Here is a 230,686-nt window from a genome sequence, read left to right as displayed (position 1 = left end):
GTACCGGCAATACGGTCATCACCATCCATTCCGGTTTGTTGCCGGACTGTAAGAAGGCTTCTAATAATTTTAAGCGTTTAGTGATTTTCTTACGTTTGGTTTCGGAATTGGTTTCTTGTAATTCTTCACGTAAATTTTCGCATTCCGCTTCCAAATCGATACCGCGCAATAAGGCTTGAATGGCTTCTGCCCCCATTTTGGCATCGAACTCATCTTGCCAACGGTCTTCCGCGTCAAGATATTGTTCTTCGGTTAACAACTGACCGCGCTCAAGATCGGTCATACCCGGTTCGATCACAATGTAAGATTCAAAATACAGCACGCGTTCAATATCACGCAAAGGCATATCTAACAATAAACCGATACGGGACGGCAGGGATTTTAAGAACCAAATGTGCGCCACCGGTGAAGCTAATTCAATATGCCCCATACGTTCACGACGAACTTTAGTTTGAGTGACTTCAACGCCACATTTTTCACAAATCACACCACGGTGTTTTAAGCGTTTGTACTTACCGCACAAACATTCGTAATCTTTTACCGGTCCGAAGATACGGGCACAGAAAAGACCGTCACGTTCTGGTTTAAAGGTACGATAGTTGATTGTTTCAGGCTTTTTAACTTCACCGTATGACCAAGAACGGATCATGTCAGGTGAGGCTAAACCGATTTTAATCACATCAAAATCTTCAGCGGTTTTTGATTGTGCTTTTAAAAACTTAACTAAGTCTTTCACAGATTTGCTCCTGTCGGAGTTAAACTTATTCAAGTGCGGTCGTTTTTCAAAACGTTTTTAAAATCGACCGCACTTGGGCTCAATAGGGGGTCAATACCCTGACTTATTCTTCGTCTAAGTCGATGTTGATACCAAGTGAACGGATTTCTTTCATAATTACGTTGAAAGATTCCGGTGTGCCCGGATCCATTTGTTGGTTGCCGCTGACGATGTTTTTATACATCTTCGTACGACCGTTCACGTCATCGGATTTCACGGTTAACATTTCTTGTAAGGTATAAGCCGCACCATAAGCTTCAAGTGCCCACACCTCCATCTCACCGAAACGTTGACCACCGAATTGTGCCTTACCACCCAATGGTTGTTGAGTAACAAGACTATAAGAACCGGTTGAACGCGCGTGCATTTTGTCATCAACCAAGTGGTTCAATTTGAGCATATACATGTAACCTACAGTTACCGGACGCTCGAATTTCTCACCTGTACGACCATCATAAAGGGTAATTTGACCGGAAGTAGGTAAACCACCAAGCTCTAATAAGCCTTTGATTTCTTTTTCATGTGCACCGTCAAATACCGGTGTCGCAATCGGCAAGCCTTTACGTAAGTTTTGTGCTAAACGCATCACTTCTTCATCAGTAAAGGTGCTGAGATCCACTTTTTGTGAACCGCCGCCAAGGTCATAGGCTTTTTGCATGTATTCACGCAATTTCGCGATAGATTGTTGTTGCTTAATCATCGCATTAATTTGATCGCCGATACCTTTCGCCGCCAAACCTAAGTGAGTTTCCAAGATTTGACCGATATTCATACGGGACGGAACGCCCAACGGGTTCAATACGATTTCAACAGGTTGACCGTTTTCATCGTATGGCATGTCTTCCACAGGGTTAATTTTTGAGATAACCCCTTTGTTACCGTGACGACCCGCCATTTTATCACCCGGTTGAATTTGACGTTTCACCGCAAGATATACTTTAACCACTTTCAACACGCCCGGTGCCAAATCGTCGCCTTGGATAATCTTGTTGCGTTGCACTTCCAATTTACGTTCAAATTCTTTGCGTAATTCTTCATGTTGTTCCGCTAATTGCTCTAACTGGTGTTGTTTTTCCTCGTTATCTAAGGTTTGTTCCAACCATTTAGTGCGGTCTAATTTATCTAAGGATTTCGCATCGAAACCACCGGACAACAATAGGTTGCGGATACGCATAAACAAGCCTGCTTCCAAGATCTCAAACTCTTCGCTCAAGTCTTTTTTCGCTTGTTTTAACTGCATTTCTTCAATTTCTAACGCACGTTTGTCTTTTTCTACGCCATCACGGGTAAACACTTGTACGTCGATAACGGTACCGGAAACGCTGTTTGGTACACGTAAAGAAGAATCTTTCACGTCAGAGGCTTTTTCACCGAAGATCGCGCGTAATAATTTTTCTTCCGGGGTTAATTGGGTTTCACCTTTTGGTGTCACTTTACCCACCAGAATATCGCCACCCTTCACTTCCGCACCGATATACACGATACCGGATTCGTCCAATTTGCTTAATGCGGCTTCACCGACGTTAGGAATATCTGCGGTAATTTCTTCCGCACCTAATTTGGTATCACGTGCCACACAAGAAAGCTCTTGAATGTGAATAGTTGTGAAACGATCTTGTTGTACCACACGTTCGGAAACTAACATGGAGTCTTCGAAGTTATAACCGTTCCATGGCATGAACGCTACGCGAATATTTTGACCAAGCGCCAACTCACCTAAATCGGTAGATGGTCCGTCTGCCAAGATTTCACCACGTTCAATCGGGTCACCTAAATTCACACAAGGAATTTGGTTGATACAGGTATTTTGGTTAGAACGTGTGTATTTGATTAAGTTATAAATATCAATACCGGCTTCGCCCGCAACGGTTTCGTCTTCATTGACTTTCACCACAATACGGGAAGCGTCCACGTATTGAATCGTACCACCGCGTCTTGCGACAACCGCAACACCGGAGTCAAGCGCTACTGCTTTTTCAATACCGGTACCGACTAACGGTTTATCTGCACGCAAGGTTGGAACCGCTTGGCGTTGCATGTTTGCCCCCATCAAAGCACGGTTCGCATCGTCGTGCTCTAAGAATGGAATCAAGGCTGCCGCCACAGAAACCACTTGTTGGGTAGAAACGTCCATATAGTGAATTTCTTCAGGTTTATAAAGACCTGATTCACCATGTTCACCACGACAGGTAACAAACGCATCGGTAAAGCGGAAATCTTCATCAAGACTTGAGTTCGCCTGTGCAATAACGTATTTACCTTCTTCAATCGCAGAAAGATATTCAATTTCTTCGGTCACCTGGCCATTTACCACTTTACGATACGGTGTTTCTAAGAAGCCGTAGTCGTTAGTACGCGCATAAACAGAAAGGGAGTTAATCAAACCGATGTTTGGACCTTCAGGCGTTTCAATCGGACACACGCGACCATAGTGGGTGGCATGTACGTCACGCACCTCAAAACCTGCACGCTCACGAGTTAAACCGCCCGGACCTAATGCAGAAATACGACGTTTGTGTGTGACTTCTGATAACGGGTTGTTTTGGTCCATAAATTGAGATAACTGAGATGAACCAAAGAATTCTTTCACCGCAGCAGAAATTGGTTTTGCGTTAATTAAATCTTGTGGTGTGATGGCATCTAAATCACCTAAAGATAAACGCTCTTTCACCGCACGTTCAACGCGCACCAAGCCAATACGGAATTGGTTCTCTGCCATTTCACCCACAGAACGGATACGACGGTTACCTAAGTGGTCAATATCATCCACTTCTCCGCGACCATTACGAATATCAATCAGTTTTTTCATCACACTGACGATATCTTCATTACTTAACGTGCCGTTACCGGTAGCTTCTTCAATACCTAAAGAGCGGTTAAATTTCATTCTACCTACAGCAGACAAATCATAACGATCGGAAGAGAAGAACAGGTTGTCAAATAATGCTTCTGCGGCTTCTTTTGTCGGTGGCTCACCCGGACGCATCATGCGATAGATTTCCACTAACGCACTTAGACGATCATTAGAAGGATCTACACGTAAGGTTTCGGAAATATACGGACCATAATCAAGATCATTGGTAAATAAAGTCTCAATTTGTGTATAACCGGCTTGTGCTAATTTTGCCAATAACTCAAGTGAAAGCTCCATATTTGCCGGGCAAACCAGTTCACCGGTTTCTAAATCCACGTAATCTTTCGCGGCAACTTTGCCCACGATATATTCGGTCGGTACTTCAACTTGTGTGATGTTGTCTTTTTCTAAGGCTTTAATATGACGTGCAGTAATACGACGGCCACGTTCAATATAAACCTTACCTTTAGCCTCAATATCAAACGCGGCGGTTTCACCACGTAAACGCTCCGGCACTAAGGTCATTAATAATTTATTATCTTTGATTTCAAAGGCAATTTTATCAAAGAAAAGATCTAAGATTTGTTCGGTGGTATAGCCTAACGCACGTAAAATAATAGTTGCCGGTAATTTACGACGACGGTCGATACGTGCATATAAATTATCTTTCGGATCAAACTCAAAATCCAACCATGAACCGCGGTAAGGAATAATACGTGCGTTATACAGCACTTTACCTGAAGAATGAGTTTTACCTTTGTCGCTATCAAAGAACACACCCGGACTGCGGTGTAATTGAGACACGATAACACGCTCGGTACCGTTAATAACAAAAGTACCGTTATCGGTCATCAATGGGATTTCACCCATATAAACTTCTTGTTCTTTAATATCTTTGATGGTGCCCGGTGCGGCATCTTTGTCATAACTGACTAAGCGTAGTTTTACGCGTAACGGCGCTGCATAAGTGGTACCGCGAATTTGGCATTCACGCACGTCAAACACGGACTCGCCTAATTGATAGCTGACATATTGTAATTCGGTATTTCCGTTTGTACTGACAATCGGGAATACAGAGCGGAAAGCGGCTTCTAAGCCTTGTTGACCATCAGGATCTCTTTGAATAAATTTTTCAAAAGAATCGATCTGAATTGTTAATAAATAAGGAATATTTAAAACTTGCGGACGTTTGCCGAAGTCTTTACGAATTCGTTTTTTCTCGGTATAGGAGTAAACCATAGGGTTCCTCTGCTTCTGTTCAGTGACCCACAATCAACACACAATAATTTGGGCAAATATTGGTGACAATGTATTAGATACCGTTTTAGATGACCGCACTATGAACCTTACTTCTTGAGTGGGTGACTCAAATTAAAATGCTTGGTTTAATTCGAGGAAACAAAAGTAATTAAACGGCAAATTTACTTCTGTTTTTGATAGCACAAAATGGCTGATGGTTACCCACCAGCCATTTAACCTGAGAAACAGGACAAAATAGTATCAAAATTATTTGATTTCTACTTTAGCGCCGGCTTCTTCTAATTCTTTCTTAAGTGCTTCTGCTTCTGCTTTAGCGATGCCTTCTTTCAATACAGCCGGTGCAGATTCAACTAAGTCTTTAGCTTCTTTCAAGCCTAAACCGGTTGCACCACGTACTGCTTTGATTACTGCTACTTTGTTAGCACCAGCTTCAGCAAGAACTACGTCGAATTCAGTTTTTTCTTCAACTGCTGCTGCGCCTGCTGCCGGAGCTGCTGCTACTGCTGCCGCTGCTGAAACACCAAATTTTTCTTCCATCGCTGTGATTAATTCAACGATTTCAGTTACAGATTTAGAAGCAATCGCTTCAATGATTTGTTCGTTAGTTAATGACATAACAATCAATTCCTAAAGTAAATAAAGTTAATTGGATGAAGAAACGCTTGATTAAGCCGCTTCTTGTAATTTGTCGCGTAATGCCGCAAGAGTGCGAACAAGTTTGCCTGCCGCAGCTTCTTTCATTGTGCCCATTAAACGTGCAATTGCTTCGTCGTAAGTCGGTAATGTTGCTAAGAATTCAACATCTTGGATCTTACCTTCAAAGGCTGCACCTTTAAGTTCAAACTTATCGTTTGCTTTTGCAAATTCTTTGAACAAACGTGCTGCAGCACCTGGATGTTCGGTAGAGAATGCGATAAGTGTTGGACCGGTAAATGTGTCTTTCAAACATTCGAATTCAGTGCCTTCTACTGCACGACGTAATAAAGTATTACGAACAACGCGCATAGAAACACCGGCTTCGCGTGCAGATTTACGCAATTCGGTCATTTTGTCTACTGTCACACCACGGGAATCCGCGATCACAGCAGAAAGGGCACCTTTGGCTGCTTCATTTACTTCGGCAACAATTGCTTGTTTGTCTTGAAGATTTAATGCCATTGGCTGTTAGCTCCTGAATACACTCCGATTGCTCGGAATTTAAATACCTAATATAAACAACATATTAGTACGAATTCGGTGCACAGAAGCAAGAAAATTCTTATTCTGTTCACCATCTACGTAGGATAATTAAGATTGCTCCCCTACGGTCTTGGACGGGGCTTGAATGAGGTCAAGCACCAACCAGAAATACTAAACCGCATGTAAATTACGGTCTAAAAAGGACGAAAATTATAACGATCAAAATGGTGTTTGTAAAGGCTGATGATAAAAAACCATCAATTCAAATACAATAAACACCACAAAAAATAACCGCACTTTTAAAAGTGCGGTCATATTTCATCGTATTTCTACGGATTATAGTGAAGCTTGATCAACTGCTACACCGGCACCCATTGTAGTAGAAATACTTACTTTCTTAATAAAGACACCTTTTGAAGTGGTTGGTTTCGCTTTAGTTAAAGCGGCCAATAACGCTTGAAGGTTTTCTTTTAATTGAACTTCAGAGAAGTTCGCTTTACCGATTGTGGTGTGGATGATACCGTTCTTATCGTTACGGTAACGAACCTGACCGGACTTCGCATTTTTCACGGCTTCAGCAACGTTTGGTGTTACAGTACCAACTTTAGGGTTTGGCATTAAACCGCGTGGGCCTAATACTTGACCTAATTGACCAACAACACGCATTGCATCAGGAGATGCAATAACAACGTCGAAGTTCATTTCGCCTTTTTTGATTTGCTCTGCCAAATCTTCCATACCCACTAAGTCAGCGCCGGCTGCTTTAGCTGCTTCTGCGTTTGCGCCTTGAGTGAACACAGCTACACGTACTTCACGACCAGTACCGTGTGGTAATACAGTTGCACCACGAACGTTTTGGTCAGATTTACGAGGATCGATACCCAAGTTTACTGCAACGTCAACGCTTTCCACGAATTTAGCAGTCGCGAACTGTTTCAATACTGCGATTGCTTCATTGATTTCGTACGCCTTGGTAGAATCTACGCCGGCTTTGATTGCTTTCATTTTTTTAGTCAATTTAGCCATTGTATTATTCCTCCACCGTTAAGCCCATAGAACGAGCAGTACCGACAATTGATTTCATCTTGGTTTCGATAGTCGCACCGGTCATATCGGCCGCTTTAGTTTCAGCGATTTGACGAACCTGTTCTAAAGTCACTTTACCTACTTTATCTTTGTTCGGTTTATTAGAACCGGATTTAACGCCGGCCGCTTTTTTCAATAACACGGCAGCCGGTGGAGTTTTAGTAATAAAAGTGAATGAACGGTCTGCATAAACAGTGATAACCACAGGAATTGGTAAACCTTTTTCTAAGCTCTCGGTACGAGCGTTGAATGCTTTACAGAATTCCATGATGTTAACACCTTGTTGACCTAATGCAGGACCAACCGGTGGTGAAGGGTTTGCCATACCAGCTGCAACTTGCAACTTAACGTAGGCTTGGACTTTTTTTGCCATTTTTAAGTTTCCTCTAAGTGGGTAATAACGCTATTGCTAGCTCCCCTGTTGATAAAAAGGGTTGCATTCTAATCAAACGCAACCGGTTTTTCAAGTAAAAATACTTGAGAAAGTCACCACACTTTCATAGTTAATTTAAAGTGCGGTCAAAAATTTAAACGTTTTTAACTAACTGTTTTTTTCCACTTGGCTGAACTCAAGTTCAACCGGTGTAGCACGACCAAAAATAGAAACGGACACTTTCAAACGCCCTTTTTCGTAGTCGATTTCTTCCACCGTACCGTTGAAATCCATAAATGGTCCTTCGGTCACACGTACTTCCTCGCCCGGTTGGAAAGTGGTTCTTGGTTTTGGCTTGTCGCTGTTTTGTTCCAAACGATTCAAAATAATATCTGCTTCACGGTTACTAATTGGCGCCGGTTTATCCGGTGTCCCCCCAATAAAGCCCATCACACGTGGTACGCTACGAACCAAATGCCAAGTGTCATCATTCATTTCCATTTGAACTAGCACATAGCCCGGGAAATATTTACGCTCACTTTTACGACGCTTACCTGCCACATTTTCAACCACCTCTTCGGTTGGTACAAGCACTTCACCAAATTGTTCTTCCATTTGATGAAGTTTAATGTATTCGCGTAAAGTCGTTGCTACACGGGCTTCAAAACCGGAGAAAGCCTGCAACACGTACCAACGTTTTTTATTTGCGGTGTCTGTCATTTTAGAATCTCCAGTCGGTTAAAAAAGTAATAATTCTTACAATGATTGAGTCTAATCCCCAAAGAATCAATGAAACAAACACCGTGACACCAACAACAATAAACGTTGTTTGCGTTGCTTCCGGACGGGTTGGCCATACGATTTTTCTCAGTTCTGTGCGTGAATCTTTAAAGAAACCAAGGGCTTTTCGACCTTGATTAGTCGTTGCTGCCACGCCTAAGGAAATCAGTAGCAACACAACAACGGCAACAACACGAATCGGGGTAGAATATTGGTCTTGGAAATAAATATTACCGAAGGCAGTTACCGCAATAATCACAACTGTCAACAGCCATAAAAAAATGTTTACCCCTTTAGACTTTTCTTCCAAAGCCTCGGGCGCATTTTTCTTTTTCTCAACTTCTAATGCCATAAAAATTTATCCATTATGTAACTTTAAAAAACGGGGATCTTTTTCGAACGCAGAATTATAACAGCTAATTTTCCAGTTTCATATTAAAATTACACAAAGATTTTCGATCATTTTTTCAGCACTAAACAATCATAGAAATTTAAATTTGGGATTCGCACATCAGGTGTGATCATTTCCCTCAACTTCTCTTTTTTAAACCCGACTCTTAAAACCCTAACGTAGCATTAATAGATATAAATCAAAAAATTTTATATTTCATCAAGTCTCCCTTATTGAACCACTACTATCGAGTTAATAAAATACTGATGAAAATTAAGCACATTGGTTTTCGGCGGTGGCTCGATTCTTGCTTTATCAAGCAGTTAAATAACCAATTCTCACAAGGAAACATAAGATGAAACATATTCTCCCTATTCGAAAAACAGCATTAGCTCTCTTCATTGGTATTTATACCGGTAGCGTATTGGCTTATACGGAAGTCGGTCAATTAGGAAATACCGCAAGTTGGGAAACTCAGGAATACTTAAAAGACTGGGGGTTAACCTCAATGAACGCTTCCACCGCGTACGCCATGGGATTTAACGGCCGTGGTGTCAATATCGGCGTAATGGATTCCGGTGTGCTGTTGAACCACCCTGAATTTCAAGACGGGCGTATTCATACGGTAAAAACCGTAGGTACTTATCATACAAATGGTATGCGATATCCCGATGCAGCTTATGGTAATGGGCCAATTAACAAAGATGAACCGGTGAAAAACGGCAAACGTAATTTTGATAAAACCGATAGCGGTAAATTTACCAAAGGAGAAGCCTTTGACGTTGACGGTTCATGGCATAAATACACTAATGATGCCCATGGCACACACGTTGGCGGCACAATGGCAGCGAGCAGAGATGGCAATGAAATGCATGGCGTGGCTTTTGGTGCAAATCTGTATTCTGCCAACACTGGTGGTAACGATAATATGACCTATGGCCCGAACCAAGATTATAGTTTCTTCTTAAAGGGCTACACCGCCCTTGCCGATGCAGGCGTCAAAGCGATCAATAACAGTTGGGGTTCAAATCGCCGAGTGAATTCGTCTTTTGCGGGAGCATTGGGATACAAGCCTTCCTACAATTGGCGTCCCGTGCCTGAATATGGCGTAGAATATTACGACGTAGTCACTGCGCCCAAGCCGATTAGCGATCCGTCCGCACATATTTATTTAAAAGACTTGGACGAAGCGAAAAAAGCCTACTATCAATTTGTCATCGGCGGCGAAAAGAATTTTATAGATGCAGCCTATGAAGTGGCTAAAAACAAAGAGGTAATCCAAGTCTTTACCGCCGGTAACCGAAGCATGATGGCAGAATCTTTCACCCGTGCAATGCTGCCATACTTCAGACCTGATGCAGAAAAATATTGGGTAAACGTTACCGGACAAGTGGGCGGTGAGGGTTATCCAAACGACTCAAGCGAAGATGTGAGCGATGAGAAAGCTGGTGCGGATATTCAAGAGTTTAACCTAGCCGGCCATTCAAAATGGTGGACGATTGCTGCGCCATCAGCCAATATCTATTCTGCCTATGTAGAATTAGCAAATGCTCAAACTTACGGCAATGCTATCTATAAATCGGCTGGCGGTACCTCTATGGCCGCACCACATGTCAGCGGTGCACTTGGCGTGATTTTCGCCCGTTACCCATATATGACAACGGATCAAGCACGTGATGTGATGCTCACTACGGCAAGACAAACCACGCTTCGTCAAGGACTTGAAGGCAAGCCATTAGAACGTTGGGAAACCGAACAAGGCGTACCGAGTAACGTTTGGGGTTGGGGTATTTTAGATCTTGGCAAAGCAATGTTTGGTCCGGGCCAATTCTTAGGAGAATTTAACGTCACCTTAAATCAAGACGACCTTTGGTCAAATGACATAAGCGATAAAGCCATCAAAGCACGTCAGTTAGAAGATCAAGCTGAAGCCGCAACTTGGGCAACACGCAAGGCAGAATTACAAGCCTTAATGCAAAATCGGAATAGTGCAACAGCGGAGGAAAAAGCGGAATATCAAGTCGGCTTAGATCGCGAAATTGCGCGTAACCAACGGCTAGCTCAAGGTTATGAAGGCGCCTTGGTAAAAAATGGCAACGGCATATTAACACTAACCGGCACAAACAGTTTCAGCGGCCAAGTGGACGTCCAAGAAGGACGCTTATCTGCACTTAACCAGTCTGTTGGCTCATCAAAAGGTGTATTCGTCAAAGATGGCGCTGCTCTAGAAATTCTCACCAAAGCCAACGTTACCAAACCCGGACCAAACGGTTACACAACCACCACAATAGCTAGTACTGCACAAGCTGTCACAGCAACCATCGCCAAAGGCGGGACTTTCGTACTAAATGACGGAATCGCCAATATTCATGCAACTTTCGAGGACGGTGCCAAACTGCAATCAGCGCAATTTGACGAAGCAACCCAACAACAACTACGCCAAAACCCACACCAAACAGTGAACATACAAGGTTCCGGCACTTTTGTTAATGCCGAGAAAGCGCAGGCAACCAGCCCTTACGCCTTCTTTGTCGCGACTAATCAAAGCGATGCCGGCGCCCTTAGACTCACAATGCAAAAACAAGCGATGTCCAACGTGGCTAGAAGTGCCAATGAGGCCGCTATAGCTAATGCGATTGATAATAGCACCGGTAGCCTGTATCAAGGCCTACTCTTCGCGACTCAAGCGCAAGCTTATAAGGCATTTGACGGCCTCAACTATGACGCCGATTTAGCGGCGCAACAACATAATTTGATCAATAACTTGACGTTACGCCAACAGCTTACCCGGCCGGCGGCCATAAACGCTAAGTTAAATCAAAATACCCGTCTTTGGAGTAACAGTAGCTACAACCACCTAAGCACTCACGGCTTAAGCAGCCATAGCTACAATCAATTGCTCGGTGCCGATTTCAATGTGAACGATACATCCAACGTAGGGGCATTTTTCGGTGCAACAAAAAACACGCATAAAAATGACCGCACTTCCAAAGATCGTGCATTGCATTTAGGCGTATATGGCAACTACGCATTAACCGCCGATCTCAATCTGAAAGCCGGTTTTATTCATACCCGAAGCAAAGACGAAAAACACCTAGCTATCGCCAAAAAAGGCAAAACGCACAGTCAAACCGAAGACCTATTCGCCGAATTAGCCTATCGCGGCATACAAAGCGACAACTTCGCGCTTGAGCCTTATGCGGGCGTAAGTTATCTGCATATCAACACCAAGAGTTTCACCCAAGGTGAAATCCGCGTAGCCGACAACAAACGTGACCTATTTGCCACCTCCGTCGGCCTACGCCCAAGCATTCCGTTTAGCTTAGGTGCGGTGTCATTCAGCCTTCAAGGGGATCTGGCCTATCATCGTTTCTATCATGACAAAACGCCACAAGGAGTGATGATCATCAACGATCAGGCGCAAGCTACGCTTTATGGCAACAAGCTCACCAGCCTCATCACCGCAGGACTTGCCATTCAAGCGAATTTCACTCCGGCATTTAGCGTGAAATTAGGCTATCAAGGCACTTACAACAATGACACAAAATCTAACGGTGTTAATTCGCAGTTAAAATACGCCTTTTAATTCGCTCAAAACAAAAGTGCCATGAAAATGGCACTTTTTTAATGAATATCGAAGAAAAGTGCGGTGGGTTTTCCACATGAATTTCCTCACTCCGCACAAAGCAACTTAACAATTAAATTTTTTCCGATACTCAATCAAATCTTCAATGGTCACAATGGGATAACCATGTTCTTTAACGAATTCAATAAGTTCCGGTATTCTTGCCATGGTGCCGTTATCATTGGTGATTTCGCAAATCACACCCGCTTCTTTATAGCCGGCCAAGCGCGCTAAATCCACTGCGGCTTCAGTGTGGCCGTTGCGTTGCAATACGCCGTTGGCAGCAGCACGTAATGGGAAAACGTGGCCGGGGCGATGCAAATCAGAAGGTTTGGCACCATCAGCAATCGCAGTTTTTATGGTAGTCACGCGATCGGCAGCGGATACACCGGTCGATACGCCTGTTGCCGCTTCAATGGTAACAGTAAATGCAGTTTTGTTTACGCTGGTGTTGTTGGAAACCATCGGTGGCAAATCTAACTGTTTGCATAATTCATCTTTAATACACAAACACACAATGCCGCTGCCATGGCGGATCAACGTTGCCATTTGTTCGGTGGTGATGGTTTCTGCGGGGAAAATTAAGTCGCCTTCGTTTTCACGATTTTCATCGTCTAACACGAGGACGCCGTTGCCTTGTTTGAACGCCTCAAGTGCGTTTTTAACGCGCTCTTCAGCAGTACCGAAAGGGGCCAATAATGACTGATTCATAGTAAATACCTTTTTTATAAAATGAATGAATACCAGAATCAGGGCGAATGGATAAAAAGGATGACACAGGTCTTTCACAAAACCTGTGCTGCTTTTTTATTCTCTTTCATCCAGACTATCACTGTCGGCTTTGGATTCACACCAAATCTGCTGACTTTGAGAAAAAACACGGGAAAAATCACCCGCACTTTTGCCTCAAACGCTCGTGGGCTTACGTTAACACGCTCACCACCGGTAGGGACTTTCACCCTGCCCTGAGAATGCGGGCCTAGTATAGCGCAAAGAAAAGGGCTATCAAATCGGTTTTTTGGGGAAATCATGAATCAGATAGAAAAAGAATGGAAGCAAGCGGAATATCTTCCAAAGAATTTGTTACATTCGAATCACAGGCACCGAGTTTTTCTTTATCCTGTTTCCATATTTGGGATGTTCGCTTAAAGTAGATGAAATCTGAAAGCTCGCTGACTTTTGTGCTGAAAAAGTACGTTCGGAGTTATCCGATAACTTCACTGCATTAACCTAATATAGCTAACAATACGCCTTTCAAGTCCTTATTCATAATATTCATAAGTATAGGTTTCTTTGCCTAACCATTGGCCTTTTTCATCATACATAATGCTTTCAACAACATTGCCATGTTTATCGAATTTATGGCGGATCGTCAGGGTTTCTTTTAATCTCTCATATTCATCAAAAATTTGGCGTTTTAATTCATTATGGTTTTTGTCGTAAGTAAAATTCGCCCGTCCGACATTAAAGTTGGTGTTATGCTCAAAGGTACCATCTTCTAAATAACGATAAGTGTCACAATTCCTTTCCTTGCCTACATCGTCAAAATCACAGGCATTGATCAGCTTGCCATTGTCGTAGTGAAATTTTCTCACATGCTCATCAATCATATCTTTTGCAGAATAGAACGCTTCAGAGGTGAGTTTGCCTTCCTTGTCATAGGTTCTTTTGACATATTCTTCTTGAAAATTCGGCTTTTTCGGTTTTTTACCGATGTAAGAGATCTCCAAAATGGCTCCCGAACCGTCTGCATTTTCTTCATAGTGATAAAGTTGTCGGTAAGTATCTTTATCCATACCATAATCAACTTCTTGCAAGCGATGCTGCTTATCATATCGATATGGCAGTAATTTTATCGGCAGATTTGGATTCTCCGACGTTGACTTCCGTTTTAATTAAAAAGCCTTGTTCGTTATAAAAATGAGCGGTGTCGGTCGTCATCATTTTCCCATCTACGGTTTCCGGGTTATCTTCCGCATGATAAACCACGGATTTCACTTTTCCCTGTAAATGATTTACCTGCCAATCGGTTTGGACGGGGAAAAGGGCAAATGCGGAAGAAGAAACGACACAAAGGAGAGATAAGAATAAAAACCGACCCATAAAATTGTCCTGCAATAGAAGTTTAACCCGATAGTATTTTAATATTAATTTAATAAAAGACAACTTCGTCAATAATGGTAAGCCATTGCAATATTTAATAAACTTGATAAAGTGCGGTCAAAATCCACCGCACTTTTCTTTTGCTAAATACAATAATCTTCTTTTAATAAATGGCGATAGGCGTAAAGATAAGATGCGCCGACAAATGCCGCACCACCCGTGACATTGCCTAAAAAGACCGGAATCATATTGAAGAAAAATTGGCTCCAAGTGACGTTAGCACCGGCAAAAATCCCGGCCGGAATAATAAACATATTGGCGACAAAGTGCTGTAACCCGATAAGTACAAAAATCATCACCGGGAACCACATGGCAAGAATACGACCGGAGGTTTGTTTGGCACCGAAATAGAACCAAATACCCATGCAGACCATCCAGTTACAAGCAATGGCAGAAATAAAGGCCCGCCCGAAATCCATTTGCACTTTAGCCTCGGCGATAGCAATGGTTTTAGCGGCAGCAGCACCTTCTGATAAGCCTACATAATGCCCTAAGAAATACGCCATAAATAGCGCGCCGAGCAGGTTGCCCGAACTCACCACAATCCAGTTACGAAACAGTTTTTTAAAGCTCACTCTTCGGGTTAAACGGCCCAATGCCATCATCATCATGTTTCCCGTGGCTAATTCACCACCGCCGATTAAAATACAAATCAAACAAATAGGAAACACCGCCGCACCAAGTAATGTCGCCAGCCCGCCCCACTCGGGAGGAATGCCGCTCACCACTTTTAAATATGCCATATAACCAAAACTCACATAGCCGCCACCTAAAAAGCTTAAAATTGCCAATGTTTTTAAGTGCCCTTCCGACTTGGCATAACTTTTGTCGATAACATCCTGTAAGATTTCGTGGGGATAAAGATCGCGATGCTGCATAGTTGTACCTCTAATGAAAATAAAACGGTGAAAATGTAGCAAACCGAACAGCAAAAACGAAAGAATTGTTAACTATATATACTAATTTTTAGTTATAACAAAATTGAATAATAACCCGACATCTAAAAGTGCGGTCAAAACCTACCGCACTTTTACCACAACTGATACAACGCAATGATCAATGGCATGGTGAACATACAAAGCATGGTGGTGACACCGTAGATGGCACTGGCTTTTTGAGCATTGTTGCCAAAAATCAGTGCCATTTGTGTCACGGTAGAGGCCGCAGGGCTGGTGGTGGCGAGGAAACTGATGAGCGCAATGGTTTCACCGTTTTCAACCCAATCGGCAAAACCACAGACTTTCACGATGACCAATAATATTAATGGAATCATAATCAAGCGCAAAAAAGTCACTAAATAAATGCGTTTAGAAGAAAGAATCGCCCGCAACGGAATGGCGGCAATCAACATACCGGCGATTAACATGGCGTTTGGACCGATAAACATACCAACAGATGTCAGCGTACCATTAATCATGTTAGGCAATTTAATCTGTAAGGAAAACATGGTCACCCCAATCATGATTGACCAAATATTAATGTTTTTCAGCACGGTTTTTAGCGTTAAATTGCCTTTCCCAACAATAATCAGGCGGCAATGCGTCCAAAATAAAAAGGTCTGTACGATAATAAAACAGCTGGCATAAATCACCCATTCCTTGCCAAACAAGGACATCACCAAAGGAATAATCAAATTACCCGAGTTCGAATAAATGGACGCGGCGTGTTCAATCGGATCAAGATGAAGCCACCGTTTCAGCAATGCCCCGATGGCAATCAGCATGATATGTAAAAAGACGGCCATGCCCAAAGAAAGTAGCAATCCGTCTAAAATTTCCGGCGTGTAAGGAATCTGAAAGGCTTCGATCATCACGGCGGGGCTGATGATATATAACCCGATAATAGACAGTGGCTTGCTGTCTTCCGATTTAAGCAATTTGCTTTTCACCAACCCATAGCCCATCAACACAATAAGGGTCAGTTCAACGATTTTCGTGCCGAGAATGAATGCGATATCCATAGTTGTTCTTCGTCAAAATAATTAAAAATCACACCGCACTTTGTTTATAAACGTATCCATCGCCTTGCGGGATAAATTCAAACACATGCGTAATGCAATTCGGCGCGTCCTGATCTTGGTGGGACACGAAGAGCAGTTGGGTTTGACTATTGTTCACCAGTTGTTCGATAAAGTGCTTTACCAGTTTGCGATTCATGCCGTCGAGGCCTTGCAACGGTTCATCTAAAATCAATATGGGCGGGTGTTTCACCATCGCGCGGGTAATCAACAACAGGCGCTGTTGTCCCCAAGAAAGGGAACGAAACGGACGATTTGCCAACGCCTCCATATTCAAGCGCGTAAGCCATTGCATCGCCTTGATCCTCAATGCGCCGGGAACGCTTTGATATACGCCGATGCTGTCAAAAAAGCCCGAAATAATCACCTCTAATGCAGAACAGTTGACCCGATAATCCATGTGTAACTGACTGCTGACATAACCGATGTTGCGTTTAATCTCCCAAATGGTTTCGCCACTTCCCCGCTGTTTACCGAATAAAACCACATGATTAGCATAAGATTGCGGATGATCGCCGCAAATAAGCGACAATAGCGTAGATTTTCCCGCACCGTTCGGCCCTTTAATCCACCAATTTTGCTCAGGCGCCACTGTCCAATCAAGCCGATTTAAAATGACATTCTCACCATATTGAACGGTAACGTTTTTCAGTTCAAAAGGGGATTGATTCGGCGGTAATTTAATCGGCGACACAGCACTTTCCGGCAACGGCACATCAACGTTTTGCTCCGCATATTGTACCTGTTGAAATAGGCTTTGTTGCTCAACCTCCGTCCGTTCTCCCTGCAAAATTAACTGGTTGTGATCTAACAACGCCACATGATCAGCGGCAGAAGGAATGTCGGAAAAGCGATTGACGATCAACACCAACGCCATTTTTTCATTGAGCTGTTGCAGCAATTGTTGCCAATTCGACACAGACTGTTGATCCAGCCCTTCAAAAGGCTCATCTAAAATTAATAATTGCGGTTCGGCAACCAATGCTTGCGCCAACAACACTTTGCGGCTCTCGCCGGTAGAAAGCAACATAAACGGACGATCCAACAGCGACGTAATATGCAACAGCGCCGCATAAGAGTCACACAAGGTTTCTTTATCGCTGCCGTTCAAAATGGTCTGACGTGCAGTTTTGCCGAAATCGTCAGGACTCACCGTGTCGTTGTTACGATCTTTAAAAGTTTGTTCCAGAATTTGCTGTTGCCGTTCAAAAGAAAACAACCCAATGCGTTCAAAATCACAGTGATATTCACCAGCCTCAAGCGGCAATGCCCCTTGTAACGTTAATGAAAACGCCGTTTTTCCGCTGCCGTTACTGCCCACCACGACCCAATAATCCCGAGTCTTGACACAAAAGTGCGGTAGCTTTAGCAAACGTTTTTCATGCAGTCGAAATTGCGCGTTTTCTATATTGAGTTGAGGCATGATTGCTCCTTTTATTTACCAAAAGCAGACAGTACAACGGAACAATTTTCCCCATGAACATGAATTTGCCCAGTTTTTTACTCCGCATTCACTGTGTTACGGTGCATACAACACATCTAAATCCTGTTGTGGCAAGAAATCTTTTTCCTGTACTTGGAATTGTACCACCTTGTCGTTTTGCAAGACTTTCTTCACTTCCCCTTTGCCTTTCCAACAAAATGACACTAGCTGATCTTTTGGTCGCTCGATGGTTAAGGTGAAATCGGCGATTGGTTTTGCCCAGTTGGCCCCGGTTTTTAAAATATAGCCCAACTGACGATAGGAACCACCTCCCTCAGGAATTAATTTTTTAATGGCATGCTTAAATTCAGGTCCAATACAATATTGCTCGGTAAACGGTGTCTCCTCATCGAGTTCTAATATAGACGAGATAGACACGCCACCACCGACCAACGGGGCATATTCATGGCTGATGTAAGTCGTGTCGGAAGCTTTAAAGGTTTGCTGCCAACTATAAATCATTTGCCCGCCCCAAAACAGTTCACCTTCATATTTTTCCAATTCAAATTTGGCTAAACGAGGATCTTTACACTTCAAAATTTTATTATCTGCCGATGCAGATTTGCGCAACCAAGGTTCCATCAATTCTTCCTCAGTTAAACCACAATCTCTGAAAATCGCCGTCACATCATGAGGCACCAATTTTTGTTCCTCTGTCCCTTCTTTTTCTGTTTTATAAAAAAACGCCCGCACATGCACTTGCGGTTTAATTTCCTTACCATTAGCGTAGATTTTAAAGGTATTAATTAACCCTGCTGTATCCGCAAAGTCTCCGTAATCATAAAGAGAAACCTCAGGTAATGGGAATAGCACAGTTTCCGTAATGTCTTTGTCGGTAAGATTTTGATATTCGTAGTCCACCTTAATTTTATCGAGACTGATAAACAGATTTTCTTTTTGCATGGCAATATTGTCATTTTTGATGTATTCCACGCCACCAGTGGAGACAAACCCCGTGCTGTCGTTGGCTTGTGCGGTAAAAGCGAAACAGAGCGCGGTTAAAGCAACGTATTTTTTCATATTAGTCCTCAGGAAATAATGTATTGATGAACGGCGAAAATCATAGCAGGAATTGGCAGGATTAGGGATAAAAAGTGCGGTGGATTTTGAAAATGTTTTTGAGACTCTGCTATGAGTAATAAATTACCTAGTTGGCACGCGTCAGGAAACGCGCGCCATCAGAGTAAGCTATTACCTTAGGGCTAAACCTTGCTTTTTGCCCAATTCACTGCCGTTTCAATAGCGTTTCGGGCTTGTGGACTGTTACGCCAACAGGTTGAACCGGTGATTTCCGCACCGCGTTGAAGAATAAAATCCGGGCTGGTAGCTGCCAGTATTTTGACGTCATCCAATCCCATTTCCGTCAAACGTTTTAAGATCGTTGCACCAATGCCTTTTTGCGACAGAAGGTCGTGTTTTTCAGCTTCACTAAATGGCATATTATCTTCCTTGTGAGGTAAAAGTGCGGTGGATTTTGAAAATGTTTTTTTTAGGTTCTGCCGTGGGTAATAAATTACCCACGGTTACACATCCTTCAGCCCCTTGGGGGCCTGTTTAAATTCCCCGACGGGGAATGATTAGGCTTCCACCTTTGGTTTAATCACCGCATAAACTACGCCGGTCAACACAGAACCAATGGCGATGGCGCCAAGGTACATAAGCGGTTCGGAGACGAACGGAATCACGAATAAGCCGCCGTGTGGCGCTTGCAAGGTAATGCCTAAACTCATGGAAATCGCCCCCGCAGTGGCGCCACCAAGGATGCTACTGATAATCACACGTAGTGGATCTGCCGCCACAAATGGCAATGCCCCTTCGGAGATAAAACAGAAGCCAAGCACGAAAGAGGCTTTACCCGCATCACGTTGATTGGAGGTGAATTTACTGCGCGCTAACCAAGTGGCGATAGCCATGCCGATTGGCGGCACCATGCCTGCTGCCATTGCCGCTGCCATTGGGGTGTAAACCTGAGAGGCGATCATGCCCACGGAGAAGGTATAAGCCGCTTTGTTTACCGGCCCCCCCATGTCGATACACATCATGGTGCCGATAATCACGCCAAGCACCATGGCATTCACATCGCCCATGGATTTTAGCCATTCACTCAACGCCGTCATGATTTTCGCAACAGGCGGGTTAATGAGATAAATCATGGCTAAGCCGACAATGAAAGACCCCAATAACGGCAAAATTAAGATCGGTTTAAGGGACATCAGGCTTGGTGGTAATTTAATCACATCATTAAGCCCTTTCACCACATAACCTGCAAGGAAGCCGGCGATAATTCCGCCTAAAATCCCCGCGCCTGCGGTCGTCGCCAACATCCCGCCGATTAACCCCACGGCAAGTCCCGGACGGTCGGCGATGGAGAACGCTACATAACCTGCAAACACCGCGATCATTAAGTGGAACGCCGCGCCACCACCGATATCCATTAAAGCTTTCGGCAAGCCACCCGCGATGTTTTCGTCTTTGAACGCTTCAATACCGAACATGAAGGAAATGGCGATAAGCAAACCGCCAGCCACCACCAACGGCAACATGTGCGATACGCCGGTCATTAGGTGCTTATAGACGCCTTTCTTCTCGCCGCGCTCTTCGGCTTTCGCCGCGGACGTTGCGCTGCCTTCGTAAATTTTGGCTTCTTTAAAGGCTTTATCGAATTCTTGCGCAGTTTTCTTCAGCGCAAGTCCGGTGGAGGTGCGATACATTAATTTGCCTTTGAATTTGTCCAACGGCACGTCAATATCCGCTGCCACAAACACCAAATCGGCTGCCGCCACTTCTTCTGCCGTGATTTCATTGCCCGCACCCACTTGTCCGCGGGTTTCCACTTTCACCTGCCAGCCTTGTTGTTTGGCGCAGGTTTCGATGGCTTCGGCAGACATGAACGTATGCGCTACGCCTGTCGGACAAGCAGTCACCGCCACAATATTTTTCATTTTACTGTTAGAAACGACCGCACTTTCAGCAGGCGGAACATAATCCTGCGCCTGTTGAATGGCCGTGTCTAACAAGTTTTCGGGTGCATTGAAATGTTCATCAATTTTTGCCAAAAACACTTTTTTGCCATTAAATCCGGCATTATTCGGCAAAGCATTCCCAAAAACGACGATCAGATCCGCCGCCTCGGCACTGTCCACGATTTGATGTTGCGCTTGCGCGGCTTTGCTTAGCATTTCACGCAATAAAAAGGCCTTTGCATGACCAAAATTGGCGGTTGGGGTTAAATAAATATGCATAAGATTATCCCTCAATAACTGTCGTTTTGACGTGATTTAAAATAGGATCGAGCAACGAGCGGTCAGCAATCCCAACATTACTTTGCGACACGGCAAAAGCGGAAACCGCACTGGCAAAAGCCAAGGTTTCTTGCTGTGAAAAGCCGTTGATTAAGCCGTAAATCAAGCCCGCCACCATAGAATCGCCGGCACCGACGGTGCTCACCACGTTTTCGCATTTTGGCGGTTGAGCTTGGATCACAGCCTCGTCACTTAACCAAACGGAACCTTGAGCGCCCATGGAAATAATCACATTGGCAATGCCTTGCGCTTTTAATTTCTTAGCGGCAGACACAATTTCTTCCAGTGAATTTAAGGTATAACCCACCCAGGCTTCTAATTCGCGGTGGTTGGGTTTCACCAACCAAGGCCGTGCGCTTAAACCTGCGGTTAACGCGGCGTGGCTGCTATCCAGCACCACTTTTACGCCTGCCTGATGCAATTGTTTTAACCAATCGGCGAACAAGTCCGGCGTCACGCCACGCGGTAAACTACCGCACACGGCAACGATGTCGAAGGATTTGCAATACGCAAGAGAATCCGCCACAAATTGTTGCCACGCACTTTCACTGATTTCATAGCCTAAAAAGTTTAAATCGGTAACATCCGCGTCGGTTTCGGTAATTTTCACGTTGATACGGGTTTTGCCCGGCACGCGTTGGAATTTATCTTGTAATCCCAGTTTGTCGAATAAGGCAACAAAATCCCCTTGGTTGTCTTCGCCGAGAAAACCGCCCACAGTGACGTCAATGCCCAAATCTTTTAACACTTTCGCCACGTTAATGCCTTTGCCCGCAGGGAAAAGCCCGAGGGTTTCCACGGTGTTGACTTCGCCCAATTCGATCCGTTTTAAACGCCCAACCAAGTCATAAGCGGCGTTTAAAGTGATAGTTGCGACTTTTGCCATAATTATTCCCCCAATCCTGCGTTAATGACTGCACCGATACCATCAATGGCTTGTTGCGCTTGCTCGCCGCTGGCGACGAAACGCAAACGATGACCTTTCACTACACCTAACGCCACTACTTTCATCAGACTTTTCGCACTGACCAACGGCGTATCGCGATCAAGATTTTGTACGGCGATATTGGCGTTATATTTTTTTACTTCGTTCACTAACACTGCCGCCGGACGAGCGTGTAATCCGTGTTCATTTTTTACTTCAAAAACGCCTTCCACAGATTCACTTGAATTTTCCTCCGCACTTTCATTGCTTGGCGCGGAAGTTGTCGGAGTAGCGTCTCCCGCCACTTCGATGGTATCCGGTTCACTTGGCGGCACGGCAGAAACACCTTCGCCGAGACCTGCGGCAATCACTTTGCCGATCGCTTCCATCGCGGCTTGTGCATCATCGCCCTCTGCTACAAAACGCAAACGATGTCCTTGAGTTACACCCAAGGCCACGATTTTCATTAGGCTCTTGGCGTTCACCGATGCTCCACCGCGAGTGAGATTTTCCACAGTAATCTTAGAGGTGAATTTTTTCACTTCGTTAACCAAAATGGCGCTTGGACGGGCGTGTAAGCCGTGTTCGTTACGAATGGTAAAGGTGCCGACAACGCTACCGGCAGCCACAGACGGCGCGGCGGAAGCGGTTGAAGTCGTCTGTGTCGTAGCTTGCGGAATCGGCTTGCCGTTTAATGCCGCAGCAATCTGTGCGCTGTCGCCGTTGAGTAACACTTGTTGCACCTGCGGATCCAATAAACGGGCGAGAGTGTCATTTATTTGATCGTTCACATAGGCGACGGTCACTACGCCATGTACGACCTTATTATTTAATTGGAAGGGTTGAACTGCACGGCTGAAAGCCAGCGCATTCTTTTGATTGCCAACGGCGGCATCAGTCACCCATAAGCCTTGCGCCAATGGCAATGCCGGATTGGCAATGACTTCCGAAACGTACTGATTATTGACCGCACTTTGTTGTTCCAATTTGCCGGCGTTAATGGCGATTAAGGTCAACAGGCTTTGCGTATCCACGTTTAAACTTAGGTTATCGGCATTCACGCTAAAATCGTCCGCTTCGCCCATTAAAATGGCGCGGAATTTTTTTACGTCAGTTAGTGTGGCCAATTTTGCGGCCGTGTCTTCATCGCCGAGAACGTGAGTAAGTTGACGCAATAATGCCAAATGTTCGTCAGAACGGGCCGCAATGCCGATCACCACATAAGCGATATTGCCTTCGCCCCACTCAATCCCTTGTGGAAACTGGAAAATCTGCACGCCGGTATCTTTCACCATGCCACGGGTTTCCAAGGTGCCGTGCGGAATGGCGATGCCATTGCCTAAAAAAGTCGACGTTTGTTGTTCACGTCCTAACATACCTTGCAAATAGCCATGTTCAACATAACCGGCCTGTTCAAGCGCATTGGCGGCCAGCTCAATCGCTTGTTGCTTATTGTCTGCTTGAGCCGCTAAATGAATGTTACTTTCAGGTAAATTAAACATTCTTTCTCCTTATCAACGAAGTTGAGATGGGGTGCTGAAGAAAGCAAAAACCTTTCAGCTAAAGTTAAAAATACAAAAAAACTGCCGGCAAAAACCGACAGTTTTTTATTATTTCCCCGCGCAAAGTTTAAGTAGTTGTTCGGAACCTTGCACGATATATTCATCATTTTCTGACCGCACTTTGCCGCTTTGTAAATCCAACATGGCGTCATAAATGCCTTGGGTCAGGCTTGGTGTGTTAATGTGGTTCCAACATTGTGGATTTAGTTTGCTGAAGTTCGTTTGTAACGCCTCGGCATGAATGACGCCGCTGTAATAGGCATAAACATCGGAATCTTGACCTTGCGGGCTATAAAGTTTTTCTTTGATTTGTTCAATCGGAATAAGAATTCGACCCAAATACCAATCATTGGCGCCGCTAGCGAAGGAATTTACGTTGTAATTATCATGTACACGATCGCGGTAGGTTTCCACCGTGGCTTCATAAGCGGTGGCGTAGGATTTTTGATCGATGCTGTCTGCGTCTAAGTTAATCACTGTTTTTTTACTGCCCATAAACGGCACATAAGACGAAAGAGAACACGCACTGAGCGTGGCGGCAATAAAAAGAATAGAAAGTTTTTTTAACATAAAAATCCTTGAATTTAACGTAAAGTTACGAAATGAATAAGCCAACGCAAGAAGTGGCAGTCATTATACTGCTTATCCCTTGTTTATCAATAAATAGCTAAGAATAGTTATTATTGCTTCTCAAAACGGGTTAAATCATCCAATGTATTGATATTGGTAAAAGCCTGCTTATTTTCGGAAAAATCCACACTCACCGCACCGTTTTGGCGCATAAACTGCAACATTCGTCGTTCGCCTGAAGCCAAATAATCCGCCAACTTGTCTTTTAGGTTACGCGCCATCAAACAGAACGTCGGGTGCTCACGCTCGCCATCATGGGCATAAGCAATAGAAACGCCGTGAAAAACGACCGCACTTTTGAGCTGTTCTAGCAAATTTTTCGGGAAAAAAGGACAATCACAGGGTACGAATAAGACAAAATCCGTCTCGGATCGTTCCAACGCCGTTAAAATCCCGCTTAACGGCCCTTGAAATCCGGCTATGCGGTCGGCAAACACCATTAATCCATCGGCAGAATATTCCGCGTGATTACGATTAGCGTTAATGGAAATCTGTTCTACTTGAGTACGTAAACGCTCGTAAATATGTTGAAACAGCGGTTTGCCGTGCAACAATTGTAGCCCTTTGTCCGCACCGCCCATACGCTTGGCTTGTCCACCGGCTAAAATGACGGCACTAATTGAAATTGTCATATTTTCTTCCGAGGTTAATTAAAGTATGATCTCGCCCGTTTATTTCTCAATAATAAGGAAAAGCGTATGAAATGTCATCGCCTGAATGAGGTACTGGAACTTTTGCAGCCTTACTGGTCTAAAGACTCCGATTTATCATTAATGCAAATTTTACAAAAAATCGCCGATGAAGCCGGGTTTGATAAGCCCCTCGCGGAATTGTCCGATGAAGTCATTATTTACCACCTGAAAATGGCGGGTAAAGATAAATTCGAGCCGATTCCCGGTATTAAAAAAGATTACGAAGAAGATTTCAAAACCGCGCTATTAAAAGCACGCGGCATTATTAAATAAGACAGGATTACAAAATGAAAAAATGGTTATTTTTAGCGCTGGCGGCGGCTTTCTCCTTCTCTGCCCAAGCCCAAGAATTAACGGAAAACAAAGAATATGTGGTGGTGGAAGGGCAAAAACGCAGTGCACAACCTGAAGTGATTGAATTTTTCTCTTTTTACTGCCCGCATTGTTATTCCTTTGAAGCGCAATACCACATTCCACAAAAAATTGCCGAATCCTTACCGGAAGGTACATCATTCAAGCAATATCATGTGGATTTCTTAGGCCGCCAATCTGAAAATCTCACTCGCGCTTGGGCATTGGCCATTGCCATTAATGCCGAAGAAAAAGTCAAAATGCCATTATTTAAAGCCGCACAAGCCAACACCTTAAAATCCATGGATGACATCCGCCAAATCGTCATTGATAACGGCGTATCTGCCGAACAATTTGACGGTGGCATCAACAGTTTCGCCGTGAACGGTTTGGTCACCAAACAACAAAACCTGGTCGAAAAATACCAAGTACGCGGCGTGCCGGATTTTTATGTTAACGGTAAATATCGTGTGAACATGGAAGGCTTGGCGCACGATGAAAATCGTTTTGTGGACGAATATGTACAAACCGTAAAAGGTTTATTGCAAAAATAACAAAAAATTGGTTTAATGCCTGCCGATTTTATTTTCTACACGTATTTTAGAGGATTATATGGCTGAGAGTTTTAGCGTAACCCGTCGTTTTTTCGACGATAAAAATTATCCGCGTGGCTTTGCCCGTCACGGTGATTACACCATCAAAGAAGCACAAGTATTAGAACAACACGGACAAGCCTTCCGTGCATTGGATGCGGGCGAACGTAAACCGGCAACCAAAGAAGAGAAAGACTTCGTGGCTTTCTGTCGCGGTGAACGTGCAGCGGAAACTTTCTTCGAGAAAACCTGGAATAAATATCGCAGCCGTATTTCCACCAACAAACGCCTTTACACCTTATCCGGCGTGGTTGGCGTGGATAATCTGGACGACTACTCGGCAGACTAAATCACTTAAATAACAATCAGAAGGCTTGGAATTCCGAGCCTTTTGTTTTACTTATCACCATGCAGAATTTACCCGTAACCCACTATTCCGCCCTGCTTGCAGAAAAACAAGAAAAACTGACCGCACTTTTGGCGCCATTTAACGCGCCTGATTTGCAGGTGTTCGCCTCGCCTACACAACATTTCCGTATGCGCGCGGAATTTCGCATTTGGCACGAAGGCGATGATTTCTACCACATTATGTTTGACCAACAGAGCAAACAACGTTATCGGGTAGATAATTTTCCTATCGCAAGCGAACTCATCAATCGCATGATGACGGCGTTGTTGCCGTTGTTAAAACAGCAAACGGTATTACACCACAGACTGTTCCAAATCGATTATTTAAGCACCCAAAGCCAACACATTATCGTCAGTTTGTTGTATCACAAAGCCTTGGATGAAGAGTGGCAAACTGCTGCGCAAACCTTGCGTTCGCAGTTACAGCAGCAAGGTTTTAACGTGCAAATTGTCGGGCGTGCCAGCAAACAAAAAATTTGTCTGGAACAAGATTATGTGGATGAAATCCTACGCGTTCACGGTAAAGACTACATTTATCGCCAAGTGGAAAACAGCTTCACGCAACCGAATGCGACAGTGAATAGCAAAATGTTGGAATGGGCGGTAGATTGCACCCGCAATAGCCACGGGGATTTATTGGAGCTTTATTGCGGCAACGGCAACTTTTCTATCGCATTAGCGCAAAATTTCCGCAAGGTGCTGGCCACAGAAATTGCCAAACCTTCGGTAGCCGCCGCGCAATTTAACATCGCGGCGAATCAGATAAACAACTTACAAATCATCCGAATGTCAGCGGAAGAATTCACGCAAGCGATGCAGGGCGTGCGCGAATTTAATCGCTTAAAAGGCATTGATTTGAAAGCCTATGAATGCAACACCATTTTCGTTGATCCGCCACGGGCCGGCTTAGATGCGGATACCGTTACACTGGTGCAACAATATGAGCGCATTTTGTATATTTCCTGCAATCCGCATACGCTATGCGACAATCTGCAAACGCTCAGCCAAACCCATCGTATTGAAAAAGCCGCATTGTTCGACCAGTTTCCTTACACGGAACACATGGAAGCTGGCGTTTGGTTGGTGAGAAAAGAATAAACATGAACATCCAACTCCTCTGCGAAACAAAAACACCGCAAAAACCAACCGCACTTTTTGCCGAAGCCGGCTTAACGCACGATCCGAACAGCCCGTTGGCGTTAGTATGGACGGAAGCGGAAGGCACAGAACGCTTGGAATTACGCAAATTAGACGAACCGAAACTGGGTGCGGTGTTTGTGGATTTTGTCGGCGGCACTATGGCACATCGCCGCAAATTTGGCGGCGGGCGTGGAGAAGCGGTGGCAAAAGCGGTTGGCATTAAACAAGATAATTTACCGACAGTCATTGACGCCACGGCAGGCTTAGGGCGTGATGCCTTTGTATTGGCGGCGCTCGGTTGCCAAGTGAAACTCGTTGAACGCCACCCGGTCGTTCGTTTGTTATTACAAGACGGTTTGCAACGTGCTTATGCCGATGAAGAAATCGGCCCTTGGATGCAACAAAATATGCAACTGTTGCCTTATCAACACATCAATCAACTGAATCCTGACACGGATTTCGCTGATGTGGTGTATCTCGACCCTATGTACCCACACAAAGCCAAAAGCGCCTTGGTGAAGAAAGAAATGCGCGTGTTTCAACATTTGGTCGGTGCCGATTTAGATGCGGACGAACTGCTTGCGCCCGCACTCCAACTCGCCCGTCAGCGCGTCGTAGTTAAGCGCCCCGACTACGCCGACTTTCTCGCGCAAAAAGCACCGCACTTTTCCCGCGACACCAAAAACCATCGCTTTGATGTGTATGTGAAGCATGGGTAGTTTAATTTTCATACAAACTTTGTGATCTACCCTTCATTTTTTACATAAAACTTTACAACGTTTTCTTTTAATACAATAAAATGAAACTTGTTATCATTTTTATTTTTTGGAGGAAAGCATGATATGTTTTATTGATACTAAAACGGGTTCCGTTGCCACAATCTTAATGTTCGCTTTGTTAGGATTGCCTTTCTCAACCCTCGCCGATCAAAATTCCGATTCAACCACATTAGATACCATCAACGTTAACGCATCGGCGGAGGCTAAAGCAGATGCTGGAAAAGACGAGGTTTACAGCAAAAACAATGTCACTGAATACAAAAGTAAAAAGGAAATTGAAACTTATCACGGTCAGTCAGTCGCCGATTTGTTGAGCGGTGTGACCGGTGTGTACAGTGGCGATGCACGTAATGGCGGTGCGATTGATCCTATTATTCGTAGTTCTTGGGGACAAGGTCGGATTCCTGTATTAGTTGATGATACTGAACAGGCGATTACCATTTGGCGCGGTTATTCCGGTGTAAGCAATCGTAACTATCTTGATCCATTTTTAGTGAGTGAAGTGAATGTGGAAAAAGGCCCCAATTTAGACCGCACTTTGCGCTCCGGGGCGGCAGGCACGATTCGTATGTCGACGCTAAATCCTGATGAGATCATTAAGCCTGGTAAAAAATGGGGTATTGAACTTAAAACGGAGACCGCCAACAATTCCATTAAAGCTCGTCCTTATGAAGGTGTACCTATTGGTCAGGATTATCGACTTGTTTCACCAGACGGGCGTGCAGAATTAGCTGAATGGGCGTTGTATTTTAAAGATGATGATCGGATTAGCCCAAGAAAAAAAGGCAGAAACAAACCTTTACACGATAATGCCATACGTTTGGCGTTAGCCGCAAAAGATGATGGTTATGAAGTCTTAGGGGCGTATGCTTATCGTAACAAAGGAAATTATTTTGCCGGTAAACGGGGAGGGAAAAAATACGGTGAAGGAACAACCGGCCCGCTTGATTTAGATAAAAACTCCGATGACCCTTATATTCCACTCATTGCTCGAATTTATAAACCGGGTGAAGAAGTACCAAATACATCTTATGAAAGCCGATCTTGGTTATTAAAGGGGAAACTCCACTTTAATAAATATGCTTCACTTTCTGCGAACTTCCGAGACACGCAAATAAATTATGGTGACATAATGCCTTCCCGACTTGGCTATAACTATGCTGCGCGTAATACCGTCACACAATGGCCACTAGCAGATGTAAAACAAAAAACAGGTAATGTTGAGTTTTCCTATAATCCTCCCGATAACAAATGGCTTGATTTAAAAATAGGTGTCTGGGCAGTAAAAAATGATACGGCAACTAATACATCGGGCGGCTCACCGGGCGATGTACTTTTTAGTGATTATAATACTCAAATGATTGGTACTTTATCTCAAATTGATCTCGCAAATGAGTTTGGTGATAAAGCCTATGAATTAGATCAAGTGAAAGATCCCGTTGAATATAAACGTATAAAAGATCGTTTTTACGAAATTTTTAATAGCAAAATAAAGGAATATATGAAAAACCCTAAATTTAAAAATATTGATGGAATTTTTAATACTCAACCCGCGCAAGTGCAATTTGCCCGTGATAATCATATGGGAATAACTTTTAGCAATGTCACGGAACTAAGTCCAAAACTTCGCTTCAGCATCATGACAAATTATCGTCGTGAAACTTTAGACAGTACCAATGTTTATGAGCTTTGGGATAAATATCAACTTACTGCATTTAATCAATACGAGACTGATGCTAAAACAGAAGGGGAACAACTTACCTGTGTGGAAGGCGATTTACATGGTATTTGCCGAGTATCAAACTCTGCTCGTTCAGGAAATCGAAAAGGCAACCGAAATGAATTTAATGCAGGCTTCAAATTTGAATATTCACCAACCGATTGGTTATTACTGACTGCCGGGATGAAATATACCCATTACAAATCTAAAGATCGCGGTTTGCAGGAAAAAATTGCAAATTTAAAACAAGAAGAAGTATTAACCGAATCACGTATTCCATTTACAGTAAGAAAATTGAAACAAGTCGCCCCTGAAATAACACAAGACTATATAAATTTTGGAAGAAAAAATCATTTAAGAGCTTCACTTGAGGAAGAATTTGAAAAATTATATCCAATACCTGCTGATGATTCACCAGAATTACAAAAATGGCTTGATGATCGTGATGAGTATGTTGTTTCACATGGCTGGACTCCAACCACAGATGAGGAATATGATAGTTGGTCACAGCTCAGTGGTAATAATAGTCAATGGGATGAATCAGCAACGCAGACTATTTATTGGGAACGGGATGAATATGGTAATTTTTCTGTTGAGCATTTTCCGCTTACGGATGGACGTATTACAAAAGAAATGTTAGAAAAAAAAGTAATCCATCCACAAACCGGGAAAGAAGATTATTTATATGACATTAGTGCTGATTTTTCCGGTTCGCCAGAAAAAACACCAATAACCAAAGAACAGTGGGAAAAAATGAAAAAGGCCGAGCGTAAAGATCACGCTTGGGCACCTTCCTTTAGTGCTACCGCATTTTTAAGTGATAACGCCAGAATTTATGTGCGCTATGATGAAACCAAACGTATGCCGAGTATTTTTGAAGATACCATTGGCTATTCCATTGATATTCTCACGCCACTTTATAAACGCAAACCGGAACACAGCAAAAATATTGAAGTGGGCTATGTACATGATTTACGTGGTTTCTTCCCAAGTTTACGCCGTGCGGATATTCGCCTAAATTGGTACAAAAACACTACGAAAAATATTTTTGACCGTGATATTAATTATGAGATGAAGCAGTTTGATAAACGGATTTTAGAAGGTATAGAATTATCCGCTCGTTATGATCAAGGTCGCATCTTCGGTGATATCGGTATTAGCTACAACATCAAAAATAAATTCTGCGATAAAAGTTCAGCAATTCGAGATGTTGGTGGTATAGGTGATATACATACATTTGAAGCCTATCCCGAATGTGTTAATGGTGGTAATGAAAACGGCTACTTAAAAAATGCCATTTTGCCGAAATACAGCATTACCTCAAATCTTGGTGTACGTTTCTTAGATGAGCGATTAGAAGTTGGCACCCGTATGGTATATCACACTAATGTGAAAGAAACTCGTAACAAATCTTTACGTGATGCAGGCTGGTTTGCCAATAGCAATAACAACCCACGTTGGCAGCCAGTGTTCTTGGTTGATGCGTATATGAACTATAAATTCAATGACACTTTCGCCGCCACCCTTTCCGTCACCAACTTAACGGATCGTTATTACCTCGACCCAATGACCCGCTCCTCCATGCCGGGCCCAGGCAGAACCGTGAAGTTGGGTTTGACGGCAACCTTCTAAGCAAAAGTGCGGTGAAAATTCATCGTAAATTTTGACCGCACTTTCGTTATTAATGCTCGTTTCTTAGCTAGCTAGTGCCGATTGCAATCTCCCCTGATTCTGCGCTAAAACGGTTTCCGCCTGCGCTTTATCTAATCCGCTCAACAACATCATGATGGCTAATTTGGCGTTGCCGTTGGTGGTGTGTAAGGTTTGTTCGGCGGTGATTTGGTCGCAGTTGGTGGCTTGCATGACGATACGAATGGCGCGGGCTTTAAGTTTTTGGTTGGTAGCTTGCACGTCCACCATGAGGTTTTGGTAGCATTTACCGAGACGGATCATGGCGGCAGTAGTAAGCATATTCAGCACCATTTTTTGTGCCGTGCCTGATTTTAAGCGACTGGAGCCCGTCAACGCCTCGGGGCCAACAACGGTGGTGATGGCGATGTCGGCAATGTCGCTCATAACGGCATTCGGGTTACTGACTAAGGAAACCGTGGTGGCGCCAAGTTGTTTGGCATAGTTTAAGCCACCGATGACATAAGGCGTACGACCACTGGCAGCGATACCCACCAGCACATCCTTGCGACTAAAATTAATATGGCATAAATCCTGTTCGCCCGCCGCCAAATTGTCTTCCGCACCTTCCACGGCGTTGCGCAATGCAGTTTCGCCACCGGCAATTAATCCCACTACCATACTTGACGGTATACCAAACGTCGGCGGGCATTCAGAAGCATCCAGCACGCCAAGGCGACCGCTGGTACCGGCGCCCATATACACCAAACGGCCGCCTGCCTGAAATGCCGCCACAATGCGTTCTACCGCCTGCGCGATTTGCGGCAGATTTTTTTCCACCGCCAACGCCACCAATTTGTCTTCGTTATTTAATAAGGTCACGATATCCAGCGACGACAAGGAATCAATGTGCAGGGTATTTGGGTTGCGTTGTTCGCTTAGCATCTTTTCAAGGCTATTTAATAAATTGTGTTCGCTCATACGTGTTTCTCCGCCGGAAAAATAGCGCCCAAACTGACCGCATTTTTGGCGCCGGTCACGCTTGGTAGGTTGGAAGGTAGGTTATGAATGCGTTGATAAGCAAGCCAGGCAAACGCGGCGGCTTCTACATAATCAATATCCAATCCGACATCATCGGTTTTGTGCAACTGCCAGTTTGGCAACAAGGCTTGCAGGCGGGTCATCAATGCCCCATTTTTCGCGCCACCGCCACAAACCAACAAACGAGGTGGCAACGGTATTGCTATTTGGCGCAAGGCAAGAGCAATGCTTTGTGCGGTGAATTCAAGTAAGGTGGCTTGCACATCTTGTGGCGGGATGTCGCCTTCAAGTGCGGTGGTTTTAGCGAGCGTTTTTTCAAGCCACGCTAAATTGAATAACTCGCGCCCGGTGCTTTTCGGCGGCGGCAGTTGGAAATAAGGTTCATCCAACATTTTTGTTAATAAATCCGACCGCACTTTGCCCCCGCGCGCCCATTGCCCGTCAGCATCAAAAGTATGACCAAGATGGCGGGCTATCCAACCATCCATTAGCGCATTGCCCGGGCCGGTGTCGTAGCCGATGATTGGTTGATTCGGCAACAGCACGGAAATATTACTAATGCCACCGATATTCAACACCACCGTCGCCCACTGTTCGTCATAAAATAACGCTTGGTGGAAGGCGGGCACCAACGGCGCCCCTTGTCCGCCAAACGCCATATCTTTACGCCGAAAATCCCCGACGACATCAATGCCCGTGCGTGCGGCAAGCAGGTTCATATCACCTAACTGCATGGTGAACGGAAAATCGCCCGACGGCGCGTGCCACACGGTTTGTCCGTGGCAGCCGATAGCGCGGATGCGATGCGGTTGAAGGTGGTGTTCGGCGAGGAAGCGATTCACGCTGTCGGCATACAATAATGCCAAACGTTGATCCAACTCACCTAATTGTTGCAATGTGGTGCTGCCCTCAGAAACTAATTGCAATAAATCTTGTCGTAAATCCGTTGGCATCGGCGTAAATTGACCGACGATAAATTGCGGTTGTTCAGCAAATGCCATCAGAGCTATGTCCACACCGTCCAAACTGGTGCCGGACATGATGCCAAGATAATATTCCTGTTGCATTTTGCACTTGTCCTTAACTTAACTCAAAATTGCAAGAATGATATACTAGCGCGCAATTTTTAGCGAACAAAAGAGAAAATTTATGACAACTCAAGCTCTCAGCGTAGTTATCCTCGCCGCCGGAAAAGGCACCCGTATGTATTCCGATTTACCGAAAGTGTTACACCCGATTGCGGGCAAACCGATGGTAAAACATGTTATCGACACCGCCAAACAATTGGGTGCTCACAACATTCATTTGGTCTATGGCCATGGCGGCGATTTAATGCAACAACGATTAGCAAACGAGCCTGTCAACTGGGTTCTGCAAACGGAACAACTTGGCACCGGCCATGCTATGCAACAAGCAGCGCCATTTTTTGCCGATGATGAAAATATTTTAATGCTTTATGGTGATGCCCCTCTCATTACCAAGGCAACCTTGGAAAAACTCATTGCCGCTAAACCTGACAAAGGCATTGCGCTACTCACCGTGGTGTTGGACAACCCGACAGGTTATGGTCGCATTCTGCGCGAAAACGGCAATGTCGTCGGCATCGTAGAACAAAAAGATGCAAATGCCGAACAACTCAAAATTCAAGAAGTGAACACCGGCGTGATGGTGTCTGATGGTGCTTCTTTCAAAAAATGGCTGACACAGTTGGATAACAACAACACCCAAGGCGAATATTACATGACCGATGTTATCGCTTTGGCAAATCGTGACGGTTGCCAAGTGGCTGCCGTACAAGCCGCCGACTTAATGGAAGTGGAAGGCGCCAACAATCGCCTACAACTGGTTGCACTTGAGCAATATTTCCAACAAAAACAAGCGTGTGAATTATTACTTGCCGGCGTAATGTTGCTTGATCCGAACAGCTTTAAATTGCGTGGTGAACTCACCCACGGCAAAGACGTAGAAATCGACATGAACGTGATCTTAAAAGGCAAAGTGCGGTTAGGAAATCGGGTGAAAATCGGCGCAGGTTGTGTACTCACTAACTGCGACATCGGTGATGACGTAGAAATCAAACCATATTCCGTGCTTGAAGATACTTCCGTGGGTGCAAATGCCGCTATCGGCCCATTCTCCCGCTTACGCCCGGGCACAGAACTGGCTGAAAACACCCATGTGGGCAACTTTGTGGAAATAAAAAAAGCACAAATCGGTAAAGGCTCCAAAGTGAACCACTTAACCTATGTAGGCGACGCGGAAATCGGTAAAGATTGTAACATCGGCGCGGGCGTGATTACCTGCAACTACGACGGTGCCAATAAATTCAAAACCATCATCGGCGACAACGTATTTATCGGCTCCGACAGCCAACTCGTTGCGCCGGTCACCATTGAAAGCGGCGCCACCATCGGTGCAGGATCCACCATTCGTACGGATGTCAAACACGATGAACTGGTTACCACCCGTGTTCCGCAAAGACACATACAAGGTTGGGAAAGACCGAAGAAGAAATAATCCGTAACTAAAAAACGGCTTTCTGATCTGTCCCCCTAATTATTTGGTTGCCTCCAATTTTTTGGGGGCAGATCATATTTTTTATGACATGTTGGCCACGTTAAACCTCTGAGAGTGGAAAGCACCTCTGCTTATACCATTCGTACTCCGCATTATTTCCACGTTTGATTAGAGGAATAAATCACTGTCAGTGATTTATGAATCATTTTCCAAGAGAATCTTCCTGTCTGTAAATCTGGCCTTTGCTGGCATTCTTTCTTCAATCCGTTGACGATTGGTAGCTAGGGCTTGTTCGGTAGGGATGTAATCCAGCCATAATGCGGGATCGGTGCTGAGTTCTTGCGGCCAAATATATGTCACGTTGAAACCACGCGCTCTGCATTCGGCATGAAGCGCATCATAACGTTTCTTCAAGAAGGCCATTTTATTAAAGAAGAACCGTACATGGCCCTCACCCAATTTATATTCCGTCGGTTGGCCTTTTAGGTGAAATTTCCCTTTGGCAACAGCGTTAGGAATACGGGTAAGTTCGCGGTGTTCGGCAAGTAAATGTTGATCGCACAATTCACTCGGCGGGACAAGATTAATTCGGGTCATAAATCATCACAAAATCAATAAAGAGGCGTAATACTAGAAGAAATACAGGATGCCGTCCAGCTTATTTGTGTGGCACTAACATTACTTACACGCCAACAAGCTCAGAGGTTGTCATTTCAGCGTTGTGCTACGGCTACATAAATTTTGTTTTTTTTTGACCGCACTTTGAGGCCTATTTCATTACGGTAATCGTCCATTTAGCATCATCAATTTGTTCATAATTTGTCACTTCATAGCCTTCCTCGGCAGCCCATGCAGGGATAGCTTCTGTAGCTTGAGTACAATCAAACTCAATTTCTAAGCAATCTCCCTTATTTAGTTTTGCCATAGCTTCTTTCGCTTCAACTAAAGGAAAGGGACAAACAAGCCCCAATGTAGGTAATTTAACAATCATTTTATACTCCTAGACGTTATGCTTTAACTGTTTTAAACGCTGTGGGCGAATAATCGTAAAATAGGCGGCAACCCAAGTCCCCAGTATCATTAATGGCAATGAAATCCAACCTTGCCAAGAAAAAAAGGCAGTTTCCACCAAGCCATTACCTATAGAACATCCTCCGGCAAGAGTCGCACCAATCCCCATTAAAATACCACCCAACGCACTACGTAAAATCGTGGTCACATCCGGTACACGAATTCGAAACTCATTACTGCCTTTGGCACCAATGAAAGAACCGACAAAAATACCAAGCACTAAAAAGACGCCCCAGTTAATAAATTTATCGTCACCGGTCACTAAATATTGCATGATGTTAGCAGAGGGGCCGGTAATGCCTAAGCCAAATTCCCGCCCTGTTGCAACACTGAGAGGCCATGCTAATAAAGCGATTAAGCCAATTAATACCGCAGAAAAAAACGGATGCCAGCGCTTTTCAAATAATAAATGCGCAAGACCATGTTTCTTCGGTTTTAAGGTCGCCATTCTCGGTGCGGGCTTGCTTAAATGCTTGTACACATAATAGAGAGTAACAAACGTCAACAACGCAACCAGCCACCAAGGTGAAATGCCCAAAGTGCTATAAATATTTCGTTGTTCAATATTAATACGACGCAACGCATTATTAAATTCACCCAATGGCCCCGTTCTCATTATCGCGCTCAGTAACATATACGTGAATAAAGCCACCCAACTGCCAATTAATCCTTCTGCTGCGCGATACCAGGTTCCGGTGGCACAACCTCCGGCCAATACAATACCGATACCAAATACAAATGCCCCCAGAATCACGGCCAAAAAGGCAAAATTTTCAGCCGGTTCAACGTTCAATACGCCAATCTCTTTTAACCCAAAGAAACCTATTGATTGCACCGTAATGGCTAATAAAAGCGCTATAAACATTTTGTTATTTTTAGTGACATACAGATCGCGAAACGCACCGGTAATACAAAAACGTCCACGTTGCATAACAAACCCAAGTAATATACCGCAAAGTAACCCAGTCAAAAGCATAACCTTTCCTTTATCACAATAATGTTGGCAAACATTTTCTAAAAAAGGCAAAGCAACATGCCAATAACTTTTTGCTAGGAGATATATTTTTTGGTTCTAAAAAAACACATGAAAAAATCACCGCACTTACCAAGAGAACATAGTGTTCGCGTTACCGGCATATCCTGTGATAGGAACAAAGAACACCAAAAGATTATCATCAGGCATCATTCCCATTATTTACGACAATGTGTAAAATCCTGATCAATGTCTATAAACCTCAAAGGGATTTCCATATGAACCACCTCCGCATTCATCTTCAACTTATCGGTATGGCTGTTTTGTGGGGAGCATCTTGGCCTTGGGGGCGGGTAGTGGCACAGACCATGCCAACTTTCACAGCGTCGGCAAGCCGCTTTTTTATCGCTGTGATTCCCCTGCTGATTTGGCTTTATGTAGCGACACGTTTTCGCTATGTGAAACAGCTTCGTCGAAGTCAGTGGATTGGCTTATTTTTTACCGCTGTCTTAGGAATTTTTGCCTACTCCACCTTTTTCATCTGGGGGCTAAAATATGTGCCGGCGGGGCAGGCAGCGATAATTGTCACGAGCAATCCGGTATTCACGATGATTTTTGCTATTTTCTTATTTAAGGAAAAATGGAATATTTGGGTGTTGTTAGGAATGGTCATTGCGATAAGCGGTCCATTAATTGCTATCAGTAAAGGCCATCCGTTCGAGATGTTGGACGCTTTAGGATTTGGACAGTTTTTGCTTATCTGTGCCCTATTCTGTTGGGTAAGTTATACCCTATTGGCACGTAAAGTATTATTTGGCATCGACTCACTCACCGCCACTACCATTTCGTCTGTATTTGGTTTTATTTTGCTGCTAATTGCTGCATTGTGCGTAGAAAATGTAGAAGATTGGAATACGCTCCTGAGCCTTTCACAAAGCACTTGGATGAGTTTAATCGGTTTGTCTTTAGGATCGACCGTGTTGGCTTATGCTTGGTATTTTGACGGCGTCAAACATCTAGGTGCGGGAAATGCCTCTGCTTATATTATTCTTATCCCGATTTTTGGCATTATTTTTTCTGCCATCTGGTTAAATGAACAGGTGGATTCATCATTATTCATTGGCGGCACGCTCGCCGTGGCCGGGCTTGCCATCATGAATAGGGGCAGAAGTTTAATAAAATAATCACGTCCTAAAATGCAATTACGCTATTTTTCCTGCAACACCTTCAGCGCCGTCTGATATTCTTTTGATTGATCCAACAAAATCTTGGCGGCGGCACGCAATTTTTCAACATCGGAGGTCGGCAAATAGAAGGATGTGCCGATATTTAGCACCTCATTTTTCAGCTTGCCGTCAGGCAACTGCTTCAAACTCAAATTCACAAAATAAATCTGAATTTTCCTGCCCTTATGTCGCTTAGCGTATGCATTCCATTGTTCGGTAAATTTCTGCGAGTATTGCAAGGTCGATTCACTGGTTTTATTAATCGGCACACGAATGACCGTATTCACCACATCGGTAATGCCGGGAATGTCCGCCGATTTATCCATTTCCGTGGTGATTTCATTTTGTGCATTCACATTAACCACCACAATGTTGCGTAATTGGCTTTGCTCTAACATGGCATAAAGTTCTTCTAACTGCATTACATTGGATATATCCAACAAGCCGGCCAGACCTAAATTGTCCGTCAAACCACCGTCCACCAAATGTAAATAAGGGTGTGATTGCGTGTCTTGATAGCGGGTCACGTATGCCTTCATCGCCATCAAATTTTGTTGCGCTAACGAGCTGAGCTGATATTGCGATGTCATGCGCAAGGGGTGATAAAAATGACAATTTCCGCCATGATTATTTAGCGTGATTGGCGAGAAAATCAAAGGCACCGCACTTGATGCGGCCACGGCGCGGGCAATTTGCAAATCATTCAAATTCAGGCACAGCACATCGAAAAAATCTTGCGTAAAATTCACTTTCTGAGCTGCCGTCATATCTGTTGCGCTGATTACCGCAAAAGGGCCTTTACGTTGAGTAGCTAAATCGGCAAATTTTTTGTTCTTATATAACGTCAAATTCAGCCGTTCCTGCAACAAATCGCTACGGCCAAATTGCGAGGAGGTTAAACGGGGCATATTGGAAAGCGAAAAGACTTGCGAAATCAATTCCTTCTGAAGGTTTTTGTTTAAAAAATGCTCATTAAATTTGGGGATTACATCCCGCCCTTCCAAAGAAAAATAACCGGCCAACACAGCCCCGCCGGACACGCCATACACCACATCAATATTATCCAACAACGTATCGCCCTTTTCCGTCGGCCGAACCGGCGTGTTTTTAAACTGCTCCAACACACCATACCCTAATGAGGCCGCGCGTGATCCACCGCCGGAAAAAGTTACGATCAGCAAATTTTCTTTTTGTAGCGCCTGCTCCATGGCGGTACTTAAACGGTAACCTGTTTGCGGTTCGATTTGGGTAATGGTTTCAGTAGGTTGATAGGTCACCAGATTACAGGCCGATAGCCCGATAATGCAACTAACAAGCCATGTGAGATTAAAAGGAAAACGATGTTTCATAAGCGTGTGAATGGTAAAAATGGGCCTGAATGCATTCTACTGCTTTTGACCCGAAGGGGCAAAGTGCGGTGAGTTTTGCTTGTGTTTTTAGGCAAGAACGCTTTCTACCAATGTTAAGAATCTCACAAAACCGATGCTGCCCGAGAAAAATCCTTAAAAATGTTATCCCGATCACGTTCTACAAAAATTTTTTCGTTATAATTCCCAAATGATTTTCTTGAAGGAGAACAGCTGATGAACACAAAACAAATCGCCCATTATATTGATCACACCGCACTTACCGCCGAAAAAACCGATGCGGATATTCTAAAACTCTGTGATGAAGCCATTGAACATCAATTCTTTTCCGTTTGTATTAATTCTTGTCATATTCCTTTGGCAAAACAAAAACTTGCCGGCTCCAATGTAAAAATCTGCACCGTCGTCGGCTTTCCGTTAGGGGCTAATTTAAGTTCGGTCAAAGCCTTTGAAACCCAAGAAGCCATTACCGCCGGCGCCAATGAAATCGACATGGTCATCAATGTTGGTTGGATAAAATCGAACAAATGGTCGGCGGTAAAAGAAGATATTCAAACAGTTTTAAATGCCTGCAACGGCACGCCATTAAAAGTCATTTTAGAAACCTGTTTGCTCACCAAAGAGGAAATCGTACAAGCCTGCGAAATCTGCAAAGCCTTGAAGGTGGCTTTTGTGAAAACGTCGACTGGGTTTAATAAAGGCGGTGCAACAGTGGAAGATGTAGCATTAATGAAACACACTGTGGGCGACATTGGCGTGAAGGCTTCCGGCGGTATCCGAGATACGCAAACTGCCCTTGCTATGATTAAAGCCGGTGCCACTCGCATTGGTGCCAGTGCAGGTATTGCGATTATTCACGGCGTGCAGGACAGCAATAGCACTTATTAATTTACCTAAATTGGGAACACTACCATGGTTAAAAAACAACATTCACGGGTACAAAAGCTAGAATTCTTATTAAAGCAGATGGATAAAATTCATTTGCGTGACGCAGCGGAAATGTTAGATGTGTCGGAAATGACATTACGCCGTGATTTAAGCAATGATGGTAGCAACGTGGTGTTGTTAGGCGGTTACATTGTTATGAACCCGCAAAAAGTCGGCAATAATTATCAAATTTTCGATCAGCAAACACGCCATGTCACCGAAAAAATGCGGGTGGGCAAGCTGGCAGCCTCCTTGGTAAAAGACGGTGATGTGGTATTTTTCGACTGCGGCTCCACTATCCCTTTTATTATTTCGCAGATTGATCCGTCCATAAAATTCACCGCACTTTGCTGTAGCATCAACAGCTTCATGGCATTGCAGGACAAACCCTACTGCGATGTCATTTTGTGCGGCGGACATTATTCACGACACAACTCCTTATTTGCCTCCATACGGCTTGACAACGAGCTGGACGCCATTTGTACCACCAAAGCCTTTATTTCCGCCGCCGGCGTGGACATCAAACAAGGCGTCACTTGTTTTAGTTTGGAAGAAGTGAAAGTGAAACAAAAAGCCATGGCAAAAACTCAACAGACGATTTTGGTTTTTGATCACCACAAAGTGCATAAAACCCAACAAGGTTACATTGGCGAACTAACGCAGTTTGATTTACTGATCTCCAACCAACCGCTCCCCTCCGCCTTCGGCGATGTCCCACAACTACAAATAAAATAACAACAAAAAAGCCTTGAGAGTTTTGATTCTCAAGGCTTTGTTATTTTCCGGGGTCAGTTGAATTTGCATTTAATATCTATTGATATGCAATAGGAAAGTTAAAGTTAAATTCAAATTCTTTTGATGTTACTTTCAGTGTTACTAAAAAGAAAAATCCCAAATTATGTAGCAGTTGCACTGTAGGAAATCGTTGCGTTGTTTACACCACAGGTTGAGAAAAATAAGCTTGCAAGACCTCAAACGGCGTATCGCCGTTCAAAATGCGGTGCGGCTTCAGATTTCGCGAACGATGAGGAATTGGGGATCGTCTGCCAAATCAATCAAAAAGGCTTTAACACGCGCCTGCCAGAGTTCGCCGAAGCGTTTGAGTTCTTCTGCGGTGGCGGTGCCGCTGACGGCTTTGGGCATGATGTCGCGCATTTCGGAGGCGAAGGGCTGCATGGCGGTGTTGAGGCTAACGGTGACGATTTTGCCGTTGTCTTTGCGGCGTAGGGTTAGCGTGCCTTCGATGTCGGCATCGAAACTCAACAGGTTGCGGCGGGCGAAGCGTCCTTGCGGGCCGATACCGCCGAAGCCGGTTTCGGGAGCGGCGCCGGTTAAGAGTTGGACAACGGATGCGGTAACGCCGACCGTGCCTTCGTCGCGCGCGCCCTGCATGGTGGCTTCGATTCCACCGCGCTGCGGCAGGTCGCTGCCGTAAAGTGCTTTCAAGCCTTTGAGCGTCATGAGGTACGCGCCTGCGACGGTAGGACAGGAATGTCCGCACAGGCGGACGGCATCGGCGTAGCGATACTGCATGATGCCCTCCTCTGCCGCGCCGAGAAATTCGGCGAGCGCGTCTTGGACGGTCAGCGTCGGGGCTTGCTCGAAAAATTCGGGGAAATGTTCTTGAGTCATACGGTATCCTTTTACTTTAAAGAGGTCGTCTGAATATGTTTTCAGACGACCTTTGTGCTTATTTCAACAGGGTGCGTTTATCGTTGATAAACATTTCGGCAATTTTACTTGAACCGAACGAGTTGAGGTGGTTGGTATCGAAGTATACAGGCAGCCCATCTATGAATTTATCCGCGGGGATGTACTGCATAAAGTCCACCCATTGTACGCTGCGGTGCTGCTTGACGATTTTTTCGATTTCATCTTCCGACTTGGCGGAATCGCGGATTTCTCCCTTTTTATCCTCTGAAACATAATTGATGTCGATGCCAAGCTTTTGTTTCAGATAATAACGCCGCAACGGTAGCTGTCCGTCCATAGGCGTATCGGCCAAAACGTACACTTGCTTGCCCGCCTTCACGAAATCCTCCAGCATTGTGTTGAACCGTTCTAAAAATTCCGGTTTGGCGGTATGGAGGAACCAACGTTGAGAAATGATGATGACAGGATAGTCTTTGGTTTTTTGTTCGATAAAACTGTTATACGGATTGCAGCGGTCGGCACGGCGGTCGCTGTCGGGCAGGGTAAATCCGAACGCGGTGGCGCAGCTGTTGGACGTAATGACGTCTGCCGACCAGCCTTCTTTTTTGCCGACAATGTCGAGGAACGGGCTTAAATGGGCGGCATGTGAGTCGCCGATGACCAAAACTTCAGGCTTTTTGTTTGCCGTACCGACGGCGCAGTCGGTTTTGGTCAGCGTGTCTGCGCAAATTTTGCTTTCATCAGCCTTGTACAAAGTGGTTTCAAACGCGGCGGGTTTGCCGGTCATCAGGTAGGCTGTCGCGGGAATCAGTAGTGCGAAATAAGCCGCCATGCTCCATTTGAATTCCGCCGTCGTAAAATTCTTTACCTTCCGCGCCGGTGTTTCCACAAAATAATAAGACAACACCGACAACAGCAGCATGATGATGACAGCCAGTGCCGATGTAGCAAGCGGAAGCTGCGCGTCCATATAGATGTAACGCATCATCGCCAACACCACCCAGTGCCACAAATACAGCGAATACGAAATCAACCCGATAAACACCACAGGCTTGAGACTCAACAATTTGGATGTATTGAAACCTTCCTGCATCTGCAATGATTTGCCCGAATAAATCAAACCGCCGACCGCCGTACAGCAAAGCAGCCGTTCGATGTTTCCTGCGCCTGGCAGGACGCCGTAAGGCAGCACCAACGTGACGGCGATGACCGCCATCATCAGCCATCCGAATAGCGGTGTACTGGCTTTATCGTTTTGTTCGGCGAGCGGAATAAAGGCAAAAAGCGAACCGACCAACAGCTCATAAGCGCGTACATGCGGCAGGAAATACGCCTCCATGCCCAATGTCGGCAACAGCGAGGAAAACAGGCTGATGACAATTAGCAAAAGGATGAACGTCCGCGCATTGCGCCGTTTGCTGATACGGAAAAACAAAATCAGCAACGCGGGGAAAATAAAGTAAAACTGCTCCTCCAACGACAGCGACCAGATGTGCTGCAACGGCTTTTCCGTCGCGTCCGCATCAAAATAACCGCCACGACGGGCAAAGAACAGGTTGGCGGCAAACAGCAAGGCGAAGACGGCGGATTTGACGTATTGGCGCAAATCAAAAGATAAAAAGCAGACAGCGGCAACGACCGTTGTACAAAGCAGCACACAAACAAAGGCGGGCAAGATGCGTTTGGCGCGGCGTTTGTAAAACTCGAGAAACGAAAAGCTGCCGTCATGAATCTCGCGGCTGATAATGGTCGTTATCAAATATCCCGACAACACGAAAAACATATCCACACCCAAAAAACCACCCGGTAGCCATTGGGGATCGATATGAAATACAATGACCGATAAAACGGCCAATGCCCGTATCCCGTCCAAATCAGGACGATATTTCAACACTTTACTCATAACTCATACCTAATACTAATCTAAGTGATGTTTACTATGAGTATAAACTCGATATTTAGTTTCACGCCCCTATTAAATTTAAAGAGCATACAAAATCAAAATACAGTCTAGAGATGATAACTTACCGCCTGAATTCAGGCTCAAAAAGTTTTCAGACGACCTCATCATGAACGACCACCAACTGCTCCGTTACAGCCGCCACATCCTTTCCGACGAAATCGGTATCGAAGGACAGGAAAAAATCCTTGCCGCCCGCGTCCTTGTCGTCGGCTGCGGCGGGCTGGGTGCAGCAGCCCTCCCGTATCTCGCCGCTTCGGGCGTCAGCAAACTCATCATCGCCGATCACGACCCCTACGATGGTACGCGTTTCCTAACGCGTGCCTAAAACATCAATTTCATTTGATTCAGATTTTTACTATTTTCATGAATAACTTCAGTTTGCTTATTTTTTAGATAGATAAAAGTACGCGTCAGGAGGGGCGCGGTATCTGGGGAGCCGTTGGCAAAACTAACGTTCAAAATCCTTTCGATTTTGTCACTGCACTTTTTTGTCATTAGAAGAAAATGAAGAACTTGAACAGGTAATTACTTTATCGCCAAATATCACTATATTTTCCGGTGAAATTTATTCGTGAGCTTGCCTCGGGATTTTGCTAACTCCCAAACCACAATAGATTGTAATGGCACAAGCGTGGACGCTTGCTCCATCAGGAGACGCTTACGCTATCAGGATCTCATAGCACAACTAGGAAAACCTACTTCATTAGATGATTTGGCAGAACGCTATCCTTTTGCCGGACAAATCAACCTCAGCACAGGGAGAGCATGGCATTTCCCGCTGAATACTGACCAAGTGCTGAACCCTTGCCGTATCAACTTTTTAAGTACAGATTTATTCAGCTATTTACAGGCAGTATTGCAAGGAAAATCAGCAGGGATGTTGAGTGATTTCTTGTGTGAGCCTCATCTAAAACCCGGGCAGCTTGTTCGTTTATTTTCTGAAGTGGAGATTCAAAAATGGCAACTGTTTTTATACCGTCCATACGAAACCGTTACGCCACTAAGGGTATTGAAAGTATTTGAAATGCTTGAAGGGATTTTGAAAAAAGAATTTGAGAGATAGGCAAGTGGGCAGATTTTGAAAGGAATTTGCAAAAATGCTTTGAAATCTGACTGCACTTTTGTATTTGTTATTTAAAAACCGTTCTACCACGATCTATCTAGGGATGAAATTCATGATAAATTCCGAATATTTTTTTATTTTAATCAACGGCAGGAAATGCCCCATGTGGTCATGATTCCTCTTTGGAGGCGCGAGAATAGGCCTGTGCCGACACGGGGTTGGCGGTGTTACGTTCCGGTGATGCTGTGCCATTGATAGAAAGTGGCCAATTGAGCGTTGCTTTGCCTGAATACAAACTTCCTACTACCCTAAAGCCACTTTTTCAGCTACCCTTATCCTATATCTACACAGTTCCCCAAGGAGTTCCTCATGAACATCGCCATCACCGGTTCCAGCGGCAACATCGGCGGCATGGTCGCCCGACACCTCAACTCACGTGGCCTGCCGCTAATTCTGCCGCTGCGCAACCCCGCCAAAGCGCCCGTTCTGCCGAACTGTGAGGCGCGGCGGTTTGCCTATGGCGATTTGGAGCTTGCCAAGCAGGCGTTAAACGGGGTGGACGTGCTGTTTATGGTGTCCGCCGCCGAAAGCCCGACGCGCGAACAGGAGCATTTGACTTTGGTGCAGGCTGCTTCGGAAGCGGGCGTGAAGCATATTGTCTATCTCTCTTTTGCACAGGCGGCGTTGGATAGCACCTTCATGCTGGCGCGTACCCATGCGGTTACCGAAAATGCGATTCTGCAAACAAATATGCGCTACACCTTTCTGCGCGACAATTTTTACAGCGAGATGATGGCAACGATTGCCAATACAGACGGCATCATCGCAGGCCCAGCCGATAACGGGCGCGTTGCCTGCGTTTCTCAGCACGATGTTGCCCAAGCGGCGGCAAACGTTATCGCCGACATCGCATGCGGCAATCTCCGCCACGACAATCAGACCTACACGCTGACAGGCTCCCAATCATTAAGTTTTGCTGAAATAGCCGCCGTCTTAACCGAAATCACCGGCAAACCGCACCGCTACTACAACGAAACCCTAGAAGAAGCCTTCGCCAGCCGCAAAGCCGCGTACCCTGATACGCCCGATTGGCAGATTGAGGCATGGGTTTCCACCTACACCGCCATTGCCAAAGGCGAACTTGCTGCCGTTTCAGACGACCTGCCACAGTTGTTGGGACGCGCGCCGCTTAATTTTGAAGACGTAGTAAAGGCACAATATGCAAAATAATCTTATCCCATTTATCGAATTTCGTGGCGTAGGCAAGCAATATGACGGCAAATATGCCGTGCGCGATTTGGATTTGACCATTTATCAGGGTGAATTTTTCGTGTTGGTAGGCGGCTCGGGTAGCGGAAAATCCACCACTTTACGCATGATTAACGCGCTAATTGAACCGACCGATGGCAACGTTTATCTGCACGGCAAACGAATTAAAGACTACGACATCCGCCAGCTCCGCCACCAAATTGGTTACGTATTGCAGCAAATCGCCCTGTTCCCCACCATGACCGTCGCGGAAAACATCGAACTCATGCCAGACGTACTGGGCTGGCCGAAAGCCGAACGCAAAACGCGTGTGAATGAATTATTGGAGTTGGTGGAACTTGACCCTGCACACTACCGCGACCGCTATCCGCATGAACTTTCCGGCGGCGAACAGCAGCGCATCGGCATTTTGCGCGCCATTGCCGCCAAGCCCCAAGTACTGCTGATGGACGAACCGTTTTCCGCGCTCGACCCGCTGGTGCGCACCGTGCTGCAAGACCAAATTGCTATGATTCACCAAAAATTCGGCACCACTATCGTTTTCGTTACCCACGATATGCAGGAAGCCGCCAAACTCGCTTGCCGTATCGGTGTAATGCATAACGGCAAACTGGTACAAATCGGCACACCTGAAGAAATCAAAAAGCAGCCGGCAAACGATTATGTGCAATCGCTGTTTTCCACCGCCGACACACCCGATGCCGAACGCATCATCCACCAATTCTTACGGTTGGATAAACAGGAACAGGAAGCTGTGAGAAGGGCAGTGTTATGATGGTGAAGGCCGTCTGAAACCTCTTTCAAGGCGCTAACACCTTGCTGTAAAGCAAACATAAACATCTATTATTCAACATACTAACCATAAAATTTAAAACTATGTTCTCATCCCTAAACGTTACCCCGGAAGAACTCTGGCAAATGCTGCTTACGCATTTATGGCTTTCCGGACTGGCTTTGCTCGCGGCAGTGGCCATTGCCGTGCCTGCCGCCGTGTTGTTTGCGCGCAGACAGCGTGCGGCCGAAGCGGTATTGCAGTTCACCAATATATTGCAAACTATCCCATCTTTGGCGCTGCTGGGTTTGCTGATTCCGTTTGTCGGTATCGGTTCGCCGCCCGTATTGATTGCGCTCACGCTATACGCGCTGTTGCCGATTTTTCAAAATACCTATTTGGGGCTGACCCAAATCGACCAATCGATTCAAGATGCGTACACCGCATTCGGCCTGTCGCGTTGGCAGTCGCTGTGGCGGATTGAGCTGCCGATGGCTTTGCCTGCCATGATTTCGGGCATTCGCACGGCGGCAGTGCTGATTGTCGGCACGGCAACACTGGCGGCGTTAATCGGTGCAGGCGGTTTGGGCAACCTGATTCTGCTCGGCATCGACCGCAACAACATGACGATGACGTTTACCGGCGCATTGCTCTCCGCGTTACTGGCGGTCGGCGTAAGCGGCATTATCGGACTGTTGCAGAAATCGCGACGCAAATTGCCGATTATTCTTGCATTGGCGGTGGGCTTCGGTGCACTCGGTCTGTCGCAGATTTCATTTACGCCTGCCACAAAAAACGTGGTGATTGCCGGCAAAATGGGTAGCGAGCCTGATATTCTGATTAACATGTATAAATTCTTGATTGAGCGTGAAAATCCGAATATCAGAGTTACAGTCAAACCTAATTTTGGTAAAACCACCTTCCTGTTTAACGCACTGAATAGTGGTGAAATCGACATTTACCCTGAATTTACCGGTACGGTGCTAGAAGCCTTAGTACAAGCGCCAACTGAACAGAAGAACCGCCATCTGTCACCAGATGAAACCTATCAACGGGGCAAACAATTATTGGCGGAACAATATCGGCTGGAGTTTCTGCCGCCGATGTCTTATCAGAACACTTACGCGTTGGCGGTCAAAGAAAGCTACGGCGCGGCGCACCAACTGAAGACAATTAGCGACTTAAAGCAGGCTGCGCCCGATATCCGAGCAGGTTTCTCACTGGAGTTTACCGACCGAGCGGACGGCTACAAAGGCATGCAGGCAGCCGGTATCACGCTAAAACATATTGTTAGCCTAGAACCTGCCCTGCGCTATACGGCTCTGCTGAATGACAAAATCGACCTAGTAGAAGCCTTTTCTACCGATGCTGAGTTGAAACAATATCAATTGCGCCTACTGAAAGATGATATTTCTCTGTTTCCAGCCTATCAGGGCGCGCCACTGATGAAAGCGGAATTTGCCGAAAAAAATCCGCAAATTGTGACCGCACTTAACCGACTGGCGGGAAAAATCAGCGAAGAGGAAATGAGCGAGATGAACTACCGCGTAAAAGTGCAAGGTGAAAGCGCAGAAAACGTGGCGCGGGATTATTTGGAGAAAAATGGGTTGTTAGGAAAGTAAAATTGGCAGCAGGCTACCTGAAAGCATCAGATTCTTAGGGAGGTATTATGAAAGCCGTAAAAATCTACCAACCCGGTGGCCCGGAACAATTGATTTATCAAGACGTGCCAACACCTGATATCAAAGAGGGTTGGTCACTGGTGAAAATCAAAGGCTTCGGCATCAACCATTCCGAGATTTTCACACGCGAAGGCAAATCGCCGTCTGTCCAATTTCCGCGCATCTTGGGAATTGAATGTGTAGGCGAAGTGGCGCAAAGTTCCACGCCCGCGCTAGCGGTCGGACAAAAGGTCGTCTCTATTATGGGCGAAATGGGGCGTGCCTTTGACGGCAGTTACGCCGAATATGTGTTGCTGCCCAACGAACAAATTTACCCCGTTCATACCGATTTGGATTGGACAACCCTTGCCGCAATTCCCGAAACCTACTACACCGCATTCGGCTCATTACAGCAGCTTCGTATCGCGCCGCAAGATCGTGTGCTGGTGCGTGGTGCAGGCAGCGGCGTAGGCGTAGCCTTTGCACAGCTGCTCAAAGCGCAGTTTCCGCATATCATGCTGCACGGTTCAACGCGCAATCCTGCCAAAGCTGCCCGTTTGCAAGCGGTTGGATTTGACGAAGTGATTACTGAAGCCGATGGCAAACTGCAAACCGACCAACGCTATGACAAAATTCTGGAATTGGTCGGGCCGGCAACTTTGCGTGATTCTTTCTCCCACATCAACGAACACGGCATCGTCTGCAATACAGGGCAGCTTGGTAACATATGGTACGTAAACGATTTTGATCCGATTGTCGAACTCAAAAACAACAGCTATCTCACCGCCTTTTATTCGGGCAATGTGTCGCAAGCTAAGCTGGAGGCAATGTTTGACTATATCCGGCAGTTTAATGTGAAAATCTTAATTGAACGCGTGTTTACATTGGAACAAGTTCCCAAAGCCCACTGCTTTTTGCAAAGCGCGGACGGATTTGGGAAAGTGGTGGTGGTAAACGGATAAAGCTGTCTGTCTGCTGTCTAAAAACATCATCTGAAAACAGTTATAGCGGATTTGTCCAAACAGGAAGAATAGGGGAAAGTCAGGTACTACCGACACACTTAGATACCACCGAGGGCATTCCAATGTGTTTAAACTGTTTATCGATGTGTTTCGGGTTAAGCCCCCCTAAAAATTAGATTTCAGACGCTCTTTTATTCCTCTTCAACCAAACAAGCCTTTTCAATCAACTCCCTTACCCAGCGATACGCAGGATCTTTATGTGCCCGTTCGTGCCAAATCAGGGTTTTGGTAAAGCCTTGAATTTCAAGGGGCGGCTCAAAGCGCTTGAGATTGGGCAAGTTGGCAATCAAACGCTCAGGCACAATAGCCAGTAAATCACTTTGCGCCAGCAATTCGGGCAAAACGATAAAATTTTGCACCGACAGGCTGACATTTCTTTGTAATCCCATCGTTTGCAAGGCCTGGTCTGTAATACCGCTGAAGCTGCCGCCATGATAGGAGAAATCAAGGCTTGTAATAATTAAACCGCTATAACTTAGCCCCATTAGGCTTAATCAGTAGGATAAAGCGCCTTGCCATCGGATAGGGTGAATTCTTTTTCCTGTGGCTTTACTTTGTCTATTTTCGTGCTGTTTAACGGTGTGATTGTGCGTGCCATATCGCTTAGTTCTGAGAGTTGAAAACTATCCTGAAGAACTCCGACTCCGACGACAATCAGACTTTTAAAAATTGGGTATAGCTAAAATATCGTTAACGCTTTTTGCTAACCGATTTTGTATGGTTTTAGTTATATCGGTTTTGCTATACAACTATCAGCATAACTAAGCGTATAACTAAAATTCAAGGATTTGATAGGATTTAATAGGATTTAATAGGAACGCTTAGGATATAAAAAAGCCCTTGAGGTTAATATTTTCAAGGGCTTTTAGGATTTAATAAGTTTGCTTTGGATTGTTATTTGGTGGGCTGGGGTCATCTGAATCAATGTTTATAAACCCTTATAGAATAGTGTTTTGATTAATTCAGAAAATCATCGTGTTACTATTTGTGTTACTAAAATCAAAAGTCATTATATAAAGTAGCAGCAATAGGGAGGTTTCTGAACGCTATAAAAAAGAGGTTTTCAGGCATTATAAAAAAGCGATTTAACCGGAAGATGATGATGGTTAGAAATGTGAAAAATTGGCAGTCTCCGCGCGCCCATTACCCCATGGAAGCCCTAGCCCGTCCGGGAGTACCTTTTGTTCAAAGGGTAATAAGTTCGTTTTTAGTCGCCGTCATCTGCCATCATCATAAAATCTTAATTTCGCGGTGGTGGAAATGGCATTAATTAGGCGGTTTTGAGTTTAGAACGCTGTAGAGATTCTACCCCGCCCCTTTATCCGATTGGCGAAATTTTAAAATCAACCCCATGCAAGCGCCTTTTGCTACGGTTTAGCCGGTCAATAATTTGATTCCGTTCTGCCTTACTCAAAGAGAGAAAAGCCGTACTATATCCGCCATGCTTCACGGCATTAAATCGGCTGTTACGGTAGCTATCCGTTTCGCAATTTGCTTTAACCTTTCGCATTTCCGCCACTGCATGAGAGTTTTTTGACATTATAAAAAGAGAATTCCAACAAATAAAAATGACTGTTTATAACTCATTAAGTATTTTTTGGCAAAAGGTACTCCCGATGGGGTTGCCTAAGCCACGAGGTTTCGGCGTCGCGGTTTTCGGCAGTTTTTTGATTTTTTCGGCGATCCACAACAAACAAATAATCGATTGTTTTATTTAGAATTTTATTTTTCTTGAGTAACAGAAGAATATAGGAAATTTGCGCAATGAATAAATTTCCAGTGTTGCAGCTGTGCCATTGGGTTAGTTGGTTTCATTTCCGCCCTCCCAAAGCACATTTACCGCGTCTTTAGTCCGCGCAATCAGATCACGCACCGTCCAAAGTGAATCACTTACTGCCGTTTCCTTTATGTTGTTATCCACCATAAGTAAAATAGCTTCCGCTTGGGCAAGATTTTTTGTGATTTCGTCCATCGCATCTAATTGTTTCATTTCTACGTTACTCATGATTCATTTCCTCCAATGCTTGTTCTTTTGTGATTTGAATAATTTCTTTGTAAAGGTTTTCTAAAACGCCTTCCAGTGCGCTTAATCCCCATTTAATCGCTGTTTCTTCATCATCTTTGATATAAGATTGAAGTAGATACACAAGGGCTTGTGCTTCACTAAAGCGATCTAAAATAGTGTGGTCTTTTGTTTTTTGAGAAATCAAAGAATCAAGATTAGTCATGGATCACCTCCAAAGTACGATTGGATTTCAGGGAGTTTTGAAGATTGATACGACCAGCAAGCAGCAGGATATAAACGCGCGCTAATTGGCGGCGGGCTTCCTGCTCCGTTGCGGCGATAATACGGATTTTTTGAATCTGATTAGATAAATCGGTACGGCGAATAGCCACAAAAATGAATTGTTTCATTGCGTAGATTCCAATAACTGATTTTAGAAACTACCGCTATACTTTCCACGGTCGGGCGGTAGAACGTAACAGGGTGGAAAACTGTCGTTATTGGAAAACAGCCAACCGCAAAGGGTTGCCTATTACGCGCTACCATTGAAGAATAAATTGTTGATAAATGTTGAAACAAAATCCGCAATTTATTTTGAAGCGTGCGAATGTTACGAACAAAAAAAGCATGGTTCAAAGGCATGCTATCGTTCGCCAATAACTTATTCAGCTTTCCACGGCTGGCAATCGTTTTTTGCGACTGCATGAATATATTGGCAAAAATACGGGGAGTTTGTAAAGCAGTTTTTGAGGGTTATTTCGATTTTCTCAAGTGTGATTTTGGAACTAAGTTGGTATGATTTTGTAACGTCATTGTTTGAATTTTGAACTAAAAATACTGTTTTTTGCTTTTGGTGTTACAAAATCATACTTATTTTAGGGGTGGACTTGGTATGATTTTGTAACGTGTTTATATATCTAGCCATATAGTATAAAAAAATCATTGTTGCTAATTGAAGAAAAAAATTATTTCACCGGATAATTACGCCATTTATGAGAAGCTGTCTTTGTTGGTGCTAAATTATGAACACTTAAGCCATTCTTCAATACTGCATCAATAGGTTCAATCGTTACCGCATAATACGATAAACGCCCTTTCCCGCCCTGCCTGCTTTTTTCTATCCAGCCTTTCACTTCAAGACCTTTCAAGGCTCTACTTAGTCGTTGGCGACTAATATTCAGTTCTTCATCGGCTTTATTGTATGGTAATGCTAAATAACCGTTATTTGAGCCGTTATATTCGCCGTAAAGGTGTAGAAATACTTTCGTTTCTGTACCGGTTAAACTGCGAAAATGAGGGCTTTTAAGAATATCCTTTCTAATCCCCATAAAAGGGCTTGTACCTCTTCGCGCTTTCTTTTCTGCGTAACCCGTCATATAATAAACCTGTTCAATTTAATACTTAATCTTGCCTATGCCCATTCTTGAAGAAAGCATAGGCATTTTTGTTTATGAATGGTGGCGTTCCCGTTCTGCCAGTGTTATCAATCGCCCTTTGCGCTCGTAGTAGTTCATACCTAAATTAATTAGCGCGGTGTTGGTGGATTGCAAGGTTTTCAGTGTGTTCAGTTGTTCTGTGGTGAATTGGTCGCGCACATTGCCAATAATGCCTTGTTGTTTCTTCCACCGGCGCACGTTTTCACCTAGAACAAGACTATCCAGCATTTCCTGTTCCCTTGAGTAATAAAACGCTTTAGGGGCTTTATTGGTGCGCTGTAATGTTGCCTTGATTGCGTCCGTCATTTCGCGGTTATGGTCGATTGCCGCCAGCCGCGCCTGTGTTTTGGCAAGCGTGTTTTTATAAACTGTCGGTGCGACCTGTTTTAACTGTCTTTCCGCGTCGATAAAGTGCTGTCTAACGGCTCTGCCGATTTCATTTTTCTCCATTAAACAAAGGTGCTTTGCCATATCAAGGGAAACGATATAATCAACCCTATTGTGTCCTCCTCGAGTTTCTTTTTGCTCCCCCATTTTGTTGCGCAAAAAACAATCGCTTTTTTTGCTTGCCAATTTTGGCAAATCAACGACTAAACTTTGAACAATAGCGAAATCTTGATTTTCAATAAAGCCCGATTGTTCGATTCGTGCTTTAATCCACATTGAATAGTGCCGTTTTGATTTCAAAAGTCGGTGAACATCGCGCGCATTAATACCTTGATTTCCACCATCAAGGGCTTGTGTAGTTTGTAATAGATTAATAATTTCAGTTTTCATCTTGTCGCATTTCCTTCCTGTAACTCATTGCCTAAATTCTCTTTAGTTGCTCTTGTGCGATTTCAATCAGACGATCTGCTTTGCCTAAGTGCACGTGAACAAGTTTCCATACGTCGGCGGGCGTCAGGTGGTCTTTAAGTTTTCTTCCCTCTACCATTGAGCCGGTAACTTCCCGTAGTTTGGCGATATATTCCCGCGCCATTTCTAACGTGGGCTTTTCCTGTTCTTCGTTGGTGGTTTGGTCTGTCGCTTGCTCTGTCATTGCGCACCTCCTAAATCTACCACCGGCAAATCAACCGATTCGCTTTTGTCTTCTTGATTGCTAATTAGCATTTCAAGCTGTCCTTTCAGTAGGTCTATTTCCATCAGAGCATAAGTGGCTTGATCGCAAATAAACTCTAAAGCGTCTTTATGCGTGAACGGAATTTGTACCTTTTGCCCGGTCTCATCAATTCGGGTTTGTGTTATTTTTCCATCAAATGATAAATCGGCTATTTCATACATGCGCTCAATAATTGCGTAAATGCTCCATAGCGTCACTGTGTTGCATTTTTGATTCTTGGTTAATGATTCCGTATTATTCATAGTTAAAGTCCCTCTATGCTCGTCTCGTTGCGTTTTTGACTTACTATGTTTTCATGTAGAACATAAACGCCTACACGGTGGGTTAAGCCGGTGTTATCGGTTTCATCACGGAAGAACGTATCGATTAGATAACCTTGATTACGCAATTCCTTAATGCGTGCCGGCGGAGAATAAACGCCCATTTGTCGTAGTTCGTTGGTGCTGTGCGGGCGTTCTCTTAACCGTTCAATGGTGAATCGGCGCTGTTCGTGTGTGCTGGTGGTGGAAATAATCATTAACGCCCTCCTACGCTCTTGCTTCTGCCAATTTGGCAATGTAAGAGTTGATTTCGCTTTCCAAGTAACCAACTGAATTAACACCTAATTGAATTTTCTTTGGAAAGTCCGGGCGGTAACGCTTCGATTTAGGGTTTTGCCAATCGGCAAAGGTGGATTTGCTTACGCCTAACATTTTCATGGTCTCAAGGCGGCGGATAATGCGATCTGATTGATTCATTGTGTTTACTCCGTACTGGTTGGAATGGTTGAAACCGCTTAGGGCTTCGTTGTGTCGGAGTAGATTGTAGAAAAGTGAAAATATTGAATCATCGCAACGAAAAAGATATTTTCGCCACGAAAAAATAGGATTAATTTTTAAGGAGTTTTAGCGGGTATGAAAAATGCCCTAAAATGGGCGTTGGTGAATTATGGTTTTAGTCTTTTGTTGGCGTTAGCGAAATATTCTTCAATCATTCGTTGTTTTAAGCCTTTTGTGGAAAAGTTTTCATTTTGGCGACGCTCTAAAATCTTGTCTATGATTTCACTTTGTGTCCATTTCTTTGCTCTAGTACCGACTATCTGTAAAACTTCGCCTAATAGATACATAGCATTATCTAAATCTAATTTGCTATTGGAACCTACGTCACTATCTAAACTAGCTAAAAATTGGTTTAAATGCTCTGTTTGAATAACGAAAAATGCGCCATCAATTTCTTTTATTCCGGAACAGGGATAATGAAATTTTTCGTATTTATTGGCACGTTCAAGCCCTTCCAGCTCTATATAAGGTATATCATCAACAACAGTTTGACGCTCTATTACAATTCCGTTATTTGTAAACACATAAAAGCCTGCCAAATTATAAACCGGGGTAAGTTTTAAGTTTCTTTCGAATTTAAATGCATTTTCAATATCAATTTTAGAATTTCCAATTAATTTAACTTCATAAACTCCAGCTTTGAGAAGGTATAATTCAGGATGCACTTTTATAAACTCGTCTGAATTACATTTCTCATACTCATATATTTTGACAACTTCTCCCTCAAGTCCGGTTATTTCCTTAAATTTTGAAGCTAATTCAAGATCCGTTGTAACATGACAAATCTTTCCATCCCAATCATGAGGGAAATTAACTGAAATTCTAAGTTGTTCATCCGATGCTAACTGGAAAATATCAGCTTTAGTTACATCTTCGCCTAACTCAATACTTAATCGGTGGGCGGCTTCATCAATAGTGAGCCATTTTTTTAGTTTATAAAGTTTTTCCATCTGTTCAACCTTAATATTTAATCTAAGGTATTCTTAAGCAGTAAAATATCGTCAAAATCGACCGCACTTTACCTCAGGTTTTATCAGTCTAAGCCACAATCTTCAAATGAAATTGCGGCAAAGTGCCTTGTGAAGATTGTTCTACAAAATCCGCCCATGCTTGCAATAGCTTGAATCGCTGTTCTAATTTTTCCCCTCTGTCATAGGCGGTTTTTACCCGGTCTGAATTGAGGTGTGATAGTGCCACTTCAATCAAATCACTATTAAAGCCCTGATCGTTTAAATAGGTGCTGGCGATACTGCGTAAACCGTGTGCCACCAATTTACCGGCATAGCCCATTCGCTTAATCGCGGCATTTGCCGTTTGCGTATTCACGTGGGATTGTGGGTTCTTTACACTCGGGAATAGGTAAGTTTTTCCGCCACTCAATTTTTTAATTTGTCCTAACAGGGCTAAGGCTTGCCGTGATAACGTGATTCTATGCTCAATGCCACGTTTCATTTGCTCCGCCGGAATCGTCCATATTCTGTTTTTCTCGTCAATATCCGCCCATTTCGCCGTAGCCGCTTCGTTCGGTCTTGTCATGGTGAGCAGTTGCCATAAAATCAAATAGCGCGTCTGTAAGTGAATCTGGGCGTTTTGTAGCATGAACATAAATTCGCTTAAATCCTCAGGCTTAAGGGTTTTAAAATGTTCAACCGTTGGGCTGTCAAATTCCTTTGCGATATTTGCCGTTGGATTAAAAGAGATTAAGTCTCGGTGTAGTGCATAAGTCATGATCTCGTTATGCTTCTGAATCGTCCGTTTGAGCTTTTCTAAATGCCCTTCGTCTTGATACTGCTTAAATGCCTTTAATGCCATTGGCGCGGTAACTTGAGAAATAGGCAAATGACCAAAGTGCGGCAATAAGCAACGATTGATCAGGCTTATAACGTCTTTTTGATAATTATCTGAAAAGTTCTTTTTGGTTTTGCGATACTCAAGCCACGCCCACGCCACCGCTTCATAGGTATTATTCAGCTCATTTTGCTTAGCTTGTTCTTGCTGTTGGCGATAGGTTGCCGGATCTATCTGTTGAGCTAACAAGGATTTGTATTCAGCTCGCTTTTCTCTGGCTTGCTTGAGTGTAACTGCCGGATAGTCGCCTAACGCAAGATTATTCCGTTTTTTAGTGATAGGGCGGTAGTAATTAAATAACCATGTTTTCACGCCATTAGACTTAATGCGCAAAAATAATCCTTGTCCGTCCGCAAGGTTATATTCTTTTTCTTGTGGTTTTGCCTTATCTATCTGTGTTGGTGTTAAAGCTGTGGTTACTCGTGCCATAGTCTGTGTTACCAAAATCAATGTTCTGTGTTACTAAAAGTCGAAAATCGTGTTACTTCCACAGTGTTTTTTATGTGATAAATCCCTTTTGGGAAAGGGTTTAAATAGATTTTAGTAACACGGGTTTCGACTTATACAAAGTCATGTTACTATCTGTGTTACTAAAATTCAAGGATTTGATAGGATTTAATAGGAACGCTTAGGATATGAAAAAGCCCTTGAGGTTAATATTTTCAAGGGCTTTTAGGGTTTGATAAGTTTGCTTTGGATTGTTATTTGGTGGAGCTGGGGGGAGTTGAACCCCCGTCCGAAATTCCTCTACCGTTAGTACTACACGTTTAGTCAGTCTTTAAGATTCGCTTAACCCTGCGGACAGACACGCGATAATTAAGCTAGTTTGATTTAATTTAATGCTTCGATCCTCAAACGGCGGCGTCCACACGATCTCGTTTGGGTTTGACTCCGCTTTATCCCCGTCTTACGAGCGGAAGCTGGGGAGCGAAGGCTATGAGCAGGTTATTAAGCTGCTAAAGCGTATTGTTCGTCGTTTGCGACTATTTTTTTGCGGTTTATTTACGAGGCCTACCGCACCTCGACGTGCACCTCGGGCTTCGCTAATCCCGTCGAATCCAGAATCAGCCCCAAAAGTGGCGTAAGAATAGCAAAATTCAGCGTCAAATGAAAGTATGATCATCAGTCAGAAACCATTCCCAACGTCATGTTTGGGCTAATCCCACTTGTTTCAATGACAATTTTCTATACAAAAGTCCTAAAATGTGATCTAGCTCCTAGTTTTAAAATTTAATTTTCATACACTAGGGGTTGAATAATAAGAAATCCAAGGAGAAAAGGATGAATAACCCCTTCAAAGTTTCATTATTAGCCATTATTTCCGCACTTGCTTTCCATGCTACCGCCAATACACAAGCGGTGCAGGTGCTGGAACCGCAAATTAACTACCAACAATTACTAACCCAGCGACAAGTCGTGGATGATTTAATCGCACAAGCGGTGAAAATCCAAAACTCACCGGCGCGCGTGTCCAATGCAGGATTCACGGCGAAATTGCCAAGTAACATGGAACGCATTGCCGCGATTTTGTTGGAAGCCTATGAGTTAGAACCTTATCGCGTGGATTTTTTATTTGGTGCCGCCAACGCGAATATTTATAACGGCAACACCGACAAAGCTATCGAGCTATATCAAAAAGTCTTGAACGTTGCACCGGACGATGTCAAAGCACATATTTACTTAACCGCATGGCATCGTTTCAAAGGCAACAAAGCAGAAAGTGACAATCACTTCAAACAGTTAAAAAATCTTGCGCCGCCAAAAGCCGCAGAGCTTGAAAACCTGTTCAACATTATCGACAGCGTAGCGACTCAACCGATTAGCGACAAATTAGATCATAAATTGCCGGAACAGTCTGCCATTATCACCTTGGGTTATGCGCTAAACCCTGATGGCAGCATGCACGACATCTTAATTCAACGCTTGGAAAAAACCTTAGAAATCGCCAATCAAAACCCTCATGCCTTAATTATCGTCACCGGAGGCGTACCGCAAAATAACCAAACGGAAGGCGCGTTAATGAGGCAATGGCTCATTGACAAAGGCATTGACGCCAAACGCATTTACGCCGACAACTATGCCCGTTCAACCGTGGAAAATGCCTTATTCTCCCGTTATTCCTTAGCCAAACACCACATCAAACACGCCGTTCTCATCAGCTCCGGCAGTCATGTGCGTCGTGGCCGCGCGTTGTTTGAAATCGCGACTTTGGAATCGGGCCCGAAAGGTATCAAAATTGAAACCGTGGCGGCATTAGATAAGCCATTGGACGAATTGCAAAAAGTGAGTGAAAAAGATTTACTGGGAATTTATCGTGACAGCCTGAAAACGATGGGCTTGCCAATGTTTAATAGCGGGGCATTACAGGATTAATCCGAGTAATGCATTGGTCACATCCCGAGGGTAAAGTGCGGTCAAAAAATGCCGTAAATTTTGACCGCACTTTTTTGTTTGTAGATGCTAAAGAAAGCGATTAGAGAGAATAAAAAAAAGCCATCTGAAATGTCACTTTTAGACGGCCTTTAGTATTGAATAATAAATCATGTTGGCACCAAAGTGCGGTCAGATTTTAGAACATTTTTTACAAATATCTTTTCTCAAAAATTTTACCAATCATTTTTTATTAATGTTGATTAACAAACTTTTTTGTCGATCATAAACGAGTTACAAAGTTATTTGTGAATCGTTTTTTGATAAATTTGATTCACAAACTTGTTTATTAATCATAAATGAGCGACAATGCATTTTATCAATCAAAAATTATATTTTTTGATTCACAAAGAGAGAATAACATGTATAAACCGCTTAACTTCGACGATGCCGTTCAGTATCACTATAATCAATTTCCTCCTCAATCATTAGATTACGCCCTACTTATGCCTAGCCTATTAAAAGCAACTGATGCGCTAGCCCGTTACGATCAAATGTTGAAAAATATGCATAACAGCGAGATTTTGCTTGCGCCCTTACGAAACCAAGAGGCTGTTATTTCTTCCCGTATGGAAGGCACAATTAGTACCATGGATGAAATTATGCAATATGAGGCAGATTACGGTGAAGGTAATGATTCCACTGAAGTCCGCTCGGACATTGTAGAAACCGTGTTGTATCAGCGGGCACTGAAAAATGCACAAGGCGCGATAGAAGATGGCTATCTATTCAACAAATTTTTATTGAAAACCATGCACCAACAGCTTTTATCTTATGGTCGTGGCGTGAATAAATCGCCCGGCGCATTCAAGCACGAGCAGAACTATCTAGCTGACAAAGGCAAACGGGCGATTCTCTTTGTGCCGATTAGCCCGGAAAAATTGGAAGAAGGTTTGGATAAGTTATTCAATTATATCAATTACGATTCTACGCCAATTTTAGCCAAAACGGCCGTTTCTCATCTCGAATTTGAGGCACTTCACCCATTTCAAGACGGCAATGGGCGGATTGGTCGAATGCTGATTACCTTAATGCTTTGGCAATCTAAGGCCATCAGCGCCCCGCATTTTTATATCAGTGGATATTTTGAGGAACACAAAGAACGTTACACAGAGTTGATGCGTCAGGTTTCTCAAACAGGTAATTGGAACGAATGGTGCCAATTCTTCTTTGAAGCAATCTATTGGCAGGCAGGACATAACCTTAAAATTGCACAAAACATTCATACACTTTATGAAGAAATGAAATCTATTTTTACTGAAACACTTTCTTCTAAACATTCTCTTGCTGTACTGGATTTTGTTTTTACTTATCCTGTTTTCCGAAATAGTCGTCTATCGGAGCTAACCAACATTCCGCCGGCAACAGCAAACCGTTTTACCAAAGCATTACTGGAAAAAGGGATTTTGTCATTAAAAGAGGAAGCGAGTGGAAGAAAGTCGGCATTATATTCATTTGAGGGGATGATGGAGTTGGTGAGGGTTTGATGAAATTAGCAAAATCAAAATTTTATTTACAAAACATAAGAAAAAACGACCGCACTTTAATCGCTGCGACCTGAAAAAAGGGAGCTTTTGCCCCCTTCTTTTTAGCCCACCAAAAGCGAAGTCATACTGAGCGAACCGGCGACAAGGCTGTCGTTGAAAAACGTAATGGAATCATCCGGTTCGCGTAATGCCATAATGCAAAGAAAAGGCAGATAGTGATCCGGCGTCGGCACGGAGAGCATCGCCTTTTCACCCAGCCGTTCGTAATGAATCAACGTGTCGTCATCCCGTTCAACAATCGCCTGATTGATTGCTTCGCGGAAAGCAAACGCCCAGTCATAACCCGCGCCGATTTGATTGATATGCGCCCTGCTCATCACGCCCAGATTATGGATAATATTGCCACTGCCGATAATCAACACACCCTGTTCGCGCAAAGCGGATAATTTTTTCGCCAAATTGAAATGCCATTCCGCAGGTTGCGAACGAGTAAGACTAAGCTGAACCACTGGAATATCGGCATCGGGATACAGAAATTTCAACACCGCCCAAGTGCCATGATCAAAACCGCGCGTCGGGTTCAACTCCACATTTTCCGGTTGCAATAACGACTGCACTTGCTCCGCCAACTCAGGCGAGCCGAGCGCCGGATATTGCAATTGGCTGAGCGCTTCAGGAAATCCGTAAAAATCATAAATTATTTCAGGACGTTCGCCCGATGAAACCTGCAAAGCGCTGCTGTACCAATGCGCCGAAATCATCAAAATCGCTTTCGGTTTGGCAAACTTTTGCGTAATTAGGCTGAGATTTTGGTTGAAAGGATTTTCTTTATCCAACACATTCATCAGACTACCATGCCCAACAAACAATACAGGCATTTTTTTCATTATTTACTCCTCGTTATTTAATGCCGCAAATTGTATGAGTAGATTTTTATGTAAAAAATACCTGTTTATGAACAACATCTTTTACTGATAGAAAATAATCGGGTGCAATATTGAGCGATATGACGGGTATTGAGTAGAGAAAGATATAAAAAGGTGCGGTCAAATTTTCAGGTGTTTTTTAGAAAATTATTTTTTGCTTAATTTACAGTTTATTATCTTCATGCTTGAGAGTAACATGGTCATTAACTTAATACGGTTTTTAAAAACCAGTAAGGCGATTATTTTCTATCTAATTAGAGATTGAATGATAAAAAAATTGCTCACAGCGGTGCTTTCTGCCGTGGCTATTAGCGCGCCTTTTGTTGCTTCGGCAGATACCACATCATAAACGGCACAAAATATGGCACAACCTGAAAAAGCAAAAGGCGTTTGGATTGATATGCGTTCTGCAGATGAATTTAACGCAGGTCATTTACAAGATGCGGTGAACATTCCGCACGATCAAATCCTTGCACGTATTCAAGCAGTTAGCCGGATAAAAATGCGCCTGTTAATCTCTATTGCCGCAGTGGTCGCCGTGCAGAAGCAACACTAACTGAGCGGAAAAATGCCGGCTACACCAATGTAACTAACCACGGCGGTTATGAAGATTTGGTGAAAAAAGGATTGAAATAAACATCCCACTATTTAAAGCAAAATCCCCCTAAAGCAGAGCATTAGGGGATTTTTTCTATACGACTTTTTTTTCAACAAACCTCTAGATTAGTGGTAGTAAAATGATATCAAATGAAATTCAAAAATTACTTTCAAATATTACAAAATCTTTAACTAAGGTTGATGTAAAGGACTTGGACGCCTTTATTTCAGGTGAGTTTACTCAGGTAACTAATATTGATTTTCATAGATATGAAATATCTCATAGGGAAGTCATTAATGTTAAATTTTCTTTAAGCTCATTTCGTGGTGCTTTCATAGTTCAGAGTTCATTTACAAATTGTAATTTTGTTAATTGTTCTTTTATCGCAACAATGTTTAGCAATACAAGATTTACCAATTGCACCTTTACTGATTGTGTATTTAGGACGATGCATATAGAAGATAATGTAATACGTAATTGCACTTTTGAAAACTGCTATATTGAAAACAATCTATTTTCTTCATTTTAAAATGTAATCTGTTAAGTATATAAAAATGTACCAAACTGCAAAACGCTCTGCTTGAGCTAATAAAATGGAAAATAATAGGAATGCCATTATGTGAAATTGATAGTCAATTTAACAGTAAGCCCATGCTCCAACAAATACCTTTTCATATCAAAGGTAAATAAATATAAAGGACTGGAAAATGTATAAAAGAATTAAAAGAGAAAGCAGTGAAAAAAACACTCAGATTAGTTTGAAAAATATTTTAGAAAAAGTAAATAAGAGCCCGCATTACCGCTGCTTTCTCTGTGCAACCGGGTTGGATTTAAAATTTTTTGAATCTCTATCTAAAAATCATAATGTTAAGATTATATGGCATGGTAACCTTAAAAAAGGCTTTTTTGGTTTTTTGTTAAAATGCATTCCAAGCCGTATAGGAATTATTGAATTTTTAAAACCAATTGACGAAGATTATTTTGAAAATATTTTATATGATTGTGGCCCCTCTCTAACAACCATAGTTATTATGAGCAATGAAAATAAAATCCCAAATTTCATAAGCTCATTTCAAAATAATCCAAGTCTAGAAAATTTTGAATCAAGTATACTAGAAGACGACAATGCTCTAATTTATGTCATTGGTGTCAGCGATATCGATGATGGTATTAATTACGAGGAAATAGTCTTCACACAGGATGCATGGTTAGATATTCTTAATAACAAACCACATGACTAATATGTTAGAAATCGTCGAGTTGTTTACACAACAGCACGCACGCGTTTTTTGCCCGCGAACGCCTAAACACGCCTACGGAATTCATCACTATTGCTTACACTGAAATTCCTGCTGATGAGTGGAAAGAAAAGGTTTGGGACAAAGAGATTGAGCCAAATGTAGAGAGCCTGTTACGTAAGCCCGAATATGAAATGTAACCTGCGCGTCTCATCGAAAACCTTAAAAAAATGACCGCACTTTACTCAGGAGAACACCATGAAAGCATTTAAAAATTAGCACTTAGCGTACTTTTCGCCACCCTTGCAACGAGCAGTTTTGCCGGCGAACCGTTGCGCTATTTTGGACAAAGTGAAACTGCCTACCATAGCCAAGAGCCTTATGGGAACAATGAAAAAGTCGGTCGTTATGCGACGGCAAGTGATGGGGCAAAAATTTATTTTGAACGCTATGGCAAAGGCTCACCTGTGATTGTTTTGCATGGCGGATAGTGGGTTCAACGGCTGAAATGGGCGAATTTATTGACCGTTTAAGCCAAAATCATGAAGTCATCGCCATCAGTACACGCGGTCATGGCAAATCTGAAGTCGGTAGTGTTGCGCCAACTTACACACAAAAAGCAGCCGATGTGCTTGCCGTCTTAAAAGCCGCACAAATTAACGGTAAAGTGGATTTACTCGGCTTTTCAGACGGCGCTTACACCGCCCTCACCTTTGCCGCTACTTATCCCGAACAGGCAGCCAAAATTATTGCCATAGGTGCCGGCGAATGGAAACGTGGTTTTATTCAAGGTGGTGGAAATAAACGTGCAAGCTATGAACAAATCCGCCGGTTAGATCCAAGCTATTGGCAAATGCAACAAACCATCCGTCCAACCCCACAACAAACGGCAGCATGGTTCGATAATGCACAGAAAAATTATGACAACACCCAGGTTGGCAAAGAGACTTTTGGTAAGATCCAATCGCCCGTGTTGTTTGTAGTTGGGGAAGACGATGCCAATGCACCATTGGATACCGTCATCACCGCTTATCGTATGACCCCACATGCCGACTTAGCCATTATCCCTAACGCGTCTCATCCGGTATTTATCGTAAATTTCCCGGCTGTATGGGTAGTGGTTGAACCGTTTTTGAATAACAAAGAATAAAAAGGCCATCTGAACATTAAGTTTCAGACGGCCTTTTAGCATTTAATTATAAGCTGTCACATTTACACCAAGAAACACACACCGCCAGCACCAAATCAATGAATTATTCCTTCACCATTTTCTTCAATTGATATAAATATGCCAGCGCTTGTTTTGGGCTGAGGTCATCAGGGTCTAGCTCTTGTAACATGTGGAGCAACATGTCTTTCTTCTCGTCTTCTGCCGTGGCAAATTCCAGTTCGCCTTGGCGCTGATTGAGCAGGCGTAAATTTTGTACCTGTTGGTTGGCGTTTTGCTGTGACAGTTTTTCTAATTGCGCCAGTTTTTGTTTAGCGAGCTTGATGACTTGTTGTGGCACACCTGCCAAGGCAGCGACCGCAAGACCGTAGCTTTTACTGGCTGCACCTTTTTGTACGGCGTGCATGAAAGCAATGGTGTCATTATGCTCAATGGCATCTAAATGAATATTACCGATACCTTGCACCTGTTCCGGTAGCACGGTGAGCTCAAAATAGTGGGTGGCGAATAAGGTTAAAGAACGAATTTTCTTCGCTAACCACTCAGCACAAGCCCAAGCGAGGGACAAACCGTCGTAAGTGGAGGTTCCACGGCCGATTTCATCAATCAACACCAAACTTTTGTCTGTCGCTTGATGCAGAATATTCGCCATTTCTGTCATTTCTACCATGAAGGTTGAGCGTCCTGAAGCGAGATCATCAGAGGCTCCAATGCGGGTAAAAATGCGATCAACAGGGCCAATGACGGCACTGTCTGCCGGCACAAAACTGCCCATGTACGCCATTAAGGTAATCAGCGCCGTTTGGCGCATATAGGTACTTTTACCGCCCATGTTCGGGCCGGTGATAATGAGGAAATGTTGCTGTTCCGTAAGTTCTGTTGGATTGGCAATAAACGGTTCCTTCAACACTTGCTCCACCACGGGGTGACGGCCATTTTGAATATGAATGCCCGTTTGTGCCGAGAAGGTTGGTGCCACATAATTCAGGCTTTCCGCCCGCTCCGCTAAATTGGTGAGCACATCCAATTCGGCTAATGCCAAACCGGCGAGCTGTAAGTCGCCCAAGTGCGGTAATAATTGGTCGAAAATTTCATCATATAACTGTTTTTCTAGCGCCAAGGAAGCACCTTTTGCTTTCAACACCTTGTCTTCATAGGTTTTCAATTCAGGAATGATATAACGTTCGGCATTTTTTAAGGTTTGACGACGCACATAATGAATCGGCGCTTTATGGGCTTGTCCTTGGCTAATTTGAATGTAATAACCGTGCACCGCATTGAAGCCGATTTTTAAGGTATCAATGCCAGTGTTTTCCCGTTCCCGCTGTTCAAGATCTTCCAAATAACGGGTGGCACCGTCGGCTAATTCACGCCATTCATCCAATTCGGCGTTGTAGCCCGCCGCAATGACGCCACCATCACGAATTAACACCGGGGGGCTGTCAATAATCGCCCGTTGTAAAAGGTCAAATTGTGCAGAAAAATCGCCCAGTTGTTGGTAAAGTGCGGTCATTTTTTCTGATGTTTTTTCAGCCAACCGATTTTTTATATAAGGAATCTGCTCTAAAGCGGTACGCAAGCGGGTTAAATCACGCGGACGGGCGGTGCGTAACGCCACGCGCGCCAAAATGCGTTCCATGTCACCCACTTGTTGCAAATAAGGTTGCAAATCCGCCACTAAATCCTGTTCTAAAATCGCACCAATGGCTTGTTGGCGTTGCGTGAGTTTTTCTACATCGCAAATCGGCTGATGAATCCAACGTTTTAGCAAGCGACTGCCCATCGGGGTGACGCATTTATCCAACACAGCCGCCAACGTGTTTTCCGTCCCCCCTGCCAGATTTTGAGTGAGCTCCAAATTGCGACGGGTTGCGGCGTCCAACTGAATATTTTCGCTGTGTTGAATGAGATGAATGCTTTGAATATGCGGCAAGGCGGTACGTTGCGTTTCGCGTGCGTATTGCAATAAACAACCGGCCGCACATAAGCCCAGAATCGCTTTTTCCACACCAAATCCGCACAAGTCTTTGGTATTAAATTGATGGCAAAGCTGTTGAATTGCGGTTTTTAGCTCGAATTCCCAAATAGGACGACGACGCAAACCTTTAGCGTGTTCGATTAGCTGAAAATCAGCGAAATCCTCACAATAAAGCAATTCTACCGGCGCGATGCGTTGTAATTCCGTTTGCAAATCCGCTTTAGATTGCGGTTCGCATAGCTGAAAACGACCGGACGTCATGTCTAAGGTCGCCAAACCAAAATGATCTTTTTCCTGATACACCGCGGCAATGAGGTTGTCTTGCCGTTCCGGTAACAGCGCTTCATCACTCACCGTGCCCGGCGTGACAATGCGCACAATTTGGCGTTCAACGGGGCCTTTCGCCGTATTCGGATCACCAATTTGTTCGCAAATGGCGACAGACTCCCCTAACTGCACCAACTTCGCTAAATAGCCTTCCACCGCATGATAAGGCACGCCTGCCATGGGAATCGGTTGCCCCGCAGATTGTCCGCGTTTAGTCAGCGAAATATCTAACAGTGCGGAGGCGCATTTCGCATCGTCATAAAACAGCTCGTAAAAATCGCCCATGCGATAAAACAACAAAATATCCGGATTCTCCGCTTTGAGTTGCAGATATTGTTTCATCATTGGTGTATGCTGTTCGAAATTCTCTTTTGACATCATGTGTTTATCTTATTCCGGCGATTATTAGGCGGTTTCTGTTGTTGAAGCACTTGGTTTACGGCGTTTACCGATATTTTTACGATCTTGATGACGTTGTTTGGCTTTTTTATCTGTTTTCTTTTGTGCTTCGCGTTTTTCTAATTTCTTTGCTTTTTGTTTTTTGCTGACGGTTTTGATTTCACCGTCTTTCGGCGCTTTGGTGCGTGGTTCCAAACCTTCAATCACGCGGGCTTTTAGAATTTCTTGGGTATAACGCTTAATTTTACCCAGTAGACGATAATCGTGTGCTTCCACAAAAGACACTGCAGTACCTTTTTTGCCGGCGCGCGCGGTACGCCCGATGCGGTGCAAATAAGTATCGGCGCTGTACGGTAAATCAAAATTCATAATGTGGCTGACGTCATCAATATCGATACCACGCGCGGAGACATCCGTGGAAACCAACACCGTTACCACGCCGTTTTTCAGTTTATCGATAGCGTTGTTGCGTTGAGTTTGCGCCATTTCGCCTTCTAAATAAGTGCTGCGAATACCCCGTTTGCGCAGGTTTTCCGCCAGTTCTCGCACATCTTCCCGACGGCGTACGAACACAATGCCTTTGCTGACTTGTTCTTGCTCAATGAAACGTGCCAATAATTTGAATTTATGCTCATTACTGTCGGCGTGATAATACCACTGCTGAATTTTCTTCCGTTCACGGCGGCTCGGTTCCGCATCAATTTTCACCGGCTCGTTTAACGTGCGGTCGGCAAAATCTTCCAATAAATCCCCTTCAAGGGTCGCCGAGAACAACAACGTTTGCTTACGCCAACGGGTTTCTGCCGAAATTTTCTCCGCATCTTGCCCAAAGCCCATTTGCAACATTCTGTCTGCTTCGTCAAAAATCAGAATTTCTACCGCGCGACAATCAAAATTTTCTTCTTTAATGTATTGCAACAAACGCCCCGGGGTCGCCACCACGATGTCCTGATTTTTATTGAAAATTTCGCCGTGATTTTGATACGCCACACCACCGGTGATGGTTGCAATGCTGAGTTTGGTGAAGCAGGCAAGTTCTTCCGCCTGTTCCGCTACCTGCATGGCAAGTTCTCGGGTTGGCGTAAGAATCAACACGCGCGGCGCGCCCGGTTTACGGCGCGGATAATCTAGCAAATGTTGAATCGCCGGTAGCAAAAACGCGGCGGTTTTTCCGGTGCCGGTCGGTGCCGACCCTAGGACATCCTCTCCGTCCATGGCGGCCGGGAGAGTTTCTTGCTGAATAGCGGTTGGGCGTTGATAACCTTTTTTCTGAATGGCGTTGAGTAATTCGGGCGCGAGATCAAAATCTGCAAATTGAGTGAGGTTTGTCATTGGTATTTGTCGTTCATTAGCATTAAAATTGCGCCGAATTATACCGCACTTTGCCGTTAAAGTGCGGTCCTTTTTGACGGTGTTTTTCGATGAGCAAGACGGGTTTTCGTTTTAAACAATTTCAGGTAAATCACGATCGCTGTGCCATGAAAGTGGGCACGGACGGTATTTTATTGGGCGCATGGGCGGATGTGACGCAGGCAAAACAGATATTGGATTTAGGTAGCGGCAGCGGCTTAATCGCCTTAATGTTGGCTCAACGCAGTTCTACCGAAAGCCGAATTTGTGCCGTGGAAATCGATCCTGCGGCGGCACAACAAGCCCGTGAAAACGCGTTAGCTTCCCCGTGGAAGGAGAAAATTCAGGTGTATCAGCAGGATATAGATAGTTTTTGCACTCAAACAGCACAGCGCTTCGATTTGATTGTCGCCAATCCGCCCTATTTTGAAGCGGGCATAGCCTGTCGCGATAACGAACGCAATACCGCCCGTTATTTCACACAATCCCATTTACACTGGTTACAAACGGCGCAACGTTGCTTGGCGCCAAATGGCAAAATCAGTTTTGTCTTGCCTTTTGCGGCAGGCGAAACGTTGCTAAAAACGACCGCACTTTATTGCATCGCACGCTGCGATGTGAGGACAAAAGCAGGCAAAGCACCACAACGAGTGCTACTGACCTTCGCCATGCAACCGCAACCGTTGAAACACAGCGAGCTGATCATTTACGATGCGCAGAATCAATATCACGAAGATTTTGTCACATTGACGCAGGATTTTTATTTGAACTTCTAAAAACGCCATAAAAAAACACCGCACTTTCTCTAAAATGCGGTGTTTTTCTTTGCTTCTTAAGCCTGTTTCATTAATTTCGTCCAGTTGTAATAGCCGTATAACGAGTTCAGTAAATAGGCGCTATACATCAAATACATGGCCGGCGTTTCCGCCCATAGGGCAATGGAAAGAATGTTTAATAAAATCCACAAAAGCCATTGTTCACGGTAGCGCAAAATCATCAAGAGTTGGGCAGAGACAGTAATAATGGTGGTTAAACCGTCCAATCCCGTGGAGCTACCGCCTGCGGCATTAAGCGCTTGGACGAATAATAACGTACCGACGATCACTGTAGTGGCAAGAATAAGCCAGCCTTGTAACGTAAGGGATTTGGCAATTACGCTTTCCCCACCGCTTTTTTCTTGCTGCATATTGCTCTTCCACATGAAATAACCGATAAATTGCGCCGGGATATAAACGTATAATACGGTATTCATTTCACCGATGAAATTTGCGCCCCACGCCACATAAAAATAGGTGTAGGCAAAGATGAGCCCGAACAGATAATTACTGATTTTGCCTTTACTCACAAACACGACGCAAATCACCCCTGCAATACCGGAGATCATGGCGAGCGGCGATTGCGGATCTAGCACAAAGGCGATTATTTGCGCCGCGACAAATAAAAATAGCCAGAAAATTTCAAAGGGTTTCCAGTCGGAAATGATTTCCTGCACCAGTTGATTTAAGAATTTTTGCGGATTCATGATCGTAACCTCACTAATGACATAAAGTGCGGTCATCTTAGGAGTTATTTTTTTCCATGTAAAGTATTTGCTACGTTTTTGTGGATAAGATCACAAATTTTGATGAAATTCGTTTAGTGGTCGGGCTGACGGACAGTTTCTTTTTCACAGTAAGATGGCTAAAATAGCCGCTTTTTTATGGGCGGAGAAAATAGAATATGACGTTTGCAATCGGTCAGCGTTGGATCAGCGAAACGGAAAATAATTTAGGCTTAGGCGTGATTAGCGCCTTGGATTTTCGGCAGGTGACCATTGACTTCCCCGCCGCGCAAGAACAGCGTATTTATGCGGTGCAAAGCGCACCGTTAAGCCGTGTGCAATTTCGCCTTGGCGATCAGATTCAACATATTGAAGGTTGGTATGGCGAAGTGACCAACGTTGCAGAAAACAACGGATTGCTATTCTATTTGGTGCAACTACAAGATGGACAAGATCGCGTGGTCAGCGAAATGGAGTTAGCCCATCGGATTTCCTTCAGCCGCCCCCAAGAGCGGTTATTTTCCGCACAGATTGATCGTAACGAGCATTTTGTCTTGCGTTATCACGCGTTGCAATATCAAAAAGCCCAATTTCAATCGCCGTTGCGTGGCCTACGCGGCATTCGCGCGGGACTCATTCCTCATCAGCTACATATTGCAAAAGAAGCGGGGCAACGCGTGGCACCGCGCGTACTGTTGGCGGATGAAGTGGGCTTGGGTAAAACCATTGAAGCCGGCATGATTTTGCAACAACAGCTTTTCGCCGAGAAAGTGCGCCGAGTGCTGATTATCGTACCGGAAACGCTACAACACCAATGGTTGGTGGAAATGTTGCGTCGTTTCAATTTGCATTTTTCGCTGTTTGACGAAGAACGTTGCGCCGATTTTGCCGCGGCGGAAGATCGCGAGGAAGTGAATCCCTTTACTACCGAATCGCTGATTATTTGCGCCTTAGACTGGCTAGTGCAGCATCCGCAACGGGTGCAACAACTATTGGCTGCCGAATTTGATATGTTGATTGCCGATGAAGTGCATCATTTGGTGTATGACGAAATCAATCCGAGTTTGGAATATCAACTCGTGCAACAACTCACGCAACAAATTCCCGCCGTGTTATTGCTCACCGCGACGCCGGAACAACTTGGGCAACAAAGCCATTTTGCCCGTTTGAATTTACTCGACCCGCACCGCTTCCACGATTACCACGCTTTTTTGGAAGAACAACAGCATTACCACCCCATTGCCGAGGCAGCACAATCCTTATTGGCGAATAAGCCCTTAAGTGCGGTGGAAAAAAATAAAATTTCTGCCTTGTTGGGTCAAGACACCAATTTCAATGCGACGAATAAAGAAACGCTCATTAAACAACTTATCGACCGCCACGGCACGGGGCGTTTGCTATTTCGCAATACCCGCCAAAGCGTACAAGGTTTTCCGAAAAGAATTTATCATCCGATCGCCCTACTACAGCCGAAACAATACGAAAACGCCATTAAAACCCTCAGGGCATTTGGTGAACATCCCGTGCAATGCGCCCTTTACCCCGAACATGTCATGCGCGAACTCAATGCCAATACGGCATGGTGGGAATTTGACCCGCGTGTGCAATGGCTGATTGATTTTTCAAAACAACATCGGCAAGAAAAAGTGTTTGTGATTTGTCGTTATGCCGGAACGGCAATTCAGTTGGAGCAAATTCTGCGTGAAAAAGAAGGCATTCGCAGCGCCGTATTCCATGAAAAAATGTCTATTGTGGAACGCGATCGTGCGGCGGCTTACTTCACCCAACAAGAAAACGGTGCTCAGGTGTTGCTCAGTTCCAATATCGGTTCCGAAGGGCGAAACTTCCAATTTGCCAGCCGTTTAGTGTTATTCAATTTGCCGGAAAACCCTGACCTGTTGGAACAATGTATCGGCCGCTTGGATCGTATTGGGCAAACCAAAGATATTCAGATTTATTTGCCGTATTTTACCGACGGCGCACAAGCGGTGTTGGCCGATTGGTATCATTTGGGGTTAAATGCCTTCAACGAAACCTGTCCGATGGGCGCGTTGTTATTCGAGCAGTTCGGTGAAGCATTACAAAAAACATTGGAAAATCCGACCGCACTTGAAGCTCAAAAGGCATTAATCGAACATACCCAACAGGAACGGTTACATTTAAAACAGCTATTGGAACAAGGCCGAGATCTGTTGCTGGAACTGAATTCGAACGGTGGCGAGTCTGCGAAACAGCTGGCACAAGAGATTGCCGCACAAGACGGTAGCCCGGAATTGGTCGATTTTGCGTTAAATCTGTTTGATGTCATTGGGGTGGAGCAAGAAGATTTAGGGGAAAAATCCATTGTGATTACCCCAACAGGCACAATGTTGGTACCGGAATTCCCGGGCTTAAAAGAAGAAGGCGTCACCGTCACGTTCGACCGTCAATTGGCGTTAGCGCGCGAAGAGTTGGAATTTCTCACGTGGGACCACCCGATGATTTACCACGGCATTGATTTAATCACCTCCGGCGATATCGGCAAAAGCGCCGTCGCGTTGTTACCGAATAAACATCTGCCGGCCGGTACATTGCTATTAGAACTGGTATATGTGGTGGAAACACAAGCACCGCAAGGGTTACAATTAACCCGCTTCCTGCCACCAACGCCGATACGTTTATTATTAGATAGCAAAGGCAATGACTTAGCACAACAGGTGGCGTTTGATCATTTACAACGTAAGCTCAAACCGATGGACCGCAACATGGCGAATAAAGTGGCGAAAATGTTGCGACCGAATATCGAAACACTCATTACGCAAGGCGAAAAGGTGATGGCACAGCAAAGCAAGGAGATTATCGCCAATGCCGAACAACAGGCACTGCAACACCTTGACGAAGAATTAACTCGTCTCATCGCCTTACGAAAAGTGAATAAAAATATCCGTCAGGATGAAATTGACACCTTGCAGATGCAACGAAAACAAATGCTACAATGCTTACAGCAAGCCACATGGCGCTTGGATTGCCTACGCGTGATTGTGACCAATAAGGAATAAATATGGCTCTCATTGAATATAACCCGCCGCAGGAACCTTGGCTGGACTTGGTGTATCGCGACGACTACATCGCCGTGGTAAATAAACCGAGCGGCTTGCTTTCGGTCCCGGGCAACCAACCGCAATATTACGACAGCGCTATGTCACGGGTGAAAGAAAAATACGGCTTTTGCGAGCCTGTGCATCGGCTGGACATGGCCACCAGCGGGATTTTGTTGTTTGCTTTGAGCAAAGCGGCGGATCGCGAATTAAAACGCCAATTCCGTGAACGTGAACCGAAAAAATATTATCAGGCACTGGTTTGGGGGCATGTGGAACAAGATCATGGTGTAGTGGAACTACCACTGATTTGTGACTGGGAAAATCGCCCGCGCCAGAAAATTTGCTTTGCGCAGGGCAAAAGAGCGGTCACTTTTTATGACGTTTTACAACGCTACCCTAATAACACCACGCGCGTAAAACTTACGCCGATTACGGGGCGCTCTCATCAACTACGTTTACACATGCTGGCGCTAGGACACCCGATTTTAGGCGATAAATTCTACGCCCATCCACAAGCCAAGGCGATGTCTCCCCGTCTATGCCTACACGCCGAAAGCCTGCAAATCCAACATCCCATCAGCGGGGAAATCATGACCTTTACGGCATCGGTGGGATTTTAAGGAGATACGGAAAAAAAGTGATGTTTTTTCAAGCATACTTCTACATAAGGCACCAATAGGAAGAATAAACGGCATGTAAGCCAATAAATAAAAAAACGCAGTGAATTTCCACCGCACTTTGCGTTTTTTTTCGGAAACAAAAAAAGCAATGAATCAATATTCATTGCTTTTATGTTTTCTTATATTGCTAGTGTCTTTCCTTACTTTTCACTAATCATCGTCATCATGATAACGATGATGTTTTTTGTGATGGTAATGATGATGGTGGTGATGATGGTGTCTTTCCCAACGATCATCGTCATCATCATCGTAATAACGTTTTCCTTTTTGCACTTGGCTGCCGATGACGCCGCCCAATGCTGCGCCGCCTAATGTGGAGCCCATATCTCCACCAAGCCAATTTCCTGCAAGTCCGCCGATTGCCGCGCCTGCCGCAGTATTGCGTTGTGTTCTGTCCATTTCACAGGCGGAAACCGAAACGACTAATGCAACAATAGTTAACCCTTTGATAAATTTAGATTTCATAAATCTACTCCTAGTTTATTGTAGGGATAATTTAACGTTACGTGGGTAACGGGATTAAATATCCGTCATGGTAAAAGGAGAGGTATCAATTCATTTGATTTAACCACATCGCTTTTACCGACACTTTGACTACGGAGAAAAGAAATTAGTTCAAAGTGGCCATTTTTCTGACAGTTCTTACATCAAAAATTATCAATGAGGAATTTGGTTAGTGACTTGCAAAATCAGAGAGGGAACAGAAAAAAGTGTGGTGAAAAACATGATTATATTTCAGTATTATGTAGCAAATGCACAAAACGCTTACTGAACCTGTCGAATCATTCGTTTTGTGTATCAGAGAAGCTGAAATTACTTACACTTCGACAAGCTCAGTGACCGTAATTTCAGCTTTGTGCAACTGCTAAATAATGTCGTTATATTTGACCGCACTTTCTAATTAAATTTGAGAAACTACAAAATAACCTCTAATTTTTCATAAGCACGACGCACTTTTTCCAAGGCTTTTTCCGTACTGACGTCACGCGCTAACAGCACACCTAAACGACGATGTCCGTTCACTTCGCCTTTGCCGAAAATACGCAAGTTGGTTTGCGGTTCGGCCAACACATTGTCTAAATTGGCAAATTGTACTTGGTTGGATTTGCCTTCTACGACAATGGCCTTAGATGCAGAGGGGCTGATGAAATCAATTGTTGGAATTGGCAAACCAAGAATTGCACGGGCGTGTAATGCAAACTGAGAGAGCTCTTGTGAAATCATCGTGACCATGCCGGTGTCGTGTGGACGCGGGGAAACTTCGTTGAAAATGACGTCATCGCCACGAATAAACATTTCTACGCCGAAAATGCCACGTCCGCCAAGGGCACCGGTGATTTTCTCCGCAATGTTTTGCGCTTTTTGCAATGCGCCTTCTGACATAGCTTGAGGCTGCCAAGATTCGCGATAGTCACCGTCTTCTTGAATGTGTCCCACCGGTGCCAGAAAGGAGGTGCCGTTGATATGGCGGACGGTTAATAAAGTAATTTCGTAATCGAATTTAACAAACCCTTCTACGATAACCCGTCCTGCGCCGGCACGTCCGCCTTGTTGGGCATAATCCCAGGCATGTTGGATTTGATCTAACGAACGAATAACGCTTTGTCCATGGCCGGAAGAGGACATAATCGGTTTGACAACACAAGGAACGCCGATTTTTTCCACCGCACTTTTGAAGTCGGCGAAGTTATCCACGAATTGATAAGGCGATGTTGGTAAACCTAACTCCTCGGCCGCCAAGCGACGAATGCCTTCACGATTCATCGTGAGCTTGGTTGCTTTGGCGGTAGGAATCACCGTGAAGCCTTCTTGTTCCAACGCAACCAACGTGTCGGTGGAGATAGCTTCCACTTCCGGTACGATATAATCAGGACGCTCTTGCTCCACTAAGGCGCGTAGGGCTTCACCATCCAACATGGAAATGGTGTAAGCACGATGTGCCACCTGTTGTGCGGGTGCGTTTTCGTAACGATCCACTGCAATAACTTCAACGCCCAGGCGTTGTAATTCAATCACAACTTCTTTGCCTAACTCACCGGCGCCAAGCATCATGACTTTTATCGCTTTGGCGGTTAATGGCGTGCCGATAGTGGTCATATTTGTTCCTCTCCAAGTTAGTGATTTAATAAGGTCTCATCTAGGGTCAACTCTTCGTTTTTATTGACACCAACGCCGCGCGCTAACACATTTTGGGCGATTTGATGGGCTTCAGCCAAAGAATGCTCGGTATAAGTGCCGCATTGGTACTCATTTAATTCAGGAATTTGGCTTTGTTCTTTGACATTTAAAATATCCTGCATGGAAGCGAGCCACGCCTTTGCCACTTGTTGTTCATTTGGCGTACCGATTAAGGACATATAAAAACCAGTACGACAGCCCATTGGGGAAATGTCGATGATCTCTACATGATCATCATTTAAATGATCGCGCATAAAACCGGCAAAAAGATGTTCTAAAGTGTGAATGCCTTTGGGTGGTAAATTTTCCTTATTCGGAACAGTAAAACGTAAGTCAAAAACTGTAATAGTGTCACCCTTGGGTGTACGCATAGTTTTGGCAACTCTCACTGCCGGGGCTTTCATGCGGGTATGATCTACTTTAAAGCTATCAAGTAATGGCATAATTTCTCCTCAAATTTGTTATTATTTGCTCAAAATATAAGCGATCGTAAATTAATTTCAAATTTTTGTAAATTTTTTTGAACTTTTTCCTTTATACTATTGTCCTATGTAACAAGCAACTTGCAGTTGTTTTAATAAAATTGGTTCCTTAGGTTATTCGCCTCTCCTCGTGAGAGGCATTTTTTTACCTATTTTACAGCGTTACAAAAAAACGTTAATCCCTAAAAACAGTAAAAAAACATACCGCACTATTTTGCCAAGGGTAATAAATACCAGGCACGCCACCCAGTTTAAACGCAACCAACCTGCCACTGCACAAAACAAATCACCCACTACAGGTAACCAGCTAAAAAATAGCATCAGACTGCCATAGCGTTGTGTTTTCTCTAACACCCAATTAATTTTGCGATGGTTTTGTATTTTTTGCATAGGAGGTAACCAACGACCTAATAAATAAGTGGTCAGACTTCCTAAACTGTTACCGATCACGGCAACCCACAATAAACTTTGAATATCGGTCGAAAAATAAGAAGAACCCGTCCAAAGTAATGGTGTCGCAATGATAAGAAAAATAATTTCGGAATTGCCGGGTAATACGGTGGAACTTAGAAAAGCGCTGGTAAACATAATCCATAAACGATGTTCACCAAATAAAGATTGCCACCAATCCCAGCTAAAAATATCAAACATGCTCTTGCTGTGGCATATAGTTGCGCAGATAGCTTTCACGATCCGCTGAGGTAATTTGACGAACTACCCGACAAGGTGATCCCATGGCAAGGCTATTGGCAGTAATGTCTTTTGTCACTAAGGAGCCGGAGGCAATGACAGCATTATCACCAATGGTTACACCACCTAAAATGACAACATTGCCACCCACCCAGACATTATTGCCAATCGTAATCGGCTTGGCTTGTTCCCAGCCGGCAAGGCGTAAATCCGCATCGAGCGGATGACTGACGGTGTATAAGCTCACATTAGGGGCAAACATCACATCATCACCAATAGTCACTGGAGCATTGTCTAAAATTGTGCAGTGATAATTTGCGAAAAAGTTTTTCCCCACACGAATATTCGCCCCATAATCGCAACAAAATGGCGAATTAATATGGACGGTTTCGTCAGCTTGGCCAAACAATTCTAAAATCAACCGCACTTTTTCCGCTTTATTACTTGGGCGGGTGGTGATATTGAAATCATAAAGCAACTCTTTAGCGCGTAGACGCATTGCTACTAACTCATCAGAATAAGCGTGATGAGCCAACCCCTGTAGCATTTTGTCTTTTTCGCTTAGCATGACGTATCTCTTAATAATTTATTTACCCGCACATCAAACACATCCATGCCGGCACGCAATCCTGCTTGAATGCCTAAATCGCCATCCTCAAACACCAAACAACGTTGCGGCTTTACCTTAATCAATTCGGCGCAGCGCAAAAAGGTATCCGGTGCCGGTTTATGATTCTGAATATCTTCGGCGGTTACGATGGCAGAAAAATATTTTTCAAAATCAAATTTATCCAACAGGATTTCAGTCATGGCACGGTGGGAGCCCGTGCCGAGAGCAAGCGGTTTTTTACTATAAAAAGAACGTACTACATTCGCCGCAGGTAATAAAGCCGCGTGTTTCATGATCAATTCTTTGCCATATTCGCGTTTTAATTCAATCACATTATTTAATTGGTCTAACGGCATGGCATGGCGTTTCATCATTTCCAAAGCAATGGTTTTCACCGGCGCACCGCCCATCTCATATAATAAATTGCCATTAAACGGATAACCGAAATGTTGCCCCACCATTTCCCATGCTTTCGCGTGGCTTGGCATGGTGTCAATGACCGTACCGTCCATATCAAAAATTAAACCGTCATATTGGTTGATAACATCATTATCTAACATATCGCCTTCCGAATTGTCTGACTTAAAAAATGAAGAGAACGTTATTTTGCTATAAATTTGTGATCAATGCACCGTTTAATTAATGTGAATTTGGTTATACTTAACTGATTTTCTTGACGGATAAAGCGAATGGATATTCAACAACGGCTTTGGGCATTTCACATGCGCGAATTAATCGACGAGCATATCGTGGATACCGTGCTAAACGTCCGCCAACATTTGCAACAATACTGGCAGGTAGATGTGGAAACCGAGCAGGTAAAAATGATGTTGGTGCATATTGCTAGCGCATTAGGGCGGATTAAACGTGGCCATCGAGCTTCGCCGTTATATGCCGATTTTTTGGCTGAAATTCAAAGTGCGGTGATTTTTCCGCAAGTTTTAATTATTCATCAATATGTGCTTGAGTTAATGCCGCTCAGCATTCCGGAAGAAGAACAAACTTATTTTCTGGCAAATGTATACGGATTAGTATTGGATCAACCACACGTATTAGAACGGCTTCGTTAAAAAATACACGAAAAAACGACCGCACTTTTGATTGTTTTAGAAAATGAGTTGGAAATTATAAAGAAGTAAAATGGCGCACCCGAAAGGATTCGAACCTTTGACCGCTCGGTTCGTAGCCGAGTACTCTATCCAGCTGAGCTACGGGTGCGTAGTTGGTGTTTAATTTGCTCAGACCATTTAAAACAATAGAGTCGATTTAAAATGGCGCACCCGAGAGGATTCGAACCTCTGACCGCTCGGTTCGTAGCCGAGTACTCTATCCAGCTGAGCTACGGGTGCGAGACAAATTAAACAAATGGCGGTGAGAGAGGGATTCGAACCCTCGATGGAGTTTTTGACCCCATACTCCCTTAGCAGGGGAGCGCCTTCAGCCTGCTCGGCCATCTCACCACAATCGTGTTTGTGGGCGGTATGATACGGGTTTATGACAATAAGTCAAATTATTTTTTCCAAAAAGTGCCTGAAATCAACTTGGTTGCCTGATTTCTGGACAACTTCCTACACAATGTTTGTGTCCTTATTTCCCGCGTAAAATCGCTCGTAAATTAGCAATATGGCTTTGCGTTTTCGCCTGTTGCTGTTCGGCAGTTAACGGCGGTTTATCCCGTTCCCACTGCAAATCGTTTTCCGGCAACTCCAGTAAGAATCGGCTTGGCTCAGGACGAATCAATTCGCCGAACTGGCGTCGTTCTTTGCACAAAGAAAACCACAGATTCTGTTGCGCGCGAGTAATGCCCACATACGCCAAACGGCGTTCTTCTTCCACGTTATCTTCGTCAATGCTGGTTTGGTGCGGCAAAATACCTTCTTCCATGCCGATTAAAAACACATGCGGAAATTCTAGCCCTTTGGAGGCATGGAGCGTCATTAATTGTACCTGATCGCTGTCATCTTCCTCTTCGCCGCGTTCTAACATATCACGCAACGTTAAGCGGGTGACGATTTGGTTCAGATTCATCGGCTCATTAAATTCATCGCCTTTGAGCATATCAGCAACCCAATCAAACAACGTTGCCACGTTTTTACTCTGCATTTCTGCCGCTTTCGGGCTGGTGGCATATTCGTATAAATATTCTTCATAATGTAACGAAGCAAGCATGGAGCGCACCGCGCGTTCAGGTTCGGAACGTTGTATTTCGTCATTCAATTCGACAATCCAACGGGCGAATTTTTGTAACGCATCATAGGCTTTCGGGGTGACCCTCTGAATCAGCTCAAAATCAAAAATCGCTTCAAATAAGCTGACATGTTTTTCTTGTGCCAGTGAACCCAATTTTTCCAGTGTTGCCGTACCGATTTCCCGTTTTGGCGTGTTCACAATGCGCAAAAACGCCGCATCATCATCTTGATTCACCACCAAACGCAAATACGCCATCATGTCCTTAATTTCCGCGCGGGAGAAAAATGATGTGCCACCGGAGATTTTGTATGGAATGCGGTTTTGCATCAAAATTTTTTCCAGCAAGCGCGATTGGTGGTTACCACGATACAAAATGGCATAATCACGATAATGGGTTTTAGCGATAAACCGATGAGCAATCAACTCACCTACCACTCGTTCCGCCTCATGTTCTTCGTTTTTCGCTTCAATAATTTGTAACTTTTCCCCTTCGCCTAAATTGGAAAAGAGTTTTTTGTCGAAAACATGATCATTGTTATCGATGAGAATATTGGCGCAATGCAAAATGCGTTGGCTAGAACGGTAATTTTGTTCCAGTTTAATCACCCGTAACGCCGGAAAATCATCACGTAATCGCACCATATTCTGTGGTCGTGCGCCACGCCAAGAATAAATAGACTGATCGTCGTCACCCACTACGGTGAAACGCGCACGCTCCCCCACTAACAACTTAATCAACTCATATTGACTGGTGTTGGTGTCTTGGTATTCATCTACCAACAGATAGCGAATTTTCTCCTGCCATTTGGACCGCACTTCGGCGTTCTGTTTGAACAGTAGGGTCGGCAACATAATCAAATCATCAAAATCCAAAGCATTGTAGGCACGCAGTTGTTTATTATAGCGGTCGTAACAATGAGCGAAGGTTTGTTCTTGCTTATCACGCGCCAATGCCATTGCTTGTTGCGGGCTACATAAGTCATTCTTCCAATTAGAAATGCGATTGATCAGCGTGCGTAGTAACTCTTTGTCTTCTTGCAATAGATCGGCGGTGAGCTCTTTTAACAACGCCATTTGATCATATTCATCAAACAGCGTCATATTAGCTTTAAAACCTAAGTGCTTGTATTCGCGTTTAATAATTTCAAAACCGAGAGTGTGGAAAGTGGATACAATTAACCCTTTGGAGGATTCTTTACCGATAGAATGCGCCACACGTTCTTTCATTTCGCGTGCGGCTTTATTGGTAAAGGTAACGGCGGCGATTTGCTTCGGTAAATAACCGCACTTACCAATTAAATGGGCGATTTTATTGATGATCACGCGAGTTTTGCCGGAACCGGCACCCGCCAAAACCAAACAAGGCCCGGAAACGTATTCCACCGCCTGTTGTTGTTGAGGATTGAGTTTCATAATTGACAGTTATTCGCTTTGCGACCACGCATAAGGCAATAGCGCAGTATCTAACAGGAAGGACAACGGCAGATCCAAAATCGGCAAGCCCCAACGTTTCGCCATCTCAAAATCATATTTGGTACCCGCATAAGGACTATAAGGTTCCGTCGGATCCACCAGTTTTACTACTGTGCCACACGCGCTTGCAGTGAAAAGTGCGGTCGAAAAAAACAGTATTTTGAATGTTGGAAATTTCATAAGTGGGCGGATTTTACACCAAATAAGCAGAAAGAGGAGAACCCAATACATAAAAATATTGCGCCACAGGTTACCCCATGGCGCAACATATTTAAAATGAAGTCAAATTAGAAACGATATGTGGCATTTGTAGTGAAGGAATTACCTTTTAATTTATAGCCATCAAACTTAGTGTGAGATCTTAAGTATTCCAAGCCTAATTCAAAGTTTGGCGTTAAGCTAGCTTTCACACCTGCACCAAAACCAATACCGTTTTTGGTCTCACTTGAAGTGGCAGAATAACCTGGCTCTCTATATTCACCTTTGAATTTCGAAGTTTGTACACCAATTTTAGCATAAGGCAAAACATTTGGTGTTACACGATACCCCTGTAAATAGCTTACGCCTAAACGGGTAGTTTCCTTAATCTTAAGATGAGAATAGCCATAATGATCATCATGTAAAGTTGAGCTATTTAATTTTAATTTAGCTTCGACGATACCCATTAAATTGTGACCATAGTCGATACCGTAATCACCGATTAAATCAACATTAGAAATGCGTTTCGCATCTTTATATTTTGTTGTACCCACGTCAACACCCACACCAAAACCGGTAAAATCAGATGCTACCGCAGAGGTAGACACAAGAACAGCAGCGCTAAGCGCTAAGAGAGTTAATTTTTTCATAAAAGTCCTCTATTAGATTTTAGTTAAAATCGGCTCGAGTATAGGCATTTTATTTATATGAATCAAGATCTTTCGTTTCTTTTATGGCGCATTCCCCTTAAAGTGCGGTGGTTTTTCCCTGCAATTTTAACTGTTTATCCACTGACCATTTTTCATGCGCTGCCCCCCAATTTTCGCTATAATGCGACAACATTTTATCAACATCATGAGATGATTATGGCTCAAATTGCTGCAAATCCCCTTGTCCTCGTGGACGGTTCTTCTTATTTATACCGTGCCTTTCACGCTTTCCCTCCACTCACCAATTCCAACGGTGAACCAACAGGCGCCATGTATGGTGTGCTGAATATGTTGAAAAGCTTGATTTCTCAAGTGCAGCCAAGCCACATTGCGGTGGTGTTTGATGCCAAAGGTAAAACCTTCCGCGATGAAATGTTTGAGCAATATAAATCTCACCGTCCGCCGATGCCGGATGATCTGCGTAAACAAATCCAGCCGTTGCATGACATGATTCGTGCATTAGGCATTCCACTGTTGGTGGTGGAAGGCGTAGAAGCGGATGATGTGATCGGCACGCTGGCGTGCCAAGCCTCAAAAAACGGGCAGAAGGTACTTATCAGTACCGGTGACAAAGACATGGCGCAGCTGGTGGATGACAACATTATGTTGATTAATACCATGAACAACAGCCTGCTGGATCGCGCGGGAGTGATTGAAAAATACGGCATTCCGCCGGAACTGATTATTGATTATCTGGCGTTGATGGGTGACAGCTCTGACAACATTCCCGGTGTCTCAGGCGTAGGTGAAAAAACAGCGATAGGACTTTTGAAGGGCATCGGCAGCATGGCACAAATTTATGCCAATCTGGATAAAGTCGCCGAACTGCCGATTCGTGGTGCGAAGAAACTCGGTGAAAAATTGCTTGCCGAAAAAGACATGGCGGATTTGTCCTACGCGTTGGCAACCATCAAAACCGACGTGGCATTGGCATTTTCCCCGCAAGAACTTGCGCTTGGTGACAGCAACAATGACGCCTTAATCGAATATTTCGGACGGTATGAATTTAAACGCTGGCTGGGCGAAGTGATGAACGGCGCCAGTTCCGTGACACAACCGGCGCAATCAGTGAAAATTAATCACTATCAAGCGACGCCGGCAGTCAAAACCGATGAAAGTGCGGTTGAAAATGCCGTTAAATTTAAGATTGACCACAGCCGCTATGAAAACATTCTGACTGAAACAGATTTAGCTCGTTGGGTGGAAAAATTAAGTGCCGAGAAACTGATTGCGGTGGATACGGAAACCGACGGGTTGGATTATATGTCCGCTAATTTGGTAGGCGTGTCTTTTGCGTTAGAAAATGGCGAAGCGGCGTATTTACCGTTGTATTTGGATTATCTCGGTGCGCCAAAAACGCTCGAAAAAAGCACCGCACTTGCTGCCCTCAAACCAATTTTAGAGAACCCGAATATCGGTAAAATCGGACAGAATCTCAAGTTTGATATGACTATTTTTGCCCGCAACGGCATTGAATTACGGGGCATTGAATTCGACACCATGTTGCTTTCTTACACCTTGGACAGCACCGGTCGGCACAACATGGACGACTTAGCGAAGCGTTATCTCGGCCACCAAACGATTGGTTTTGAAGACATTGCCGGCAAAGGAAAAAATCAGCTGACGTTCAATCAAATCCCACTGGAACAAGCAGGCGAATACGCGGCGGAAGATGCCGACGTTACCATGAAATTAAAGCACGTGTTGTGGGAAAAACTTCAGTCGCAACCTAGTTTAGTGGAACTCTATGAATCCATCGAATTGCCGTTGCTCGGCGTATTGTCGCGCATGGAGCGTTGTGGCGTGCTGATTGATTCTGATGTGCTGTTCTTGCAGTCCAACGAAATTACCGAAAGATTGACCGCACTTGAAATGCAAGCGCACGAACTGGCAGGACAACCGTTCAATTTGGCGTCCACGAAACAGTTGCAAGAAATTCTGTTCGATAAACTCGGCTTGCCGGTGCTGCAAAAAACCCCGAAAGGCGCGCCGTCCACCAATGAAGAAGTTTTGGAGGAACTGGCGTACAGCCACGAATTGCCGAAAGTGTTGGTGGAACATCGTGGTTTGAGCAAACTCAAATCCACTTACACCGACAAATTGCCGCAAATGGTGAACCCGCAAACCGGGCGCGTGCACACCTCTTACCATCAAGCCGTAACGGCAACAGGACGGCTTTCTTCCAGTGATCCGAATTTGCAGAATATTCCGATTCGTAACGAGGAAGGGCGCCGCATTCGGCAAGCCTTTATTGCCCGTGATGGCTATAAAATTATCGCCGCCGACTATTCCCAAATTGAGCTGCGCATTATGGCGCATTTGTCCAATGATGCCGGTTTGATTAACGCATTCGCACAAGGCAAAGACATTCACCGCTCCACCGCCGCTGAAATTTTCGGTTTGCCGTTGGAACAGGTGACAAGTGAACAACGTCGCAACGCTAAGGCCATTAACTTCGGCCTGATTTATGGCATGTCATCTTTCGGACTTTCCCGTCAACTTGGGATTTCCCGCTCGGATGCGCAACGCTATATGGATTTGTATTTCCAACGTTACCCGGGCGTGCAAACCTTTATGCACGACATTCGTGAAAAAGCGAAAGCGCAAGGCTATGTGGAAACCTTGTTCGGACGCCGCTTGTATTTGCCGGAAATCAATTCCTCCAACGCCATGCGCCGCAAAGGCGCGGAACGGGTCGCGATTAACGCGCCGATGCAAGGTACCGCCGCCGATATCATCAAACGCGCCATGATTAAACTAGATGAAATCACGCGTGATGATCCGGATATTCACATGATCATGCAGGTGCATGACGAATTGGTGTTTGAAGTGCGGTCAGAAAAAATCGCGTTTTTCAGCGAGCTCATCAAACAATATATGGAAGCCGCTGCTGAGCTCGTGGTGCCGCTGATTGTGGATGTTGGCGTGGGCGAGAACTGGGACGAAGCTCACTAACGTTAAGGAGAGAGCATGGCACACAAAATTATTCGTAGCGCAGATTTTACCGCCACCCGTGCGTGGGGTGGTTTAGATATCACTGAAATGAATGGTATCAGTGTGCGGTTACATTGGACGGATGAGCCTTACAAATGGCATATCAATGATGGTGAGGAAGTCTTTGCTGTGATGGACGGCGTGGTGGAAATGCACTACAAAGAACGCGGCGAAGACAAAAGTGTGTTGCTAGAAACCGGCGATATTTTTTATGCCGGCATCGGCACAGAACACATCGCTCACCCACAGGGCGAAGCACGAATTTTGGTGATTGAAAAGGTGGGAAGTGTTTGAGGCAAAGCAGAATTGTACGATTATATAAACTTGTTTATAAAATCAATATTTCACCATACTGAATATTACAAAGTGACTCTCAAAGCAAAGTTGATGCACGTTTAAATGTCATCAAAGCATGGAGCGGAAAATAATCCTCTTCTATTAAAACATGCCTAAAATCAACCGCACTTTGAAATACATTCACTGTGCGGTTTTCTTTTTCATCAAACATCCTCTGACCTTTTTAAGCTTAACTTGCTCTCTTTGACTTGCGCCTGTCAACCTAGCCCTCTTCTTTATTCCCCCTACTATCCTAGTCATAACCAACTTTTCATAGAAATTCATACGAGCAAAATAAACAAAAACCCCCGATGCATGCACATCAGGGGTCTATATTCAGCTTGGCGGTGACCTACTCTCACATGGGAATATCCCACACTACCATCGGCATTACGGCGTTTCACTTCTGAGTTCGGTATGGATTCAGGTGGGCCCACCGCATTATCGCCGCCAAAATTCGGTCGATGACTTTACTTCCGTCTTCTCGTATTCTCTATCCTTCAAACCAAAACAAGCTGACTCTCAACTTTCTCTTAGTATCATCACCTCTATTCCCGGTGAATCACCTACAGTCTCTCTTTATTCTCTCTTAACTGCTACCCACCCAATTCCGCTCTCATGCCTCAGGTCTCCCCAAAAACACTTGAGCGTTGTATGGCTAAGCCTCTCGGGCAATTAGTACATGTTAGCTCAATGGCTCGCACCACTTACACACCATGCCTATCTACGTCTTAGTCTTAAACAACCCTTACAGATTTATAATCTGGGAGAACTCATCTCTTGGCAAGTTTCGTGCTTAGATGCTTTCAGCACTTATCTCTTCCGCACTTAGCTACCCGGCAATGCGTCTGGCGACACAACCGGAACACCAGCGGTGCGTCCACTCCGGTCCTCTCGTACTAGGAGCAGCCCCAACCAATTCTCCAACGCCCACGGCAGATAGGGACCGAACTGTCTCACGACGTTCTAAACCCAGCTCGCGTACCACTTTAAATGGCGAACAGCCATACCCTTGGGACCTACTTCAGCCCCAGGATGTGATGAGCCGACATCGAGGTGCCAAACACCGCCGTCGATATGAACTCTTGGGCGGTATCAGCCTGTTATCCCCGGAGTACCTTTTATCCGTTGAGCGATGGCCCTTCCATGCAGAACCACCGGATCACTATGACCTACTTTCGTACCTGCTCGACTTGTCTGTCTCGCAGTTAAGCTTGCTTATACCATTGCACTAACCTGACGATGTCCGACCGTCATTAGCAAACCTTCGTGCTCCTCCGTTACTCTTTGGGAGGAGACCGCCCCAGTCAAACTACCCACCAGACACTGTCCGAGACCACGTTTCGTAATCTTCGTTAGAACATCAAACGTTAAAGGGTGGTATTTCAAGGACGACTCCACAATCACTGGCGTGACTGCTTCAAAGTCTCCCACCTATCCTACACATCAAAATTCAATGTTCAGTGTCAAGCTATAGTAAAGGTTCACGGGGTCTTTCCGTCTAGCCGCGGGTACACCGCATCTTCACGGCGATTTCAATTTCACTGAGTCTCGGGTGGAGACAGCCTGGCCATCATTATGCCATTCGTGCAGGTCGGAACTTACCCGACAAGGAATTTCGCTACCTTAGGACCGTTATAGTTACGGCCGCCGTTTACTGGGGCTTCGATCAAGTGCTTCTCTTGCGATAACACCATCAATTAACCTTCCAGCACCGGGCAGGCATCACACCCTATACGTCCACTTTCGTGTTTGCAGAGTGCTGTGTTTTTAATAAACAGTTGCAGCCAGCTGGTATCTTCGACCGGTTCAACCTTCAGGGGCAAGCCCTTACAATCTACGCCGGCGCACCTTCTCCCGAAGTTACGGTGCTATTTTGCCTAGTTCCTTCACCCGAGTTCTCTCAAGCGCCTGAGTATTCTCTACCTGACCACCTGTGTCGGTTTTCAGTACGGTTTAGATAAACCTGAAGCTTAGTGGCTTTTCCTGGAAGTGTGGTATCGGTTACTTCAGCTCCGTAGAGCCTCGTCATCATCTCTCAGTGTTAAGGAAGTCCGGATTTGCCTAAACTCCCCACCTACCAACTTAAACGACCATATCCAACAGGTCGATAACCTAACCTTCTCCGTCCCCACATCGCAGTTTATCCAAGTACGGGAATATTAACCCGTTTCCCATCGACTACGCTTTTCAGCCTCGCCTTAGGGGCCGACTCACCCTGCCCCGATTAACGTTGGACAGGAACCCTTGGTCTTCCGGCGAACGGGTTTTTCACCCGTTTTATCGTTACTTATGTCAGCATTCGCACTTGTGATACGTCCAGCAAACCTCTCGATTCACCTTCTTCCGCTTACACAACGCTCCCCTACCCAACAGTATTGCTACTGATGCCGCAGCTTCGGTGCTATATTTGAGCCCCGTTACATCTTCCGCGCAGGCCGACTCGACTAGTGAGCTATTACGCTTTCTTTAAATGATGGCTGCTTCTAAGCCAACATCCTAGCTGTCTAAGCCTTCCCACTTCGTTTCCCACTTAATATAGACTTTGGGACCTTAGCTGGCGGTCTGGGTTGTTTCCCTCTCCACGACGGACGTTAGCACCCGCCGTGTGTCTCCTGAGTATCACTCTTCGGTATTCGCAGTTTGCATCGGGTTGGTAATCCGGGATGGACCCCTAGCCGAAACAGTGCTCTACCCCCGAAGGTGTCCGCTCAAGGCTCTACCTAAATAGATTTCGGGGAGAACCAGCTATCTCCCGGTTTGATTGGCCTTTCACCCCCAGCCACAAGTCATCCGCTAATTTTTCAACATTAGTCGGTTCGGTCCTCCAGTTAGTGTTACCCAACCTTCAACCTGCCCATGGCTAGATCACCGGGTTTCGGGTCTATACCTTGCAACTAATCGCCCAGTTAAGACTCGGTTTCCCTTCGGCTCCCCTATTCGGTTAACCTCGCTACAAAATATAAGTCGCTGACCCATTATACAAAAGGTACGCAGTCACCCTTGCGGGCTCCCACTGCTTGTACGTACAAGGTTTCAGGTTCTATTTCACTCCCCTCACCGGGGTTCTTTTCGCCTTTCCTTCACAGTACTGGTTCACTATCGGTCAATCAGGAGTATTTAGCCTTGGAGGATGGTCCCCCCATCTTCAAACAGGATATCACGTGTCCCGCCTTACTTGTCGTTAGCTTAGTACCATAACCTGGACTTCGAGTACGGGGCTATCACCCTGTGTCGCTGTGCTTCCCAGCACATTCCTCTGTCTCTGTCATTATCACTAACAGGCTCCTTCGCGTTCGCTCGCCGCTACTAACGAAATCTCGGTTGATTTCTTTTCCTCGGGGTACTTAGATGTTTCAGTTCTCCCGGTTCGCCTCATTATCCTATGGATTCAGATAATGATAGTGGGTTCTTCACCCACTGGGTTTCCCCATTCGGACATCTTGGATTAAACGCCTCTTATCGACTCATCCAAGCTTTTCGCAGATTAGCACGTCCTTCGTCGCCTCTGATTGCCAAGGCATCCACCTTGTACGCTTTGTCACTTAACCATACAACCTCAAGTATTCTTATAATTAATTCAATTTCATAAACTTAAAAGTTAATTTAAATCTAAAATCCACTTAAAATCACAACATTGAATCGAAAACACTTAACGTCGCTAAGCAGTAACAGTTAATTTATTAAGAGCAATCGCCTTTTATCAATTACTCTCACTCAGACTTTCTTGAAAGTCTCGTTTTCAGCTTGTTTCCGGTTTGTTAAAGAACAGGTTTTATAAAGAAGTTTCTTTCTTTATCATCATAGTTAAATTTATTGACTTGATACCCTTACATCTACTTATTTGGACCACAAATAACTTATCTACTTTAAGTAAAAAAGAAGATAAGAATGGCATTTCTTAATAACGTGTATGCAATAAACTTAACTATGACGATATTGGTGGAGATAAGCGGGATCGAACCGCTGACCTCCTGCGTGCAAGGCAGGCGCTCTCCCAGCTGAGCTATATCCCCAATCATATCCTTTGGTTTTCACTCATACATAGTGCTTTTGATATATTGAAAGTTAACTCACAATGAAATTAATCTACCAAACTCACCAGTCTAAGTGGTGGGTCTGAGTGGACTTGAACCACCGACCTCACCCTTATCAGGGGTGCGCTCTAACCACCTGAGCTACAGACCCAACAGGATTTTTTGTCTTCTATAGTGTTCTGACTCTGTCTACAATCATCAGCCAAACTGTGTGGACACTTAAGTTCGTCTTTCGGTAAGGAGGTGTTCCAACCGCAGGTTCCCCTACGGTTACCTTGTTACGACTTCACCCCAGTCATGAATCATACCGTGGTAAACGCCCTCCCGAAGGTTAAGCTATCTACTTCTGGTACAACCCACTCCCATGGTGTGACGGGCGGTGTGTACAAGGCCCGGGAACGTATTCACCGCGACATTCTGATTCGCGATTACTAGCGATTCCGACTTCATGGAGTCGAGTTGCAGACTCCAATCCGGACTTAGACGTACTTTGTGAGATTCACTCCACCTCGCGGCTTCGTCGCCCTCTGTATACGCCATTGTAGCACGTGTGTAGCCCTACTCGTAAGGGCCATGATGACTTGACGTCATCCCCACCTTCCTCCGGTTTATCACCGGCAGTCTCCTTTGAGTTCCCGACCTAATCGCTGGCAACAAAGGATAAGGGTTGCGCTCGTTGCGGGACTTAACCCAACATTTCACAACACGAGCTGACGACAGCCATGCAGCACCTGTCTCATGGTTCCCGAAGGCACTCTCATATCTCTACAAGATTCCATGGATGTCAAGAGTAGGTAAGGTTCTTCGCGTTGCATCGAATTAAACCACATGCTCCACCGCTTGTGCGGGCCCCCGTCAATTCATTTGAGTTTTAACCTTGCGGCCGTACTCCCCAGGCGGTCGATTTATCACGTTAGCTACGGGCACCAAGCTCAAAGCCCAATCCCCAAATCGACAGCGTTTACAGCGTGGACTACCAGGGTATCTAATCCTGTTTGCTCCCCACGCTTTCGCACATGAGCGTCAGTACATTCCCAAGGGGCTGCCTTCGCCTTCGGTATTCCTCCACATCTCTACGCATTTCACCGCTACACGTGGAATTCTACCCCTCCCTAAAGTACTCTAGACCCCCAGTCTGAAATGCAATTCCCAGGTTAAGCCCGGGGATTTCACACCTCACTTAAAAGTCCGCCTGCGTGCCCTTTACGCCCAGTTATTCCGATTAACGCTCGCACCCTCCGTATTACCGCGGCTGCTGGCACGGAGTTAGCCGGTGCTTCTTCTGTGATTAACGTCAATCGTGATGCCTATTAAACATCACGCCTTCCTCGTCACCGAAAGAACTTTACAACCCGAAGGCCTTCTTCATTCACGCGGCATGGCTGCGTCAGGGTTGCCCCCATTGCGCAATATTCCCCACTGCTGCCTCCCGTAGGAGTCCGGGCCGTGTCTCAGTCCCGGTGTGGCTGGTCATCCTCTCAGACCAGCTAGGGATCGTCGGCTTGGTAGGCCATTACCCTACCAACTACCTAATCCCACTTGGGTTCATCCTATGGCATGTGGCCCGAAGGTCCCACACTTTCATCTCTCGATTCTACGCGGTATTAGCGACAGTTTCCCGTCGTTATCCCCCTCCATAAGCCAGATCCCCAAGCATTACTCACCCGTCCGCCACTCGTCAGCATAAGTACAAGTACTTACCTGCTACCGTTCGACTTGCATGTGTTAAGCCTGCCGCCAGCGTTCAATCTGAGCCATGATCAAACTCTTCAATTCAAAAAGTTTAATCGCTCAATACTGCTAGCTAATTAATCTATCTATAAATAAACGATTGTTTCGTAGCACTATTCAGTTCAATTTTAAAATTCTTTTAAAAACGAATCTTCAAGTGCCCACACAGTTTGTCTGATTGATTGTTAAAGAACAAAAAACGACGCGCTGTTTAGTGCTTTACAACGGCGCGTCGTTGTGGGGGCGTATTATAGGCTTTTATTCAACCCTTGCAAGCATTTTTTTACAAAAAATTTAAAAATCTTTTTGATTGCTAATAAATTGAACTGATTGATAATTCCCTAGTCTATACTAAAGCAAATCAATAATTAAAATCCCATAGGACAAACCTATCAATCTCATTGTGTGAAACACTGCCCGATAGGGCATTTTAAGGTTGCTTTCTCTATAAAGTGCAGTTATATTTTTACTGATCTTTTGCCATTATCTCAGAATGGCTCAGCGTAACAAATCAACTCATTTTTCCATCTCAAAACAAGGAATACATTATGACTAACCAGTTAGACTCTCTTCGCCAACTTACCGTTGTCGTTGCCGACACCGGCGACATTGATGCCATTAGACAATATAAACCGGAAGACGCCACTACTAATCCATCTTTAATTTTAAGTGCGGCCGCGCTTCCGCAATATGCGTCATTAATTGATGAAGCCATCGCTTATGGTAAACAACAAAGCCAAGACAAAGCGCAACAATTGATTGATGCGGAAGATAAATTGGCAGTAAATATCGGCTTAGAAATCCTGAAATTAGTGCCGGGTCGTGTTTCTACCGAAGTGGATGCCCGTCTTTCTTACGACACCAACGCCACCGTAGTGAAAGCCAGAAAACTTATTGCGCTTTATGAAGCGGCAGGCATCAATAAAAATCGTATCCTAATTAAAATTGCATCCACATGGCAAGGTATCCGAGCTGCGGAAATTTTAGAAAAAGAAAGCATTAACTGTAACCTGACTTTACTATTCTCCGAAGCACAGGCTCGTGCTTGTGCGGAAGCCGGCGTTTACTTAATCTCGCCGTTTGTGGGGCGTATTTTAGACTGGTATAAAGCCAACTCCGATAAAAAAGAATACGCACCGGCAGAAGATCCGGGCGTGATTTCCGTCACCAAAATTTACAACTACTACAAACAATACGGTTACAAAACCGTGGTCATGGGTGCAAGTTTCCGCAATGTCGGTGAAATCATTGAATTAGCCGGTTGCGACCGTTTAACTATTGCGCCGCCATTGTTGAAAATCTTACACGAAACACCAAACGCCGTGGAGAGAAAACTCAATTTCCAAGGCGAGGTACAAGCCAAGCCACAACCGTTAACCGAAGCCGAGTTCTATTGGCAGCATAACAGTGATGCCATGGCGGTGGAAAAACTGGCAGATGGTATTCGTAAATTTGCCATTGACCAAGGCAAATTAGAAGATATGTTACTTTCTAAATGGTAAAGGTTTGTACCCTATGAATTGAGCAAAAGTGCGGTGGAAATTTTCGGTATTTAAAAACACTGAAAAATCTGACCGCACTTTTTTATGAGCCCATCAAAATTATTGCAATATTGACATCTAATCAGGAGGCACAATGTCTAATCGTCAACAACTCGCTAATGCAATCCGTTTTTTAAGCATGGATGCCGTACAAAAAGCTAAATCCGGTCACCCGGGTGCACCGATGGGAATGGCGGATATCGCTGAAGTGTTATGGCGTGACTTCCTACGCCATAATCCAACCAACCCACAATGGGCCAACCGTGACCGTTTTGTATTGTCTAACGGCCACGGTTCCATGCTGATTTATAGCTTGTTGCATTTAAGCGGTTACGATGTATCCATTGAAGATTTAAAACAATTCCGTCAATTACATTCCAAAACACCGGGACACCCTGAATTTGGTTACACACCGGGCGTTGAAACCACCACAGGCCCACTAGGTCAAGGTATTACTAATGCGGTCGGTATGGCAATTGCAGAGAAAACCCTTGCAGGCCAATTTAACCGTGACGGTCACAACATTGTGGATCACTATACTTATGCGTTCTTAGGTGACGGTTGCTTGATGGAAGGGATTTCTCATGAAGCTTGCTCTTTAGCGGGCACCCTTGGTTTAGGCAAATTAATCGCTTTCTATGATGACAATAACATTTCCATTGACGGCCATGTTGACGGTTGGTTTACCGATGACACACAAAAACGCTTTGAAGCCTACGGTTGGCAAGTAATTCCGGCAATCGACGGCCACAACCCGGCGCAAATTATTGACGCCATCAAACAAGCGCAAGCAGAAACCGGCAAGCCGACATTAATTATTTGTAAAACGATTATCGGTTTCGGTTCACCAAACAAATCTAACTCTCACGATTGCCACGGTGCACCATTAGGTGATGAAGAAATCGCATTAACCCGCAAGGCACTAAACTGGGATTACGCACCGTTTGAAATTCCGGCAGACGTCTATGCGCAATGGGATGCGAAAGCAAAAGGTGCGGAGTTAGAAAAAGCATGGCATGAGAAATTTGCCGCGTATGCGAAAGCTTATCCGGAATTGGCCGCTGAATTTACCCGTCGCATAGAGAAAAAACTGCCGGCTGATTGGGCAAAAGAATCTCAAGCCTTCATTGACCATTTACAAGCTAACCCGGCAAGCATTGCAAGCCGTAAAGCATCACAAAATGCCATTGAGGCTTATGCTAAAGTGTTACCGGAATTACTCGGCGGTTCCGCCGACTTGGCAAGCTCCAACCTCACCCTTTGGTCCGGCTCCAAACCAATTCGCGCGACTCAAAACGTTGGCGGTAACTACCTCAACTACGGCGTACGTGAGTTCGGTATGGCGGCAATCATGAACGGTATTGCGCTTCACGGTGGTTTCATTCCTTATGGCGCAACCTTCTTAATGTTTATGGAATATGCCCACAACGCGATTCGTATGGCGGCATTAATGAAACAACGTAGCTTGTTTGTATTCACCCATGATTCCATCGGTTTAGGCGAAGACGGTCCAACCCACCAACCGGTTGAACAAACCGCAACGCTACGCCTCATTCCGAACCTAGAAACATGGCGTCCTTGCGACCAAGTAGAATCTGCAATTGCTTGGAAAGCCGCGATTGAAAGAACCGATGGCCCAAGCGCATTAATTTTCACCCGTCAAAATCTTCTTCAAATGGACCGCACTTCTGAGCAATTAGCTAATGTGGCGCGCGGCGCTTACGTGTTAAAAGACTGTGCCGGCACACCGGATCTGATTTTCATTGCGACCGGTTCTGAAGTGGAATTGGCGGTGAAAGCAGCAGAGCAATTAACCGCAGAGGGTAAAAAAATTCGTGTGGTTTCTATGCCGAGCACCAATGTGTTTGATAAACAAGATGAAACTTATCGCGAATCTGTTTTACCTGCGGCAGTGACAAAACGTGTTGCGATTGAAGCAGGTATTTCCGATTTCTGGTACAAATACGTTGGCTTCAATGGTCGTATCGTTGGTATGAACAGTTTCGGTGAATCCGCACCGGCAGACCAATTGTTCAAACTCTTTGGCTTCACTGTAGATAACGTTGTTGCCAAAGCGAAAGAAATTCTCTAATTTCTGACCGCACTTTAACGTAAAAAAACCATCTCATAGGAGATGGTTTTTTTATTACAGATTATTATTTGTAAGGCTCTTTGTATTTCGTAAATAAAAATTATTCAGCCGTGAACTCTTGGCAAATTAACTCTGTCTAAAAGCTGAATTTCATTTGTCATGGACAGGAGAATACTATGAAATTATTAAAAACCACTTTAATTACCACCTTGGCTTGCGCGTTAGCAACAATCTCACCTCAAGTCTTAGCGAAAAAAAGCAAAGGTGCAGACGAAGTCACAAAAATCACCTATAGCTGTAAAGACAGCAAAAACTTAGAAGTTGTTTTTATCAATGCGGGTAACAGCTCTTATGCCGTTATTAACCAAATGGATGAAATGATTCCTATGGAACTAATGAAAATGGCTTCTGGCACAAATTATCAAGCAATCAGCAAAAATTATACCTATAAACTTTATACCAAAGGCAAAACTGCAGATTTAGTTGAAGGGGATGATAAACCGGTATTAAGTGAGTGTGTTGCAGGTTAAAACACCAACGTACATTAACAATAAGCTCCCGTATTCGGGAGCTTATTTATTTCTGTTCAAACAGGCTGAAAACTAGGCTCTTACAGCGATCGCTTCAATTTCCACACCAACGTCTTTTGGCAAACGAGCAACTTCCACGCAAGAACGTGCCGGGAAGCTCGGGTGATTATTTTCTTTGAAAAAACGTTCATATTCTGCATTAACTGCAGCAAAATCATTGAGATCTTTTACAAAAACCGTGGTTTTTACAATGTGGGCAACACTCAATCCCGCTTGTTCAACAATAGCTTTAATATTCTCTAAAGATTGACGGGCTTGTGCAACGATCTCTTTCGGCACTTCGCCGGTTGTCGGATTAACGGGAATTTGTCCGGACGTGAGAACCAAATTGCCTAAATCAACAGCTTGTACATAAGGACCAATGGCTGCGGGTGCTTTATCGGTATGAATTACTTTAGTCATTTTTTCTCCTTAATTTAACGTTATCTGATTGTCGGTAATTCTACGCCGAAATAAGGGGAATGTCAGTTTTCTCGGGTGCTATTTTAGTTAAATTCCTGAGGTTCAGACCCCACATAATCGGCGAATTCATCAGAATGAAACCCATGCGATAACATATATTGCCAGATTTTCTGTTTCATCTTCGGCGGTTGTTTTTCCATGTAATTGGGAAATTTTTTGCGCAACTGGTTTAACGCCAACGCAGACCAATCAATATCACATTGACTAAGAGCCACGTCAATGGTTGCACTTTCCACGCCTTTTAGTTGACGCAATTCCTGTTTGATTCGCTGCAAACCATAGCCACGCTGTGAACGACTGTGCAAATAACTTTCGGTAAAACGCTGATCATTTTGCCAATTTTTTTGTTGGCAGTGGGCAATGGCTTGTTCAATCTCCTCCTCGGTAAATGCCTTTTCTTGCATTTTGCAACGTAATTCAAATTCGCTATATTCCCGTCGTGACAGTAAATTCATCACATAACCTAATGCTAACGAAGACATATCCCGCCCCTTGCATTTTTACATCCGGAGATAACAAAAGTGCGGTCATTTTTGACCGCACTTTTTAGGATAACGCATTTATTCAAAATCACTCTCGATATTGCCTTGCGCTTCGTTGTCCGAGTCAGCCGTAATGGCAGATTCCGGGTGGGCCAATAACTCATCACGCAACGTACTTTCAATGATTTTCGCTTGTTCAGGGTTATCTTTTAACCATTTCATCGCATTGGTTTTGCCCTGACCGATTTTCTCATTCTGATAAGCATACCACGCGCCAGCTTTACTGATCAGCTTGTGTTTCACACCTAAATCAATCAGTTCGCTTTCTTTAGAAATACCTTCGCCATACAGAATTTGGAAGTCCACTTGACGGAACGGCGGTGCGACTTTGTTTTTCACCACTTTCACACGGGTTTCATTTCCCACCACTTCATCACCTTCTTTAATAGCCCCCACACGGCGAATATCCAAACGTACGGACGCATAGAATTTAAGTGCGTTACCGCCGGTGGTAGTTTCCGGATTACCGAACATCACGCCGATTTTCATACGGATTTGGTTAATGAAAATCACCAAGCAATTCGCATTTTTAATTTGGCTGGTTAATTTACGCAAGGCTTGGGACATTAAACGCGCTTGCAAGCCCATGTGCGAATCCCCCATATCACCTTCAATTTCGGCTTTCGGGGTTAATGCGGCAACCGAGTCAACGATAACCACATCCACAGCACCGGAACGTACTAATGCATCACAAATTTCTAGGGCTTGTTCGCCGTTATCCGGTTGAGACACCAATAACTCTTTCACATCTACACCTAATTTAGACGCATAAATCGGATCTAACGCGTGCTCCGCATCAATAAAGGCACAGGTTTTACCATTTTTTTGTGCCTCGGCAATCACAGAAAGGGTTAAGGTGGTTTTACCGGAAGATTCCGGCCCGAAGATCTCAACAATACGTCCCATCGGTAAACCACCGATGCCTAATGCCAAATCAAGACCAAATGAACCGGTGGAAATCGCTTCAATATCCAATTTTTGGCTGTCGCCTAATTTCATGATGGCGCCTTTACCAAATTGTTTTTCGATTTGACCTAACGCGGCGTCGAGCGCTTTTTGTTTTTCTTCTTGAGTTGCCATTTTTTACCTCGGGAAAATCATTATCAAAATTTTCGCTTATGATAACTGTATCAATATACAGTATCAAGTGAAATTTTGATCTTTTTAAAAATAATGTGACACCACTTCCAAAACACAATTATTTTGCGTTTTATTCTGCTTGAGACATGATGTCTTCTATACTTTCTTGTAATGCCAACCAGTCAACTTCTACCTCTTCCAACTGCTTTTTCACCTGTACCTGTTCGGCTAAAAGTGCGGTCAATTTTGCTTTCATTTCTACGTCGTACAAACTCGGATCCGCCAAATCCGTTTCAATCTGCTGTAATTGCGTACCCAGTTTTTCCATTTGATTTTCCAGCTGTGTCGCCTGTTTACGCAGTGGCGCCAGTTGTTGCCGCAATTCTGCCTCTTTGCGTTTTTGCTCTTTACGATTAGCGGCAGAATTTTCATTTTCGCTGAACTCATTTTGTGCTTTTATCACTGCTGGCTGTGCATTCTGCTCGTTCAGCCACTTCTGATAATCCGCCAAATCCCCTTTAAACTCTTCCACCTGTTTATCGTGCACCAAATAGAATTCATCCACGGTATTGCGCAACAAATGGCGATCGTGCGATACCAATACCAAAGAACCTTGATAATCCACCAACGCTTCGGTTAGCGCCTGACGCATATCCAAATCCAAGTGGTTGGTCGGTTCATCCAGCAACAGTAAGTTCGGGCGTTGCCACACAATGAGCGCCAATACCAAACGCGCTTTTTCACCACCGGAAAAAGACGCCACCGGTTGATTGACTTTGTCGCCGTGAAAGGCAAATCCACCTAAATAATCACGTAACTGTTGTTCTGTTTGCTGTGGCGCTATTTTTTGCAAATGCCACAAGGCGCTTTCATCCGCGCGTAAGGTATCTAATTGATGTTGTGCGAAATAGCCTAACTGCACGCCTTTTGCCAATTGAATCGTGCCGCCGGTCGGGGGGATTTCGCCTGCCAATAATTTAATTAAGGTAGATTTTCCTGCACCATTTTTACCGAGCAAACCAATACGTGAACCAGGCACCAGATTCAGTTTAATTTTACTTAAAATTTCCACCGAACTTTCGCCCAAACCATACCCGACAGAGGCATTTTCCATCATTAACAAAGGGCTTGGCAGGGAGAGCGGCTCACGAAATTCAAAATGAAACGGATTATCCACATACGCTGGTGCAATTTTTTCCATGCGTTCCAATGCCTTAATACGGCTTTGCGCCTGTTTAGCCTTGGTGGCTTTGGCTTTGAAACGGTCAATATAACGCTGTAAGTGATCGATTTTCAGTTGTTGCTGGCGATACATGCCATTCTGTTGAGCCAATTTGGTTGCCCGTTGCAATTCAAAAGAAGAATAATCGCCCGTGTATTCATTGAGCTTTTGTTGTTCAATATGCAAAATCTTGCCGACAATCGGGTCTAAAAAGTCGCGATCGTGCGAGATCAGAATTAATGTGCCCTGATATTGTTTTAACCAACGCTCCAACCAAATCACGGCGTCTAAATCCAAGTGGTTGGTCGGTTCGTCAAGCAATAACAAATCAGAACGGCAAATCAAGGCTTGAGCCAAATTCAAGCGCATCCGCCAGCCGCCGGAAAACGCCTTGACCGGCTGTTCCAATTCTGCTTGAGTAAAGCCTAAACCGTGTAATAACTCGCCTGCACGGGCTTCTATCGTCCATGCATCAATGGTCTCTAACCGACTGTGCAAGGTGGCAATGGCGTTGCCGTCATTCTCGGCATTTGCTTGCTGTAACGCCTGTTGTAAACGGGTATATTCGCGATCCCCCTGAATGACATAATCAATGGCGCGACAATCTAGCGCAGGTGTTTCTTGATTCACCCACGCCAGCGCCCAATTTGACGGAAAAGACACCTCACCGCCTTCGGCGCTCATTTCATTTTTCAATAAAGCGAATAAGGAAGATTTTCCGCAACCGTTTTTGCCGACTAAGCCGACTTTCTGACCCGGATTGATGGTGGCATTGGCGTTTTCGAGGAGCGTAGTCAAGCCCCGTTTTAAGGTTAAATTTGTGAAAAAAAGCATTGGTTTATAACGAATTTAATATAAGATATCAGTTCATAAAAATATGCGCGTTATTTTCCACTTTTTTATCGGAGTTGCCAATGTTTGATTCTCTCGTCGTTCAATTTGTAGTGCTATGGGCGGTTATTGACCCAATCGGCTCCATCCCTGTCTATTTAACCAAGACAGTTGGGTTATCAGTGGAAGATCGTCACAAAATCGCACGTAAAGCCGTTATGATTTCCGCCGGCATTTTGATTTTCTTCCTGCTTGCCGGGCAAGCCTTATTAGAAGCCATGCAAATCCCTCTCACCGCCTTCCAAATCGCCGGCGGATTGGTGTTATTGCTGTTTGCCTTAACCATGATTTTCGGCGAAGGCAAACCGGAACAGGAAATGAGACTCTCGTCCAATCTAAACGAACTGGCGGTTTACCCGTTGGCTGTGCCATCCATTGCCTCACCCGGCGCCATGATGGCGATTGTGTTGCTCACCGACAATCACCGTTTCAGCCTGTTCGACCAAACCATGACAACGCTAATCATGTTGTCCGTCCTGTTAATCACCTATTTCTTATTCCTCGCGGCAAACCGTATTCAACGCTGGATCGGCAACACCGGTGCAGCCGTGATTAGTCGAGTCATGGGATTAATTTTGGCAGCCGTTGCGATTAATAATATGTTGGTGGGAATTCGTGATTTCTTTACGCAGATGAGTTAATTAATCGATTTGTTTTCTATAAAGTGCGGTCGAAATTTAAAATGAATTTTCACCGCACTTTTTATTTGACTCCGGCTTTTGCCTTTAAACAAAAAAGCGGCTTTAACGCCGCTTTTGTTTTTATGTGAAATAGCTTACTTCGCGCCAATAAACCCAATGGCGTCATACACTTTCGCTAATGTTTCTTGTGCGCGGGCTTTGGCTTTTTCCGCACCTTCTTTGGCGATTTGAAGGAGTAATTCCTCGTTATTGCGGAAATGATGGTAGCGTTCTTGCAACGTGGTCAACATGGCAGAAACTTCGTCGGCGACAGCACCTTTGAGGTGACCATACATTTTGCCTTCAAATTCTTGCTCAAGTTCTGCGATGGTTTTGCCGCTCACGCCGGAGAGAATGTCGAGAAGATTGGACACGCCCGCTTTATTTTTCACGTCATAACGAATCACCGGCGGCTCGTCGGAATCGGTTACCGCACGTTTGATTTTCTTCGCGACCGCTTTCGGGTCTTCTAATAAGCCGATAACGTTGTTGCGGTTTTCGTCCGATTTAGACATTTTCTTTTCCGGCTCTAGCAAGGACATAACGCGTGCACCTGCTTTCGGGATGAACACTTCCGGCACTGCAAAGTGCGGTCCGTATAACGCATTAAAACGTTGCGCGATGTCACGAGTGATTTCCAAATGTTGTTTTTGGTCTTCGCCTACCGGCACTTGGTTGGCTTGGTAAAGCAAAATGTCTGCCGCCATTAACACCGGATAAGTGAACAAACCGACGTTGATATTTTCTGCATAACGGGCGGATTTGTCTTTAAACTGGGTCATACGGCCCATTTCGCCAAAATACGTGTAGCAATTTAATACCCAAGCCAACTGCGCGTGTTCCGGCACATGAGATTGAATGAAAATCGTGGATTTTGCCGGGTCGATGCCACAGGCTAAATACAATGCCAACACGTCCAAGGTGGCTTTGCGTAATGCCGCCGGATCTTGGCGCACGGTGATGGCGTGTTGATCCACGATACAGAACAGGCATTCATAGTCATCCTGCATTTTCACCCACTGACGCAACGCACCGAGGTAGTTACCGATAGTCAATTCACCTGATGGCTGTACGCCGCTGAACACGATAGGTTTGGTCATTTTTACATCCTTAATTTTTAAATCTTATTATTGATAGCGCAAGCGTCCACGCTTGTGCTGTAGCCAAAATTAAATAAAGGCACAAACGTGGACGTTTGCGCCATCCATTCAGAAGAATCAATCAAACAAGCGTCAATAACTCCGCGAAATCCTCAAACACCCAATCCGGATGGGATTCAGAGATTGGAATGTTGTAGTTGTAACCGTAGGTTAATCCCACCACCGGGCAACCGGCATTATGAGCGGCAATAATATCATTGCGGGAATCGCCGACAAACAGCACTTGTTTCGGATATAAACCAAATTTGCCGCATAAATAGAACAATGGGCCCGGGTGCGGTTTGATGGCCGGTAACGATTGTCCGCCTAACACTTCATCGAATAACTCTTCAATGCCGAAAGCCTTCAACACCGGGCGGGTGTGTTGGGTCGGTTTGTTAGTAACGACAGCCAGACGGTAGCCTTTGGCTTTAAGTTTCTGCAAGGTGTCTTTTACGTTAGGGAATAAACGGCTACGGTTGCAGATATTTTCGCCGTAAAAGACATTAAAACGCTCTTTTAATGTAGCAATTTGTGCGTCCGTCAAGGTTTTGCCCGATTGTGCCGTTGCCCATTCTAACGCGCGGGCAATTAAAATCTGCGCGCCATTGCCAATCCAAGTGAGCACCAACGCTTCAGGCGCTTGTGGCAAATCGAATTCTGCTAACGCTGAATTTACGGATAGCGCCAAATCAGGCAAGCTGTCCACCAAGGTGCCATCCAAATCAAAACCAATTAATTTAAACTGTCCTGTCATGCTTATTTTCCTACTGCGGCTAACTGTTGACGCATTTCATCAATGACTTTTTTGTAGTCCGGTTGATCGAAAATCGCCGATCCGGCAACGAACATATCCGCACCCGCGCGGGCAATTTCTGCAATATTGCTGACTTTCACGCCGCCATCCACTTCTAAGCGAATATCCAATCCGCTCTCATCAATGCGTTTTCTTGCCTGTTTGAGTTTATCCAAGGTCGCCGGAATAAAGGATTGCCCGCCAAAACCCGGATTTACCGACATCAGCAAAATGACATCCACTTTGTCCATCACATAATCCAAATAACTTAACGGCGTGGCAGGGTTGAACACCAAACCGGATTTACAGCCGTTATCACGGATAAGTTGCAAAGTGCGGTCAATATGCTCGGAAGCTTCGGGGTGAAAAGTAATGTAGTTGGCGCCGGCTTTGGCAAAGTCGGGGATAATGCGATCTACGGGCTTCACCATTAAATGCACGTCAATCGGCGCAGTGATACCGTAATTACGTAACGCCCTACAAACGGCAGGGCCGAAGGTCAGATTCGGCACATAGTGGTTATCCATTACATCAAAATGAATCACATCACCACCGCACTTTAAGACATTTTCCACATCTTCGCCCAAACGCGCCAAGTCAGAGGAAAGAATGGAAGGAGCAATTAAATAGGGTTTCATAGGCACCTCACTGGCTATTAAAAATTGCCTTATCTTACTACGATACAGCCCGATTTTTAAGAAATTATTCGGCGCAGAACGGCGCAATATCGCATTTTGACGCGATTCAAGGTAAACTAGGCGCAATTTTTTTCGATTTATTATTTTTTTATGCGTTTATTTATTTCTTTACTCATTGCGGTGTTATTGCTGTTCCAATATGATTTTTGGTTCGGCAAAAACGGTTATTGGGATTACAAAAACACCACCAAAGAAATTGCCGTACATCAACAGGAAAACGAAAAACTTTCCCAACGAAATCAAATTATTGCCGCAGAAATCAAAGATCTCAAAGAAGGGGTGGATGCCATTGAAGAACGGGCGCGTTCGCAACATGAAATGGTGAAACCAAACGAAACTTTCTATCACATCGTCAAAGAACACAAATAATGACCTCAAATCGCAAGATTATCGCCGTTGTGCCGGCAGCCGGCGTTGGCAGTCGGATGCAGGCGGACAAACCGAAACAATACCTTCATATTCACGGACAACCCATTTTGCAGCACACCTTAAACGTGCTCCTGTCTTATCCGCACATCAGCCAAATCGTGTTGGCAGTGGCTGCCGATGATCCTTACATTGCACAACTTAATCTGGCACAAAACCCGAAAATTACGTTGGTTGAAGGTGGAGAAACCCGTGCTGATTCGGTGTTAAACGGATTAAAAGCGATACAAAATACCGGCACGGATGTTTGGGTAATGGTGCATGATGCGGCACGTCCTTGTTTAACCCACGGCGATTTAGACAAATTACTTGAAATTAATGATGACAACGGCGCGATTTTGGCGATTCCGGCGACGGATACCATCAAGCGTGCCCTACCTTCACAACAAATTGCCCACACCGAAGTTCGTAGCCAGCTTTGGTTAGCGCAAACACCACAATTTTTCCGTGCGGAGCTATTACGAAACGCGTTAATCCACGCCCAACAGCAACAACTTGCCGTGACTGACGAAGCCTCTGCCATGGAACTCGCGGGATTTCAACCGCACTTGGTGGCGGGACGTAGCGATAATATTAAAGTCACCCGCCCGGAAGATTTGGCGTTGGCGGAATTTTATTTAATGAGGAAGACAAAATGATACGAATCGGCCATGGTTTTGATGTTCACGCTTTCGGCACCGACAATCCGCTCATTATCGGCGGCGTCACCATTCCCTTTGACAAAGGCTTTATCGCCCATTCCGACGGCGATGTGGCGCTCCATGCGCTGACCGATGCCTTACTCGGCGCAGTGGCCCTGGGTGACATCGGCAAGCTGTTCCCCGACACGGATATGCAATACAAAGGCGCAGACAGCCGCGTGTTATTACGGGAAGCGTACCGCCAAGTACAGGAAAAAGGCTATGTTTTAGGCAATGTGGATGTGACCATCATTGCGCAAGCACCGAAAATGCGCCCGCATATTGACGCCATGCGCGCCCTGATCGCACAGGATTTGTCTGTCGACATCGAACAAGTCAACGTCAAAGCCACCACCTCGGAAAAACTTGGCTTTACCGGTCGCGGTGAAGGCATTGCCTGCGAAGCCGTGGCATTGTTGGTACGCAAACCATGATGGACTTAGCCTATCTGCAAAAAACACCGCCAAAACAGACCGCACTTTTAAAAGCGGAATGTGCAGATTTTGTGGTCAAAGAACAGCTCGGCTACGACATGAGTGGCGATGGCGAATTTGTTGCCGTGAAAGTGCGCAAAACCGATTGCAACACCTTGTTTGTAGGCGAACAGCTGGCAAAATTCGCCGGTATTTCTGCCCGCAACATGAGCTACGCCGGTTTGAAAGATCGCAAAGCCGTTACCGAGCAATGGTTTAGTCTGCAAATGCCTGGACAGCCAACGCCGGATTTCAGTCAATTTTCCCTCGAAGGGGTAGAAATTCTGGAAGTCACCCGCCACCAACGGAAAATTCGTATCGGTAGCCTACAAGGCAATCATTTTGAGATTTTGCTCCGCAACGCCGAAGAAACCGATGAACTCAAAGTGCGGTTAGATTTTCTGGCAAAAAACGGCTTCCCGAATTATTTCACCGAACAACGTTTTGGCCGTGATGGCAATAACTTAACGCAGGCGTTACGCTGGGCAAACGGCGAGATTAAAGTAAAAGATCGCAATAAACGTAGCTTCTATCTTTCTGCTGCACGCAGTGAGGTTTTCAACCTTATTGTGGCCAAGCGTATTGAACTTGGCTTGGCGCAGCAGGTCTTACATGGTGATATTTTACAACTTAACGGCTCGCACAGTTGGTTCGTTGCTAACGAATCGGAAGAGTTGGCAAAACTGCAACAACGCTTAGTACAGCAGGATATTTTGCTTACCGCGCCACTTATCGGCGAAGAAGATAAAAGTGCGGTCGATTTTGAAAATGAAATTTTTGCCCAACATCAAGCGTTGTTTGCTTTAATGCGACAAGAACGGATGAAAGCGGCACGGCGCCCAATATTAATGCAGCCACAGCAATTCCAATGGCAATTTGAGCCAAACGGCTTGCGCTTGAAATTTTATTTACCGGCGGGCAGTTACGCTACCGCTTTGGTGCGCGAGCTGGTAAATATCACCAACGAATAACAAAAAGAAAAACAGGAAAAACATGAATATTTTATTAAGTAACGATGATGGCATTCACGCGCCGGGTATCCGTGTAATGGCACAGGCACTACGCAATATTGCCAATGTCACCATTGTGGCACCGGACAGCAATCGCAGCGCTGCTTCCAGTTCGCTGACCTTAATTAAACCACTCCAACCATTACGGTTGGAAAGCGGTGACTATTGCGTCAACGGCACGCCAGCTGATTGCGTGCATATTGCGCTCAACGGTTTTCTTTCCGGGCGCATGGATTTAGTAGTTTCCGGCATTAACGCCGGAGCTAATTTAGGCGATGATGTTTTATACTCCGGCACCGTAGCTGCCGCCTTTGAAGGACGCCATTTAGGCTTGCCGGCTATTGCTATATCGCTTGATGGTCGCCAACACTTTGAAACGGCAGCCCGTGTAGTGTGCGATTTGGTACCCAAATTGCATTCCCAATTATTGGGCAAACACCAAATTTTGAACATTAACGTGCCGGATGCGCCTTACGAAGAACTCAAAGGTATCAAAGTCTGCCACTTGGGCTATCGATCTTCTGCCGCTGAAGTGATTAAACAAAAAAGCCCACGTGATGAAGATATTTATTGGATAGGCCTAAGCGGACTGCCTGAATATGAAAGCGAGGGAACCGATTTTCATGCGGTAAAAAACGGCTATGTTTCCATCACGCCGATTCAAGTAGATATGACCGCACACCAGTCAATGACCGCTTTACAACGTTGGTTAGAAAGTGAATAATTCAAACTTTTGAAATGAGGGAAGTGAAATGAATTTGTTTGGTGCAATGTATGATAAAACCATGATTTGGTCGAAACATCGTTTCGCGCCTTTTTGGTTATCTTTCGTGAGTTTTATCGAAGCTATTTTTTTTCCCATTCCCCCCGACGTGATGTTAATCCCAATGTCCATGTCAAAGCCACAAAGCGCAATGAAATTCGCTCTGTTCACAACCATTGCCTCTGTCTTAGGTGGCATGATCGGTTATGCCTTAGGTTATTACGCTTTCGACTTGGTAGAACAATACATTACGCAATGGGGTTATCAAGAGCATTGGCAAACGGCGATTCACTGGTTTGAAAAATGGGGCATTTTGGTGGTGTTTGTAGCAGGGTTTTCACCTATTCCTTATAAGGTGTTTACCATTTGCGCCGGCGTTATGCACATGGCATTTTTGCCGTTTGTTCTCACTGCATTTATTTCTCGCGTAGCGAGATTTATCCTAGTCTCAAAATTAGCCGCTTGGGGCGGTGAAAAATTTGCGGCGAAATTACGCAAATCCATTGAATTTATTGGATGGGCGGTGGTTGCTTTAGCCGTCATCGCTTATTTAATTCTACGTTAAACAAGGTGATAAAATGAATAAACTGATTTTGTTATTGTCTATGATGTTAATGCTCACGGCCTGTTCTTCGCAAGATGCGCCAAAAGATGAAAATGACCTTCCTCCGGGGATTATGCAGCCGGTAGAAGGAACAGGTGCAATTGCAGATGGTAACTGGATGCCTGAAATTCAACAACATGGTATGCCAGCGAATATGAAATAATTAAGGAATCAAAAAAATGAAAAAATCTTTTTTACTTTTACCAATAACTATCGCTGTACTTGCAGCTTGTAGCTCAAACTCACCGGCACCGGTGGAAAATGCTGACGGCACACTCTCTCCAGGCATGATGCAACCGGTTGACGGTAGCTCTGATGGTGGCAGTGCTACTTGGGAACCACAGATTACTCAAAGCAATGTACCGAATTCTATGAATGGTCCAATGCAACAAAGTGGTAATGTACAAGGTGCCAACGCACAATCTACACCGCAACCGAATTTCCAACCGACCTATCAACAACCGGCACAACAGCCTGTTCAACAGACGCAACCACAGCCTGTGGCGCAGACACATTCTCAACAGGTGCCACAGGATTTTACCATCCCGCGTAACCCAACCACTAACGCGCCGGATTACAGCCAAATTAACAAAGGCTTCTATAAAGGGGAAACTTATACTGTTCGCAAAGGCGACACCATGTTTCTCATTGCCTATATTTCCGGCTTAGATATAAAAGAATTGGCTGCGTTAAATAACATGAAAGAGCCATATAGCCTAAGTGTGGGACAAACCTTAAAAGTGTCTAATGGACGCTCTGCCGCCCCACAAGCAGTGGCGAAAACCACATCGGTTGCACAACCAATGCAAGCAACAACTCAACCGGGTGCAACCGAACCAACGATTACCTATACTCCGGGCGCTAACGGCACACAATATGGCTCAGATGGCACTATTACCGGTCCAATTAAAGCCAGTGTAGGCGGAACGCCTCCGTCCAATGCACCGCTAACTACGCAAGTGCAACAACCTACAAGCCAAGCAATGACAACAGAAACTGCACCGGCCGTCTCCAACGTCGCTTGGCGTTGGCCAACCAGTGGCAATGTTATCCAAGGTTTCTCAAATTCTGATGGCGGCAACAAAGGTATAGACATCAGCGGCTCACGCGGACAAGCGGTTAACGCGGCTGCGGGCGGTCGTGTAGTTTACGCGGGTAATGCGTTACGCGGCTACGGTAATCTGATCATCATCAAACATAACGATGACTTCCTCAGTGCTTACGCCCACAATGACAGCATCCTCGTGAAAGACCAACAAGAAGTGAACGCAGGTCAGCAAATCGCCAAAATGGGTAGCTCCGGCACCAACGGCGTAAAACTTCACTTTGAAATTCGCTACAAAGGTAAATCCGTCGACCCAACCCGCTATTTACCGCGTCGTTAATCCACAAAAGAAAAAAGTGCGGTCAGAAATTTAAGTGTTTTTCTGACCGCACTTTTTTAAACATGAGCTATCAATCAACAATAAATTCATGACTTAAGCGCTTTAACTCATCTTGGGTTAACTGCCACAAGGTAAACCTGACTTAAAGATATTGATTTTAGTTAAAGTGCGGTCGTTTTTTTGAAGTGCTTTTTGAGAATGAAAACTTGGCGGAGATCGTAGGAGTTGAATTTAATACTTAATTAATTGTTTTTAAATGAATTAATTTTTACCATATCTAATTATGGTACTATTTATAGTACTAAAATTTTTTTAACCGTTTATTTTGTCTATTTTTCACACAATTTTTAAGCTCATGAGGGCTTTTTAAAATCAACCCCATGAAAGCGCTTTTTCCCACGGTTTAACCGGTCGAAAATTTGCTCCCGTTCTTCCTTACTCAAAGAGAGAAAAGCCGTACTATATCCACCATGTTTCACGGCATTAAAGCGGCTGTTCTGATAGTTATCTGTATTGCTATTCGCTTTGACCTTTCGCATTTCCACCACCTCAGCATGATAGTTTTTTACACTATAAAAAAGAGATTTCGACAAATAAAAAAATTAAAAAAATAAAAAGAAAAAGTTTTTTTGTGAAAAGTAACCACTTCAACCACTTCTTAGGGCAATTTTAGACTTAACCATTTGAATTTAAACCTAAAAATAGAAGTGGTTACTTGTTTCAGTTGCCACTTGGTAACCACTTATTTAGCCACTTTTAACCCTCAGTAACCACTTTTTAGGGCGTTTTTAGTGTGTTTTTTGGTGAATTATCTGCAATAAAAAAGGCTCAATACTTAATAGTATCAAGCCTTTCATCTCTATTACGCTCACTATCCGCGCCATTCATTCAATGAGCTGTCTGAATCAATAAAATAAACGTTAGTAATCAAATAACCATCTTTTGAACGTTGCTCAAATTCATAAGCAAATTGGCTTTCTTTCATTGCCTGCTTAAAGGCTTGAATAAAACGACTTCGCCCTAGTGGTTTAGTAATGTTTAAGCATTCGCAGTAGTGAAGATAAGCTGAGTATAAATAGCGTTTCTCTGCGTTTGCTGCCGTTCTTGCACTGCCCACATATAACCCGTTAATTGTCTGCTTACTGGTGAAGTGTCGGCAAAAGTCTAGAATGTGATCGGTTTGTCGCCGTACTTTTAATGCTTCCATGCTTTCCCGTTGTTCGTGCAATAGTTTCTCTGCGTCACTTGGATCTGAAAAAGTATCAAGTAAACGGCGTACAATCCCAGACGCTTCGGCGTTCAGTTTCTCTTTCAAGTGATTATCCCGCATATCATCGGGTACTTTTCTATTGAAGTGAAAAATCACTCTACGGCGCATAATTCCGCCGTTATTCTCTTTAAAAATAATTGAGGTGTTATTTGTCATCATGTAAACCGCACGCACCACCACATCGAACGGGTTTTTATAAAGCAGTTTAACGCTGATACTATCCCCGCCGGTAATTGCTCTCAGTTCTGCGCCATCGCCAATATATGATTCTTGATCTGAGGAATAGAAAAACGTTTTATCAATGAGTTTTGCTCTTGCTGTAACGCTTTCTAATTCTTTCAGGCTAATTGCTGCCGTGTTTCCCTCGCCGGCTAACATCTTCGCCAGTTCGTTAAAAATGGATTTACCACTACCACCAACGCCCGTCACTTCAAGGAATAACTGCCATTCATAGCGATTCGTAAGAATCATATATAACCCTGCCAAAATGCGGCGTGCTTTGTTTTGGTCGTTGTCGCTAACCCACTGCAACCATCTATCAAAGTGCGGTGTATTTTGTGGCTGTTCGGCGTATTGAATATCAATGAACGAGGTTAAAAAATACTGCTCATCATGCGGTAAAAATTCTCCTGTTTTCTTATTCAATACACCGTTGGAAAACGCTAATAAATCAGGGTTACGCTTGCCCATTAATTCCAGTTCATAATCAATCATGAGCTTAACCATGCCATCAATACGGCGTGCGCTGTAAGATATGCCCTTTTCCTTGAAAAAGTCCCTCACAATGCGTCCTACGGCTTTTTCCGTCAATGCCTCCCACTTCTTGCCCGTGTAGGTGTAAAGGGTGTCGCTAACTTCATCGAGGCGTAAAGGCTTGCGATACCATGCCAAAAAATCACTAACTCGCTTGTTATCAGGCTTCGTGTTAAAGGTGGTGGCATAATCTTCGCTTTCTGTCGTTGGTGGCAGTACGCTTTCTCCTTTGCGAATTTTGCCAACATAACTGTTCAGGTTATCAATTAATTGTCCGGCTTCATCGTACAGTTCCACCATAATTGCTTTGGTTGTGCCGGCAATGTTCGCGCATAACTGCCCTAAAACTAGCTCATCCAATGGCTTAGCGTTATTAGCTCGAATCAGACGAATAAACCGTGCTTTCTTCGGTGCGATTCGGTACTTGTCGATTTCTTCCAATATCTCGTTATCCACCACCACAGGGCTAATATGCGGGCTTTCTTGCTCTTTAATGTATTTGGCAAAGTCCCATGCTTGAACGCCCACGCAAATAACAATTTCAGAATTGCCCGTTTGATCTTGAAGTTTTAAGTTGGGTGCATATTTTAATCTTGCCATAAGTTACCCCGCTATAAACTCAAGCGTGCCACGCTGTTGAATCAATGCCATATCAGCAAATTTCGCCACAATGATTTGTGCATAAGGGAGCAGCATTTTAAAATTCTCTCGAGCGTCCTCCATGATTTCACGTTGTTTCTTACCGGTGGCAAGAATCATTGGCGGATTAGCGTTGCCAGTCACGATTGCCAAGGTGTAATACTCAAGGTTAATTGCTTTTATCCCTGTCATCTTCCCCTGCTGCAAATAATCATGGTGCAAGGCTTTTACTTCCTCTTTCGTCTCTCGCACGGCAACCACGATAGAAAGGCTTGAATCGTCATAAAATGACAATAGGGCAGTTAACGCAAAAACAGTTTTACTCATCACTTCCCCCTTGTAACTTGATACTTTCCACACGCTCAAGATTCAATTCATCAATCTGTTTCGCCACCTCAGCGAATTTGAAAATAAGATACCCGTTCAGTTGATTAAACGATTTCAAAAGTGCGGTCTGTTCCGCGTTTAAATTTATGCCTTTGGCTAAGTCATTGAATAACTTTCCACCACCTTTTAATCGCTCCACTAAATCAACACATTCCCCACGCATTTTTAGTTTGTGATGGAAGTCATCCGGATAAACTTCAAGGCATTTGCGGTTACTATCATGAATTAGCTTAAATTGGCGCGTAAGCTGGCTATATTCCGCCACCAATGGATTGATAAACAGTTTCCCTTGGTATTTGCGTTTCTCTCCGCCTTGCGCTTCCTGTTGCGTTTTTTGAACAGAATGTAAATTTGCATTCTGCGCTTTCGCAAATTCGCAACCTGTTTCGCAGTTTCTTTTTATAAAGCCAGTATTATCAAGGGTTAACTGTGTTTTGTTTCGTTTCGCAGTTTCGCAATTTCTTTCGCAGTTTTTTATCTCACTTTTAACCGGCTCAATTTTGAGCGTGTTAGGGTGTACGCCGTTGACTGATACCCCACCATCGCTTACTAAATTCTTAGTATTGTTCGCTTTCCATTGTTGAAGCTGTGCCATTGGGTTAGTTGGTTTCATTTTCGCCCTCCGCTAAAACAGTGATAGTTTCTAAACGTCTGCCGCTAATATCTGTTTCGCCAATCTCAGCTTTTGCTCTGATTTTGGCTTGTAGTACGTCTCTAAGTGAACAATATTGACCAGCTGTGAATTGATCGCCGTTGTCATAGGTAAAAACAAGGCTATAAGGGAATTTAGTGTTACTCATCATTTCTTCCCCTTATTTCCACTGTTAAGGTGATAGGTGGCTTCTGCTGATACATTACGCAATGTGTTTAGAAAATATGCGTTAGCCTGAATTAATGCTCCAATATGTTTTACATTGTCATTGCTCATCGCTTGATGATCAAAGTTTTGCTCACTCTCAGCAAAGAAGCCTAAGCGGCTTATCATGTCGCCTAACTCCATCAATCCATATTCGATAGTTCCACAAAGGCATTCACTTTCAGTTCGGATCTTCTCTAAAGTTTCCTTGCTTACTCCGTTACTATTCACTACGTCTTGAAGAACAATTTTAATTGCGTCATAACTAAGCATGAGCCACCTCCATAGAATCACGAGAGATTGCCGTAAAAGTGCGGTTGTTTTTCACGGTGTTTTGAAGATTGATTTTGCCGGTGAGTACAAGAACAAAATCACGGGCGAATTGGGCGCGTGCGGCTTGTTCTGTATTGGCAGTGATACGGATTTTTTGAATGTGATTGGTTAGATCGGTACGGCGAATAGCCGCAAAAATGAATTGATACATTTGCGTAGATTCCTGTAACTGATTTTCAGAATCTACCGCTAGACTTTCCACGGTCGGGCGGTAGAGCATAACAGGGTGGAAAACTGCCGTTACAGGAAGGCAGCCAGTCAAAGACTGCCTATTACGCTCTACCATTGAATGAATTTTTAGATTAAATAAAACAAAATCCGCAAATTCTTGAGGTGTGCGAATGTTACGAACAAAAAAAGCACGATTAAAAGGCGTGCTATCGTTCGCCTGTAACTTAATATTCAGCTTTCCACGGCTGACCTTAGATTTTGCTAAGGCAGGAATATACTCGCAAATTTGACCGCACTTTGTAAAGTGGTTATTGTGAATTTCTTTGATTTGAATATAATTTAAGTACATTTGATTTATTCTTCCTAAATAGTACGCCCGTAGTGTTATCTCGGGCGTTTTGTTTATGCCGCTTGTTTAAACCGATTAGCCAACATCGCCACTAACTTAAAACGGCGCTCCTCAAAGTCTTGAATGTCGCTATCAAGCAACATTTCATTTGCCCTCTCTAAATATTCCAATCGTTCAAGCTGTACGGCGTTTAAGTGTTCCCGTACTTCGCCTTGAATGTGGTTATCGGCTTTGTATAGCTACACGCTTTGCCCTAATACAATGCCGGTTAGCATGTTTGATTCATTGATATAGTGATTCTTAGCCGTGCCTTTGCCTTGTCGTGTTCTCATACGTTCAAGGGCATTATTCATCGACTTGAAAGGTGACTTGGCTAACTCTCGGCTTTGTTGCCAGCGGGCTAATTCTTGTTGGTGAATTTCCGGGGCAATTTGGCTTAGTTGTTCTTCACAAGAAATAAAATACCGGCGGGCGGCTTTGCCTTGAACATTGTTTTCTACCATTGCCAATTCCTTCGCCATGTTTAACGAAAGTAAATAATCAATTTTGTTGTGACCACCACGGCGAGAAGTAGATTTGGTTTTACTCAAATTTGAGTAACATAAGTTGTCTTTTTGCTTCACAATTTTGTGAGTTAAAGATTTTTTATTGCTCTCTTTGCTCAACAAATTTGTTGGGCAAACAATGGTGTAATCCACTCCCTCGAGAAAGCCATATTGGCTAATTCTTTGAGAGATCCAGTTAGAAAAGTCGCGTTTATTTTCCAAAAATCCATGCAATGCCCGCGCGTTAACGTGGTATGTGGTTATGCCTTGGTAAAAGGATTTTTCCACCGGTAAAAGTGCGGTTAAATTTCCGTTTGTTTTGGTTGTCATTGTGTAGTCTCCTTTAAACGTGAGTAGGCTTTGGCAAATTGGCTTCGTATTTCCTGCCCGTAGCTCATTGTCTAAATCCTCTTTAGTTGCTCTTGTGCGATTTCAATCAGTCGTTCTGTGTTACCTAACTGCACATGAACAAGATTCCATATATCGGCTGGTGTCAGGTTGTCTTTAAGTTTTCTTCCTGCCACCATTGCGCCGCTAATTTCTCTCAGTTTGGCAATATATGCCCGCGCCATTGTCAGCGTAGGCTTTTCTTGTTCTTCGTTGGTGGCTTGGTTTGTTTCTTGTTCAATCATTGCGCCCCTCCTAAGTCCACCACCGGCAACGTTAAATAATCCCGCTCAGCTTTGGCTTCGTGGTGAATGGCTAGGGCTTCAATTTGTCGTTTTAGATCATCAATATCCATCAAAGCCAATGTGACCCTATCCAAAATTAGATCTAACACTTCCTCTTTGCTCTTGCTGATTCTTTCGCCGTGTTCATTCACTTGATAAATCGCACCGTTCAATCCTGCGTCTGCGATTTCGTAAATCTCGGCAATTTGAGCTTCAATGCTCCATAGTGTTGCTGTGCCGTGCTTTTGTAGTTGAGTTGGTGTGTTTGTGCTATTCATCATTAAACTTCCTCTGTGCTTGTCTGATTGTGTTTTTGGCTTACTGCGTTTTCATGTAAAACATAAACACCTACACGGTGAATTAAGCTGGTGTTGTCGGTTTCATCACGGAAGAACGTATCAATCAAATAACCTTGATTGCGTAATTCTTTAATGCGTGCCGGCGGGTAATAAACGCCCATTTGTCGCAGTTCGTTTGTGCTGTGTGGGCGCTCTCTTAACCGTTGAATGATGAATCGGCGTTGTTCGCTTGTGCTGGTGGTGGAAAGAAAAGGCATTTGATTCATTCGTTCCCCTCCCTATTAGTGCGCCTGTGCCGTTTCGCCATTCAGCCACGCCATAACATCGGCATATTTCCAACGGCTCATACGTCCTAGTTTTTCAGGTGGTGCTAATAAACCCTTTTTCACTTGCTGATAAATGAATGTATGTGATACGCCGCCGGCAAGATTCTTTACTTCTGCTAGTGAACAACGTTTATTTGGATCTGTATGTGTTTGAAGTGTCATGTTTACCCCTCGTTAGTTTCAATCTGTGGAATGTGTCGTAAACGTTTACGGGGTTATTAAAGCAATATGGAAAGGTTTTGTGATGAAACTGAACAAATGAACTCGTTCAATGAACAAATGAACTAAATTTTATGGATTATTGAACAATAAAAAGCCAGTTTTGAACTGGCTATAATTGGTTTAGATATTTTTTAATAGTGTTTTTGGAAGGAATTAATCGTTTCCCTTTGTGTTTTGTATCTAGTTTTGAATGTAAGCGGCTATAACTCGGTATTTCTCCGTTTTCGTCCAGTAATTCAGGATCAATAATCAGACTTATAAAGTCTGCTAGTTTGTCTGAGTTTATTCCTTCAGGTAAATCAGCTTGATATTCTAAAACATCCCTAGAAATTTCCTTACCTTGAGAAGTGCTGGTGTCATAACTAAGTAAATTTGTTTCTAAGATTGAGCTATCTTTTGATTCATCAATGATATTTTGTAATTTACTAATTTCTGCTTTTGCTCGTCGATAAGGCTTATTTATATCTTTGCGTTTAAAGAATTTGTTATAAGCAATATTGCGCATAGCTTCCAGTTCACTATCAATAAGGCTTAATAGGTATGAAATTCGCACTTTATAACTATCAATAGGTTTTTGTTCTTTAGTCAAAAAATACATTAAATCAGCATGACTTATTTTTATTTGTCCTAGTTCAATTGTATAAGGTTTTTTAAAGGTGAGTGTTAAATTTGAAAAAAAGCCATCTTCTTTCATAGCAAGCTTACACTTTCCGAATAGATTGGCTTCTTTTAGATCCTGTGATAATGAAAACTGATTCTCAGAAAAGAAATGTTTGTGTATGTTAAAATAAGCATTAAATGAAACATCTCTATTTTCAAGTGAATAGTTTTTTTTATTTATTTTCCCGAAAGAAATCGCATATGTTGATTTTATATAAGATATTTTTGGAAGTTCCCCTTTGACTTCAAAAAATAAATTTTTCTTGGATAAATTAATATTTAATCCTAGACCGCCATTAAATGATATAAATGACTTATCTTTTTCTAAGAAAATTTGTTGTGTAGTACATCTTCCGCCGATAGAGACTATACCATCATTTATGTAAACTACATTTATTTGAGCCTTAAGATCCCCAGACGCTAAATAGTCTAAAATTCCATCAAGAGAAATATTTAATGCCCTGGATATTTCAAATACCGAATAAAACGATCTATCTGGAATATTATGTTTAAACTTATCAACGTTTAATCTTTCTAACATAAAACGCCCCTATGCGTTGCCCTATTCATGAAAGGAAGTGCGACAAAATGAAAATAGGGTTTCATTCTTTCGGCGTGGGTAATTAATCCGCACCTAGTCGCACTATATTTAGTATTAATCTTGCCGTATCTTTACGGCGTTTTACGTTGGTTTATTCTTTCATAAGGTAAGTAGCGTTTCAATACTGTTCGCAAGAAAAATCTGTATAAATAAACAGGTTTCGGAACACTATAAAAAAGGTTTTCGAACGCTATAAAAAAAGCAATTTAGCCGGAAGATGATGATGACTAGAAATTCAAAAAATAGGCAATCTCCGCGCGCCCTAAACCCCGTGGGAGTGCTATTCTCCTCAGGAGTACCTTTACTTAGTGGCGAATCAGTCTGCTTTATCTGTCATCATCTACCACCATGCTAAATCTTAATTTCGCGGTTATGAAAATTGCATTGAATGAGCGGTTTTCGCGGTTGATTGGTGTAGAGATTGTTACGCCCCCTCCACCATTGGTATAAATGCTTCGCGCGTGCGTACTGCTCCGAAAATTCAATAAAAAGCTCCATGCACTACATCAAACCTTTTTACATTGGAATAGACGGATTTCCGTCTTTCCGGTTGTAGTCATCACAACTTTAACCAAAGGTATAGCTACCATAACCGTACCTCATTTCTCTCGCCAAATACACATTTAATCCGCAAAACGCAAAAAATAAAATGCAATAAATCATGAAAAATACCCTCTTTTTCCCTGTTTTACCTTCAGTAACCACTTTAACCACTTGTGTAACCACTTCTAACTATTCTTTATTTTTTAATGACTTATAAGAAAATAAGTGGTTGAAGTGGCAAAGTGGTTAAGATTTGAAAAAAAACTCCCACAACAGAATTAATTAATAAAAAACGGCAGCCTATAAAGACTACCGTTCGAGTGTAAAAAGAATGTGGGTTGATTGTTATTTCCCGACTATTGGAGAGGGGGCTAATGATTCCACATAATCCGCCCACGCCTGCAACATTTCCGCCCGCTGATTGATATAGTAAGCCTTGTTATATGTTCCTCTAATGGCGTTCTTATCCTTGTGTGATAGGGCTTTCTCAATCCAATCTGCATTATAGTTTTTGTCATTAAGTGAGGTGCTGAATAAATGTCTAATACCGTGGGTTGTTAATCTCCCCTCGCCAACGCTTCGAATAATTGCCATGCGCAAGGCTTCAATAGTGATATGTCCACTCTTGGCGGTGGTGCTGGCAAAGACAAAAGGGCTGTCAGTTAGACTAAGTGCGGTCTGAATTTCCCGCATTTTCTCAAAGATAGCCACGGCTTGACGGGAGAGGGTGACGATATGCAATCGCCCCTCCGGTAAATTCTTATTGCCTTTCTGTACTCGATAGCTCCATGTTTGCGCTGAGGTGTCTATATCTTCCCACTGCGCCCGTGCTATTTCGCTTGGTCTGCTTCCGGTTAACACTGCCAACATCACGGCACAGAACGACAATAGAGAAAATCTTCCTTCATCTCTTGCTTGATAGAATTTCGCTAAAAATTCCGCCAGCTCGTCCGGTTCTATGGTGTTCATACCTTTTACACGCGGTTTATCAAATTCCCGTTGAATTTCGGCTAAGTTGTTGGTGGCAATTAATCCACGGTGCAAGGCGTAACGCATTACATGATTTACGTTGTTTAATATTTTTCTAACGGTCTCTAATTTTCCTGCGCGCTCTAATGGCTTGAAAGCATTAATGCCGATAAGTGCGGTCAGTTGGTCGATTGGATATTTGCCGATAGCGGGGAGAATATGTCGTTCAAATAAAGCCCATGTGTCTTTTGCGGTGCGCTCAGTGAAATTAGCTTTAAGCTGCCTATCCTTAAACCATTCTTCTGCCATGCGCTCAAAAGTGCGGTTCTGTTTGTCCGTGTTTTCTTGTTTGAGTTGCATTTCATAGGTAAGTGGATCGATATTCTTTGCTAAGAGTTGCCGATATTCTTCACGCTTTGCCCGTGCTTGTGTCAATGTCATATCAGATAGTTTGCCTAGGCTGATATTGGTTCTTTTTTGGGTAAAGGGCTTAAAGTAGTTAAAACGCCATATTTTCGCGCCGGTGGTGGTAAGTTCTAGAGATAATCCGTTGCCGTCTCTGAGTGGGAATTTATCCGCTTTAGCAGTGCGAATTTCTTTGTCGGTTAAGGGTTTAATTATGCGCGCCATAAATTTTAGTACCATCAAAAACAGAAGAGTGCCTGTTAATTGCCGATTTCTAGTAGATTGATTTATAAGAACTAAATTGCGGTTTAGTACTATAATTTTTTGAGGTTTAGAGAGTTCTCAGGGAGTAAATGAGAAAAAAATAGTACTATCGGCAAAATATAGTACTAAAAATAGTACTAAAAATCGTTGCTAGTAGTTTATGTAGATTTACGATAAATTACAATAAAGCCTTTTAGATACAGGGTTTGTTTGGTAGGTTGTTTATGTGGATTTATGCGGGATGACATGAATTGGCGGAAGATCGTAGGAGTTGAACCTACCCGAGACTGCTGGCAGCCTCAACAGGATTTGAAGTCCTGCCGCTTCACCGGAAACGACGATCTTCCTTTTGAAAATTGATGCGAACTTTAGCGCAAAAACTGGAGCGATTCAAGTCAGACGGCAAAATAATCGATTCATTTTATACAGGATATTCTGTTTTTAGATGTTTGAAATAGCGATGACTATTTAGCATATTCCCCAATGGGGCGCGTTGCTTCGTTTAAGAAACGTTTGAAAATAATATCAATGCATTAGAGGTGTAACTATTACCCAACCCTTTATGTTTCTGCTAACTACCACGATCACTTTTGTGCCTATTCTCGATAAAAATTACCTGCACCATCTTCCTTTCTAAGATGACTTAAAATCCACAACAATAGGATGCCAAACAGTGCGATAGTGAGAAAAGTGTAGTTGAAGGCTTGTTGTAATTGGTCTCCTTGTTCGCCGATAACATGACGGTAAATATCGAGAATCACGGCAGAGACAGCAATACCTACGCTAATACCGACTTGTTGGATCACACTGAGGTAGGTGGATCCTGCGCTAGCGTTGTTCTCACTTAACTCACTCACCGTAAGAGTGCTGACGGCGGTGAATATGATGGACATACTGCTGCCGTACCACGCCAAAATACAGATAAATATCCACAATGGCGTTTGTTGATCAAGCAAGCCCATAGCTGCGATGGCGATTGCCATAGAAAGTGCGGTGGAAATTAGCGTTATTTTATAGCCAAAACGCGACAGAATTTTGCCGGCAAAGGATTTGGTCATAATGGAGCTAAGCGCAATAGGCAACAGTAACCAACCGGTAATTTCGGCACTGTAATGGAATACGAGTTGTAACATTAGGGGCATAAGAAAGGGGATGCCGGAGCCGGTTAAGCGTATAAAAATATTGGCGATAATGCCTATGCGGAAGGAGCGCACAGCAAATAAATTCAGTGGTAATAAGGGGGTTTGCGCACGTTGTGCATAGAAACAATAAACAACAAAACTGAGAACCCCAATGAGCAAAATAAGAGCGGTGCTCCATTGACTAACCCTATCTTCCGAAAGTAAATCCAAACCGAGAGTAACGCCTGCCAATCCGCCGGCAAATAATACGAAACCAAACCAATCCAATTTATTAATTTTTCCTGTGCTGTTCGGCATATAACGCCCCGCAAACCAGATGCCTAGTAAACCAATGGGAATATTAATTAAAAAAATCCAATGCCAAGTGGCATGTGTCACTAACCAGCCACCAACGATAGGTCCCATCACCGGGCCGATAAGCCCTGCCATTGCCATGGCGTTCCATGCAGCAACCAATTGTGTTTTCGGTACATGACGAATAATCACCAAACGCGCCACAGGCATCATTAATGCGCCGCCGACCCCTTGCAAAATACGTGACCAAATTAAGGCATTTAATGAATTAGCCATGGCACAGGCAACAGATCCCAATACAAAAACGCCAACGGCAACACGAAAGACATTTAGTGAGCCATATTTGTCCGCCACCCAACCGGTGAGCGGAATGAATAACGCAACAGTGAGAGAATAACTGATAATCGTCATTTGCATTTCTAACGGCGATTCATTCAGACTGGCGGAAATGGCAGGCAAGGCTGTATTAAGAATAGTAGCGTCAAGGGATTGCATGAATAACGCTATGGCGGCAATCCAAGCTAAGTTACGATAATTCTGACGCTCACTCATAAAAATACTCTTAATTTTAACCGCACTTTTGTTGATACCAAGTCACGATAAACTCAGCAACTTGGTCGATATGATTTATATCTAAAACTGGTTTGTCGCAGTCTAACGGATAATCGGTTGCCACTGCCAATACATGCTCATCAATCACAGGCAATGGCTTCGTCATGTCTCGGCGGTGAAGCAGAATTTTCTCAATCGGTTCCTGCTTAAAACCTTCCACCAACACAAAATCAGTTAACGAGTCATCAAATTGTTGTGCCAAATAAGCTAGAGACGCACTTTGCGGTGTTTCTGTCATCAACGCCCAACGTTGATCGCACGTCATAATCACTTGCGCCGCACCCGCCTCTTTCATACGCCAACTATCCTTGCCTTCTTTGTCAATTTGTGCGTTATGATGGCTATGTTTAATGACCGCAGGGCGTAAATTTCGCTGTTGTAATGCAGGTAAGAGCTTTTCTAATAATGTGGTTTTGCCACTACCACTGTGGCCGGTAATGCCGAGCATGGGGAGCATAAATGATCCTTAGAGAGGGTTGAATGGATCTGATTATATACCAACCTGAGCAGGAAAAGGAATCCGCTACCGAGGTTATAAAACCCGTAATAATACGGGTTGATAAGTGGATTTATGATTAAGTTTTTTGGCATACCAACGCACCGCAAAAAATGAAAGTGCGGTCGCCAAAAAGATAAAAATAACGCTGATTAACTCGTGCTCAAACATCCCGTCAAATAACCATGTGCTAAACAACAAGGTAAATAACGGCACGCAATACGCTAACAACGCAGATTTAATCAACGAGTGTTCCGATAATCCGATTTCTACCCGTTGTCCCACTTTCAGCGGTGTGATGGTTTCAACGGTAAAAATATGTTCACCTCGGGCACCTGTGCCCGCAAGTTCTGACAAAGCAGACGTGCCACACGCAGATTTTGCCGAGCAGGTTCCGCAAGCACTCCGAGCTTGGCATTTTACTTTTGCCCGACCGGATTCATATTCAATAACCACCGCACTTTCTGTCAACATGGCAACCTGCTTACTATTTTCTTAACTTAATATCCTGCACTATACGTTTTGCTGTGGAAATTGGCACCTGACCGATAATTGTTACTTCTTTGCTATCCACACTTTCGCTATAAATCGTGTAAGCACCCTGACGCCAAGTGTTATCTTGTTTATCAGTGTCAGCAATTTTTGTAGAAACATACAGGGTGAAAGAAAACAAACCATCACTATAAAGTTGTGATTCAATTTTCTCTCCTGAATCGGTTTCAATGCTGCGATTAACTAACTTAAATCCTTTCGGCAACCAACCGGGCTGCCAACTAAATGAAGGCGTTTTATTAGCTTTTTTATCCAAAAGTAATGGCGGTACATTAACATGGTTCAAATATTCAACTAAACCGGACAAACCATCACCAATATATAAGTTCACCACACGGAACTGATCTAACACATTACCATCACTATCCAACATATCGCTACGAAGCAACAAATGGTTTTCTTCATCAATAAAAGCTAAATATTGATAACGAAAGTCATCTTTCGGCAAAATTCGAATAGTTTGTACAACACGATCTGCCACACGATTACGGCCGATATACACAAAGTCGTAATATTTTTCCAGTGCGTTGAAATTACTCAGTAACAATGGCGGCAAATTATCAATAATACCTTCGCCATTAATGGTAAAAGGCTGATAGTTCGCCTGGAAGTAGCTGATTAAATTACCCCGCTGAACAATTTCTTGTTGTGCACCATCAAGCGTCACCAGCTGAGCATAGGTTTTTCCATCTGCTTTAAAGTGACGATAACGCAAAGAATCCATATTAGAAGGCGTAGTTTGAATGAAAGAAAATTCATAATTTAATTGATCAGAGGCTTTTTTCATCTCCTGTAAAAGCTGTTTTGGCGAGAGTGTTTCTTCCGCCAAAGAGGAAAATGAACAGATCAACAATAAGAAAAGTGCGGTGTTTTTTAGAAATGTTTTTAACATTGGCAAACTCTCAATAAACAAATTCACCACCAAAAGATGGTGGTGAATTTTACGAAAAACAGTCATACCGAAGTATATATCATTTATTGTGGTTTTGTCCTAAATTTATGGAATCCGCATAAACTCGACGCTGTAATTCATAACTTTGCAACATAGCACCAATTCGTTTATTTTTTTGTTCAAGCTGTTCGGCTGTCATTACATCTTTGCTAGGTGCGTTATAACTCACTTCTTGTACACCATTGTTAAAAGGTAATGTTTGCAATACCGGCGTATCTGTAGAGGCCGGAGAAGCTGACTTGGCGTTAAAGGATTGAACACCTAAAACCGCAACTAAACACACACTTGCTGCCACAGCGATTTGTGTCATAGGCACAAACCAAGCTTTAAGTTTCTGCATAAATGGAGATTTTTCAACCTCTTGTGGCAACGGCTGAGAAACCACTGGCTGTGCCACATGAATTTCTTCTTCAGCAATCAGACTTTCCATCTTAGCTGCAAAGTCCGTCCCCAAGAAAACATCAGTTTCTTGACGCATTACAACGCGAATTGTATGGAAATTCGCCCAACTTTCTTGCAAATCCGTATCCTGGCATAATTGTTCGGTGAGTTCGCTACTCACTTCTTCACCATCAATGTATGCTGAAAGTAATTCTTTTTGCATTTTTATACTCCGACTAACCGTAGTTGTATTCCTGTTTTCAATTAACGCTGCAAAAGTGGCTTGACTTTGCTTTCAATTATTTCACGCGCCCGGAAAATCCGCGATCTTACTGTACCTACCGGACAATCCATTATCTCTGCGATCTCTTCGTAACTTAATCCTTCAAGTTCACGTAGTGTAATGGCTGTACGTAAATCTTCTTGTAAACCTTTGATGGTATCAAACACTATCTTCTTCAACTCATTGGATAACATTTCATTTTCGGGAGTATCCACATCCCGTAAATTTGTTCCCACATCATAGGATTCTGCATCTTCAGCCAAAATATCTTCATTTGGAGGGCGACGCCCCTGTGCAGTTAAATAATTTTTTGCGGTATTAACCGCGATTCTATACAGCCAAGTGTAGAAAGCGCTATCACCACGAAAAGAATCTATTGAACGATATGCTTTTATAAATGATTCTTGTACAACATCAGGAATATCATTCGGTGAAATATACCGAGTAAGTAATCCAGCCACTTTATTTTGATAACGTATTACTAATAAATTAAAGGCCTTCTTATCCCCTTGCTGCACTCTCTCTACCAAAGCCTGATCTGTTAGCTGTTCAGCCATATAACCTCATATATCACGTCTAACAGGCTTTCATTGCGAAGCCAGCAAGCTCTCGTACTGCGTTAGACGAAGTGAATGAAAAAAAGTTCATAAAATTAAGGGAAAATGAAATAAAATTTACAAACATTAAAAATCAAAGAGTTAAGTTTAACTTTTGTTGAATTTCTGCCACCATTTCAGCCAGTTCCGGATCATCAATTTTGCCGTTATTAAAAAACCAAGAAAACAACTGCAAATCGGTACAAGCCAGCAAGCGAACAAAAATCGCTTTTTTATGCTCGTTTAACTGCTCAAAATGCTGTTTGTAAAAGGGCATAATCACCTTATCTAACTCTAGCATTCCACGCCGACAATCCCACTCAACACGCAATGGATCATAATGTTTCATTCTGATCTCCAATCAATAAAAATCGGTCAGATTATATAAGTTAGTGTCCCGTTTGCGAAAATAAATTAATCACCAAAACACCGAAAATAATCAATCCCATACCAATTAAGCCGGCAGTGTCGATTTTCTGACCAAATGCAAAATAAGCCACCACCGCCGTCAACACAATCCCTACACCGGACCAAATAGCATACACTAAGCCGACGGAAAGCGTCCGAAATACGATAGACACACAATAAAAGGAAATTGCATAAAGCGTTAACGACGCAACGGTCGGTATTACCTTAGTAAAACCGTCACTGACTTTCAATAAATTAGTGGCAACAATTTCCAACGCAATGGAAAAAGCCAGAAGAATCCAAGGGTTCATGAGTTCACACATAAAAAGTGCGGTCGAAAATCCAACTAAAATTCCAACCGCACTTTATAACAATTACGCCTTAACCTGACTCTTCAAGAAATCCAATAACTGATCTTTGGCGATCATTTGTTTTTCACCCGTGCGGCGATTTTTATATTCGATTTCGCCGTTGGCTAAATTTTTCTCACCAATCACCACCATGTGCGGCACACCGATAAGTTCCATATCGGCAAACATCACGCCAGGGCGTTCTTTACGGTCATCAAAAATCACTTCCACACCTTGCGCCAATAAAGTGCGGTATAAATCCTCAGCGAATTCTTGCACGCTTTCCGATTTGTGCATGTTCATCGGGACAATAGCCACGGTGAACGGCGCCATTTCGTCGCAAGGCCAAATGATGCCGCGCTCGTCATGATGTTGTTCAATAGCGGCAGCCACCACGCGGGTAACGCCAATGCCGTAACAGCCCATGGTCAACACCATCGGACGGCCGTCTTCGCCTTGGACGGTAGCGTTCATCGCTTTGGAATATTTGTCGCCCAATTGGAAAATGTGTCCCACTTCAATACCACGTTTAATTAATAACGTGCCTTTACCATCCGGACTTAGGTCACCTTCAACAACGTTACGAATATCAGCCACTTTTGGCAATGCCACATCGCGTTCCCAGTTAATGTTGAAATAGTGTTTACCGTCTATATTGGCACCTGCGCTGAAATCAGACATGATCGCCACACTGCGGTCAATGATCACTGGAATGTTTAAATTTACCGGCCCAAGTGAACCTACGCCCGCGCCAATTTTGGCTTTAATTGCCGCTTCATCGGCAAACTCAAGCGGGGAAGCCACTTCTGCCAGTTTTTCCGCTTTGACTTCGTTTAATTCATGATCGCCGCGAATAATTAACGCCACTAATGGTTGTTCCTCATTTACACCTTTTACAATCAGCGTTTTAACGGTTTTCTCAATCGGCAAATTAAATTGCGCAACCAATTCTGCGATAGTTTTCGCATTTGGCGTATCCACCAATTCCATCGCTTTGGTCGGTGCGGCACGCTCGCCTACAGCCACAGCTTCGGCAAGTTCGATATTCGCCGCATAATCGGACTCGGTGGAAAAAATCACATCATCTTCGCCACTGTTGGCTAATACTTGGAACTCATGAGACGCGCTACCGCCGATAGAACCGGTATCCGCCTGCACCGCACGGAAGTCTAAACCTAAGCGACTGAAAATATTGCTATAAGTTTGATACATCACATCATAGGTTTCTTGCAAACTTTCTTTTGATGTATGGAAAGAATAGGCATCTTTCATCAAAAACTCACGACCGCGCATCACGCCGAAACGCGGACGCACTTCATCGCGGAATTTGGTTTGAATTTGATATAAATTCAGGGGAAGTTGGCGATAAGAACTCACTTCACGACGTACTAAATCGGTAATCACTTCTTCGTGAGTCGGGCCTAAAACAAAATTACGGTTGCCGCGATCTTCAAAACGCAATAATTCCGGACCATATTGCTCCCAACGGCCGGATTCCTGCCACAATTCCGCCGGTTGCACTACCGGCATTTCTACTTCGATGGCACCGCTTTTATTCATTTCATCGCGAATAATATTTTCCACTTTTTTCAGCACGCGCAAACCGGTCGGTAGCCAGTTATAAAGACCTGACGCAAGAGGGCGAATCATGCCGGCACGCAACATTAATTGGTGGCTGACAACCGCCGCTTCCGCCGGGGTTTCCTTTAAGGTGGAGAATAAATATTTACTTGTACGCATTGAATTACCTATAATTCTTAGAATTTGAAACTTGAGAAAAAAATTGGCGATAGTGTATCTAATGCGCAAGCAAAAGCAAGAAAGAAATCAGTTTTTGCACGCCATAACAGCGCATTGACACGGACAATTTAAGCTAAAGAAAAGGAATCATCATGTCAGCCCTTTATCAAGCCCTTCCCGCCGTTGACAAATTGCTCAAAACCCCGCAAGGCGAGCAATTTATCGCAGAATTTGGCCACACCGCCACCGTTAATGTTTGCCGTGACTTGTTGCAACAAGCACGCGAACACATAAAACACCATGAAAACCTACCGCACTTTTTGCAAACGACCGATGCCACCTTTCAACATATCCGCCAACAATTATTGCTACAACAACAGGTGAACATTAAGAGCGTACATAATTTAACCGGTACGGTATTGCACACCAATCTCGGGCGTGCTTTATGGTCACCCGCGGCACAGCAGGCAGCGTTGGATGCCATGCAGGGCAATGTGGCGCTGGAATATGATTTAGCGGCAGGCGAGCGCAGTCATCGAGACAATTACATCAGCGACTTACTGCAGCAACTGACGGGCGCGGAAGCCGCCTGCGTGGTGAATAACAATGCGGCGGCGGTCTTGCTGATACTGGCGACTTTTGCGCAGGGTAAAGAGGTGATCATCTCCCGTGGTGAATTGATTGAAATCGGCGGTGCTTTCCGCATTCCAGACATTATGGCGCAGGCCGGTTGCAAACTGGTGGAAGTGGGCACCACCAACCGTACCCATTTAAAAGATTATCGCAACGCAATTAACGAAAATACTGCATTTTTAATGAAAGTTCACAGCAGTAACTACCAAATTTGCGGTTTCACGCATTCTGTTGATGAACAAGAACTGGCGGAATTAGGCAAAGAGTTTAGCATTCCGGTCATCACGGACTTAGGCAGCGGTGCGTTAATTGATTTGAAACAATTTGACTTGCCGGAAGAACCGACGGTGCAAGAAAAATTGCAACAGGGACTGGATTTGATTTCCTTCTCCGGCGACAAACTGCTTGGCGGGCCGCAAGCGGGCATTATCGTGGGTAAAAAAGCATTGATTCAACAGCTACAAGCCCATCCGCTCAAACGCGTGCTACGTTGCGACAAAGTCACCCTTGCCGGACTGGAAGCCACTTTACGTTTATATTTGCAACCGGAAAAAATTACCGAAAAACTGACCGCACTTCATCTGCTCACTCAGCCTGTAGCCCAATTACAAGCACAAGCAGAACAACTGAAAGTACGGTTGGAAAATCGTTTAAATGCAGACTACCTTGTTGCTATCGAACCAAGCGAAGCGCAGGTTGGTAGTGGCTCCCAACCGTTGGCACGAATTCCGTCAGTCGCGGTAACCATTACGCCGGCAGCAGAAAAAACACCGACAAAAACCACCGCACTTTTCGCCCGTTTATTGGCGCTGCCGCAACCGGTCATTGGGCGTATTGAACGGGATAAAATTTGGTTGGATTTACGCAGTTTGGCCAATCTCGAACGCTTGCTCAACACCTTGGAGGCGCTATGATTATTGTCACATCCGGACACGTTGACCACGGCAAAACCGCGCTATTGCAAGCCCTCACCGGTACGCACACGGCGCATTTACCTGAAGAAAAAAAACGCGGCATGACCATTGATTTAGGCTACGCCTATTTGCCGTTAAAAGATCAAATCCTCGGCTTTATCGACGTACCGGGGCACGAACGTTTTCTTGCCAATATGTTGGCGGGCTTGGGCGGCATTCATTACGCCATGCTTATCGTTGCCGCAGACGAAGGCGTGCAAGCGCAAACCATCGAGCACTTAAACATTTTGAGCTTGTTGCAATTGCAGGAAATCATGGTGGTGATCACCAAAGCTGACCGCGCCGATGCGCAACAAATTGACGCATTAGAACAACAGCTACGCCAACAATATGCCATCTTGGCGAACAGTAAATTCTTCGTGACCTCTGCCACCACCGGTCAGGGTATTGAAACGTTACGCGATTATTTGGCGCAGTTGCCGGAATTATCCGACACCCAAAAACCGTTCCGTTATGCCATCGACCGTATTTTTACCATTAAAGGTGCCGGCACAGTGGTGACAGGCACCGCATTTGCGGGCAAAGTTGCCATTGACGACGAATTGTATTTAAGCAATGGGCAAAAAGTGCGGGTGAAAAATATCCACGCACAAAACGAACAAAGCACAGAAGGCTTGGCAGGGCAACGCCTCGCGTTAAATATTAACTTGGATTTCGACCGCACGTTAATTGAGCGCGGCGATTGGTTGTTCTCCCAACCGCCTGCCAAAGCGACAGATCGCGTCACCGTTTGGCTAGAAAACCAAATTCCACTAAACGAAAGCCAACCGGTGCATATTTATCACGCCGCCTCACACACCACGGGCAAGCTGACATTATTGCAACAGCCAAAACTCGCGCCTCAGCAACACGCGCTGGCAGAACTAATTTTCGAACAACCGTTGTTTTTGGCGCATGGTGACAAAATCATCTTACGTAACAGCAACTCGACCTCCGTACTTGGTGGCGCAAAAGTAATTGAAATCCATTCGCCGAAACGCCATAAGCGTACAGAAGCCCGTTTCGATTATTTACGCCAACTGATTCAAGCAGAAACAGCCGAAAAACGCACCGCACTTTATCTTCAAAATCATGCGGTGGAAGCTGAACAGTTAATGTGGATTGAACAACTGACAGACACGCAACTTAACAACATTCTTGAAAAAAACGGCGACATTCGCTTCCAAAGCTGGTGCTTTAATGCCGAGTATCGCACGCAACAAACGTCGAAATTATTGACCGCACTTGCGCAATATCACGAACAACACCCCGACCAACTCGGCTTAGGCAAAGCCCGTTTGTATCGCATTGCAGCACTGAATCAGCCGGAAAAACTGATTTATCATTTTATTGATGAATTATTAGCCGAAAATCAGCTACAGCAAACCCGTGGCTGGCTACACACCGCTGATCATAAAATTCAATTTAATGCACAAGAACGTGCATTATGGCAGCAAGTTCTTGAGCAATTTGAGCAACATAACGGACAGGCATTGTGGGTGCGTGATCTTGCGGGCTTATTAGGACAGGAAGAAAGCGCCATGCGCAACTTCCTCTATAAAGCCGGTAAATTAGGCTATCTCACCGCTGTGGTAAAAGACCGTTTCTTCCTGACCGAGAACATTTATGCCACCGCTCGCTTAATCAAGCAGCTTGTCGCCGGAAAAGAAGGTTTTTCGGTCAATGAATTGCGAGACGTCTTACAATTCGGACGCAAAATGACCGTACAACTGGTGGAATATTTTGACCGCTGTGGTTTTCTGCGTCGCAAAGGCAATATTCACGTATTGCGCGATGCAGACGTGTTTGATCTATAAAGTGCGGTCGTTTTTGACAACGTTTTTTAACACATAGGAGTTTCCATGAAAAAATTACTCATCGCCGCGTTAATCGCCGGCAGCTTAACTCTCACCGCCTGTGACGATAAAGAAAAAAACGCGCTCATTGAGCAAACCCAAAAGCAAGCGCAGATGATTGAGCAACTCAATACACAAGTGGATACGCTACAAAAACAAGTGGTGGATTTGGCGGAGAACCAAACGATTCGGGTGGAACCGGAGGTATTGTTTGAAAAATCCGAAACCATCAAGTTTGATAAGACCCCTTCCGAATCCTCCGATGATTACGCACCAGAAAGCGCTGAGGCGAAAGTCAGCGTAAAAACCATAAAAACCAATATGGATTGGTTGACAGATTTACTGATAAATGAGTTAATCCGCCAGTTCACGACAGAAGGTCAAATTAAAATTGAGAATAAACAACAACTTGTTGACTACTTACAAACCCTTTATGCCGATAGCGTCAAAGAGGTGAAAGAGAACAAACTGATTGGCATGACCACCAATTTCAACGTGAAATACCTTGGGCAACGGGAAAATATCGCAACGTTCACCATTGGTTATTACGGCTATTCCGGTGGCGCCCACGGCATGTATTCTACCCAATTCCTCAACATTGATTTAACGAAAAAAACCTTGTTGGATATTGATGATGTCATCAATCCGGATCAGCACGATAAATTAAAAGAACTTTTGTGGGAAACTTACAGCAACGCGTCCAACAATGAAACATTTACGCCAAAATCAGAGTTTTATGTAGAAAAAGACTTTTACTTCTCGCACGACGGTATTACCTTCGTTTATCCGCCTTATGCCATTGGCAGTTTTGCGGAAGGGGAAAAAGAACTGACAGTTTATTGGTGGGAGCTTAAAGAAAACAAATTGCTTAGCCCACAATTTCAAAATTTAACGCAGTATATGATGGATGTTAATTAATCGAGGATCCCATCGGACCATCACTATCTACAAAAACGGGAGAAAAAATGACCGCACTTTTTCAATCTTATCGTTTAAATAACGGCGTTGAACTCAAAAACCGCTTGGTTGTGGCGCCCATGACCCATTTTGGATCCAATCCGGATGGTACCTTTAGCGCACAAGAAAATGCCTTCTTACAAGGGCGCGCAGAGGGCTTTGCGATGTTTATCAGCGCAGCGACTTTAGTTTCGCGGGAAGGCAAGGCTTTTAACGGACAGCCTTACGCCTTAGATGAACGCTATTTGGACAGTCTAAAATCCGTCGCACAAAACATTAAATCTCAAGGCGCTAAAGCCATTTTACAAATTCATCATGGTGGCAAATTAGCCATGAGCGAATTGTTAGAGGGCTTGGATAAAGTGGCGCCATCCGCTGACGAGGCTACCGGTGCGCGCGCATTAACCGAAGCGGAAATTGAAAAATTGATTCATGCCTTTGCCAATGCGACGGAGTTAGCCATTCAGGCTGGCTTTGACGGCGTAGAAATTCACGGTGCTAACGGCTATTTAATTCAACAATTTGTCTCCGGTCACAGCAACCATCGCACCGACCAATGGGGTGGTTCCATTGAAAATCGCCTGCGTTTTTCACTCGCCGTCATCGATGCGGCAAATGCAGTGAAAGAAAAATATCAACGTGACGATTTCATTCTTGGCTATCGTTTCTCTCCGGAAGAGCCGGAAGAGGACGGACTCACCATGACAGACACCTTCGCCTTAATTGACGCCTTGGTGCAAAAGCCATTGCAATATTTGCATGTTTCTCTATGGGATTTTTACAAACTTGCCCGCCGTGGCGCCGACACCCAAAAAACACGTATGGAGCTCATCCACCAGCGCATTAATGGCAAACTTCCACTTATCGGCGTCGGTAATTTAATTACCGCCGAGCAAATGGAAGAGGCTTTTGCCACCGGTTGGGCGGAGTTTATCGCCGTGGGCAAAACGGTGTTGTTAAATCCAAATATTGTGGAATTAATTCAATCGGGAAAAACGCAAGAAATTTCCACCGCACTTGACCCCGAGCGCAAAGCGTTCTACCGCTTCCCGGATTATTTATGGGACCTAAACATGAAAGAAATGACATTTTTGCCACCGGTGAAGAAGTAAAATCGTAGGTGACGGTCGTATTATGCGACCGTCTCTCCCGTTCTCAGCAAAACAAAAGGGGCGATATATCGATTCGCCCCTACACAAAAACCCCCAAGTTTTCTTAGTTTAAATGCTTTAACTTTCTAACTCCAAACTCACCACATTCGGGTCATTTTTTAACAATAAATACAATTCCTGAATAGTGCCTTTGTCACTGATGGCGCAACGAATGCTGAGCTTGGTTTCGCCGTTAGCTTGATCTTTCATATTGATATTTTCAATAAAATGATTGTTGCTATGTAGCAGTTGTACAAACTGCCCAACAGCCTCCGCCGAGGTCAATGTGGCATTAATTTTGGTCTTTTTCTTCTTATCACGGCGACGAACCCAACGATGCACATAAGGACTAAGACGAATAGCGATGAGGATCATGACGGTAGCGATAATGGCATCAAAATAAAACCCTGCTCCGGAAGCAATCCCAATACCGGCGGCCGCCCAAATAATAGCAGCGGTGGTCAAGCCGGAAATGGCGTCGTTGTGCTTACGTAAAATCACGCCGGCACCAAGAAAACCGATACCGCTGATGACTTGCGCCGCCAAACGCATTGGATCGGTGCGGATGTTTTCCGACACTTGAGCATAATGTTCAGCCGATTGAATGGAAACAATGGTGAGTACGCAAGTGGTCACCGCAATAATCATGCAGGTTTTTACACCTACGGGTTTGGCTTTTAGTTCGCGCTCCAAGCCGATGATACCACCCAGCACCATAGCAAACGTCATTTTAACGAAAATAAAGAAATGGCTGTCACGCGCCAAGGTTTCAAATAAAACAGATAGGTTACTCATAATATTAAATGGTTAATCCAAGTGATTGATAAAGTCGTTTTAGTTCATCTTGTGTTAAAGTGCGGTAAGTTTTCGGCGCCAAATGTTGCAGGCTAAACCCCGCCTGTTGATAACGAATCAAACGCAATGTGGGAAACCCGATATGTGCCGTCATGCGGCGAACTTGTCGATTGCGTCCTTCATAAATTTTAATTTCCAGCCACGCGGTGGGAATATTTTTACGTTCTCGAATAGGCGGAATCCGCGGCCACAGAAAATTCGGCTCGGAAATCAACCGCACTTTAGCAGGCAACGTCATGCCATCGTTTAATTCTACTCCGCGCCGTAACCGTTCCAAAGTGATTTCATCCGGCACACCTTCCACTTGCACCCAATACGTTTTTTCCATTTTAAACTTGGGTTCCGCCAAGCGATGTTGAATGTCGCCGTTATTGGTTAATAACAGCAACCCTTCACTATCGCGATCCAACCTGCCTATGGGGTAAACCCCCGCCACATTAATAAAATCTTTTAACGTGCTGCGTCCTGCCTCATCGGTGAACTGGCATAACACATCAAACGGTTTATTAAAAAGAACCACTTTTGTTTCGGAAAAGGGAATTTTCGGCTTGGACGGCTTAGAAACGCGAGAAAAATTGACCGCACTTTTAGGCACTCCGGCACGCGTTTTTCGATTAAAAAAAAGAGAAGACTTCGTTTTCATCACCAAATAGTAACACTGAATCAGCGTCAGCTTAGAAACTTTGCGTAAAATTTACACTTATTGCAATAATTGAAACTTTTTTTCTAGTAGAATGCGGTCGTTTTAATATTGCAATAAGCATAGGAAAAACCCGTGCTTAATTTAGATCTTGCACTACCACAGGAACACCTTAATGAACAAAATTTTTAAAGTAATTTGGAACCGTAATACACAATCTTTAGTTGTTACCTCAGAGCTGTCAAAAGCGAACGTAAAATCATCTTCAGACGCCTCTGTTACAGAAAGCAAAACTGTTAAAAAACTATTCAACGTTGCTGTTTTATTATTGGGTTTACTTCAAGTTGGAGGAAACGCTTATGCGGTGACCGCAACGCCTGGTGGCGCCAGTAGTGTTCCAATGGCCATAAATGGTGGTGAATTAGCGATCTCTAAAGGAGCACAAGCAACTGGAGCATCTGCACTTGCTATTGGTGATGGAACCATTGCAGACGGTAATGGCGCTATTATGATTGGAGCAAAAGTCGGAAGAGGAACAGCGAGAGCGTCAGGCAATAACGCCGTATCTATTGGTGCAAATGCTAACGCGACCGGAAACAAAACAACCGCTATTGGTTCAGACGCCGTAGCGTCCGCTGAATACGGAACGGCGCTTGGTGCGCACACAAAGGCGGGAAATAGTGGTACTGCCATCGGCGTAAAAGCTGAAGCCACAAACCAACACGATGTAGCCATTGGTTCTAATTCTGTAACTGGAACCGCACATGCATTAACAGCATTAAAAATTGGTAAAGCCGAAGTGGGAACAAGCGGCGTTCAACAGAATAACAAAGGGGTTGTTTCCTTTGGTGGTGGAACAGAAGGCGCTATTCGTCAAATTCAAAATGTTGGAGCAGGTAAAATTTCTGCAGACTCTACCGATGCCATCAACGGTTCACAACTTTATCATATTGCAACAGCGACTAATGAGATTGCCAATACGGAATATAAATTTACCGTTGGTAATACAACTGTCAAAACCATGCGAAACAATGATAATGCTAGAGCAAATAATTCGAATAATACTTTAGATTTCAAAGCAGCTAATGGTTTAGAAGTCTCCGGAACTGCTGCAGGTATCACTTATGGACTAGATCAAACAACCAGAAACAACATCAGCACAGCATTAACAACTGCTACAGAAGCAAAAAATGTTGCTGAAGCAGCAAAAACAACTGCTACGCAAGCTCAAAGCACAGCGAATACCGCCAAATCAACTGCAGATCAAGCCCGAACAGTGGCAAATAATGCCTCAACTGTAGCGAATCAAGCGAAAGATACGGCCAATACAGCTAATGCAGTAGCAACTCAGGCTAAAAATGTCGCTGATGCAGCCAATACTGTTGCAGATCAAGCCAGAACACTTGCAAATGATGCCACTTCAGTAGCAGCTCAAGCAAAAGATACCGCAACTCAGGCAAAAGATACGGCCAATACAGCTAATGCAGCAGCAACTCAAGCAAAAAATACCGCTAATGCAGCTAATGCAGCAGCAACTCAGGCTAAAAATGTCGCTGATGCAGCCAATACCGTTGCAGATCAAGCCAGAACACTTGCAAATGATGCCACTTCAGTAGCAGCTCAAGCAAAAGATACCGCAACTCAGGCAAAAACAGATGCCGGCAATGCGGTTACTACAGCAAATAAGGCCGATGCAAATGCAACAGCAGCATTAGAAAAAGCAAATACTGCTATTTCACAAGCGGAAACAGCCCAGAATAATGCGGATTCCGCTAAACAAGTTGCAGATAATGCTCTCGGCAAAGCATTAAATACTGAAATCGATGTGGCCAAAATAAAAGGTCTCACTTATACATTTTCCGTGGAAAATGGAAAGACCGTCGGCTCAACAACGAATGGCCAAGCAGGTCAATGGTCACTTAACAAAAATGACTCTTTAACCTTTGGCGCAACCGATGATTTATCCGTTAGCACCGATGGTAAAGGCAATGTTATTTATGGTTTATCCGAAAGTTCTAAAAAAGCTATCTCTGACGCCGCGAGCGCAGCAAACACAGTAACCGATGCCTTAACTCAAATTAATCAATCCGTAGCTGATGCACAAAGTGCTGCTTCAGCGGCAGCCGGTTCAGCCAACCTAGCCGAAAGAGCAAAAGCCGATGCCGTAAACGCAAAAAATGAGGCAGTCAATGCCAACACGGCGGCGCAACAAGCCAAAACCGATGCAGAAGCTGCGAAAAATGCAGCCGCCACATCTGCCACAAACGCCAACCAAGCAGCAGGCAAAGCCGAACTGGCTAAACAAGGGGCTGTGACTGCACAAGCAGCGGCTGTTGAAGCACAAACCCAAGCTGAAAACGCCCGTGATACAGCAAAAGAGGCCCAAACGGCAGCTGCTCAATCTGCACAAAATGCTGAAACGGCAAAAAATGCCGCAGTTAATGCCAATACCGCGGCACAACAAGCCAAAAATGATGCGGAAACCGCGAAAAACGCCGCTGCAACCTCTGCCAATCAAGCTGCACAATCCGAAACCAATGCGAAGACTGCCGAAGGTGCTGCAAAAACCGCACAGCAAGGTGCCGAAACCGCACAAGCAGCCGCTGTTGTTGCCCACACGGCAGCTGAAACCGCCCGTGATGCAGCAAAAACGGCACAACAAGGTGCCGAAACGGCCAAAACCGAGGCCGCGCAGTCTGCACAAAACGCGCAAAATGCCAAAGCCGATGCCGTAGACGCAAAAAATGAGGCAGTTAATGCCAATACCGCGGCGCAACGAGCCAAAACCGAGGCTGAAGCAGCACAAACCCAAGCCGAAAACGCCCGTGATGTAGCAAAAGAGGCCCAAACCGCGGCAGCTCAATCTGCACAAAACGCCAACCAAGCAGCAGACAAGGCCGAACTGGCTAAACAAGGGGCTGTGACTGCACAAGCAGCGGCTGTTGAAGCCAAAGACGCCGCTAAAGCCTCTGAAAATAAAGCTGCACAATCTGAAGCGAATGCGAAGACTGCCGAAGGTGCCGCAAAAGCCGCACAGCAAGGTGCCGAAACGGCTCAAACGTTAGCCAATAATGCAAAAAATGAAGCACTAGATGCGAAAAATGCGGCAGCAGCCTCTGCCGTGGCAGCTAATACGAATGCAGATCGCGCTGAGCAAGCTAAACGTGATGCCGAAGCAGCCAATACCGAGGCGACGCAATCTGCACAAACGGCGGAAAATGCCAAAACCGATGCTGAAGCTGCGAAAAATGCCGCAGCAGCCTCTGCCGTGGCAGCTAATACGAATGCAGATCGCGCTGAGCAAGCCAAACGTGATGCCGAAGCAGCCAAAGCTGATGCCGCGCAGTCTGCACAAACCGCGCAAAATGCCAAAGCCGATGCCGTAGACGCGAAAAATGAGTCAGTCAATGCCAAAACCGCAGCACAACAAGCTAAAACCGATGCTGAAGCTGCGAAAAATGCCGCAGCAGCCTCTGCCGCCGCAGCCAATACCGATGCAGATCGAGCAGCAGAAGCCAAACGTGATGCTGCCCAATCTGCACAAACGGCGGAAAGTGCCAAAACTGACGCAGTAAACGCGAAAAATGACGCAGTTAATGCCAACACGGCGGCTCAACAAGCCAAAAACGATGCGGAAACCTCGAAAAACGCCGCTGCAACTTCTGCCGCGGCAGCAGCGCAATCCGAACAAAACGCCGCGACTTCTGCCAAAAACGCCAACCAAGCAGCAGACAAAGCCGAACTGGCTAAACAAGGGGCTGAGAGCGCTAAAGAAGGGGCGGTTGAGGCACAAACCCAAGCCGAAAACGCCCGTGATGCAGCAAAAGAGGCCCAAACCGCGGCTGCCCAATCTGCACAAACCGCAGAAAGTGCCAAAACCGACGCCTTAAACGCAAAAGACGAAGCTGTCACCGCTAAATCCAATGCAGAAGTAGCCCGTGATACGGCAATTGAAGCCAAAGAAGCCGCAAAAACTTCTGAAAATAAAGCTGCACAATCAGAAACTAATGCTAAATCAGCTGAAATAGCCTCTGCTGAAAATGCTAAAGAAGCTGATAAAGCCAAAAACAATGCCATTACTGCACAAAAAGGCTCCGAAGTCGCACAAAAAGCTGCAGAAACTGCGCAAACAAAAGCAGAAAGCGCTCAACTTGGTGCAATAAATGCGAAAGAAGAAGCAATTATTGCGAAAAATGATGCTAAAAAATCAGAGGTTGTAGCTAAGGTAGCTGCGAAAACAGCTAAAGATGAAGCTGATAGCATTAAACGTGTTATTCAATCAACTGATGATAATGGTAATGTCAATGCAGTGGCATCAAGTGTTAACGGTAGCAATGCAAGTGCGATTGGTTCCGGAGCAAAAGCTGAGGGCAATAATGCAACAGCATTTGGTGGCAAAGCCAAAGCCAGTGCAGAACGCGCAACTGCTATCGGTCAAGGAGCCGAAGCCAAAGCAGAAAACTCAGTAGCATTAGGTCAAGGTTCTGTGGCAACAGAAGAAAATACCGTTTCTGTAGGTAATGAGCAGGTTAAACGTCGTGTAACCAATGTCGCTGATGGTAAAAATCCAAATGATGCAGTAAACGTTAAACAGTTAAACGAAATGCAAGGATCCGTTGACAGCGTTCGTAAAGATTTGCATAAAACCGACAAACGCTTACGCGGTGGTATTGCCGGAGCAACTGCAGCGGCCAACATCCCACAAGTGACCCAACCGGGCGCCAACCTTTTGGGTATCGGCGTGGGTAACTTTAATGGACAAAGTGCCGTAGCTGTGGGTTATTCAAAATCCAGTGACAACAATAAAGTGTTATTCAAAGTAAGCGGCGCAGCAACGACTCAAGGTGATTTCAACGTAGGTGCCGGCATTGGCTATCAATGGAAATAATTTGATTTAATACTTTAATAAAAAGCCATTCAGATAGAAATATTTGAATGGCTTTTACTTTTTGTGCGAAAAAATTATTTTATAGCGTTTTATTCGGTATTTTACTGACTTTGCCGCTTGTTTAAGTGGCTTTTTATTAAAATATATCTTTTTATTCTAAAAAAGACAATTAAAACAGAATAAAAATCTATAAAACATGTTTTATGTATTGAAAAATAACGTAAATTTTATATAAATAGTGATTTATCTCTATTGACTAGTATTTTTATTGATTTATATTGGCTCCCTAACATTTTTTTAACTTTTAACAGGTGTTCAGATGACACAAACAACACATAAACGTGAAACATTCTCCGGACGTAGAGCCTTTATTTTTGCGGCAATCGGTTCGGCTGTCGGTTTGGGAAACATTTGGCGTTTCCCTTATGTTACTTATGAAAACGGCGGCGGCGCCTTTATTCTGCCTTACATTGTGGCATTATTAACTGCCGGTATTCCTTTGGTCTTTTTAGATTATGCTTTAGGCCACAAATTCCGCGCCTCTCCACCGTTAGCTTATCGCAAACTCAAAACTGCCTTTGAAACCTTCGGTTGGTGGCAAGTGATGATCAATGTGATTATCGGTCTTTACTATGCCGTTATCCTTGGCTGGGCAGCGAGCTATGCTTATTATTCCTTCAGTTCTGCTTGGGGTAGCAACCCGGTAGATTTCTTCTTGCACGAACACATTAAGATGGCAAGCGAGGTGGCATTAAGCTTGGATTTCGTTGACACAGTTGTCGGTCCGTTACTTGCCGTATGGATTATCACCTTGTTGATTCTCTCTCTTGGTGTACAAAAAGGTGTAGCACGTTCTTCCATAATTTTTATGCCGATTTTGGTGATCATGTTCGTCACCTTGGTGGTGTATTCCCTATTCTTACCGGGTGCAGAAAAAGGTCTTGATGCCTTATTCTCACCAAACTGGGAAAAATTAGCCGACCCAAGCGTTTGGATTGCCGCATACGGTCAAATCTTCTTCTCGCTTTCCATTTGCTTTGGCATCATGTTGACTTATGCCTCTTACTTAAAAAAAGAATCGGATTTAACCGGCGCGGGCTTAGTGGTTGGCTTTGCTAATAGTAGCTTTGAAGTTTTAGCGGGTATCGGCGTATTCTCTGCCTTAGGGTTCATCGCTGTCGCGAACGGACAAGATGTCAGCGAGGTTGCCAAAGGCGGTATCGGCTTAGCGTTCTTTGCGTTCCCAACCATCATTAACCAAGCGCCGTTAGGTCAATTATTGGGCGTGTTATTCTTCGGTTCTTTAGTTTTCGCCGGGTTAACCTCTTTCATTTCCGTATTAGAAGTTATCATTGCGGCGGTACAAGATAAATTACGCTTACGCCGTGCACACGCAACATTCTTGGTTGGTTTACCAATGATGGTCGCATCCACCTTATTGTTTGGTACGGCAGCCGGCTTGCCGATGCTTGATACCATGGACAACTTCGTCAACATGTTCGGTATCGTTGCCGTAGCGTTCTTCTCTTTACTCTCCATTATCGTTACCGGCAGATTAAAAGAACTTGGTGAACACTTAAACGAAACCGGCTCTTTCAAAGTCGGCGTAATCTGGAAATCCTGCATTGTAGTCACTACCGGCGTATTAGCGTTCATGCTTTACAAAGAAGCCACTAAAGTATTGGCAAACGGCTACGAAGGCTATCCTGAATGGTTCGTTAACACCTTCGGCTGGGGCATGGCGATCGGCTTAGTGATCATCAGTTTCTTACTTTCCCGTTTACCGTGGAAAAATCTCACACAAACACAAGGAGAAAAATAAGATGTCAACCAATGCAATTATCATGATGGCTATCGCGCTCATCATTATCTGGGGCGGATTATTGGTTTCCGTGATCAGATTACCAAAAGAATAATTTAGCTTTCAAAAACAAAAATCCCATCAAATGTTTGATGGGATTTTTTGTGGGAAAAGTGCGGTGGATTTTATAAACGTTTTAAAAAAATACGCGGTATTATGTAGCAAATGCACAAAACGCTTGCTGAGCTTGTCGAAGCATTCGTTTTGTGTATAGGAGAAGCTGAAATTACTTACACTTCGACAAGCTCAGTGACCGTAATTTCAGCTTTGTACAACTGCTACATCATTTCGAAAAACTCTTGGAAAACTCACCGCACTTTCATACTCAACGGGACTTAACTATGACATCCGTCCGTTGGCGATAGGAATAACCTGATCACAAATCGCCATGGTAGAGGCGCGATGGCTCACCAGGATGATCAATTTTTCTGCTTTCACGTTTAGCAGGGATTGCAAAATCATGGCTTCGTTTAAGCTGTCCAGATTGCTGGTCGGTTCGTCTAACAAAATAATCGGCGCATTGTGCAAGAAGGCGCGGGCAATGCCGATACGTTGTTTTTCACCGTCGGAAAGGTTGTTCCCCATTTCAGTGATTTTCGTGTCGTAGCCTTCCGGCAAGCTCATGATAAATTCATGAATGGAGGCTTTTTTCGCCGCTTCAATCACTTGCTCTTTCGTTGCCTTGCGGTTTGCCAACACAATATTTTCATACACCGTTTCATTGAAAATATAGGTTTGTTGGGTGATGTAAGCAATATTGTCGCGCAAATTCACCGTATTAATATTTTTTAAGTCCGTATCGTTAATGCAAATACGGCCTTGTTGTGGATCGTAAAAACGCATGATTAATTTCAAAAGCGTACTTTTTCCGCTACCACTACGACCATGAATACCAAGAATTTCACCTTTATTAAGCTGCAAATACACGTCAGATAAAATTTGTTCGTCCGCATAAGCAAAGCTGACGTTTTCTACGTTAATTTGCTGCACGTCAGTGATATTCACGCCATTTTCTACGTCTTTTAATTCCGGTTGTTCTGCCAATAACGCTAACACACGTTCGCCGCTGGCGAGGGTTTGCAATAAGTTGTTGGACAGGTTACTTAAAGCAATCACCGGGCCGTAACTGGACATCAATAAAATCACAGCAATGAGCAAACCGGCAAAATCAATGTAATCGTAAGCAAATAGCGTCAAACCCACCAATAAAATCACGATATTGAAGAAAGACACCGCGATTTCCGTGAACGAACGCACATTGCCTTCTTGTTGTTTGATTTTTAAAAAGGCTTGGTCGATTTTTTCACTGCGTTGATGGATTTCCTGTAAGCGTTTTTCCTCGTTGCCGAAAAGTTGAATTTCTTTCATGCCACGAATGCTGTCGAGGAAGAAATCGTTCATTTCGCCGACTAAATCACGGTATTTGCGGCCATCTTCACGCGCCATTTGGGTGGTAACGATAGGCAAAATAATGCCGATGGCCACATACGCTAAAAATGCCACCAACACAAACCACCAAGAAATATGCGCGAATACCGCCAATAAAATCCCGGAAGTTAAAAAGGCAATGGCGATCGGCGCGATGGTATGCGCATAAAACACCTCCAACAATTCAATGTCGTTGGTGACCAAAGAAAGCAATTGACCGGATTGTTTGTCCTGCAATTTTACAAACGCCAAACGACGTAATGCACTGAACACTTTATCACGCAACAACGCCAATAATTTGAAGGCGATGTAATGGCCGGACATTTGTTCCAAATAACGCAAAATGCCACGCGCTACCGCCAGCACAATAAGTGCGGTCAAAATTTGCGATAAATTTAAGTGGGTGTGGAAATTAAGCAACTCCGACAAACCCATAGCACCCAGCACCATAATGAAAATAGCACTGAGGAAACCGAGGGTACCCATAATAATGGTGAAACTCATGATATGTGCCAACGGCGTCACCAATTTCATGAGCTGCCACATAACGACAAATCCATTCTTACGCATGATTTGCCCCCGTTCTGATATTTTCTAAGTTCTTTTGTTGATTAAACATTTCTGCATAAATTCCGTTTTCAGCCATTAAAGAAGCATGATCGCCCGATTCTGCCAAGTGACCGCTTTGTAACACATAAATTTGATCGGCATTCACCGCATTCGCCAGACGGTGAGAAATCATGACAATAGTTTTTTCGTGTTTAAGCTGTTGAATAAATTGCAGAATGATTTCTTCACTTTCTACGTCGATGTTACTGGTGGCTTCATCGAAAACGTATAAGTCGGCATTGTGCAACAAGGCACGCGCCAACGCTAAACGCTGAATTTGACCGCCGGACAAGTTAGTTCCGCGACTTAATAACATCATGTCCAACCCGCCGTTTTCACGGACGAAATTTGCTAAATTCACTTGTTCTAAGCATTGATAAATAGCGTCATCAGAAGCATCGGACAATGCCATCAACATATTTTCTCTGAGGCTGCCTTTGAAAATGTAACTGCTGTGGCTCACCAACGAAACATGACGATATAAGGAATGACGGTTAATTTGTTTAATATCAACGCCGTTAAACAAAATTTCTCCTTGCTGTGCTTGGTAAAAGCCCATAAGCAAGGAAACCAATGTGGATTTACCGCAGCCGCTTTTACCCACAAAAACCGTTAATTGCTTCGGTTGAATACTAAGGTTTAAGCCGTTAATGGCCGGTTTTTCCGCAGAATAGGCAAAATGTAAATCCTTAATTTGCACGCTGACTTCATTTTTAGCCGGAAAATCCACCGCACTTTTGTTTTCTTCTACCGGCGTATCTAACAGCGTAAAGATTTTTTCTGAAGCCGCCTTGCCGTTCATCGCCACATGGAAGAAAGAACCGAGTAAGCGTAACGGAATGAAAAATTCGGAAGAAAGTAAAATGAACAAAATAACACCAAAAATGCTTAAATTGCCGTCTTGATATTGTAAAAGCGCCGTCAAAATCCCTAGTGCCGCACCGCCGTAAGCCAATAAATCCATTAAAGAAACAGAGTTCAGCTGCATGGTCAGCACTTTCATAGTGATGGTACGGAAATTCTCCGCTTCGATATCCATTTGTTTGGCTTTGTAGTCGTCATCTTGATAGATTTTTAAGGTAATCAAGCCTTGTAGGTTATCCAAAAAGCTACTACCTAAACCCACATAAATAGACCAATATTTCGCCAATAAACGTTTCGCAATTTTATTTACCGCAATGATGGACATTGGAATTAACGGCACGCAAACTAAAAGAATTAATGAGGTCGGTGCGTTAAAAAAGACCAGGAAAACAAACAGCGTGAGTGGCGCAAGCAGGCTGTAAAACAACTGTGGAAGATAACGGCCAAAATAAATTTCCAGTTGTTCCACGCCTTCAGATGCCACTTGGATCACGGAAGAGGTAGATTGTTGGTTAACCTGATTCAGCGGCATGGAAGATAATTTTTGATAAATCAGCGTACGCAATTTATGTTTCACTTGCGTACTCGCTTTATAGGAGGCTTTTACCGCCATTTTTCCCGCCCAAGCACGCAACGCCAGACAAGCAACCAAAACGACGGTAAAAATGACCGCACTTTGTAGCGTAAGTGTGCGCTCAAACGCCCATTGCAAACAAATGGCAAATACCACCGCACTTATAATCCCGCCAATTAAGGCAACCCAGTTCCATAACACATTAATAGCAATCCATTTTTTGCTATCCTCGACTGTGTTTATCAGCCGTTTATCAATCATCATAACGTTTATTTGTCCTTAAGAATTACTTTAATGAAAAGTGCTATATCATAACATTTATATAACAAATGATAATTAATTTTATTCAATAAATGAGACTGTTTTATGTTTACTGTTTAAATTTAAAACAAAAAAATAGCACCTTTCTCAAGGTGCTATTTATATAAAATTCAAATCGGTTTATAGCAAGATATTGGCAAATAACAGACCAAAACCTAAGCAGAATGCCATACTTAATAAACCTGGTAGCATGAAACTGTGGTTGAAAATGTATTTACCGATTCGGGTAGTACCGGTGGTATCAAAGTCAAGTGATGCAATGATTGGACCGTAGTTTGGAATAAAGAAATAACCGTTTACTGCCACAAACACACCAATCAAGATAGCCGGTGGAATACCAAGAGCAATACCCAATGGGAACAATGTCGCTACGGTAGCGCCTTGGCTGTTTACGAGTACAGAAAGCACGAACAAGGCGAAGGCAAATGTCCAAGGTGCAGTTTCAACTAAACCTTTTACTAAACCTTTTACTTCCTCAATGTGAGCTTGCATTAAGGTATCTCCTAACCATGCGATACCGAAAATAGCGATTACCGCACGCATACCAGCGTGGAATACGGAACCTTTGGTAATTTCAGTGCCATCCGGTTTACAGGTTAAGATAATTAGCGCACCGATAGATAGCATGATGATTTCAATGGTATGTGCCATACCCATTGGTTTGCCATCAAATACCGGACGAAGAGAAGGCATTGCTCCCATTAATACAACAAGCAATGCACCAAACAAGAAAAGAGAAACAGAAATTTTTGCTGTTTTGCTGATCTCAAGTTCTTTCCCACTAATAGTTGAATTAAAGGCTTCGGCATATTTAGGATCGTTTAAACGACGTTGGTATTCCGGATCATCTTTTAATTCCTTACCCATTTTATTGACAAATAAACACGCGCAGAAAATACCAAGAACAGTGGAAGGAATCGTGACGATTAACACATCACCTAAATGAATACCTTGCGGTTCAAGGTACGCCACAACTGCAACTACAGCTGCAGCAATCGGGCTGGCAACAATAGCAAATTGAGAGGCAATAACTGCCATAGACATTGGTCGTTCAGGGCGAACACCATTTTGGCGGCTCACTTCGGCAATGACTGGTAATACAGAATATGCAACGTGGCCTGTACCGGCTAATAGTGTAAAAGTCCAAGTGACTGCAGGTGCAATAAACGTAATGTGTTTTGGATTACGACGTAAAATATTGGTAGCAATTTTGATCATATAATCTAAACCGCCTGCCGCTTGCATTGCTGCTGCAGCGGAAACCACAGCCATAATCATAAACATAACGTCAATTGGCAGGCCTGCCGGTTTTAAACCAAAACCGAAAGACAAGATAGCAAGCCCCAAGCCGCCAAAAACACCCAAACCGATACCGCCAACACGTGCACCTACCAAAATACAGAGCAACACGATGGCGAATTGAAGTAAAAACATAGCAGACATACTGCCTCCTTAGAGAATGAAAACAAAATCTGTGTAATGTATAAGATATTATACTAAATGATATTTTGATAAAAATGCCTTTTCAAGGCAATTAGGGTTTAGTAATTCAAAATTCGACCTAATTATATAGGAATGTTGTCGCAGTGAGTATGTAAGAGATTTAAAGTTCTGTTCGATTTATGATCTATATCATATTTTAAAGAAATAATTGATTATTATTTAAACAAAATTGATAATTTTTACAAGAACAATTATTTTTGATAAATAACTAAAGTAAAGTTATACTGGGGCCTTGTTTTTAAACCTAATCATTGAGAAAAAAATGGAAGAATTTATGCCGATGGCAATCACGTTTGCCAAAAATCATACTCTAATTGTCGTTGCTTGGGTAGCCGTGTTTATCATGGTCATTTATCACTTTATCAAAGCGGCAACCAGTAAAACCAAAGTTATTGATAACGCTGAAGCCGTTGCCTTAATGAATAACCAAAATGCTGTGGTAATTGACTTACGTTCTATCGATGAATTCGGTAAAGGGCATATTATCAACAGCCTAAACCTCCTTCCTACCGAAATTAAAAATCACAATATCGGTAAAATTGAACAACACAAAGAAACGCCCGTTATTTTGGTTTGCGCAACCGGTGCAACTTCCGGCACTTCGGCAGAGATTTTGGCAAAACAAGGCTTCAACCACGTTTATACTTTAAAAGAAGGCCTTGCCGGTTGGCGCGCAGCAAATTTACCTTTAGTTAGAAAATAAATAAGGACTCAAACATGACCGAAGAAAATAAAGACGTTGTTAGCGAAGAGCAAGAAACTCAAGCGATACTGCAAATTCAACGCATCTATGTTAAAGATGTTTCTTTTGAAGCACCGAATTTACCCCATATTTTCAATCAGGAATGGAAACCAAAACTGGCTTTCGATTTATCTACCGAAACCGTTAAATTAGCCGATGATTTATACGAAGTTTGCCTAAATATTTCCGTGGAAACCACCTTGGAGGATTCCGATGATGTGGCCTTCATTTGTGAAGTAAAACAAGCGGGTGTGTTCACCATTAGCGGTTTGGACGATATGCAAATGGCGCACTGCTTAACATCACAATGCCCAAATATGCTGTTCCCGTATGCACGTGAATTAGTGTCCAACTTAGTGAATCGCGGTACATTCCCGGCATTAAATCTTTCTCCGGTAAACTTTGACGCTTTGTTTGTTGAATATTTACAACGCCAACAACAAGAGCAAGAATCTGCCGAACAACCAAGTGTTAATTAATCACAAAAACCCGCTTTACATTAAACCGTAAAGCGGGTTTTATCCTTTCGTTACCGTCTTTTTCGCCATTCAAGGAGTAAATGATGAATACGACCTTAACCCATTCTTCCATCACCGTATTAGGCGCAGGTTCTTTTGGTACTGCCTTGGCTATCACATTTTCGCGCAATGGGCACCCCACTTATCTTTGGGGGCATAATCCGCAAAAAATGCAAAAACTGAATGCCGAACGACAAAATGCGGAATTTTTACCTGATATTATTTTCCCGGATGCATTACACATAGAAGCGGATTTGGGCAATGCAATTCAAGCCTCACGGGATTTGTTATTGGCTGTGCCAAGCCACTGTTTCGGTGAAATTCTCTCGCAAATTCGACCGCACTTACGCCCCGATAGTCGAATTGTTTGGGCCACCAAAGGGCTAGAACGGAATACCGGGCGCTTGCTGGAAGAGGTGATTAAGGAAACATTAGGCAACACTTACCCGTTGGCCGTTCTTTCCGGCCCAACCTTTGCCAAAGAATTGGCTTCCGGTTTACCTACTGCCATTACGTTAGCCTCCGATAACGAAGAATTTGCACGTGAATTTCAAGCACGAATTCATTGCAGTAAGCATTTTCGGGTTTATATTAATGATGATATGCTCGGTGTGCAGCTGGGAGGAGCGATTAAAAACGTTATTGCTATTGGTGCCGGGATTTCCGATGGTATGGGATTTGGTGCAAATGCCAGAACAGCATTAATTACTCGTGGTATTACAGAAATATCCCGTTTGGGTATCGCCGCAGGCGCCAATCCTAACACCTTTATGGGCATGTCGGGTTTAGGCGATTTAGTGCTTACCTGTACTGATAACCAATCTCGTAACCGTCGTTTCGGTATTATGCTTGGACAAGGTTTTTCCGCCCAAACTGCCATGGATAATATCGGACAAGTGGTGGAAGGTTTTTACAACACCAAAGAAGCTCATTTATTAGCTCAGCGTTATGGTGTTGAAATGCCTATTACGGAACAAATTTATCAAGTCTTGTTCTGTGGTAAAAATGCAAAAGAGGCTGCAGTGAATTTATTAGGCAGAGAACGTAAAGAGGAATAATCCATGTTGTTAGAAGTTTGGCAAAATATTCGTCAAGAAGCGAAAAAATTGGTAGATAACGAACCTATGCTTGCCAGTTTTTTCCATTCGACCATTTTAAAACATCATGATTTAGGCAGTGCACTAAGCTATATTTTAGCCAATAAATTAGCTAACACCATTATGCCGGCCATTGCCTTACGTGAAATTATCGAAGAAACTTATTTGGCAAAACCAAGTATTATCGAATGTGCCGCGTACGATATTTCGGCCGTACGTCAACGGGATCCGGCAGTAGAATTACTCTCCACACCATTGCTATATTTAAAAGGCTTTCACGCTTTGCAAAGCTACCGAATCACCCATTATTTATGGCAACAAAATCGCAAAGCTTTGGCTATTTACCTACAAAACCAAATTTCCGTCGCTTTTGATGTCGATATTCACCCCGCCGCCAACATTGGGCACGGCATCATGTTTGACCATGCCACCGGTATTGTAGTGGGTGAAACCTCGGTGATTGAAAATAATGTGTCGATTTTACAAGGCGTTACTCTCGGCGGTACAGGCAAAGAATGCGGCGATCGCCACCCTAAAGTACGTGAAGGCGTCATGATTGGTGCCGGTGCGAAAATTTTAGGTAACATTGAGGTGGGTAAATATGCTAAAATAGGCGCCAATTCGGTGGTGTTACAACCGGTTCCTGAATACGCCACCGCCGCCGGGGTGCCTGCACGCATTATCGGTAAAGACAGAGATGCCAAACCGGCATTCGACATGAACCAAAACTTTATTGATCTTGGCATGGAATTAAATATCTAGCCTCTATCATTAAATAAAAAAACATCATAAAAACCGACCGCACTTTATATTGCTGTTTTAAAGTGCGGTTAGTTTTTTTGTTATTTTTACAGCCTAACACCAATTTTAAAACGGATAAACTATGATACTCACATTAAATTATTTATTTCTAACCATCAAAAAACTCGGTATTTTTCTTATTGGTCTATTATTTCTGGCAGCTTGCGGGAATAACGTAAATAAGTTAGCTGATGAATCTCTCGGTGAAATTAAATTGAACCAAGAATATGGCTATGTGATAGATTTAGACAAATTAGCCAATGGCAAAGCCATCGAAACCTCTGTGCGGGTTAACATTAACACGACAAACAGTGGAATCAAGGCAGATTATCAGCTAACCGAAAATCGCGGTGAAACTAAAAATCAGGTAATCATTAGCGGAAAACCTACGGTTAAAGGTGATATTTCTGTGGATGTTCAATGGGGAATTTACGGTAATATGTCGTATTCGCCAAAATTATTTAAGAAAAGATTTATTATTAACGTCGTTGAATAATCATATATAAATAAGCCGGTTTACATAACCGGCTTTATTTTTGGACTTAAGCTTTAATTAAACGGGAAAGTGCGGTGTCTTTTCGGTCTAAATAATGGGTAGATTGAATGCGACGAATGGTTCTGGATTTTCCACGAATTAATAAGGTTTCCGTGGTAGCTAAATTGCCTTTACGGTGAACACCTTTTAATAAATCACCGTTAGTAATCCCGGTGGCGGCAAACACCAAATTGTCATCCCGCACCAACTGTTCTAATTGTAATACGGTATTCACTTCCACACCCATGTCTGCACAACGGCGAATTTCTTCTGCGGCCAACACATTATTTTCCGGCGTATCGCCTTTTACCTGATCTCGCAGTAATAGACGGGATTGCATATCACCACCTAAGGCACGAATAGCCGCTGCCGCCACAACCCCTTCCGGCGCACCGCCAATGCCATAAACCATGTCAATTTCCGCTTCCGGCAAGCAACATAACACAGAGGCCGCTATATCACCATCAGAAATGGTAAACACCCGCACGCCTAACTCGTGCATTTTTTCAATCACCGCTTCATGACGGGGTTTATCTAAAATCATCACCGTTAAATCGGATAACAGTTTGCCTAACTTCGAGGCGACGCGGCGCAAATTTTGTTCAAGTGGCAAATTCAAATCAACAATACCTTTTGCCTCCGGACCAACCACCAATTTTTCCATATACATGTCCGGCGCTTTCAAAAAGGTATTTTTACCACCCGCCGCCAATACGGAAATGGCATTGGCTTGTCCCATTGCCGTCATACGCGTACCATCAATGGGATCCACGGCAATAGATACTAATTCCCCCATACCTGAACCTAGTTTTTCGCCAATATATAACATCGGCGCTTGGTCAATTTCGCCTTCGCCAATCACGATTTCTGCATCCATATGAATCAAATTTAGCATATAACGCATGGCTTTCACGGCAGCATCATCAGCCGAATTTTTATCCCCACGTCCCAACCAAGCAAACCCGGCAAGGGCAGCAACTTCGGTTACTCTTGAAAATTCAATGGCTAATGATCTGTTCATGGCATAATCCTTAAAAATGAGAAGTAAAAAAATCGGCTTATTCTATCACTAAGCAAACGTTTGCTATAGAAAAAACACAAAGAAATTTTTAACCAACAATCACGAATTCACAGATAATTTGATTCTTTACTTTAACAAAGCGGATTAACTATGTAGAATAACCCACACTTTTATCCATTTGTTTTAGAGGAAATCACTATGTCATTAGAAGTTTTAGATCAGTTAGAACACAAGATTAAACAAGCTGTTGAGACCATTCAACTCCTTCAATTGGAAGTGGATGAATTAAGAGATAAAAACGGCAGAGCACAACAAGAAAATGATGCATTACGCGGTGAAAACGAACAATTAAGAGGTGAACACCAAAATATCCAGGAGCGTTTACGTTCACTTTTAGGCATCACCGATAGCATCTAATTACATATTATTAAACAAAGGCTTAGTTAATCTAAGCCTTCTTTTTAGGAGAAAAAATGCAACCTAAAATTTGCCTAATTACAGGTAGCACCTTAGGCAGTGCCGAATATGTTGCCGAACACTTAGAAAGCGTATTACAACAACAAGGCTTTTCTACCGAATTACATCATGGTCCGGCATTAGACGATGTTATCAACGAAAAATTATGGTTAGTTGTCACCTCCACCCATGGCGCAGGGGAATTACCGGATAATTTAAAACCGTTATTTGAAATGCTGAAAGACAACAATATGGATCTTTCAGATTTAAGATTTGCCGTGATAGGTTTAGGAAATTCCGATTACGACACATTCTGTTTTGCCGTGGATACCGTGGAAGAAACATTACAAGCCAAAAGTGCGGTCAAAATTGCCGATGCTTTACGCATTGATGTGTTAAATGACACCGACCATGATCAATGTGCAGAAGATTGGTTACCCGCCTTCATACAAAAAATTTAGTCCCATCTTCTTAATAAAAACCTTTTTTACGATGAAAATTTAATCAAACTTATCAATTTATTCCTGTGTATAACTTTAGATAAAAACTGTTAAAAATCTGTTTTTATCACTATAACAACTTTGATATATTGCTATTATGTGGATAACTAACGAAGTTATACACAGGAATTAAGGTATAGGATCGGTAAGATCTTAACAGTTTGATCTATAATCTATCTCTTTCATTTCATTATAAAAAAGGATCTTATTCAGAATAAAACAGGATCTTAATAATAGTAATAATAAACTTATTTATATATAAAGATCTTATAACTTATTAAACAGGGATCCTTCACATTGATCCTTGCCATCAATTCTCACAATCTTATCTTTCAAGCCCCTTCGTTTTTCAGTAAAATAGCAAGCAATTTTTTTTAAGGGATCAAGGGATCTCTTTTGCATTAGATCAGTACATCAGAGATAAATATTATTATGTTTTATATGGATACTTATGACGTCATTGTCATTGGTGGCGGCCATGCAGGAACCGAAGCTGCGCTTGCGCCTGCCCGTATGGGATTAAAAACCCTGTTACTTACACATAATGTGGATACGTTAGGACAAATGTCTTGTAATCCTGCAATTGGTGGGATAGGAAAAGGCCATTTGGTTAGAGAAATTGATGCCATGGGCGGTTTAATGGCGACAGCTGCGGATCAGGCCGGTATTCAATTTCGTACCTTAAACAGTAGCAAAGGCCCGGCCGTACGGGCTACCCGTGCGCAAGCAGACCGTGTGTTATATCGTCAGGCAGTTCGCATTGCCCTTGAAAATCAACCGAATTTAGATATTTTCCAACAAGAAGTCAGCGATATTTTAATTGAGCAGGATCGTGCTACTGGTGTCGTGACGAAAATGGGGCTGAAATTTCATGCGAAATCGGTGATTTTAACTGCAGGTACATTTTTAGACGGCAAGATCCACATTGGTTTAGAAAATTACATCGGTGGACGCGCCGGTGATCCTGCTTCCATTACGTTAGCGCAACGTTTACGCGATTTGAACTTACGGGTGGATCGCTTAAAAACCGGTACGCCGCCACGCATTGATGCACGCACTATTGATTTTTCCGTGCTTGCCGAACAGCATGGCGATGCAGAGTTGCCGGTATTTTCTTTCATGGGATCGGTTGATCAGCATCCTCGTCAAATTCCTTGTTTTATTACGCATACCAATGAAAAAACCCATGAAGTGATCCGTAATAATTTAGATCGTAGCCCAATGTACACGGGAGTGATCGAAGGGATCGGTCCACGTTATTGCCCGTCCATTGAAGATAAAGTGATGCGTTTCGCCGATCGCAATTCTCATCAAATTTATTTGGAACCGGAAGGCTTAACCACAAATGAAATTTACCCGAATGGAATTTCTACCAGCCTACCATTTGACGTGCAAATGGGAATCGTTAATTCCATGAAAGGTTTGGAAAATGCCCGTATTATCAAACCGGGCTACGCTATCGAATATGATTATTTTGATCCGCGCGATTTAAAACCAACGTTAGAAACCAAATCCATTCAAGGTTTATTCTTTGCCGGTCAAATTAACGGTACTACTGGTTATGAAGAGGCCGCCTCTCAAGGTTTGTTAGCGGGAATTAACGCCGGTCTTTATGTGCAAGAAAAAGAGGCTTGGTTCCCACGTCGTGATCAGGCTTACATGGGCGTATTGGTGGATGATCTTTGCACGCTTGGCACCAAAGAACCTTATCGCGTATTCACGTCCCGAGCTGAATATCGTTTGTTATTGCGTGAAGATAATGCCGACATTCGTTTGACACCGATTGCCCATGAATTAGGGTTAATTGATGAAGCACGCTGGGCACGTTTCAATCAGAAAATGGAAAATATTGAACAAGAACGTCAGCGTTTGCGCAGTATTTGGTTACATCCGCGTTCAGAACATTTAGAAGAAGCCAACCAAGTATTGGGCAGTCCGTTAGTGCGTGAAGCCAGTGGTGAAGATTTATTGCGTCGTCCGGAAATAAATTATCAAATTTTGACCGCACTTACGCCGTTTCAACCGCCGATGGCCGATAAAGAAGCTATTGAACAAGTGGAAATTGCCATTAAATATCAAGGTTACATCGAACATCAGCAAGAAGAAATCGAAAAGCAAAAACGCCATGAAAATACGGCAATTCCGCCACATTTTGATTATTCCAAAGTTGCGGGATTATCTAACGAAGTTCGTATCAAACTGGAACAACATCGTCCGGTATCTATCGGACAAGCCAGTCGTATTTCCGGTATTACGCCGGCAGCCATTTCCATTATTTTAGTAAACTTAAAAAAACAAGGCATGTTAAAGCGGGGTGAATAATGGCTAACCTTGATATGCAGCTGGCAGATAAACTAAAAACATTATTAAAACAGACCGCACTTTCTGTTACAGAACAACAGCAACAACAATTAGTTAAGTTAGTTTCATTGCTCAATAAATGGAATAAAGCATATAACCTGACTTCTGTGCGTGATCCACAGGAAATGTTGGTTAAACATATTTTAGACAGTATTGTGGTTAGCCCTTATTTACAAGGTGATCGTTTTATTGATGTGGGTACAGGTCCGGGCTTACCGGGCTTGCCATTAGCCATTATTAATCCGGATAAACATTTTGTACTGCTAGATAGTCTCGGTAAGCGCATTAGTTTTATTCGACATGCGGTGCGTGAGCTAGGACTAACTAATGTAGAACCGGTACTTAAGCGGGTGGAAGAATATCAACCCGATCATCAATTTGATGGCGTGTTAAGTCGAGCTTTTGCTTCTCTTAAAGATATGACAGATTGGTGCAGTCATTTGCCTACGGAAAACGGACTATTTTATGCGCTAAAAGGGCTTTTTCGTGATGAAGAAGTACAAGAATTAGACAGTAAATTCGCCATAAAAGAGGTTATAAAACTTAATGTTCCCGAGCTTGTTGGGGAACGGCATTTGGTCATTTTGAAATAAAGTTTACATTTTTGTTAAACATTTTTTTAAAAGTGTAATTTATTTAACATTTTTTATGTTTTTTTAAGTTGAAACTGTTTTCTGCAAAGGTATAATTAAAACGTTTTTTGTGTTTTAAAAATAAAGTAATGTCTCAGGTTCTAACGCAAGCTAAAAAACGTTATCAAAAAGCTATATTGCTTGAAATGGGATTTATCCTCATTTTTGGTGCGTTAATGTCCATTTGGCAATGGAAAAGTGCGGTTGATTTTTGTCTTGGATTTTTTAGTGCTTTTTTGCCTTTTTGTGCATTTATTTACCTTATTTTTTATCGTAAACAGAATTTATCAACAAAACTGACCGCACTTTATCGTGGTGAAGCGATAAAGTTTATACTAACAATTCTTTTTATTGTGGTATCTTTCAAGTGGTTAGGCGTGAGTCAGTTTTTTTTGTTTTTTACAGGTTTTTTTATGGCATTAGTGTTGAATAATTTGGTTCCATTTTTGCTAAACAGGTCTTAATTTTTTTTCTATTTTTTTAAAGGGTTAACTATGTCTGAACTCACTACTTCAGAATATATTAGTCACCATTTATCGTTTCTTAAAACAGGTGATGGTTTCTGGAATATTCACGTTGATACGCTCTTTTTCTCAATTCTCTCAGCCATTATTTTCCTTTTTGTTTTTTCTCGTGTTGCGAAAAAAGCAACGCCGGGTGTACCGGGTAAACTGCAATGTTTTGTTGAAATTGTGGTTGATTGGGTAAATGGTATTGTAAAAGAAAACTTTCATGGCCCGCGTAACGTGGTGGCACCTATCGCGTTAACCATCTTCTGTTGGGTGTTCATCATGAATGCCATCGACTTAATCCCAGTTGATTTTCTTCCTCAATTTGCCGGTCTCTTTGGTATTCATTATTTAAGAGCCGTACCAACCGCAGATATTAGTGCGACCCTAGGTATGTCAATCTGCGTCTTCTTCCTCATTATTTTCTATACGGTTAAATCAAAAGGTTTTGGTGGTTTGGTGAAAGAATATACGCTCCATCCTTTCAATCATTGGGCGTTTATTCCGGTAAACTTTATTCTTGAAACCGTGACCTTGTTGGCAAAACCGATTTCTCTTGCTTTCCGTTTGTTCGGTAACATGTATGCAGGGGAATTAATCTTTATTCTTATCGCTGTGATGTATTCTGCCAATATGGCGATTGCGGCATTGGGAATCCCGTTACACCTCGCTTGGGCTATTTTCCATATTTTGGTTATTACGTTACAAGCATTCATCTTTATGATGTTGACGGTGGTTTACTTAAGTATTGCTTATAACAAAGCAGAACACTAATTTTTATTAACCGGCTCTAGGGCTAAACTTAACTTCTATTGGAGAACATTATGGAAACTGTAATTACAGCAACTATCATTGGTGCATCAATTCTTCTTGCATTTGCTGCATTAGGTACTGCTATCGGCTTTGCTATCTTAGGCGGTAAATTCTTAGAATCGTCAGCTCGTCAACCGGAACTTGCATCCAGCTTGCTAACTAAAATGTTTATCGTGGCGGGTTTATTGGATGCGATTGCAATGATTGCTGTTGGTATTTCATTACTTTTCATTTTCGCAAACCCATTCATCGGCTTATTACAATAATTGCCTTATTTGCTTATCAACGTAAAACAAGCATAGTAAGGAGGACGTTGTGAATTTAAATGCAACATTGATTGGTCAACTTATTGCATTTGCAATTTTCGTGTGGTTCTGCATGAAATTTGTTTGGCCACCAATTATTAATGCGATTGAAACACGTCAAAGCCAAATTGCGAACGCTTTAGCTTCGGCAGAAGAAGCTAAAAAAGAGCAAGCGGATAACAAAGCGCTTGCTGAGCAAGAAATTTCTAACGCTAAAATTAAAGCACAAGAAATTTTAGATGCTGCCAATAGACGTCGTAATGAAGTGCTAGACGAAGTGAAGATAGAAGCAGAAGAGCTAAAAGCGAAAATTATTGAGCAAGGTTATGCCGAAGTGGAAGCCGAGCGTAAACGCGTTCAAGAAGAATTACGTGTGAAAGTCGCCTCTTTAGCGATTGCCGGCGCAGAAAAAATTGTTGGGCGTACTGTGGATGAAGCAGCCAACAATGACATCATAGATAAACTAGTTGCAGAACTATAAGAAGGTTGAGCTTATGTCAGAATTAACTACCATAGCTCGCCCTTATGCTAAAGCAGCATTTGATTTTGCCGTAGAACAGAGTTCATCTGATAAAAGTGCGGTGGAAAAATGGAATAAAATGTTGGGTTTTCTTGCTGAAGTGGTAAAAAACGAAACCATGCAGGCTTTCTTAACAGGATCATTTTCCGCACAAAAATTAGCAGACACGGTGATTTCAATTTGTGGCGAACAATTAGATCAATATGGGCAAAACTTAGTTCGGTTAATGGCTGAAAATAAGCGTTTAACTGTGCTTCCGGCAGTTTTAAAAGAGTTTCAACGCTATGTTGAAGAACATCAGGCTATTACGGAAGTTCAAGTCACTTCGGCTCAACCATTAAGTGTCGCGCAACAAGAAAAAATTGCTGCCGCAATGGAAAAAAGATTAGCTCAGAAAGTTAAGTTAAATTGCAACGTTGATAAGACGCTGATTGCCGGCGTTATCATTCGTACAGAAGATTTTGTGATTGACGGAAGTAGTCGTGGACAACTTGCCCGTTTAGCAAATGAGTTGCAATTATAAGAGGATTAGAAAATGCAACTAAATTCAACTGAAATTAGTGAATTAATAAAAAAACGCATTGCCCAGTTTAATGTAGAAAGTGAAGCGCGTAATACGGGTACAATCGTTTCTGTAAGCGATGGTATTATTCGTATTCATGGGTTAAGCGAAGTAATGCAAGGGGAGATGATTGCTCTTCCGGGTAATCGTTACGCGATGGCATTAAACTTAGAAAGAGATTCTGTTGGTGCTGTGGTAATGGGACCTTATGCAGATCTTGCTGAAGGAATGGAAGTTCAATGTACTGGCCGTATTCTTGAAGTACCGGTTGGTCGAGGTTTATTAGGTCGTGTTGTAAACACGCTTGGTCAACCAATTGATGGTAAAGGTGAAATTGAAAATGACGGTTTCTCTCCGGTTGAAGTTATCGCTCCAGGTGTAATTGAACGTAAATCCGTTGATCAACCTGTACAAACCGGTTATAAAGCGGTTGACTCCATGGTACCAATCGGTCGTGGTCAACGTGAATTGATTATCGGTGACCGTCAAACCGGTAAAACAGCATTAGCGATTGATGCTATCATTAACCAACGTAACTCAGCTATTAAATGTATCTATGTTGCTATTGGTCAAAAAGCATCAACAATTGCTAACGTGGTACGTAAATTAGAAGAACATGGTGCATTAGCTAATACTATTGTGGTTGCTGCGTCTGCGTCTGAATCTGCAGCATTGCAATATTTAGCGCCTTATGCCGGTTGTGCAATGGGTGAATATTTCCGTGATCGTGGAGAAGATGCATTAATCGTTTATGATGATCTTTCTAAACAAGCGGTTGCTTATCGTCAAATTTCCTTATTATTACGTCGTCCGCCAGGTCGTGAAGCATATCCTGGTGACGTGTTCTACTTACACTCACGTTTGCTTGAACGTGCTTCTCGTGTAAATGAAGAATACGTAGAAAAATTCACCAAAGGTGAAGTAAAAGGAAAAACAGGTTCTTTAACTGCTCTTCCAATTATTGAAACTCAAGCGGGTGACGTTTCTGCATTCGTTCCTACTAACGTAATTTCTATTACCGATGGTCAGATTTTCTTAGAATCTAACTTGTTTAACTCAGGTATTCGTCCTGCGGTGAACCCAGGTATTTCTGTTTCTCGTGTGGGTGGTTCTGCGCAAACTAAAGTTATTAAGAAACTTGCGGGTGGTATTCGTACTGCACTTGCACAATATCGTGAATTAGCGGCATTTGCTCAGTTTGCTTCAGATCTTGATGATGCAACTCGTAAACAACTTTCTCACGGTGAAAAAGTAACCGAGTTGTTGAAACAAAAACAATTTTCTCCGCTTTCTGTTGCTGAACAAGCAGTAGTGTTATTTGCGGTTGAATTTGGTTATTTAGACGATGTTGAATTATCTAAAATTGCAAGTTTTGAAACCGCAATTCTAGATTATGCAAATCGTAATTATGCCGAGTTTATGCAAGAGCTTACTAAAACCGGTAACTATAATGATGAAATCAAAGATACATTAAAAGGTATTTTAGATAGTTTCAAAGCTAATAGTGCTTGGTAGTAACGGAGAAATAAGATGGCAGGTGCAAAAGAGATAAAAACCAAAATTGCCAGCGTACAAAGTACGCAGAAAATTACTAAGGCAATGGAAATGGTTGCAACCTCGAAAATGCGTAAAACGCAGGACCGTATGGCGGCATCTCGTCCGTATTCTGAAACTATCCGTAGTGTTATCAGTCATGTGTCTAAAGCAAGTATCGGTTATAAACACCCGTTCTTAGTTGAACGGGAAGTAAAAAAAGTTGGTATTTTAGTTATTTCTACTGATCGTGGAATGTGTGGTGGTTTAAACGTGAATTTGTTTAAAACCACACTTAACCAAATTAAAGATTGGAAATCACAAAATGCGACGACTGAGCTTGGCTTGATTGGTTCTAAAGGGATTAGTTTTTTCCGTTCCCTTGGTTTTAAAGTAAAAAGCCAACTTTCCGGTTTGGGCGATAACCCTTCTTTAGAAGAATTAATTGGTGTAGCAAATACCATGTTTGATGCTTATCGTAATGGAGAAATTGATGCAATTTATATTGCATACAATAAATTCATTAATACGATGTCGCAAAAATCGGTTGTACAGCAATTAGTTCCTTTACCGGAAATGGAAAACGATCACTTAATCGAAAGACAACAGGCATGGGATTATATTTACGAACCTGAACCAAAAGTGTTATTAGACAGCCTTTTAGTTCGTTATTTAGAATCTCAAGTTTATCAAGCGGTTGTAGATAATTTAGCTTCAGAACAAGCGGCTCGAATGGTAGCGATGAAAGCAGCAACAGATAACGCAGGCAATTTAATTAATGATCTGCGGTTGGTGTATAACAAAGCTCGTCAAGCAAGTATCACAAATGAATTAAATGAAATCGTTGCCGGTGCGGCTGCGATTTAATAGAAGAGGAACGGTAATGGCGACAGGTAAAATTGTACAAATCATCGGTGCGGTGATTGACGTCGAATTTCCACAAGATGCAGTACCAAAAGTTTATGATGCATTAAATGTTGAAACAGGTTTGACCCTTGAAGTTCAACAACAATTAGGTGGCGGTGTGGTACGTTGTATCGCATTAGGTGCTTCCGACGGTTTGAAACGTGGTTTGAAAGTAGAAAACACAAATGACCCGATTCAAGTACCGGTAGGAACGAAAACCCTTGGTCGAATTATGAATGTGTTGGGTGACCCAATTGATGAACAAGGTCCGATTGGTGAAGAAGAACGTTGGTCTATTCACCGTTCTGCACCAAGTTATGAAGAACAGTCCAACAGCACCGAATTATTAGAAACCGGTATCAAAGTTATCGACTTAATTTGTCCATTCGCGAAGGGTGGTAAAGTTGGTTTATTCGGTGGTGCAGGTGTAGGTAAAACCGTCAATATGATGGAGTTAATCCGTAATATTGCGATTGAGCACTCAGGTTACTCCGTATTTGCCGGTGTAGGTGAGCGTACCCGTGAAGGTAACGACTTCTACCACGAAATGAAAGATTCCAATGTATTGGATAAAGTATCTTTGGTTTACGGTCAAATGAATGAGCCACCGGGTAACCGTTTACGTGTTGCGTTAACCGGTTTAACCATGGCGGAAAAATTCCGTGATGAAGGTCGTGATGTATTATTCTTCGTGGATAATATCTATCGTTATACTCTTGCTGGTACTGAGGTATCTGCGCTTTTAGGTCGTATGCCATCAGCGGTAGGTTACCAACCGACCCTTGCTGAGGAAATGGGTGTATTACAAGAGCGTATTACTTCAACTAAAACAGGTTCTATCACGTCCGTACAAGCGGTTTACGTGCCTGCGGATGACTTGACTGACCCATCTCCGGCAACAACCTTTGCTCACTTAGACTCAACCGTTGTATTGAGCCGTCAAATTGCGTCTTTAGGTATTTATCCTGCGGTTGACCCATTAGATTCTACATCTCGTCAATTAGACCCGTTAGTTGTTGGTCAAGAGCATTATGATGTTGCTCGTGGCGTACAAGGTATCTTGCAACGTTATAAAGAATTGAAAGATATTATTGCGATTCTTGGTATGGATGAATTATCTGAAGAAGATAAATTGGTTGTAGCGCGTGCGCGTAAGATCGAGCGTTTCTTATCACAACCGTTCTTCGTTGCTGAAGTATTTAACGGCACACCAGGTAAATACGTTCCGTTAAAAGAAACCATTCGTGGCTTTAAAGGTATTTTAAACGGCGAATACGATCATGTTCCGGAACAAGCGTTCTACATGGTTGGTTCAATCGACGAAGCGCTAGAAAAAGCCAAAAATATGTAATCACTTCAAGCTGATGCATATCAAACTTGAAGGAGAAAAACATGGCAACATTTAATTTAACAGTCGTAAGTGCAGAACAAAAAATCTTTTCCGGTAATGTGAAAAGTGTTCAAGCAACAGGTATTGAGGGTGAACTCGGTGTTTTACCAGGGCACACCCCTTTATTGACGGCAATCAAGCCAGGTATTGTTAAATTTACTTTAGAAAATGATAGCGAACAAGTTATCTATGTTTCTGGTGGTTTTTTAGAAGTTCAACCAACGATTGTTACTGTTCTTGCTGATGTAGCAATTCGTGGTCAAGAGCTTGATAGCGAGAGAATTCTTGCTGCTAAGAAACGAGCGGAAGAAAATATTCGTCAACATCACCATGATGCTGATTATGAATTATTAATGTCTAAACTTTCTAAAGAATTGGCAAAACTTCGTGCTTACGAACTTACAGAAAAACTAGTGAAATCAAAACGCTAATTTTTTTGACCGCACTTTTAATCTGCACCTTAATCTCAGAAACTTTCTGGTTATTAAGGTGAAGGTTTTTTATATTCCACTTTCTATAAAAATAGGCACCGGTTGGTGCCTAATTTATTTCTGTTAATGAGCTATCTTGCTTTCCAATAATGCTTTAAATTCATCACGTTGTGTAGAATCGCTAAAAACATGGTCTGGTATGGCTAAAAATAAACCGGTACTAATTCGAATTATTAAGTAGCCATATTTATTTTCAATGTGATGAATACACTGATAATTATACAAAGTTTGGCAGGTGTTTATTCCAATATACAGCCCATCGTCTTGAATACGTACGGTTGTCTTTTCTTGCTCTATTCTATTAAATACTTGGCTTTGAATTGCTCGATTATTTAAATAAGGTCGAATTAAAACTGCATATATAAATGCTAATAGAGAAATGACAAGTAATATATATCCCACATAACAAGCCAAAATATTTTCATAATAACCATAAAAATATTCAGCCCAATCCATCATTACAAAGGCAATAAAACAGCTTGGAATCAGAAATAATAAATACAATAGGAAATCACCAATATGCATTATCTTACGAAATTTATTATGTTTATAAATATCACGACTTACTTTCCTAGCTACTTTAGAATAACTTTTATCTAATACAGGTTGATATGTAATTTCCATTTTATATTCCCATTTTGTTGTCACTTAAAAGTGCGGTCAATTTTTCCAATACTTTTTCCGGTGTAATATCGATCAAACTTTGATGATATCCTTCTGCACTGTCGGTGCTTTTACGCACTTTAATCAAATCGCCTTCAATTAAACGGATGATTTCGGCTTTATCTGACAGTGGCGGCGTATACGTTGGGCTGGTTGGGCCGTAAAGCGCCACCAATGGACGATCGGTGGCGGCGGCAATGTGCATTAAACCACTGTCGTTACTCACGATCGCTGTGCAGTGAGCAATTAAATCCACCGCCTGATTTAAATTTGTTTGTCCCGCTAAATTCAAACAAAACGGTTGTAGCTCGGTAGGCAATGCGTTACGAATTTGTTCGCCGGCTTCTACGTCTTTCGGCGAACCAAATAATTCCACCGCATAGCCTTTTTCAATCAGCATTTCCGCCAGTTTGGCGTAATGATAATGCGGCCAACGTTTTGCTGGGCCAAATTCTGCGCCCGGACAAAATCCAATAATCGGGCGATTGCCTAAAAGTGCGGTCTGTTTTTCAAATGTTTTTAAGGTTTCTGCCTGTTGGGTTGGCTCAACGGTTAAGTAAGGTTTTAAAACGGGAATATCTGCCGCCTTCGGCACCGCATCTTTCTCAAACGCCAATGCCACATAACGCTGCACCATCATCGGGTAATCCCGTTTGTTGTTACGTAAGTCATTGAGTAAAAAATAACGACTCTCCCCTTTCCAACCACGACGCACGGCAATTTTCGCAAATAAAGGGATAAACGTGGATTTTAAAGAGTTAGGCAAAACAATCGCCATGTCATACTGATGACGTAACGTTTTGCCTAAACGATAACGTTCACACAGCGCAAATTTGCCGTGCCCGAGCGGCATTTCAATAGCGTTACGCACTTCCGGCATGCGTGCCAGCAACGGCTTACACCAATTCGGTGCCATCACATCAATTTGGCAAGTTGGATATTGAATTTTAAGTTGTTGATATAAACTGTGCGACATCATCATATCGCCGACCCAAGAGGGGCCGATAATTAGGATATTCATGTTTTGCCTTATGCTAAAAGTGCGGTTAAAAAACGTAATGAATTTTAACCGCACTTTATTTTTGTTTTGAATAGCAAGGTGTAATTATTTATTCAACCACGCCATATATTCCGCTACGCCTTCTGCCACGGTTTTAAACGATTTGTCGTAGCCGGTAGCGCGGAGTTTGGTTAAATCCGCTTGCGTGTATTCTTGATAGCGGGATTTTAAATGTTCCGGGAATGGGATAGTTTCTACTTCGCCTTTGCCGTGGAATTTAATCACCGCTTTCGCTACTTCAGCAAAAGATTCCGCGTTTCCGGTACCACAGTTGAAAATACCGGAAATGCCATTTTGCCAACACCAAATGTTCACGGCAGCAACATCGCCCACATAGACGAAATCACGGCGGAAGTTCTCACTGCCGGCAAATAATTTTGGATTTTCACCTTTCAGTATTTGGTTGTTTAAATGGAAGGCTACGCTTGCCATGGAACCTTTGTGGCCTTCACGTGGGCCGTACACGTTGAAATAACGGAAGCCGCACACCGGTGATTGGGCTTCAGGTAAAATCGCGCGCACATATTGGTCGAATAAGAATTTGGAGTAGCCATACACGTTCAACGGACCTTCAAATTCACGTTCTTCACGGAATTCGGTTTTGTCGCCGTAAGTGGCGGCACTGGACGCGTAGAGGAACGGAATTTGGCGATCTAAGCAGTAATGCAACAACTCTTTAGAATATTCGTAGTTGTTATGCATGATGTATTTACCGTCCCATTCGGTGGTGGCGGAACATGCACCTTCATGGAAAACGGCATCGATGTCACCTAAATCATCACCGGCGATAATAGAGGCGATGAAATCTTCTTTGTCGCAATAATCGGCAATATCAAGATCCACTAAGTTAATGAATTTTGTACCGTCTTTTAAATTATCTACCACTAAAATGTCTTTGCGACCCATGTCATTTAATGCTTTGACGATGTTGCTGCCGATAAAGCCTGCGCCGCCTGTTACGATAATCATAGTTCTGTCCTTTTACTAAATAAAAAATTGTGATTCATTGTAATAGATTTGCCTGTCGAGGTAAAAGTATTCACAATCAAGCCCGGTTTGATTACTTACCTCTTTGGGGCTGTCGGAAAAGCCGACAATCAAAATGTGCGGTGCGTTTTAAAGACGTTTTCTTGGTTATAAAAACGTTGCCAAAAATAACCGCACTTTTAAGCCCCAATAGCTTGTCCACCCCGTTGTCGCCAAGTCCATTTTGCCATTATGCAAGATGATGATGGTTGGCGTAACGCCTACTTCCCATTGATTCGCCAACTCACCCTGCGGGTCGTTGACCGTAGTAAAACCATATTGATGCTCCGCCAGATAATCTGCTACCTCCTGCGTGGAACCTGAACGCAATGCAACGGAAACGACAGGATAGCCTTCTTTTGCCAGATCATTTATTGCCGGCGAAGTGTAGCGGCAATAACCGCACCAAGTTCCCCAAAAATAAAGGAGGGTCGGCTTGTCTTGCGCCAGTTGCGGCAGAAAAAACGGATTGCCCTGCAAATCGTATAATGCCGTGGTGTTGATGTTATCCGGCACGGTCGGTTTGCGAATAAAATCCAAAATACTGCTCATGATCACAAAGGTGAGCAATAAGGAAACGGCGTTTTTTAGTAATTTTTTGTAATTAATCGATTTCACGTCGATCTCTGGCTTCGTGTTTGGTACCTTTGGCTAACATTCTTAACTGTAAAATTAACCGCTCTTTTAGTTGTTCCCGTTCTGTTTTGCTCATGTCTAGTGCGTTGGCACCGGCGGTAAATACAATGGTCACCATGCCTTCTGCCTGCACATAAGCGATGTATTGGGAGTAATTGTTTTTACGTGCAATATATTCCGAAAGTTCATCGGTAAAATGTTTAATTTCCCGTGCGGCGGCGGTACGGAAGGCTTGCGAGGTACCGGAACTTTCCCGTAATAACAGGCGGAATACGTTTGGGCTGTTATTAATAAATTCAAAGAAAGTTTCCACTGAAATTACAATCACGCTACCACCGTTGGCAATGCGTTTGCGCGCCTGGCGCATGAGCTGCCGAAGAGTTAAGCCCGCTTCGTCCACCATCGTTAAGCCCAATTCGTCCATATCTCGGAAATGCCGATAAAACGAGGTCGGCGCAATACCGGCTTCACGGGAGACTTCCCTTAAACTTAGATTGGAAAAACTTTTTTCCGCCGTGAGTTGGTTAAAAGCCGCATCAATTAATGCGCGACGGGTTTTTTCTTTTTGTTGCGCGCGAATACCGACCATGGAGTGCTCCGTTAAGATAAAATAGATTTAACCGAATTAGCGACGGCATCTGCAATGCGCTCATAACGGGCGCGGAGCGGAGAACCGGGACGATAGACTAAAATGACATCACGAGAAGGTTCCGGCGAATGGCATGGTAAATATTTTACGCCGCCACGGGCCCCTTCACTTAATACTGCCAATTGCGGCATTAATGTCATGCCTGCATTGGCGGCCACCATGTTACGCAAGGTTTCTAAGCTTGTAGCCTGGAAGTGGGAATTTTCTTTTGCACCGGCAGTAAAGCAATAACCAAGGGCTTGGTTACGCAAGCAGTGGCCATCATCCAGCATTAACATTTCACGATCTTTTAGCATAGACATCGACATAGTGCTTTCTGTTGCCCAAGGGTGTTGTTCAGAAATGGCCAGTAACATTTTTTCAGTAAATAACGGCACCTCGATGAAAGGTTCTGTTTCACGTACGGAAGCAACAATAGCGCAGTCTAGGCGACCGGTTTCAAGCTGTTCCAATAATTGGTGGGTTTGTGCTTCGTACAGGAATAATTCCAATTCAGGAAAGGCTTGTTGTAGCGCAGGCACAATATGGGGCATTAAATAAGGCCCTATCGTTGGGATGACGCCGATATGTAGTGGGCCGGTCATTTCTTTGCCTTGATTACTCGCCATTTCTTTTAATAATTTTACTTCACGCAATATGGTTTTGGCTTGATTGACCAACAATAAACCCGATTGGGTGAACAACACCTTACGGCTGGTGCGTTCCAATAAAATAATGCCGAGTTCGTCTTCCAGCTTACGAATTTGTCCGCTTAATGTGGGTTGGCTCACATGACAAGAGTCTGCCGCACGACGAAAATGCTTGTGTTCGGCAAGTGCCACAAGGTATTCTAAATCGCGAATATTCATAGGTCCTCATTATAGAAAGTAACAATTAAAAGGATAGAATTAATTGATTGTGACTATATCATAATTTTACCTATAATTCACAGTATCTTTAGAGACAGCCTGCAGTTTAAGCGAAGTTTCTAATTCACAGCAACACTTATAGATAGGAGAAAAATCTATGTCTACTATGGAAGGAAAAAAAGTTCCTCAGGTTACATTCCGCACCCGTCAAGGCGACAAATGGGTTGACGTAACAACATCTGAATTATTTGATAACAAAACCGTCATCGTATTCTCATTACCGGGTGCATTCACACCAACTTGTTCTTCTTCTCACTTACCACGTTATAATGAATTAGCACCTGTATTCAAAAAATACGGCGTTGATGACATTCTTGTTGTTTCCGTGAACGATACTTTCGTAATGAACGCATGGAAAGAAGATGAAAAAGCCGAGAACATCACTTTTGTTCCGGATGGTAACGGTGAATTCACTGAAGGCATGGGTATGTTGGTAGGTAAAGAAGATTTAGGTTTCGGCAAACGTTCATGGCGTTATTCTATGCTGGTGAAAAACGGTGTAGTAGAAAAAATGTTCATTGAACCAAACGAACCGGGCGACCCATTCAAAGTATCTGATGCAGATACTATGTTGAAATTCATCGCACCACAACACCAAGTTCAAGAATCCATTGCGATCTTCACTAAACCTGGTTGTCCGTTCTGTGCGAAAGCAAAACAAATGTTACATGAAAAAGGCTTAAGTTTTGAAGAAATCGTGTTAGGTCATGATGCAACTATCGTAAGCGTACGTGCTGTTTCCGGTCGTGCGACTGTACCACAAGTGTTCATCGGTGGTAAACACATCGGTGGTAGCGATGATTTAGAAGCGTATTTCGCAAAATAATCCAATAATCATAACTATAAAACTCTTCTTTTTGGGCGCTAATCTAGCGCCCTTTTTTCTTTTTGTTTAAATATTAATTTTAACAAAATCTTTTTATAAATCCTTTGGGGGCAATGTCTTAAAAGATCTATACTATTGTCCTGATTTACTTTTTCGGAGTTGTTATGCCGGATCGTTCACCTAATATCACAACACATGATCCTTTCGGTAGTCTGTTGGGTTATGCACCCGGCGGCGTTGCCATTTATTCTTCGGACTACAACACGGTAGATGCGAAGGAATACCCTGACGACGCGGCTTTTCGTAGCTACCTTGGTGGTGAATATATGGGTTACAAATGGCAATGTGTGGAATTCGCTCGTCGCTATCTTTATCTAAATTACGGCATGGTGTTCACCGATGTTGGCATGGCGTATGAAATCTTTTCTCTTCGTTTTCTGCGGCAAGTGGTCAATGATGCTTTGTTGCCGCTACAAGCCTTTGCCAATGGCGGTAAGCGAGTGCCAGAATGTGGTGCATTGCTAATTTGGCAGGAAGGTGGTGAGTTCAAACATACTGGTCATGTAGCTATTATTACTGAAGTGCTGACAGACAGGGTACGCATTGCTGAGCAAAATGTAATTCATTCCCGTCTACCAAGCGGTCAACAATGGACCCGTGAATTACCGATGACAGTTACAGAAGATGGTTATCGCTTACAGGATACTTTTGATGATACCCAAATCCTTGGTTGGATGATTCAAACGGATAACGAGGAATTTAGCCTGCCGCAACCCATGACGGAACCGGATAAACTCAAAATTTATGCGGAACACATTGAAAATCAAGGACAGTTTTCAATAAACTGGCTTGATGAAACAAAACCGTTAGAGGCTGCTTATGTTAACGCAATGCAAGGACATATTGTGAATCATGGTGATCAATATCGTTATTTTGCGCTTTCTGAAAGCGCACAACATGAACTAATTCGTGCCACCAATGAGTTACATTTAATGTATTTGCATGCCACCGATAAGGTGCTCAAAGACGATAGTTTATTACAATATTTCAATATTCCGAAACTGCTTTGGCCTCGCCTGCGGTTATCTTGGCAAAATCGTCGTTATCAGACCATCAGTGGAAGATTGGATTTCTGTTTGGATGAGCGGGGTTTGAAAGTGTATGAATACAATGCCGATTCCGCGTCTTGTCATGCCGAAGCGGGAGCAATTTTGCCACGTTGGGCAAAACAAGCAGGTCTTAGCGCAGGGCATGATCCGAGTGAAGGCTTACGCAATGCATTAGCGGATAGTTGGAAACATAGCTGTGCCACGCCGCTAGTACACATTATGCAGGACCATGATGCAGAAGAAGAGTATCACGCTCTGTTTATGCGTGATGCGCTAACTCAAGCTGGTTTTAAAACGAAGATTATTCACGGTACAGAAGGACTACATTGGGATACGCGTGGACAATTATTAGACGATGAAAACCAACGAGTTCAAAGCGTATGGAAAACCTGGGCGTGGGAAACTGTGCTGGAACAATTACGCGAAGATACCACGGGTCGTGAGGTTGCCCCACCGATTCGTACTGGTTATCCGGAAGATAAAGTGCGGTTAATTGACGTGTTACTTCGACCAGAAGTGTTAGTTTATGAGCCCTTGTGGACGGCGATTCCGAGTAACAAAGCCATTTTACCGGTGTTGTGGTCACTGTTCCCGAATCACCGTTATCTGCTAGAAGCAGGATTTGAGCTCACACAGGAACTAATAGCCAACGGATATGCTCAAAAACCGATTGCTGGTCGACGCGGTGATAATGTGAAACTTATTGGCGAATGTAAAAGCGTGCTAGACAGTACAAATGGGCGTTTTGGTAAACAAGAGAACATTTATCAACAGTTATGGTGCTTGCCTAAAGTTGAAGATCTGTATGTGCAAGTGTGCACTTTCACCGTAGGTGGGCATTATGCCGGTAGCTGTTTACGTTCCGATCCAACCCGTGTGATTGTCGGTAATAGCGATATGCAACCATTGCGTATATTAAGTGATAAGGCATTTACACAGAAGATAAAATAGATTTAGAGAAGATCAAAATAGGCACCTTCAAGGTGCCTATTTTTATTTTAAAGTGCGGTGAAAAAATTTAACGTTTTTCAACCGATTTATTTTTTGTCTTTTGACTCAGCCGGCTCAACCTCAGCACCTTGCAACCAACCCGGAGCAACTTTACTCATATCCGGTAAGTTGTGTGCAATACCTTTATGGCAGTCAATACAGGTTTTGCCGTTTTCTTGAGCAAATTTATGCATTTTTTGCGCCACGGTTTTTTGTTGAGAGAAGTCCATGCGATCCATTTTATGGCAGTTACGACATTCTTGAGAATTGTTAGCTTTCATACGCGCCCATTCATTTTCCGCCATGTGTGGACGACGTGCGTTAAATTTCTCAAGCGTATCGGTTAAGCCCATATAATGAGCGTAAACCTCTTTAGCTGCGACCATTTTTCGCCACATTTTTGGACCAAACTCATGAGGAACGTGGCAATCCGGGCAGCTAGCGCCTACGCCTGTACGAGTTTGATAGTGCACGCTGTGTAAGTATTCCGGGTATGCGTCATTTGTATGGCAACCGGAACAGAATTGTTCCGTATTAGTTTGTTCTAAACCGTAGTTGAAGCCCACCCAAGATAAAATTCCGCCGATAAAAGATAGAACAATAATGGTTCCTACCGCGATACGGCTAGGCGATCTAAACCAACGCCAAAGTCGCATTAGAATATTTGGTTTTTTCTTTGACATAGTCACCTCTTAATTACTTACCGTAGCCTTTCATTGGTTTAAATTCATTTGGTACGATTGGCTCGACTTCTGACTGTGAAACATGGCACTGTAAGCAGAAGTAACGACGTGGTGATGAACTGGAGCCGATATTACCATCGCGATCCGCAAAGTGGGTCGGACTGATACGGGTTGCACCGGTGATACGAGATGCTTCAACACTGTGGCAGTTTAAGCATTGGTTAACATTTTTAGTGACCTGATAGTTTTTGACACTATGTGGCACCATTGGTGGTTGGTTAACATAATTTAATGCAGGTAATTCACTTTGTTTCGGTGCATCGTGGAATGCCGGTGCTACACTTTCCGGTGAATTATTGAAAAAGTCTCCGGCACCCTTGTTTGATTGTTCTGCCATAACAGACGTCGCAAACAATGCCACGAATACAGCACTGCTAAAAGCAAAGAGGTTTTTTCTAGTCATTTTAATCACTCCCCCGAATGATGGAAATTTTTTATTTTTATTGGTTTAAATTGACGACAGGAATATCGTTATTAAACCTATGGCTAAAGGTGAATACTTTTTCAGCGCAGACATCAATACAACGCCCGCAACTGATACAATCTTGCGAAAGCACAAGTAGGCTTTCATTATTTTTTCCGTGTAATGGTGAACGTAACACGTGAGGTTCCGGACAAACGTTGTAGCAATCCATGCAATTATCGCATCTTGCCCGGTCAATCACTTTAATCCGAAGCAGACTTTTTGCACCGATAACACCATACGTCGCACCAATTGGGCAAAGGTGTCCGCACCATCCGTGTTCGACAATGAATAAATCAAACAAGAAAACAACTAAGATTAACCAAGTTGTTGCGCCAAAGCTATAAATTAAGGCTCTTCCTAATGCGGCAACGGGATTGACCCATTCCCACAATAACAAGCCACTTACCGCACTGCCGACTAAAATCATCACTAAGATGGCATAGCGTAAAGTGCGAGGGACTTTTGCCGTTTGGCGAATACCTAGCTTGCGACGGATCCAAGCGGCGCAATCGGTCACGACATTTAACGGACAAACCCAACCGCAGAAAACCTTACTGCCCAACAATGCATAGGTTACAAAGATAATCAATGCACCACTGAGGGTTAGAATACCCGGTAAATGACCGCTAGCCAGGCTTTCCAAGGTAATCAACGGATCGCTTAACGGAATTATGTCGAAAAGCATACTTCCGCTATAATTGCCCTTTAAAATCCAAACGCCAAAATAAGGCCCACTTAAAAACATCAACAAAATGCTTAGTTGGCTTACACGTCGCCAAAATAAGAAGCGATTGGCGTACCACCAACCTAGTTTTTCTCTGGCTTCCCGCCCGGCAAGTTTCGGTGCATTAGCCATTACTTACCTCCTAATACCGGCGCCAAAATTGGCTCTGGGATTTCTTCCACGCCTGTTGCCGGAATGGCTCCGGCTGGTGGCGCTATACCATCCGGCAATCGGGTCGGCATGGAAATCAAATCGTCCGGAGCAAGAGAATGTCCTGCTTTCGATTTTTCTTCCCAACCCAAACGATAATGTTTACCCAACATACCTTTAGCTAGAGACATTGGTAATACTTTGATTGCCGCTTCTTCCAATACACAAGCCTGTTCACATTTACCGCAACCGGTACAAGCGTCAGAATGTACTGTCGGAATAAACACGGCGTGCTTACCGGTACGTTCATTACGGTGGCGTTCTAACGTGATGGCTTTGTCAATTAACGGACAAACCCGATAACATACATCACAACGTAAGCCTTGCCAGTTAAGACAGGTTTCATGATCCAGTAATACGGAAAGCCCCATACGGGATTCATTAATATCCTGCGCATCACGATCTAACGCGCCGCTTGGGCAGGCATGCGCACAAGGAATGTCCGGACACATTTCGCAAGGTTTATCCCGCGCAATAAAATACGGTGTGCCGGCTTCCATAGGTGAAAGCAACGACGCCAAATGCAACATGTCGTACGGGCAAGCTTGCACACATTGACCGCAACGAATGCAGGCGGCAGCAAACTTCTCGTCATCCTCAATGGCAAACGGCGGACGCAATGCCACCCCTTCACGGGCTAAACTTTGTTTTTGTTGTAAACCTAATAAGAAGCCGAGCCCAACTAAACCACCCGCAGTACGGGTTGCTTCTTTGAGGAATTTTCGGCGCTCAGGTGTTACAGTTGATTTTTTCATTGTCTTAATGACCGCACCATAAAGTGCGGTCTGTTTTCTCACCGTTTTTTTAAGCTTTTTCCACTTTTACCGCACATTTCTTAAAGTCGGTTTCTTTGGAAATTGGGTCAGTTGCATCCAATGTTAACTTATTGGCTAACTGTCCTGCGTCAAAGAAGGTGGTGTAAACCAAGCCTTCCGGTACTTTATTACGACCACGGGTATCTAAGTAAGAAATCATTTCACCGCGACGTGAGGCGATTTTAATCTTATCGCCATGGCGTAATCCGCGTTTTTGCGCATCGTTCGGGTGCATCCAAACAACATTATTCGGGAAGGAACGGTGCAATTCCGGTACACGACGGGTCATTGTACCTGTGTGCCAGTGCTCTAATACACGGCCGGTACATAACCATAAATCGTATTCAGCATCCGGTGATTCTGCTGGTGGTTCATAAGGCACAGCAAGAATAATCGCTTTTTTATCCGGGTAACCGTAGAACGCCACACCTTCACCTTCTTTAACGTACGGGTCATAACCTTCACGGTAACGCCATAAGGTTTCTTTACCGTCCACAACCGGCCAACGCAAACCACGTGCCTTGTGATACATATCGAACGGCGCTAAGTCATGACCATGACCACGACCGAATGATGCGTATTCTTCAAACAATCCTTTATGTAAATAGAAACCAAAATAATGAGATTCATCGTTTAATTGACCTTCAGCAAGATCGCTTAGTGGGAATTTATCTACTTGACCGTTGCGATACAATACTTCATATAAGGTTTTACCTTTATATTCCGGATTTTTCTCTAAAATTTCTGCCGGCCACATTTCATCGGTAGTGAAATATTTAGAGAATTCCACTAACTGCCATACGTCAGATTTTGCTTCACCCGGCGCTTTCACTTGTTGACGCCAGAATTGGGTACGACGCTCTGCGTTACCATAAGCGCCTTCTTTTTCTACCCACATTGCTGTTGGAAGCATTAAATCAGCCGCTAAGCAGGAAACAGTTGGGTATGGGTCGGAAACCACGATAAAGTTATCCGGATTACGCCAGCCCGGGAAGGTTTCCTCGTTGATATTTGGACCGCCTTGCATATTATTGGTACACATTTGCCATAACACACGCATTTTGCCGTCTTTTAATGCACGGCTTTGCGCAACGGCATGGAAACCTAACACGTCTGTAATTAATCCTGCAGGCAATTTCCAAATTTTTTCTGCAATTTCACGGTGTTTTGGATTGGTCACCACTAAGTCGGCCGGTAAACGATGGATAAATGTACCCACTTCACGCGCTGTACCACAAGCAGATGGTTGACCGGTTAAGGAGAATGGTCCACAACCCGGAATAGAAATTTTTCCGGTTAATAGATGGATGTTATAGATTAACTGGTTTGCCCACACACCACGTGTATGTTGGTTAAAGCCCATGGTCCAATAAGACACCACTTTACGTTTTGGATCCGCATACAATTTCGCAAGCTCTTCCAATACATCTTTAGGCACGCCTGACATTTCGTGAGCTTTATCTAAGGTGTATTCAGAAACTAAAGCTTTTAATTCTTCGAAGTTACTGTCATACATCTTACCGCTGTTTGGATTTTTAGCGGCTTTTTGTAATGGGTGATTATCACGTAAACCATAACCGATATCGGTTTCACCACGTTTAAATTTGGTATGTTTATTAACGAAATCCCAGTTAATGGCATCGTTTTGAATTAAGTAATTGATAATGTAGTTTAAAATAACCAAGTCCGTTTGCGGTTTGAAGATTAAACCATAATCGGCTAATTCGAAACTACGGTGTTCATAGGTGGAAAGTACCGCCACTTTAACATCCGGATTGGATAATCGACGGTCAGTAATACGGGACCATAAGATCGGGTGCATTTCAGCCATGTTGGAACCCCAAAGCACAAAAGCTTCGGCATTTTCGATGTCGTTATAACAACCCATCGGTTCATCCATACCGAAAGTACGCATGAATGCGACCGCCGCAGATGCCATACAGTGACGGGCATTTGGGTCGATATTGTTAGAACGGAAACCGGCTTTCCAAAGTTTGGCTTTGGCATAACCTTCAAAGATGGTGGTTTGACCGGAACTGAACATTCCCACACCGTTTGGACCTAATTCTTTTACGGCAGCTTTGAATTTTTCTGCCATGGTTTTAAACGCTACATCCCAACTAACTGGTGTGAAATCGCCATTCTTATCGTATTTACCGTCTTTCATACGTAACATTGGCTGGGTTAAGCGGTCTTTACCGTACATAATTTTCGGTAAGAAGTAACCTTTGATACAGTTTAAACCACGGTTTACTTCTGCATCCGGGTCGCCTTGTGATGCCACGACACGACCATCTTTGGTTCCCACTAATACGGCACAACCGGTACCGCAGAAACGACAAACCGCCTTATCCCATTTAATTTCGGATTCGGTAGCTTCTACATTTTTCACCGGAATCGCTAATCCGGCAGCCGTTGCTGCAGCCATGGCGGCATTAGCTTTCATAAAGTCTCTACGACTTAAATTCATAGTGTTTTCCCCCCACTATATGATTTTTGAGTTATTCAGGCTGTTCATCTTGTTGATGATAAATCAGCGAAACGGTAATAACACCGTCAATATCTTTCACAGATTCCATGTTTTTAAGCAAGATATGCTGATCGTGAGATTGCATAACAGCAACAATCTTTCCTATTTTTTCATCAAAGGTCGGAACTTCTGTGTGCGGAATAGCTAAAAGTGCGGTACGAATTGCGGCTATTTTTTTGGGGTTTCCTTGCACCACCAAACCGACTACGTGCCAATCTTTCGCTTCTTCCATGGTTAAAATATCTGTTTTATTCATTTTTATTTGAATTGGTTGTTTCCACTGTGCCAATTAGGCAACACTGAATGTAATCACTGCAACAGGCGTTTCAATAAATGATGTTATTGGTAACCTATTTTTAGGCCTTGCATATTAATTGGTTGCTGGGTAATTAATATCACTATAAAGGGGTATTTTGGTTTAAATATGTATCCGTTTTGCTTTAGATCAAATTTGCTTTCCATCTTTTATTTTCAGGGGCTACCAAAAATATTCCGCTAAAATCCACCGCACTTTTTTGCTACACTAACCCAATCTATATTAGAAAGGTTTTCTATGGTTAAAATTAAACATTCCGTTTCTACCCGTATTGCCAACTATCTTATTGTTATTATTATCTTTGTTGGTGTGATTGCATCTTTAAGTTTCGCTTTAATGGCGGGCAATAAATCGTATGCGGAAGCCATTAATGTGTCCGGCTCGTTGCGTATGCAGAGTTATCGCTTGCTGTATGAAATGGAACATGAACCGGAATCAGTAGAAAAAAGTTTGCGACAATATCGTGAAAGTCTGCATTCACAATCACTGTTAGATATTCATCATCAATTTTTTGTTTCTGAAGACGTGAAATCCTCTTACAACAATCTCATTAAGCGTTGGGAGAAGATGGAATCATTAGCGAAGCAAAAAAATCTTGTTGAATATAAACATCATATTGCCAACTATGTGGCGCAAGTAGATCAATTTGTGTCAGCGTTGCAATATTCTGCCGAACAGCGTTGGATTTTGGCGGTGTGGGTGATCGCCTTGTCATTATTGTTGATTTTTGTGATGGTTTCGTATGTGAACTGGTACACCCGCAAGGCAGTGGTGCGTCCGTTGGAACAACTGACTAAGGCCAGTATTCAAGTGCAAATGGGGCAATTTAAACATATCCCGTTAGATGTAAATAAAGAAGATGAAATTGGCAATTTGGCGCGTACGTTTACCAAAATGTCTTCCGAATTGGGTAAGTTATATTCCAGCCTAGAAGCGACAGTGAATGAAAAAACACAAAAGTTACAACAAACCAATCGCTCTTTAACCACGTTGTACCATTGCTCACAACTGGTTACCACCAATAATATTAACGGCAAGATTTTACAAATGGTGATGCAAAATATTATGAGCAGCGAACACTTGCGTTATTTAGAATTAAAAGTGTTGGATGCGGAGCATTGGAACATTTGCCTTGGTACGAAACAACCGTTAATCGAATGTCAGCAAACCGAAGTGAGCATGGAAGGCGAAACCTTGGCTATTTTACACTGGCAGGCGGGGTTGCCTTGCCCGGATTTGCGCACCATGAACAACTTGGCGCAAATGCTTAGTCGTTCTCTCTATTTCCATAAAACCCAACGTCAGCAAGAGCAATTGTTGTTAATGGAAGAACGTTCTATTATTGCACGTGAGCTACATGATTCTTTGGCGCAGGTGTTGGCTTTTTTACAAATTCAATTAACTCTGTTAAAACACAATTTGCACAAAGACGAACCGGATTCCAAAAAGAAAAGCTTGTCGATTATTCAGCAATTTGAACAAGCCCTGAGTGATGGTTATAGCCAATTGCGCGAGCTGCTGGCGACCTTCCGTTTAACCATTCAGGAAGCAAATTTAAAACTGGCATTGGAGCAAGTGATTGATTCCTTACGCAATCAAACCGACATGCAAATGAGCGTGGATTGTACGTTGCCATCGCAAAGCTTTAATGCGCCACAGTTGGTGAATGCGTTGCAAATTGTGCGTGAAGCGGTATTAAATGCCATTAAACACTCGCAGGGCACCTTAATTGAGGTGATTGCGCATACAAACGAAGATGGCGAATACGAACTCATTGTGCGCGATAACGGTGTGGGGATTCCAAGTTTGGAAGAACCTGACGGACATTACGGCTTAAACATCATGCAAGAGCGCAGTGCGCAACTTAATGCCAAATTAACAATTTCTCCTCGAGTAAGTGGCGGCACGGAAGTGAAAGTCACTTTGGCTCACGTGTTATCTTAAAAGGACGGATACATGCAAAATTTACAACCTTTTCATACGTTTTCTCTTCCCGCGAAAGCCAAAAAGATCATTGAGATTCACTCTATTCCGGAATTGCAACAGGCTTGGCAAGACTGCTTAGTGGAGCAGTTGCCGGTGCTTTTTTTAGGGCAAGGCAGCAATGTGCTATTTGTAGAGGACTTTGACGGCGCTGTCTTACTTAATCGTATGCTTGGCATTGAACATCGGGAAGATGCGGATTTTCATTATTTACACGTTAATGGTGGGGATGTGTGGCATGACTTGGTGAGATGGAGCATCGAGCAGGGTTATTATGGTTTGGAAAATCTAGCGCTCATTCCCGGCTGTGCGGGGTCTGCGCCGATTCAAAATATCGGCGCTTATGGCGTGGAATTTAAAGATGTATGTGATTATGTGGAAGTGATTAACCTTCAGTCCGGCGAGCTGTTTCGCCTAACCAATGCCGAATGTGAATTTGGTTATCGGGAAAGCGTATTTAAGCATAAATATGCTCAAGGTTATGTGGTGACTGCCGTTGGGTTGAAGTTAGCGAAGGCATGGAAACCGGTGTTGAAATACGGCAATTTAGCCAATCTGGATAAAAGTGCGGTCACTTCTGCGGACGTTTTTGCCGAAATTTGTGCCGTGCGTCAAAGTAAATTGCCGGATCCGAAAGAATTTGGCAACGCAGGGAGTTTCTTTAAGAACCCGGTGATTCCTGCACAACAATTTGAGCGATTACAACAAGAATATGCGACGATCCCACATTTTCCGCAACCTGATGGCAGCATAAAATTAGCCGCAGGTTGGCTTATCGATCAATGTGGCTTGAAAGGCTTCCAAATCGGCGGCGCAGCAGTGCATCAGCAACAGGCGTTAGTTTTGATTAATAAAGGCAATGCCACGGCTTCTGATGTTGTAGAGCTTGCCCATCATATTTATCAGCTTGTGGCATTGCGTTTTGATGTTCGCCTGCAACCGGAAGTGCGCTTTATCGGAAAACGGGGCGAAGTTGATAGCCAACAAACTATTCGTTAGTTTTTCAACCTCTTACCGAAGGAAACCTTATGGATTTTAAAACAATATTAGCTACATTACCTTCTATTGATCATCTTTCCGGATTAACCGTTTTGGACAACGGAACGATGGTTCATCATATTCCTGCCGTCGCGGGTAAGTTGGGTTCGCTACGGGTGTACAATGCCTTAGCCCAAGAATTTAACGGAAAATTAGACCGCACTTCGGCACAGAAAGGATTGCAACTCTTCGCCGAACACACGCAAGATGCCTGCGAAAATACAGGAAAACACCCAAATATTGATTTGTTGTTGCGCGTTATTGAACAAGACTTGTGTTATCAAATTGAGGCAAATTAATGGAACAGCAAAAACCTTTTCCTATTCCGGTCAGTTATTTCAGTATCGTTTTAGGTTTATCCGCATTAGGCTTGGCTTGGCGTTATGGCGCACATGCGGTGGCCCTGCCGGCGATGGTTGGTGAAACGTTACTTGGTTTGGCAACCGTCATTTGGGTGATATTTATTGTCGCTTATGGCGTGAAATGGTTGCGTTTCCGACATCAGGCCAAAGAAGAATTGCAGAATTTAATTCAGTGCTGTTTTATCAGCTTGATTCCGATTACCACCATTTTAATTGGCTTGGCAGCATTGCCGTATGGGTTCTCATTGTCTGTTGGGTTAATTACATTAGGTATCATCGGGCAGTTGGTTTTTGCGGCTTACCGTGCTGCCGGGTTGTGGCGTGGTATTCATAAAGCGGAAGCCACAACACCGATTATGTACTTGCCGACGGTGGCAACCAATTTTGTCAGCGGCACCGCATTAGGCTATTTAGGCTACAGCGAGGTCGGCATGCTCTTTTTGGGCGCCGGCGTGTTTTCATGGCTCAGTCTTGAGCCGGCAATTTTGCATCGCTTACGCAATTTAGAACCTGTTGCGCCTGTCGTTCGTCCGGCGATTGGCATTCAACTTGCTCCGGCCTTTGTGGGTTGTTCCACTTACTTGGCGTTAAATGGTGGCGAAGTGGATTTACTGGTGAAGCTACTTATCGGTTATGGCGTATTGCAATTATTGTTCTTAATTCGCTTGCTACCTTGGATTTTCCAAAATGGTTTCACGGTTTCATTTTGGGCGTTCTCTTTTGGACTGGCGTCTATGGCAAACGTGGGATTGCATTTATACCAAGGTACTGTAGATATTATTCTAGGTGTTGTCGGTTTATCCCTGTTTTGGTTTGCTTCAATGATGATTGGACTATTGATTTTAGGGACGCTTTACCTCATTATGTGCGGACGTTTTTTTGTGAAGTAAAAGAACTTTTAGGGTAAAACTTGGTCATATAAACTATGGAAAAAGGGATTTCAATTGCTAAAACCGATTGAATTTCTCATAGATTGTGTTATAACTAGACTTAATCAAGTCTGGTGACTTTAGTAAGAAGGAAGATGATGGATAAAGAAACTCAAACAATGATGCTGGTTCCCCAAGGAAGTTTAGAAGCCTATATTCGCGCGGCAAATGAATACCCGATGTTAACGGCGGAAGAAGAAAAGGAATTGGCGGAACGTTTGTATTACCAAGAAGATATTGAAGCGGCAAAAAAACTCGTGTTATCTCACTTGCGCTTTGTGATCCATGTTGCCCGTGGTTATTCCGGTTATGGTTTGCCACAAGCGGATTTAATTCAAGAAGGCAATATTGGCTTAATGAAAGCGGTTAAGCGTTTTAATCCGGAAGTAGGCGTTCGCTTGGTATCTTTTGCGGTGCATTGGATTAAAGCGGAAATTCACGAATACGTTTTGCGTAACTGGCGTATTGTGAAAGTCGCCACAACCAAAGCACAACGTAAGTTATTCTTTAACCTACGTAAAACGAAACAACGTTTGGGTTGGTTTAACGAAAATGAAGTGGACATGGTGGCCAATGAGTTAGGTGTTTCTCCGCAAGACGTGGTGGAAATGGAGTCTCGCATGACCGGGGCAGATGTTGCCTTTGATTTACCAACAGATGATCACGATGAAGAAACCTATGCGCCGGCATTATACTTGGAAGATAAAGGTTCCAATTTTGCCGCCGAGTTAGAAAATGAAAACTACGAAGCGCAAGCCACCGACCGACTCGCTGTTGCGTTGGATAATTTGGATGCCCGTAGCCAAGACATTATCAAAGCCCGTTGGTTGGATGAAACCAAAGCCACCTTGCAAGACTTGGCGGAAAAATACAACATTTCTGCCGAACGCGTACGTCAATTAGAAACCAACGCACTGAAAAAATTAAAAAGTGCGGTCAGTTTTTAATGTGTTTTTGAAGTTTATAAAAAGAAACCCGCTCCATTGAGAGCGGGTTTTTGTTTCCCTAAAAAACAGTTTATTTTGCCGGAATTTCCGCCAACAATTTCGTGATTAACGACCAATAAATTTGCACTGCCGGGATATGAACTTTTTCATCCGGTGAGTGCGCGTTTTTAATTGTTGGCCCGATGGACACCATATCCATATTAGGATAGATTTTTTTCAGCAAGCCACATTCCAGGCCGGCGTGAATCACTTTGATTATCGGCTCATAACCCAAGATGTCCGCATAGATTTTATGAGTTAAATCGACGATTTCGGAATGTGCTTGCGGCTCCCAGCCCGGGTAATTACCGGAAAATTCAGCTTTTGCGCCGCTTAATGCCGCTAATGATTTCAACATTCCGGCCACATATTCTTTACTGCTTTCAATTAATGAACGCATTAAAATCGTCGCTTTCACTTGCGAGTCTTCGGTTTTTAGCACGCCCACGCTTAGCGAGGTTTCCACCACATTGTCTAATACGTCGCTATTACGAATCACGCCGTTCGGCAACACATTAAGCAAATGAATAAGACGTTGACCGGTGGCAACGGAGAAGGTTTGCGGTGCTTTTTCGGCGGGTTGTAATGTAAACGTGAAGTTGGGCTCAATTAATGCCAATTCGGTTTTTAACAAAACGTTGAAATTTTCTGCCGCACTTTTTAACGTGGTCACATCACCGTCAAAGGCCAACGTGGCAAACGCTTCACGGGGAATGGCATTGCGCACGGAGCCGCCACGAATATCGCTCAAGGCAAAGACAAAGTGCGGTTGATTTTGTGAAAATTCTGCTAAGAAACGGGCTAATACTTTAATCGCATTGGCGCGTCCTGTGTGGATGTCACAACCGGAATGACCACCACGCAAGCCTTTTAATACCAGTTGATAACTGTGTGCAAAGGCATTGTTTTCATATTGAATCGGGAAAATGATATTAGCGTTTTCACCACCGGCACAGCCTACATAAATTTCGCCATTTTCTTCCGTATCGGTGTTAATCATGATTTCACTTTGTAACCAATTTGGACGTAAACCAATGGCGCCTTCCATGCCACGCTCTTCGGTCATGGTGAGCAATATTTCCAAATCCGGATGAGCAATATCGTCACTGTCTAAAATGGCTAAGGCAGAGGCCATGCCGATGCCGTTATCGGCACCTAATGTGGTGTTGGTGGCACGAACCCATTCGCCATCAATGTAGGGCAAAATCGGGTCGTTAGCGAAGTTATGGCTACTGCCTTCGTTGGCTTGTGGCACCATATCCAAATGTGCCTGTAAGGCAACTTTTTTGCGGTTTTCCATGCCTTTGGTGGCCGGTTTACGAATTAATACGTTTCCTACTTCGTCGCGTTCTGCGTAGAACCCTTTACTTTTTGCCCAGTTGACTATGAATTCCGCAAGTTCGTTTTCTTGATAGGACGGATGTGGAATTGCACATATTTGATCAAACCATTTCCATAGTAAATTCGGGTTTAATTGTTGTATTTCTGACATAGTTCCTCCTTAAAAAATTGGGGAAAATAATAGCATAAAATGCCATTTCGGGTTATCCTAACGCAATTTTATTTCTTGGGCTACGCGCCACAAAAATTCCTGAAAGGTGACATTATGAGTGAAAAATATGTTGTGACGTGGGATATGTTTCATATGCACGCACGTAAATTATCTGAGCGTTTGCTTCCCGCTTCTCAATGGAAAGGTGTTATTGCTGTAAGCCGTGGCGGGTTATTTCCATCAGCAGTGATTGCCCGTGAATTGGGCCTTCGTCATGTGGAAACCGTATGTATCGCGAGCTATAACCACGATGCCCAAGGAGAGCTACAAGTCCTTCATGCTGCGGATGTGCCGAATGGCGGTGAAGGTTTTATCGTGGTGGATGATTTGGTGGATACCGGCAATACTGCCCGCGCTATTCGCAAAATGTATCCGAAAGCACGTTTTGTGACGGTTTTTGCCAAACCTGCCGGTGCTGAGTTAGTGGATGATTATGTGGTAGATATTCCGCAAAATACTTGGATTGAACAGCCTTGGGATATGGGAATTTGTTTTGTTCCGCCATTATCCAGAAAATAATAGAAAAAACGACCGCACTTTTGATAATAAAATGAACGTCGGTTCTTTTATGAGAAGATTAAGCCCTATTTATAGGGCTTAATTTTTAATAAATCCCACCTCTTTCTCGTTAGGATAAGCTTCTCTTTTTGCCTTTCGCTAAAAGGATTTTGTGATCTCTTCCACATTTTTGAACAAACTTGAAACATTTTGTACATTTCTTTTAAAATTTTAATTACAATTATAGAAATGATAATTGTTGTTATTATTAGTCAAGTTAAAAGAGGTACAAATGATCATTTCATCAGCTAATGACTATCGCGCAGCGGCCCGTCGTCGCGTTCCCCCGTTTATGTTTCATTATGCGGACGGTGGCTCCTACACTGAATATACTTTAGCGCGCAATGTGAGTGATTTATCCGAAATTGCATTAAGACAGCGTGTGTTAAACGATATGTCACAACTAAACACCGAAATTGAATTATTCGGTGAGAAATTATCAATGCCGGTTATTTTGGCACCGGTGGGCGCATGCGGAATGTATGCCAGCCGTGGTGAAGTGCAGGCGGCAAAAGCGGCAGCGGCAAAAGGGTTACCGTTTACGTTGTCAACCGTGTCCATTTGTCCTATTGAAGAAGTTGCTCCGGCAATTAATCGCCCAATGTGGTTCCAGTTATATGTGCTCAAAGATCGCGGTTTTATGAAAAACGCCCTTGAGCGCGCAAAAGCCGCCGGTTGTTCAACCCTCGTGTTCACCGTTGATATGCCGACTCCGGGGGCTCGTTATCGTGATATGCATTCCGGTATGAGCGGCGATTACAAATGGTTACGTCGTGTGATTCAAGGAGTAACTCATCCGTTCTGGTCATACGATATGATGACAAAAGGCCGTCCGTTTACCTTGGGTAATGTGTCAAAATACATGGGTAAACCGGTAGGATTGGATGATTATATCGGCTGGCTTACAGAAAACTTTGACCCGTCTATTTCTTGGAAAGATTTGGAGTGGATTCGTGATTTCTGGGATGGCCCAATGGTGATTAAAGGCATTTTGGATCCGGAAGATGCCAAAGATGCCGTACGTTTCGGCGCTGACGGTATTGTGGTGTCTAACCATGGTGGTCGCCAGTTGGACGGTGTGTTATCAAGTGCCCGTGCTTTACCGCCGATTGCCGACGCTGTAAAAGGCGATATCAAAATTTTAGTGGATGGTGGCATTCGCAACGGTTTGGATGTGGTGCGTATGATGGCTTTAGGTGCCGATGCAACGATGATTGGTCGCCCGTTTGTGTATGCCTTGGGCGCTGACGGCCAACGTGGCGTTGAAAACTTGCTCGATATCTTTAAGAAAGAAATGCGTGTGGCGTTAACCTTAACCAGCACGAAGGATATTTCCGATATTACTGCCGATGCATTAGTGAGTTCTAACAAAGCCTAATGTAACGTTCAGGTATAAAAAAACGTGAGTCATTTGGCTCACGTTTTTTTGCTTATGAAGAAATTTGCATCGGCGTGCGGCTTGCTGAAAAACAATGGAAAAAATCACCGCACTTTAACTTCTTTAATACAAACTAAATGCTTGTAAATAAGGCAATTTACCTTGTCTCATCATTTTTTCAATACCGCTCTTATGATCGTTACCGAAACCACGTAATTCAAGAGTCACACCTACGCTGTTGTCGTAAAAAATCTCGTCATTTCGTTGATTTTGACGGTTGGTGACATAACGTCTTGCGCCGACACCAACGCTCCAACAGCAGGTGTTATATTGCACACCAAGATATTGTTCCACCGGTTTTTTGAGGGCGAGGTCTTGATAATAGCGACTGACTACCGCCCAGTTATCGGTTAATTCCCAACCTAATTGAACACCAAGTTGATTGATGTCCTGATTATAACGGTTGGCGTTGGAGGTTAAGTTTTGATTAATATATTCCTTGCTGACGTAGCGGTAATTCAATTGAACAATATTATTTTTGGTTGGGTTAAACTCCAACCCGGTATTCCCCAAAGACGCTTGTTTAATTTGCGGATCATATTGGAAACTTGCGCGCCAACGCCATTGTTCGCTGATTTTCCAGTTCGATTCGAGGGCCCAAGAAGAAGATAAACCGGACGTTTTGTTGCGCGGGTCATTATCAATGCGTGACGGTTCCAAATAATAGGTTTGGCCGGCAGCGATGTTAAAGCGCTCTTCTTTGGTTCCATCAAAGAAACGCATGGTGCCGCCCAGAGTAACTTGGTTGGCGGAAGCAATACGGTCTAGCCCGCTATAGCGACGGTCGCGGAATAACGAGAAATAATCTTGTTGTAACAGGGAAGAATCGTAGCCGAAACCGAGGTATTCCGAATTCCGTTTAGAACCGATATTACTTTGGTTTTTGTACGGGCGGTATAAATATTGCACGCGCGGCTCGAGGGTTTGGGTATAACCGTCGAACAGGGTTTTATTGGATGCCAATACCGTTTGCAGTTCCACTTTAAACTGCGGCAACACACGGGTGACGCTACGTTCCACATCCTCCGCATCGGCGGCACGACCTTTCTTTTGCTGATAATGGGTTGCGTAGAGTTTGGTTTCAAAGTTGATACTGCCGTAACGATTGGACAAGGTTTTGTTCAAGCTCGGTTCCAAATGGAAACGCCAGGCTTTCGGCATTTGGCTGCTGTCGTTATCAAATCGCACCGCTTGCGAAAAGAGTTTGAAATCAAGGTTATTCCATAAATTGTTTTTGTAATAATTAAAATCAATTTGCGGCAAAGCGCGGTATGGACCGATTGCTACTTCATCAAAAATTTGGAATTGTTTGACGGAAATTGCCAAATTGTAGTTTGGTTGATAGTAGGCCAAGCGGGCTTTCTGGTCGGCGTAGCCATCGGTACTGCTACCGTATTCGGAATCAAAATCGGTAAAATAACGTTTATCGCTGACTTTGGTGTAATCCACATCTAAGCGCCAATCTTGGGCAAAGGCGGCGTTATGTTTCCAATGTAATAAATGGCGTTTACGGTTCTCGCTGGTGTAATCTTCCAAACGGTCATTGCCTAAATATTCACCGCCAATTTGTCCTTCTCCTAAGTGGGTTAAATAACGAAACTCACCATTGAGTTGCCAACCGCGATGGGACATATATTTGGGCGTAATAGTGGCGTCAAGATTCGGTGCAATGTTCCAATATACCGGTTGGGCGTAGAAATAACCGTCACGGCTGGAATGCCCAGCTGACGGCACGAGCAAACCGGAACGACGACGATCGCCAATCGGTAGTTGCAAATACGGTGTGTAGAATATCGGCACACCATGCACTTTCAAACGGGCGTGCCACATTTCCGCATATTCTTCTTTAATGTGTTGACGCATTTCGCTGGCATAAATTGACCACGAATTATCATCCGGCAAGCAGGAGGTGAAGCTGGCATTTTTCATTAAACGATAATTATCGCGTAATTCCACGCTTTCTGCCGAGCCGCGCCCTTGGCGATTCACCAATTGATAATTGGCGTTGTGAATATCGGTGTCTTTGGTGTTTAAATGAATTTTGGCATCATCACCCAATAGATTGATTTGGTTGTCTCGATAATCAAATCCACCACGGGCAAAGGCATAACGCTGCACGTTATTGCCGTCACCCTGTTGTTGCACTTCCACTTCGGCAGATTGCAAATGACGATTGCCTTGTTTTACATCCACATTGCCTTTGTAAATACCGCTGTTGGGTTGTGTCACTTCGACTCGATCCGCTTCAATATAAACGGGAAGGTCATTTGGATTTTCGGTAACGACTTCACCGGTAAAATGCGGAACGCCGTATAAGCACTGTTTTGCCAAATCGGCGGCGCTCTCAGCGCTGTAAAGTGCGGTCAAAATTGACAACGAAATTAATGTGTAAGTATTCTTCATTAGATTAGACAACCATTTTTCTAGCCAAAGATGGCGTGATTATACTGTAAAACGTGCTAAATCGCATGAGTTAATCGGCGTTATTTGCTGTTTTACTGTGGCATTGATTCCAGTGATCGTTGACCAACCCCATGGATTGCATAAAGGCGTAACAGGTGGTTGGGCCGACGAACACAAAACCGCGCTTTTTTAACGCCTTTGATAGTGCCGTGGAAACTGCCGTTTGTGCCGGAACCATAGTTAAGTCGGACACATCATTGACCTGTGGTTGGTGATTTACAAATGACCAAATAAAACGACTGAAATTTTCACCGCACTTTTCCATGGCTAAATATGCTTTGGCATTTTTTACAATCGCTTCCAATTTTGCCCGATGGCGAATCAGCCCCGGATTTTGCATACATTGGTCAATGTCCTCATCGGTCATTTGCGCGATTTTTTGCGGATCAAAATGGCAAAACGCCTGCCGATAATTTTCCCGTTTTTGTAATACGGTAATCCACGACAACCCGGCCTGTTGTCCTTCCAAACAGAGTTTTTCAAATAATTTATGACTATCGAATTGTGGCTTACCCCATTCGTTATCATGATAATCCCGATACAATTGTGAGCTTTCCGCCCACGCACAGCGCCTTGTCATTGTTATTCCTTTTCGCTTCATTTTATTGGGTAATATTTTTTGACAGAATAATTGCCTATTTGTCACAAAATGTGGCTAACTTAATGAAAATAAATGGTAATACCTCTTTGGGAGTAATGGAACTTGACTGACATAAAAAAATGCTGAAAGATTGTTCACAGCTCACAAAAGGCGATTTATTCACCTTTATAGCGTTGTTGATAAAGTCAAAAACGTTATTTTTTGTGACCGCACTTTATTCATTTATTTTAAATTGGAGAGCGTATTATGTCAGGATTATTTGAACTAACTGATCCATCCCGTCGTCGTTGTGGTGTCGCGGCCTTCGTTAGTATTATCGCAGGTCTTATTTCCGCTTTTGTGAAATGGGGAGCTGAGCATCCTTTCCCACCGCGTAGCCCATTAGATTTATTCACTGCAGCCTGTAAAGATCCAAGCCAAGCTCTTGAGGTGTGTTCCCGTGCGTTTTTAAATCCGCCACACGTTTTTCTACGTGATTATATCGGTATTGACCCGACTGAAGCAGTGTTTACGTTTGCCGATCATGGGTTCAACTGGATTGGTGTTACCCATATTACCTTCTCCATTGTGTTCGCCGTGTTCTACTGTGTTGTGGCAGAACGTTTCCCGAAAATTAAATTATGGCAAGGTGTGCTATTCGGTATTATTTGTAATATCGGCGTGCATTACATTACTTTCCCATTACTCGGTTTAACTCCGCCGGTTGCTGAGTGGCCTTGGTATGAACATATTTCCGAATTAGTCGGCCACATTTTCTGGTTCTGGACCATTGAGCTTATTCGTCGTGATTTACGTAACCGTATTACGCACGAGCCGGACCCTGAAGTGCCGTTAGGTCAGTATCGTTAATCAAAAAAATCCCGCAAATCGACTTGCGGGATTTTTTATATTTAACGTTTCATCATGGCAACAAACTTTCCAGTTGCCATAATTCATTTAAGGCTTCTCGGCGGCGAATCAGATATGCCTTATCGCCGTCCACCATGACTTCGGCTGTTCTCGGGCGGGAATTGTAGTTGGAGGACATGCTTGCGCCATAAGCTCCGGCAGAGCGTTGTGCCAGGTAATCGCCTTGTGCAATAGCCAGTTTACGTTGTTTGCCGAGGAAGTCGGAGGTTTCGCAAATGGGGCCGACCACATCGTACATTTTTTCTTCGCGCGCTAAAGTGCGGTCGATTTCCAAAATATTCATGTAAGCCTGATACAGCGCCGGGCGAATCATGTCGTTCATACCGGCATCTACAATGGCAAAATTGCGGCTTTCGTTGGATTTTAAGTATTCCACTTTGGTAACTAAAATCCCTGCATTGGCGGTAATAGCACGCCCCGGTTCGACGATGATTTCCAACTCGCTAAAAGCATTTAATTTTTCCCACAGCGCTTTGGCATATTCCGTTGGGTGTGGCGGCGTTTCATCGGTGTAAGTCACGCCCAAGCCTCCGCCTAAATCTAAATGTTTTAAAGCAATGCCGTCTTGTTTTAATTGTTCCATGAGCACAATTAACCGATCTACCGCATCTAAAAACGGTTGTAATTCCGTGAGTTGAGAGCCGATGTGGCAATCCATACCGACGATTTCAATATTCGGTAAGATGGCGTCTAATTTATAGACTTCCCGCGCCTGTTCTACGCTCACGCCGAATTTATTTTCTTTCAAACCGGTGGAGATATAAGGGTGGGTGTGGGCGTCAACGTCGGGGTTAACGCGTAGCGAAATCGGTGCGGTTTTGCCTAATCGACCGGCGACTTCGTTAATGCGGAGTAGCTCCGCCTCCGATTCCACGTTGAAACACCGAATACCAACCTCTAGCGCACGGGTGATTTCCGGCTCGGATTTCGCCACACCGGAAAAGACCACTTTCGCCGGATCGCCGCCGGCGGCCAATACGCGTTCCAACTCCCCTTGCGACACAATATCAAATCCCGAACCGAGCTTTGCCATCACGTTCAAAATAGCAATATTCGGGTTAGATTTCACGGCGTAGCAAACCAGGTGAGGATGCTCACCAAAGGCTTTATCAAAGGCATGCCAGTGGCGTTCAAGTGTTGCTTTGGAATAAATGTATAAAGGTGTGCCGAATTGTTCGGCAAGTTGTTTCACCGGCAGATTTTCCGCCATAAGTTGATGGTGTTGATATTGGAAAAAATCCATAAGGTCGCCTACAAAAATTATTTAGTTGCTTGCTGAGCGGTGTCTTGTTCAGGAAAATACAATGGGCCTTTTACGCCACAGCCACTACTTAGCGCACACAATGTAACGAGTAAAAATAAGGAAATAAGTTTTTTCATTGGTTGCTCCTTGTGCTCAAATTCGACTGCTCTTTTTACCATTAAATCCGGCTTTTCGCTATCACAAAGCACAGAAAATCTTTATAATCGCCATTCTAACAGGATTTACGAGGAGTGGTTTTATGAATGTTGTGGAATTTCATCAAAATATTGAACAAATTTGGAATCAAATCGAGGAACAATTAGAAGCGCAAGATTGTGATGTGGATTGTGATCGCCAAGGTTCCGTGTTCACCATTACCTTTGAAAATCGCAGCCAGGTGGTAATTAATAAACAGGAGCCGTTATTGGAATTGTGGTTGGCAAGCCAGAATGGCGGTTTCCATTTTGCTTACAAAGATGGGCGTTGGGTGAATCATGAGGGCTTGGATTTCTGGCAAGCTTTAACCGAAGCCTGTGCCAGACATGGTGAACAAGTACATTTCGCTTAATGTCCGTTTCAGCCCCATCTTCATCCCTTCAACAAAGTGCGGTGGATTTTTCCGATAAATCGCCGGAAAATCTCACCGCACTTTCTTCCGCCGCATTGGATGTTTTACATTCCGTTTTCGGTTATCAATCTTTCCGCAAAGGTCAACAAGAGATTATTCATGCAGCCCTAAGCGGACAGGATTGTCTGGTGATTATGGCCACCGGCACGGGCAAATCGCTGTGTTATCAAATCCCTGCGTTGTGTTTTGAGGGCATGACGTTAGTGGTTTCGCCATTGATTTCTTTAATGAAAGACCAGGTGGATCAGCTTCGCACCAACGGCATTGAAGCGGATTATCTTAATTCCACACAAACTTTTGAAGAACAGCAACAGGTGCAAAATAGGGCGATTTGCGGGCAACTAAAATTATTGTATTTGTCTCCGGAAAAAGTCATGACGAACAGCTTTTTCCAATTTATTTCTCATTGCAACGTCAGCTTTATTGCTATCGACGAGGCACATTGCATTTCCCAATGGGGCCATGATTTTCGTCCCGAATATACCCAACTGGGCGGGCTAAAAGGTTGTTTCCCGAAGGTGCCAATTATGGCGCTTACCGCCACGGCAGATCAGACGACGCAACAAGATATTCTGCAAAATCTCCGGCTAAATCGACCGCACTTTCACGTGGGCAGTTTTGATCGCCCGAACATTCGCTACACCTTAGTGGAAAAATTTAAGCCGATGGAACAGCTTTGTCGTTTCGTACTCGCCCAAAAAGGCAAAAGCGGTATTGTTTATTGCAACAGCCGCAATAAGGTGGAACGCATTGCGGAAACGCTGTGTAACAAAGGTGTGCGGGCGGCGGCATATCATGCGGGCATGGAAAATACCTTGCGGGAAAAGGTACAACGGGATTTTCAGCGGGATAACATTCAAGTGGTGGTGGCGACTATTGCCTTCGGCATGGGGATTAATAAATCCAACGTGCGCTTTGTTGCGCATTTTGATTTGCCGCGTAGCATTGAATCCTACTATCAAGAAACCGGCCGTGCAGGGCGTGACGATTTGCCGGCTGAGGCGGTGTTGTTTTACGATCCGGCGGATTATGTGTGGTTGAACAAAATGCTTATGGAAAAGCCGGAAACTCCACAACGCCAAATCGAACAGCATAAATTGCAAGCCATTGGCGAATTTGCCGAGAGTCAAACCTGTCGCCGTTTGGTCTTATTGAATTATTTCGGCGAACATCGTCAAATACCCTGCCAAAATTGCGATATTTGTCTCGATCCACCGAAAAAATATGACGGTTTACTGGACGCACAAAAAATCATGTCGGCGATTTATCGCACCGGCCAATGTTATGGCGCCCATTATGTCATTGCTGTATTGCGCGGCATGAATAACCAGAAGATTCGCGATCAGCAGCACGATCAGCTTAGCGTGTACGGTATCGGCAAAGAACACAGCACGGAATATTGGCAGTCAGTATTACGCCAGTTAATTCATTTAGGCTTGGTACGCCAAATTATCGGTGAATATGGCAACACTTTACAGCTGACGGAAAATGCCAAGCCGATTTTGCGTGGCGAAACCCCGTTGGAATTGGCAACACCACGCTTGTCTTCCATAGTCACCACAGCAATGACACAGAAAAGTGCGGTCAGTTTTTACGACAAAGATCTGTTTGCCCGTCTGCGTTTTTTACGCAAACAAATTGCCGATAAAGAAAACATTCCACCGTATATCGTATTTAACGATGCGACCTTGCAGGAAATGGCGCAGTATCAACCCGTCAGTAACATTGAAATGTTGCAAATTAACGGTGTGGGAAGCATTAAACTGGAACGTTTTGGTCAACCCTTTATGGCATTAATTCGTGAACACAAAAATGCCCGTAAAGCAGAATGATAAAACACGTTGTTGTGATTGATTTTGCCCCTTTTTATGCGCGTTATCTCACTTATTTTTAGCTAATGACGCAAAATTTTGCTATAATCCCGCCCAATTTTTTATGAATAAAACAGAGAAAGATTATGTCAACAAATACCCCTGAAAATTATGGTGCGAACAGTATTAAAGTACTTAAAGGTCTTGATGCGGTGCGTAAACGTCCCGGTATGTATATCGGTGATACAGACGATGGAACCGGTTTACACCATATGGTTTTCGAGGTCGTGGATAACGCCATTGATGAAGCCTTGGCCGGGTATTGTGATGACATCGTGGTGACTATTCACTCCGACAATTCCGTTTCTGTGCAAGATGACGGGCGTGGTATTCCGGTAGATATTCACCCGGAAGAAGGCGTTTCCGCCGCCGAAGTGATCATGACCGTCTTGCATGCCGGCGGTAAATTTGACGACAATTCCTATAAAGTGTCCGGCGGTTTGCATGGCGTGGGTGTGTCCGTGGTAAATGCGTTGTCCGATAAATTACAACTCACTATTCGCCGCCAGGGCAAAGTGCATGAGCAATTTTATAGCCTTGGTGACCCTAAAGCGCCTTTAGCCGTTATCGGAGAAACTTCACAAACCGGTACTACGGTGCGCTTTTGGCCAAGCCCGACAATTTTTACGAACATTGAATTTGAATACGATATTTTAGCTAAACGTTTAAGAGAATTATCTTTCTTAAATTCTGGCGTATCCATTCGTTTAGTGGATGAACGTAATGGCAAAGAAGATCACTTCCATTACGAAGGCGGTATTCAGGCATTCGTTGAATATATTAACCGTGGCAAAACCCCGATTCATCCGAAACCATTCTATTTTTCTGCCGAAAAAGACGGCATTGGTATGGAAATTGCGTTGCAATGGAACGACGGTTACGCAGAAAACATTTACTGTTTTACCAACAATATTCCGCAACGGGATGGTGGTACCCACTTGGCGGGGTTCCGTGGTGCGATGACCCGTACACTAAACAACTATATGGAAAATGAAGGTTACACCAAAAAATCTAAAGTGGTGACCTCCGGTGATGATGCCCGTGAAGGCTTAGTCGCCGTGATTTCCGTGAAAGTACCGGATCCGAAATTCTCTTCTCAAACTAAAGACAAGCTGGTTTCCTCCGAAGTGAAAAGTGCGGTGGAATCTTTGATGAACGAGTATTTGCAAACCTATTTATTGGAAAATCCAAACGATGTAAAAATCATCGTGAGCAAAATTATTGACGCGGCGCGCGCCCGTGAAGCGGCACGCAAAGCCCGTGAAATGACTCGTCGTAAAGGCGCATTAGACTTGGGCGGCTTGCCGGGTAAATTGGCGGATTGTCAGGAGCGAGACCCGGCGTTATCCGAACTTTATATCGTGGAGGGTGACTCTGCGGGCGGTTCGGCAAAACAAGGGCGTAATCGTAAAAACCAAGCGATTTTGCCGTTAAAAGGGAAAATTCTGAATGTAGAAAAAGCCCGTTTTGACAAAATGTTGTCTTCCGCGGAAGTCGGCACATTGATTACTGCGCTAGGTTGCGGTATCGGTCGTGACGAATATAACCCGGATAAATTGCGTTATCACAGCATTATTATCATGACCGATGCGGACGTGGACGGCTCGCACATTCGTACTTTATTGTTGACTTTCTTCTATCGTCAAATGCCGGAACTGATTGAACGCGGCTATGTGTATATTGCCCAACCGCCGTTGTATAAAGTGAAAAAAGGCAAACAAGAACAATATATTAAAGACGATGAAGCGATGGCGGAATTTGAATTGGCAATCGCCTTAGAAAATGCCGCGTTATACGTCAGTGAGCACGCGCCGGCAATGCAGGGTTTACCATTAGAAAATCTGGCCTCCGAGTATCTTGGCATTCAAAAATTAATTGCCCGCCTTAGCCGTTATTACCCGGAAAGCCTGTTGAAGGAATTAATTTATCAACCGGCATTAGACGTGCAATTCATGCAAGATGAAAGTGCGGTCAATTCTTGGGCCGATTCTTTAGTTGCCTCTTTAACTGCCAAAGAAATCGACGGCAAACATTATAGCTATCGTCTGCAGTTTAATGGAGAGCGCCATATTCACGAAGTGGTGTTGACAGTAAGAACGCACGGCGTTGATACCGATTATTTCTTAAACTTCTCATTCATTACCGGCAACGAGTACGCACGCTTAACCGCCCTGGGTGAGAAATTAGTCGGTTTATTGGAAACCAATGCTTATGTTATGCGCGGTGAGCGCAAACAAGCGGTCACCTCATTTGAGCAGGCTATTGACTGGTGGATGAAAGAATCTCGTCGCGGCTTGATGATTCAACGTTATAAAGGGTTGGGTGAAATGAATCCGGAACAACTTTGGGAAACCACTATGGATCCGAATTCCCGCCGTATGTTGAAAGTCTCGATTAAAGATGCCGTGGCAGCCGATCAATTGTTTACCACTCTGATGGGTGATGAAGTTGAGCCACGTCGTGACTTCATCGAAAGCAACGCATTAAGAGCGAATTTGGATATTTAAAATTCATCATAAAAAACGACCGCACTTTGGTTTCTCTATTTAAAGTGCGGTCTTTTTTTTATTTATTTTCTCAGTTTCACTAATTCAACTTCATGATTAGCGCCTTTCTTTAGGATCAAATTGGCGCGTTCACGGGTCGGCAAAATATTTTCCTTTAAATTTCGTCCATTAATTTCATCCCAAATCTGGCTAGCGGTAGCAATCGCTTCTTGTTCGGAAAGATTTGCATAATGTTTAAAATAGGAATTCGGGTTAGAAAACGCACTTTGGCGGAATTTCAAAAACCGACGGATATACCATTCTTTCAGTAAAGCTTCATCTGCATCCACATAAATGGAAAAATCCACAAAATCCGACACGAAAATTTGGTTGGCGTGATTGTCATTCGGTTGGAGGACATTGAGCCCTTCTAATATCAAAATATCCGGCTGATCAATAACATTAAATTGATCGGGAATAATGTCGTAAGTCAAATGAGAATAAATCGGCGCTTTTACATGATGTTTACCGGATTTTATATCGGCCAAAAAACGAATTAATTTTGGCGTATCATAGGAAATCGGGAAACCTTTCTTTTGTAATAACTGATGCTTTTGTAAATAAGAGAGCGGATGTAAAAAACCATCAGTGGTAATTAAATCCACTTTTCGCTCGATCGGCCAATGGCTAAGCAGTGATTGCAAAATACGCGCTGAGGTGCTTTTACCCACTGCGACACTGCCCGCGATGCTAATAATATATGGCACTTTAGGGCTTTCGCCACCAAGGAAACGGTGGAGTACATCCTGCCGACGAATGTTTTCATCTATATAGTAGTTAATTAAACGGGTGAGCGGCAGATAAATCGTGCGCACTTCATCAAGCGACAATTCCTCATTAAATCCTAATAATGGTTTGAGATCTTGTTCGGTTAATTTTAACGGCACGGATTTACGTAATTCCGCCCAATGTTGCCGTTTAAAAGACAAAAATGGCGTTAGTTGGGCTGAAATTGCATCAGAAATAGGAAATTCCACGATTAAATTACACTTATTTGACTAAAATTAGTTGCGAAATATACCTTATAAATAGGCGATTGAGCAGTAAAAATTTTAAATAAGCGTATAAATTAAACGAATTAGTTTTATTTTTGCTTGATAATTAAACGAATAGTGGAAAAAAAGTTTTTTTACTAAAAAAAAACTTGTCAGGCATAAAAAAATCCCTATAATACGCGTCACTTGTTTACGACGCCGACTTAGCTCAGTAGGTAGAGCAACTGACTTGTAATCAGTAGGTCATCAGTTCGATTCCGATAGTCGGCACCATTTCTCGTGTACAAGTTCAAACTTAGAGTGGAGGGATTCCCGAGCGGCCAAAGGGAGCAGACTGTAAATCTGCCGGCTCAGCCTTCGAAGGTTCGAATCCTTCTCCCTCCACCATTTCTAAGAGCGACCGATGGGACAGATGAATTAAGAACGGCGGGCATCGTATAATGGCTATTACCTTAGCCTTCCAAGCTAATGACGCGGGTTCGATTCCCGCTGCCCGCTCCAAGCGCTGATATAGCTCAGTTGGTAGAGCGCACCCTTGGTAAGGGTGAGGTCGGCAGTTCGAATCTGCCTATCAGCACCACTTCTTAATCAATCTCTCCATTACAAATTTTAATACTTTGGTTAATCTGGTAAGTTGAACCATCGATAACCGTGTTTGTTTAGAGGGACTCTCAATGTCTAAAGAAAAATTTGAACGTACAAAACCGCACGTTAACGTGGGTACAATCGGCCACGTTGACCATGGTAAAACCACTTTAACAGCAGCTATCACAACCGTATTAGCAAAACATTACGGTGGTGCGGCTCGTGCATTCGACCAAATCGATAATGCGCCGGAAGAAAAAGCGCGTGGTATCACCATCAATACTTCCCACGTTGAATATGACACGCCAACACGTCACTACGCACACGTTGACTGTCCGGGACACGCCGACTATGTTAAAAACATGATTACCGGTGCGGCACAAATGGATGGTGCTATCTTAGTTGTAGCAGCAACTGATGGTCCTATGCCACAAACTCGTGAGCACATCTTATTAGGTCGCCAAGTAGGTGTACCTTACATCATCGTATTCTTAAACAAATGCGACATGGTAGATGACGAAGAGTTATTAGAATTAGTTGAAATGGAAGTTCGTGAACTTCTTTCTCAATATGACTTCCCGGGTGACGATACACCAATCATTCGTGGTTCTGCATTACAAGCGTTAAACGGCGTAGCAGAATGGGAAGAAAAAATCCTTGAATTAGCTCAAGCATTAGATACTTACATTCCTGAACCTGAGCGTGCAATCGACCAACCGTTCCTTCTTCCAATTGAAGACGTGTTCTCTATTTCCGGTCGTGGTACAGTAGTAACCGGTCGTGTAGAGCGTGGTATCATCCGTACTGGTGATGAAGTTGAAATCGTAGGTATCAAACCAACTGCGAAAACTACCGTAACCGGTGTTGAAATGTTCCGTAAATTACTTGACGAAGGTCGTGCAGGTGAAAACATCGGTGCATTATTGCGTGGTACCAAACGTGAAGAAATCGAACGTGGTCAAGTATTGGCTAAACCGGGTTCAATTACTCCACACACTGATTTCGAATCTGAAGTGTACGTATTATCCAAAGAAGAAGGTGGTCGTCATACTCCATTCTTCAAAGGTTACCGTCCACAATTCTATTTCCGTACAACTGACGTAACCGGTACTATCGAGTTACCGGAAGGTGTGGAAATGGTTATGCCTGGCGATAACATCAAAATGACCGTATCCTTAATCCACCCAATCGCGATGGACCAAGGTTTACGTTTCGCTATCCGTGAAGGTGGCCGTACAGTAGGCGCCGGTGTGGTAGCTAAAATTATCAAATAATTGATAAGAAACCCAATTGAAAAGGCGTATCGAATGATACGTCTTTTTGTTTGGTTGGAATTTAGAAATAACAGAAGAAAGAATGGCTATGCAAAGTGCGGTAACATTTTTAACTGTTTTTTTATGTAAAAATATCCAAAAAATTGACCGCACTTTATAGGGTAATGTTGCCTTTATTTTCATCGCTCCACATCCGAAACGTTAGACTCTCCCCATTTTCTGTAGAGGTGAATAGACTAAATCTGATACTCCACACACACCGGTATTTTAGCCTGTAACAAGAATTGTTTAGTGCGTTCATGTTGTGGATTTTCAAAAAATTCACGGGCGCTGTTTTGTTCGACCACGTTGCCGTCCGCCATCAAAATCACACGATCCGCCACATCGCAGGCGAATTGCATTTCATGGGTCACGATAATCATCGTCCAACCTTCCTGTGCCAGTAATTTTAAGGTTTGCAATACTTCACCCACCAACTCCGGATCTAATGCCGAAGTAGGTTCATCTAACAAAATAATATCCGGTTGCACCGCCAACGCGCGGGCGATACCCACCCGTTGTTGCTGGCCGCCGGAGAGTTGCGACGGATACAAGTGCATTTTGTCTTTCAATCCCACTTTGGTTAGTAATGCCACGGCGCGTTGTTCCGCCTCCGCCTTGCTTTTCTTTTGCACTACAACCATGCCTTCCATTACATTTTCAAGTGCGGTGCGATGGGGGAACAAATTGTATTGCTGGAACACCATAGAAGAGCGGCGACGCAATGCTAATTCGTCGGCTTTGCTGATTTTGTGAGAAAAATCTAACGCTAAGCTGCCATCACAAAAACGTAACGTACCAAGCTCTGGTCGCTCCAATAAGTTTAAGCAACGCAAAAAGGTGGTTTTGCCCGAGCCGGAGGGACCGAGAATGGCGACCACTTCGCCTTTTTGAATATTGAAATCCACGCCCTTCAACACAGGATTGCCATTGAAGGTTTTGTGAAGATTACGCACTTCTAACATGCTACCTCCTGTTTATAAGTGACGGGAAAGCCGTTTTTCCAAACGGTCTTGGGCGAAGGATAAAACCAAACAAATACACCAATAAATTAGTGCTGCTTCACTATAAATCATAATAAATTCATAGTTTTCCGCTGTGATGTTTTGCGCTACGCGAAACATTTCCGTCACCAATACCAACGACGCCAAAGAGGTGTCTTTTACGTTGCTGATAAAGGTATTTGCCAACGGTGGCACGGATACGCGCAAGGCCTGTGGTATGATGGTGCGGGTGAAGGTTTGATAATAATTCATGCCGATGGAATAGGAGGCTTCCCACTGTCCTTTTGGAATGGATAAAATCGCCGCACGAATGGTTTCCGAAGCATAAGCGCCGATGTTAATGGAAAAGGCGATAATCGCCGTTGGGAAGGGATCGAGTTTAATGCCCACTTCCGGTAACCCATAGAAAATAATGAAAATCTGTACCAACATCGGCGTGCCACGAATGGTGGAAACATAAATGCGGCAAAGAATTTGCAATAAGCGAATACCGATATTTGGCTTTTCCACAATGCGAATCAAGGCTACTATTAACGCGATAAACACCCCGGCAAAGAAAGAAATCACCGCCAGCGGAATAGTTTTATCAATTGCGGCTTCCATCATAGGCCAAAAAGAGCTGATGATTTCATCAGCTCTTTCTGCATTCATAAAAGGAAGGGAGGCAAGGAAATTATTGAGTAATGTCATCGCCAAACCATTTGATTGAAATTTGTTTTAAGGTACCGTCTTTTCTTAATTCTTCCAACGCTTGGTTAATTTTTTCTACCAAAGGTTCTTCACCTTTTAATACTGCAAAGCCGGAAGGCACTTTTTCCTCACGTTTTACGGCAATTTTCAAACCGGAATTTGGTTGTTTTTTGAAATAATCTAACACCGCAAGTTGGTCGTTTACTGTCGTTTCGGCGCGATCTTGCGTAATTAATTTTAAGGCTTGTGCTAAACCGTCCACCACGATTAATTCTGCACCATTGGCTTTGGCGATTTTGCCGTAGTTACTGGTTAAGGATTGTGCCGCTTTTTTGCCTTTTAAATCTTCAAAGGTTTTAATGCTGTCGTCGCCTTCTTTGGTCACGATAACGGCAGTGGAATAGTTATATGGCGCGGTATAAAGGTATTTTTTCAAACGTTCCGGGCTTGGGTTGGTTTGGTTAGCGATTAAGTCGAAACGTTTGGCGTTTAAACCCGCGTACATGGAATCCCACTGGGTTTCGTTAAATTGAATTGTTAAGCCTAAACGTTGTGCCACCGCTTCGATCACTTCCACGTCAAAGCCGGTTAGTTTGCCGCTGTCATCATGGAAAGTGAACGGTGCATAAGTGCCTTCAGTCCCCACTAATAAGGTTTTGGTTTTTTCTACGCGGTCAGAAATTTCACCTGCTATGGCTTGGGTGGCAATACCCAACGCTAAGCCGGATAATAATACGATTTTCGCCAAAAGAGATTTTTTCATAAAGTTTCCTTTTGTTTAACAAGGTTAAAAGTGCGGTGGATTATTGCAGTAAATTTTTAGGAAACAAAATAATTGTTTCCTCTAGTTTATAACTAAAAGAAATAAAACCTGATGATTTCTTGATCAACGATATTTATCTAAAAAACGGTAATAATTCACGCCGATTTTTAATGCTAAATTCTTCACTAATTTACCGCCAAACACCGAAGGCACTTTTAATTTACCAAAGATTGTCAAGCGTTCGTCGTTGCCCAAAATGGCTTCCGCCACAATGCGCCCGGCCAAACCGGTGAGCGCCACGCCGTGTCCGGAATAGCCATGGGCGAAATAAATATGTGGCGAAATGCGTCCAAAATGTGGATTGGAATTGATGGTCATGTCGATAGGGCCGCCCCAGCCATAATCAATTTTAACGTTTTCCAACTGCGGAAAAACGCGCAACATATTGTGGCGCATGACCTCAACCATGTTTTTCTCGGAACTGGAATCACTCCCGAATAATAAACGGTTATCGGCACTTAAACGGTAATAATCCAGCAAATAATTGCTGTCGCACACAGACATGCCGTTATTGATTACGGAATCAGCCGTGGCTTGATCAAGCGGTTCGGTAGCGATGATAAAACTTTCTACCGGTAGAATTTTGCGGGCAATGCCACGGTGAATACTTTTTGGTAGCACATCAATGTAGGCGTTAGTCGCCAACACCACATCTTTGGCGACAACGAGGCTTTTATCTGTTATGACTTCAATGTCTGTTGCTTTTTCACGTAAATCCACCACAGGCGATTGTTCATAAATACGCACGCCCAAATCCAAACAAGCTTTTGCCAAACCTAAGCAATAATTAAGCGGATGCAAATGACCAGAATTGCTGTCATACAACGCACCACAATAAATTTTACTGCCGAGATGTTGTTCCAGTTTGGCTTTGTCCCAAAGCTGCATATTTTGATAGCCAAAAATCTCGTGGCTGGCTTTTTCAACCGCGATTAAATCTTCCATGCGACGCTCGTTGAGCGCCAACGTGGCATAGCCTTTCTTCCAATCGCACTGAATATCGTATTTCGCAATGCGTTCATCAATAATATCAATGGCTTCTAAGGACATTTGCCATAACTTACGGGCAGTTTCCAAGCCTACTTGTTCGATATATTCATCGATGCCGTCTTCAAAACCGTTAATGGCTTGACCGCCACTACGCCCTGATGCGCCAAAGCCTACCCGTGCGCCTTCCAGTACGATCACGTTTTTGCCCTGTTCGGCAAGTTCTAATGCCGTGGACAAACCGAAAAAGCCTGCACCGACAACGCACACGTCAGCAGATTCTTTTTGATTTAAGGGCGGTAACTCAAAATGTTGGTTACGGGTGACGGAATAATAGGATTCAATATGTTCTTGATGTGAAAACGCTAGCATAAATAAACGCCTGTAATGAAAAGTGGGTGCATATTACTACGCAAGGGGGAGAAGTCAATATTTGAACGAATGACAAAAGAGAACGGTGAATTTTCCGTGGCTTAAACGTAGAAAAATGTCATCAAAAATGATCGCACTTTGCTTTATGTTAAGAGGATTGATTAAAAAAGTGCGGTCTATTTTTAAAATCGTTTTTCGATTTCCAAGGAAACTTGGTTATTTTTACGTTGATAAAACGCCGGAATATTACTGTCGATGTTAAGTCGTTGATAACTTAATTTCGGCATAATGCCTTGCCATTGGAGCATGGGGGACCAAAGTTTAAACGTCATTTGTTTTTCTTTATCTTTGCGGATGAGCGGGAATAAAAAAATGCTCGTCGCCAAAAAACACGGGGGCCGTAACGGATATCGAGGCTAAAGCCGATTTTTTTCTCTCCATTCATAGGAAAAGCCTAATTTTATTCCTAATTTTGACCGCACTTTTTGATTAGTAATGCGGTGGTGGGGTTTCTTCGGCTTGGCTGGCGATGTTGGAAGGTTGCATATCTTTGAGCTTGTTGACCAAATAGCGTAGCTGCACCTGCATTTTATCGATCAAAAATTGTTGTTCTATAAGTGATTGATTTAATTCTTCTATCGCTGTTTCCTGAAAGGCGGATTTCATTTCCAATTCGGCAATTCGTTGCTCTAAATTTTGTTGAATTGACATAATAATTCCTAAATAATTGTTGTGAATTTGTTGAATCCGTTTTACCCTATCCAACGCTTGTTTTACTCATTATAAAGGATCGAACACAATGTTAAAAATTCAGAAAATTTCTACTGTCGCACTGATGTTAAGTGCGGTTGTTTCTACCAACGTTTTTGCAGAAGAGAAAACCGATGCAAAATTCAATGAAGATTCTTCTTACGCGGTGGGCGTGTTATTCGGTACGGATTTACAAGGCCTAATTAAAGCACAAAAAGGCGTGATTGATTATGACAATGCCAAAGTTATTGCTGGGATTTCCGATGTGCTAAACGGCAAAGTGCAATTGGAGGATAATAAGGAAATCGCCGCTGCACTACAGGGCATCGACAATAAATTAAGAGCGGAAAGTGAGAAAAGAGCCGCCGCCGCAGTGAAAAAAGCGGAAGAAGAAGGCAGTAAATTTTCCGCTGAATTCGCTAAAAAAGATGGCGTGAAGAAAACCGCATCAGGTTTATTGTATCGTGTTGAGAAAGCTGGTTCCGGTGACCCGATTAAAGCTACCGATACGGTGAAAGTGCATTACACCGGTAAATTGCCGGATGGCACGGTGTTTGATAGCTCACGTGAGCGCGGCACACCGGCCGAATTCCCATTGAATCAAGTGATTAAAGGTTGGACCGAAGGTCTGCAATTGGTGAAAAAAGGCGGCAAAATTGAATTGGTTCTGCCGGCAGATTTAGCTTACGGTGAAGACGGCGCAGGCGACAAAATCCCTCCTCACTCTACGTTGTACTTCGATGTTGAAGTATTAGACGTGGTTCCGGCGAAAAAATAATAGAAAAAACGACCGCACTTTATGACTTCTGTGGAAAAGTGCGGTCATTTATATGAATAAAAATAAATACGCTCTTTCATGTTAACGGATAAACGACCTTTTACCGATGAAGATCGCACGATTTTAAATTCGTATATTGCCGTGGTTGACGGCGTCAGTGCGCTTATCGGTCAACATTGCGAGATTGTTCTGCATTCCTTTGAAGATTTAGAGCATTCCGCCATTTATATTGCCAACGGACACAATACCAATCGTCAAGTGGGCTCGCCTATGACGGATTTCGCTTTACGTTCATTACACAATATGAAATCGGAAAGCGTTAGCAAACCTTATTTTACCCGTGCAAAAAAAAGCAGCGGCTTGATGAAGTCGGTGACGATCGCCATTCGTAACAGCACTCAACGCATTATCGGCCTGCTTTGTATTAACATTAATTTAGACGTGCCGGTATCGCAATTCTTGCAAAATTTTATGCCGGCCACCGATTATAGCGAAACCTCTGCGGTGAATTTTGCCAGTTCGGTGGAAGAACTGGTGGTGCAAACGGTAGAAAAAACCATTGAGGAAATCACCTCTGATCGCATGGTGGCGAACAATAACAAAAATCGCCAAATCGTGATGTCTTTATATGAAAAAGGCATTTTTGACATTAAAGACGCGATTAATTTGGTGGCGGAGCGTTTGGATATTTCACGCCATACCGTGTATTTATACATTCGCCAAATTAAACAAGATCAAGACGAGTAGCTCATGGATTATGTGTTGGTGGTAAAACAGCCGGTGTATGGCAGCCAAGGGGCGTTTCTGGCGTATCAATTGGCGCAAGAACTGGTGCAAAAACACCGAATTTGCCAAATCTTTTTTTATCAAGAAGGAATCAGTAACGGCAACGCTTTGGTGTATCCTGCCAACGATGAATTTAATTTGGTAAACGCATGGCAGGATTTTGCCTGCCGACACAATGTGCCGTTGCATTTATGCGTTGCTGCCGCGCAACGACGTGGTGTGGTGGACGAAGCCTCTGCTGCCGATAAAAGTGCGGTCAATTTAGCGAACGTTTTTCAGCTGGCCGGTTTGGGCGAATTTAGCCAAGCCTTGCTCCGTGCCGATCGAGTAATTACCCTATGAGTAAACTGGCATTTATTTTTCGCCATCCGCCTTATGGCAGTGCTTCCGCCCGCGAGGGATTGGATGCGTTATTGGCGGCCACGGCATTTTGTGAAGAAGAGGAAATCGCCGTATTTTTCTTCGATGACGGCCTGTTAAATCTGCTTCATGAACAACAGCCTGAGCAAATTCTGCAAAAAGACACCGCCAGTGCTTTCAAGCTATTAGATTTATACGACATCGAGCAGCGTTATGTGTGTGCCGATTCATTACAACGTTTTAGCCTCACCCCGCAAGATCTCTTATTAGACTGCCGACCGTTGCCACGCGCGCAACTGTTGGCGATGTTGCAACAAAGTGAAAAAATTCTGACTTTTTGATTATGCTTTATACCTTCTCACAAGCCGATTACGATCAACAAACGCTGGAAATTTATGTGCGTAACGCCAACGCTACAGATGCTATTGTGTTATGGCAAGATGGCGTGTTATTGGCGATAAAACAGGCGGATGTATTGGCGCGTTGTCAGGCGCCTTGTTTTGTGTTGGAAAATGATCTTTTGGCCAGAAATTTAACCGCACTTTTACCTGAAAACGCAAAAGTGCGGTCGATTTCTTTAGCGGATTTTGTGGCAATCAGCGAGCAATATTCTCCGCAGATTGCGTTGTAATCGACGCTTTCTTCACGTGCTTTAATCCTTTCTTAATCCTCTGCAAACCAATCTGCAGTTAAGGTTTCCGCATCAAATACTTGTCCCATTAACGGCGTCAGTGGGTTAACGCCCAGCTTGCGGGCAATAGGCAGGCTTTGTAATACCGGTTCGTTCCATTTGTGCAACGCCAACGGATAAGCTGCCCAGTGAATTGGCATGAAACGTTTTGGTTTTAGCTTAGCGGCCAACTCGGCGGTTTGGTGTGGGAACAAGTGGTTATTAGGCCAGCGTTCGTTATATTGGCCATTCTCGATAAACGCAATATCAAATCCGTTAAAACGCTCGGCGATGGCATCGAAATGTTTGCCGTAAGACGAATCGCCATGAAAATAGAAACTTTCGTCCTGATGTTGAATCACAAAGCCCGACCACAGGCTTTTGTTATGATCCAACAAACTACGCCCCGAATCGTGCCGTGCCGGCAACGCGGTGTAACGGACGCCATGGCGTTCAGTGGATTGCCACCAATCCAGCTCGGTAATGCGTTCTGCCGGTACGCCCCATTTTTGCAAAATTACACCCAAGCCAAGCGACACCACAAAATGACTTTGCGTTTTCGCGAGTTTCTCAATGCTCGCCTGTTCCAAATGATCGTAATGATTATGGGAAATCAGCACCACATCAATGGGCGGTAGCTCTTCCAACCAGGCCGGTGGGTCTTGAAAGCGAGTCATCATTAACGGCACAGGCGAGGCGCTTTTGCCGAACAGCGGGTCGGTAATAATGGTTTGCGCGCCCACCCGCATCATCAACGTGGAATGCCCGAACCACATAAAACGACTTTTTTCCGCCGGGGCAAGAAATTTTGCCCAATCCGGTTTTAGCATAGGCAATGGTTTGGGCGGGTGCAATGATTGTTCATCAAATACCAGCGTCCACATGGCGCGTATAATGTCGGATACGGGTTGTTGTGGTTCGGCATTAAAAAAAGTTTGCGTTTTGGGATCATAGTGATCGCTTTCCGGATAAACAGGATAACGGTCGGGGGACAACCAATAACCTACCATCGCCATACCTGCCAAAGTAAACAGTTTCTTCTTGTGTCTCATGGTGAATTAAAATTTTATGATATTACGATGAAGACCACATTATATGTCAAATTTGCCACGCTGTTGAATCGACGGCAACGGCATGTGTGGATACAAAGACATCCTATCAGCTTAAATATAAAATGATAATTATTTACATATGTCGAATGGTGCTGTATTTTAGACGTCCTTTCAGGAAAGAAAGTTTAGGTATGTAAGAAACCCTTACAAAATATGAGATTAATTAATAGCTAGGAGCTTAACCATGACAGAGCAAATCATTCCTTCCGATGATGTAATTCTTAAAGCCGTCCACGACACCCTCGTGATTTCCACCACCGATTTACAAGGCGTGATCACCTACGCAAATGACCTTTTCTGCAAATTAACCGGCTATTCTCGTGAAGAATTGGTGGGCAAACCGCATAATTTGGTGCGTCACCCGTCTGTGCCAAAAGAAGTGTACAAAGACATGTGGGACACTATCCAAGCAGGTAAAATCTGGACCGGCGTTATTCCGAACGTGGGTAAAGGCGGGGTGATTTATGTGGTTGATACCACGGTGCAACCGATTTTTGATGACGCAGGAAAAATTACCGGCTACATCAGCGTACGTCGCGTTATTAATGATTTAATGGAAAACTTCGATGCCGTTGAATTTTCCAAAGAAGTATTCGACGACTACTACGACAAATAAGGTCTCCAAGCGTGTCGTCACCGGCACGCTTTCTCTTTTCTGCAGCTTTTCTCACATCTTCAAAGGTAATGCTATGAGCAATAATCCTCTTTCACGCGTTCATATCGCGTACGGCTCGGAGTCCGGCAACGCCCAAGCTTTGGCTACTGAACTGGCCAATCAGCCGTTCTTGCAGGCTTATACCGTTTCGGTAAGCAGTTTAAATGAAACCCATCCGTCCATGCTGGATAGCCAAACGTTGTTATTGGTCATCACCAGTTCGTTTGGTGACGGTGAGCCGCCGGCTAACGCCGATGATTTCTTAGAAACGTTAGAAAATCTGACCGCACTTTCCTGCTGTTATTGCGTATTTGGTTTGGGAGATGTGACGTATGAACATTTTTGCGGCTTTAGCCAAAAGGTGGATGAAGCCTTGCAAAGCAAACAGGCGCAGCCGTTGATCGAACGTGTGGATGCCGATCTCAATTACCGTGAAATTTTCAAACAATGGTTGCCTCTTTTACAGCAAGCGTTAAACGACCTCCCGCAACAACCGCTGAGCCACCAACTATCGGTGCAGGTATATAACGAAAACACTGTTTATCACGCCGAGGTGTTGGATATTCAGCATCTCGCACAGTCGGATCCGGCGGTTTATCACTTGCGCTTATCCCTGAAAGACAGCGGTATTTTTTATCAAGCAGGCGATTTGCTGTATGTGCAAATTGAACAGCCGGATGAGGTGTTGGCGCATTATGTAAACTGGTTTGATGATCAAAGTGCGGTGGAAATTTTGCGTAAAAAAGAGCTTCGTCTGCTAAGTAAAAACGTATTGCGTGACGTAAGTAAAATTACCGGCAACGCGGCCTTAAAAGATCTTACTAAAATCTCCAATAAAAAAGCCTTGGAAAGTTATTTATACGGTCATGATTTGCTTGATGTTCTGCGCGATTTTGACCCTGAGAAAAAAGTGAGTCTTGCAGATTTAACGACGATCCTTGCCAACCTCACCGCACGGGCTTATTCCATCAGTTCCTGCGGCAAAACGCACCCCGATTACACGGATTTATGTATTCGCCACGTTTACTATAGTCTCGGAGAGCGTCATTATCAAGGCACTGCCAGTAATCAACTGGCGCAGCTCAAGGTGGGACAAAAAGTCGCCGTATTCGTCAAATCCAACTCCACCTTCCATTTGCCGGAAAGCCTTGACGCGCCATTGGTCATGATTGGCTCCGGCACCGGTATTGCGCCTTATATTGGCTTCTTGCAACATTTGGAAAGCCAAAAACCGACGGTGGAAAGCTATTTATTCTTCGGCGAGCGTTATCGGGCCAAAGATTTCCTTTATCAAACCGAACTGGAAAACTACCTTGCCAACGGCACCTTAACCGGTTTATTCACCGCTTTTTCCCGTGATCAAGCGGAAAAATACTACGTGCAGGACGCCTTAGCCGAACAAGCAGAATTGATTTGGTCGCTTATCCAACAAGGGGCATATTTCTACATTTGTGGTAGCAAGTCTATGAGCAAAGCCATTGACGACGCTCTTATCAACATTGCCTCCACCGTTGGTCATCGCCCTTATGTCGATGCCTTCGACAATATTGTCGCCGAACTGGTCGCCGCCGGCCGTTTACAACGCGATGTTTATTAGCCTCTTCGTCGGATAGCATTATCCGACGAATGCCTTTTCGTTCTACGCAATATGCCAAAAAAATATCATTTTTTCTGACCGCACTTTTAGCCTGTTTTTCTACAAAATCCCCCCTAAATATCATGGAGTTATTCAAAATAAATTTCGAGTTTATTTGCATGAGCGGATAAATTGTTTCCCCCCTTTTCCACAAAGACCGAATGAACCTATTCAAACGGTCTGTTTTATATCATTTTTAAATTGTCGTTATTTCGCTACAATGTTGTCTACGTAAAGAAATTTTTTGTCCTTTTGACGGTCTTAAAACCGTCTTTAATCGTAACGGTAGAATAATATGAAACGGTGGCTGTACGCCTTATTAGGGTTGATTGTATTGTTGGTGGCGATAGTTTGCTTGCTGCCATGGTGGATCACGCCTAAACAGGTGGAAAACCTTGCCAATCGGTTTTTAGCGCCTGATTATGCGTTGCAACTGCCCGAGCGCTGGCATTTACAAACCACCGGCCTGCAACTGCCCGAGTTAGAAGTTTGGACTGCTCAATGTACTATCGCTACGTTAGCCGATGTCCACGTAAACTGGTGGGAACCCCGTCGGCTAGAGGTAGCGAACGCCAGCTTGGATTATGAATGTCTAAATAGCTTGCCTTCCAATGACGATGTAAAAACATCACTAAATTTGACCGCACTTTTTTCTGCCATCCCATCCTCTGAAGTGAGTATTCAGCATTTACAACTGGTGAACAGCAAGGAATTAAACGTGTCGCCCAGCGTACGCCAGCTGTTAGATGCCAATGTTGCGGCGACAGCCCATTATGACGGCAACCGTCTGCAATTGACGGCCAATGCCAAGGCGGAGGATGATAACTTAATTTTGCACCATCAATCCACTCTTGCCCGAGAAAACGATACGTTTCGATGGCAGGGGAAGACGGATTACCAACCGCTTGATGGACAAACCTATCACCTGCATTTTTCCACTCAATTGAAAGATGAGATGCCGCAATTGCCGCATCAAGGCGAACTGCGTTTTGATTGGCAGAATACTGATTTCAGCGTGAGCAAAGGGACGCTTCAATTCAATTGGAATGGTGAGAAAGGGCAAATCAACGCACAAGATTTAAGCCGTGATAAGCCGTTGTTGGATGTGCCTTTTACGTTCACCTCGGACGGTTTGGCGATTAACTGGGGAACATTTTATTGGACCTTTGACGGCTACCAACCAATCAAAGGCTTCTTCGGTTTGGCGTTACGTAAGCCGCAAGAAGGTTGGCTACCGTTGGGTGCCGATGTGGATGTTATCGTGCAAACTTTCGGCGAGCTGGGCAAAGGCGAAATTGTTGTGTCAGGTAAAAATGGCGAAATTGGTGGCGGTGATGACAAAAAACAACTGTATTTTGACCTGAAAACCCGTGGTGACTTGCGTTATAACACCACTGTGGCGCAAACCAACTTGGAATATCATATCGGCGGTGCCTTTGATGATCCGATTTTGCGTTTCCGAACCGGATCAATTTTTAAAATGGATAACGTGCAGCCCACTTCCAAAATCCATGTGCGTCTGCCGTTGGATAATGTGCAGATTGGACGTTATGGCTTGGAAGGACGCCTGCAAGCCACCCTGCAAGGCTTCACACCACAATTTGATAAGTTAAATTTAAAACTCAACGGGCAAGCGCATGAATTTATTGCCGGAATTAAAACCGTGTTTGATTTGCGTGATGAACGAAAAAATCTGCGTGCGGCGGAAATGCGTGCGGCAAACCGTTGGGATTGGACGATTGAAGGTGATGCGCTGTGGAAATCCTTAAATACACCGGTGAACATGACAGGAGTCGGTTTTTGGGAAGCGGATCATATTGAACTGAACCAACTTTCCGCCCGTTCCGGTAATGTACATACTGGCGGTGTGAAAATGGCGCCTTTGGCGCTGGAGTTGAAAGACCGTTTGCGTTGGGATTATGAAGCGGAGCATATTCGCGGGCTGTTACAAGCGCAAACCGAGTGGATTGAATTCGATTATGGCGGACGTTTTGTACGCCCGGTGTTTGGTGTGGGCATTGATGGCAAAAGCATCGGTGATTTCAATTTGGCGGGCGATTTAAAAGCGGGTTCGCTCGGCCCGATTGATGTGACCGCCCGTTATGAAAATCAAGCGCTAAAGGGCAAAATTAGTTGGAAAGAACAATCCGCCAAAGTGTTCCAATCCTTATTTCCGCAACAATGGGAATGGATTATTCGCCATGGTAGCATTCAAGGCGCCAGTGATTTTGAGATTGACGGCGAGGGCGTGGCATTGAACGGTGAGTTTAATTTGCGCGGTGCCGAAATCACTTTCCCCGATGGCGAAATTCAAGCGCTGAATATTCGTTTTCCGTTGAATTATCAAAATCTTGCGCTACAAACTGCGCGAACCAAACCGGTGCGGGTATCGGCGAAAAATATTCGCATGGGGGCACTTGCCGTGAGCGATGCGTCTTTTGATATGTTCGGCACTTATCCTAATTCGGCCAAGCAACCGCTCACCTTGCAAAAGGTGAAAGTCGGCGTGTTTGATGGCTCGCTGAGCGTGCCGAGTTTGAGTTTTCCACAACGAAAAATGGCGGAGTTGAGCTTTAATAATATCGATTTGGCGCAAGTGATGGAGTTGGCGCAATATAATCAACTGGTGCTGAACGGACGGGTCAACGCGACATTGCCGTTTTGGTTAGGGCATAAAGAATGCTTAATTTGTAACGGACGTCTTGAACAAGTCGGCAAATTGAATATTAAACTTAATGATAGTGTGGTGGACGGCTTGAAAAAAGGCGGTTGGACCGAAAGCACTTTGGTGGATTTGATGAAAGAAATGGAATTAGAAAAATTCCACGCGAATGTCAATTTGACGCCGGATGGAAAAATGGCGTTAAAAGCGACGATTGCGGGCTTTAATCCGACTAAGCGCACCCACAATCCGATTACCTTGAATTACACACACCAAGAGAATATGTTTGAGCTATGGAATATGATTGACTACGGCTCTCAATTTGAACAGAATTTACAATATCGACTTTACCGACAGTTAGAACAATGAAAAAACATCTGAAAAAACCACCGCACTTTTTTTGTTTGGCCGCCGCTTCCCTCATGCTTGCCGGTTGCACTCCCACCATTCAACTGGACACCCCAAAAGAAGGCATTACCATTAATATGAACGTGGTGGTGGATCATAATATCAGCGTAAAAATGGATGAAAAAACCAAAGCTGCCGCCGGGGAAAATAGCAAGGAAAAACCGCTGAAACAAGCGGCGAAATAGTACTGAATCCTGTTTGAAGCGGGCGTCGGTAACAGTGAATTTGAATCGGAAAAAGAGGAGACATCATGTCACTTTTAGATTTATTACAATACCGACGTTCCGTGCGTTATTACGATCCCGATAAACCGCTCGACAGCGAAAAAGTCCGTCATTGCTTACAACAGGCTGCTTTGTCGCCAAGCAGTTCCAATATGCAACTCTACGAGTTCTATCACATCACTGACAAATCTACATTACAACAACTCGCCCACGCCTGTTTCAACCAGCAACCTGCCACAACTGCACAGCAAATGGTGGTTTTCGTTGTTCGTCAGGATTTATACCGTCAGCGGGCAGCCGAGGTGATGGCGATGGAACAAGAAAATGTGAAACGTACCAGCCCACCGGAGAAACAGGCATCCCGGCTAAAAGCCAAAGAGCGTTATTACGGTTGGTTAATGCCGTTTATTTATGCCCGTTGTTGTGGTTTGTTGGGTGTCTTTCGTAGAACAATTGCGTTGCTTGTGCACTACTTCCGTCCGATGCAAGTGGATGTATCGGAAGCCGATATGCGCATTGTTAGCCATAAAAGTTGCGGCTTGGCGGCGCAAACATTTATGTTAGCCATGGCGGAAAACGGTTATGACACCTGCCCAATGGAAGGACTGGACAGTTTACGGGTGAAAAATATCCTGAAACTGCCACGGGGCGCAGAAATCAATATGATCGTTGCCTGTGGCATCCGCAAAGACGGACGCGGCATCTGGGACGAGCGCACCCGTTTGCCGTTCGATAAGATTTATAAGCAAATTTAATCTCAATGTGCGGGAGCCAAAAACATGGCGAACATTACTTACAATCGAATCAAGTTCGATTATTCGCGCCAATGGGGCCGTTCAAAGTCAATGTTCAAAATCCGTTGGATGTTGTGACCGCACTTGATTGTCTTTCTACGTCTTTTGCTCCTGACCATTAATAGCTTTTTTATAATACGAAAAATCATTATTCGGAGTGTCTATGTTTTTTATTTATATCATTATTGCACTGACGGCAGGCATTGCGCTGGCCATTCAGTCTGCCATTAATACCCAACTGGCTAAAGCCATGAGTGGTGAACCGATTTTGGCGGCATTGATTTCCTTTGCTGTCGGGACGCTTCTTCTGTTGATTATTGCCGGAATAAAAACGGATTTGTGGGGCAATTTAAGCACCCTGCCTGAGCAGCCTTGGTGGAAATTGTTGGGAGGAATATTAGGTGCCGGTTTCGTGTTCACCACCGTTTTACTTGCGCCGAAATTAGGCATTACGGCCATGTTGTTTTTTATCATTATCGGCCAGCTGCTCAGCGCGGCAACTATCGATCATTTTGGTTTAATCGGTATGCCTGTGCGGGAGCTTAATGGCATCAAATTAATCGGGTTGGCTGTTGTGGCACTCGGTTTGGTGTTTTATTTCTTTGGTGATAAATTTATTCAAATTGTAGTGCGGGGCAGTTAACCTGCGCTAAAAGTGCGGTGGGGTTGAACGCGTTTTTAGATAAAAAACAGTTTCAACTTCCACCGCACTTTGTGGAAGAAAACGCATGTTCTCCGCAAAACTAGGGGACAAGCGGTTAAAATCTGCTATACTGCCCGCCGAGTTTTTACTCAATTCTTTTATGAAAATTAACTACCCGCTATTGTTAGCTTTGGAGGACAATAAATTGAAAAATTTGTTTGCAAAAACGCTTAAATCCCTCGGCTTGACGCTGACTCTCCTTTCCACCACTGCCTTTGCGCAAGAAAAACTGTACGTTTATAACTGGACCGATTACGTCCCTTCCAGTCTTGTTGCTGAATTTACCAAAGAAACCGGTATTGAAGTGATTTATTCCACGTTTGAAAGCAACGAAGAAATGTATGCCAAACTCAAACTGATTTCCGATAACGCCGGTTATGACTTGGTGTTTCCGTCCAGCTATTATGTGAACAAAATGGCGAAAGACGGCATGTTGCAAAAGCTCGATCATAGTAAGTTAAGCAATTTCAAACAAATTCCGGACAATTTATTGCATAAAGAGTTTGACCCGAACAATGATTATTCCTTGCCTTATGTTTATGGCCTAACGGGATTGGCGGTGAATTCCGAAGATATTGACCCGAGCAAAATCACCAGTTGGGCAGATTTGTGGAACCCGGAATACAAAGGCAAAGTGTTGTTGACCAGTGACGCGCGCGAAGTGTTTCATATTGCGTTGTTGTTAGACGGCAAATCCCCAAACACCACCAGTGAAGATGACATCAAAGCGGCTTATGAGCGCTTAGTTAAACTTTTGCCGAATGTGGCGGTGTTTAACTCCGATTCGCCGGAAGTGCCTTATGTGCAGGGCGAAGTGGCGTTGGGGATGATTTGGAATGGTTCCGGCTACTTGGCACATAAAGAGAACGACAAAATTGTCTTCGTTTATCCGAAAGAAGGTGCGATTTTCTGGATGGATAATTACGCTATTCCAAAAGGTGCAAAAAATGTTGAAAATGCCTATAAATTCATTGACTTCCTATTGCGTCCGGAAAACGCCAAAGTGGTGTTGGAACGATTGGGTTATTCTATGCCGAATAATGGCGTGAAAGCCTTGTTGGATCCTACAATGGTCGAAAATCTAACCATATTCCCTCCTGCGGCGGAAGTGGAGAAAGGCATTATCCAAAGTGATGTGGGCGAAGCGATAGATATTTATGAAAAATATTGGAGCAAGTTAAAAACCCATTAATCGCATCACGCCAAGTGCGGTCAAAATTCACGGTAAATTTTGACCGCACTTTTTTCTTTTTATAACCAAAGAACTAGGGTAACAAGTTACCCTAGGTTAGGCATAATTCAATCCCGTTTGTGGTGGGCGTTACAAATACCCCAACGGGGTTGAATTATGCGTAACCGTGGGTATTTATACCCACGGATCAAGCAGTCGATTAAAGCGCCTGGTTCACTGCTACATCCAGTCCCGCAGTTGGGCGATCTAGCAATTTCTCAAGGGTTTGGTCTTCTGACAAAAACGCTACAAGAACAGGAAGCAGGCAGCTAATCCGTAGGATTTACTACACGATGACTCCTAAAGTGCGGTTAAAAATCCTCGAGTTTTTTCCACCGCACTTTTTTCTGCCTTTCCTTTATCCCGCCTTGTGTTTTCAGTATAATGACACACATTTTATCCACCTAAATAGACAGAACATATTATGACAAAATTTAATGTAAAAACTTTCCAAGGCATGATTCTTGCCTTACAAGAATACTGGGCGAACCAAGGCTGTACCATTGTGCAACCCTTTGATATGGAAGTGGGCGCGGGGACCTCTCACCCAATGACCGCGTTACGCGCGTTAGGCCCGGAGCCGATGGCGTTTGCTTATGTGCAACCTTCCCGCCGTCCGACCGATGGTCGCTATGGTGAAAACCCAAACCGTTTACAGCATTACTACCAATTCCAAGTGGTGATTAAACCCTCTCCGGACAATATTCAAGAATTGTATTTAGGTTCCCTTGAAATGCTTGGTTTTGACCCGACCAAAAACGACATTCGTTTTGTGGAAGATAACTGGGAAAACCCAACCTTAGGTGCTTGGGGCTTGGGCTGGGAAGTGTGGCTAAACGGCATGGAAGTGACTCAATTTACCTATTTCCAACAAGTGGGCGGCTTAGAATGTAAACCGGTTACCGGCGAGGTGACTTACGGTTTAGAGCGTTTGGCAATGTACATTCAAGGCGTGGACAGCGTGTATGACTTAGTTTGGTCTGACGGCCCGCTGGGTAAAACCACTTATGGCGATGTGTTCCATCAAAACGAAGTGGAACAATCCACCTACAACTTTGAATATGCCGACACCGATTTCTTATTCCATTGCTTCGATCAATATGAAAAAGAAGCCAAAAGTTTATTGGAATTAGAACGTCCGTTACCATTGCCGGCTTACGAGCGTATTTTAAAAGCAGCACACAGCTTTAACTTGTTAGACGCGCGTAAAGCAATTTCCGTTACTGAACGTCAACGCTACATTTTACGTATTCGTGCATTAACCAAAGGCGTGGCGGAAGCTTATTATGCCAGCCGTGAAGCCTTAGGCTTCCCAGGCTGTAAAAAATAAAGCGAAAAGTCACCGCACTTTATGTTTCAACACGACGATATAAGGAGAACATCATGAAAGATTTTCAATACCCGGACGATATTTACACCGAAGCGGAACCGGATGTAAACACGCTGGCGAATTTAGGGCCTTTAGCGCCGATGGCTGGCATTTGGGAGGGTAAGCGCGGTTTGGATATCAATCCAAAGGCAGAAGGGCCGGAGAAAGATCCTTATATCGAATATTACGAATTACAACCGATTGATGCGCAAACCAATGGGCCGCAATTGTTTTACGGTTTGCGCTATCACACGCATATTGTGCAGCCTGATGAAGTGGAAACCTTTCACGATCAAGTAGGCTATTGGTTATGGGAGCCGGCAACAGGCAATATTTCCTTGTCGTTAAGTATTCCACGTGGACAAAGCCTCATTGCCACCGGTAATGCGGCGGCAGATGCCAAAGAATTTACGCTAAAAGCCGTGCGAGGCTCTTTAACAAATGGCATTATTTCTAATCCGTTTTTAGAGCAATCTTTCACCACAGAAAGCTATGAAATTACGGTGAAAATTCATGAGGATGGCACATGGTCTTACGATCAAACCACCACAATGATTATCCCGAATTACGACAAACCGTTTGAGCATCGCGATCGTAACCGTTTAACGAAAATCGGTGAACCGACATTAAATCCGACCGCACTTGCTGTGGTAAATAAAGAATAAGGAGCCGTGATGAAACCAATTCTTTATTATGCTGAGCAATGCCCTGATACGGCACCGTTTGTGGCGGAGTTAAAACGTTTGGGCGTGGAATATGAGGAAGTGGAAGTGCTGTCTTCCATACCGAACTTAAAACAATTTCTACGTCTACGTGACAATCATGCGGAGTTCGATGCGGTGAAAGCCAAAGGCTACGCGGGTTTTCCGGCGTTGTTGTTGGAAGACGGTCGGGTGATTCTGGATGAAAACCAATTAAAATCGATTTTTGCCTAATATAAAACAACACCTAAGTGTGCTGAATTAAGTGCGGTGAATTAAAAACTAGAATCGCTAGGACGATTCGTCACTTATTGCTTGTTGTATAAGCTAAACATTTTTCTAATCGGCGATGATGATTTGATGTACTCACCATCGCCGGTTAGTTTTAACTAATACCATTTAATTTTATTTGAACCAATTTTATGCAAAAAACAATTTTCAAACCTAAGTTGATTGCTACATTTGTGGCGTTGAACCTAAGCCCAATGGCCTTTGCCGGACATGTCTATTCCGGCGTGGATTATCAATATTTCCGTGATTTTGCTGAGAATAAAGGTAAGTTTACGCCCGGTGCGCAAAATATTGCGGTAGTGAATAAAAAGGGCGAATCTATCGGCACCATGATGCAAAATGTGCCGATGATGGATTTTTCGGTGGTTAGTCGCAATGGCGTAGCAGCGCTGGTGGGCGATCAATATATCGTCAGCGTGGCGCATAACGTGGGCTATCGAAATGTTGATTTTGGCATGGAAGGCAATAACCCCGATCAGCACCGATTCGGTTATAACATCGTTAAACGAAATAATTATAAAAACGACCGCACTCACCCTTACATGACGGACTACCATAACCCTCGATTAGCTAAATTCGTCACAGAAGCTGCACCGATAGAAATGGTGTCAAATATGCAGGGTAGTACCTATGGTGATTTAGAAAAGTATCCAATGCGGGTGCGAATTGGTAGCGGTTGGCAATTTTTGCGTGATGATAATGACAATGGCAATCATATTGCCATGGCGTATAACTACCTCACCGCAGGCAATACCTTTATGCAAGGTTGGGCGAACAATGGTGAGGTCAGTTTAAGCGGTGATGTGCGTCATCCGAATCAATATGGCCCGTTACCGATTTCAGGTTCTAGCGGTGACAGTGGTTCACCGATGTTTATTTATGATAAAACGGCAGGAAAATGGCTGATAAACGGCGTATTGCGTAGCGGACACCCTTATCAAGGAAAAGAAAATACCTATCAAATTGCACGTAAGAATTATTTGGATGAGATCATTGCCGGTGATTTGCTGAGCTTATTTGACTTTACAGCAGCTTCTTATGACTGGACGGCAGACGGCAATGGCAGCGGTAAATTAACCAAAGGTGGCAGAGTTGTTACAAACACTCCGCTTGCCAATTACAGCCTGCCTTCTTCCGGCAGAGATGAATTTTTTGGATATGGTGGCCCAAACCCTTATATGCCGGCACTTCATCACGGTAAGAATATTTACTTTGGGAATATGGAAAACGGCACGATAACCTTGAAGAATAATATTGATCAGGGTGCCGGCGGGCTGACCTTTGAAGGGGATTTTGTGGTACAGCCTAGCACCGATGAAACTTGGAAAGGCGCAGGTGTTTCAGTAAGTGAAGGCAGTACGGTGACGTGGAAAGTTAAAAACCCGGCAGGTGATCGCTTGTCTAAAATTGGGCAAGGCACGTTATTGGTCAACGGTAAAGGCGAAAACCTTGGTGATATCAGCGTGGGGGACGGTGTTGTCGTTTTAAATCAACAAGCAGACGAGCAAGGCAAAAAACAAGCCTTTAATCAATTAGGTATTGTGAGCGGTCGTCCAACGGTGAAATTGGAAAGTGCCGACCAAGTCAATCCAAACAATATTTATTTCGGCTTCCGTGGCGGTCGTTTAGATCTTAACGGACATTCACTTACCTTTAATCGCATTCAAAATACCGATGAAGGTGCACAAATTGTCAACCATAACAAAGACACAGCAGCAACCGTTACGCTTCTTGGCAATGCACAAATCAATAATGAAAACAGCATTAATCAATCCAAAGCCACGGCGTTTAACGGCTGGTTTGGTGAAACCAATGCCGCACTTCACAACGGTCGATTAAATATCGACTATCAACCTACGCACGCAGACAGTGTCTTTTTATTGTCGGGCGGCACTAATTTAAACGGCAATGTTACGCAGACAAACGGTACGTTGGTCTTTAGCGGTCGCCCAACGCCTCATGCCTATAACCACCAAAACCGACCGGCATTAATCGGTCGTCCACAAGGCGAAGTGGTGATGGATGATGACTGGCTAAGCCGTACCTTTAAAGCAGAAAAATACATCATTAACGGTGGAAGTGCGGTCGTTTCTCGAAATGTTTCTGTGATAAACGGCGATTGGCAATTAAGTAAAAACGCCAATGCCACATTGGGGGTTACCGACAAACAGGCGAATTTCATTTGTGCCCGTTCTGACTGGACGGGGCTGACCAAATGCGCTAACCAAACCTTATCTGATAAAGTCTTTGCGAGCATTGAACGCAGCAAAATCAATGGTAATTTTACCCTGAATGACAATGCCAAATTATCGGTGCTGGGACTTGCTGATGTTGCGGGCAATGTGGCATTACAAGGACAAAGCCAATATCGCTTAGCGCATAACGCAACTCAAACTGGCACACTTGTGCTGGATAACCAAACTATGGCAACGGTTGAAAATGCTACTTTGGCGGGCGATGCGACGCTTTCTGATCAGGCAAAATTAAATTTCGTTAACGCCCGTTTTGAGCACCAAATTCTGGGTGCCAAAGACACTCAGGTTTCATTATCAGACAATGCAAACTGGACGTTACCGAATAGCACAACAATTGGCAATTTAAGCCTGAATAACAGTCAAATTACGCTAAATCCGGATTTTGCGACTCAAACGAATAATCAAACATTTAATCAACTCACCGTGCTAGGCGATTTAAGCGGAAACGGTACCTTTAATTACCGCACTTATTTGCAGGAAAACAAAGGCGATCATGTGGCAGTACATGGTTTGGCAACAGGGAATTTTGTATTAAATGTACGCAACACCGGCGCCGAACCACAAACCTTGCAACAACTCAGCCTGTTGACCCTTAAAAACACCGCTCAGACTGACAACGTCAATGTTGCTTTGGCGAATGGCACAGTGGATGTAGGGACCTACCGCTATGAGTTGAAAAATGATAATCACGATTACCGCTTATACAACCCAAGAAAAGAGCAAGAACTTGCGGATCAGGCACGTTTGGCAGAAGAAAAACGTAAAGCGGACGAAGCCGCTCGCTTAGCAGAGGAAAAACGTAAAGCCGACGAAGCGGCTCGTTTAGTGGAAGAAAAACGTAAAGCTGAAGAAGCTGCGCGTTTAGCGGAAGAGAAACGCAAGGCGGAAGAATTGGCTCGTTTAGCGGAAGAAAAACGTAAAGCAGACGAAGCCGCACGTCTCGCCGAAGAAAAACGTAAGGCGGAAGAATTGGCTCGTTTAGCGGAAGAAAAACGTAAAGCAGAAGAATTAGCACGTTTAGCTGAGGAAAAACGTAAAGCCGAAGAAGCTGCTCGTTTAGCGGAAGATAAACGCAAGGCGGAAGAATTAGCTCGTCTAGCGGAAGAAAAACGCAAGGCGGAAGAAGCGGCTCGCTTAGCGGAAGAAAAACGTAAAGCAGATGAAGCGGCTCGTCTCGCCGAAGAAAAACGCAAAGCGGAAGAAGCGGCTCGTTTAGCGGAAGAAAAACGTAAAGCGGAAGAAGCTGCTCGTTTAGCGGAAGAAAAACGCAAGGCGGAAGAAGTAGCACGTCTCGCCGAAGAGAAACGTAAAGCAGATGAAGCGGCACGTCTCGCCGAAGAAAAACGTAAAGCGGAAGAAGCAGCTCGTTTAGCGGAAGATAAACGCAAGGCGGAAGAAGCGGCTCGCTTAGCGGAAGAAAAACGTAAAGCAGATGAAGCGGCTCGTTTAGCGGAAGAAAAACGCAAAGCAGACGAAGCAGTACGTCTAGCGGAAGAGAAACGTAAAGCAGATGAAGCGGCACGTTTAGCGGAAGAAAAACGCAAAGCGGAAGAAGCAGCACGTCTCGCCGAAGAGAAACGTAAAGCGGAAGAAGCAGCACGTTTAGCCGAAGAGAAACGTAAAGCGGAAGAAGCGATTCGTCTAGCGGAAGAAAAACGTAAGGCGGAAGAAGCGGCTCGCTTAGCGGAAGAAAAACGTAAAGCAGATGAAGCGGCTCATCTCGCCGAAGAAAAACGCAAGGCGGAAGAAACGGCTCGCTTAGCGGAAGAAAAACGTAAAGCGGACGAAGCGGTACGTTTGGCAGAAGAAAAACGTAAAGCGGATGAAGCGGCTCGTTTAGCGGAAGAGAAACGTAAAGCAGATGAAGCGGCTCGTCTCGCCGAAGAAAAACGCAAAGCGGAAGAATTAGCACGTCTCGCCGAAGAAAAACGCAAAGCGGAAGAAGCGGCTCGTTTAGCGGAAGAAAAACGTAAAGCGGAAGAAGCGGCACGTTTAGCCGAAGAAAAACGTAAAGCGGAAGAAGCCGCTCGCTTAGCCGAAGAAAAACGCAAGGCGGAAGAAGCGGCTCGTTTGGCGGAAGAAAAACGTAAAGCGGATGAAGCAGCTCGTTTAGCCGAAGAAAAACGCAAGGCAGAAGAACAGGCTCGTTTAGATGCACAGCGTAAAGCGTTGGAACAAGAAAGTGCGGTTAAAAAACAGAAAGAATTGATTAGCCGTTATGCTAACAGCGCGTTATCCGAATTATCGGCGAGCGTGAATAGTGTGTTATTGGCGCAAGATGAATTAAACAAACATTTAGTGTCTGAGAACAACACCAATGTTTGGGCAAATACGTTATATTCTTCCCGCAATTATGATGCTGATGAGTTCCGTGCGTATCAACAAAAAGCACGTTTGACACAAGTTGGTGTGCAACATATTGATACAAATCACCGCTTAGGCTTGTTGTTCTCTCATTCTCGAGCAAGCAATGCTTTTGATGACAACATTAGTAGCAAAGGCCGCTTAAATATGCTGTCTGCTTTTGCTAAATATGATTTTGAAAATGGCTTAAACCTCTCTGCCGATGCAGGATATGGTTTAAGTGCGGGTGAAATTCGTGGTGAATCTCAAAATGCCAAAATAAAACGTCGCATCGCAACAATTGGCATAGGCTTGGGTTATCAACTGAATTTAGATAAACTGTCCATCCGACCACATGTTGGCATTCATCGTTATTATATTTCTGCTGATAGTTACACTTATGCCGGAGTGAATGTGCATTCTCCGAAAATGAGCTTTAACGCTTATCATGCCGGTGTAACTGTGGATTATGCCTTTATGCCGTGGGCAGGCGTTACTATACGACCGGCATTGACGTTGAATTACGTCGATGCATCCGATTCCCAGGTGGCAGTGCATGTTAATCAATCACAGTTAACACAACGTTTTGATCGTTACTGGCAACAAGAAATCGGGTTCACGACCGATTTTGCCAATTGGCAGATTGCGACTTATGCAGGGCAAAGCCGTGGTAAACAACTGGATAAACAACATCAGATTGGTTTGAAAGTGGGATATCGTTGGTAAAACGTCATAAATGAGGTAAATATGCGTATTCATTTCATTAAACATGAATATTTTGAACAGGGTTTTGTGATAGTGTAGGAAACTACAAAGCATCAATTCCGGTATGAGATATACGGGGTAGTCAGTTGAAAAAGGAGACATGTTAAATGAAGAAAGTATCCCAAACTTTAACCGCACTTTTACTCAGCTCAATCATTGTAAGCAGTGTATTTGCAACAGAAAATCATCAAAATGCAGCAAGTGCAGATTATGAACTCGAGAAAGTATTAATTTTTAGTCGTCATGGATTGCGCTCACCGGTGGAAAAAGATCCACAGGAAATGGCAAAATATTCCCCGTACGCGTGGGCAAAATGGGATGTACCATCAGGTTATCTCACGGCAAAAGGTACCGTGCTAGAAACCTATTTCGGACAGTATTTAGGGCAATGGCTTGCGGATAAAAGGTTATTAACAACAGAACGTTGTGCATCGGGCGAAGGCATTTTCGCTTATGCGAATGGTGTGCAACGGACTATTGCAACGGGTCAGGCGATTGTTTCTGGCGCATTTGCGGGCTGTAATGTTCAACTGCAACATCATGGTAAAATTGGTTCAGAAAAAGATCCGATTTTTAACACCCAAGTGCACAATCCAAGTCAAGCCTTGATTGAATCGGCAAAAAATAACGTTGATTTAACCGCTTTACAGCAAAAATTAGCGCCAAATTATGCGCTATTAAGTGAAATCATCGATTACAAAAATTCACCAAACTGCTTACAAAAAGGCGAATGTGATTTAGGTGGAAAAGTTGGTGAATACAGTATTAAAGACGGCAAGTCGGTTAAAATTACTGGTGCTATCAGCACAGGAAAGAAAATAGTTAGTGCATTGTTGCTCGCCCATTATGTAGGCAAACCTGATGCAGAGATCGCCAACGGCCGCGTGGATAGCCAAGAAAAATGGCGTGCAATTAACGAAATTAAAAACGAATATTACCGCACGTTATTTAAAAACAACGAAGCGTTGGCACAAAACGCCTCATATCCGTTGTTAGTATTTATTCAGCAACAGCTAAATAGTAAAAATAAAATTAACTTATTGGTTGGACATGATTCTAATATTGTCGCTCTGCTTGCGGCACTAGGTGTTGAGCCTTATGAGTTAGATGATTCATTAGAAAATATCCCAATTGGCGGCAAGTTGCTATTTGAAGTGTGGAAGCACAAACCAAGTGGCAAATTGAAATTTAAGTTAGATTATGTGTATCAAAGCACTGAACAACTCGTTAAACTAACGCCGTTAAGCCTTGCTACACCACCAAAACAAACGGCATTAACGATCGATGCTTGTACAAAAGATGAAAGTGGTTTCTGTGATTATGAGCAGTTTCAAAAGGTGTTGAGTGAAGGGATTGAGAATGGAAAGAAGTAGCTTTCATGCAACCCTATGAAAAATACTTAAAAGAAAATTCACAAAAACTTCGCAATAATCAAACCGATGCAGAAAATAAACTTTGGCAGCGGATTAATCGGGATCAGTTATTAGGCTTTCGGTTTAATCGACAAAAGCCACTTTTAAGTTATATCGTTGATTTTTATTGTGCGAAAGCAAAGCTGATTATCGAATTAGACGGTAGTCAGCACTATGAGCCCGATCATCAGGAAAAAGACGCATTGCGAGATGCAGAATTAAATTCACTTGGTTTTACGGTGATGCGATTTAGTAATGATGAAGTAATGCGTGAAGTTGAAGCGGTGGTAGAGCAGATTTATTTGTTTTTGGAGAATGTAAGGGCGGATTGAGTGTGAGGTTGAATTAACTTCTGCCACAAACGCTTGAGTTTGAACGTTGCTTTAGCAATGGCACGAAGTACGAGCGAAGCGAGTAAATCTCCCCTACCCCTCTTTGCTAAAGAGGGGGATTTCTTGAGTAAATTGATAGTAGTGGGCTATTTATATTTTAGAATATGAGGGATTGTTGAGTATTAGGTTGGATTAACGTCTGCCACAAACGCTTGCGTTTGAACGTTGCTTTAGCAACGGCACGAAGTGCGAGCGAAGCGAGTAAATCTCCCCTCCCCCTCTTTGCTAAAGAGGGGGAAGTTCTTGAGTAAATTAATATTAACTGGCTATTTATATTTTAATTTCAATATAGATTAAATTATCTGCTTTCAAAAAACATTAAAGTAGAACATAGATATTTAACTCTGCAAAGATCCAATCCCCTCTTTAGCAAAGAGGGGGAGGGGAGATTTGGCAGAAGTGACAACGAAGAAAATAAGGATTTAAACCTACAGAATTTTTAAATAAGAGAAACAAAATGACAACTCAAAACTTCCTAGTAGAAATCGGCACAGAAGAGCTGCCACCAAAAGCTCTCAAAACATTAGCAACCTCTTTTGCGGATAACGTTGAAGCGGAATTAAACCAAGCGGGTTTAACCTTCGACAAAATCGAATGGTTTGCGGCGCCGCGTCGTTTGGCGGTGAAAGTGTTGAACTTGGCGACACAACAACCGAGTAAAGAAATCGAAAAACGAGGGCCTGCAGTGTCTGCAGCCTTTGATGCTGAAGGAAAACCGACGAAAGCAGCTGAAGGCTGGGCGCGTGGTTGTGGTATTACCGTTGAGCAAGCAGAACGCATTGCAACCGATAAAGGCGAATGGCTCGTTCACCGTGCGAAAATTGAAGGTCAACCGACTAAAAACTTGCTTAACGGCATTGTGGCAAATGCGTTGGCGAAATTGCTAATTCCAAAACCAATGCGTTGGGCAGACAAAACCGTGCAATTTATCCGTCCGGTTCACACGGTAACTTTGTTATTGGGCGATGAGTTAATTGAAGGCGAAATTTTAGGTGTGGCAAGTGCGCGCACTATTCGCGGTCACCGTTTCTTAGGTGAAAAAGAATTTGAAATTCAACATGCAGACCAATATCCACAATTATTACGTGAAAAAGGTTCTGTAGTAGCCGATTTCAACGAGCGTAAAGCAGAAATTCTTGCAAAATCTCAAGCAAAAGCGACCGCACTTGGCGGCGTAGCGGACATTGAAGAAAGCTTGCTTGAAGAAGTCACTTCCTTGGTGGAATATCCAAACGTCTTAGCGGCAAAATTTGAAGAACGCTTCTTAGCGGTGCCTGCTGAAGCTTTGGTTTACACCATGAAAGGCGACCAAAAATATTTCCCAATTTATGACAAAGACGGCAAATTATTACCGCACTTTATTTTTGTATCGAACATCAACCCGGAAGATCCAACGGCAATTATCGAAGGGAACGAAAAAGTGGTTCGCCCACGTTTAACCGATGCGGAATTCTTCTTCAAAACCGACTTAAAACAAAAACTGGTTGAGCGTTTACCACGCTTAGAAACCGTGTTGTTCCAACAACAACTTGGTACATTGAAAGATAAAACTGACCGCATTGAGCAACTTGCAGGCGAAATTGCAAAACAAATTGGCGCAGACGAAGCAAAAGCAAAACGTGCAGGTTTACTGTCAAAATGTGACTTGATGACCAACATGGTATTTGAATTCACCGATACGCAAGGTGTAATGGGCATGCACTATGCCCGTCATGACGGTGAGGACGAAGAAGTGGCGGTGGCGTTAAACGAACAATATATGCCACGCTTTGCCGGCGATGAATTACCTAAATCATTGGTTGCAAGTGCGGTCGCATTAGCGGATAAATTTGACACCTTAACGGGGATCTTCGGCATTGGACAAGCACCAAAAGGCAGTGCAGACCCATTTGCATTGCGTCGTGCGGCATTAGGTGCGTTACGTATTATCGTTGAGAAAAACTTACCACTGGATTTAGAAGATTTAGTGAAAAAATCCACCGCACTTTTCGGTGATAAACTCACTAATCAAAACGTGGTTGCCGATGTAGTGGACTTTATGCTTGGTCGTTTCCGTGCATGGTATCAAGATGAAGGCATTGCGGTGGATGTGATTCAATCGGTATTGGCTCGTCGTCCAACTCGCCCGGCTGATTTTGATGCGCGCGTGCGTGCGGTTTCACACTTCCGTACTTTAGATTCAGCAGAAGCGTTAGCGGCAGCCAATAAACGTGTGGCGAATATTTTGGCGAAAGCGGAAGGCGACATTGGCGCAATTGATGTGGCGTTATGCGTTGAGCCGGCAGAACAAGTGCTTGCCCAAAGCGTGTTAAGTTTGGCAAAAGAGGTTCAGCCGTTAATCGCACAAGGCGAATACACGGCAGTGTTGGATAAACTCGCCGGCTTGCGTCAACCGGTGGATAACTTCTTTGACAATGTGATGGTGAATGCGGAGGATGCAAAATTGCGTCAAAACCGCCTAGCCATTTTGAACACGTTGCAAGGGTTATTCTTACAGGTGGCGGATATTTCGTTGTTGCAATAAAAGATAAAAGTGCGGTCACAAAATCATGTGTTTTTTCCACCGCAATTTCCGTATAAAAAAAGTCGAATAGGATTATTCGGCTTTTTCTTTAGATCTTCTATCAAGAAATTATTTATTCTTTCCTTCCAAATACAACCACTCTGCCACTTGTTTGGCGAAGTAAGTCAAAATACCGTCAGCGCCGGCACGTTTGAAGCAAAGTAAAGATTCCATGATACATTCTTTTTCTTTCAACCAGCCGTTTTGAATGGCGGCCATGTGCATGGCGTATTCACCGGAAACTTGGTAGGCAAAGGTTGGTACGCCGAATTGTTGTTTTACGCGATAGACCAAATCTAAATACGGCATACCCGGTTTCACCATCACCATATCGGCACCTTCCTCCAAGTCTAATGCCACTTCTTGTAAGCCTTCGTCGCTGTTGGCCGGATCTAATTGATAGGTCTTTTTATCGCCGCCTTTTAAGTTGCCGGAAGAGCCCACTGCGTCACGGAATGGGCCGTAATAGTGGGAGGCATATTTGGCGGAGTAAGCCATAATGAGGGTGTTGATAAAGCCTTTTTCTTCCAAGGCCTTGCGGATTCTGCCGATGCGGCCGTCCATCATATCGCTTGGTGCCACCACGTCTGCGCCGGCTTCTGCGTGGGACAGGGCTTGTTTGATTAATACCTCGGTGGTGATATCGTTCAGCACATAGCCTTCTTCATCGATAATGCCGTCTTGTCCGTGCACGGTGTAAGGGTCAAGCGCCACATCGGTTAATACACCAAGTTCCGGGTAGGCGGATTTCAGCGCTTTCACTGCGCGTTGCACCAAGCCGTTCGGGTTATAGGCTTCTTCCGCCATTAAGGATTTTTTCGCCTGTTCTACCACAGGAAACAGTGCAATCACCGGTACGCCGTATTTCACCAATAAACCCGCTTCAATTAACAGTTGGTCGATGGTTAAACGTTCTACGTTTGGCATGGAAGGCACGGCTTCACGATGATTTTCGCCTTCAATAATAAATACGGGATAAATCAGATCATCAACAGTCAGTTTATGTTCCGCCATTAAGCGGCGACTAAAATCCTGTTTACGCATACGGCGTAAACGGCGGGTTGGAAAACCGGTAAAAATTTGTTGTGTCATATTATTTCCAAAATTTAATTAGTGATTAGATGTGTTTTTTTCTTCTTGAGTGCTCTCGTCTTCCTCACGCGGGCGGTAAAAGCGTGCGCAGAATACACCCACTTCAAACAACAAACACATCGGAATGGCGAGCAAGGTTTGTGAGAATACATCCGGCGGGGTTAAAAGCATGCCGATAAAGAATGCACCGACAATAATATAAGGACGCTTAGCTCTTAAATCCTCCGGCGTGGTGACACCTGTCCAGCACAGCAGAATGATGGCGACAGGCACTTCAAAGCAGATACCAAAAGCCAAGAAAAGGGTGAGAACAAAATCTAAGTAGCTACTGATGTCGGTGGCGATAGCCACGCCTTCCGGTGCAGTTTTGGTTAAAAAGCCAAACACTAGCGGGAATACCACATAGTAAGCAAAGGCCACGCCTAAATAAAACAACAACGTGCTGGAAAATAACAACGGATAAATCAGGCGTTTTTCATGCTGATATAACGCAGGTGCTACAAATGCCCAGATTTGGTAGAGCAAATAAGGTACGGAAATAAAAATCGCGACAACGCCGGTCAGTTTGATTGGGGTGAAAAACGGCGTGGCGATGTTAGTGGCAATCATGCTCGAACCGTTCGGTAGGTTAGCCGTTAAAGGTGCTGCCACAAAGTTATAAATTTCATTGGAAAAGTAAACGAGTGCCACAAATATCACGGCAACGAAAATAATGCTGCGTAATAAACGGTTGCGCAGTTCTACCAGATGAGTGATGAGGGGTTGAGTGTCGTCAACGCTGGTCATAAATTGTCCTAATTGAGGGTTACGCCCTAGCTTTTATTTGAGGATTGTTCGGTTTTCTCCGAATGGGCATCTTCTGAATTGGCCGGCAAAGGATTATCCGGATCGTATTGATTGATGTAATAAGCCAGTTTTTCATCCAGCTCGATTTCTTCTTGCTCCGCTTGTTCTGCCGGGGAAAGTGCGGTTGAATTACGCGACATTTCTGCGACAGCCAGAGCTTCCGTGTTTTGCTCGGAAAAATCTTCGACATCGAGAATGTCGTAGTTGGCCATCGGGTTGTGGTCATTTGAGCCGGGATGGATGTCGTTGTTTTCATCCGGATTTTCCACCGCACTTTTCATTTTCTTGATTTGATCTTGCAAGGTGGTGTTGCTGTCGCTTGCCTTTTGTTCTAGATCAGCACGTAATTTATCGGCAGAAGCTTTCAACTCTTCAACCGTTTTGCCTAATTCCGGCGATAGGGCTTTGAGATTTAAACTTTCCGCTTTTTTAATGCTTTCTTGTAATTCCTGCAATTTTAATTCTTGTTTCAACTCGTTTTGTACATTCGCAGCCAAACCACGAATGGTACGCACCCAAGACATTACGCTGCGAATTGCCACCGGTAAACGTTGTGGGCCTAGTACCACTAAGCCCACAATGCAAACTAATAGAATTTCGGAAAAACCAATATCAAACACGAATTAAGCCTGTTCTTTGTCTTTGTTTTTTTGTTGTTCCGGCTGCGCGTTTTGTTTTTGTTCTACTTGATTAAAACCCGCATCTTCCGCTTTATTTTCTTCGTTCATTGCTTTTTTGAAGCCTTTTACCGATTCGCCTAAATCTGTGCCTAAAGTACGTAATTTTTTCGTACCGAATAGCAATACAATGATTAAGACTAAAATCGCTAATTGCCAAATGCTAATACCGCCCATAAAAACCTCGTTAATAGATGAAATTTGTAAGTTAAAAACGTGTCTGACTATACCCGTTTTGCCCTCGTTGAACAATAGCTAAGCCTGATTATTTTTGGATTTATTGATTTAGTTCGTATTGTGTAGAAGCCCGTGGTGACACGCGTTAACGCACCAATAGGCCCAACAACCAAATGATAAAACTGAGCGTAAAAAACACCGCACTTAACCACCCCGGCAATTGCTGAAATTGCAACAGGGTGGAAATGAAAACCAATGTGCCGATCAACAGAGCGTAGTATTTGCTTACGGTATGTTGTTTTTTCTGTATTTTACGATTTAATTCAATCAGCTGATGTGCAATAACCCGTTGTTGTTGCAACGCATCCATAACATTTTCCGGTAATTCGGCAAAATGCTCACGCCAGTAAGGCAGTTTTTGTTTGACGGTTTTCAATACGGCTTTCACACCCATTTGTTCATCCAACCAATTTTGTAAAAATGGCTTCGCGGTGTCCCATAAATCGAGCTGCGGATAAAGTTGGCGCCCCAGCCCTTCAATGTAGAGCAGCGTTTTTTGCAACAACACTAATTGTGGCTGCACCTGCATATTAAATTCGCGTGCCACATTAAAGAGATTTAACAACACATGACCGAAAGAAATTTCCGACAGGGGTTTGGCGAAAATCGGTTCGCATACTTCGCGGAATGCCTGTTCAAATTCGTCAATATTGGTGTCAGCGGGCGTCCAACCGGATTCCACGTGCATTTGCGCCACGCGGCGATAATCGCGGTTAAAAAACGCCACGAAACTTTCCGCCAAATAGCGTTTATCGTGATCGTTCATACGTCCCACAATGCCGCAGTCGATGCCGATGTATTGCGGATCCTCAGGGTGTTGCGGATTGACAAAAATATTGCCGGGATGCATGTCGGCATGGAAAAAACTGTCACGAAACACCTGTGTGAAAAACACCTGCACGCCACGCTCCGCCAACAATTTCATATTCGTGCCGTTTTGTTCTAAGGTGGCAACATCGGATACCGGAATGCCGTAAATGCGCTCCATCACAATGACATTTTTATGGCAAAAATCCGAATACATTTGCGGAACGTATAACATCGGGCTGTTTTCAAAATTGGCGCGTAACTGTATAGCGTTAGCCATTTCACGACGCAAATCCAGTTCGTCCCGTAAGGTTTTTTCGTATTCACGCACCACTTCCACCGGGCGCAGGCGGTGGCCTTCCGCCGATAAACGGGGAATCCAACCGGCAAGGC

General features: G+C 43.7%; 221 protein-coding genes, 10 tRNA genes, 3 rRNA genes, 1 other RNA gene, 2 pseudogenes and 1 riboswitch (2 of these 238 only partly in view). Of the genes and pseudogenes, 104 read left to right on the top strand and 133 right to left on the bottom strand.

Going from position 1 to position 230,686, the window contains the following annotated elements; all coding sequences use genetic code 11:
- The 8 genes from rpoC to secE form a co-directional block, all read right to left on the bottom strand.
- Positions 1 to 736, bottom strand: the start of a protein-coding gene (gene rpoC, locus DK428_RS05380; protein ID WP_109064806.1) for a DNA-directed RNA polymerase subunit beta'. It extends 3,533 nt beyond the left edge of the window; only the first 736 of its 4,269 coding nucleotides appear in the window; the start codon lies at positions 734 to 736; its stop codon lies off the left edge, out of view.
- A 103-nt stretch (positions 737 to 839) separates the two neighbouring features.
- Complete coding sequence (rpoB, locus tag DK428_RS05375) at positions 840 to 4,868, bottom strand: DNA-directed RNA polymerase subunit beta (protein ID WP_109090088.1); 4,029 nt, start codon at positions 4,866 to 4,868, stop codon at positions 840 to 842.
- Positions 4,869 to 5,135: 267 nt separating this feature from the next.
- Positions 5,136 to 5,504, bottom strand: a complete 369-nt coding sequence (rplL, locus tag DK428_RS05370) for a 50S ribosomal protein L7/L12 (RefSeq protein WP_109064804.1) — start codon at positions 5,502 to 5,504, stop codon at positions 5,136 to 5,138.
- Between the two features lie 51 nt (positions 5,505 to 5,555).
- The gene (gene rplJ / locus DK428_RS05365) at positions 5,556 to 6,047 is read right to left on the bottom strand and encodes a 50S ribosomal protein L10 (RefSeq protein ID WP_021616062.1); all 492 of its coding nucleotides are present in this window, start codon (positions 6,045 to 6,047) and stop codon (positions 5,556 to 5,558) included.
- A gap of 357 nt (positions 6,048 to 6,404) precedes the next feature.
- Complete coding sequence (rplA, locus tag DK428_RS05360) at positions 6,405 to 7,094, bottom strand: 50S ribosomal protein L1 (protein WP_109064803.1); 690 nt, start codon at positions 7,092 to 7,094, stop codon at positions 6,405 to 6,407.
- 4 nt (positions 7,095 to 7,098) lie between these two features.
- Positions 7,099 to 7,527: a 50S ribosomal protein L11 gene (rplK, locus tag DK428_RS05355; RefSeq protein WP_109064802.1), complete on the bottom strand. Its 429-nt coding sequence runs from the start codon at positions 7,525 to 7,527 to the stop codon at positions 7,099 to 7,101.
- 168 nt (positions 7,528 to 7,695) lie between these two features.
- On the bottom strand, positions 7,696 to 8,247 hold the full coding sequence (gene nusG / locus DK428_RS05350) for a transcription termination/antitermination protein NusG (protein ID WP_109064801.1): 552 nt from the start codon (positions 8,245 to 8,247) through the stop codon (positions 7,696 to 7,698).
- A 1-nt stretch (position 8,248) separates the two neighbouring features.
- Positions 8,249 to 8,659, bottom strand: coding sequence for a preprotein translocase subunit SecE (gene secE / locus DK428_RS05345; protein ID WP_109064800.1), 411 nt, complete (start codon positions 8,657 to 8,659; stop codon positions 8,249 to 8,251).
- A gap of 394 nt (positions 8,660 to 9,053) precedes the next feature.
- Here secE and DK428_RS05340 point away from each other — a divergent pair, with 394 nt between their 5' ends.
- On the top strand, positions 9,054 to 12,284 hold the full coding sequence (locus DK428_RS05340) for a S8 family serine peptidase (RefSeq protein ID WP_109064799.1): 3,231 nt from the start codon (positions 9,054 to 9,056) through the stop codon (positions 12,282 to 12,284).
- Between the two features lie 105 nt (positions 12,285 to 12,389).
- Here DK428_RS05340 and ribB read toward each other — a convergent pair whose 3' ends face one another.
- The 13 genes from ribB to mobA all read right to left on the bottom strand — a co-directional run bounded on the left by ribB (position 12,390) and on the right by mobA (position 25,037).
- On the bottom strand, positions 12,390 to 13,034 hold the full coding sequence (gene ribB / locus DK428_RS05335; protein ID WP_109064798.1) for a 3,4-dihydroxy-2-butanone-4-phosphate synthase: 645 nt from the start codon (positions 13,032 to 13,034) through the stop codon (positions 12,390 to 12,392).
- A 94-nt stretch (positions 13,035 to 13,128) separates the two neighbouring features.
- Positions 13,129 to 13,300, bottom strand: a riboswitch (FMN riboswitch).
- A 285-nt stretch (positions 13,301 to 13,585) separates the two neighbouring features.
- Positions 13,586 to 14,140, bottom strand: a complete 555-nt coding sequence (locus DK428_RS05330; RefSeq protein WP_239493786.1) for a hypothetical protein — start codon at positions 14,138 to 14,140, stop codon at positions 13,586 to 13,588.
- 13 nt (positions 14,141 to 14,153) lie between these two features.
- The gene (locus DK428_RS11800; protein WP_239493785.1) at positions 14,154 to 14,426 is read right to left on the bottom strand and encodes a hypothetical protein; all 273 of its coding nucleotides are present in this window, start codon (positions 14,424 to 14,426) and stop codon (positions 14,154 to 14,156) included.
- A gap of 143 nt (positions 14,427 to 14,569) precedes the next feature.
- Positions 14,570 to 15,364 carry a formate/nitrite transporter family protein gene (locus DK428_RS05325; protein ID WP_109064797.1) on the bottom strand — a complete coding sequence of 265 codons (795 nt, stop codon included), beginning with the start codon at positions 15,362 to 15,364 and terminating at the stop codon, positions 14,570 to 14,572.
- A 152-nt stretch (positions 15,365 to 15,516) separates the two neighbouring features.
- The gene (locus DK428_RS05320) at positions 15,517 to 16,446 is read right to left on the bottom strand and encodes an AEC family transporter (protein WP_109064796.1); all 930 of its coding nucleotides are present in this window, start codon (positions 16,444 to 16,446) and stop codon (positions 15,517 to 15,519) included.
- A gap of 28 nt (positions 16,447 to 16,474) precedes the next feature.
- On the bottom strand, positions 16,475 to 17,926 hold the full coding sequence (modF, locus tag DK428_RS05315) for a molybdate ABC transporter ATP-binding protein ModF (protein ID WP_109064795.1): 1,452 nt from the start codon (positions 17,924 to 17,926) through the stop codon (positions 16,475 to 16,477).
- 96 nt (positions 17,927 to 18,022) lie between these two features.
- Positions 18,023 to 19,006 carry a DUF4424 family protein gene (locus DK428_RS05310; RefSeq protein ID WP_109064794.1) on the bottom strand — a complete coding sequence of 328 codons (984 nt, stop codon included), beginning with the start codon at positions 19,004 to 19,006 and terminating at the stop codon, positions 18,023 to 18,025.
- Positions 19,007 to 19,188: 182 nt separating this feature from the next.
- The gene (locus tag DK428_RS05305) at positions 19,189 to 19,425 is read right to left on the bottom strand and encodes a hypothetical protein (RefSeq protein ID WP_005703604.1); all 237 of its coding nucleotides are present in this window, start codon (positions 19,423 to 19,425) and stop codon (positions 19,189 to 19,191) included.
- A 138-nt stretch (positions 19,426 to 19,563) separates the two neighbouring features.
- Positions 19,564 to 21,228, bottom strand: a complete 1,665-nt coding sequence (locus DK428_RS05300; RefSeq protein ID WP_109064792.1) for a fructose-specific PTS transporter subunit EIIC — start codon at positions 21,226 to 21,228, stop codon at positions 19,564 to 19,566.
- A gap of 4 nt (positions 21,229 to 21,232) precedes the next feature.
- Entirely contained in the window at positions 21,233 to 22,174 is a 942-nt protein-coding gene (gene fruK / locus DK428_RS05295) for a 1-phosphofructokinase (protein ID WP_065295482.1), read from the bottom strand.
- A 2-nt stretch (positions 22,175 to 22,176) separates the two neighbouring features.
- The gene (gene fruB / locus DK428_RS05290; RefSeq protein ID WP_109064791.1) at positions 22,177 to 23,715 is read right to left on the bottom strand and encodes a fused PTS fructose transporter subunit IIA/HPr protein; all 1,539 of its coding nucleotides are present in this window, start codon (positions 23,713 to 23,715) and stop codon (positions 22,177 to 22,179) included.
- 108 nt (positions 23,716 to 23,823) lie between these two features.
- Entirely contained in the window at positions 23,824 to 24,345 is a 522-nt protein-coding gene (locus tag DK428_RS05285) for a hypothetical protein (RefSeq protein WP_109064790.1), read from the bottom strand.
- Positions 24,346 to 24,455: 110 nt separating this feature from the next.
- On the bottom strand, positions 24,456 to 25,037 hold the full coding sequence (mobA, locus tag DK428_RS05280) for a molybdenum cofactor guanylyltransferase MobA (protein WP_109064789.1): 582 nt from the start codon (positions 25,035 to 25,037) through the stop codon (positions 24,456 to 24,458).
- Between the two features lie 66 nt (positions 25,038 to 25,103).
- On the opposite strand from mobA, the gene DK428_RS05275 reads away from it, so the two are divergent.
- The 6 genes from DK428_RS05275 to DK428_RS05250 all read left to right on the top strand — a co-directional run bounded on the left by DK428_RS05275 (position 25,104) and on the right by DK428_RS05250 (position 31,720).
- Positions 25,104 to 25,370 carry a YihD family protein gene (locus DK428_RS05275; RefSeq protein ID WP_005701979.1) on the top strand — a complete coding sequence of 89 codons (267 nt, stop codon included), beginning with the start codon at positions 25,104 to 25,106 and terminating at the stop codon, positions 25,368 to 25,370.
- Between the two features lie 14 nt (positions 25,371 to 25,384).
- Positions 25,385 to 26,002, top strand: coding sequence for a thiol:disulfide interchange protein DsbA (gene dsbA / locus DK428_RS05270; protein ID WP_109064788.1), 618 nt, complete (start codon positions 25,385 to 25,387; stop codon positions 26,000 to 26,002).
- A gap of 58 nt (positions 26,003 to 26,060) precedes the next feature.
- Positions 26,061 to 26,390 carry a MaoP family protein gene (locus DK428_RS05265; protein ID WP_109064787.1) on the top strand — a complete coding sequence of 110 codons (330 nt, stop codon included), beginning with the start codon at positions 26,061 to 26,063 and terminating at the stop codon, positions 26,388 to 26,390.
- 59 nt (positions 26,391 to 26,449) lie between these two features.
- Positions 26,450 to 27,547, top strand: coding sequence for a tRNA (uridine(54)-C5)-methyltransferase TrmA (gene trmA, locus DK428_RS05260; protein ID WP_109064786.1), 1,098 nt, complete (start codon positions 26,450 to 26,452; stop codon positions 27,545 to 27,547).
- 2 nt (positions 27,548 to 27,549) lie between these two features.
- A complete protein-coding gene (locus tag DK428_RS05255) occupies positions 27,550 to 28,308 on the top strand; it encodes a class I SAM-dependent methyltransferase (protein WP_109064785.1) in 759 nt (252 codons plus the stop codon).
- A gap of 118 nt (positions 28,309 to 28,426) precedes the next feature.
- Complete coding sequence (locus DK428_RS05250) at positions 28,427 to 31,720, top strand: TonB-dependent receptor domain-containing protein (protein ID WP_109064784.1); 3,294 nt, start codon at positions 28,427 to 28,429, stop codon at positions 31,718 to 31,720.
- A 63-nt stretch (positions 31,721 to 31,783) separates the two neighbouring features.
- Here the strand turns inward: DK428_RS05250 and murQ are convergent, their stop codons facing one another.
- Both murQ and DK428_RS05240 read right to left on the bottom strand, forming a co-directional pair.
- The gene (gene murQ / locus DK428_RS05245) at positions 31,784 to 32,698 is read right to left on the bottom strand and encodes an N-acetylmuramic acid 6-phosphate etherase (protein ID WP_109092127.1); all 915 of its coding nucleotides are present in this window, start codon (positions 32,696 to 32,698) and stop codon (positions 31,784 to 31,786) included.
- Positions 32,695 to 33,825 carry an anhydro-N-acetylmuramic acid kinase gene (locus DK428_RS05240; RefSeq protein ID WP_109064782.1) on the bottom strand — a complete coding sequence of 377 codons (1,131 nt, stop codon included), beginning with the start codon at positions 33,823 to 33,825 and terminating at the stop codon, positions 32,695 to 32,697. The genes murQ and DK428_RS05240 overlap by 4 nt, the downstream gene beginning before the upstream one ends.
- Before the next feature lie 82 nt (positions 33,826 to 33,907).
- Here DK428_RS05240 and glmU point away from each other — a divergent pair, with 82 nt between their 5' ends.
- A complete protein-coding gene (glmU, locus tag DK428_RS05235) occupies positions 33,908 to 35,275 on the top strand; it encodes a bifunctional UDP-N-acetylglucosamine diphosphorylase/glucosamine-1-phosphate N-acetyltransferase GlmU (RefSeq protein ID WP_109064781.1) in 1,368 nt (455 codons plus the stop codon).
- 195 nt (positions 35,276 to 35,470) lie between these two features.
- Here glmU and DK428_RS05230 read toward each other — a convergent pair whose 3' ends face one another.
- The 3 genes from DK428_RS05230 to DK428_RS05220 all read right to left on the bottom strand — a co-directional run bounded on the left by DK428_RS05230 (position 35,471) and on the right by DK428_RS05220 (position 37,322).
- A complete protein-coding gene (locus tag DK428_RS05230) occupies positions 35,471 to 35,872 on the bottom strand; it encodes a pyrimidine dimer DNA glycosylase/endonuclease V (RefSeq protein ID WP_109064780.1) in 402 nt (133 codons plus the stop codon).
- Between the two features lie 172 nt (positions 35,873 to 36,044).
- Positions 36,045 to 36,266, bottom strand: a complete 222-nt coding sequence (locus DK428_RS05225) for a sulfurtransferase TusA family protein (protein WP_050692775.1) — start codon at positions 36,264 to 36,266, stop codon at positions 36,045 to 36,047.
- Positions 36,267 to 36,275: 9 nt separating this feature from the next.
- Positions 36,276 to 37,322 (bottom strand): YeeE/YedE family protein, encoded by a 1,047-nt coding sequence (locus DK428_RS05220; RefSeq protein ID WP_109064779.1) that lies wholly within the window; start codon positions 37,320 to 37,322, stop codon positions 36,276 to 36,278.
- A gap of 275 nt (positions 37,323 to 37,597) precedes the next feature.
- Between DK428_RS05220 and DK428_RS05215 the strand changes: the two genes are divergently transcribed.
- Positions 37,598 to 38,503 carry a DMT family transporter gene (locus DK428_RS05215; protein WP_065295506.1) on the top strand — a complete coding sequence of 302 codons (906 nt, stop codon included), beginning with the start codon at positions 37,598 to 37,600 and terminating at the stop codon, positions 38,501 to 38,503.
- Between the two features lie 23 nt (positions 38,504 to 38,526).
- On the opposite strand, the gene DK428_RS05210 is transcribed toward DK428_RS05215, so the two are convergent.
- Positions 38,527 to 39,894, bottom strand: coding sequence for a patatin-like phospholipase family protein (locus DK428_RS05210; RefSeq protein ID WP_109064778.1), 1,368 nt, complete (start codon positions 39,892 to 39,894; stop codon positions 38,527 to 38,529).
- A gap of 234 nt (positions 39,895 to 40,128) precedes the next feature.
- Here DK428_RS05210 and deoC point away from each other — a divergent pair, with 234 nt between their 5' ends.
- Complete coding sequence (gene deoC, locus DK428_RS05205) at positions 40,129 to 40,800, top strand: deoxyribose-phosphate aldolase (protein WP_109064777.1); 672 nt, start codon at positions 40,129 to 40,131, stop codon at positions 40,798 to 40,800.
- Between the two features lie 24 nt (positions 40,801 to 40,824).
- A complete protein-coding gene (gene deoR, locus DK428_RS05200) occupies positions 40,825 to 41,574 on the top strand; it encodes a DNA-binding transcriptional repressor DeoR (RefSeq protein ID WP_109064776.1) in 750 nt (249 codons plus the stop codon).
- 273 nt (positions 41,575 to 41,847) lie between these two features.
- Here the strand turns inward: deoR and DK428_RS05190 are convergent, their stop codons facing one another.
- Positions 41,848 to 42,471 (bottom strand): FmdE family protein, encoded by a 624-nt coding sequence (locus DK428_RS05190; protein WP_109064775.1) that lies wholly within the window; start codon positions 42,469 to 42,471, stop codon positions 41,848 to 41,850.
- A gap of 58 nt (positions 42,472 to 42,529) precedes the next feature.
- The gene (locus DK428_RS05185) at positions 42,530 to 44,395 is read right to left on the bottom strand and encodes an acyltransferase family protein (protein WP_109064774.1); all 1,866 of its coding nucleotides are present in this window, start codon (positions 44,393 to 44,395) and stop codon (positions 42,530 to 42,532) included.
- A 166-nt stretch (positions 44,396 to 44,561) separates the two neighbouring features.
- On the opposite strand from DK428_RS05185, the gene DK428_RS05180 reads away from it, so the two are divergent.
- The 6 genes from DK428_RS05180 (at position 44,562) to DK428_RS05155 (ending at position 50,182) form a co-directional block, all read left to right on the top strand.
- A complete protein-coding gene (locus DK428_RS05180; RefSeq protein WP_204352450.1) occupies positions 44,562 to 44,780 on the top strand; it encodes a HesA/MoeB/ThiF family protein in 219 nt (72 codons plus the stop codon).
- Between the two features lie 306 nt (positions 44,781 to 45,086).
- Complete coding sequence (locus tag DK428_RS05175) at positions 45,087 to 45,518, top strand: LysR substrate-binding domain-containing protein (protein ID WP_239496886.1); 432 nt, start codon at positions 45,087 to 45,089, stop codon at positions 45,516 to 45,518.
- 369 nt (positions 45,519 to 45,887) lie between these two features.
- On the top strand, positions 45,888 to 46,748 hold the full coding sequence (locus DK428_RS05170; protein ID WP_109064773.1) for an SDR family oxidoreductase: 861 nt from the start codon (positions 45,888 to 45,890) through the stop codon (positions 46,746 to 46,748).
- Positions 46,738 to 47,562: an ABC transporter ATP-binding protein gene (locus DK428_RS05165; RefSeq protein ID WP_109064772.1), complete on the top strand. Its 825-nt coding sequence runs from the start codon at positions 46,738 to 46,740 to the stop codon at positions 47,560 to 47,562. The genes DK428_RS05170 and DK428_RS05165 overlap by 11 nt, the downstream gene beginning before the upstream one ends.
- Before the next feature lie 101 nt (positions 47,563 to 47,663).
- On the top strand, positions 47,664 to 49,181 hold the full coding sequence (locus DK428_RS05160) for an ABC transporter permease/substrate-binding protein (protein WP_109064771.1): 1,518 nt from the start codon (positions 47,664 to 47,666) through the stop codon (positions 49,179 to 49,181).
- 47 nt (positions 49,182 to 49,228) lie between these two features.
- A complete protein-coding gene (locus DK428_RS05155) occupies positions 49,229 to 50,182 on the top strand; it encodes a zinc-binding alcohol dehydrogenase family protein (protein WP_109064770.1) in 954 nt (317 codons plus the stop codon).
- A 191-nt stretch (positions 50,183 to 50,373) separates the two neighbouring features.
- Here DK428_RS05155 and DK428_RS05150 read toward each other — a convergent pair whose 3' ends face one another.
- From DK428_RS05150 to ssrA, 14 genes are all read right to left on the bottom strand, one after another.
- Positions 50,374 to 50,727 (bottom strand): LysR substrate-binding domain-containing protein, encoded by a 354-nt coding sequence (locus tag DK428_RS05150; RefSeq protein WP_204352449.1) that lies wholly within the window; start codon positions 50,725 to 50,727, stop codon positions 50,374 to 50,376.
- Between the two features lie 1,316 nt (positions 50,728 to 52,043).
- A complete protein-coding gene (locus tag DK428_RS05135) occupies positions 52,044 to 52,247 on the bottom strand; it encodes an iduronate-2-sulfatase (protein WP_239493783.1) in 204 nt (67 codons plus the stop codon).
- Entirely contained in the window at positions 52,240 to 52,470 is a 231-nt protein-coding gene (locus DK428_RS05130; protein ID WP_109090086.1) for a hypothetical protein, read from the bottom strand. The genes DK428_RS05135 and DK428_RS05130 overlap by 8 nt, the downstream gene beginning before the upstream one ends.
- The gene (locus DK428_RS11795; RefSeq protein ID WP_239493782.1) at positions 52,463 to 52,657 is read right to left on the bottom strand and encodes a host cell division inhibitor Icd-like protein; all 195 of its coding nucleotides are present in this window, start codon (positions 52,655 to 52,657) and stop codon (positions 52,463 to 52,465) included. Before DK428_RS11795 ends, DK428_RS05130 begins: the two co-directional genes overlap by 8 nt.
- A complete protein-coding gene (locus tag DK428_RS11790; RefSeq protein ID WP_239493787.1) occupies positions 52,611 to 52,889 on the bottom strand; it encodes an ash family protein in 279 nt (92 codons plus the stop codon). Before DK428_RS11790 ends, DK428_RS11795 begins: the two co-directional genes overlap by 47 nt.
- A gap of 323 nt (positions 52,890 to 53,212) precedes the next feature.
- On the bottom strand, positions 53,213 to 53,623 hold the full coding sequence (locus DK428_RS05120) for a MarR family transcriptional regulator (RefSeq protein WP_109090085.1): 411 nt from the start codon (positions 53,621 to 53,623) through the stop codon (positions 53,213 to 53,215).
- A gap of 72 nt (positions 53,624 to 53,695) precedes the next feature.
- Positions 53,696 to 54,460 (bottom strand): antA/AntB antirepressor family protein, encoded by a 765-nt coding sequence (locus DK428_RS05115; protein ID WP_109092126.1) that lies wholly within the window; start codon positions 54,458 to 54,460, stop codon positions 53,696 to 53,698.
- A gap of 31 nt (positions 54,461 to 54,491) precedes the next feature.
- Positions 54,492 to 54,722 carry a hypothetical protein gene (locus DK428_RS05110; protein ID WP_109090083.1) on the bottom strand — a complete coding sequence of 77 codons (231 nt, stop codon included), beginning with the start codon at positions 54,720 to 54,722 and terminating at the stop codon, positions 54,492 to 54,494.
- Positions 54,719 to 55,045, bottom strand: coding sequence for a hypothetical protein (locus DK428_RS05105; RefSeq protein WP_109090082.1), 327 nt, complete (start codon positions 55,043 to 55,045; stop codon positions 54,719 to 54,721). The genes DK428_RS05110 and DK428_RS05105 overlap by 4 nt, the downstream gene beginning before the upstream one ends.
- A 2-nt stretch (positions 55,046 to 55,047) precedes the next feature.
- Positions 55,048 to 55,320, bottom strand: a complete 273-nt coding sequence (locus DK428_RS05100) for a helix-turn-helix domain-containing protein (protein ID WP_109090081.1) — start codon at positions 55,318 to 55,320, stop codon at positions 55,048 to 55,050.
- Between the two features lie 10 nt (positions 55,321 to 55,330).
- Positions 55,331 to 55,540: a helix-turn-helix transcriptional regulator gene (locus DK428_RS05095; RefSeq protein WP_005759142.1), complete on the bottom strand. Its 210-nt coding sequence runs from the start codon at positions 55,538 to 55,540 to the stop codon at positions 55,331 to 55,333.
- A 188-nt stretch (positions 55,541 to 55,728) separates the two neighbouring features.
- A complete protein-coding gene (locus DK428_RS05090) occupies positions 55,729 to 56,571 on the bottom strand; it encodes a hypothetical protein (RefSeq protein ID WP_109090080.1) in 843 nt (280 codons plus the stop codon).
- An 88-nt stretch (positions 56,572 to 56,659) separates the two neighbouring features.
- The gene (locus tag DK428_RS05085) at positions 56,660 to 57,898 is read right to left on the bottom strand and encodes an integrase arm-type DNA-binding domain-containing protein (protein ID WP_109090079.1); all 1,239 of its coding nucleotides are present in this window, start codon (positions 57,896 to 57,898) and stop codon (positions 56,660 to 56,662) included.
- A 277-nt stretch (positions 57,899 to 58,175) separates the two neighbouring features.
- Positions 58,176 to 58,541: a transfer-messenger RNA gene (gene ssrA, locus DK428_RS05080) on the bottom strand.
- 209 nt (positions 58,542 to 58,750) lie between these two features.
- On the opposite strand from ssrA, the gene DK428_RS05075 reads away from it, so the two are divergent.
- Both DK428_RS05075 and DK428_RS05070 read left to right on the top strand, forming a co-directional pair.
- Complete coding sequence (locus DK428_RS05075) at positions 58,751 to 59,842, top strand: YdcF family protein (RefSeq protein WP_109064769.1); 1,092 nt, start codon at positions 58,751 to 58,753, stop codon at positions 59,840 to 59,842.
- 419 nt (positions 59,843 to 60,261) lie between these two features.
- Complete coding sequence (locus tag DK428_RS05070) at positions 60,262 to 61,386, top strand: Fic family protein (RefSeq protein WP_109064768.1); 1,125 nt, start codon at positions 60,262 to 60,264, stop codon at positions 61,384 to 61,386.
- 101 nt (positions 61,387 to 61,487) lie between these two features.
- Here the strand turns inward: DK428_RS05070 and ygiD are convergent, their stop codons facing one another.
- Positions 61,488 to 62,273, bottom strand: a complete 786-nt coding sequence (gene ygiD / locus DK428_RS05065) for a 4,5-DOPA-extradiol-dioxygenase (RefSeq protein WP_109064767.1) — start codon at positions 62,271 to 62,273, stop codon at positions 61,488 to 61,490.
- A 304-nt stretch (positions 62,274 to 62,577) separates the two neighbouring features.
- On the opposite strand from ygiD, the pseudogene DK428_RS05060 reads away from it, so the two are divergent.
- From DK428_RS05060 to DK428_RS05040, 5 genes and pseudogenes are all read left to right on the top strand, one after another.
- Positions 62,578 to 62,948, top strand: a pseudogene (locus DK428_RS05060) (rhodanese-like domain-containing protein).
- 101 nt (positions 62,949 to 63,049) lie between these two features.
- Positions 63,050 to 63,439: a pentapeptide repeat-containing protein gene (locus DK428_RS11880; protein ID WP_109064766.1), complete on the top strand. Its 390-nt coding sequence runs from the start codon at positions 63,050 to 63,052 to the stop codon at positions 63,437 to 63,439.
- A 178-nt stretch (positions 63,440 to 63,617) separates the two neighbouring features.
- Positions 63,618 to 64,151: a hypothetical protein gene (locus DK428_RS05050; protein WP_109064765.1), complete on the top strand. Its 534-nt coding sequence runs from the start codon at positions 63,618 to 63,620 to the stop codon at positions 64,149 to 64,151.
- Positions 64,152 to 64,480: 329 nt separating this feature from the next.
- Positions 64,481 to 64,639 carry a hypothetical protein gene (locus DK428_RS11685; RefSeq protein WP_204352448.1) on the top strand — a complete coding sequence of 53 codons (159 nt, stop codon included), beginning with the start codon at positions 64,481 to 64,483 and terminating at the stop codon, positions 64,637 to 64,639.
- Positions 64,639 to 65,298 carry an alpha/beta fold hydrolase gene (locus DK428_RS05040; protein WP_204352447.1) on the top strand — a complete coding sequence of 220 codons (660 nt, stop codon included), beginning with the start codon at positions 64,639 to 64,641 and terminating at the stop codon, positions 65,296 to 65,298. Before DK428_RS11685 ends, DK428_RS05040 begins: the two co-directional genes overlap by 1 nt.
- Positions 65,299 to 65,401: 103 nt before the next feature.
- Here DK428_RS05040 and mutS read toward each other — a convergent pair whose 3' ends face one another.
- Together mutS and srmB are read right to left on the bottom strand one after the other, a co-directional pair.
- Positions 65,402 to 68,002 carry a DNA mismatch repair protein MutS gene (gene mutS / locus DK428_RS05035; RefSeq protein ID WP_109064764.1) on the bottom strand — a complete coding sequence of 867 codons (2,601 nt, stop codon included), beginning with the start codon at positions 68,000 to 68,002 and terminating at the stop codon, positions 65,402 to 65,404.
- A gap of 24 nt (positions 68,003 to 68,026) precedes the next feature.
- Positions 68,027 to 69,352 carry an ATP-dependent RNA helicase SrmB gene (gene srmB / locus DK428_RS05030; protein WP_005702015.1) on the bottom strand — a complete coding sequence of 442 codons (1,326 nt, stop codon included), beginning with the start codon at positions 69,350 to 69,352 and terminating at the stop codon, positions 68,027 to 68,029.
- Positions 69,353 to 69,441: 89 nt separating this feature from the next.
- On the opposite strand from srmB, the gene DK428_RS05025 reads away from it, so the two are divergent.
- Positions 69,442 to 70,146, top strand: coding sequence for a tRNA1(Val) (adenine(37)-N6)-methyltransferase (locus DK428_RS05025; RefSeq protein ID WP_109064763.1), 705 nt, complete (start codon positions 69,442 to 69,444; stop codon positions 70,144 to 70,146).
- Positions 70,147 to 70,202: 56 nt separating this feature from the next.
- Here the strand turns inward: DK428_RS05025 and pnuC are convergent, their stop codons facing one another.
- Entirely contained in the window at positions 70,203 to 70,892 is a 690-nt protein-coding gene (pnuC, locus tag DK428_RS05020) for a nicotinamide riboside transporter PnuC (RefSeq protein ID WP_005702013.1), read from the bottom strand.
- 197 nt (positions 70,893 to 71,089) lie between these two features.
- On the opposite strand from pnuC, the gene rapA reads away from it, so the two are divergent.
- Together rapA and rluA are read left to right on the top strand one after the other, a co-directional pair.
- Entirely contained in the window at positions 71,090 to 73,948 is a 2,859-nt protein-coding gene (rapA, locus tag DK428_RS05015; RefSeq protein WP_109064762.1) for an RNA polymerase-associated protein RapA, read from the top strand.
- Between the two features lie 2 nt (positions 73,949 to 73,950).
- Positions 73,951 to 74,610: a bifunctional tRNA pseudouridine(32) synthase/23S rRNA pseudouridine(746) synthase RluA gene (gene rluA, locus DK428_RS05010; RefSeq protein WP_109064761.1), complete on the top strand. Its 660-nt coding sequence runs from the start codon at positions 73,951 to 73,953 to the stop codon at positions 74,608 to 74,610.
- A 210-nt stretch (positions 74,611 to 74,820) separates the two neighbouring features.
- Here rluA and DK428_RS05005 read toward each other — a convergent pair whose 3' ends face one another.
- From DK428_RS05005 to DK428_RS04980, 6 genes are all read right to left on the bottom strand, one after another.
- Entirely contained in the window at positions 74,821 to 75,135 is a 315-nt protein-coding gene (locus tag DK428_RS05005; RefSeq protein ID WP_109064760.1) for a hypothetical protein, read from the bottom strand.
- A gap of 450 nt (positions 75,136 to 75,585) precedes the next feature.
- Positions 75,586 to 76,767 carry a formate-dependent phosphoribosylglycinamide formyltransferase gene (gene purT / locus DK428_RS05000; RefSeq protein ID WP_109064759.1) on the bottom strand — a complete coding sequence of 394 codons (1,182 nt, stop codon included), beginning with the start codon at positions 76,765 to 76,767 and terminating at the stop codon, positions 75,586 to 75,588.
- Between the two features lie 17 nt (positions 76,768 to 76,784).
- On the bottom strand, positions 76,785 to 77,291 hold the full coding sequence (gene luxS / locus DK428_RS04995) for an S-ribosylhomocysteine lyase (RefSeq protein ID WP_109064758.1): 507 nt from the start codon (positions 77,289 to 77,291) through the stop codon (positions 76,785 to 76,787).
- A 201-nt stretch (positions 77,292 to 77,492) separates the two neighbouring features.
- On the bottom strand, positions 77,493 to 77,981 hold the full coding sequence (locus DK428_RS04990; RefSeq protein WP_109064757.1) for a YqaA family protein: 489 nt from the start codon (positions 77,979 to 77,981) through the stop codon (positions 77,493 to 77,495).
- On the bottom strand, positions 77,974 to 78,588 hold the full coding sequence (locus DK428_RS04985) for a sugar O-acetyltransferase (RefSeq protein ID WP_109064756.1): 615 nt from the start codon (positions 78,586 to 78,588) through the stop codon (positions 77,974 to 77,976). The genes DK428_RS04990 and DK428_RS04985 overlap by 8 nt, the downstream gene beginning before the upstream one ends.
- Complete coding sequence (locus DK428_RS04980) at positions 78,582 to 79,190, bottom strand: beta-phosphoglucomutase family hydrolase (RefSeq protein ID WP_005701939.1); 609 nt, start codon at positions 79,188 to 79,190, stop codon at positions 78,582 to 78,584. The genes DK428_RS04985 and DK428_RS04980 overlap by 7 nt, the downstream gene beginning before the upstream one ends.
- Before the next feature lie 129 nt (positions 79,191 to 79,319).
- Here DK428_RS04980 and DK428_RS04975 point away from each other — a divergent pair, with 129 nt between their 5' ends.
- Positions 79,320 to 79,700: a PRD domain-containing protein gene (locus tag DK428_RS04975; protein WP_109064755.1), complete on the top strand. Its 381-nt coding sequence runs from the start codon at positions 79,320 to 79,322 to the stop codon at positions 79,698 to 79,700.
- 71 nt (positions 79,701 to 79,771) lie between these two features.
- Here DK428_RS04975 and DK428_RS04970 read toward each other — a convergent pair.
- From DK428_RS04970 to DK428_RS04945, 6 genes are all read right to left on the bottom strand, one after another.
- Positions 79,772 to 79,848 (bottom strand) — tRNA-Arg (locus tag DK428_RS04970).
- A gap of 54 nt (positions 79,849 to 79,902) precedes the next feature.
- Positions 79,903 to 79,979: transfer RNA gene (locus DK428_RS04965), tRNA-Arg, on the bottom strand.
- 17 nt (positions 79,980 to 79,996) lie between these two features.
- A tRNA-Ser gene (locus DK428_RS04960) sits at positions 79,997 to 80,090 on the bottom strand.
- Positions 80,091 to 80,217: 127 nt separating this feature from the next.
- Positions 80,218 to 82,233 carry a DNA helicase Rep gene (gene rep / locus DK428_RS04955; protein ID WP_109064754.1) on the bottom strand — a complete coding sequence of 672 codons (2,016 nt, stop codon included), beginning with the start codon at positions 82,231 to 82,233 and terminating at the stop codon, positions 80,218 to 80,220.
- A gap of 9 nt (positions 82,234 to 82,242) precedes the next feature.
- Entirely contained in the window at positions 82,243 to 82,473 is a 231-nt protein-coding gene (locus DK428_RS04950) for a YceK/YidQ family lipoprotein (protein WP_109064753.1), read from the bottom strand.
- A gap of 107 nt (positions 82,474 to 82,580) precedes the next feature.
- Positions 82,581 to 83,141, bottom strand: coding sequence for a porin family protein (locus tag DK428_RS04945; RefSeq protein WP_109064752.1), 561 nt, complete (start codon positions 83,139 to 83,141; stop codon positions 82,581 to 82,583).
- Positions 83,142 to 83,357: 216 nt separating this feature from the next.
- On the opposite strand from DK428_RS04945, the gene polA reads away from it, so the two are divergent.
- Positions 83,358 to 86,156 carry a DNA polymerase I gene (gene polA, locus DK428_RS04940; protein ID WP_109064855.1) on the top strand — a complete coding sequence of 933 codons (2,799 nt, stop codon included), beginning with the start codon at positions 83,358 to 83,360 and terminating at the stop codon, positions 86,154 to 86,156.
- A gap of 15 nt (positions 86,157 to 86,171) precedes the next feature.
- Entirely contained in the window at positions 86,172 to 86,489 is a 318-nt protein-coding gene (locus DK428_RS04935) for a cupin domain-containing protein (protein ID WP_109064751.1), read from the top strand.
- A 79-nt stretch (positions 86,490 to 86,568) separates the two neighbouring features.
- Here DK428_RS04935 and DK428_RS11850 read toward each other — a convergent pair whose 3' ends face one another.
- The 6 genes from DK428_RS11850 to DK428_RS04910 all read right to left on the bottom strand — a co-directional run bounded on the left by DK428_RS11850 (position 86,569) and on the right by DK428_RS04910 (position 92,344).
- Entirely contained in the window at positions 86,569 to 86,703 is a 135-nt protein-coding gene (locus DK428_RS11850) for a hypothetical protein (RefSeq protein ID WP_275425107.1), read from the bottom strand.
- Positions 86,704 to 86,870: 167 nt separating this feature from the next.
- Positions 86,871 to 86,986 (bottom strand): 5S ribosomal RNA (gene rrf / locus DK428_RS04930).
- Positions 86,987 to 87,185: 199 nt separating this feature from the next.
- A 23S ribosomal RNA gene (locus DK428_RS04925) occupies positions 87,186 to 90,082 on the bottom strand.
- Between the two features lie 389 nt (positions 90,083 to 90,471).
- A tRNA-Ala gene (locus DK428_RS04920) sits at positions 90,472 to 90,547 on the bottom strand.
- A gap of 95 nt (positions 90,548 to 90,642) precedes the next feature.
- Positions 90,643 to 90,719: transfer RNA gene (locus tag DK428_RS04915), tRNA-Ile, on the bottom strand.
- Between the two features lie 85 nt (positions 90,720 to 90,804).
- Positions 90,805 to 92,344, bottom strand: a 16S ribosomal RNA gene (locus tag DK428_RS04910).
- Together the 16S, 23S and 5S rRNA genes with 2 tRNA genes alongside form the textbook arrangement of a ribosomal RNA operon.
- 503 nt (positions 92,345 to 92,847) lie before the next feature.
- Between DK428_RS04910 and tal the strand changes: the two genes are divergently transcribed.
- The 3 genes from tal (at position 92,848) to DK428_RS04895 (ending at position 96,462) form a co-directional block, all read left to right on the top strand.
- A complete protein-coding gene (tal, locus tag DK428_RS04905) occupies positions 92,848 to 93,801 on the top strand; it encodes a transaldolase (RefSeq protein ID WP_109064944.1) in 954 nt (317 codons plus the stop codon).
- 133 nt (positions 93,802 to 93,934) lie between these two features.
- Positions 93,935 to 95,932, top strand: coding sequence for a transketolase (tkt, locus tag DK428_RS04900; RefSeq protein ID WP_109064943.1), 1,998 nt, complete (start codon positions 93,935 to 93,937; stop codon positions 95,930 to 95,932).
- 176 nt (positions 95,933 to 96,108) lie between these two features.
- Entirely contained in the window at positions 96,109 to 96,462 is a 354-nt protein-coding gene (locus DK428_RS04895) for a c-type lysozyme inhibitor (RefSeq protein WP_109064942.1), read from the top strand.
- Between the two features lie 72 nt (positions 96,463 to 96,534).
- Here DK428_RS04895 and DK428_RS04890 read toward each other — a convergent pair whose 3' ends face one another.
- From DK428_RS04890 to DK428_RS04875, 4 genes are all read right to left on the bottom strand, one after another.
- Positions 96,535 to 96,924: a RidA family protein gene (locus tag DK428_RS04890; RefSeq protein WP_005704798.1), complete on the bottom strand. Its 390-nt coding sequence runs from the start codon at positions 96,922 to 96,924 to the stop codon at positions 96,535 to 96,537.
- An 83-nt stretch (positions 96,925 to 97,007) separates the two neighbouring features.
- Complete coding sequence (gene recX, locus DK428_RS04885; RefSeq protein ID WP_109064941.1) at positions 97,008 to 97,466, bottom strand: recombination regulator RecX; 459 nt, start codon at positions 97,464 to 97,466, stop codon at positions 97,008 to 97,010.
- A gap of 78 nt (positions 97,467 to 97,544) precedes the next feature.
- A complete protein-coding gene (gene recA / locus DK428_RS04880; protein WP_109064940.1) occupies positions 97,545 to 98,606 on the bottom strand; it encodes a recombinase RecA in 1,062 nt (353 codons plus the stop codon).
- A 130-nt stretch (positions 98,607 to 98,736) separates the two neighbouring features.
- Positions 98,737 to 100,662 (bottom strand): ABC transporter ATP-binding protein, encoded by a 1,926-nt coding sequence (locus DK428_RS04875; RefSeq protein WP_109064939.1) that lies wholly within the window; start codon positions 100,660 to 100,662, stop codon positions 98,737 to 98,739.
- Positions 100,663 to 100,742: 80 nt separating this feature from the next.
- Between DK428_RS04875 and DK428_RS04870 the strand changes: the two genes are divergently transcribed.
- Entirely contained in the window at positions 100,743 to 101,360 is a 618-nt protein-coding gene (locus DK428_RS04870; RefSeq protein WP_005702353.1) for a MarC family protein, read from the top strand.
- A gap of 134 nt (positions 101,361 to 101,494) precedes the next feature.
- On the opposite strand, the gene trpS is transcribed toward DK428_RS04870, so the two are convergent.
- The 3 genes from trpS to rpe form a co-directional block, all read right to left on the bottom strand.
- Positions 101,495 to 102,499, bottom strand: a complete 1,005-nt coding sequence (trpS, locus tag DK428_RS04865) for a tryptophan--tRNA ligase (protein ID WP_109064938.1) — start codon at positions 102,497 to 102,499, stop codon at positions 101,495 to 101,497.
- A gap of 121 nt (positions 102,500 to 102,620) precedes the next feature.
- The gene (locus DK428_RS04860) at positions 102,621 to 103,295 is read right to left on the bottom strand and encodes a phosphoglycolate phosphatase (protein WP_109064937.1); all 675 of its coding nucleotides are present in this window, start codon (positions 103,293 to 103,295) and stop codon (positions 102,621 to 102,623) included.
- A gap of 2 nt (positions 103,296 to 103,297) precedes the next feature.
- Positions 103,298 to 103,972: a ribulose-phosphate 3-epimerase gene (gene rpe, locus DK428_RS04855; RefSeq protein ID WP_109064936.1), complete on the bottom strand. Its 675-nt coding sequence runs from the start codon at positions 103,970 to 103,972 to the stop codon at positions 103,298 to 103,300.
- A 150-nt stretch (positions 103,973 to 104,122) separates the two neighbouring features.
- On the opposite strand from rpe, the gene ftsB reads away from it, so the two are divergent.
- The 8 genes from ftsB to nlpD are packed head-to-tail and all read left to right on the top strand — an operon-like array spanning position 104,123 to position 109,373.
- Positions 104,123 to 104,401, top strand: coding sequence for a cell division protein FtsB (gene ftsB, locus DK428_RS04850; RefSeq protein WP_005702369.1), 279 nt, complete (start codon positions 104,123 to 104,125; stop codon positions 104,399 to 104,401).
- Positions 104,401 to 105,096 carry a 2-C-methyl-D-erythritol 4-phosphate cytidylyltransferase gene (gene ispD, locus DK428_RS04845; protein ID WP_109064935.1) on the top strand — a complete coding sequence of 232 codons (696 nt, stop codon included), beginning with the start codon at positions 104,401 to 104,403 and terminating at the stop codon, positions 105,094 to 105,096. The genes ftsB and ispD overlap by 1 nt, the downstream gene beginning before the upstream one ends.
- Complete coding sequence (gene ispF / locus DK428_RS04840) at positions 105,093 to 105,572, top strand: 2-C-methyl-D-erythritol 2,4-cyclodiphosphate synthase (RefSeq protein ID WP_109064934.1); 480 nt, start codon at positions 105,093 to 105,095, stop codon at positions 105,570 to 105,572. Before ispD ends, ispF begins: the two co-directional genes overlap by 4 nt.
- The gene (gene truD / locus DK428_RS04835; RefSeq protein WP_109064933.1) at positions 105,569 to 106,582 is read left to right on the top strand and encodes a tRNA pseudouridine(13) synthase TruD; all 1,014 of its coding nucleotides are present in this window, start codon (positions 105,569 to 105,571) and stop codon (positions 106,580 to 106,582) included. Before ispF ends, truD begins: the two co-directional genes overlap by 4 nt.
- 22 nt (positions 106,583 to 106,604) lie before the next feature.
- Complete coding sequence (gene surE / locus DK428_RS04830) at positions 106,605 to 107,345, top strand: 5'/3'-nucleotidase SurE (protein ID WP_109064932.1); 741 nt, start codon at positions 106,605 to 106,607, stop codon at positions 107,343 to 107,345.
- Positions 107,346 to 107,373: 28 nt separating this feature from the next.
- Complete coding sequence (locus DK428_RS04825) at positions 107,374 to 107,949, top strand: YqaA family protein (protein WP_109092125.1); 576 nt, start codon at positions 107,374 to 107,376, stop codon at positions 107,947 to 107,949.
- Between the two features lie 13 nt (positions 107,950 to 107,962).
- Positions 107,963 to 108,151 carry a hypothetical protein gene (locus DK428_RS04820; RefSeq protein ID WP_109064930.1) on the top strand — a complete coding sequence of 63 codons (189 nt, stop codon included), beginning with the start codon at positions 107,963 to 107,965 and terminating at the stop codon, positions 108,149 to 108,151.
- A 16-nt stretch (positions 108,152 to 108,167) separates the two neighbouring features.
- Positions 108,168 to 109,373 (top strand): murein hydrolase activator NlpD, encoded by a 1,206-nt coding sequence (nlpD, locus tag DK428_RS04815; RefSeq protein WP_109064929.1) that lies wholly within the window; start codon positions 108,168 to 108,170, stop codon positions 109,371 to 109,373.
- Positions 109,374 to 109,726: 353 nt separating this feature from the next.
- On the opposite strand, the gene DK428_RS04810 is transcribed toward nlpD, so the two are convergent.
- The 24 genes from DK428_RS04810 to proS form a co-directional block, all read right to left on the bottom strand.
- Complete coding sequence (locus DK428_RS04810) at positions 109,727 to 109,912, bottom strand: hypothetical protein (protein ID WP_109064928.1); 186 nt, start codon at positions 109,910 to 109,912, stop codon at positions 109,727 to 109,729.
- Between the two features lie 332 nt (positions 109,913 to 110,244).
- Complete coding sequence (locus DK428_RS04805; protein ID WP_109064927.1) at positions 110,245 to 111,996, bottom strand: DNA primase family protein; 1,752 nt, start codon at positions 111,994 to 111,996, stop codon at positions 110,245 to 110,247.
- A gap of 3 nt (positions 111,997 to 111,999) precedes the next feature.
- Entirely contained in the window at positions 112,000 to 112,362 is a 363-nt protein-coding gene (locus tag DK428_RS04800; RefSeq protein WP_109064926.1) for a hypothetical protein, read from the bottom strand.
- On the bottom strand, positions 112,355 to 113,035 hold the full coding sequence (locus tag DK428_RS04795) for a hypothetical protein (RefSeq protein WP_109064925.1): 681 nt from the start codon (positions 113,033 to 113,035) through the stop codon (positions 112,355 to 112,357). The genes DK428_RS04800 and DK428_RS04795 overlap by 8 nt, the downstream gene beginning before the upstream one ends.
- Positions 113,022 to 113,225 (bottom strand): hypothetical protein, encoded by a 204-nt coding sequence (locus DK428_RS04790; RefSeq protein WP_204352454.1) that lies wholly within the window; start codon positions 113,223 to 113,225, stop codon positions 113,022 to 113,024. The genes DK428_RS04795 and DK428_RS04790 overlap by 14 nt, the downstream gene beginning before the upstream one ends.
- Entirely contained in the window at positions 113,222 to 113,551 is a 330-nt protein-coding gene (locus tag DK428_RS04785) for a hypothetical protein (RefSeq protein ID WP_109064923.1), read from the bottom strand. Before DK428_RS04785 ends, DK428_RS04790 begins: the two co-directional genes overlap by 4 nt.
- Positions 113,544 to 114,131, bottom strand: a complete 588-nt coding sequence (locus DK428_RS04780; RefSeq protein WP_109064922.1) for a host cell division inhibitor Icd-like protein — start codon at positions 114,129 to 114,131, stop codon at positions 113,544 to 113,546. The genes DK428_RS04785 and DK428_RS04780 overlap by 8 nt, the downstream gene beginning before the upstream one ends.
- Positions 114,132 to 114,370: 239 nt before the next feature.
- Complete coding sequence (locus tag DK428_RS04775; protein ID WP_109064921.1) at positions 114,371 to 115,006, bottom strand: antA/AntB antirepressor family protein; 636 nt, start codon at positions 115,004 to 115,006, stop codon at positions 114,371 to 114,373.
- A gap of 71 nt (positions 115,007 to 115,077) precedes the next feature.
- Positions 115,078 to 115,308 (bottom strand): hypothetical protein, encoded by a 231-nt coding sequence (locus DK428_RS04770; RefSeq protein WP_109064920.1) that lies wholly within the window; start codon positions 115,306 to 115,308, stop codon positions 115,078 to 115,080.
- Positions 115,305 to 115,628, bottom strand: coding sequence for a hypothetical protein (locus DK428_RS04765; protein ID WP_239493793.1), 324 nt, complete (start codon positions 115,626 to 115,628; stop codon positions 115,305 to 115,307). The genes DK428_RS04770 and DK428_RS04765 overlap by 4 nt, the downstream gene beginning before the upstream one ends.
- Positions 115,628 to 115,903, bottom strand: coding sequence for a helix-turn-helix domain-containing protein (locus DK428_RS04760; RefSeq protein WP_109064949.1), 276 nt, complete (start codon positions 115,901 to 115,903; stop codon positions 115,628 to 115,630). Before DK428_RS04760 ends, DK428_RS04765 begins: the two co-directional genes overlap by 1 nt.
- Before the next feature lie 24 nt (positions 115,904 to 115,927).
- Entirely contained in the window at positions 115,928 to 116,134 is a 207-nt protein-coding gene (locus DK428_RS04755) for a helix-turn-helix transcriptional regulator (RefSeq protein WP_109064919.1), read from the bottom strand.
- 169 nt (positions 116,135 to 116,303) lie between these two features.
- Entirely contained in the window at positions 116,304 to 117,395 is a 1,092-nt protein-coding gene (locus DK428_RS04750) for a hypothetical protein (protein WP_109064918.1), read from the bottom strand.
- Between the two features lie 948 nt (positions 117,396 to 118,343).
- Positions 118,344 to 119,597: a tyrosine-type recombinase/integrase gene (locus DK428_RS04745; protein ID WP_109064948.1), complete on the bottom strand. Its 1,254-nt coding sequence runs from the start codon at positions 119,595 to 119,597 to the stop codon at positions 118,344 to 118,346.
- 291 nt (positions 119,598 to 119,888) lie between these two features.
- Positions 119,889 to 119,983 (bottom strand) — tRNA-Sec (locus DK428_RS11585).
- A gap of 249 nt (positions 119,984 to 120,232) precedes the next feature.
- Positions 120,233 to 121,624 carry a DHA2 family efflux MFS transporter permease subunit gene (locus DK428_RS04735; protein WP_109064917.1) on the bottom strand — a complete coding sequence of 464 codons (1,392 nt, stop codon included), beginning with the start codon at positions 121,622 to 121,624 and terminating at the stop codon, positions 120,233 to 120,235.
- 16 nt (positions 121,625 to 121,640) lie between these two features.
- Positions 121,641 to 122,141 carry a molybdopterin-guanine dinucleotide biosynthesis protein MobB gene (mobB, locus tag DK428_RS04730; RefSeq protein ID WP_109064916.1) on the bottom strand — a complete coding sequence of 167 codons (501 nt, stop codon included), beginning with the start codon at positions 122,139 to 122,141 and terminating at the stop codon, positions 121,641 to 121,643.
- A 75-nt stretch (positions 122,142 to 122,216) separates the two neighbouring features.
- Complete coding sequence (locus tag DK428_RS04725) at positions 122,217 to 122,654, bottom strand: SoxR reducing system RseC family protein (protein ID WP_109064915.1); 438 nt, start codon at positions 122,652 to 122,654, stop codon at positions 122,217 to 122,219.
- 13 nt (positions 122,655 to 122,667) lie between these two features.
- On the bottom strand, positions 122,668 to 123,624 hold the full coding sequence (gene rseB, locus DK428_RS04720) for a sigma-E factor regulatory protein RseB (protein WP_109090096.1): 957 nt from the start codon (positions 123,622 to 123,624) through the stop codon (positions 122,668 to 122,670).
- A gap of 79 nt (positions 123,625 to 123,703) precedes the next feature.
- Complete coding sequence (locus DK428_RS04715; RefSeq protein WP_109064914.1) at positions 123,704 to 124,288, bottom strand: sigma-E factor negative regulatory protein; 585 nt, start codon at positions 124,286 to 124,288, stop codon at positions 123,704 to 123,706.
- Positions 124,289 to 124,329: 41 nt separating this feature from the next.
- Positions 124,330 to 124,905: an RNA polymerase sigma factor RpoE gene (gene rpoE, locus DK428_RS04710; protein WP_005702388.1), complete on the bottom strand. Its 576-nt coding sequence runs from the start codon at positions 124,903 to 124,905 to the stop codon at positions 124,330 to 124,332.
- A gap of 133 nt (positions 124,906 to 125,038) precedes the next feature.
- Positions 125,039 to 125,293: an FAD assembly factor SdhE gene (locus DK428_RS04705; protein WP_109064913.1), complete on the bottom strand. Its 255-nt coding sequence runs from the start codon at positions 125,291 to 125,293 to the stop codon at positions 125,039 to 125,041.
- Positions 125,294 to 125,333: 40 nt separating this feature from the next.
- A complete protein-coding gene (locus tag DK428_RS04700) occupies positions 125,334 to 125,663 on the bottom strand; it encodes a DMT family transporter (RefSeq protein ID WP_109064946.1) in 330 nt (109 codons plus the stop codon).
- Positions 125,664 to 125,726: 63 nt separating this feature from the next.
- Entirely contained in the window at positions 125,727 to 127,442 is a 1,716-nt protein-coding gene (gene proS / locus DK428_RS04695) for a proline--tRNA ligase (RefSeq protein WP_109064912.1), read from the bottom strand.
- 152 nt (positions 127,443 to 127,594) lie between these two features.
- Here proS and selA point away from each other — a divergent pair, with 152 nt between their 5' ends.
- Genes selA through DK428_RS04675 form a run of 4 tightly spaced genes read left to right on the top strand, consistent with a single transcriptional unit; the run spans position 127,595 to position 132,953 of the window.
- On the top strand, positions 127,595 to 128,989 hold the full coding sequence (selA, locus tag DK428_RS04690) for an L-seryl-tRNA(Sec) selenium transferase (protein ID WP_109064911.1): 1,395 nt from the start codon (positions 127,595 to 127,597) through the stop codon (positions 128,987 to 128,989).
- Entirely contained in the window at positions 128,986 to 130,845 is a 1,860-nt protein-coding gene (selB, locus tag DK428_RS04685; RefSeq protein ID WP_109064910.1) for a selenocysteine-specific translation elongation factor, read from the top strand. Before selA ends, selB begins: the two co-directional genes overlap by 4 nt.
- Positions 130,846 to 130,890: 45 nt before the next feature.
- Positions 130,891 to 131,802: a DUF3298 domain-containing protein gene (locus DK428_RS04680; RefSeq protein ID WP_109064909.1), complete on the top strand. Its 912-nt coding sequence runs from the start codon at positions 130,891 to 130,893 to the stop codon at positions 131,800 to 131,802.
- Positions 131,803 to 131,849: 47 nt separating this feature from the next.
- Positions 131,850 to 132,953: an NADH-dependent flavin oxidoreductase gene (locus DK428_RS04675; RefSeq protein ID WP_109064908.1), complete on the top strand. Its 1,104-nt coding sequence runs from the start codon at positions 131,850 to 131,852 to the stop codon at positions 132,951 to 132,953.
- A gap of 117 nt (positions 132,954 to 133,070) precedes the next feature.
- Here the strand turns inward: DK428_RS04675 and DK428_RS04670 are convergent, their stop codons facing one another.
- Positions 133,071 to 133,787, bottom strand: a complete 717-nt coding sequence (locus DK428_RS04670; RefSeq protein WP_065295939.1) for an MgtC/SapB family protein — start codon at positions 133,785 to 133,787, stop codon at positions 133,071 to 133,073.
- A 4-nt stretch (positions 133,788 to 133,791) separates the two neighbouring features.
- The gene (locus DK428_RS04665) at positions 133,792 to 134,490 is read right to left on the bottom strand and encodes an rRNA large subunit pseudouridine synthase E (protein ID WP_109064907.1); all 699 of its coding nucleotides are present in this window, start codon (positions 134,488 to 134,490) and stop codon (positions 133,792 to 133,794) included.
- Positions 134,491 to 134,662: 172 nt separating this feature from the next.
- Here DK428_RS04665 and DK428_RS04660 point away from each other — a divergent pair, with 172 nt between their 5' ends.
- The 3 genes from DK428_RS04660 to DK428_RS04650 all read left to right on the top strand — a co-directional run bounded on the left by DK428_RS04660 (position 134,663) and on the right by DK428_RS04650 (position 141,291).
- Complete coding sequence (locus tag DK428_RS04660) at positions 134,663 to 139,375, top strand: YadA-like family protein (protein ID WP_109064906.1); 4,713 nt, start codon at positions 134,663 to 134,665, stop codon at positions 139,373 to 139,375.
- Positions 139,376 to 139,694: 319 nt separating this feature from the next.
- Entirely contained in the window at positions 139,695 to 141,197 is a 1,503-nt protein-coding gene (locus DK428_RS04655) for a sodium-dependent transporter (protein ID WP_109064905.1), read from the top strand.
- 1 nt (position 141,198) lies between these two features.
- Positions 141,199 to 141,291 carry a methionine/alanine import family NSS transporter small subunit gene (locus tag DK428_RS04650; RefSeq protein ID WP_005702403.1) on the top strand — a complete coding sequence of 31 codons (93 nt, stop codon included), beginning with the start codon at positions 141,199 to 141,201 and terminating at the stop codon, positions 141,289 to 141,291.
- A gap of 284 nt (positions 141,292 to 141,575) precedes the next feature.
- Here the strand turns inward: DK428_RS04650 and cydC are convergent, their stop codons facing one another.
- The 3 genes from cydC to DK428_RS04635 all read right to left on the bottom strand — a co-directional run bounded on the left by cydC (position 141,576) and on the right by DK428_RS04635 (position 146,475).
- Positions 141,576 to 143,234: a thiol reductant ABC exporter subunit CydC gene (gene cydC, locus DK428_RS04645; RefSeq protein WP_109064904.1), complete on the bottom strand. Its 1,659-nt coding sequence runs from the start codon at positions 143,232 to 143,234 to the stop codon at positions 141,576 to 141,578.
- A complete protein-coding gene (locus DK428_RS04640; RefSeq protein ID WP_109064903.1) occupies positions 143,227 to 144,975 on the bottom strand; it encodes an ABC transporter ATP-binding protein/permease in 1,749 nt (582 codons plus the stop codon). The genes cydC and DK428_RS04640 overlap by 8 nt, the downstream gene beginning before the upstream one ends.
- A 177-nt stretch (positions 144,976 to 145,152) precedes the next feature.
- On the bottom strand, positions 145,153 to 146,475 hold the full coding sequence (locus DK428_RS04635; protein ID WP_109064902.1) for an anaerobic C4-dicarboxylate transporter: 1,323 nt from the start codon (positions 146,473 to 146,475) through the stop codon (positions 145,153 to 145,155).
- A gap of 322 nt (positions 146,476 to 146,797) precedes the next feature.
- Between DK428_RS04635 and DK428_RS04630 the strand changes: the two genes are divergently transcribed.
- The 5 genes from DK428_RS04630 to DK428_RS04610 all read left to right on the top strand — a co-directional run bounded on the left by DK428_RS04630 (position 146,798) and on the right by DK428_RS04610 (position 150,189).
- On the top strand, positions 146,798 to 147,238 hold the full coding sequence (locus tag DK428_RS04630) for a rhodanese-like domain-containing protein (protein ID WP_109064901.1): 441 nt from the start codon (positions 146,798 to 146,800) through the stop codon (positions 147,236 to 147,238).
- A gap of 14 nt (positions 147,239 to 147,252) precedes the next feature.
- The gene (gene secB, locus DK428_RS04625; RefSeq protein WP_109064900.1) at positions 147,253 to 147,756 is read left to right on the top strand and encodes a protein-export chaperone SecB; all 504 of its coding nucleotides are present in this window, start codon (positions 147,253 to 147,255) and stop codon (positions 147,754 to 147,756) included.
- Between the two features lie 83 nt (positions 147,757 to 147,839).
- Positions 147,840 to 148,853 carry an NAD(P)H-dependent glycerol-3-phosphate dehydrogenase gene (gpsA, locus tag DK428_RS04620; RefSeq protein WP_109064899.1) on the top strand — a complete coding sequence of 338 codons (1,014 nt, stop codon included), beginning with the start codon at positions 147,840 to 147,842 and terminating at the stop codon, positions 148,851 to 148,853.
- A 3-nt stretch (positions 148,854 to 148,856) separates the two neighbouring features.
- Positions 148,857 to 149,654 (top strand): serine O-acetyltransferase, encoded by a 798-nt coding sequence (cysE, locus tag DK428_RS04615; RefSeq protein ID WP_109064898.1) that lies wholly within the window; start codon positions 148,857 to 148,859, stop codon positions 149,652 to 149,654.
- Positions 149,655 to 149,775: 121 nt separating this feature from the next.
- Positions 149,776 to 150,189 carry a hypothetical protein gene (locus DK428_RS04610; RefSeq protein ID WP_109064897.1) on the top strand — a complete coding sequence of 138 codons (414 nt, stop codon included), beginning with the start codon at positions 149,776 to 149,778 and terminating at the stop codon, positions 150,187 to 150,189.
- Positions 150,190 to 150,235: 46 nt separating this feature from the next.
- Here the strand turns inward: DK428_RS04610 and glpX are convergent, their stop codons facing one another.
- Positions 150,236 to 151,249, bottom strand: a complete 1,014-nt coding sequence (gene glpX, locus DK428_RS04605) for a class II fructose-bisphosphatase (protein ID WP_109064896.1) — start codon at positions 151,247 to 151,249, stop codon at positions 150,236 to 150,238.
- A 198-nt stretch (positions 151,250 to 151,447) separates the two neighbouring features.
- Here glpX and zapB point away from each other — a divergent pair, with 198 nt between their 5' ends.
- The 13 genes from zapB to DK428_RS04540 all read left to right on the top strand — a co-directional run bounded on the left by zapB (position 151,448) and on the right by DK428_RS04540 (position 162,167).
- Positions 151,448 to 151,666, top strand: a complete 219-nt coding sequence (zapB, locus tag DK428_RS04600; protein WP_109064895.1) for a cell division protein ZapB — start codon at positions 151,448 to 151,450, stop codon at positions 151,664 to 151,666.
- Between the two features lie 56 nt (positions 151,667 to 151,722).
- Positions 151,723 to 152,166: an FMN-binding protein MioC gene (gene mioC, locus DK428_RS04595; RefSeq protein WP_109064894.1), complete on the top strand. Its 444-nt coding sequence runs from the start codon at positions 151,723 to 151,725 to the stop codon at positions 152,164 to 152,166.
- Between the two features lie 471 nt (positions 152,167 to 152,637).
- Positions 152,638 to 154,527: a tRNA uridine-5-carboxymethylaminomethyl(34) synthesis enzyme MnmG gene (gene mnmG / locus DK428_RS04590; protein WP_109064893.1), complete on the top strand. Its 1,890-nt coding sequence runs from the start codon at positions 152,638 to 152,640 to the stop codon at positions 154,525 to 154,527.
- Positions 154,527 to 155,159 (top strand): 16S rRNA (guanine(527)-N(7))-methyltransferase RsmG, encoded by a 633-nt coding sequence (rsmG, locus tag DK428_RS04585; protein WP_109064892.1) that lies wholly within the window; start codon positions 154,527 to 154,529, stop codon positions 155,157 to 155,159. Before mnmG ends, rsmG begins: the two co-directional genes overlap by 1 nt.
- A 128-nt stretch (positions 155,160 to 155,287) precedes the next feature.
- Entirely contained in the window at positions 155,288 to 155,662 is a 375-nt protein-coding gene (locus tag DK428_RS04580; RefSeq protein ID WP_109064891.1) for an ATP synthase subunit I, read from the top strand.
- 30 nt (positions 155,663 to 155,692) lie between these two features.
- Positions 155,693 to 156,481, top strand: a complete 789-nt coding sequence (gene atpB / locus DK428_RS04575; protein WP_109064890.1) for a F0F1 ATP synthase subunit A — start codon at positions 155,693 to 155,695, stop codon at positions 156,479 to 156,481.
- Between the two features lie 50 nt (positions 156,482 to 156,531).
- On the top strand, positions 156,532 to 156,786 hold the full coding sequence (atpE, locus tag DK428_RS04570) for a F0F1 ATP synthase subunit C (RefSeq protein WP_005702422.1): 255 nt from the start codon (positions 156,532 to 156,534) through the stop codon (positions 156,784 to 156,786).
- 49 nt (positions 156,787 to 156,835) lie between these two features.
- Positions 156,836 to 157,306, top strand: a complete 471-nt coding sequence (atpF, locus tag DK428_RS04565; RefSeq protein ID WP_050692832.1) for a F0F1 ATP synthase subunit B — start codon at positions 156,836 to 156,838, stop codon at positions 157,304 to 157,306.
- 13 nt (positions 157,307 to 157,319) lie between these two features.
- Positions 157,320 to 157,868, top strand: coding sequence for a F0F1 ATP synthase subunit delta (atpH, locus tag DK428_RS04560; RefSeq protein ID WP_109064889.1), 549 nt, complete (start codon positions 157,320 to 157,322; stop codon positions 157,866 to 157,868).
- Positions 157,869 to 157,880: 12 nt separating this feature from the next.
- Positions 157,881 to 159,422 (top strand): F0F1 ATP synthase subunit alpha, encoded by a 1,542-nt coding sequence (gene atpA / locus DK428_RS04555; protein WP_109064888.1) that lies wholly within the window; start codon positions 157,881 to 157,883, stop codon positions 159,420 to 159,422.
- Between the two features lie 15 nt (positions 159,423 to 159,437).
- Entirely contained in the window at positions 159,438 to 160,307 is an 870-nt protein-coding gene (gene atpG / locus DK428_RS04550) for a F0F1 ATP synthase subunit gamma (RefSeq protein ID WP_109064887.1), read from the top strand.
- 16 nt (positions 160,308 to 160,323) lie between these two features.
- The gene (atpD, locus tag DK428_RS04545; RefSeq protein WP_006719891.1) at positions 160,324 to 161,697 is read left to right on the top strand and encodes a F0F1 ATP synthase subunit beta; all 1,374 of its coding nucleotides are present in this window, start codon (positions 160,324 to 160,326) and stop codon (positions 161,695 to 161,697) included.
- A gap of 41 nt (positions 161,698 to 161,738) precedes the next feature.
- Entirely contained in the window at positions 161,739 to 162,167 is a 429-nt protein-coding gene (locus DK428_RS04540) for a F0F1 ATP synthase subunit epsilon (protein ID WP_109064886.1), read from the top strand.
- Between the two features lie 123 nt (positions 162,168 to 162,290).
- Here the strand turns inward: DK428_RS04540 and DK428_RS04535 are convergent, their stop codons facing one another.
- The 6 genes from DK428_RS04535 to oxyR all read right to left on the bottom strand — a co-directional run bounded on the left by DK428_RS04535 (position 162,291) and on the right by oxyR (position 167,109).
- Positions 162,291 to 162,851 carry a hypothetical protein gene (locus DK428_RS04535; RefSeq protein WP_109064885.1) on the bottom strand — a complete coding sequence of 187 codons (561 nt, stop codon included), beginning with the start codon at positions 162,849 to 162,851 and terminating at the stop codon, positions 162,291 to 162,293.
- Between the two features lies 1 nt (position 162,852).
- Positions 162,853 to 163,911, bottom strand: a complete 1,059-nt coding sequence (waaF, locus tag DK428_RS04530) for a lipopolysaccharide heptosyltransferase II (RefSeq protein ID WP_109064884.1) — start codon at positions 163,909 to 163,911, stop codon at positions 162,853 to 162,855.
- A gap of 84 nt (positions 163,912 to 163,995) precedes the next feature.
- Positions 163,996 to 164,919, bottom strand: a complete 924-nt coding sequence (rfaD, locus tag DK428_RS04525; protein WP_109064883.1) for an ADP-glyceromanno-heptose 6-epimerase — start codon at positions 164,917 to 164,919, stop codon at positions 163,996 to 163,998.
- A gap of 165 nt (positions 164,920 to 165,084) precedes the next feature.
- Complete coding sequence (locus DK428_RS04520) at positions 165,085 to 165,585, bottom strand: protein disulfide oxidoreductase (protein ID WP_109064945.1); 501 nt, start codon at positions 165,583 to 165,585, stop codon at positions 165,085 to 165,087.
- Complete coding sequence (gene fabR / locus DK428_RS04515) at positions 165,581 to 166,201, bottom strand: HTH-type transcriptional repressor FabR (RefSeq protein WP_050692845.1); 621 nt, start codon at positions 166,199 to 166,201, stop codon at positions 165,581 to 165,583. Before fabR ends, DK428_RS04520 begins: the two co-directional genes overlap by 5 nt.
- 11 nt (positions 166,202 to 166,212) lie before the next feature.
- Entirely contained in the window at positions 166,213 to 167,109 is an 897-nt protein-coding gene (gene oxyR / locus DK428_RS04510; protein WP_109064882.1) for a DNA-binding transcriptional regulator OxyR, read from the bottom strand.
- Between the two features lie 157 nt (positions 167,110 to 167,266).
- On the opposite strand from oxyR, the gene pgdx reads away from it, so the two are divergent.
- On the top strand, positions 167,267 to 167,995 hold the full coding sequence (gene pgdx, locus DK428_RS04505) for a hybrid peroxiredoxin PGdx (RefSeq protein WP_109064881.1): 729 nt from the start codon (positions 167,267 to 167,269) through the stop codon (positions 167,993 to 167,995).
- A 164-nt stretch (positions 167,996 to 168,159) separates the two neighbouring features.
- Positions 168,160 to 170,055, top strand: coding sequence for a bifunctional glutathionylspermidine amidase/synthase (gss, locus tag DK428_RS04500; RefSeq protein ID WP_109064880.1), 1,896 nt, complete (start codon positions 168,160 to 168,162; stop codon positions 170,053 to 170,055).
- 86 nt (positions 170,056 to 170,141) lie between these two features.
- Here the strand turns inward: gss and DK428_RS04495 are convergent, their stop codons facing one another.
- From DK428_RS04495 to DK428_RS04470, 6 genes are read right to left on the bottom strand one after another with little or no spacing between them, the layout of a single operon-like run.
- Positions 170,142 to 170,777 carry a NapC/NirT family cytochrome c gene (locus DK428_RS04495; RefSeq protein WP_109064879.1) on the bottom strand — a complete coding sequence of 212 codons (636 nt, stop codon included), beginning with the start codon at positions 170,775 to 170,777 and terminating at the stop codon, positions 170,142 to 170,144.
- A 13-nt stretch (positions 170,778 to 170,790) separates the two neighbouring features.
- Positions 170,791 to 171,240, bottom strand: a complete 450-nt coding sequence (locus tag DK428_RS04490; protein ID WP_109064878.1) for a nitrate reductase cytochrome c-type subunit — start codon at positions 171,238 to 171,240, stop codon at positions 170,791 to 170,793.
- Positions 171,241 to 171,277: 37 nt separating this feature from the next.
- A complete protein-coding gene (gene napH, locus DK428_RS04485; RefSeq protein ID WP_109064877.1) occupies positions 171,278 to 172,159 on the bottom strand; it encodes a quinol dehydrogenase ferredoxin subunit NapH in 882 nt (293 codons plus the stop codon).
- A complete protein-coding gene (gene napG, locus DK428_RS04480; RefSeq protein WP_109059531.1) occupies positions 172,159 to 172,992 on the bottom strand; it encodes a ferredoxin-type protein NapG in 834 nt (277 codons plus the stop codon). The genes napH and napG overlap by 1 nt, the downstream gene beginning before the upstream one ends.
- Before the next feature lie 49 nt (positions 172,993 to 173,041).
- Positions 173,042 to 175,522, bottom strand: coding sequence for a nitrate reductase catalytic subunit NapA (napA, locus tag DK428_RS04475; protein WP_109064876.1), 2,481 nt, complete (start codon positions 175,520 to 175,522; stop codon positions 173,042 to 173,044).
- A 31-nt stretch (positions 175,523 to 175,553) separates the two neighbouring features.
- The gene (locus DK428_RS04470; RefSeq protein ID WP_109064875.1) at positions 175,554 to 175,838 is read right to left on the bottom strand and encodes a chaperone NapD; all 285 of its coding nucleotides are present in this window, start codon (positions 175,836 to 175,838) and stop codon (positions 175,554 to 175,556) included.
- 297 nt (positions 175,839 to 176,135) lie between these two features.
- Between DK428_RS04470 and narQ the strand changes: the two genes are divergently transcribed.
- The 5 genes from narQ (at position 176,136) to rpoH (ending at position 181,157) form a co-directional block, all read left to right on the top strand.
- Entirely contained in the window at positions 176,136 to 177,842 is a 1,707-nt protein-coding gene (gene narQ, locus DK428_RS04465; RefSeq protein ID WP_109064874.1) for a nitrate/nitrite two-component system sensor histidine kinase NarQ, read from the top strand.
- A 12-nt stretch (positions 177,843 to 177,854) separates the two neighbouring features.
- Positions 177,855 to 178,880 (top strand): UDP-N-acetylmuramate dehydrogenase, encoded by a 1,026-nt coding sequence (gene murB, locus DK428_RS04460; RefSeq protein ID WP_109064873.1) that lies wholly within the window; start codon positions 177,855 to 177,857, stop codon positions 178,878 to 178,880.
- A 29-nt stretch (positions 178,881 to 178,909) separates the two neighbouring features.
- The gene (locus tag DK428_RS04455; protein WP_109064872.1) at positions 178,910 to 179,218 is read left to right on the top strand and encodes a DUF2322 family protein; all 309 of its coding nucleotides are present in this window, start codon (positions 178,910 to 178,912) and stop codon (positions 179,216 to 179,218) included.
- The gene (tehA, locus tag DK428_RS04450; RefSeq protein WP_109064871.1) at positions 179,218 to 180,171 is read left to right on the top strand and encodes a dicarboxylate transporter/tellurite-resistance protein TehA; all 954 of its coding nucleotides are present in this window, start codon (positions 179,218 to 179,220) and stop codon (positions 180,169 to 180,171) included. The genes DK428_RS04455 and tehA overlap by 1 nt, the downstream gene beginning before the upstream one ends.
- Positions 180,172 to 180,308: 137 nt before the next feature.
- Positions 180,309 to 181,157: an RNA polymerase sigma factor RpoH gene (gene rpoH, locus DK428_RS04445; protein WP_109064870.1), complete on the top strand. Its 849-nt coding sequence runs from the start codon at positions 180,309 to 180,311 to the stop codon at positions 181,155 to 181,157.
- A 70-nt stretch (positions 181,158 to 181,227) separates the two neighbouring features.
- Here rpoH and DK428_RS04440 read toward each other — a convergent pair whose 3' ends face one another.
- Positions 181,228 to 182,688 carry an aminoacyl-histidine dipeptidase gene (locus tag DK428_RS04440; RefSeq protein ID WP_109064869.1) on the bottom strand — a complete coding sequence of 487 codons (1,461 nt, stop codon included), beginning with the start codon at positions 182,686 to 182,688 and terminating at the stop codon, positions 181,228 to 181,230.
- A 114-nt stretch (positions 182,689 to 182,802) separates the two neighbouring features.
- On the opposite strand from DK428_RS04440, the gene gpt reads away from it, so the two are divergent.
- Both gpt and lldD read left to right on the top strand, forming a co-directional pair.
- A complete protein-coding gene (gpt, locus tag DK428_RS04435; protein WP_109064868.1) occupies positions 182,803 to 183,267 on the top strand; it encodes a xanthine phosphoribosyltransferase in 465 nt (154 codons plus the stop codon).
- A gap of 271 nt (positions 183,268 to 183,538) precedes the next feature.
- On the top strand, positions 183,539 to 184,684 hold the full coding sequence (gene lldD / locus DK428_RS04430; RefSeq protein ID WP_109059525.1) for an FMN-dependent L-lactate dehydrogenase LldD: 1,146 nt from the start codon (positions 183,539 to 183,541) through the stop codon (positions 184,682 to 184,684).
- Between the two features lie 123 nt (positions 184,685 to 184,807).
- Here lldD and lptD read toward each other — a convergent pair whose 3' ends face one another.
- Positions 184,808 to 187,147, bottom strand: a complete 2,340-nt coding sequence (gene lptD / locus DK428_RS04425; protein ID WP_109064867.1) for an LPS assembly protein LptD — start codon at positions 187,145 to 187,147, stop codon at positions 184,808 to 184,810.
- Between the two features lie 70 nt (positions 187,148 to 187,217).
- Positions 187,218 to 187,787, bottom strand: coding sequence for a DNA-3-methyladenine glycosylase I (locus DK428_RS04420; RefSeq protein WP_109064866.1), 570 nt, complete (start codon positions 187,785 to 187,787; stop codon positions 187,218 to 187,220).
- 267 nt (positions 187,788 to 188,054) lie between these two features.
- On the opposite strand from DK428_RS04420, the gene DK428_RS04415 reads away from it, so the two are divergent.
- Positions 188,055 to 188,657, top strand: coding sequence for a YagU family protein (locus DK428_RS04415; RefSeq protein ID WP_109064865.1), 603 nt, complete (start codon positions 188,055 to 188,057; stop codon positions 188,655 to 188,657).
- Between the two features lie 52 nt (positions 188,658 to 188,709).
- Here the strand turns inward: DK428_RS04415 and lysA are convergent, their stop codons facing one another.
- Together lysA and lptM are read right to left on the bottom strand one after the other, a co-directional pair.
- Positions 188,710 to 189,960, bottom strand: coding sequence for a diaminopimelate decarboxylase (gene lysA, locus DK428_RS04410; RefSeq protein ID WP_109064864.1), 1,251 nt, complete (start codon positions 189,958 to 189,960; stop codon positions 188,710 to 188,712).
- Between the two features lie 17 nt (positions 189,961 to 189,977).
- Positions 189,978 to 190,097 (bottom strand): LPS translocon maturation chaperone LptM, encoded by a 120-nt coding sequence (gene lptM, locus DK428_RS11785; protein ID WP_109064863.1) that lies wholly within the window; start codon positions 190,095 to 190,097, stop codon positions 189,978 to 189,980.
- Positions 190,098 to 190,219: 122 nt separating this feature from the next.
- Here lptM and cyaY point away from each other — a divergent pair, with 122 nt between their 5' ends.
- From cyaY to gyrB, 3 genes are all read left to right on the top strand, one after another.
- Positions 190,220 to 190,528, top strand: coding sequence for an iron donor protein CyaY (gene cyaY / locus DK428_RS04400; RefSeq protein WP_109064862.1), 309 nt, complete (start codon positions 190,220 to 190,222; stop codon positions 190,526 to 190,528).
- Positions 190,528 to 192,420, top strand: coding sequence for a DNA helicase RecQ (gene recQ, locus DK428_RS04395; protein WP_109064861.1), 1,893 nt, complete (start codon positions 190,528 to 190,530; stop codon positions 192,418 to 192,420). Before cyaY ends, recQ begins: the two co-directional genes overlap by 1 nt.
- A gap of 125 nt (positions 192,421 to 192,545) precedes the next feature.
- Complete coding sequence (gene gyrB / locus DK428_RS04390; protein ID WP_109092124.1) at positions 192,546 to 194,966, top strand: DNA topoisomerase (ATP-hydrolyzing) subunit B; 2,421 nt, start codon at positions 192,546 to 192,548, stop codon at positions 194,964 to 194,966.
- Positions 194,967 to 195,028: 62 nt separating this feature from the next.
- Here gyrB and coaA read toward each other — a convergent pair whose 3' ends face one another.
- Complete coding sequence (gene coaA / locus DK428_RS04385) at positions 195,029 to 195,982, bottom strand: type I pantothenate kinase (RefSeq protein WP_109064859.1); 954 nt, start codon at positions 195,980 to 195,982, stop codon at positions 195,029 to 195,031.
- 215 nt (positions 195,983 to 196,197) lie between these two features.
- On the opposite strand from coaA, the gene DK428_RS04380 reads away from it, so the two are divergent.
- The 5 genes from DK428_RS04380 (at position 196,198) to tuf (ending at position 197,859) form a co-directional block, all read left to right on the top strand.
- A tRNA-Thr gene (locus tag DK428_RS04380) sits at positions 196,198 to 196,273 on the top strand.
- Positions 196,274 to 196,302: 29 nt separating this feature from the next.
- Positions 196,303 to 196,387: transfer RNA gene (locus DK428_RS04375), tRNA-Tyr, on the top strand.
- Between the two features lie 39 nt (positions 196,388 to 196,426).
- A tRNA-Gly gene (locus tag DK428_RS04370) sits at positions 196,427 to 196,501 on the top strand.
- A gap of 3 nt (positions 196,502 to 196,504) precedes the next feature.
- Positions 196,505 to 196,580, top strand: a tRNA-Thr gene (locus DK428_RS04365).
- Positions 196,581 to 196,674: 94 nt separating this feature from the next.
- Complete coding sequence (gene tuf, locus DK428_RS04360; RefSeq protein ID WP_109092123.1) at positions 196,675 to 197,859, top strand: elongation factor Tu; 1,185 nt, start codon at positions 196,675 to 196,677, stop codon at positions 197,857 to 197,859.
- A gap of 236 nt (positions 197,860 to 198,095) precedes the next feature.
- Here tuf and DK428_RS04355 read toward each other — a convergent pair whose 3' ends face one another.
- The 6 genes from DK428_RS04355 to DK428_RS04330 form a co-directional block, all read right to left on the bottom strand.
- Complete coding sequence (locus DK428_RS04355) at positions 198,096 to 198,863, bottom strand: amino acid ABC transporter ATP-binding protein (protein ID WP_109064951.1); 768 nt, start codon at positions 198,861 to 198,863, stop codon at positions 198,096 to 198,098.
- Between the two features lie 12 nt (positions 198,864 to 198,875).
- Positions 198,876 to 199,592 carry an amino acid ABC transporter permease gene (locus tag DK428_RS04350; RefSeq protein WP_109064952.1) on the bottom strand — a complete coding sequence of 239 codons (717 nt, stop codon included), beginning with the start codon at positions 199,590 to 199,592 and terminating at the stop codon, positions 198,876 to 198,878.
- The gene (locus tag DK428_RS04345; RefSeq protein WP_109064953.1) at positions 199,576 to 200,355 is read right to left on the bottom strand and encodes an amino acid ABC transporter substrate-binding protein; all 780 of its coding nucleotides are present in this window, start codon (positions 200,353 to 200,355) and stop codon (positions 199,576 to 199,578) included. The genes DK428_RS04350 and DK428_RS04345 overlap by 17 nt, the downstream gene beginning before the upstream one ends.
- Before the next feature lie 123 nt (positions 200,356 to 200,478).
- Positions 200,479 to 201,774, bottom strand: a complete 1,296-nt coding sequence (locus tag DK428_RS04340; RefSeq protein WP_109064954.1) for an NAD(P)/FAD-dependent oxidoreductase — start codon at positions 201,772 to 201,774, stop codon at positions 200,479 to 200,481.
- A 182-nt stretch (positions 201,775 to 201,956) separates the two neighbouring features.
- Positions 201,957 to 202,160 (bottom strand): surface lipoprotein assembly modifier, encoded by a 204-nt coding sequence (locus tag DK428_RS04335; protein WP_109064955.1) that lies wholly within the window; start codon positions 202,158 to 202,160, stop codon positions 201,957 to 201,959.
- Positions 202,161 to 202,263: 103 nt separating this feature from the next.
- Complete coding sequence (locus tag DK428_RS04330) at positions 202,264 to 202,485, bottom strand: SlyX family protein (RefSeq protein WP_005702471.1); 222 nt, start codon at positions 202,483 to 202,485, stop codon at positions 202,264 to 202,266.
- A gap of 88 nt (positions 202,486 to 202,573) precedes the next feature.
- Here DK428_RS04330 and DK428_RS04325 point away from each other — a divergent pair, with 88 nt between their 5' ends.
- From DK428_RS04325 to DK428_RS04305, 5 genes are all read left to right on the top strand, one after another.
- A complete protein-coding gene (locus DK428_RS04325) occupies positions 202,574 to 203,302 on the top strand; it encodes an FKBP-type peptidyl-prolyl cis-trans isomerase (protein ID WP_109064956.1) in 729 nt (242 codons plus the stop codon).
- Positions 203,303 to 203,380: 78 nt separating this feature from the next.
- The gene (locus DK428_RS04320; RefSeq protein WP_109064957.1) at positions 203,381 to 204,049 is read left to right on the top strand and encodes a helix-turn-helix transcriptional regulator; all 669 of its coding nucleotides are present in this window, start codon (positions 203,381 to 203,383) and stop codon (positions 204,047 to 204,049) included.
- A gap of 3 nt (positions 204,050 to 204,052) precedes the next feature.
- Positions 204,053 to 204,430 (top strand): sulfurtransferase complex subunit TusD, encoded by a 378-nt coding sequence (gene tusD / locus DK428_RS04315; protein ID WP_109064958.1) that lies wholly within the window; start codon positions 204,053 to 204,055, stop codon positions 204,428 to 204,430.
- Positions 204,427 to 204,789: a sulfurtransferase complex subunit TusC gene (gene tusC / locus DK428_RS04310; RefSeq protein WP_109064959.1), complete on the top strand. Its 363-nt coding sequence runs from the start codon at positions 204,427 to 204,429 to the stop codon at positions 204,787 to 204,789. Before tusD ends, tusC begins: the two co-directional genes overlap by 4 nt.
- Before the next feature lie 2 nt (positions 204,790 to 204,791).
- The gene (locus DK428_RS04305; protein WP_005704639.1) at positions 204,792 to 205,079 is read left to right on the top strand and encodes a DsrH/TusB family sulfur relay protein; all 288 of its coding nucleotides are present in this window, start codon (positions 204,792 to 204,794) and stop codon (positions 205,077 to 205,079) included.
- A 32-nt stretch (positions 205,080 to 205,111) separates the two neighbouring features.
- On the opposite strand, the gene DK428_RS04300 is transcribed toward DK428_RS04305, so the two are convergent.
- Positions 205,112 to 206,128, bottom strand: a complete 1,017-nt coding sequence (locus DK428_RS04300; RefSeq protein ID WP_239493801.1) for an MBL fold metallo-hydrolase — start codon at positions 206,126 to 206,128, stop codon at positions 205,112 to 205,114.
- 286 nt (positions 206,129 to 206,414) lie between these two features.
- On the opposite strand from DK428_RS04300, the gene DK428_RS04295 reads away from it, so the two are divergent.
- The 7 genes from DK428_RS04295 (at position 206,415) to DK428_RS04265 (ending at position 214,504) form a co-directional block, all read left to right on the top strand.
- A complete protein-coding gene (locus tag DK428_RS04295) occupies positions 206,415 to 206,846 on the top strand; it encodes a PAS domain-containing protein (protein WP_109064961.1) in 432 nt (143 codons plus the stop codon).
- Positions 206,847 to 206,919: 73 nt separating this feature from the next.
- On the top strand, positions 206,920 to 208,482 hold the full coding sequence (locus tag DK428_RS04290; protein ID WP_109064962.1) for a diflavin oxidoreductase: 1,563 nt from the start codon (positions 206,920 to 206,922) through the stop codon (positions 208,480 to 208,482).
- A 334-nt stretch (positions 208,483 to 208,816) separates the two neighbouring features.
- On the top strand, positions 208,817 to 211,552 hold the full coding sequence (locus DK428_RS04285) for a YdbH family protein (RefSeq protein WP_109064963.1): 2,736 nt from the start codon (positions 208,817 to 208,819) through the stop codon (positions 211,550 to 211,552).
- Positions 211,549 to 211,776 (top strand): YnbE family lipoprotein, encoded by a 228-nt coding sequence (locus tag DK428_RS04280; RefSeq protein WP_103005254.1) that lies wholly within the window; start codon positions 211,549 to 211,551, stop codon positions 211,774 to 211,776. Before DK428_RS04285 ends, DK428_RS04280 begins: the two co-directional genes overlap by 4 nt.
- Before the next feature lie 65 nt (positions 211,777 to 211,841).
- Positions 211,842 to 212,570: a nitroreductase family protein gene (locus DK428_RS04275; RefSeq protein WP_109090107.1), complete on the top strand. Its 729-nt coding sequence runs from the start codon at positions 211,842 to 211,844 to the stop codon at positions 212,568 to 212,570.
- A gap of 202 nt (positions 212,571 to 212,772) precedes the next feature.
- Entirely contained in the window at positions 212,773 to 213,252 is a 480-nt protein-coding gene (locus DK428_RS04270) for a DMT family transporter (RefSeq protein ID WP_109064964.1), read from the top strand.
- A gap of 205 nt (positions 213,253 to 213,457) precedes the next feature.
- A complete protein-coding gene (locus DK428_RS04265; RefSeq protein ID WP_109064965.1) occupies positions 213,458 to 214,504 on the top strand; it encodes an extracellular solute-binding protein in 1,047 nt (348 codons plus the stop codon).
- A 199-nt stretch (positions 214,505 to 214,703) separates the two neighbouring features.
- Here DK428_RS04265 and DK428_RS11780 read toward each other — a convergent pair.
- Positions 214,704 to 214,790, bottom strand: a pseudogene (locus tag DK428_RS11780) (SDR family NAD(P)-dependent oxidoreductase); the annotation flags it as partial.
- Positions 214,791 to 214,964: 174 nt separating this feature from the next.
- Here DK428_RS11780 and glyQ point away from each other — a divergent pair.
- The 7 genes from glyQ (at position 214,965) to glyS (ending at position 226,595) form a co-directional block, all read left to right on the top strand.
- Entirely contained in the window at positions 214,965 to 215,873 is a 909-nt protein-coding gene (glyQ, locus tag DK428_RS04250; protein ID WP_048749789.1) for a glycine--tRNA ligase subunit alpha, read from the top strand.
- 53 nt (positions 215,874 to 215,926) lie between these two features.
- Complete coding sequence (locus DK428_RS04245) at positions 215,927 to 216,577, top strand: FABP family protein (RefSeq protein ID WP_109064966.1); 651 nt, start codon at positions 215,927 to 215,929, stop codon at positions 216,575 to 216,577.
- 9 nt (positions 216,578 to 216,586) lie between these two features.
- Positions 216,587 to 216,847, top strand: a complete 261-nt coding sequence (locus DK428_RS04240; protein WP_109064967.1) for a hypothetical protein — start codon at positions 216,587 to 216,589, stop codon at positions 216,845 to 216,847.
- 188 nt (positions 216,848 to 217,035) lie between these two features.
- Positions 217,036 to 222,228 (top strand): S6 family peptidase, encoded by a 5,193-nt coding sequence (locus DK428_RS04235; protein WP_109092122.1) that lies wholly within the window; start codon positions 217,036 to 217,038, stop codon positions 222,226 to 222,228.
- A gap of 146 nt (positions 222,229 to 222,374) precedes the next feature.
- A complete protein-coding gene (locus DK428_RS04230) occupies positions 222,375 to 223,640 on the top strand; it encodes a histidine-type phosphatase (protein ID WP_109064969.1) in 1,266 nt (421 codons plus the stop codon).
- 5 nt (positions 223,641 to 223,645) lie between these two features.
- Positions 223,646 to 224,011 carry an endonuclease domain-containing protein gene (locus DK428_RS04225; protein ID WP_109064970.1) on the top strand — a complete coding sequence of 122 codons (366 nt, stop codon included), beginning with the start codon at positions 223,646 to 223,648 and terminating at the stop codon, positions 224,009 to 224,011.
- 517 nt (positions 224,012 to 224,528) lie between these two features.
- Positions 224,529 to 226,595, top strand: coding sequence for a glycine--tRNA ligase subunit beta (gene glyS, locus DK428_RS04220; protein ID WP_109064971.1), 2,067 nt, complete (start codon positions 224,529 to 224,531; stop codon positions 226,593 to 226,595).
- Positions 226,596 to 226,703: 108 nt separating this feature from the next.
- Here glyS and hemB read toward each other — a convergent pair whose 3' ends face one another.
- The 5 genes from hemB to ubiB all read right to left on the bottom strand — a co-directional run.
- Positions 226,704 to 227,726, bottom strand: coding sequence for a porphobilinogen synthase (gene hemB, locus DK428_RS04215; protein ID WP_109064972.1), 1,023 nt, complete (start codon positions 227,724 to 227,726; stop codon positions 226,704 to 226,706).
- An 18-nt stretch (positions 227,727 to 227,744) separates the two neighbouring features.
- Positions 227,745 to 228,512 (bottom strand): Sec-independent protein translocase subunit TatC, encoded by a 768-nt coding sequence (tatC, locus tag DK428_RS04210; RefSeq protein ID WP_109064973.1) that lies wholly within the window; start codon positions 228,510 to 228,512, stop codon positions 227,745 to 227,747.
- A gap of 26 nt (positions 228,513 to 228,538) precedes the next feature.
- Positions 228,539 to 229,192, bottom strand: a complete 654-nt coding sequence (gene tatB, locus DK428_RS04205; protein WP_109064974.1) for a Sec-independent protein translocase protein TatB — start codon at positions 229,190 to 229,192, stop codon at positions 228,539 to 228,541.
- 3 nt (positions 229,193 to 229,195) lie between these two features.
- Positions 229,196 to 229,426: a Sec-independent protein translocase subunit TatA gene (gene tatA, locus DK428_RS04200; RefSeq protein ID WP_005702504.1), complete on the bottom strand. Its 231-nt coding sequence runs from the start codon at positions 229,424 to 229,426 to the stop codon at positions 229,196 to 229,198.
- Between the two features lie 145 nt (positions 229,427 to 229,571).
- Positions 229,572 to 230,686, bottom strand: partial view of a ubiquinone biosynthesis regulatory protein kinase UbiB gene (gene ubiB / locus DK428_RS04195; RefSeq protein ID WP_109064975.1) — the 3' portion only. 523 nt of this gene lie beyond the right edge of the window; 1,115 of the gene's 1,638 nt are visible here — the last part of the coding sequence; its start codon lies off the right edge, out of view — the gene reads right to left on this strand; the stop codon is at positions 229,572 to 229,574.

This window comes from Aggregatibacter kilianii (assembly GCF_003130255.1).
GTDB lineage: Bacteria > Pseudomonadota > Gammaproteobacteria > Enterobacterales > Pasteurellaceae > Aggregatibacter > Aggregatibacter kilianii.
Note: the sequence above shows the minus strand (reverse complement) of the source record. Positions and strands in the feature narration are given on the sequence as shown.

Coding starts and splice junctions, on each gene's coding strand:
- rpoB (WP_109090088.1), bottom strand. CDS start 4,868: ATGGTTTACTCCTATACCGAGAAAAAACGAATTCGTAAAGACTTCGGC.
- rplL (WP_109064804.1), bottom strand. CDS start 5,504: ATGTCATTAACTAACGAACAAATCATTGAAGCGATTGCTTCTAAATCT.
- rplJ (WP_021616062.1), bottom strand. CDS start 6,047: ATGGCATTAAATCTTCAAGACAAACAAGCAATTGTTGCCGAAGTAAAT.
- rplA (WP_109064803.1), bottom strand. CDS start 7,094: ATGGCTAAATTGACTAAAAAAATGAAAGCAATCAAAGCCGGCGTAGAT.
- rplK (WP_109064802.1), bottom strand. CDS start 7,527: ATGGCAAAAAAAGTCCAAGCCTACGTTAAGTTGCAAGTTGCAGCTGGT.
- nusG (WP_109064801.1), bottom strand. CDS start 8,247: ATGACAGACACCGCAAATAAAAAACGTTGGTACGTGTTGCAGGCTTTC.
- secE (WP_109064800.1), bottom strand. CDS start 8,659: ATGGCATTAGAAGTTGAGAAAAAGAAAAATGCGCCCGAGGCTTTGGAA.
- DK428_RS05340 (WP_109064799.1), top strand. CDS start 9,054: ATGAAACATATTCTCCCTATTCGAAAAACAGCATTAGCTCTCTTCATT.
- ribB (WP_109064798.1), bottom strand. CDS start 13,034: ATGAATCAGTCATTATTGGCCCCTTTCGGTACTGCTGAAGAGCGCGTT.
- DK428_RS11800 (WP_239493785.1), bottom strand. CDS start 14,426: ATGGGTCGGTTTTTATTCTTATCTCTCCTTTGTGTCGTTTCTTCTTCC.
- DK428_RS05325 (WP_109064797.1), bottom strand. CDS start 15,364: ATGCAGCATCGCGATCTTTATCCCCACGAAATCTTACAGGATGTTATC.
- DK428_RS05320 (WP_109064796.1), bottom strand. CDS start 16,446: ATGGATATCGCATTCATTCTCGGCACGAAAATCGTTGAACTGACCCTT.
- modF (WP_109064795.1), bottom strand. CDS start 17,926: ATGCCTCAACTCAATATAGAAAACGCGCAATTTCGACTGCATGAAAAA.
- DK428_RS05310 (WP_109064794.1), bottom strand. CDS start 19,006: ATGAAAAAATACGTTGCTTTAACCGCGCTCTGTTTCGCTTTTACCGCA.
- DK428_RS05305 (WP_005703604.1), bottom strand. CDS start 19,425: ATGCCATTTAGTGAAGCTGAAAAACACGACCTTCTGTCGCAAAAAGGC.
- DK428_RS05300 (WP_109064792.1), bottom strand. CDS start 21,228: ATGCATATTTATTTAACCCCAACCGCCAATTTTGGTCATGCAAAGGCC.
- fruK (WP_065295482.1), bottom strand. CDS start 22,174: ATGGCAAAAGTCGCAACTATCACTTTAAACGCCGCTTATGACTTGGTT.
- fruB (WP_109064791.1), bottom strand. CDS start 23,715: ATGTTTAATTTACCTGAAAGTAACATTCATTTAGCGGCTCAAGCAGAC.
- DK428_RS05285 (WP_109064790.1), bottom strand. CDS start 24,345: ATGTTAAAAAAACTTTCTATTCTTTTTATTGCCGCCACGCTCAGTGCG.
- mobA (WP_109064789.1), bottom strand. CDS start 25,037: ATGACAATTTCAATTAGTGCCGTCATTTTAGCCGGTGGACAAGCCAAG.
- DK428_RS05275 (WP_005701979.1), top strand. CDS start 25,104: ATGAAATGTCATCGCCTGAATGAGGTACTGGAACTTTTGCAGCCTTAC.
- dsbA (WP_109064788.1), top strand. CDS start 25,385: ATGAAAAAATGGTTATTTTTAGCGCTGGCGGCGGCTTTCTCCTTCTCT.
- DK428_RS05265 (WP_109064787.1), top strand. CDS start 26,061: ATGGCTGAGAGTTTTAGCGTAACCCGTCGTTTTTTCGACGATAAAAAT.
- trmA (WP_109064786.1), top strand. CDS start 26,450: ATGCAGAATTTACCCGTAACCCACTATTCCGCCCTGCTTGCAGAAAAA.
- DK428_RS05255 (WP_109064785.1), top strand. CDS start 27,550: ATGAACATCCAACTCCTCTGCGAAACAAAAACACCGCAAAAACCAACC.
- DK428_RS05250 (WP_109064784.1), top strand. CDS start 28,427: ATGATATGTTTTATTGATACTAAAACGGGTTCCGTTGCCACAATCTTA.
- murQ (WP_109092127.1), bottom strand. CDS start 32,698: ATGAGCGAACACAATTTATTAAATAGCCTTGAAAAGATGCTAAGCGAA.
- DK428_RS05240 (WP_109064782.1), bottom strand. CDS start 33,825: ATGCAACAGGAATATTATCTTGGCATCATGTCCGGCACCAGTTTGGAC.
- glmU (WP_109064781.1), top strand. CDS start 33,908: ATGACAACTCAAGCTCTCAGCGTAGTTATCCTCGCCGCCGGAAAAGGC.
- DK428_RS05230 (WP_109064780.1), bottom strand. CDS start 35,872: ATGACCCGAATTAATCTTGTCCCGCCGAGTGAATTGTGCGATCAACAT.
- DK428_RS05225 (WP_050692775.1), bottom strand. CDS start 36,266: ATGATTGTTAAATTACCTACATTGGGGCTTGTTTGTCCCTTTCCTTTA.
- DK428_RS05220 (WP_109064779.1), bottom strand. CDS start 37,322: ATGCTTTTGACTGGGTTACTTTGCGGTATATTACTTGGGTTTGTTATG.
- DK428_RS05215 (WP_065295506.1), top strand. CDS start 37,598: ATGAACCACCTCCGCATTCATCTTCAACTTATCGGTATGGCTGTTTTG.
- DK428_RS05210 (WP_109064778.1), bottom strand. CDS start 39,894: ATGAAACATCGTTTTCCTTTTAATCTCACATGGCTTGTTAGTTGCATT.
- deoC (WP_109064777.1), top strand. CDS start 40,129: ATGAACACAAAACAAATCGCCCATTATATTGATCACACCGCACTTACC.
- deoR (WP_109064776.1), top strand. CDS start 40,825: ATGGTTAAAAAACAACATTCACGGGTACAAAAGCTAGAATTCTTATTA.
- DK428_RS05190 (WP_109064775.1), bottom strand. CDS start 42,471: ATGACTCAAGAACATTTCCCCGAATTTTTCGAGCAAGCCCCGACGCTG.
- DK428_RS05185 (WP_109064774.1), bottom strand. CDS start 44,395: ATGAGTAAAGTGTTGAAATATCGTCCTGATTTGGACGGGATACGGGCA.
- DK428_RS05180 (WP_204352450.1), top strand. CDS start 44,562: ATGAACGACCACCAACTGCTCCGTTACAGCCGCCACATCCTTTCCGAC.
- DK428_RS05170 (WP_109064773.1), top strand. CDS start 45,888: ATGAACATCGCCATCACCGGTTCCAGCGGCAACATCGGCGGCATGGTC.
- DK428_RS05165 (WP_109064772.1), top strand. CDS start 46,738: ATGCAAAATAATCTTATCCCATTTATCGAATTTCGTGGCGTAGGCAAG.
- DK428_RS05160 (WP_109064771.1), top strand. CDS start 47,664: ATGTTCTCATCCCTAAACGTTACCCCGGAAGAACTCTGGCAAATGCTG.
- DK428_RS05155 (WP_109064770.1), top strand. CDS start 49,229: ATGAAAGCCGTAAAAATCTACCAACCCGGTGGCCCGGAACAATTGATT.
- DK428_RS05150 (WP_204352449.1), bottom strand. CDS start 50,727: ATGGGGCTAAGTTATAGCGGTTTAATTATTACAAGCCTTGATTTCTCC.
- DK428_RS05135 (WP_239493783.1), bottom strand. CDS start 52,247: ATGAGTAACGTAGAAATGAAACAATTAGATGCGATGGACGAAATCACA.
- DK428_RS05130 (WP_109090086.1), bottom strand. CDS start 52,470: ATGACTAATCTTGATTCTTTGATTTCTCAAAAAACAAAAGACCACACT.
- DK428_RS11795 (WP_239493782.1), bottom strand. CDS start 52,657: ATGAAACAATTCATTTTTGTGGCTATTCGCCGTACCGATTTATCTAAT.
- DK428_RS11790 (WP_239493787.1), bottom strand. CDS start 52,889: ATGCCTTTGAACCATGCTTTTTTTGTTCGTAACATTCGCACGCTTCAA.
- DK428_RS05120 (WP_109090085.1), bottom strand. CDS start 53,623: ATGACGGGTTACGCAGAAAAGAAAGCGCGAAGAGGTACAAGCCCTTTT.
- DK428_RS05115 (WP_109092126.1), bottom strand. CDS start 54,460: ATGAAAACTGAAATTATTAATCTATTACAAACTACACAAGCCCTTGAT.
- DK428_RS05110 (WP_109090083.1), bottom strand. CDS start 54,722: ATGACAGAGCAAGCGACAGACCAAACCACCAACGAAGAACAGGAAAAG.
- DK428_RS05105 (WP_109090082.1), bottom strand. CDS start 55,045: ATGAATAATACGGAATCATTAACCAAGAATCAAAAATGCAACACAGTG.
- DK428_RS05100 (WP_109090081.1), bottom strand. CDS start 55,320: ATGATTATTTCCACCACCAGCACACACGAACAGCGCCGATTCACCATT.
- DK428_RS05095 (WP_005759142.1), bottom strand. CDS start 55,540: ATGAATCAATCAGATCGCATTATCCGCCGCCTTGAGACCATGAAAATG.
- DK428_RS05090 (WP_109090080.1), bottom strand. CDS start 56,571: ATGGAAAAACTTTATAAACTAAAAAAATGGCTCACTATTGATGAAGCC.
- DK428_RS05085 (WP_109090079.1), bottom strand. CDS start 57,898: ATGGCACGAGTAACCACAGCTTTAACACCAACACAGATAGATAAGGCA.
- DK428_RS05075 (WP_109064769.1), top strand. CDS start 58,751: ATGAATAACCCCTTCAAAGTTTCATTATTAGCCATTATTTCCGCACTT.
- DK428_RS05070 (WP_109064768.1), top strand. CDS start 60,262: ATGTATAAACCGCTTAACTTCGACGATGCCGTTCAGTATCACTATAAT.
- ygiD (WP_109064767.1), bottom strand. CDS start 62,273: ATGAAAAAAATGCCTGTATTGTTTGTTGGGCATGGTAGTCTGATGAAT.
- DK428_RS11880 (WP_109064766.1), top strand. CDS start 63,050: ATGATATCAAATGAAATTCAAAAATTACTTTCAAATATTACAAAATCT.
- DK428_RS05050 (WP_109064765.1), top strand. CDS start 63,618: ATGTATAAAAGAATTAAAAGAGAAAGCAGTGAAAAAAACACTCAGATT.
- mutS (WP_109064764.1), bottom strand. CDS start 68,002: ATGATGTCAAAAGAGAATTTCGAACAGCATACACCAATGATGAAACAA.
- srmB (WP_005702015.1), bottom strand. CDS start 69,352: ATGACAAACCTCACTCAATTTGCAGATTTTGATCTCGCGCCCGAATTA.
- DK428_RS05025 (WP_109064763.1), top strand. CDS start 69,442: ATGAGCAAGACGGGTTTTCGTTTTAAACAATTTCAGGTAAATCACGAT.
- pnuC (WP_005702013.1), bottom strand. CDS start 70,892: ATGAATCCGCAAAAATTCTTAAATCAACTGGTGCAGGAAATCATTTCC.
- rapA (WP_109064762.1), top strand. CDS start 71,090: ATGACGTTTGCAATCGGTCAGCGTTGGATCAGCGAAACGGAAAATAAT.
- rluA (WP_109064761.1), top strand. CDS start 73,951: ATGGCTCTCATTGAATATAACCCGCCGCAGGAACCTTGGCTGGACTTG.
- DK428_RS05005 (WP_109064760.1), bottom strand. CDS start 75,135: ATGAAATCTAAATTTATCAAAGGGTTAACTATTGTTGCATTAGTCGTT.
- purT (WP_109064759.1), bottom strand. CDS start 76,767: ATGACCACTATCGGCACGCCATTAACCGCCAAAGCGATAAAAGTCATG.
- luxS (WP_109064758.1), bottom strand. CDS start 77,291: ATGCCATTACTTGATAGCTTTAAAGTAGATCATACCCGCATGAAAGCC.
- DK428_RS04990 (WP_109064757.1), bottom strand. CDS start 77,981: ATGTTTGATATTTTTAGCTGGGATTGGTGGCAATCTTTATTTGGTGAA.
- DK428_RS04985 (WP_109064756.1), bottom strand. CDS start 78,588: ATGCTAAGCGAAAAAGACAAAATGCTACAGGGGTTGGCTCATCACGCT.
- DK428_RS04980 (WP_005701939.1), bottom strand. CDS start 79,190: ATGTTAGATAATGATGTTATCAACCAATATGACGGTTTAATTTTTGAT.
- DK428_RS04975 (WP_109064755.1), top strand. CDS start 79,320: ATGGATATTCAACAACGGCTTTGGGCATTTCACATGCGCGAATTAATC.
- rep (WP_109064754.1), bottom strand. CDS start 82,233: ATGAAACTCAATCCTCAACAACAACAGGCGGTGGAATACGTTTCCGGG.
- DK428_RS04950 (WP_109064753.1), bottom strand. CDS start 82,473: ATGAAATTTCCAACATTCAAAATACTGTTTTTTTCGACCGCACTTTTC.
- DK428_RS04945 (WP_109064752.1), bottom strand. CDS start 83,141: ATGAAAAAATTAACTCTCTTAGCGCTTAGCGCTGCTGTTCTTGTGTCT.
- polA (WP_109064855.1), top strand. CDS start 83,358: ATGGCTCAAATTGCTGCAAATCCCCTTGTCCTCGTGGACGGTTCTTCT.
- DK428_RS04935 (WP_109064751.1), top strand. CDS start 86,172: ATGGCACACAAAATTATTCGTAGCGCAGATTTTACCGCCACCCGTGCG.
- DK428_RS11850 (WP_275425107.1), bottom strand. CDS start 86,703: ATGTTTGATGAAAAAGAAAACCGCACAGTGAATGTATTTCAAAGTGCG.
- tal (WP_109064944.1), top strand. CDS start 92,848: ATGACTAACCAGTTAGACTCTCTTCGCCAACTTACCGTTGTCGTTGCC.
- tkt (WP_109064943.1), top strand. CDS start 93,935: ATGTCTAATCGTCAACAACTCGCTAATGCAATCCGTTTTTTAAGCATG.
- DK428_RS04895 (WP_109064942.1), top strand. CDS start 96,109: ATGAAATTATTAAAAACCACTTTAATTACCACCTTGGCTTGCGCGTTA.
- DK428_RS04890 (WP_005704798.1), bottom strand. CDS start 96,924: ATGACTAAAGTAATTCATACCGATAAAGCACCCGCAGCCATTGGTCCT.
- recX (WP_109064941.1), bottom strand. CDS start 97,466: ATGTCTTCGTTAGCATTAGGTTATGTGATGAATTTACTGTCACGACGG.
- recA (WP_109064940.1), bottom strand. CDS start 98,606: ATGGCAACTCAAGAAGAAAAACAAAAAGCGCTCGACGCCGCGTTAGGT.
- DK428_RS04875 (WP_109064939.1), bottom strand. CDS start 100,662: ATGCTTTTTTTCACAAATTTAACCTTAAAACGGGGCTTGACTACGCTC.
- DK428_RS04870 (WP_005702353.1), top strand. CDS start 100,743: ATGTTTGATTCTCTCGTCGTTCAATTTGTAGTGCTATGGGCGGTTATT.
- trpS (WP_109064938.1), bottom strand. CDS start 102,499: ATGACCAAACCTATCGTGTTCAGCGGCGTACAGCCATCAGGTGAATTG.
- DK428_RS04860 (WP_109064937.1), bottom strand. CDS start 103,295: ATGACAGGACAGTTTAAATTAATTGGTTTTGATTTGGATGGCACCTTG.
- rpe (WP_109064936.1), bottom strand. CDS start 103,972: ATGAAACCCTATTTAATTGCTCCTTCCATTCTTTCCTCTGACTTGGCG.
- ftsB (WP_005702369.1), top strand. CDS start 104,123: ATGCGTTTATTTATTTCTTTACTCATTGCGGTGTTATTGCTGTTCCAA.
- ispD (WP_109064935.1), top strand. CDS start 104,401: ATGACCTCAAATCGCAAGATTATCGCCGTTGTGCCGGCAGCCGGCGTT.
- ispF (WP_109064934.1), top strand. CDS start 105,093: ATGATACGAATCGGCCATGGTTTTGATGTTCACGCTTTCGGCACCGAC.
- truD (WP_109064933.1), top strand. CDS start 105,569: ATGATGGACTTAGCCTATCTGCAAAAAACACCGCCAAAACAGACCGCA.
- surE (WP_109064932.1), top strand. CDS start 106,605: ATGAATATTTTATTAAGTAACGATGATGGCATTCACGCGCCGGGTATC.
- DK428_RS04825 (WP_109092125.1), top strand. CDS start 107,374: ATGAATTTGTTTGGTGCAATGTATGATAAAACCATGATTTGGTCGAAA.
- DK428_RS04820 (WP_109064930.1), top strand. CDS start 107,963: ATGAATAAACTGATTTTGTTATTGTCTATGATGTTAATGCTCACGGCC.
- nlpD (WP_109064929.1), top strand. CDS start 108,168: ATGAAAAAATCTTTTTTACTTTTACCAATAACTATCGCTGTACTTGCA.
- DK428_RS04810 (WP_109064928.1), bottom strand. CDS start 109,912: ATGCGAAAGGTCAAAGCGAATAGCAATACAGATAACTATCAGAACAGC.
- DK428_RS04805 (WP_109064927.1), bottom strand. CDS start 111,996: ATGGCAAGATTAAAATATGCACCCAACTTAAAACTTCAAGATCAAACG.
- DK428_RS04800 (WP_109064926.1), bottom strand. CDS start 112,362: ATGAGTAAAACTGTTTTTGCGTTAACTGCCCTATTGTCATTTTATGAC.
- DK428_RS04795 (WP_109064925.1), bottom strand. CDS start 113,035: ATGAAACCAACTAACCCAATGGCACAGCTTCAACAATGGAAAGCGAAC.
- DK428_RS04790 (WP_204352454.1), bottom strand. CDS start 113,225: ATGATGAGTAACACTAAATTCCCTTATAGCCTTGTTTTTACCTATGAC.
- DK428_RS04785 (WP_109064923.1), bottom strand. CDS start 113,551: ATGCTTAGTTATGACGCAATTAAAATTGTTCTTCAAGACGTAGTGAAT.
- DK428_RS04780 (WP_109064922.1), bottom strand. CDS start 114,131: ATGTACTTAAATTATATTCAAATCAAAGAAATTCACAATAACCACTTT.
- DK428_RS04775 (WP_109064921.1), bottom strand. CDS start 115,006: ATGACAACCAAAACAAACGGAAATTTAACCGCACTTTTACCGGTGGAA.
- DK428_RS04770 (WP_109064920.1), bottom strand. CDS start 115,308: ATGATTGAACAAGAAACAAACCAAGCCACCAACGAAGAACAAGAAAAG.
- DK428_RS04765 (WP_239493793.1), bottom strand. CDS start 115,628: ATGATGAATAGCACAAACACACCAACTCAACTACAAAAGCACGGCACA.
- DK428_RS04760 (WP_109064949.1), bottom strand. CDS start 115,903: ATGCCTTTTCTTTCCACCACCAGCACAAGCGAACAACGCCGATTCATC.
- DK428_RS04755 (WP_109064919.1), bottom strand. CDS start 116,134: ATGACACTTCAAACACATACAGATCCAAATAAACGTTGTTCACTAGCA.
- DK428_RS04750 (WP_109064918.1), bottom strand. CDS start 117,395: ATGTTAGAAAGATTAAACGTTGATAAGTTTAAACATAATATTCCAGAT.
- DK428_RS04745 (WP_109064948.1), bottom strand. CDS start 119,597: ATGGCGCGCATAATTAAACCCTTAACCGACAAAGAAATTCGCACTGCT.
- DK428_RS04735 (WP_109064917.1), bottom strand. CDS start 121,624: ATGAGTGAGCGTCAGAATTATCGTAACTTAGCTTGGATTGCCGCCATA.
- mobB (WP_109064916.1), bottom strand. CDS start 122,141: ATGCTCCCCATGCTCGGCATTACCGGCCACAGTGGTAGTGGCAAAACC.
- DK428_RS04725 (WP_109064915.1), bottom strand. CDS start 122,654: ATGTTGACAGAAAGTGCGGTGGTTATTGAATATGAATCCGGTCGGGCA.
- rseB (WP_109090096.1), bottom strand. CDS start 123,624: ATGTTAAAAACATTTCTAAAAAACACCGCACTTTTCTTATTGTTGATC.
- DK428_RS04715 (WP_109064914.1), bottom strand. CDS start 124,288: ATGCAAAAAGAATTACTTTCAGCATACATTGATGGTGAAGAAGTGAGT.
- rpoE (WP_005702388.1), bottom strand. CDS start 124,905: ATGGCTGAACAGCTAACAGATCAGGCTTTGGTAGAGAGAGTGCAGCAA.
- DK428_RS04705 (WP_109064913.1), bottom strand. CDS start 125,293: ATGAAACATTATGATCCATTGCGTGTTGAGTGGGATTGTCGGCGTGGA.
- DK428_RS04700 (WP_109064946.1), bottom strand. CDS start 125,663: ATGAACCCTTGGATTCTTCTGGCTTTTTCCATTGCGTTGGAAATTGTT.
- proS (WP_109064912.1), bottom strand. CDS start 127,442: ATGCGTACAAGTAAATATTTATTCTCCACCTTAAAGGAAACCCCGGCG.
- selA (WP_109064911.1), top strand. CDS start 127,595: ATGTCAGCCCTTTATCAAGCCCTTCCCGCCGTTGACAAATTGCTCAAA.
- selB (WP_109064910.1), top strand. CDS start 128,986: ATGATTATTGTCACATCCGGACACGTTGACCACGGCAAAACCGCGCTA.
- DK428_RS04680 (WP_109064909.1), top strand. CDS start 130,891: ATGAAAAAATTACTCATCGCCGCGTTAATCGCCGGCAGCTTAACTCTC.
- DK428_RS04675 (WP_109064908.1), top strand. CDS start 131,850: ATGACCGCACTTTTTCAATCTTATCGTTTAAATAACGGCGTTGAACTC.
- DK428_RS04670 (WP_065295939.1), bottom strand. CDS start 133,787: ATGAGTAACCTATCTGTTTTATTTGAAACCTTGGCGCGTGACAGCCAT.
- DK428_RS04665 (WP_109064907.1), bottom strand. CDS start 134,490: ATGAAAACGAAGTCTTCTCTTTTTTTTAATCGAAAAACGCGTGCCGGA.
- DK428_RS04660 (WP_109064906.1), top strand. CDS start 134,663: ATGAACAAAATTTTTAAAGTAATTTGGAACCGTAATACACAATCTTTA.
- DK428_RS04655 (WP_109064905.1), top strand. CDS start 139,695: ATGACACAAACAACACATAAACGTGAAACATTCTCCGGACGTAGAGCC.
- DK428_RS04650 (WP_005702403.1), top strand. CDS start 141,199: ATGTCAACCAATGCAATTATCATGATGGCTATCGCGCTCATCATTATC.
- cydC (WP_109064904.1), bottom strand. CDS start 143,234: ATGCGTAAGAATGGATTTGTCGTTATGTGGCAGCTCATGAAATTGGTG.
- DK428_RS04640 (WP_109064903.1), bottom strand. CDS start 144,975: ATGATGATTGATAAACGGCTGATAAACACAGTCGAGGATAGCAAAAAA.
- DK428_RS04635 (WP_109064902.1), bottom strand. CDS start 146,475: ATGTCTGCTATGTTTTTACTTCAATTCGCCATCGTGTTGCTCTGTATT.
- DK428_RS04630 (WP_109064901.1), top strand. CDS start 146,798: ATGGAAGAATTTATGCCGATGGCAATCACGTTTGCCAAAAATCATACT.
- secB (WP_109064900.1), top strand. CDS start 147,253: ATGACCGAAGAAAATAAAGACGTTGTTAGCGAAGAGCAAGAAACTCAA.
- gpsA (WP_109064899.1), top strand. CDS start 147,840: ATGAATACGACCTTAACCCATTCTTCCATCACCGTATTAGGCGCAGGT.
- cysE (WP_109064898.1), top strand. CDS start 148,857: ATGTTGTTAGAAGTTTGGCAAAATATTCGTCAAGAAGCGAAAAAATTG.
- DK428_RS04610 (WP_109064897.1), top strand. CDS start 149,776: ATGATACTCACATTAAATTATTTATTTCTAACCATCAAAAAACTCGGT.
- glpX (WP_109064896.1), bottom strand. CDS start 151,249: ATGAACAGATCATTAGCCATTGAATTTTCAAGAGTAACCGAAGTTGCT.
- zapB (WP_109064895.1), top strand. CDS start 151,448: ATGTCATTAGAAGTTTTAGATCAGTTAGAACACAAGATTAAACAAGCT.
- mioC (WP_109064894.1), top strand. CDS start 151,723: ATGCAACCTAAAATTTGCCTAATTACAGGTAGCACCTTAGGCAGTGCC.
- mnmG (WP_109064893.1), top strand. CDS start 152,638: ATGTTTTATATGGATACTTATGACGTCATTGTCATTGGTGGCGGCCAT.
- rsmG (WP_109064892.1), top strand. CDS start 154,527: ATGGCTAACCTTGATATGCAGCTGGCAGATAAACTAAAAACATTATTA.
- DK428_RS04580 (WP_109064891.1), top strand. CDS start 155,288: ATGTCTCAGGTTCTAACGCAAGCTAAAAAACGTTATCAAAAAGCTATA.
- atpB (WP_109064890.1), top strand. CDS start 155,693: ATGTCTGAACTCACTACTTCAGAATATATTAGTCACCATTTATCGTTT.
- atpE (WP_005702422.1), top strand. CDS start 156,532: ATGGAAACTGTAATTACAGCAACTATCATTGGTGCATCAATTCTTCTT.
- atpH (WP_109064889.1), top strand. CDS start 157,320: ATGTCAGAATTAACTACCATAGCTCGCCCTTATGCTAAAGCAGCATTT.
- atpA (WP_109064888.1), top strand. CDS start 157,881: ATGCAACTAAATTCAACTGAAATTAGTGAATTAATAAAAAAACGCATT.
- atpG (WP_109064887.1), top strand. CDS start 159,438: ATGGCAGGTGCAAAAGAGATAAAAACCAAAATTGCCAGCGTACAAAGT.
- atpD (WP_006719891.1), top strand. CDS start 160,324: ATGGCGACAGGTAAAATTGTACAAATCATCGGTGCGGTGATTGACGTC.
- DK428_RS04540 (WP_109064886.1), top strand. CDS start 161,739: ATGGCAACATTTAATTTAACAGTCGTAAGTGCAGAACAAAAAATCTTT.
- DK428_RS04535 (WP_109064885.1), bottom strand. CDS start 162,851: ATGGAAATTACATATCAACCTGTATTAGATAAAAGTTATTCTAAAGTA.
- waaF (WP_109064884.1), bottom strand. CDS start 163,911: ATGAATATCCTAATTATCGGCCCCTCTTGGGTCGGCGATATGATGATG.
- rfaD (WP_109064883.1), bottom strand. CDS start 164,919: ATGATTATCGTAACAGGCGGCGCAGGCTTTATCGGCAGCAACATCGTC.
- fabR (WP_050692845.1), bottom strand. CDS start 166,201: ATGGTCGGTATTCGCGCGCAACAAAAAGAAAAAACCCGTCGCGCATTA.
- oxyR (WP_109064882.1), bottom strand. CDS start 167,109: ATGAATATTCGCGATTTAGAATACCTTGTGGCACTTGCCGAACACAAG.
- pgdx (WP_109064881.1), top strand. CDS start 167,267: ATGTCTACTATGGAAGGAAAAAAAGTTCCTCAGGTTACATTCCGCACC.
- gss (WP_109064880.1), top strand. CDS start 168,160: ATGCCGGATCGTTCACCTAATATCACAACACATGATCCTTTCGGTAGT.
- DK428_RS04495 (WP_109064879.1), bottom strand. CDS start 170,777: ATGTCAAAGAAAAAACCAAATATTCTAATGCGACTTTGGCGTTGGTTT.
- DK428_RS04490 (WP_109064878.1), bottom strand. CDS start 171,240: ATGACTAGAAAAAACCTCTTTGCTTTTAGCAGTGCTGTATTCGTGGCA.
- napH (WP_109064877.1), bottom strand. CDS start 172,159: ATGGCTAATGCACCGAAACTTGCCGGGCGGGAAGCCAGAGAAAAACTA.
- napG (WP_109059531.1), bottom strand. CDS start 172,992: ATGAAAAAATCAACTGTAACACCTGAGCGCCGAAAATTCCTCAAAGAA.
- napA (WP_109064876.1), bottom strand. CDS start 175,522: ATGAATTTAAGTCGTAGAGACTTTATGAAAGCTAATGCCGCCATGGCT.
- DK428_RS04470 (WP_109064875.1), bottom strand. CDS start 175,838: ATGAATAAAACAGATATTTTAACCATGGAAGAAGCGAAAGATTGGCAC.
- narQ (WP_109064874.1), top strand. CDS start 176,136: ATGGTTAAAATTAAACATTCCGTTTCTACCCGTATTGCCAACTATCTT.
- murB (WP_109064873.1), top strand. CDS start 177,855: ATGCAAAATTTACAACCTTTTCATACGTTTTCTCTTCCCGCGAAAGCC.
- DK428_RS04455 (WP_109064872.1), top strand. CDS start 178,910: ATGGATTTTAAAACAATATTAGCTACATTACCTTCTATTGATCATCTT.
- tehA (WP_109064871.1), top strand. CDS start 179,218: ATGGAACAGCAAAAACCTTTTCCTATTCCGGTCAGTTATTTCAGTATC.
- rpoH (WP_109064870.1), top strand. CDS start 180,309: ATGGATAAAGAAACTCAAACAATGATGCTGGTTCCCCAAGGAAGTTTA.
- DK428_RS04440 (WP_109064869.1), bottom strand. CDS start 182,688: ATGTCAGAAATACAACAATTAAACCCGAATTTACTATGGAAATGGTTT.
- gpt (WP_109064868.1), top strand. CDS start 182,803: ATGAGTGAAAAATATGTTGTGACGTGGGATATGTTTCATATGCACGCA.
- lldD (WP_109059525.1), top strand. CDS start 183,539: ATGATCATTTCATCAGCTAATGACTATCGCGCAGCGGCCCGTCGTCGC.
- lptD (WP_109064867.1), bottom strand. CDS start 187,147: ATGAAGAATACTTACACATTAATTTCGTTGTCAATTTTGACCGCACTT.
- DK428_RS04420 (WP_109064866.1), bottom strand. CDS start 187,787: ATGACAAGGCGCTGTGCGTGGGCGGAAAGCTCACAATTGTATCGGGAT.
- DK428_RS04415 (WP_109064865.1), top strand. CDS start 188,055: ATGTCAGGATTATTTGAACTAACTGATCCATCCCGTCGTCGTTGTGGT.
- lysA (WP_109064864.1), bottom strand. CDS start 189,960: ATGGATTTTTTCCAATATCAACACCATCAACTTATGGCGGAAAATCTG.
- lptM (WP_109064863.1), bottom strand. CDS start 190,097: ATGAAAAAACTTATTTCCTTATTTTTACTCGTTACATTGTGTGCGCTA.
- cyaY (WP_109064862.1), top strand. CDS start 190,220: ATGAATGTTGTGGAATTTCATCAAAATATTGAACAAATTTGGAATCAA.
- recQ (WP_109064861.1), top strand. CDS start 190,528: ATGTCCGTTTCAGCCCCATCTTCATCCCTTCAACAAAGTGCGGTGGAT.
- gyrB (WP_109092124.1), top strand. CDS start 192,546: ATGTCAACAAATACCCCTGAAAATTATGGTGCGAACAGTATTAAAGTA.
- tuf (WP_109092123.1), top strand. CDS start 196,675: ATGTCTAAAGAAAAATTTGAACGTACAAAACCGCACGTTAACGTGGGT.
- DK428_RS04355 (WP_109064951.1), bottom strand. CDS start 198,863: ATGTTAGAAGTGCGTAATCTTCACAAAACCTTCAATGGCAATCCTGTG.
- DK428_RS04350 (WP_109064952.1), bottom strand. CDS start 199,592: ATGACATTACTCAATAATTTCCTTGCCTCCCTTCCTTTTATGAATGCA.
- DK428_RS04345 (WP_109064953.1), bottom strand. CDS start 200,355: ATGAAAAAATCTCTTTTGGCGAAAATCGTATTATTATCCGGCTTAGCG.
- DK428_RS04340 (WP_109064954.1), bottom strand. CDS start 201,774: ATGCTAGCGTTTTCACATCAAGAACATATTGAATCCTATTATTCCGTC.
- DK428_RS04330 (WP_005702471.1), bottom strand. CDS start 202,485: ATGTCAATTCAACAAAATTTAGAGCAACGAATTGCCGAATTGGAAATG.
- DK428_RS04325 (WP_109064956.1), top strand. CDS start 202,574: ATGTTAAAAATTCAGAAAATTTCTACTGTCGCACTGATGTTAAGTGCG.
- DK428_RS04320 (WP_109064957.1), top strand. CDS start 203,381: ATGTTAACGGATAAACGACCTTTTACCGATGAAGATCGCACGATTTTA.
- tusD (WP_109064958.1), top strand. CDS start 204,053: ATGGATTATGTGTTGGTGGTAAAACAGCCGGTGTATGGCAGCCAAGGG.
- tusC (WP_109064959.1), top strand. CDS start 204,427: ATGAGTAAACTGGCATTTATTTTTCGCCATCCGCCTTATGGCAGTGCT.
- DK428_RS04305 (WP_005704639.1), top strand. CDS start 204,792: ATGCTTTATACCTTCTCACAAGCCGATTACGATCAACAAACGCTGGAA.
- DK428_RS04300 (WP_239493801.1), bottom strand. CDS start 206,128: ATGGTAGGTTATTGGTTGTCCCCCGACCGTTATCCTGTTTATCCGGAA.
- DK428_RS04295 (WP_109064961.1), top strand. CDS start 206,415: ATGACAGAGCAAATCATTCCTTCCGATGATGTAATTCTTAAAGCCGTC.
- DK428_RS04290 (WP_109064962.1), top strand. CDS start 206,920: ATGAGCAATAATCCTCTTTCACGCGTTCATATCGCGTACGGCTCGGAG.
- DK428_RS04285 (WP_109064963.1), top strand. CDS start 208,817: ATGAAACGGTGGCTGTACGCCTTATTAGGGTTGATTGTATTGTTGGTG.
- DK428_RS04280 (WP_103005254.1), top strand. CDS start 211,549: ATGAAAAAACATCTGAAAAAACCACCGCACTTTTTTTGTTTGGCCGCC.
- DK428_RS04275 (WP_109090107.1), top strand. CDS start 211,842: ATGTCACTTTTAGATTTATTACAATACCGACGTTCCGTGCGTTATTAC.
- DK428_RS04270 (WP_109064964.1), top strand. CDS start 212,773: ATGTTTTTTATTTATATCATTATTGCACTGACGGCAGGCATTGCGCTG.
- DK428_RS04245 (WP_109064966.1), top strand. CDS start 215,927: ATGAAAGATTTTCAATACCCGGACGATATTTACACCGAAGCGGAACCG.
- DK428_RS04240 (WP_109064967.1), top strand. CDS start 216,587: ATGAAACCAATTCTTTATTATGCTGAGCAATGCCCTGATACGGCACCG.
- DK428_RS04235 (WP_109092122.1), top strand. CDS start 217,036: ATGCAAAAAACAATTTTCAAACCTAAGTTGATTGCTACATTTGTGGCG.
- DK428_RS04230 (WP_109064969.1), top strand. CDS start 222,375: ATGAAGAAAGTATCCCAAACTTTAACCGCACTTTTACTCAGCTCAATC.
- DK428_RS04225 (WP_109064970.1), top strand. CDS start 223,646: ATGCAACCCTATGAAAAATACTTAAAAGAAAATTCACAAAAACTTCGC.
- glyS (WP_109064971.1), top strand. CDS start 224,529: ATGACAACTCAAAACTTCCTAGTAGAAATCGGCACAGAAGAGCTGCCA.
- hemB (WP_109064972.1), bottom strand. CDS start 227,726: ATGACACAACAAATTTTTACCGGTTTTCCAACCCGCCGTTTACGCCGT.
- tatC (WP_109064973.1), bottom strand. CDS start 228,512: ATGACCAGCGTTGACGACACTCAACCCCTCATCACTCATCTGGTAGAA.
- tatA (WP_005702504.1), bottom strand. CDS start 229,426: ATGGGCGGTATTAGCATTTGGCAATTAGCGATTTTAGTCTTAATCATT.